The sequence below is a fragment of the Kribbella flavida DSM 17836 genome (assembly GCF_000024345.1).
GTDB classification, from domain to species: domain Bacteria; phylum Actinomycetota; class Actinomycetes; order Propionibacteriales; family Kribbellaceae; genus Kribbella; species Kribbella flavida.
The window spans coordinates 4,066,635-4,285,556 of sequence record NC_013729.1 but is presented as its reverse complement, the minus strand read 5'-3'; the positions used below and the strand labels follow the sequence as shown (position 1 = coordinate 4,285,556).

Sequence of the window (218,922 nt, the reverse complement as noted above, 5' to 3'; positions counted from 1 at the left end):
CCCTGGGCATCGCAGCGACCTCCCTCACCATCCTCGGTCTGCGGTCGCTGCTCGGCTACGCCGGCTTCGGTCTGGGCGCCGTCACCATGATGCTGATCGGCAATCCCCTGTCAGGCAGTTCGACCGCACCCGAGATGCTGCCCGGCTGGTCCGGCGCGCTCGGGCAACTGCTGCCGCCGGGCGCGAGCGGCCAGTTGTTGCGCTCCACCGGGTTCTTCGACGGCCACGGAATCGCTCAGCCCGTCATCGTGCTCGGAAGCTGGCTCGCGCTCGGCCTGGCACTGTGCTTCGCGGGCGCCCTTCGAGCGCGCCGTCCCGCCGGGCTGGTGACCGGCGCAGCAGCGGCCCCGCAGCGTCCGCACCCGGCGCCGACTGACTCGGCGGACGGGACGGCGGAGGCGAACAACTCGTGACCCGGATGCGGGCCAAGCCGGGACGACGTACGCCGGTCGGCCGCGACTCTCGGGACAGCCTTCGCCGGTTCGTCGAAATGCTCGCCGAGAAGCATCCGCCGTTGTCACTCGATGCCGCCGACCTGACGATCAAGGACCCCGAGCAGGTCCGCCGCCGATTCGGCCGGGTGTTCGGCTACCTCACCCGGGTGGAGCTCGAGGTCGAGCGGAACGTGCTCGAGCTACGGGTTCTGATGCCCGAGAGCACCGAGACAGACCGGATCTTCTACGAACAGGTGTGGTGGCCGCAGGAGCTGCAGCACGGCGTCCTTCTCGACGCGGCCCAGCAAGGCTTCGGGATGATGCCGGTCCCGATCGACGTGGCGAGGGTGAGTGCCAGGATCCGGGTGACCGGGGCGCTCTCGCACCTGCCGGGCATGCTCGGAGTGATCCGGCTGCTCTACTACCTGACCGGTGCGGCCACGGAGCGATCGGCGGTGATCGCGTACTCGCGCCTGCTCGACGGACTCCGGGCGATGGGCGAGCACGCAATCGCAGAGACGGTCATTGCTCCGATCAGGCGGCAGGAGCCCGGGCACTTCGCGTACTACCGCGGGTCGGCCGAGGCGCTGGTGAAAGAGGAAGGGCTCAGCGACTGGCAGCTTCAGCTCGCGCGGATACTGCGCCGGCGGTCATTCGCTCCGGTCGGCGTGACCAGCCGTCGGCAGCGCGCGGACTTCGGCGATGTCGCGCGTGCGCTGCATCTCGACCGCGACCTGCCGGCGGTCGCGCGCCAGATCAGCCTGGTGGAGCACGAGCTGCTGTGGGCTCAGCAGCTGGGCCTGAAGGTTCCGCGGTACATCATGGCTGCCCTCGACGAAGCGATAGCGCTGAGCACTGCCCGCAGCGCGGCGCAAAGTGTGCGGAACTGATGACGTGCGTCGAGGCTCACTGCAGGCCGCTGGAGAATTCCCGCCGTCTCCACGGACCGAAGGTCCCGCACGCCGCAGGCGGTTCATCCGGGAGGTCGCGCTGCTGCTTGTGCTGTTCGGCGTCTACACCGTCGGCAGGTTCGTCTCCGCCCTGCACGCCGGCGCCGCGTTCCTGAATGCCGACGCGCTCATCCACTTCCAGGCCGGCCTCGGACTGCCCAGTGAGGCCGAGGTCCAGTCGGTCGTGCTGCGGGTCCCCGATCTCGCCCAGTTCGCGAACCGGTACTACGCCTACGTGCACTTCCCGATGACCGCGATCGTGCTGCTCTGGTTGCTGGTCAAGCGCCCTGCGCAGTACGCGAAAGCCCGGTGGTCGCTGGCGGCACTCACCGGACTCGCCCTGATCGGGCACCTGGTGTTTCCGCTCGCGCCACCGCGCATGCTGCCGGAGCTCGGGTGGGTCGACACCGGCGTACTGTTCGGGCAGTCGGTGTACGGGCCGGACGCGGACAGCGGACTGGCGAACCAGTTCGCGGCGATGCCGAGCCTGCACGTCGGCTGGGCGTTCCTGGTGTCGGTGTTCCTGATCCGGGCGACCCGGTCGGGCTGGCGGTGGTTGTGGGCGGCGCATCCGGTGATCACCTTCACGGTGGTCGTTGTCACCGCCAACCACTACTGGCTCGACGGCCTGATCGCCCTGCTGCTGGCCGTGCCGCTGGTACTGATCTTCGACAGCCGACGAACGCCTGCCAGCGGTGGACCAGAATGTGGCTATCGATCCGGACTCGAAGGAGATGCATGAGCGCCTTGACCGTCGACCGCCTGACTGCGGCTGACCGCGAGACCTGGCAGTGGTTGTTCGCGGGGTACAACGAGTTCTACGGGCGGACGATGCCGGCCGAGTTCTTCGACCGCTGCTGGGCCGAGTTCAGCGCGGCCGAGCGGATGCACGCCCTCGGTGCGAAGGTGGACGGCTCGCTGGTGGGCATCGCACACTTTCTCACGCACGCGAGCACCACGTCGGCCGACGTCTGCTACCTGCAGGACCTCTTCACCGCACCGGACGCCCGCGGCCGGGGCGTCGCCCGGGCGCTGATCGCCGCGGTCACCGACTGGGCGACGGCCAACGACTGCAGCCGCGTCTACTGGGCGACCCAGGAATCGAACACGGCTGCCCGCCGCCTCTACGATCAGGTCGCCGAGAACCGCGGCTTCATCCTGTACTCGATCCAGCTGCCGTAGCCGGAGAGTTCTTGGCCGGCCGCGGCCTGCGGTGCCCACAAGGCGCGCGCCGATGACGAAGATGCCGACGCCGATGAGTCCGGCGAGCACGGTGGCGACGGTGGTGAGCATGGTTCTGGTTCCTCGCCAACCTCGCCGAAGCCGAAGGCTGGGAGGCGCTGACGACGCGCCTACCGACCTGAAGTTCCGGCTCGACTTCCCTCGTCGCCCGATTCGCGAGCTCCTCAGCGGGCTGAACCGGCGGGCCCGCGTGAGGTACTGCAACCGATGGTTGCTAATTGCTGCTGGAAGGGATAGCTTGTCGTGCAACCAAACGTTGCGCGAAGTGTGGCGTGATCATCGGAAGTGGAAAGCAGGCACAGCATGACCGAGCAGGGCAGCAGCATCGTCCAGGACTTCGAGCAGTCGCCCGAGCGGGTGTTCGAGGCCGTCACCGCGGTGCGGGGCTGGTGGTCGAAGAACATCACCGGCGGGACAGCGGCGGCGGGCGACGAGTTCGAGTACGACGTACCGGGTGGTGTGCACCACTGCCGGATCCGGGTCGTCGAGGTGGTTCCGAACCAGCTCGTCACCTGGCTGGTGCTCGACAACACCTTCAACTTCGTCGAGGACCAGGAGGAGTGGAACGACACCGAGATCCGGTTCGAGATCTCCCGCCGGGACGACGGCCGGACCGAACTGCGCTTCACCCACGTCGGCCTCGTTCCGGAGTTCGAGTGCTACGACATCTGCCACCAGAGCTGGGGCTTCTACGTCGGCCACAGCCTGCGGAAGCTGATCACCACCGGCCAGGGCCTGCCGAACGAGGTCACCGACGGCGTCGACGTGATCGGCGGCCGGGTGGAGGCCTTCGCAGGCTAGGGCGTTCCCACTCGCGTCGCACGACCGTTGACCCCCGACCGAATCTTGCCTACGACAAGGACCCTCCTGTGACCACTCTGCACCCCGGCAGCATCCTGCTCGGCTCGACCCGGCCCGCCGAGCTCCGTGACTGGTACCGCAAGGCGCTCGCGCCGGACCAGGACGGCGACGGGGCGATCGACCTCGGCGGCTTCCTGCTGGTGATCGATCACCGCGACGACATCGCCTCGACGAATCCCGAGCCGGGCCGGATGATGCTCAACTTCCACGTGGACGACTTCGCCGCCGTCGAGGCGCAGCTCCAGGCGGCCGGCGTGCAGTGGCTGGCGCCCGGGGAGGACCGCCCGGCCGGCCGCTTCGGCACGTTCGTCGACCCGGACGGCAACTACCTGCAGATCATCCAGTTCACGCAGCACCCATGAGCCGGATCGGCGGGCCGCGGGAGGAACCGTGCTCGGCGGGTGCCACCGGCGACCCGCCGTACCGGGACAAGGCAACTGCCTTGCGCGCGCTGCACGTACCGGGAAAGCCGCTGGTTCTGCCGAACGTCTGGGACGCCGCCTCGGCCCGCCTGGCCGTGGCGGCCGGGTTCCCGGCGGTCGCGACGAGCAGCTTCGCGACAGCGGCGATTCTCGGGTACGACGACGGCGAGGCGGCGCCCGTCGGCGAGGTGCTGGCGGGGGCCGCCCGGGTCGCTCGGGCGGTCCACGTGCCGGTCACCATCGACTTCGAACGGGGCTACCGCCTCGATCCGGCAGAACTCGTCGAACGATTCGCCGCGACCGGGGCGGTCGGGCTGAACCTGGAGGACTCGGACCCTTCCACCGGACAGCTGGTCGAGGCCACGGAACACGCGGAGTTCCTGGCGGCGGTGCGAGCCGCGGCGACGTCGCTCGGCGTGGATCTGGTGATCAATGCGCGGATCGACGCGTTCCTGCGCCGGGCCGGCTCGCCCGGCGAGCAGCTCGCCGCAGCCATCGCCCGCGGGACGCAGTACCTTGACGCCGGTGCGGACTGCGTCTATCCCATCGGCCAGGCAGATCCCGCAGTCGTCCGAGCGATGGTGGAAGCGATCCCTGGCCCGGTCAACGTTGGCTACGGCCGGCAGAGCGACCTGTCACTGGCCGACTTCGCTGTACTCGGCGTCAGCCGCGTGAGCTTTGGCCCGACCCTGCAGCAACACCTCTACGGCAAGCTCGGAGCCGCCCTGTTCGCAGCTGTCGCGGCCGACCGGGACCCGTTCCAGGTCGAGCGCTGACAGTCAGAGTACTGATGCGTACCCCGGTCTCGCTGCGTAGCGTGCTGGTATGACCTTGATCCAAACCCCTTTTGACGCTCGCAGCACCGCCGCCGAGGTCCTCGCCGGCGTGGACCTGAGCGGGAAGCGCATGATCGTCACCGGCGGGGCTTCCGGCCTCGGGACGGAGACCGTTCGTGCGCTGGCCGGTGCCGGTGCGGAGGTCACCGTCGCCACCCGCCGCCCCGACGCCGGAAGTGCGTTGGCCCAGCTCCCGGGCGTGCGGGTCGCCGCCCTGGACCTGGCCGACCCGGCGTCCGTGCAGGCTTTCGTGGCGTCCTGGACCGGCCCGTTGCACGCGCTGGTGGCGAACGCCGGAATCATGGCCGTGCCGACCCGGGAACTGAGTCCGGCGGGGTGGGAGTTGCAGCTGGCAACCAACTTTCTCGGCCACTTCCAGCTCGCGCACGGACTGCACGACGCCCTCCGCGCCGCCGGGAACTCGCGCGTGGTCGTGGTGAGCTCCGGTGTGCAGCGAAGCTCGCCGGTCGACCTGGACGACCTCCACTTCGAGCGGCGCCCGTACGATCCGTGGGCGGCGTACGGCCAGTCCAAGACGGCCGGAGTGCTGCTGGCGGCGGGCATCGCCCGGAACTGGGCCGGCGAGGCAATCACCGCCAACGCCTTGGCGCCGGGCTTCATCCACACCAACCTCCAGCGGCTGATCTCACCGGAGACGATGCGGGCGATGGGAGCGATGGACGAGGACGGCAAGCTGATCACGCCCGAGTACTACAAGACCCCGGAGCAGGGAGCGGCCACCTCGGTGCTCCTGGCGGGCTCGCCGCTGGTCGAAGGCGTGACCGGCCGCTACTTCGAGGACAACCAGGAAGCCGAGGTTGTTGCCGGCGGCCCGGACGTCCGGCGTGGCGTGGCCGAGTGGGCAGTCGACCCGGTGGCTGCCGATCGGCTCTGGAGCCTTGCCCTCGAAACCCTCTGAGAGCACACCGTCAACCGGCTCCACGTCAGGTCCGTCGGGCTGGACACCCGGCGCGTCGGGCAGGTCTCAGCCGTGCGGGGTGGACGAGGTGTTGACCTCCTCGAGCTGGTGCGCGACGGCCGCCTGGACGCCGGCGTCGGTCCAGACCAGCCGCAGGTCTCGGTGGCCTTCGCGCTCGGCGACGGCGTCGACTGCCCGGGCCACCTCAGGTGCGGGGTCACCGGCCAGCACCGCGGGGTGAACGTAGGACGTCCGGGCCACCGCGGGGGTGTTGCCCAGCAGCGCGGCGGCGCTGACGACGGCGACTCGTGGTGAATCCGGCGACGCGCGGGTAGCGAGGCCCGGCAGTACGGCGCCGGCCCGGGCGGCCGCGGCCACGACGGTGCCGGACCAGGTGCGGAATGCCTTGGCGGTGGCCGGCAGACCGATCAGACCGTGCAGGTAGGCGTTGACCGTCGCGCTGCTCACCGGGCCAGGGGGCCGCGGGTGCGTCGCGGCGCGAAACAGTGGCTGGTCCGGCGTGCCAGGCATCGCCAGCAGCGCGACGACGACCCGTGCGCTGTCCGCGTCGTCGACGTCGGTGATCCGGTGCAGATGCTCCTTGGCCACGTAGTCGAAGTGCAGCACGCTGCCGGTGATTGTTACCTGGTCGCGGCGCAGTGTGGTCAGGCCGTAGGTGTGATTGTCGCGGAGATAGCGGCTGCTGCCGACGCGGAAGAAGCCGCGGTCGAGCAGGCGCGTCATGGCAGCGAGTACCGGCCGACGGTCCGGGTGGTCCCCGAGAGGCTCCGACACGTGGTCGGCCACGGTTCGGCGCAGCGACGGCAGGGCGCGTCCGAAGGCCGCCAGCGCGCCGAACTTGTCCTCGGCGTGCGCCTGAAGGACGGCCGGGAGGTAGCGGTACTGCGTCCGTCCCCGCGCATCCACGCCGGTCGCCTGCACGGCCGCCTGCGGGTCGGCGGCGGCCCACACCTCGCGCCAGGCGGGCGGTACGGCCAGTTCCGCCAGACGCGCCAGCTCACCAGCGTCCTCGACCGGCCGGCCCGCCTCGTCGTACCAGACGAGACGTCCTTCGATCCGCACGCGGTGCAGGCCGGGTGGGCGGAGAGCCTTCATCCGGCCGGTTCGATGTGCAGCAGACCGTTGGTCAAGGTCGATGGCGTGAGGTGGCGGTAGCCGACCGAGTCGAACACCACGAGCAGCTCGTGCGCATCGGCGGACAGCACCACGCCTGCGCCCCACAAGCGGTGCTGTAACCGGGTGCCGGGGTCGACGCCGGCACCCGGGTACAGCTCGCCTGCTGGGCGCAGCGGCGCGCGCAACTGACGTACAGGCCGACGATCGTTGTCGCAATTGCCGCACGGACCGGTGAACGCCTCTCCGAACCAGGCCAGCAGCTCCGCGCGGCGGCAGTGCTGTGTCTCGGCGTAGTGGCGGACCGCGTCGATCCGGCTCTCGGCGACGGCATGGCGCGCCTGCTCCGCGTCATGTGTCCGCCGAACCGTCCCGGCGGCCTGCTCTGCGTCGAGGTGCGGGATCACGGTGCCCGCGCGCAGGGTCGCGGCCCCGGCGTCCGCGAGCCGTTCGACGATCTTTTCGGTCCGCCGGACGCCGAGGCCGGTGCGGCGGGCCAGGTCGGGAAGTTCGAGCGGGCCGGCGGTCCGGGTGAGCACGGCCAGCACGGCGTCCACGTCGGCGTCGCGGACCCGGGCAGCCGCGGCGAACATCCGTGGCAGCCGCAGGTCACCCGGGTTGAACACCAGCACCGCCCGGGCCGGCTGACCGTCCCGGCCGGCGCGTCCGACCTCTTGGTAGTACTCGTCGAGACTGCCCGGTGGGCTGGCGTGCACCACGCTGCGCACGTCCGGCTTGTCGATGCCCACGCCGAAGGCGCTGGTGGCCACCACGACGTCCAGGTCGCCGGTGAGAAAGGCGTCCTGGGTCGCTGAGCGCTCTGCGGCCGGCAGGCCGGCGTGGTACGGCGCTGCTTGGACGTCCCTGTGCCGGAACCTCCCGGCCATCTCCTCGCAGTGCCGGCGGGTGGCCGCGTAGACCAGGGCGGGCGTAGGGCCCGAGAGAGCGGCCTGCACCACGGCGACGTCGGCCCGTTCGCGGTCGGCGGCGGAGTTCCCGTGGACGGCGTGAACCGCGAGGCTGATGTTGGGCCGGTCGAAACTGGCGACGACGACCGCCGGGTCGGTCATGCCGAGCCGGCGGGTGATCTCGCCCTGCACGGGCGGGGACGCGGTCGCGGTCAGCGCGAGCACCTGCGGGTGACCAAGCAGCCGGCGCGCGTCGGCCAGCTGGAGATAGTCGGGGCGGAAGTCCAGCCCCCACTCGCTGACGAGATGCGCTTCGTCGACGACGAGCATGGTGCACGACCGCCCGCTGGTGGAGAGCAGTTCGCGGGTGCCCGGCCGAGTCAGCTGCTCCGGCCCGAGCAGCAGGAAGTCCAGCGCACCTTCCCGAAGGGCAGCCTCTGCGGCGCGCTGCTCGGCGACGTGTACCAAGGCGTTCAGCTGCGCGGCCCGCAACGGCCGGCCGTCGGGCATCGAGCGGCCGGCCAGCCCTCGCAGCTGGTCGCGTTGCAGTGCCACCAAGGGGGAGACGACGACGGTCAGCCCGCCGGACAGCAGCCCGGCGAGCTGGTAGACGCCGCTCTTGCCGCTGCCGGTCGCGATGACGCCAAGGGTGTCCCGCCCCGCCAGGACCGGTTCCAGCACCTGCCGTTGCGCGGCGCGAAGGCTGGACCAGCCGAAGACGCTTCGGGCCAGTGCCTCGGCGGTGTCTTGTGCTCCGTCCGCCCCGAATCCGGTGGTCGACCTCCGCTGCGCATCATCCACCCTTCCATCTTGGTGGGCTTGTTCTGCCGCTGGCATCAGTCGGATGACTGTCACCCAGTAGGCGGGTGGCGCCGATGCCTGTGGCAACAGCCGCCATCGGCGTCACTCCGCGGTCAGCACCCGTACCGGGTCATGCCTCAGCCGCAGCACCGCCGGGACGACCGTGGCGGTGAGCACCAGCACCAGTCCACCGGCGGCGGTCACTCCGACGGCCGCGAGACCCGCAGTGGCGGCGCTCAAGGACTGCCAGCCGAGCGCCCAGACCCCGGCGACCGCCCCGGACGCGACTGCGACTGTCCCCAGCAGTGCGGCGGTGCCCACCTGGACCACCGCCTCCCACGCAGCCGAGGCGACGACCGTGCCGGGCGTGCCGCCGGCGGCCTCCAGCAGTGCGGCGTCCCTGGTCCGCGCCCGACCGGACATGGCGACCGTCGCTGCGGCGCCGACGGCCGCGAGCAAGAGCGGGCCGCCCAGAAGCAGGACGACGAACTGTGCCGGTATCTCGGCCGACGGTGTGCCGGTCCGCGCGGCTTCGAACGCGCCGACGGCGCCGTGCGCGGAGTACAGGCCACCGGTGAGGGCAATGGTCACCACCAGCGGGTTGATGGCCGCGGTACTGCGGTCCAGGGCGGCGAAGGCGACGTTCCTGGCCAGGTACCAGGAGGCGGACGCCCGTGCCGGCACCAGGCTGGTCCAAGCCCGGGCCAGCGGTGCGGTGGCCAGCGGGGACACGGCGACGAGCAGGCCGGAGACCATCGGCGGTATCAGCGACAACGACGTCTCGAGGTCGGCCGGGGCCCGGCCGCGCAGACCGACAACGACGGAGGTGATCACAGCCAGGAGGCCGGCGCCCAGCAGCCAGCGCACGCGGGTCATGCTGAGCTGGGGAACCGCCGCCTCACGCAGCAGCTCGAGACCAGACACGCGCCCGGCTCGGCGTGCGGTGCCCGATCCACCGGCCAGCAGCAGCCCGGCGACCACGGCGACGGTCGCGAAGGCTCCGACCGCACCGAGCCGCAAGCGGACGCCATCCAGTCCCGAGGAGCCGGCGAAGACGTAGTTGGCCACGGGCTGCAGCAGCGGCGCCGTCAGCAGGCAGCCGAGCACCGCACCGACTGTCCCGACGACCACCAGCTGGACGAGCACGATGGTCCGGATGGAGCCAGGGCCGATCCCGACCATTTGCCACAGCGCATGGTCGCGCCGGTGCAGCGACACGGTCAGGCCGGCCACCGAGCTGAAGACCACCACGGCAGCGACCGAGGTGAAGACGAGCAGCGAGCCGCTGATCCCGTACAGGGCCAGCCCGGTGTTGCCCGGCGTGCGGTACGCGGCCTCGGCGAGGCTCGCGCTGACGGCGACGGCCGCGGCGCCGGCCGCAGAGACGGCGACGAGCCCCAGCCAGATGCGGGCGTTGAAGATCAGGTCACGGGTCAGCAGACGAAGCATGCTCAGCCCACCGAGTCTTTCGCGGTGATCTCCTCGAACACCTGCTCCGGAGTCGGCCGGGTGAGTTCGCGAGAGACCAGCCCGTCGCGCAGAACCAGCACCCGGTCGGCCCGGGCGGCGGCCGCGACGTCGTGGGTGACGAGCACCACCGATCGGGACCCGGCCGCGGTTGCCCGCAGCAGATCGAGTACCTGGGCACCGGCGGTGGTGTCCAGCGCGCCGGTCGGCTCGTCGGCGAACACGATCTCCGGACCGGTGGCCAGCACCCGGGCGATGGCGACCCGCTGCTGCTGCCCGCCGGACAGCGCGGCCGGCCGGTGCCCTCCGCGCTCGGCGAGTCCGACCTGTGCGAGAGCACGGTCCACGTCGGCGGCCGTGAGGTCGCGGCGGGCGAGCCGCGCGGGCAGGGCGACGTTCTCCCGCGCCGTGAGCGAGGGGATGAGGTTGTAGGACTGGAACACGAAGCCGATGCGTCCCCGACGGAGCTTGGCGAGCTGGCTCCGCCGCAGGGTGGACAGTGGCTGTCCGAGCAGCTGGACGGTGCCTGAAGTGGCGGGCTGCAGGCCGGACAGGCAGTACAGCAGGGTGGACTTGCCGGAGCCGCTGGGGCCGACGATCGACACCAGCTCACCGGGCTCCACCCGGAGCGACACGCCCCGCAGTACCTGGACCGGTGGACCGCCGTCGGGACCGGGGAATGTCGCGGTCAGGTCATGGGCCTCGAGCAACGGGGGCATCAGCGTCTCGCATCGTCGGTCGGTCGGTCCGGAACCACGGACCGGCCGCGCCGGATCCGGGCGGCTCGCCCGATCCTTCCGTGGCGTCGACGGTGCCGGTATCGGTCATCTGACTGCTACCGGCACAGCGACTGGTACGGCGCAGCCAGGCGGCCCGGTCACTTGCTGGGCTGGTCGTCCTCAGCGCCGTGCCCGCGGCGGCGCCCGGCAAGGGCGTCCCGCAACTGGCCGCGCACCGTGATGCCGAGCTTCGGGTACACCCGGTACAAGTGAGCGCCGACGGTGCGGTGGGACAGATAGAGCTGGTCAGCGATCTCCTTGTTGGTCAGGCCGCGGGCTGCCAGCCGCGCGACCTGCAGCTCCTGAGGAGTGAGCAGGCTGGTCAGGTCGGACTCCGCTTCCCGCCCGGGGCGTACCGGCACGATCCCGGCGGCGCGGAGCTCGGCTGCCGCCCGCTCGGCCCACGGATGGACTCCCGCGGCGTCCAGCGGATGCAGCGCCTCGGTGAGCTGCTCACGGGCGGGCACCAACCGGCGCTGGCGGCGCAGCCACTCCCCGTACAGCAGTCGAGTGCGAGCCAGCTCCAGCGGGGTGCCGGCAGCCTGGCCGGCGTTGACGGCTGCCGCGAAGTGCTGCTCGGCCGCGGGACCGTCGGTCAGCAGCGCCCGGCTGCGCGCGACCAGCATGGCCAGATGCGCTGAACCGAAGGCCGCGGCTGCCTGCTCAGCCGCGTCCACAGCAGGGATGACCGCGCGGGCCTGTCCCGCCCGTACGGCGGCCTCCGTCAGGTCACCCAGCGCCCAGAGCGCCGTCGTGGGGTGGGCAGACACCTGCATGACTTCCGACCAGGCGTCGCGGTACCGCTGCTCGGTCAGCGCAATCAGCCCGCCGGCCCAGGCCTGGTCCGCGGTCACCAGTGCCAGTGGCGCCAGTGCCGACAGCTCCCGGCTGCGGGCAAGGGTCGCCTTGGCCCGGGGGAGGTCCCCGCGCCAGGCCATCACCCGGGCCGCCACCGCAGCGGTCGCGGCGGTGCTGATGGGCAGGCCCATCTCCTCGAACATCCGCAGTGCCTGCTCGGCGTCGTCCAGCGCAGGCAGCAACCGCCCGAGCAGCAGTCCGGTGTTCGCCCGCCCGCGCAGCGCCTGGCACTCGTCGTTGGGAAAGCCCGTACGGCGTGCCAGCTCCGCCGTACTGCCCCAGATCCGGTACGCCGTGGGCAGGTCCTGCAGTGACTCCGCGGTGAGCGCGAGGATCTGCTGGCCCAGCAGGTCCTCGGACAGCACGGTCGCCAGTCGGCCGAGCTGGGGCCGTTCCTCGGCTGCCCGGCCGATCGGGTCGAGCAGGGCCAGCGCCATGTGCTGGACGGGGTCCCAGCGGCCCAGGTCGATCGCGGCGAGCTCCGCCTCGACGGCGCGCCGCTCGGACTCGGGCAAGGCCCGGCCGAAGCACTCGATCGCGGCACCCCACAGAACGGCGACCCGCTCCTGCCGGTGCTCGCCGCCTCCGGGACCGGCGAGGCGGTGCGCGAGCGCGATGAGGTCCGCGGGGCTGGGCCCCGGCGTACCCGCGGTGTTGCTGAGCAGCAGCCGCGTCGTGGCGAGCTCGACCAGCACCCGCGCGTCGGTGGCGAACGGCACGGCCTCGTCCATCAGGCTCAGCGCGACCGAGGTCGCCCCGGCCCGGCGCGCGATCTCGGCCGCCGCGGCCAGCCGTCGCGCCCGCTCCGACGGCTCCGGCGACAGCTCGGCCGCCCGGTGCAGCGCGGCGACCGCCTCCGACTGAGCGCCTCGTCGGCGAGCCGCCTCTCCGGCGCGTTCGAGCAGGCCGGCGACCTCCTCGTCGCGTTCGTACGCGGCTGCCGCCCGGTGCCACGCCGCACGGCTGGGGTCGGTCGCCGCTTCGGCCAGGGCACGGTGGACCTCGGCACGCTGCACGGTGGTGGAGGCCCCGTAGACCGCCGAGCGCACCAGGGGGTGGCGGAACGCCAACCGGTCGCCGACGACCGACACGAGTCCCGCCCGTTCGACCGGGTCCAGGTCGGCCGGAGCGACGCCGAGTCGGCGCCCGGCCGCGAAGAGCTCGCTCGCGGCGGCGTCATGGGCCGTGGCGGCGAGCAACAGCATGCGGCCGCTGGCCGGCGGCAGCACGGCCGCGGCGCCGAGAAATGCTTGCTCGAGGCGCCGAGTGGTCGGCAACCGGCCGGCCGGCCGGAGCTCCTCCTCGTCGCCGCGGGCGCTGACCGCAGAGGCGAACTCCCGCAGCGCCAGCGGATTGCCGCCGGCCTCGGCCAGCACCCGGCGCCGCGCCTGGGCGTTCAGCTGGACGGGAAGGGCGTCCAGCAGCGTGCCGGCCTCCTCGGCCCCGAGCGGGGGAAGTGTGATGCGGGTCAGCGGCACCCCGCGCAGGGGATCGTCGGCGCCGCCGGTGCGTACGCTCATCAGCAGCAGGATCGGGGCGTTGGTCAGGCGACGGGCCACGAAGGTGAGCGTCTCGACCGTCGAGCGGTCCAGCCACTGCAGGTCCTCCACCACGAGGATCAGTCGTTGCCTCGAGGCGACCTCCTCCAGCAGCCCGAGCACGGCCAAGTTGATCAGCAACCGCTCCGGCGCGGGTCCCTCGACCAGCCCGAAGGCGGTCGACAACGCGGCCCGCTGGCGCGTGGGCAGCAGGGGCAGCAGGTCGAGCACTGGGTGCAGCAGCTCGTGCAGTCCGGCGAACCCGGCCGTCGTCTCGCTCTGCACCCCGGTGCAGCGCAGCTCGCGAAAGCCTGCTTCGGCGGCCAGTCCCGCGGCTGCGCTCACCAGCGCGGTCTTGCCGATGCCCGCGTCGCCCTGGACCACCGCCGCCTGGCCGCTGTCGACCACGGTGGCGACCAGCTGGGCCAGGGTGGCCAGCTCCTGGGACCGGCCGATCATGGCTGCCGGACCCTGCCAACCACCGGTGGCCCGGCGTGCGAGCAGGGCGGCGCTGTGCCCGCGGGCCCGGAAAGGCAGTCAGGTGACCGATGTGTGCCGGTACGCGCGGCGGCGACGGTTGACGAGCACGCACTCCAGCGTGCAGCAACCGAGAGGATCCGTACCGTGACCGAGCCCGTCAAGCCCGTGCTGGAGGCACTCGCGCAGGCGTTCAGCGACGCCAATGCCACGCCTCCGTTCCTGTACCAGCTCTCCCCGGAAGAGGGCCGCAAGATCGTCGAAAGTGTACAGAGCGACCCGCCGCCGGTGCTCGCCGCCGCCGACGTCTCCGACCTGACCGTCGAGGGTGGCCCGACCGGGTCGGTCCGGGTCCGGATCGTGCGCCCGGCCGGCGCCACCGGGGTGCTGCCGGTGATCCTGTACGTGCACGGGCTGGGCTGGGTGTTCGGCGGGCCGCAGACCCACGACCGGCTGGTCCGCGAGCTCGCCGTCGGTGCGCAGGCCGCGGTGGTCTTCCCCGACTACGACCTCGCGCCGGAGCACAAGTACCCGACGCAGATCGAGCAGGTCTACGCCGTCGCCGACTGGATCGCGATGAACGGTCCCGAGGAGCGCCTGGACACCAGCCGCATCGCGATCGCGGGCGACTCGGTCGGCGGCAACATGGCGGCCGTCACCACCCTGCTCGCCAAGCAGCGCGGCGGCGTGTCCTTCGCCGGGCAGCTGCTGTACTACCCGGTGACGAACGCCGACTTCGAGACCGGCTCGTACCACCAGTTCGCCGAGGGCTACTTCCTTCCCCGGGAGGGGATGAAGTGGTTCTGGGACCAGTACACGACCGACCCCGCGGAGCGGGCGGAGATCACCGCGTCCCCGCTGCGCGCCTCGCTGGACGAGCTGTCCGGGTTGCCGCCGGCGCTGGTGATCGTGGGGGAGGCCGACGTGCTCCGCGACGAGGGCGAGGCGTACGCCGCCAAGCTGCGCGCGGCCGGCGTACCGGTGACCGCGGTCCGGTACGCCGGGATCGTGCACGACTTCGTCGGCCTGAACCCGCTGCGGCACACCTACGCCGCCGAGGCCGCCATCAACCAGGGCATCGCGTTCCTGCGCGGCGTTCTCGGCACCGACTGACCGACCAGGCGTGCGACTCGTCCGGGCGCGTGCTCGCGCCGCCTTCGACCGAGCAGGACGGGTCGTCCTGCGCTTGGCCAAGCGCAGGGATCAGCGGCCCGTGCTGCCGTCGATCAGTTCGCGCAGGATGTCGGCGTGCCCGGCGTGGCGGCCGGTCTCCTCGATCAGGTGCGTCAGGGCCCAGCGCAGGGACGGGGGCCGGCCGCTGGACGCGCGGCGGTTGACCGGCGCTGTGAGGTCGTCGCAGTCGGCGAGGAGTTCGTTCACCTGGGCGGCGGTGTCGCGGTAGGCGGTCAGAACCGTTTCCACCGTGTCGTCCGGAGTCGGCTGGAAGGTGGCTTGCCAGTCGGCCACCTTCTCGCCGAGGAAGGTGTACCGCTCGACGGACGTGAGGTGCTTGACCAGCCCGAGCAGGTTGGTTCCCGAGGCGACGCCGGGGGTCCGGACCTGGGGTTCGGGAACGTGCTCGATCTTGGCGGCGATCGAGCCGCGCAGGTAGTCGAGGAAGCCGAGCAGCACCTCCTTCTCCCCGAGCCCGGTGCTCGGTGGAGGCGTGTCGCGCCGGCGGCGGGAGGAGCGTCGGTGGGTCGTGGTCATGCGTTCTCCGATCGAGGGCCAGGGCGCCACCTTCGCTCACGGCGCCGACCCGCCGCACGGAATCTTGCCGGTCCGGCAAAGTCAGTCCTGTGTCGTCGAAAGGATGACATTGGGGAATGTCGTCGAGCGGCTGACCGTTGTACCGTGGAAGAACTCGGACAACACGTGAGACGCAGTGAGGTGATGGCGATGGCTCTTCCGACGCGTCGGCACAGCTCCGATCCCGCGCGACGTGGCGACGTCGGGGCGGTGCGCTGGCTGCCGACCGATCCGTTCGCGGACTTCGAGGACATCTACCGGCGGATGGACCAGATGATGCGCTCGTTCGGCAGCATCGACCGGGGCGGCTGGCCGCAGGTCCCGGTGGACATCGAGGAGACCGGCGACGCGTACGTGGTCGAGATCGACCTGCCGGGGGTGGCGCGGGACGACGTGACCCTGGAGTGGAACGACCGGGAACTGACCGTGCACGGCGAGGTCAAGGAACGTGAGCGCACCGGATTCCTGCGCACGCAGACCCGCCGGGCCGGCCAGTTCCACCACTCGATCACCCTGCCGGGCGAGGTCGACGGTGACCGGATCGCGGCGTCGCTGGAGGACGGCGTACTGACGGTACGGGTGCCCAAGGCGGACAGCGGCAGAGCGCGCAGGATCCAGATCACCAGCAGCGGTCAGAAGCAGCTCAACTCCTGATTCGCGGGTCCGGCCCGCGGCGGGGACCACGCGGCGGGCCGGACCAGCCCTGCACGCACCGATCGCTCGAGAAGGGACGCCGAGGCCATGTGCGCCACGTACTTTCCGCACACCCGGGCGGGCGACCCGGTCGTGGTTCACGGCCGCCGCGGATGTGGCCTGACCCAGGGCGTACGCCGGTACCTCGACCGCGCGGACATCCCCTACCACTACGTCGACCTCGACCTGAATCCGCTGGACGAGACCCGGCTGGCCTGGATCACCGGCGGCCGGGTTCACAGCCCGGTGGTGTCCGTGGGCGGCGAAGTACTGGTCCAGCCCACCACCAGCGAACTGGAACTGACCCTCACGACGAGAGGCCTGCCGATCGGCGTGACAACCCAGCACCAGAGGGCCCGAACGTGACAGCCAGTCGCCGGCGGATCAGCGAGTCGAGGCGTTCCCAGGCCGGTGACGAGGCGTTGACCTCGGCCTGGAGGAGCCGGGGGATCGCCGGGTCGGTCAGCGTGTCGGCCTGGTCCCGGAAGTTCGCGGCGGCGGTGTCGAGGTAGGTGGTGAACACGACGATCCACAAGTCGCGTTCCATCGCCACCCAGCGAGCGGTGAAGCCGAGCTCCGGCAACTGCCGGAGGTGGTGTTCGACCTCGTCGGGGAGGAGCCGCACTTCACCTGCCGCGAGTTCCCGCAGCCGTTGCTGGGTCCGGCGCAGCTGCTCGATCCGCGCGGTCATCTCCTGGTCCAGCTGGTCGAGTGCGTGCTGGAACTCCGCGACCGGCGACGTGCTCAAGGTGGGGATCTTGGCCAGCGGTACGCCGGCTTCGGCGAGCGTCCGGAGCTTGATCAGCTCGACGACGGCCTGCGCGGAGTACCGGCGGTAGCCGGAGGAGTCCCGCTCGGGCTCGGGCAGCAGGCCCTTGGCGTGGTAGACCCGGATCGTCTTGGTCGAGACGCCGACGGCGCGGGCGAGCTGTCCGATGGTGAGCACGCTCAGATCGTCTCGTACTTGACCTTGCCCCCGGGGCAACGTCGCACGATCGGGACATGACGAACTTCGCCGCCGACCGGGAAACCCTGCGGGCACTGGCCGATGAAGGCAACGAGAAGGCGCTGGACCGGCTCGCCGACCTGGCCGACGAGCTCGGTGATCTCGACGAGCTCAACGAGCTGCTGGACGAGGGGTGTGAGCGCGCGGGCCGGTTCCTCACCCGCCGGGCGGTGGCCGCCGGCGACCTGCGCGAGCTGCAGCGGCTTCACGACGCCGGCGCGGAGGAGGCCGGCGACGAGCTCGACCGGTTGCTCGAGCCCGACGACTGAGCGAACGGCACGGAACCAGCGCGTCGGCGGTGTTAGAAGCTTGTCAGAAGTCGCCAGTTCGCCGCGTGCGCTGACTACGCTGCGCCGGTGCCTCTCTCGACAGTGCTCTGGACCATCGCGGCGGTTCTGGCCGTCGCGGGCCTGCTCTACGTCCTGTGGTACCGGATCGTGCTCGGGGCGGTTCTCATCCTCGCCGGCTTGGGTCTTGGCCTGGCCAGCGGTCTTCAGCTCGACTGAGAACCAGCCTTCGCCTTCCGGTCAGTCCTGCCTGCTTCGGCGGGCGAAGCCGTAGTACGCGGCGACCGAGTCCCGGTACGCCGGCGCTTCGTCGTCGGGGTCGAACGGTGGTCCGCCGTCGATCTCCCGGCCGGAACGGTCGACGTGCACGGTTCTGGTCGCCTCGTCGATGTGGTGCACCACCCCGGCCGGCACGAGCACCGGGAGCAGCAGCGCGTGGCCGAGCAGCCGGGGTCCGGTGGACACGGTGAGACCGCCGCGGCTGCCGCTCAGCTCGGCACGGTCGACCCGGCCGATCTCTCCGTCGGTCGCGTGCACGGTGTAGCCGGCAAGGTCGAGGTCGTCGCGATGGCCGGCGTCGGGCCGAAAGGTCCAAGCGTCGCCGTCGAGGTCGTCGGTAGGCATGGCTCCTCCACGAGGTAGCGATCTCTGCTTCGATCCGTACCCCGTCCGGCCCTCGGGAAAGGCAACAACAGACGGCGAACAGATGGCCGTCACGCGTTCTTCAGGAATCTCTCGTCGGGCGGGCCCGCTGGCGTGATGCCGTCGCGCACGCCCACCGGGTGACGAACGCGGCTACTGGACGCCGTACTGCGCCGTGTCCGGGTGCTCGAAGAGCAGGATGTGGGCGGGCTCGTCGGCGACCGGTCGGTGGCGGAGGCCCGCCGGTACGACGAAGAGGTCTCCGGCTTCGAGGTGGACCGGTGAACGGTCGGCCAGCTCGATCCGGAAAGCCCCGTCCCAGCACAGGAACAGCTCGTCCTCGTCGTGGTGGTGCCAGGGGAACTCGCCGTGCACCTGGGCGACTCGCACCACCGACTCGTTGACGGCGGCCAGTTCGCGTTGCTGCCACGGCCCGGGAAGCGCGGCGATGGTCTTGGGAATCGACACGGGATCAGTCATGGTTCGAGCTTCGCCGCTCGGCCGGCGCGACGGCAGAGCCAAAACGATGATATTGGTTTGTTGATGGAGCCAATTGATCTCGTCGGGCGTCTCGGCCGCTGGGCCACCGGGCGCGGGCCTCTGTACGCGCTGCTGGCCGGACGCCTCCGGCAGCTGATCGACGACGGCGACCTCGGCCCCGGCGTCCTGCTGCCCCCTGACCGGACGCTGGCGGCCGCGCTCTCGGTCGGCCGGAGCACTGTGGTTGCCGCCTACAACCAATTGATCACCGAGGGCCGGATCGTCCGCCGGCAGGGCAGCGGCACCCGAGTCGCCGGTACGCCGGCCGCCACGCCGCCCGAGACCACCGGGGCGCCGGTGTTCCTGCATCTGCTGGAGCCTCAGGACGGCACGATCATGCTGGCCTGCGCAGCGCCTGCCGTTCCACCCCCGGAACTGGCCGACGCGTACGCCGCCGTGCTGCCGCGGCTCGCCTCCTACGGCATCGGCTACCACCCGGCCGGCGTACTGGAGCTTCGTCAGGCGCTGGCGGATCGCTACACCCGGCAAGGGCGGCCGACTCACCCGGACCAGATCCTGGTGACGAACGGCGGCCAGCAGGCACTGAGTCTGCTGGCCCGGTCCTTCGTCGCGCCCGGGGATCCGGTCCTGCTCGAAGCACCCACGTATCCCGGTGCGCTGGAGGTGTTCCGTGACCAGGCGGCGACGCTGCATCCGCTGCCCGTCGGTCTGGACGGGTTCGAGGCCGCGGTCCGTCGCCGTCGCCCGGCGCTGGCCTACGTCGTTCCGGTGTTCCAGAACCCGACCGGCGGGGTGCTCGGCTCGCTCCAGCGGCAACGTCTGGCCGCGGTCGCGCAGCGGTACGGCGTACCGCTGGTCGAGGACGAGATCCTCGCCGACCTCGCTTTTCCCGGCACGGACCAGCCGCGGCCGGACCCGACAGCGTGATCTCGCTGGGCTCACTGAGCAAGGTCTTGTGGGGCGGCCTGCGGATCGGCTGGCTTCGGGCAGCCAAGCCGGTGATCGCCCGGCTGGCCCGGCTGCGCGCAGTCGACGACCTCGGCGGCAACGTGCCGACGCAACTGGCGGCGTCGGTGCTCGTCGCACAACTCGACGAACTACGCCGGCACCGGTCCGCCGACCTGAAGAGCCGCCACGACCTGCTGGTCGCCGAACTCGCTCGCGCCCTGCCCGAGTGGGAGGTGACGCCCGTTTCCGGCGGGCAGACGCTGTGGATCCGCCTGCCGTACGGCGACGGGACGTCGTACGCGCAGGCAGCTCTGCGGGAGGGCGTGGCGGTGCTGGCCGGCGAGGGCCTCGACGCGGGCGGCGGCAGCCGGGAGTACCTGCGCGTGCACTTCCAGGCCGAGCCATCAGACCTCGTCGAGGCCGTACGCCGGATGGCCGCCGCCTGGCAGACCTACCGTCCACCCACCCGCCGAATCACCGGTTCCCCGGCCCTGACGATCTGATCCGGCGACGTCACGACGCGGTGTGCAGGTCGATCGTTCGGGTCGCGACGGCGGCCAGGAGGTCGTTGTCGTGGGAGATGGCGATGACGCCGATGGTGTCGGTGCGCGCGTGGTTCAGCAGGAGGTGCCAGCTGCGGGCCTGGGTGACGGCGTCGAGGCTGGTGCTGATCTCGTCGGCGACGATGTACCGCGGGCGGGTGAGCAGGGCGCGGGCGAGATTGACCCGTTGCAGTTCGCCGCCACTGATCTCGTGGGGGAAGCGGTCGAGCCACTCCGGTCGGACCAGGTTGCCGTCGACGCTGTCGACCTCGGTGCGGTCGGCGCCGCTCTCGGCGAGGATGTCGCGGATCCGCCAGTGCGGGTTCATCGCGCGCTCGGGATGCTGCAGGACCAGCTGGACGGGATGAGCGCCGGATCTGTCCGCGCGAGGGCCGACACGGACCTCGCCGCGGTCGGGGGTGAGCAGGCCGGCGAGCAGGCGGCCGACGGTGCTCTTGCCCGAACCGCTCGGGCCGCGCAGGCCGACGACTTCGCCGGGAGCGACCGACAACGACGTACCGCGCACGACCCACGGGCTGCGCCGGTCGTAGCGGTACCACAGGTCCTCGGCGGTCAGCACCGGTCCTCCTCGGGCACGTGGAAACCGTTCGCGGGAAGGGCCTGCCACAGCGTCCGGGTGTACGGGTGCCGCAGCCGACGACCCTCGTCGGCCGTGAAGGCGGACGGCTCGACGGTCTCGATCGTGCGGCCGTCATGGCAGATCACGACGACGTCGGCGATCTCGAGCGCGCCGCCGAGCTCGTGGGTGATCAGTACGACGGCCCGTCCGTCGTCGGCGAGAGCGCGAAACTCCCGCAGGACGGTGGCGACCTCGGCCGGCGGCAGACCCGGCGTGGGTTCGTCGGCGAGGATCAGCTGCGGATCGCCCATCGTCGCCATCGTGACGAGAACCCGGCGGGTCATTCCGCCGGACAGCTCGTGCGGGTAGCGCTTCAGGACTTCGTCGCCGAGGCCCCGCTGCGCCAGCGCGGTCGCTGCGACGCGCCGCGGGTCGGCGTGGCCCGCGAGATGGGCCGATCGGCGTACCTGGCGGCCGATCGTCGCCAGCGGGTCCAGGTAGTCGACGGACTGCGGCAGCAGCACGATCTCGCGACCGGCCAGCCGCCGGCGGGCGGTGGCGTCGACCGGGGCGCCCGCGTAGGCGATCCGGCCGGACTGGGTGGCGTTCGGCGGCAGCATGCCGAGAACGGCGTGGGCGAGCAGGGTCTTGCCCGCACCGGAGGCGCCGACCAGCGCGACCACCTGGCCCCGGTCGGCGGTCAGGTCCATGCCGGCCAGCGCGACGATCTCGCGCCGCCGCAGCCCACGGTCGTACTGGACGAACGAAACCCGCAGCTCCTCGATGGTCAGCAGCGGCTTCACAGGTGATGGCTCCTCGGGTCGAGCAGGGCCCGGGTGTTCTCGCCGATGGCGTCGACGAGCTTGACGACGATCAGCAGGCACAGGCCGGGCAGGACGGCGAGCCACCAGGCCCCGGCAGAGAGGAACCGCATCGACTCCGCCAGCAGGACGCCGATCGACGGCTCGGCCGGGTCGACACCGAGCCCGAGGAACGACAGCGCGGCCTCGTGCAGAATCGCGTGCGGGAACAGCAGCGCGGTGCCGACGACGAAGTGCCCGACCAGTTGCGGCGCGACGTGCCGCCTGGCGATCCACCAGCGGCCCCGTCCGAAGCTGCGCGCCACGAGCACGTAGTCCGACGACATCACCTGGCGGGCGTGGCCGCGCAGTACCCGGGTGAGCGTCGGCCAGTGCGTGACGGCGACGGCGATGATCACCGCGCGGGTGCCACCGCCGAGGGCAAAAGCGAGCAGGATCAGCAGAACCAGGTGCGGCAGCGCGAGGAACAAGTCGACGAGCCAGCTGACGGCCCGGTCGACGAGCCGGCCCCCGACCGCGGCGAGACAGGCCATCAGCAGGGCGATCGCACCGGACACCAGCGCGGCGCTGACGCCGACGACCAGGCTGAGGCGAAGGCCGGAAAGCACCCGGGCGAGCATGTCGCGGCCGAGCCTGTCGGTCCCGAACAGGTGGGCCCACGACGGGCCGAGGTTGCGCGCGCCGAGCTGCGTGCTGCCGGCTTCGTCGACCGAGAGGGTGCCGAACACCGCGACGGCGGCAACCATCAGCAGGGACAGACCGAGGTACGCGAGCGTACGCCGACGCCGGTCGCCCAGCCGGCTGGGCGCACGGTCGTTCTTGGCCAGGAACGCGGTCACCGCGCGGCCTCCGTCCGCCGGGTCCGCGGGTCGAGCCAGCCGTGCAGCAGATCGCCGAGCTGGTTGCCGGTGTAGACGAAGACCGCCGTGAACAAGGCGATTCCCAGCAGCAGCGGGACGTCCTGGCCGAGGGCCGCGGCGGTGGTCGCCGCACCGAGGCCGGGGTACGAGAAGACGTGTTCGGCGAGCAGGGAGCCACCGAACAACTCGCCCAGCGAGCTGAACTGCAGCAGCAGTGCCGGGCCGGCGGCGTTCCGCAGTACGCGGTGGATCACCAGGCCGGTGGAGCGTTCGCCCTGGGCCCGGGCGAAGGCGACGTAGTCGCTCGCCATCGCGACGGAGACCGCCTGCCGGGTGTGCAGCACCACCGGCGCGATGCCGACCAGGCTCAGCGTGAACGCCGGCAGCAGAAGGTGGTGCAGCCGATCGAGCAGCCCCACCTCGCTGGCGACCTGCCCGACCGGTACGGCGCAGCACACCGGTGTCCACTGCAGCGACACCGAGAACGCGTACAGCAGCAGCAGTCCGACCCAGAACGTGGGCGCCGACGCCAGCACGTAGGCCCACCACGTGATCACCCGGTCCACGAGCCGTCCGCGCTGTACGCCGGCGATCAGGCCGAGGCCGAACCCGATCACCCCGGACAGGCACCATGCCACGGCCATCAGCGCCAGGCTGGTCAGGAACTTGCCCGCGATCACCTCGGTGACCGGCTGGTTGAAGGTGTGCGAGTGCCCGAGATCGCCCCGCAGGACGTGGGACAGCCAGTTGCCGAAGCGTTCGGCCGGTGGATCGTTCAGCCCCCAGCGCTCGGCGATCTGCTCGCGCTGCTCGGGACCGATCGCCGCGATGTCCGCGCCGACATAGGCGTCGACCGGGTCGACCGGTGATCCCAGCATCAGGGCGAACGACGCCACCGCGACCGCGACCAGCAGCAGGGCGAGCCGAACGAGCCTGCTGACCACGGCTCCGGCCAGGCCGGACCCGCGAGGGCGAATGGCGGCTTCTTCGGGGGCGTCGGTGGTGTTCAGCACGTCCAGCGCCAGCCGGTGATGCCGGCCGTGATCGGCCAGCCGTGGCCGTGCGGCTCGATCTGCGGTTTGCCGAGGTCGAGGCAGTTGCTGACGAAGTACGTGTGCTGCAGGTTCACCAGCCAGGCCCACGCCGCGTCTCCGGACGGGCCGAATCCGACGCCGTTCGCGTCCCGCTGGGCGGCCTTCCAGTACCTGGTCGCCTGGTTCTGGTCGGTGGCGCCGAGCGCGGCGTCCAGGTTCTTCTGCACGACCGGGTTCGCGTAGTGGCCGGCGTTCCAGTACCCGGTCCCGGCCTGGGTGGCGGAGTACAGGTTGTACATCTCGGTCGGGTCGTGGCTGCCCCACCCGAACAGTACGGCGTCGGCGTGCTTGCGCTTGTCGATCACGTCCCAGCTCACGCCCTTGCTCACGATCTGCACGCCGACGGGCTCGAGCATGTCCACGACGGCGAGTGCGAGCCCCTGCCGCAGGGTGTCCTCGGCGGGGTACAACAGGGTGAACGACGCCTTCCGGCCGCCGCGCTCGCGGATGCCGTCGCCGTCGCTGTCGGTCCAGCCGGCGGAGTCGAGAACCGCCTTCGCCTTGGTGGCGTCGTTCGATCGGATGGCCGAGGACGGCTCGTACCACGGCATGCCGTCGACCGGGCCGGTCGCGGGAGACCCGAAGCCCTCCAGTACGCCGTCCACCAGCGCGTCCCGGTCCACCGCGTAGTTGACCGCCCGGCGGATCGCCTGGTCGGCGGTGACGTCGTTGCCGATCGGCAGCCCGTCCTTCGACGTCCGGCCGGTGTCCGCGACGTACGGGAAGACGATGCCGCGGTTGTCCACCGACTGCACCGGGACCAGGCGCATCCCGTTCACCGTGGTCTTCGCCAGGCCGGACGGAACGGCGGCCAGGGAGAGCTGACCGGCCTTGGCGGCCGCGAGAGTGGCGTCCTCGCCGGTGAAGGAGAACACCACCCGCTCGAAGGCCGGCTTGGGGCCGTAGTACTTGTCGTTGCGCCGGACGATCAACTGCTGGCCTTCGTCCCACTGCACGAAGGTGAACGGGCCGGAGCCGATCGGTGCGCGGGCGTAGTCCTTGCCGTGGGCGTGCTTCGGCACGATTCCCAGCGACACCAGCCGGTTCACGAACGTGCTCTGCGGCCGGGTGAGGTGCAGCTCGACCGTGTCCTTGTCGACGGCAACAGCCTTCGCCAGCGCGGTGACGTCGGTCAGGCCGCCGCTCCTGCTCGCCGTGGAGAACGTGTAGGCGACGTCGTCCGCGGTCACCGGCCGCCCGTCGCTGAACTGGGCGTCGCCGCGCAGGTCGACGGTCCACACCAGCCCGTCCGCGCTGACGGAGTGCTTGGTGGCCAGGTCGTTGACGATGTTCAGGTCCGCGTCCCGGGCCAGCAACGTCGACTGGAACAGCGGAGAACCGTACCGCCCCCAGCCCAGCGTCGGGTCGTAGCCGTCCGCCGACTCACCACCGATCGCCAGCCGCAGCTCCCGCGCCGCGGCGGAAGCGCCACTTCCCGGCGTGTTCGCCGAGTCGACACCGGCCGTACACGCCGTCAGCACCGCCGCCAGGGAAAGCGCCGCCGCGACGGCCCTCGACTTGCCCAGCCCCACCGGATCCTCCGCTCCATCTGCGACTCGATCGCAGGTCCGACGGAAACCTATGCGGCGGCCGGCCGCTCTGGCAACTCCCGTGCCAGGCACCGGACAGCGGTCGCTGCTGCGGCGAGCGGGCAGGCTGAGTGGCGTCCTCGGCGGGGACGTCGTCGGGGGGGGGGGGGCTACCTGGTGGCTTGGTGCGGGCTCCGGCGGTAGGAGTGCTGGTCGTCGACCCGGCCGTACGCGTTCTTGATGATGTGGTCGCACCGGCGGCGCCTGGCCTCCTCGGCGCCGGTGGCGACCTGCTCGGCCTTCGTGCCACCGGTGGCGAACGGGCTGGCCTCGCCTTCGATCCGGCTGTGCCACGCGCCCATCGCGTAGTAGGTCTCGACATCGCCTCTGGACATGACGCTCCTTGGTTGCGGTAGGCCACGATGCGGGTGCCCGGGCCCGACCTCGGCAGCGGCACAGGCATCACCTCTCCTGCGCAGAGAAGGTCTCTGTTACCCGCGGCACCGCCGTCGAAACCGGCCGGCCGGGCGAATGTCGGCGCAGCCGGGCTACCGGAAGTCGCGGGAGGTGGTCCGGGCGGTGAGCGGAAGCCGTTCGATGCGTTCGGCCACCAGGTTGGTGACGCCGTTGGCCCGTTCCAGGCGGCCGTGAATGATCATCGCGGCGGCGGTCCGGGCGACCTTGCGGTGACGGGCCCAGCAGCCGGGGGAGACGATGACGTTGATCATGCCGGTCTCGTCCTCGAGGTTGAGGAAGGTGACGCCGGAGGCGGTGGCCGGCCGCTGCCGGTGGGTGACGACGCCCGCGGCCGTGACGCGGGTGTCGGGCCGCGCGGTCCGCAGCGCCGTGGCGGAGAGGATGCCGGCGGCATCGAGCTGGGCGCGGACGTGCTCGACCGGGTGCTTGCCGGTGGTGATGCCGGTGGCCCACAGGTCGGCGACGGTGACCTCGTCCTCGCCCATGCCGGGCAGCATGGGGGGCGGTCCGGCGGCGGTGATGCCGGCGAAGCGGTCGGGACGTTCCTCGGCGGCGCGGCCGGCCTGCCACAGCGCTTGGCGGCGGTCGATGCCGAAGCAGTCGAAGGCGCCGGCGGTGGCGAGCGCTTCGAGCTGCGACGCGGTGAGGCCGGTCCGGCGGGCGAGGTCGGCCAGGTCGGCGTAGGGCCCGTGCAGTTCGCGCTGCTCGACGATCGTCTCGGCCATCGTGGTGCCGATCGACTTCACGGCGGCCAGCCCCAGCCGGACCGCGAAGGCGCCGTCGCGGCGGTGGTCGGCGCAGGTGTCGGGGGCGTCGGGATCGAACGGGCCGATCGGCGGCTGCACGGTGGCGAGGCAGCTGTCCATGCCGGTGGGCCGGGCCGGCCGGCGGTCGTCCAGATCTTCGAGCAGGGCGTGCACGCCGGAGCGCTGCAGATCGGGACGGCGTACCTCGACGCCGTGGCGGCGGGCGTCGGCGACCAGGGACTGCGGGGAGTAGAACCCCATCGGCTGGGCGCGCAGCAGCGCGGCGAGGAACGCGGCGGGGTAGTGCAGGCGGAACCAGGTGGAGGCGTAGACGAGCAGGGCGAAGCTGATCGAGTGGGACTCGGCGAACCCGAAGTTCGCGAAGGCCTCGATGCGGGCGTAGATGTCGTCGGCAACGTCTCCGGTGAGGCCGTTGGTGGCCATGCCGGCGTACAGCTTGGTCTTCAGCGAGGAGATCTTCTCGATGCCGCGTTTGGAGCCCATCGCGCGGCGCAGCAGGTCGGCCTCGTCGCCGTCGATGCCGCCGATCGCCATCGCCATCTGCATGAGTTGCTCCTGGAACAGCGGCACGCCCTTGGTGCGTTCGAGCACCGGCTCCAGCAGGGGATGGGGATAGGTGATCGGTTCCTGGCCGGTCATCCGCCGGACGAACGGGTGCACGGCGCCGCCCTGGATCGGGCCGGGCCGGATCAGCGCGATCTCGCAGGCGAGGTCGTAGAAGCGGCGCGGGCGGAGCCGGGGCAGGGTGGCCATCTGGGCGCGGGACTCGACCTGGAACACCCCGACCGAGTCGGCCCGGCAGAGCTGGTCGTAGACGCCCTGCTCTTCCTTGGGGATGGTGTGCAGCTGCCAGCGTTCGCCGAGCCGGTCGGCGACCAGGTCGATGCAGTACTGGATGGCGGCGAGCATGCCGAGGCCGAGCATGTCGAACTTGACCAGGCCCATGTAGGCGCAGTCGTCCTTGTCCCACTGCAGCACGGTCCGCTTCTCCATCCGGGCGTGCTCGATCGGCACGACCTCACCGACCGGCTGCTCGGTGAGCACCATGCCGCCGGAGTGGATGCCGAGGTGCCGGGGAGCCTTGAGCAGCTCGGTGGCCATCTCGACGACCAGCGGCGGGATGTCGTGGTCGGTGGAGGACAGGTCGGCCGACCAGCCGTCGACCTGCTTGGACCACGCGTCCTGCTGGCCGGTGGAGTAGCCGAGCGCCTTGGCCATGTCGCGCACCGCCATCTTCGGGCGGTAGGAGATGACGTTGGCGACCTGCGCGGCGTTGCGGCGGCCGTACTTGCCGTACATGTACTGGATGACTTCTTCGCGCCGGTCGGAGTCGAAGTCCACGTCGATGTCGGGTTCCTCGCTGCGGGTCGCGGCGAGGAACCGCTCGAACGGCAGCCCGTACAGGATCGAGTCGACGGCGGTGACGCCGAGGCAGTACACGACCGCGGAGTTGGCGGCCGAGCCGCGGCCCTGGCACAGGATGCCGTGCTCGCGGGCGTAGCGGACCATGTCCCACACGATCAGGAAGTAGCCGGGGAAGTCGCGCTGCTCGATGACGTCGAGCTCGCGCTCCAGCCGCTGGTAGGCGTCCGGACGCTGGTCGCGGGTGCCGTAGCGTTCGGCGGCGCCTTCGAACACCAGCTGCCGCAGCCAGCCCATCTGGGTCAGGCCGGCCGGTACGTCGATCTTCGGCAGCCGCGGCTGAGCGGCGCGCAGCCGGAACGCCAGCTGGTCGGCGAGCTCCACCGACCTCGCCACCGCGCCGGGGAAGTTCCGGAACTTCATCGCCATCTCGGCGCCCGAGTGCAGGAAGGCCGCCGGTCCGGCCGGGAGCCAGCCGTCCATCTCGTCCAGGCTGCGGCGGGCGCGGACCGCGGCCAGGGCGGAGGCGAGCCGGTGGTCGCGGGGCTGGGCGTAGTGCACGTTCCCGGTCGCGACCGTCGGCAGGCCCGCGGCCGCGGCAAGGTCGGCCAGGGCTTGGTTGTGCGTCGAGGACAGCGGCATCCGGTGGTCGATCAGCTCGACCACCACCCGGTCGCGGCCGAACAGCGCCGTCAACCGGTCCAGCTCACGCCGGGCGGCCGCGGCACCGGCGGCCGGGCTGGACGCGGTGGTGAGAGCCTGGCGGACCGCGCCCTTGCGGCAGCCGGTCAGGATCAGCCAGTGGTCGCGGCCGCGCGCGGCCAGCTCCTCCAGGTCGTAGACCGGGCGGCCCTTCTCCCCGCCGGCCAGGTGCGCCTCGGTCATCGCCCCGGCCAGCCGGTGGTAGCCCTCCTTGCCCTCGGCCAGGACCAGCAGGTGCGACCCGTCGGGGTCGGCGACACCGTTCTGCGGGCCGGGCAGCCCGAGGGACAGCTCGGCGCCGTAGACGGTGGGCATGGCGTAGGCGTCGGCGGTCTCGGCGAACCGCGCCGCGCCGTAGAACCCGTCGTGGTCGGTCAGCGCGATCGCGTGCAACCCGTGCCGCACGGCTTCCTCGACCAGTTGCTCCGGCGACGAGGCGCCGTCCAGGAAGCTGAAGTTGGAGTGCACGTGCAGCTCGGCGTACGGCGTGACCGGTCCGTCGGGTCGCCGGGGCCGGCCGTCGTCACCCGGCGCGACGTACGGGCCGCGGTTCTGCGACCACGCGGGGGAGTCGCCGCCGTCGGCCTCGGCCGGTCGTCCGCCGTGCGACTCCGGCCGCCGGGCGGACAGCCTGCGCTCCAGCTCCGACCAGCGGATCGGCGGATTCTGGTAACCCACCGCACCACCTCCTGCACCCCGTGTACGCCGCCTGGCCGGCGGCGGCCGAACCCTCCGGTGCCAGTAGAACATGCTTTCGAATGTGTGGCACCCTGGGGTCATGGTGGGACGCTTCAACGTGCGGCCCGGCAACGGGGACAACGACTGGTCGATCTGGGACAACGCCGCCAACGGGCAGCGTGGTTCCGGGCTGAGCAGGCAGCAAGCCCGTGCCGAGGCCGCTGACCTCGAGCTGCAGTACGACGCGCACGGCTACCGGCCGCCGGAGACCGTTCGGCGGGTGGATCCGCCGGTGCCGGTCGAGCGGATCTGGCAGCCGGTGGGGGTGGTCGACGCGTGGGTCCGCGAGGACGGCCGCTGGGTCGGCCGGGTCCGGCACGCCGACGGCGAGGTTTCCTGGGTGCCCGAGGGCGAGCTGCGCAAGATCGAGAAGCGCCGCCGATGACCGAGCGCGCCTACCCGAGCCCGAGGTCGAGGCCGCCGCCGGGAGAGAGCTGCTCGGTGACGGCGGGGACGACCTCGGTCGCGAGCAGCTGGAGGGATTCCAGTGCCCGATGGTGTGAGAGGCCGGGCAGGCGGGTCCAGTGGGCGAAGTGATCGAACTGTACGTCGCGGTGGAGAGCGACGAGTTGCTCCGTCACCTGCTCGGGCGTGCCGACCAGGTAGTCGCCTCGCTGCGGCTCCGGCAGGTCGCCGCGTCCGCCGTACGTGGCGATCTGGCCTTCCAGATAGGCGATACCGGGCGCCACTTCCGCCCAGGCCTGCTCGGGATCGTCTGCCACGTGGAGGATGCTCGTACACGTCAGTGGTGTGCCGGGGGCGACCTGGTCGAGGAGGGCGCGCCTCGCCCGAAGCTCGTCGGGCTTCGCGCAGTAGATGATGACTGCGTCTCCCAGTCGCGCGGCGCGGCGTAACCCGGCCGCGGTGACTCCGCCGACGTAGATCGGGATCGGCCGTTCCGGTTTCGGCGTGACCGACAGTTGGCTGTACGACCAGTGCTCGCCGTGGAGGTTGATCGGTTCGGCCGACCACGCTCGGCGCAGCAGCGTGATGCCTTCTTCGAGCAGGGTGCCGCGGTGCCGGCGGTCGGCGCCGAACGCCGCGAACTCCTCCTCGGCGTACCCCTGGCCGACGCCCAGGACCAGGCGGCCGGCCGAGACCAGGTCGGCCACCGCGGCATCCTCGGCGACCCGGAGCGGGTGGTGCAGGGGCAGGACGAGAATGTTCGTGCCGATCCGGAGCTGGGTGGTCCTCGCGGCGATCGCGGCCGCCATGACCAGCGGCGAAGGCAGCAGGCCGTCGGCGGTGAGGTGGTGCTCCGACATCCAGACGGCGTCGAAGCCCAGCTGGTCGGCCGCGGCCACCTCGTCGAGGCTCTCGGCGTAGTACCTGGACATCGCTGCGTGGTGGGGCAGCGGCTGGCGGAAGTCGTGCAGCACCCCGAACGTCGGATCGTCCATGGCACCAGCCTGCGGGCGGTACCGCAGTACGTCCAATGCCGCTTCTGCGGTACTTGATGCAGGCCGAGCATCAACCGTGTGACGGCTGCCTGATCAGTCCGCGCGCTGCAGATCCAGTACGACCTTGACGTCGTCGGGTTGTGCTGCGAGGGCGGTTTCGGCGTCACGCAGGGGCACCCGCCGGGTGATCATGCGCTGCAGCCAGGTGTGATCCGCGGCGGCCAGGGCGGAGGCGGCGGCGTGGTAGTGGTCGAGGTTGGCGTTCACCGAGCCGACGATCGCGTCGTTCTCGAGCACGATGTCGCGGTTGAGGCTGCCGGCGTCGATGGTGAGCGAACGGCCGGGGGACGACACGCCGGTCAGGCAGGTGATGCCGTACGAACCGGTGGTCGCGAGCGCGTCGAAGATCAGCGAGCCCACGCCGGTGGCTTCGATCACCACGTCGGGGCGCAGCGACTTCGCCACCTGCTGGACGTCGGTGTGGTGGTAGGTGGCGCCGAGATCGGCGACCAGGGCGGGCTTGGCGCCGCTGGTGACCCGGTCGAGCACGTGGACCTCGAGCCCGCGCTGAACGCCGAGCAGCGCGGCCAGCAGCCCGATCGGTCCGGCACCGGTGACCAGGGCGGTGCGCGGCTCGAACCACGAGCGCGCGCCGATCTTCTCGACCTGTTCCCACGCCTTGGCGACCACGGTGGTCGGTTCCATCAGGACGCCGACCTCGCTGAGCGCGGGATCGAGCTTCACGGCGTACTGCGGTTCGACGGTCCACCGCTCGCTGGCGTAGCCGTGCAGTTCCTTGATGCCCCGTTCGGTGTACCGGCCGTTGCGGCACATGTCGAACTGGCCGTGCGCACACGCCCCGCACGGTTCCGGGTCGGGCCGGCGGACGACGCCCACCACCAGATCGCCGGTGCTGAAGCCACTGTCGTCCGGAGCCTGTACGACGCGCCCCAGCGACTCGTGGCCGATGATCAGCCGGTCCTCGCCGGGCGGAGCCCAGCCGTACTCGGCGGCGGCCATCTCGCGGTCCGTCCCGCAGATGCCGACGGCCAGACCGTCGACCAGCAGTTCGCCCGGCCCGGGCGTGGGCTCCGGCATGTCGCTGACCTGCAAGGAATCCGCTTGGCCCGCGACGATGGTGAGCGCTTGCATCACGACTCCTGGTGATCGCGGGGGTGCGGTGTCGTCGCCGGGTGGCTGCCGGTGAGGTGACGGGCGGCGTTGATCAGACCGACATGGCTGTACGCCTGCGGGGTGTTGCCGACCTGGCGCCGGGCGACGGTGTCGTACTCCTCGCTGAGCAGGCCGACATCATTGCGCAGAGCAAGCAATCGTTCGAACAGTGCGACGGCGTCGGCGTGCCGGCCGATGCCGTGCAGCGCCTCGACGAGCCAGAAGCTGCAGGCGATGAAGGTGGCTTCGTCGCCCGGCAGGCCGTCGACGCCGCCGTCCGCACCGGTGTCGTAGCGGAGCAGGAAGCCGTCGCGGTACAGCTCCCGCTCGACCGCCTCGACGGTTCCCACGACGCGGTGGTCGTGCCAGGGCAGGAAGCCGGTCCTGGGCAGGAGAAGCAGAGCGGCGTCGAGCCCCTGGGAGCCGTAGAACTGGGTGAAGGTGCCGCGCTCGCGGTCGAACCCGTTGGCGCACACCTCCGCGTGGATGCGGTCCCGCAACGCCCGCCATCGGTCGAGCGGACCGTCCAGACCGTACCCCTCGACCGCCTGCACGGCCCGGTCGAGGCCGGCCCACGCCATCACCTTGGAGTGCACGAAGTGACGCCGTTCGCCGCGGATCTCCCACAGACCGTTGTCCGGCGCGTCCCAGTGTCCTTCGAGGAAGTCGAGCAGCGCCTTCTGCAGAGCCCACGAGGACTCGTCGGGAGCCAGGCCGGCCTGGCGGGACAGATGCAGTCCGTCCAGCACTTCGCCCCAGACATCCAGCTGGAACTGGTCGGAGGCGGCATTGCCGACCCGGACCGGTTTCGCGCCCTCGTACCCGCTCAGCCAGTCCAAGGTGTACTCCGGCAGCCGCCGCGTGCCGTCGATGCCGTACATGATCTGCAGATCGGCCGGATCCCCGGCGACCGCCCGCAGCAGCCACTCCCGCCACGCCTTCGCCTCGGCGACGAAGCCGGTCCCCAGCAGAGCCTGCAACGTGAAGGTCGCGTCGCGCAGCCAGCAGAACCGGTAGTCCCAGTTGCGCGGACCGCCGAGCTGTTCGGGCAGCGAGGTGGTCGCGGCGGCCACGATGCCGCCGGTCGGCTGGTGCGTGAGCGCCTTCAGCACCACCAGTGACTGGCGTACGGCCTCGGGCCAGCCACCGTCGTAGTCGAACTGGCTCATCCAGTCGGACCAGTACGCCTCCGTGGTGACCAGGGCTCGCTCGGCGTCGACGGGTGTCGGCCGCGGCAGGTGCGAAGGGTGGTGGGTGAGCACGAACGGGACCCGTTCTCCCTGCGCCACCGTGAAGTCGGCGTACGTCGTCTGGTCCTGCCCGTAGAGGTCGACCGGTGTCGACAGCCACACCGAGTCCGGACCGGCCACCGCCGCCAGGTCGCCGCCGACCTTGCGCACCCAGGGAACGATGTGGCCGTAGTCGAAGCGCAGCCGCAGCTCCATCCGCATCGGCACCCGGCCGCTGAGCCCCTCGACCACCCGGACGACGTCGGGTGCCTCGCCCCGGGGCGGCATCGTGTCGATCACCCGCACCGCACCCTGCGGCGTTTCCCACTCGGTCTCCAGGACCAGCGAGTCACCCCGGTAGCTGCGCCGCGTGCACGACTGTGCGCCCGCCGGAGCGATCCGCCAGTAGCCCGCGTCCTCGCCACCCAGCAGCGAGGCGAAGCACGCCGGCGAGTCGAACCGTGGCAAGCACAGCCAGTCGATCGATCCGGTGTCGGCCACCAGCGCGGCGGTCTGCAGATCGCCCAGCAGCGCATAGCTCTCGATCGGCTGCACAATCACTCCTCGCGCGTCGTTGCCTGGTCCTTGGTTCCCAGCTCAGTACCCGGCAACCGCAGACCGAGTCGGACGGCGTCGCCGCGTCATACGATCTCAACATCCCGCCGCGGACTGTTGTTGCCGCGCTGGCGGCGGCCCTGACCGGAAGGGGATTTCGGTGACCGGGTCCCACGGTCCGCCCAGGTAGCGCCACAGGGACCAGCCGATCGCGGAAACGGGCGGCCAGGGCGTGGTGGCCAGCTCATCGTGGAGCTGCCGAGCTGTGGCCGGGTCGACCTTGTTCTGGATGGTGACGTGGGGACGGAAGGGCTGCCGGTCCTGTCTGGTGAGCCACGGGGTCCAGCGGCGGGCGAGGTCGGCGTGCAGGCTGTGGAGCGTGGGGGAGCGGAGGTCGATGGCGACTCCGCGGCCGAGCAGACGGGGGCCCACGACCTCGAGAGCGAAGGGTTCGTCGGAGCGCGTCGCGGTCAGCTCGGCGATCACGGAGTCGGTCTCGTGCCCGGGCAACTGGTGGAACAGCGTGACGTGGGCGCGCAGGACGTTGAGGTGCGGCGGGTAGTGGGCGGACCGCAGTACGTCGAACGCGGCCGCGCCGGCGTCGTCCAGGCGGACGGTGACGATCAGCGGCGGTGGACTCAAGGTGCCTCCGAGCCGCGGTCCTGCTCCTGCAGGATCAGCTCGGGCAGGTCACTCAGCCGGTGACGTCCGGCCAAGGCGCGGGCGATGCGCTGGTTGCCGGCCAGGCGGTCGGCGTTGCGGTCGAGGAACCACCAGTACCCGGCGGTGAACGGGCAGGCGTCCGGTCCGACCCGGACCTTCGGGTTGTAGCGGCAGCCGCCGCAGAAGTCGCTCATCTTGTCGATGTACGCGCCGCCGGCCGCATACGGCTTGGTCGCGAGCCGGCCGCCGTCGGCGTGCAACGACATCCCGACGACGTTCGCGACCATCACCCAGTCGTAACCGTCCACGAACGAGCGGTGGAACCAGTCGGTCACCTCGTCCGGACACCAGCCGCGCTGCAGCGCGTAGTTGCCGAGCACCATCAACCTGGGGATGTGGTGCACCCAGCCGTGCTCACGGACACCACGCAGTACTTCGGACAGGCAGCGCGCGCCGACGGTGCCATCGGCATCGAGTTCGGTGAACCACTCCGGCACGGGTTGCCGGGCTGCCAACTGGTTGCTGCGCCGGTAGTCCGGCCCGAAGTGCCAGTACAGATGCCACATGTAGTCGCGCCAGCCGATCAGCTGCCGGACGAACCCCTCGACGGACGCCAGCGGCGCGGCCCCGGCACGGTAGGCGTCCTCGGCCTGCTCCACCGCCTCCATCGGGTCGAGAAGGCCGAGATTCAGCGTCGCGGACAGCAACGAGTGGGCCATCCAGTCGTCGCCGGCCAGCATGGCGTCCTCGTGCGGCCCGAACGCCGGCAGCCGGTGCGCGACGAAGTCGCTGAGGGCGTGCAACGCCTCCTGCCGGGTCACCGCGAACCTGCGCGGACCGTCGACGCCGACGAACTGCACGTCGCCCGACCGCTGCCACCGGTCGAGGTCGTCGCGCACCTCGGCGTCGATCTCGTCCTCGCGGGGCCACCACGGTTCCGGCGTACCGAGGGTGGGCCGGCGGGGCGGGGCCTCCCGGTTGTCCTGGTCGAAGTTCCACCGCCCGCCGGCCGGCTGGTTCCCCTCCATCAGTACGCCGAGGCGCACCCGGGCCTCGCGGTAGAAGTCCTCCATCAGCAGGCGCTTGGCGCCCCGCCGCCCCGCCCACTCGGCGAACTCGGCCTGGCTGGTGACGAACCCCCGCGCCGGCAGCACCTCGACCTGGGGCAACCGGCGGACGAACCGGTCGGCGGCGTACGACGTGGGCCGGCAGACGGTCAGCGGTTCGGACACCTGGGCGAGGGCTTCCCGGTAGGTCTCGGCCCGCAGGTACCGCACCTGGTCGCCCAGCTCGGCCGCGCGGTGCCGCATCGCCGACAGCACCAGGTGCGCCTTCTGCCGGTGGAACCGGCGCCGGGCGAACACCCGCCGCGACTCGATCATCAGGACCGGCTGGTCGTCACCGTCCAGGAAGTGTGGGCCGAGCTGGTCGCCGAAGGTCCATCGTCGATCCATCCGGGTTGCCTCCGACCAGCTCGGTGCTGTCGCCGGGCAGCTCGGGACCGCTGCGTGCCCGCTCACTCATTGTGCACAGTGCACAAGTTCGGCGGACGGAGCCGGCACGTTCCGGTGGCCTCCGCGGTCAGAGGGTGATGCCGGCGGCGAACAGCTGGGACCAGATCTCGGACTGGTCGACGACCTCGACGCCCAGCTTCTCGGCCTTGGTGAGCTTCGCGGCGCCGACGTCGGCGCCGGTGATGAGGTAGTCGGTGCTCGCCGAGACCGAGGAGGCGATGGTGGCGCCGGCGCTCTCGCACAGACGCTGGAACGCCGGCCGCGCGACCTTCTCGCCGGAACGGGGATCGCTGATGGCGCCGGTGACGACAACCGTCTTGCCGGCCAGGGGAGCGCCGGCTGCGACGACCGGTGGCAGGTCTTCCTCGAGCACGTCGAGGGAGACGCCGGCCGCGCGGAGGCGTTCCAGTTCGGGCCGAAGCCGGGACAGGTGCTCGACGAGAGAGGCGGCGACCTTCGGGCCGATGTCCTCCACGGCGACAAGCCCCTCCTCCCCGGCGTCGGCGACCTCTTCCAGCGAGCCGAAGCCCGCGCGGCACAGCCGGGCCGCGGTGCCCTCCGACGCCATCGGGACGGCGAGCCCGATCAGCGCGCGGCGGAGGCCGACCTGCCGGCTGGCGTCGATCGACTCGATCATCCGGGCCGCCGACACCTCGCCGATGCGGTCGAACTCGAGCAGCTTCTCCTTGGTCAGGTGGTAGAAGTCCGACGGGTGCTCCAGGATGCCCGCCTCGGCCAGGCGCTCGATCCACACCCCGCCGATCGCGTCGATGTCGGCCGCGGCCCGGGAGGCCCAGTGGATCAGCCGGCGGACGGTCTGGGCCGGGCAGGAGACGTTGGTGCAGAACAGTTCCCGGCTGTTGCCCTGCTCGGTCAGGGGCTGTCCGCACGACGGGCAGTTCGTCGGTGGCACGATGTCCTGCTCGGCGCCGGTGCGCCGGGAGGCGTCGAGCACTCCGGCGACGAACGGGATCACGTCGCCGGCCCGGCGGACCAGGACCGTGTCGCCGATCTTGATGCCCCGGGCCCGGATCACCTCCTGGTTGGCCAGCGTCGCGCGGGTGACCGTCGTACCGCCGACGAAGACCGGCTCGAGCCACGCCACCGGCGCGATCTTGCCCGTCTTGCCGACGTCCCAGACGACGTCGGCCAGCACGGTGGTCTTCTCCTCCGCGGCGAACTTGTACGCCAGCGCTCCGCGCGGAGAGCTGGATCGGGTCCCGGCCGCGGCGAAGGCGTCACGGTCGGCCAGGCGCAGTACGGCGCCGTCGAGGTCGTAGTCCAGGTCGTTGCGCTGCTGCTCGATCGTGGTGATCACCGCCTGCGCCGCGGCCGCGTCGTCGCAGTGCCGCATGTCGGCGACGGCGAACCCGAGGGTGCGCAGTGCGCGGTCCAGGTCGGAGTCGGTACTGTCCGGATCGGTGTGCAGGTCGAAGGCCAGGAACTGCAGCCGGCGCTCGGCGACGGTGGCCGGATCCTTCGCGCGCAGCGTGCCGGCGGCCGCGTTGCGGGGGTTGATCAGCGGCTTGTCCGGGTGGGCGGCGTTGTAGGCGGCGAAGGTCGAGCGCAGCATGACCGCTTCACCCCGGACCTCGACCCGGCCCGGTGCGTCGATCTTCGCCGGTACGCCGTCCGCCAGGGCGCGCACCAGCGGAGTCACGTCGTCACCGGTCGTGCCGTCGCCGCGGGTGATCGCCCGGGCCAGCTGCCCGTCCTCGTAGACCAGCGCCAGCGACAACCCGTCCAGCTTCGGCATGACCACCACGGACCGGCCGGGGAAGCGGTTGAAAAACGCCTCGACCTGCTCCGGGCGGGTCGCCTTCTCGAGGGACAGCATCGGCCGTGAGTGGCGGACCGGCGCATGCAGCACCGCGGGCGCGCCGACCTGATCCAGCGGATTCGGGTCCGGCGCCAGCTCCGGGTGCGCCGCGATCAGTGCCCGCAGCTCGTCCTCGATCGCGTCGTACTCCGCGTCCGCCACCGCCGGCGCACCCCGGTAGTAGGCATCGCGCAACTGCACGATCTGGTCGGCCAGCGTCTCAATGCGTTCCCCAACGTCCACGACGAAGACGCTACCGCCCACCGGGGACAACTCCGGGCACCCCGCCCGCACTCCTGTCACGGTGGCTGGGCGCACCACGTTCGCCACCTGGAGGAACGGCAGTGCACGGCCGGCCTCACCGCCGCAAGGTCAGCACGTACGCCGTGGGGGTGACGCCGCTGTCACCGAGGACGCGGCGCCGGACGATCTTGAGGCCGCGGGTTCGGGCGACGGCGTCCTCGAAGAGCCGCTTGTCGTCGGTCAGCAGCACCGCTCGACCGGATCGAGGAAGAAGACGGGCGATCTCGCGAAGGGCGGCGGGATAGAGCTTGGCGTTGCCCGCGTGACTGCCGACGAGCTTGCCGAAGGGCAGGTTCGCGATCACCCGGTCCACGCTGTGCTCGGCATGATCGAGCGACTCGGCGGAGGCGACGGGGAGGTCGGCGGGGATCGCGAGCCGGCTCAGGTTGGCACCGGCCAGGGCGATCGCCCGCGGGTCGAGGTCCGAGCCGAGCAGGATCACCGGTGCCCCGACCGCTGCGGAGGCGGCGGCCAGCAGCGTGCCGGTGCCGCAGAAGGGGTCGAGCACTCGGTGGCCGGGCCGGAGTTTGGCCAGCCGGGTCAGGACCTCGGCGACCACGGGCTTGGTCGACCACGGCAGCCGATCCAGGCGGCCGAAGCGGCGCGACCAGTGGAACGGCCCGATCTCGGCCTCCCAGCCGTTCGGGCCGCCGACGAAGTTGACCGTCCAGTCGCCGGGATCTTCCAGCCAGCCCAGTTCGTTGACAAGAGCAACGTTCAGGGCGTCGTGGTCCGGGGTCGCCGGAGCGATCCTGAAGCGCAGGGGTGTCTCGGACCGCAGCGCCGAGGTCACGCCGGAGGTGGCGGATCGCAGGACTGCGGTGGTGTCCGGCACCAGGACTGCCAGAGTGCTGAAGAGCCGGAGGTCGTGCAGCTCCCGGAGCGCGCCGTCGACGCGGCAGGTGAGGCGAGCCGGCGAGCCGGCGATGACGTCGAGGCCGGTGATCAGGTCCTCGGCGCCGGCGACGGTTCGCAGTACGACGTGGTCGCGGACGGGCTGATCCAGCGCGAGGCAGGGCAGATCGAGGACAGGGTGGGACATGAGGTGACTCCTGAAGAGCGCCGGATGTGCGGTCGGTGACGCGACGCGACATGCGGGCAGCAGCACCCGCCCCGCTGGATCAGGGGGAGTGCCTCAGTACTGCGCGCGGCTTCAGGAGTTGAATTCCACCAGCAACGACCATAGCTCATGGCGCGGCTGACGCCGGTCGCCTTCGAGGCGAGACCGTGCTCGGGACCTCGGCCCGGACACCAGTGCGGGGGACGGGTTCGGCCGCTAGGCTGCCGGTGTGCGGGAAACCTGAGAGCGCAGGCGGCAGCGGGCCGACCGAGCGCATGCTGGACTGGGCGGCTGCCGTTGCCGGCGTCGGCGCGAGGATCGTCGAGGTTCGCGCTCTGCATGAGGGGCAGGGGCCCTGGCGGCTGGGGATCGAACGCTGCGGCCCTCCGATCGAAGCGGTGTTGCGCGGGCCGACTCCACGGATCGACGCGGCCATGATCGCCACCGCAGCCGCCGCGCTCGAAGTGGCCGAGCGACACGGGCTGCCCGCTCCGCGGCTGATCGGCGCCGATGTGCAGGGCGACCTGACGGGGACACCTGTGACGCTCGAGACCGCCGTCGAGGGCACCAGCGCCTGGTCGCCGCCTTCGTCCGCTGATCGGTTGCGCGCCGCGGGCGCTGTGCTCGCCCGCGTGCATGCCGTCGTGATCGCGCCGTGCGACCGGTTGCCGTTCCGGCCGCGGCCGATTGCGGTGGACGACTTCGCCGCGGACCGCCGCGCCGGCCGGATGCCGACGACGACGTTGCTGGGGATGGCCGACGAGGTGGTCACGGCGTACGGGGTGCCGCTCGGCGAACGCGTCTTCGTGCACGGGGACGTCTGGCCCGGCAACCTCATCTGGACCGGCGACCGGATCGGGGCGCTCATCGACTGGAAGACGGCCGGCGTCGGGGCGCCGGCGTCGACGTGGGCGAGCTCCGCAAACAGGCGGCGATCTCGTTCGGCCCCGCCGCGCCCGATCAAGTACTCGCCGGCTATGAGGGCGCAACGTCCAGCCAGGCGCGCGATGTCGCGTACTGGGACGCCGTCGCCGCCCTCAACACCCCCACCGAGCTGTTCAGCACCACGGCGACCACCCGTCGCGACGCGTTCCTCCGCATGGCGCTGGCCGTCCTCACGCAGTGAGCCGCCGCTGCCGGCTGCCGGCGTCTTCTTCGGATCACACGTCAGGCAGGAAAGATCCTGAGCACGTGCGTGTCCGGGTCAGGTGGTTGAGCTGCCCTCCCGGTACGCCGGCCGCTTGGTGCGGGGGTCGTTGCGGTGGCCGCGTCACGGGTGTGGCTGGTTCGGCAGGGTGAGGATTTCGGCGCCGTGCTCGGTGATGGCGATCGTGTGCTCGCTGTGGGCCGTTCGGCAGCCTGTTGCGCTGCGAAGGGTCCAGCCGTCGGCATCGGTGACGAGTTTGTCGGTGTCGGCCATCACCCACGGTTCCAGGGCGAGCAGCAGGCCGGGGCGCAGCTTGTAGCCGCGGCCGGGTCGGCCGGTGTTGGCGACGTGGGGGTCCTGGTGCATCGTCGATCCGATGCCGTGCCCCCCGAATTCGGTGTTGATCGGGTACCCCGCGGCGCTGAGCACCGAGCCGATCGCGTGCGAGATGTCGCCGATGCGGGCTCCGGGTGCGGCAGCGGCGATGCCCGCGCTCAGCGCCCGCTCGGTCGCGCCGATCAGAGCGACGCTCTCCGCGGGTTTTGAATCGCCGACGAGGAAGCTGATCGCGGAGTCCGCGGCGATTCCGTCGTGCGAGACGGCGAGGTCGAGGGTCAGCAGGTCGCCGTCGGCGAGCGTGTAGTCGTGCGGCAGCCCGTGCAGCACGGCGTCGTTGACGGCCGTGCAGATGTAGTGGCCGAACGGCCCGCGCCCGAAGGACGGCTCGTAGTCGACGTAGCAGGACTCCGCGCCGGCCTCGACGATCATGGCCTGGGCCCACTGGTCGATGTCCAGCAGGTTCGTGCCGACCGTCGTACGGCTCTTCAGGGTCTGCAGAATGGTCGCGACCAGTGCACCGGCCTGCCTGGCTCGGGGCAGCTCGGTGGAGCTCAGGATCTCGATCATGCGATGCCTTCCTCGGGCAACCAATAACTATCCCGGCCATATTATCCCGGTATTAGAATCGGCCCATGGTCAGGTTGCCGCTCACCTCCGCCGAGCTCGAGCGCGGAGAGCGCCTCGGTGCGCTGTTGCGTCGCGCCAGGGGAGAGCGCTCGATGCTGCAGACCGCGCTGGACGCCCGCGTCTCGCCGGAAACCCTGCGCAAGATCGAGTCGGGCCGCGTGGCGACCCCGGCGTTCCCGACCATCGCCGCGATCGCCGACGTGCTCGGCCTGTCCCTCGACGCGGTCTGGGCCGAGATCAACCAGCCCGGACGCGACGACGCCCCCAGCAAGTCCCGCGAGCGCTTGGCGTCGTAGGCCCAGGTGAGGCGTCAGGTCGCTTCGACGAGATAGCTCGTCAGCTCGGCCATGCTGTGGACGACCGGCGGCTGGAAGTCGCGCTCGGGATGGGCGTCGGTGTCGTCGCTGTGCAACAGAACGGGCTGAAAGCCGGCGCTCCGGGCGGCGACCAGGTTCGGGGGACGGTCGTCCACGAAGATCGTTCGGGTCGGATCGAGGCCCGGCTGCGCGAGCAGAGCCCGGTACGCCGCGGGATCGGGCTTGCGGGCGCCGATCTCGGAGCTCACGAACCATCGCTCGACCCACCCGCCGAGGCCGAACCGGTGACGCAGCCGCTCGGACCACGGCGCGGCGTCGTTGGTCAGTACCCACGGCGTGATCCCGGCCTGCCGGACCTCGCGCAGAAGCTGCGGCGCGTCTTGCGTCAGCTGGTGCCGCTGACAGTAGTCGGCGTCATCGGCGGTCGCTGACACTCCCAGCAGCGCCCAGAGTTCGCTCGTCGAGATCTCCCCGAGAGTGCAACGGCGATAAGCATCCCGGATGTCGACCTCGGTGCGCGTGCAACCGTGGTCCCGCAGGTACGGGATCAGAACGCTGCGCACGACGTTGCCGTGACGGTAGAGCACCCCCATCGCATCCAGCACAACAAAGCGTTCCGGCACGGTGCACGGCCTCCACGGATCGACGGACCAGCATTGTCTCAACCGTTCAGTGCACAGGCCGTGGGTCGCGCCCCAGCTGGAGGGCGGTCGACCGCGGTGCTCAGCGGGTGAGGAGGCAGAACGGGTGGCCGGCGGGGTCTGCGAGGACGTAGCCGGCTTCGGGGTCGGTGGTGCGGTCGAGCAGGACGGTTGCGCCGAGGGCGAGGGCTCGCTCCTTGTGGCGTTCGAGTTCGTCGATCGAGCTGACCGAGAAGTCGAGGTGGAGCTGCATCGGTACGTCGTGGCTCGGCCAGGTCGATCGAGGCAGCGCGTCGACGCGTTGGACCGCGAGTTTGCGCTGGCCGGTGGCGTCGACGAGGACGAGCCAGCTGTCGTCGTCCTCGGAGCCGTCGGTCGGCGGCTCGTCGCCGGGCCGGTACCGCAGTCCGAGGAGCTCGCGATAGAACTCGGCGAGTCCACGAGCGTCGGTCGCGTCGATCGCGGTGTGCATCAGGTCCGGGTACTCGGGCATTCGCCTGTTCTACCAGGCAATACGTCAGCGGCTCGCCTCTCAGGTCGCCGGCGCCTCGCCGTACCGGTCAGGTCGGTGTCTGTCGGGTGGCTGGCTGGTAGGCCTGGTACCGGCTCAGCCATTGGGTGCGGAGCTGGGGTGGGTGGGCGTCCTGGACGCAGAACTCGTTGCCTTCCGGGTCGGCCATCACGATCCAGGGACGGTTGTCGCCCTGGCCCACGTCGACGCGGGTGGCTCCGAGGGCTTCCAGGCGGGCGACCTCTGCGGCCTGGTTCTCGGGGCGCAGGTCGAGGTGCAGGCGGTTCTTGATCGTCTTGGGCTCCGGCACCTTGATGAACAACAGGTCGGCCACCACGCAGTCTTCACGGCTCCCGGCCGGCGGCTCGACCACCCACTCGGGGTCCTCGTCCTGACTGATCACCCAGTCCAGCGCCTCGGCCCAGAACCTGGCCAGACGACCGGGGTCTCGGGAGTCGACGATCAGTGCACCGATGCGTAGGCCCATCCGATCACGGTAGGCACGGTCGCAGCCGACCGTCGACCCGGTTTTTGGCCCGGGGAGCAGCGGCGGGTCAGGGAGGGTCGAGTCGGGTGACCGTGCGGGCTGTGAGGTCGACGGCGTGGGTGTCGGGGAAGCGGAGGTCTGCCCAGAAGATGCCTGGAGTGCGCAAGGAAACAGTTGCTGTCAGCCACAGAGTGATGGCCATGCCGTGGGAGGCGATGATCAGCGGGCGGTTTTCGGCGGCGGTGAGGTGGTCGAGGACGCCGCTGTGGAAGCGGCTGACGACCTCGTCCCGCGGCTCCCAGTCCGGGTGGTCCGTGCCCTCGACGTACGCGCGGCGCTGGGTGCGGAAGTTGTCGTCGTACGCCTCGACGCGGGAGATTTCGTCGAAGCGGGGGTCCTGGATGACTGGGCCGGCGGGGGCGAGGGTGGCGATCGCCTTCGGTTCCGTGCTGGCGACGAGTCGCGCGGCGGGGGGTAGCCGCTCGCCCAGCGCCCGCGCGGCGGCGTGTCCCTCCGGGGCGAGCAGCCAGTCGCGGGCGGGAGTGTCGGGACCGTGGGCCGGCATCGCGTGACGCACCAGGATCAGCATGGGCAAGGGTAGCCAGTCAAGGTCGCTCAACGTGAAGGCGGCACACGCAGGAGCCAGGTCGCTAGCTCCACCAGGTGCCGGCTCACCCCGTCCGGTCGACGATGGCGCGGGTGGCCAAGGTGGCGAGGGCCAGGACGGCGGCGCAGAGGAGAGCCAGCAGGGCGACGGGTACGGCGTTCTGGCCTGGTGTCTGGTCGTTGAACAGCAGCGACATGATCGGGCGGATCGGGGAGAGCCACCGGATGAGCAAGACCGCGAGAAGCGCAGCGGCGGCTGCCAGGGTGGCCAGACCGATGCGGGGGATCACCAGGCGCGAGCAGAGCAAGCCGATCGCGGTGCCGAGCATCGCGGCGGCGAGTTGAGCGACTGCGCCGACGGCCAGAGCGCCGGCGGTGACCACGTGCCGGCCGGTGACGATCGGGTAGACCAGGCCGATCCCCACGAGCGGAACCGCCCAGGTCAGAACGACGGCAACCGTGACCGCGAGAACGCGCGACGAGTCGCCGATCGTCACCAGGGTGATCCGGCGCTGCGTCGGGTCCTCGTGGTTGACGACGCTGACGGCCAGCCAGGTACTGCAGACCAGTACGGCCAGCACGCAGAACGCGTACGACGATTGCAGCGGGCCGCTGTCCGATGTCACGCCGACGGCGAGCGCGGCGAGGAAGATCAGTGTCGGCGGCAGGTACCGCTGGGAGAGCAGCACACTCAGCAGGAGGTAGCGGTAGAGCGCGCTCACTCGGGCTTCACCTGCCGAACCGACCGGACCGACCATCCGTGATTGAGTGCCGTGAGCAACGCGGCGTCGTGGCGTCCGGTGGGCAGGATCAGCGTGACGCCGACGTCGTCGCGTCGTACCTCGATGACGTCGGGGTGGTGCGACCAGTCGAGGTCGGCGCCGCGGAGCAGTTCGACCTCGGTCAACTGGTGTGCTGCCTCCGAGCTGGACTGACGCAACCTGCCGTGCCGGAGCTCGCAGGTCCTGGTGGCCGTTGCCTTGACGACCTGGTCCGAGTGCTCGGTGAAAGCGACCGCTCCACCCGCCTCGGCTGTCTCGGTGAGCAGCTCGCGGAGAACCCGGTGCGCGGTGGAGTCCAGGCCCGCCCAGGGTTCGTCGAGAACCAGCAGTTGCGGCGGTTCGAGCAGTGCCTGGGCGAGGGCGACCTTCTGAGCGTTGCCCTTGGACAGCTGGCGCATCGGGGTGTCCGCGCCGCCGCTCAGCGCGAGTCGATCGAGCAGGGCGTCGGACCGCCGGCGCGCTGCCCGGGCGGTGAGGCCACGGATCCGTCCCATGTGCCGCAGGTAGGCCGAGGCCGACAGCCGGTCGTGCGAGGTGAAGACGTCGGGCACGTAGCTCACGATCCGCGCGGACCGGTGGACGGTGCCACTGGTCGGTCGGGTCAGGCCGACCATCAGCTTCAGGACGGTCGACTTGCCTGATCCGTTGGCTCCCACCAGCGCCAGCAACTCACCCGCCCGCAGGTGCAGATCGACCTCGGTGACAACCTCCCGCCGGCCGTACCGCTTGCTGACCCTGCTCAACCGCGCGACCTCCACGCGGCGAGCCTATCCAGCGGACCGGTCCATGAATCGCCTGGATGACTGTCACACTTGACACACTGAGCAGTCTTTGTAAAGTGTGTTCATGACCAGTGGCGGGGTGGGGGAGCGGGACGGGGAGATCCTGGAGGCGGCTCTGCGGGTGTTTCTCCGGTTCGGGTTCCGCAAGGCGTCGATGGACGAGATCGCCCGAGCGGCCAAGCTGTCGCGACAGGCGCTCTACCTGCGGTACGCCGGCAAGCAGAATTTGTACGAGGCAACGATTCGGCACCTGGTCGGCAAGGTCCGGAGCGCGGCGCTGGCCGCGCTCCGCCGGGAGGACCGGGAGCTGACCGACCGGCTCGCCGACGCCGTCCTGGCGCTGCACGGCGACACGGCCGGCGTCGGCGGGTCCATCATGGCTGAGCTGCTGCAGGAGGCGGCCGGTGTCAGCGGGCCGCTGCTCGACGAGCTCCGCGCGGAGCTTGTGGCCGCGATTTCGGAGGTCCTGCGCGACAGCGGTACCGCCGCCCGGTGGCAGGACAGCGGGCTGACCGCCGAAGACCTGGCCGGTCATCTCTATCTCATGTCGTCGGCGACCGCCCTGGCCGCTGACGACCCGGCCGGGCGACGGCAAGCGGTCGAAGTGGCGGTACGGATCGTCAGCCGTGCCGCGCCCACACACCAGGAGGCGACATGACAGTCCAGGCGTACGCCGTCGGCCAGCCGGCCGGCCCGACCGAAGTTCTCGCGTACGAACCTCGCCCACTCGGACCGCTCGAGGTCGACGTCACCGTCACGCACAGCGGGATCTGCCAGACCGACCTGGGCCTGATCGACGACCACTACGGCTACACCGCGTTCCCCGTCGTCGTCGGCCACGAGGCGGTCGGAGTCGTGAAAGCCGTCGGCGCGGCCGTGGATCCTGACCAGTTGGCCGTCGGGCAACGCGTCGGCGTCGGCGCCATCGCCGGTTCCTGCGGCCATTGCGAGTGGTGCACGTCCGGCCGGCAACACCTGTGCGGGCAGCGCGACGACGTCGTACTGCGTGGCACCGGCGGCACGTTCGCGACCGAGGTCCGGGCCAGCGACTGGCGCCACGTCCCGCCGATCCCGGCAGCGCTCGGATCGGCCGAAGCCGCGCCCCTGCTGTGTGCCGGTACGACGGTCTTCAACGCGATCGTCGGGCACGGCGTACGCCCCACGGACCGGGTCGCTGTGGTGGGCGTGGGCGGGCTCGGCCACATCGCGCTGCAGGTCCTCGCGGCCTGGGGGTGCCACGTCACCGCGATCTCCACCAGTGCAGGCAAAGAGGCCGACGCGCGCCGTTTCGGTGCTCACGACTTCCTCACCGCCGGTGACCTGTCCCGGGTCGGCGACACGTTCGACTTCGTGCTCGACACCGTCGGCGCCGACCTGCCGTGGGATGACTACTTCGCCACTCTCCGGCCCCGCGGGAAGCTGTGCGTGGTCGGTGTCCCGAGCAGCCCGCTGACGGTCACGCCGCTCAGCCTGCTGCCCGCGGAGAAGTCGCTGGTGTCCGCCGTGGTCGGTCCGCCGTCGGTGACCCGCGCCTTGCTCGACTTCGCCGCCCTGCACGCCATCCGCGCCGAGGTCGAGGTGTTCCCGGTGTCCCGGATCGACGACGCGATCGACCACGTCCGCCAGGGCAGGGCCCGCTACCGCGCCGTGCTCGACTTCGGCGTGGACACCCACTGAGGTGTCGGTTCCGGCCGGCGCCGCTGCGGCCACTGGATCACCAGGACCGCGCCGAGCACGCAGGCTCCGCCGAGCAGTTGGACGCTGCTGAGGGACTCGGTGAAGAGCATCGCCGCGAGCACGACGGTGACCACGGGCTCCAGGGTCGAGAGGATCGACGCCGTCGACGGGCCGACCCGGGCCATCCCGGCGAAGAAGGCGAGGATCGCGGCGACCGTGCTGACCACGGCGATCGCGGTCAGCCAGAGCCAGCCACTCGGGGCGAAGTCCAGCTGAGGGCCGCCGTGCCCCGCCGAGACGATCGCGAACGTGCAGGCGGCGCCGGTGCACACCAGGGCCGAGAGCGCGACGGGCGGCGTACCGGCGCCGACGTGGTCTCCGGCGAGGATGTAGACGGTGTAGGCGACCGCGGCGCCGAAACCCAGCGCGGCGCCCCAGCGATCGAGATCGCCGGTGGCGGCGCCGCCCAGGACGAGCGCGGTGCCGATCGAGGCGATCAGCAGCGCCGCCAACCTCCGGGACGAGGCGCGCTCGCGGCGCAGGACGATCGCGACGATCGTGACCAGGGCCGGGTAGACGTAGAAGATCAGCGCGAGCAGCGACGCGTTCATCCGCTCCAGCGCGCCGAAGAAGAGACCGGACTGCGTCGCGTAGCCGATCCCGCCCAGCGCGAGACCGGCCACCACCGAACGCCGCGGTACACCGCGCAGCGCGCCCGTCGTACCGGCGATGGCCAGCAGCAGAGCGGCCGCGATCGCGAAACGAACGAGCAGCAGGTCTACGACGCCGACGCCGGCGTCGTACCCGAACTTGCCGAAGATCGCCATGGCGCCGAAGCAGGCGGCGGACAGGAGACAGAGCACAGGACCCACGCCACGATGCTCGCAGCGGAGAACCGTTCAGGTCTATCGCAGGTTTCCGCACAAAAACGAGTAGCGTTGCTGAACGATGATCGATCTGCACCGCCTTCGTCTGCTGCGTGAGTTGCACGCCCGCGGCACGATGCACGGCGCCGCCCGGGCGCTCGGCTACAGCCCCAGCGCGATCTCCCAGCAGCTCGGCGTGCTCGAGCGGGAAGCGGGCGCGAAACTGCTCGAACGGACCGGCCGGACCGTGCGGCTCACCGACGCGGGCCAGGCACTCGTTCGGCACGCGGCGGTGCTGCTCGACGGGCTGGAGGCCGCGGAAGCCGAGGTCGCCGCCATCGCCGCGGGCCGGCCGGTGGGGCTCGTCCGGGTGTCGGCCTTCCAGTCGGCCTTTCTCCGCATCGTGGCCCCGGCGGTCGCCGCGCTCGCGCAGAGCCATCCGGGGATCCGCGTCGAGGTGATCGAGGCCGAGGTGGAGGCATCCGTTCCGGCCCTTCGCTTGCGCCAGCTCGACGCGGTGGTGGGGGACGAGTACTCCGGCCGGCCGCGTCCGGTGCACGACGATCTGGTTCGCCAGTCACTGGTCCGCGAGGAGGTGCGCCTGATCCTGCCGGAGGACCATGCCGGGGCAGGCGAAGGGCGAGTGCGGATGACCGAGCTGGCCGGAGCCCGCTGGGCCGCCTGCCAGCCCGGCACCGGACACCGGGAGATGCAGATCCAGGCCTGCCGGGAGCTGGGCGGGTTCGAACCGGACCTGCGCTACTCCTCCGACGATTTCCTGATCCTGGTCGAGATGGTCCGCACCGCCGGCGCCTGCGCCCTGCTGCCCGACCTGGTCGTCCAGTACGGCGTACCTGGTGTCGCCGTACGGTCCCTGGCCGAAGGTACGATCGGCCGCGAGGTCTTCCTCCTCACCCGCGCCAACCGAACCCCCGCCGTCGAGGCCGTCGCCGCCGCCCTGCATCACGCGGCCCGCTGACCTCGTGCGCGCGGTCTTGCCTGGTTCTCCGGTACGGCCGCGCACCTGCTGAGAAGTCGCCTCCCTCGCGTCAGAGGTCCAGGATCAGGGGGCGGTGGTCGGAGACCTCCGGGTGCGGTGGGGCCTCGAAGGTCTTCACCGCACCGGGGTCGGAGACCAGGAGGTAGCTGGCGTGGCGGGTGGGCTTGGGGTAGATCGAGGTGCGGGTGTCGGCGGTGCCGACCAGGTCGGTCAGGCCGAGCTTGTCCAGGACGGCGAAGGTTTCGCTGCCGGGCAGCAGGTTCAGGTCGCCGCAGACGACGATCAGGTCGCCGGGGGACGCGGCGTGCTCGACGAGGTCGGCGAGGCGCTCGGCCTGGGTCTTGCGGGCGGGCGTGTCGTGCTTGCCGGCGGGGTCGCGCAGGCCGTGCAGCTGGATCACGGTGACGGCGCGGCCCTCGGTCCGATCGACGACCCGGGTGGCCAGGGCGGCTCGGGGGCGGTCCTCGATCGTCCAGTCCACGTGGTCGACGTACTCACCGTGCACGAACGACGTGTGGGTGCCGACGACGGGGAAGGTCTCGCCGACGAAGGTGGCGACGCCGAAGTCCTGGCGGAGCCGGGCGCCTGAGTCGACGGTGACCGGGCCGGTGTCGCTGACGACCATCAGGGCCTGGTCGGTGGGCCGCAGGTCGCGGACGTCCTGGAAGAGGTTCGCGCGCTGGGGCAGGGAACGCTCGCCGTCCTCGAACCGCGTCCAGCCGGCCGCTCCCGGCGTACGGGTGACCTCTTGCAGGCACAGCACGTCGGCGCCGACGGTCTCGAGCCAGGGGACGAACTCGTCGAACATCGCGCCGCCCCACGCGTTCACAGAGACGATCCGCATGTCCGTACTCTAACCGCCACGCGGAGCCGTCGAGTGGGTGACCTCGGGCCAGCGAAAACTGTCGGTGGCGCCTGTCAGGGTGGTCGCATGCACAGGTCAGAGGGTTCCGTTGCGGCGGCGCCGTTGCTGGAGGTGACGCGGATCTACGCCGAGCCCGCGGCGGCGCGGTCGGAGCGCGGGCGGCAGGTGCTGGCGCGATGGCCCGGCGCCGAGGTGGTGGAGGTGGCGAGCCACTGGAAGATCCCGGAGGTGCACGGCGACGAGACCAACGTCGGCCGCTGGGTGCGGATCAAACGGGAGGCGCTGGTGCTGGGCGAGAAGAAGTCGCTCGGCGTCCGGCCGAACGGGCGGTCGGCCGACTTCATCGCCCCGTCCTCGGCGAACGGCTGCGCGATGGCGTGTGCGTACTGCTACGTTCCGCGCCGCAAGGGCTACAGCAACCCGATCACGGTGTTCACCAACATCGACAAGATCATCGGCGCGATCACCCGCCACGCCGGCCGGCAGGGTCCGAAGCCGCCGAACCAGTGCGACCCCACCGACTGGGTCTACGACCTGGGGGAGAACAACGACTGCAGCGTGGACGCGCTGCTCAGCGACAACGTGGCCGACCTGGTCGCCGCCTTCCGGGAGCTGCCCAACGCCAAGGCGTCCTTCGCGACGAAGTACGTGAACTCCGAGCTGCTCGAGCTGCGGCCGGAAGGCCGCACGCGGATCCGGTTCTCGCTGATGCCCGCCCGCGCGTCGAAGCTGCTCGACATCCGCACCTCGACGATCGAGCAGCGTCTCGCGGCGCTGGACGACTTCGTCGAGGCCGGCTACGAGGTGCAGGTGAACTTCTCGCCCGTCGTCGTGTACGACGGCTGGCTGGCGGACTGGGCGGAGCTGTTCGAGCAGCTCGACGCGGCGACGAACGCGGCGACCCAGCGGCAGCTCGCCTGCGAGGTGATCTTCCTGACCCACAACGAGTCCCTGCACCAGGTCAACCTCGGCTGGCACCCGAAGGCCGAGGAGCTGATCTGGCGGCCGGAGCTGCAGGAGACCAAACGGTCGCAGAACGGCGCGACCAACGTGCGCTACCGCTGGCGCGACAAGCAGCAGTACCTCGCGCAGTTCGAGCAACTGCTGCACCAGCACCTGCCGTACTGCCACGTGCGCTACGCGTTCTGACCGGGCGAACGCCGCAGCGGCTCACCTGGTGCTCGCCCGCGCCACCAGGGACCAGGCGGCGGGGGTGCCGGGTGGGGAGTCGCCGAGGGCGGCCAGCGCGCAGGCCCGGCCCTGGTCGAAGAGGGACTGGGCGATCGTGGTGAGTCCCTCGCGCTCGGCGTCGGGGCCGTCGTCCCAGCCGGCGACGGCGACGTCGCCGGGAACGCGCAGGCGCCGGTGGCGTACGGCGTCGAGCACGGCGAAGGCGAGCTGATCGCTCATCGCGACGACGGCATCGGGCTCGCACGTCCCGAGCAGTGTGTCGACCATCGCGGCGGCGTCGGCGCGGTCGTTGCGAGCGGCAACGGCTACGGGCAGGCTGGCCGGGTCGATGCCGGCTTCCCGGCAGTGGTCGTAGACGCCGGCCAGGCGTTCGCGGGTGATCGGGAACTCGATCAGGCCGGCATCGGGCCCGATCTCCAGCCGTGCTCGGCGGTCGCGGTCGAAGGGGAAACTGAGCACCGCCGGACGGCGCGCGCCGCTGAAGGTTCGCGCGGCCAGCGCGGCGGCCGAGGCCCGGTCGTCGATCCCGATCAGCCGGCCGCCGGGAATCGCTGGACCGCCCTGGACCGCGACCGGCTTGCCGGCACCGGACAGCGCCGACAGCACCGGGTCGGTCTCCACCGTGGTCCACAGGATGTAGCCGTCCACGGCGGCTGACCGGACCCGCTCGACGTCGCCGTCCTGACCGGTGGTCGGGATGAGGTTGAGTCCGGTGCCGCGCTCACGGCAGACCTCGGCGACGCCGGCCAGGAACCGCCGGGCCTGGGGATCCTCGAACGCGTACTCCAGGTGCTCGCCGAGCACGACGCCGATCGCGCCGTTGTGCCGGCGGCGCAGCGAGCGCGCGGTCGGATCAGGTCCGAGGTAGCCGACGGCGGCAGCGACCTCCAAGACGCGGCGAAGAGTCTCCGGAGCCACGCGGTCCGGCTGGTTGTAGCAGTACGACACCGTCATCGGTGAGACGCCGGACCGGCGGGCCACCTCTGCCATGGTGACGCGGGCCGGTGCGTGGTTGGACATGACCCCAGCCTAGCTGTGTATCGTTACACAATGCTCGTACCGCGCCTGTCGCGCACCCAGATCGGCTTGTTCGCCCTCAGCGTCGCCTGCTTCGTCTCAGTGACCTCCGAGAACCTGCCGGTGGCCCTGCTGTCGGACCTCGCGTCGGAGTTCGCCGTGCCCGAATCGGCGATCGGTCTGCTGATGACCGGCTACGCCGCCGTCGTCGCGGTGTCGGTGGTCCCGCTCGTCGCGTGGACCGGACGGTGGGATCGCCGGACGGCGGTCCTGGTCACGCTGGCCGCGATCGTCGGGTCGAACCTGCTGCTCGCGATCGCACCGAACTACGGCGTGGCGGTGGTGGCGCGGGTGGTCTCGGCCGCCGGGCACGGGGTGTTCTGGTCGGTCGTGGCCTCGATGGCGGCGCGACTGCTCGGGCCGCAGCAGGCCGGCCGGGCCACCGCGGTGGTGTTCGCCGGCAACTCGCTCGCGTTCCTGTTCGGGCTGCCGCTCAGCGCCTGGCTCGGCGCGACGGTCGGCTGGCGGTTCACCGTCGTCGGCGTGGCCGCTCTGGCGGCTCTGGCCGGCCTCGCGATCCGGGTGACGATTCAACCGATGCCGCCGGAGCGCACGTCGTCGCGGCCGGGACCGGCGGCGGTGCGGGACATCCTCACCGACCGGGTGCTGGCGTCGATCAACGTCACGACGGTCGTCGCGGTCGTGAGTCACTTCGTGGTGTTCACCTACATCACGGTGATCATCGCCGACTACGTGCATCTCAGCGGCGCCGCGACCTCGATCCTGCTGCTCGCCCACGGGACGGCCGGGCTGGCCGGCCTGCTGCTGATCGGGCGGTGGGTCGACAGCCGTCCGCAGGCCACGAGTCTCCTGGTGACCGGTGGACTCGCGGTCTGCATGCTCACCCTGCTCACCCTCGGCCACACCTCCACCGCAATCGCCGGGACGGCGGTCGTGCTGTGGGCGTTGCCGGCGGGCGGTATCGGAGTGGTGCTGCAGGCCGCGATCCTGCGCAACGCCAAGGTGCACAAGGAGCTCGCGTCCGCCGTCTACATTGTCGCCTTCCAGATCGGTATCGCGCTGGGAGCGTGGATCGGTGGTGTCGGCCTGGACCACGGCGCCTTGCCCGTGGCAGTAGCCGTCGCGCTGGGCGGTGGCCTGGTGGCCACCGCCCTGGTCCGCCGATCGACCGCGTTTCACAGCATCGAGCAGCCGGAGCACTCGTCGACGCGGTGACGATCGGCGGTCCGCGACGTCGCTACATCGCGCGGCGCAGCGTGATCGTCACGTGCCGCGTGCCGGACGGTACCCGGACCGTGCCCGCGGCCTGATCGACCGTCGCGCCCCGGACCGAGACGTGGGCGACGTTGCCCTTCAGGGCCGGCAGTTCGACGCTGTACGCCGCGACCTCGCGGACGTCGCCGGTCAGCTGGATCGACACGTTCCGGCCGGACGTCGTCATCCGGTAGCCCACGCGGCCGCCGTCACCGACCGGGTAGCGGCCGAGCGCGATCTTCTGCCGGGTGCGGACCCACTCGTTCGGGACGCCGCGCCCGATGATGACGGTGCCGTCGGCCTTCTGCGCGATCAGCGCGTCGAACAGCACCTTCGTGGCGGTGGACTGACCCCACATGTGCTGGTTCGAGCCGCCGCCGCCCCGCGCGTGGTCGATGTCCCACGGCGAGCCGGCGCTCGGGTAGTCGACGCCTTCCCACCAGCCGAACGGGCCGCTCATCGTCTTGTCCACCATGTACTGGTAGGCCTTGATGCCCACGTCGCGGTACTGCTCGCCGCGCAGCGCGGCACTGCCGTAGCCGGCGTTGTAGGCGCTGGAGTAGTAGCCGTGCGGGTAGCCGCCGAAGTTGTAGATCGACTCGGAGACGTCCTTGCGCCGCTCGAAGCCGTGCGTGTAGGTGTCGTCGATCTTGTCGAACATGGTGCCGGTCTGCCGGGCGCCGAACAGGTACCCGTCCCAGGCCCAGCGGCCGAACAGGAACATCGAGGCCCAGTTCGCGTCCCGCGGGTCCTTGCGCGGCCCGGTCTCGTTCGGCTCCACCATGGAGATCGGCAGGTAGTCGAGATCGTGCTCCCGCATCGTCTGCTCGATCCGGGCCGTTGCCACCCGCAACAGATCGTCGTACTCGGCCTGCGCCCACGCCGCCTCCTGGGTCTCGCCGAGCGCGGTGGCCAGGTAGCGGTACGTCGTGAGGCCGGCCAGCGCGGACCAGTTGTCGATCGTCCAGTGGCCGAGCGAGTCGATCGCGAAGGTCTGCTTGATGATCCCGGTGCCGCCGTCGACGCGGTCGGTCTCGATCGTGTGGGTGTGCTTCTTGATGGTCTCGAACTGGCTGCGGACGAAGTTCTTGTCGCCGGTGCGCTGGAGGTACAGCGCGTACGGCCAGCTGTACTTCCACTTGGCGTCGTCGTACTGGAGCTGGGCCGGCAGCGTGGCCAGGTAGTCGCGCGCGTAGCTGAAGTCGCCGATCGTCAGCAGGGTGGCGACGATGCCGATCGTGTCGTGGTCGAACATCTCGTCGTAGCCGTTCTCACCGACGTGCAGCCGCTTCTCGGTGCCGATGTCGTCCCGGATGATCAGCGTGTAGATGTAGCCGGCCTTGTACGCGTTGACGAGTCGCTGGTCCGGCAGTTCGGTGATGTCGGCGATGGCCGAGAGCCGGGAGTTCCAGTAGTCGCGCATGTGGGCGTAGTGCTTGGCGAAGCCACCGAGCTGGCGCAGTTGCCCCGTGGTCGGCCACTCGTAGGTCCCGCCGAACCGGTCGGCGGCGACGGCGTAGTCGCGGACCACGGTCTGGCCGGCGCCGATCGTGGTCACGGCCGGCGCGGCCGCGGCGTTGAGCGGCGTGAGCAAACTCGACACCCGCGGCAGCCGCGCCGGGGCCGAGGTCGTGTTGGTGACGGTCATCCGCGAGTAGGCGACCTCGAAGCGGTTGCCGCCGACCACGACGAGATCGGCGAAGTTCTCGATCTTCACCGTCAGGCCGTCCTTGGCGTACTCGCTGACGAACGCCGGCAGGTAGCCCTCGGCGTTGTACCACTTGATCTTGCCCGGCACGTTCGCGACGCCGAAGGTGATCATCGCGTCGCCGCGGCTGCGGAGCCGGTAGCTGCCGTCGATGAACGCGATCGGGGCGTGGAGGTCGCCCTCCCAGCCGAACGACGAGGTGAGGCCGGGATTCGTCACGCTGGTGTACTCCGCGCCCGCCGCGGAAGCGAAGGCGTCGTCGTACGCGGCCCGGAGCAGGAGGTAGGCCAGCCGGAGTTCGTCCCGCGACGCCGTGCTGTCCGCCAGCGTCGTCTCGGCGGATGCGACCTCGCCGGCGAGTTGCTGCTGCCCGGCGTCGCTTGCGTTGTACAGGTCAGCGGCCTCGATGCGGTCGAGCAGGGCGGTCGTCAGCCTGCGGTACCCGTCGGCCGAGGAGTCCGCGAGCGTGACGCCCGCGAGCGTCACGTTGCCGGACTCGTGCGACTTGCGCGTCAGCTGTGCGCTGATCCGGGCCGAGTCGCCGTTGCCGAGGGCCAGCTCGAACAGCCGGGTGACCGACGGGCCGGTGCTGACCAGGTCCGAGCTGACGAACGCCGGGGTGGAGGATCCGTTGAGGTAGACCGAGACCGTGGCCGCCGCGCGCCAGGCGCCGGAGACGAACCGGATCGTGCGAGCACCCGCGGCCGCGGGCACGGTCAGGTCGTAGCCGTAGGAATCGGTCAGCTCCACGCCGACCAGGTCCGGGTTGGTGCCGTCGGCAAAGAAGATGCCGCCGTGCCGGGTGGCGGGCTGGTTCGCGGTGGGCGTGCCGTTGGTCCACGAGTAGCTGACCGGGTTGTCGTTCTGCGTCCCGATCGCGGCGCCGGCCTGCCGGTTGGCGACCGCGAGCCGGGCCGTTCCGTCCGGTACGCCGGCCCGTCGGTTGACCGTCGGCCCGTCCAGGTGCAGCCAGTCGTCGGGTCCGTCGGCGGTCAGGTCCAGGGCGGCCGGCGGTGCGGTTGCGGTGAAGCCCTCGCCGACCGTGGAGAGCGCCGCGGCGGACAGGGACAGGTTCCCGTTCGCGGTCAGCTTCTCGGTGAACCTGGTGGTGATGACGACCCCTTCACCAGGGCGGATCGTCACCGTGTAGCGCTTGACCGCAGCGTTGTCGCTCGCGCCGATCGAGGTCGTGTACGGCGTACCGGCGCCGTCGGCCGCACCGATGGTGACCGTGCCGCGCGCTTGCCAGACACCACCGACGACCACCAGCCGGCGCGGCGAGTCCGCGGCCGGGACGGTGACTCGGTAGCCGGCCTCGTGGCCCGTGGTCGGACCGACGGTGGTGCTGTCGTAGTGGAAGACGCCGCCGGTGGTGACTCCGGGTGCCGTCGGGGTGGAGGTCCCGTCCGACCAGCGGAACGACAGCGGGCTGTCGCCGAGCGTGGTCAGGCCGGCGGCCGGGTGCAGGTTCTGCACGGTGATCGACGGCGGCACGGCCGCCTTGCGCTCGCTGCGGTCACCGGTCACGTGCACCCAGTCCTGCGTGCCGTTCGCGGTCAGGTCCAGCACGCCGGCGGCCGCGGTGCCGCTCGGCAGGTTCTCGGTGGTGACGACGAACGGGTTGGCGGGCGGGGCCGCCGCTGGTGCCGCGGGCAACGACGTTGCCGCCGGCAGCAGCAGTGCTCCGGTGGCGATCGCCGCGAGCAGACGGGTTCCGGGCCTCATCTTGTGTCCCTTCGCGAGGGTGTTCCGGTGGACGGGCGGGTCAGCCGGCCGGGCGCGTCACCACCCGGCCGGTCCGGTACTACGGCGCGGGGGTCCGGGGTCCGGGCAAGCTGGACCCCCGGACGATCAGTTCGGGCTGCAGCAGCACGTGCTGCGGCTCGCGGGGTTCGCCCGCGATCAGGTTCTCGACGGCCTGGATCAGTTGCCGGCCGACCACGTCGATCGGTTGGCGCAGCGTGGTCAGTCCGGGGCTGACGAGCGCAGCGGTGGGGGAGTCGTCGAAGCCGGTGACCGCGACCTCGGCACCGGGGCGCATCCCTCGCTCGTGCAGGGCGCGCAGGACCCCGAGCGCGAGCGTGTCGGAGGCGCACACGACCGCGGTAGCGGGACGGGGAGCGTCGAGCATCCGGTGCGCAGCCTGCCGGCCGTGCTCGAGCGTGTCCGGGACCGCGGCCTGCAGATCGGTCTCCAGGCCGCGCGCGCGACAGGCCTCGAGCCAGCCCTCCCGGCGTTCCTGCCCGATCTCGGACTCCGGCGGCCAGCCGAGGTGGCCGATCCGGCGATGGCCCTGCGCGGCGACGTGCTCCGTCGCGGCCCGGGTGCCCGCGCGGCCGTCGACATCGACCCAGGCCAGGGTGTCGTCGCCGTCCCAGGACCGTCCGAACGTCGCGAACGGCACACCCCAGGACCGCAGCGCCGCGACCCGGTCGTCGTTGCGGTGCGTCTCGGCCAGCACGAACGCGTCGACGGACGTCTTCTTCAGCAGGTCGCGGTAGGCCTTGATCTCGTCGGCCCCGCCGTCGCCCTCGGCGTGGCACAGGATCAGGTGGTAGCCGGCCGCGACCGCGGAGGCGTTCAGCGCGTAGAGGAACTCGTCCATCAGCAGCGAGGCCTTGTCCGGCCGTGACGGCCGCACCTTGAAGGCGATCAGGCGTGAGCTCCGGTTGCGCAGCGCCCGGGCCGAGAGGTTGGGTTCGTAGCCCAGCTCGGCCACTGTCGCGAGGATCCGCTCGAGGGTCGCGGGTGCGAGCCGGTCGGGATTGTTGAGGGCGTTGGAGACCGACTGTGCCGAGACGCCCGCCCGCTCAGCCACCTGGGTGAGGGTGACGTGGCCGTGCGGTGCAGGACCGCGGCTCGGCTGCTGCGCACCCATCGGTGGCTCCGTTCGGGGATATTAACGTTAAAGTTTTGCGGCACGCTACTCAGCCGCCTTTCCGCCGTCAAGGGTTCACCGGCCGCAGCAGTGAGCGTTTAGCGCTAATAGGAGTGGGTCGCTGCTGCCCTTGGGTCACCCACTGGTGGACGCGGTTCCGCAGGGTGTCGGCGTCGCGTGGCATGCTGCCTCGGTGACTCTGTACCTGCACCGCGCCGAGCGCACGGACGTGCTCGCCGACGGACTGGGGGAGCTGCTCGCCACGCCGCTCGCCGACCCGTTCGCCGAGGAGCTCGTGGTGGTGCCGGCCAAGGGCATCGAGCGGTGGCTGTCGCAGCGTCTCGCGCACCGGTTGGGAGCCGCCGAGGGTTCGGGGGACGGCGTGTGTGCCGGGGTCCGGTTCACGTCGCCGCGCTCGCTGGTGTCTGCGGTGCTGGGGCTCGATCAGGACGACCCCTGGGCCGCGGACGCGATGGCGTGGCCGTTGCTCGCCGTGCTGGACGAGTCCCTCGACGACGCCTGGTGCGAGCCCGTCGCCCGGCATCTCGGGCAGTTCGACAGCGGCGCCGAGGCCGAGCTGCGCCGAGGCCGCCGGTACGCCGTCGCGGCGCGGCTGGCCCGGCTCTTCGCGGCGTACGCCGTCCAGCGGCCGGCCCTTCTCGTGGACTGGGGCGACGGGCGGGACACCGACGGTCGCGGAGTCACGATCGACGACGACCTGGCCTGGCAGCCGGAGCTCTGGCGGCGGCTGGTCGACCGGATCGACGCACCGCCGCCCCCCGCGCGCCACCTCAGCACCGTCGCTCAGCTTCGCGACCGGTCGGAGTCTCTCGACCTGCCCGCCCGTCTCTCACTCTTCGGCCACACCCGCCTGCCGCTGACGGAGGTCGAGCTGCTCTCGGCCCTGGCCGAGCACCGCGACGTCCACCTCTGGCTGCCCCATCCCAGTGGGGAGCTCTGGGACCGCCTCACCGGCCGGACCGCCGGTGATCGAGCTGCCGACACGAGCCACCAGATGGCCGAGCACCCGCTCCTGGCCACCCTCGGGCGGGACAGTCGCGAGCTGCAGCTGGCGCTGGCCGCGGTGCCGGCCGTCGACCGTCACCTGCCTTCGCCGGCCGCCCGCGAGTCCCTTCTCGGCTGGCTGCAGAACGACCTGCGCGGCAACAAGGTGAGCGCCGAGGGGCGCCGGCCGGCCGCCGAGGACCGGAGCGTGCAGGTGCATGCCTGCCACGGCACGGCCCGGCAGGTCGACGTACTGCGGGACGTGCTGCTCGGGATGTTGCAGGCCGACCCGACACTGGAGCCGCGCGACATCCTGGTGATGTGCCCGGACATCGAGACCTACGCGCCGTTGATCAGCGCGCGCTTCGGTCTCGGCGACCTCGATCGGTACGGTCATCCCGCCCATCGGCTCCGGGTGCAGCTGGCCGACCGGTCGCTGACCCAGACGAATCCGCTGCTCGGCGTCGCGTCGCAGCTGCTCGACCTGGCCGGCAGCCGGGCGACGGCCAGCCAGGTGCTCGATCTGGCCGAGACCGAGCCGGTCCGCCGGCGCTTCCGGTTCACCGACGACGACCTCGACACCGTCACCGCCTGGGTCCGGGAGGCCGGTGTGCGATGGGCGTTCGACCGCGGCGACCGCGACCGGTTCGGCCTGGCCGACTACCCGCAGAACACCTGGCGGTTCGGCCTCGACCGGGTGCTCGCCGGCGTCACGATGTCCGCCGACGCGCACGCCTGGATCGGCACCACGCTGCCGCTCGACGACGTCGGCAGCACCCGGATCGAGCTGGCCGGCCGGTTCGCGGAGTACGTCGACCGGTTGCGCGCGGCAACTGACCGGCTCGACGGCACCCAGCCGCTGGCGACCTGGCTGGACGCGTTGCGCGACGGGATCGAACGACTGACCCGGGTCGGCGCCGACGACGGCTGGCAGGTCGGCCAGGTGCACCGCGAGTTCGCCGAGGTCGCCGCCGGCGCGGGGGAGCTGGCCGTGACCCCGCTGCGGCTTCCCGACGTCCGGTCGTTGCTGTCGGCCCATCTGGCCGGACGGCCGACCCGGGCGAACTTCCGCAGTGGCTCGCTGACCGTCTGCACGATGGTGCCGATGCGGTCCGTGCCGCACCGGGTGGTCTGCCTGCTGGGCCTCGACGACGGCGTGTTCCCGCGGTTCGGCCTGGCCGACGGCGACGACGTCCTGGCCCGCTGCCCGGTGACCGGCGAGCGGGACGTCCGCAGCGAGGACCGGCAGCTGATGCTCGACGCGATCCTCGCGGCCACCGAGTCGCTGGTGATCACGTACACCGGCGCCAACGAGTACTCCGGTCAGCCGCGGCCCCCGGCCGTCCCGCTCGGGGAACTGCTCGACGCGCTCGACCGCACGACCGAGTCGCCCGTGCGGGAGACCGTCGTGGTCAACCATCCGCTGCAGCCCTTCGACCGCAAGAATCTCGAGGCCGGTCGGCTCGGCACTCCCGGTCCGTTCACGTTCGACCCGGCCGCGCTGGTCGCGGCCCGGGTGGGCGGCGGTTCCCGGCCGCCGCGGCCGGCGTTCCTGGCCGAGCCGCTGACGCTGCCCGGCGGCGAGGACGTCGCGCTGGCGGACCTGCTCGCGTTCTTCCGCGACCCGGTGAAGGGCTTCTTCCGGGCCCTGGACGTGACCCTGCCGTGGGAGGTCGACGGCGTCTCGGACGCGATGCCGGTGGAGATCGACAACCTGGAGAAGTGGTCGGTCGGCGACCGGATGCTGCGCGACATGCTGGCCGGCATCCACCCCGACGCGGCGCTCAACGCCGAGTGGCGCCGGGGAACCCTGCCACCGGGACGGCTCGGCTGGCGGACCGCGACCGACCTCCGCGACATCGCCCGGGGCCTCGCGGTCGCCGCGTACCCGCACCGGCAGGGAGGCGCCACGGCGTACGACGTGGACGTCGACCTCGGCGGCGGCCGGCGGCTCACCGGTACGGTGCCCGGCGTGCACGGGTACCGGCTGGTCTCGGTGAGCTACTCGCGGCTCGACGCGAAGCAGTTGCTGACCTCCTGGATCCAGTTGCTCGCGCTGTCGGCCAATGACGAGGACCACAACTGGACGGCGCTGGCCATCGGCCGCCCGCGCAGTGGCCGTACCCCGGCGAGCCGGCTGTTCGGTCCGGTCGGAGCCCAGGCGCGTACGCTGCTCGCCGACCTGATCTCGGTGTACGACGGCGGCCGGCGCGAGCCGCTGCCGCTGCCGCTGAAGACTTCGTTCGCCTGGTGCCAGGCGCGCCGGACCGACGACGAGCCGATGATCGCGGCCGGGCGGCGGTGGCGTCCGGCGAACTACGACGGCGAGAACGCGGATCCCGCGCACGTTCGGGTCTGGGGACCCAACGCCCCGCTCAAGGTCCTGCTGGAGCCGACGCGGCCGGGCGAGCAGTGGCCGGGCGAACCGACCCGGCTCGGGGCCTACGCGGCCCGGGTCTGGGAGCCGATGCTGCGCTTCGAGCAGGGAGCGCCGTGATGGACGCGTTCGATCTGCTCGGCCCCCTGCCCACGGGCACGACCGTGCTGGAAGCGAGTGCCGGCACCGGCAAGACGTACGCCCTCGCCGGGCTGGTCACCCGCTACGTCGCGGAGGGCGCCGCGCGTCTCGACGAGATGCTGCTGATCACCTTCGGCCGCGCCGCCAGTCAGGAACTGCGCGAACGGGTGCGCTGCCAGCTGCTCGAAGCCGAGCAGGCGCTGGCCGCCCCCGAGCCGTGGCGCAACGACCCGGGCCTGCTCGGCCACCTCGTCGACGGAAGCGCCGCGGAGCTCGCCGTACGGCATGGTCGGCTGCGGGACGCGCTGGCCACCTTCGACGCCGCCACCATCGCGACGACGCACCAGTTCTGCCAGCTCGTGCTGCGTTCGCTCGGCGTGGCCGGTGACACCGATGCGGGCGTCACCCTGGTCGAGGACCTGACCGATCTGGTCGCCGAGGTGGTCGACGACCTCTACCTCAACCTCTTCGCCGGCTCGGCGGAACCGCCGCCGATCACCCGGGCGACGGCACTCGAGCTCGCGCTCAAGGTGGTCGGCAACCCGCACACCCGGCTGGTGCCGGAGAAGTACGCGGAGGCTTCGCCGGAGGGCGTTCGGGTCGAGTTCGCCAAGGCGGTGCTGGCCGAGGTCGAGCGCCGCAAACGCCGCCTCGGCGTCCTGGGGTACGACGACCTGCTGACCCGGCTGGCGGTCGCGCTGGAGGATCCCACCGCTCCGGCCCGGCGCAGGATGCAGCGTCGCTGGTCGGTGGTGATGGTCGACGAGTTCCAGGACACCGATCCGGTGCAGTGGAAGGTGATCGATGCCGCGTTCAACGGTCACAGCACGCTGGTGCTGATCGGAGACCCCAAGCAGGCCATCTACGCCTTCCGCGGTGGGGACATCGCGACGTACCTGACGGCCGCGGCGACCGCGGGGCAGCGGCGCACCCTCGGCACCAACTGGCGCAGCGACCAGCCGCTCGTCGACTGCCTCCAGGTGGTGCTCGGCGGCGCCCGGCTCGGCCACGAGGACATCGTGGTCCACCCCGTCGACGCCCATCACCAGGGCAGCCGGCTGGCCGGGGCGCCGTGCGACGCGCCGTTCCGGCTCCGGGTCGCGCTCCGGGACCAGTTCGGCTCGGCGGCCCGCAAGAACATCCCGATGGACGAGCTCCGCGACCACATCACCCGGGACCTCGCCGCCGACATCGGTCAGCTGCTGGCCGCCGGCGCGACGTACGCCGGACGGCCGTTGCGCGCCGGCGACATCGCGGTGATCGTCGAGGCGCACAAGGACGCGCGGGCCTGCCGGGAGGCGCTGGCCCAGGCCGGTATCCCGGCGGTCTACTCCGGCGATCTCGACATCTTCTCGTCGCAGGCGGCCCAGGACTGGCTCTGCCTGCTGGAAGCCTTCGAGCAACCGCACCGCTCCGGGCTGGTCCGGGCCGCGGCGACGACGATGTTCTTCGGCGAGACCGCCGCCAGTCTGCACGCCGGCGGCGAAGAGCTCACCGACCGGATCGGGCAGACACTGCGGGCGTGGGCCGACCACTTGCGGGCGAAGGGCGTCGCGGCGGTCTTCGAGGCCGCGCAGCTCAAGGGCATGGCCGACCGCGTGCTGGCCTGGCGCGGTGGTGAACGCGACCTGACCGACCTCGCGCACCTGGCCGAGCTGCTGCACGAGACCGCCCACCGCGAAGGGTTCGGGCTGCCCGCGCTGCTCGACTGGCTGCGGCAGGAGTGCACCGGCAAGGGGCGGACGACGGAACGCACCCGCCGGCTCGACAGCGACGTCGCGGCCGTCCAGATCATGACGGTGTGGGTGAGCAAGGGCCTGCAGTATCCGGTCGTGTATCTACCGTTCGGGTTCAACCGGCACATCTACGACGAGGACGAGCTGCTGCTGTTCCACGAGGACGGCGTACGGAGCCTGGACATCGGCGGCCGCAAGCGCGCGGAGTACCGGGCGAACGAGAAGCGCTGGCGGGCCGAGGTCGCCGGTGACGACATCCGGCTCACCTACGTCGCGCTGACCCGGGCGCAGTCCCAGGTGGTGGCCTGGTGGGCGCCGTCCTGGGACGAGGTCAACGGCGGCATCTCCCGGCTGCTGCGCGGACGCAAGCAAGGCGATCCGGTGGTGCCCGACCAGTTGGACCGGCCGTCGTCCGACGAGGAGGTGCTGGTCTGGTTGCGGCGCTGGCAGCAGGCCGGGGGACCGGTCGTCGAGCAGTCCGCGATCGCCGAGCACGTCGAGCCGGTCGCCGAGCAGCTGCCCGGTGGGCTCAGAGTCGCCACCTTCTCGCGTGAGGTCGACCTGACCTGGCGACGTACGTCGTACTCGGGTCTGGTCCGGGACGCCGAGCAGCAGAGCGCGGGTGTCGCCAGCGAGCACGAGGAAAGCCAGCTGGCGGACGAGTCCGTGGATCCGGTGCCGATGCCGGCCGCCGCGGCGCCGGACGCGTTGCCGTCTCCGATGGAAGGATTTCCGGTCGGCGCCACGTTCGGTTCGCTGGTGCACGCCGTGCTGGAGGAGGCGGACCCGCACGCCGCCGACCTGCACGCCGAGCTCGCCGGCCGGATCCGCGAACAGCTGCCGTTCTGGCGGGTCGACGCGACTCCGGACGCACTGGCGACGGCGATGCTGCCGATGCACGCCACACCGCTCGGGCCGCTGGTGCCCGGCCTGACGCTGCGCGACCTCGGCCGCGGCGACCGGCTCCGCGAGCTCGACTTCGAGATCCCGTTGGCGGGCGGCGACCGCGCGGCGCCCCGCGAGGTGCGGCTGGCCGAGCTGGCCCCCTTGCTGCGGGCGCACCTGCCGGCCGACGATCCGCTGCTCGCGTACGCCGACCGGCTCGAGCAGCCGCTGCTCGGCGGACAGAGCCTGCGGGGCTACCTGACCGGGTCGATCGACGTCGTGCTCCGGGTTCCTGACGGGGGCAGCCACCGGTTCGTGGTGGTCGACTACAAGACCAACCGGCTCGGCGATCCGGACCAGCCGGCCACCTCCGCGCAGTACGGGCGGGACCAGCTCGGTGCCGCGATGCTGCACTCGGACTACCCGTTGCAGGCACTGCTCTACTCGGTGGTGCTGCATCGGTACCTGCGGTGGCGACTGCCGGGCTACGCGCCCGAAACGCATCTCGGCGGCGTGGTCTACCTCTATCTGCGCGGCATGTGTGGACCGGAGACCCCGGTCGTCGACGGCCATCCTGCCGGAGTGTTCAGCTGGTCGTTGCCGTCGGCACTGGTCGTCGCGCTGTCCGACCTGCTCGACGGGAGGGTCGCATGAGCACGGCCGTCGACGAGTTCGACTCGACCCTGGCGCTCGCCGCCACCGGTGTCCTGCGGGACTTCAACACAGCCGGCGTGATCCTGGCCGCGGACGTGCACGTCGCGACGCGGCTCACGACCATGCTCGAGGAGACCGACGAGAGGGTCGCCCTCGCCTGTGCACTGGTCGCGCGCGCCGTCCGGGCCGGATCGATCTGCCTCGACCTCGCCGAGGTCCGCGACGAGGTCGGTGAGGACGGCGCCGAGCTCGACTGGCCCGTGCTGGACGAGTGGCTGACGGCGCTGAGGGCCAGCCCGCTGCTCGCCGCGCCGTACCCGCTGCATCTCGAAGACACCCGCCTGTACTTCGACCGCTACTGGCGGGAAGAAGAACAGGTCGAGCAGGACCTTCGCCGCCGGGCCGGACGGCCCGCCCCCGTCATCGCCAACGAAGCCGTGCTGCAGGCCGGCCTCGGCAGGCTGTTCCCCGGCAGCTCGTACGTCGAGCAGCGGGCCGCGGCGCAGACCGCGGCCCGGCAGTGGACGACCGTGCTCACCGGCGGTCCGGGCACCGGCAAGACGACCACGGTCGCGGGGCTGCTGGCGCTGCTCGCGGAGCAGGCGGAGATCGCCGGCGACCGGAGTCCGTGGATCGCGCTGACCGCACCGACCGGCAAGGCCGCGGCGCGTCTCGAGGAAGCGGTCCGGCGGGAGATGTCCGGCCGCTTGTCCGCGGAAGACACCGCGCGGCTCGGCGACTTCCACGCCCGGACGCTGCACATGCTGCTCGGCCGGCGCCCCGACTCCTCCAGCCGGTTCCGGCACGACCGGGACAACCGGCTGCCGCACGACATCGTCGTCGTCGACGAGACCTCGATGGTGTCGCTGACGATGATGGCGCGGTTGCTGGAGGCGGTGCGGCCGGGAGCGCGGCTGATCCTGGTCGGCGATCCGGACCAGTTGGCCTCCATCGAGGCAGGCGCCGTGCTCGCGGACCTCGTCGACGGGCTGGTCGCGGGCGGGCACATCGCCGCCGCCGAGCTGCGCACGTCCCACCGGTTCGGCAGCGAGATCGGCGCGCTGGCCCTGGCCGTGCGCGAGGACCGGCCCGACAACGTGCTCGCCGTACTGCGTGGCGGCGGCGACCGGGTGCACTTCGTCGAGGACGACGACCCGCGCGAAACCCTGCGGTCGGCGCTGCTGCCGGACGTCCTGGCGATCCGGGACGCCGCCGAAGCCGGGGACGCCGACGCCGCGCTCGCCGCCCTCGACCGGCACCGCCTGCTCTGCGCCCACCGGGAAGGCCCCTGGGGCGTCCAGCACTGGAACCGGACCGTCGAGCGCTGGATCACCGAGGAGACCGAGGACCCGCTCTGGGACACCTGGTACGTCGGCCGACCGGTCCTGGTCACCGCGAACGACTACGCGCTCGGCATCTACAACGGTGACGTCGGCGTGACGATCCGCCGCCCGGACGGGTCACTGCGGGTCTGCATCGACAGCTCGCGGGGCCGGCTGGACTTCGCGCCGAGCCGGCTCGGCAACATCGAGACCCTGCACGCGATGACCATCCACAAGGCCCAGGGCAGTCAGGCCGCCGAAGTCACCGTGCTGATGCCGAACGAGGAGTCCCGGCTGCTCACGCGGGAACTGTTCTACACGGCGATCACCCGCGCGGAGAACCGGGTCCGGGTGGTCGGCGACGAGCAGTCCGTCCGCCTCGCCCTGAGCCGCCGCGCGCTGCGGGCGACCGGTCTGCGTCAGCGACTGGTCGACGGTTCGGCGGACTGACTCGATCCGGGAAACGCTCGACCGGTCATCCGAGCCGGCGAACGCGAGATCGGTACCTGCGAGCCGGTCAGTTCGACGGGGTCGGGGTACTGCGGTTCTCCCGGTCCGGCGTCGGCGTGCCTTCCGCCGGCGGGGTGGTCGTGGAGGTGTCGGGGGACGGGGTGGTCGAGGTGGGAGGGTCGTCCGACGGTGTCGGCTCGGTGGAAGGGGTGGGCGTCGTGCTGGACTCGACCGGCGTACTGGGCGTCGTACTGGTCTCCGGGGGCACGCTCGGCGACGTCGTACTGGTCGAGGTGGTGCTGCCGGGGGAGGGGGTCGCAGTGACTTCCTGCTGACCGGTGCTCTGTGACGGCTGGACCGAGCCTGTCGGGTTCGCCTGGTTCGGGGGAGCGGTCTGGGTCCCGCCGACCGTGGAGGTCGTCGTCGTGGAGGGTCCCGGCGTACTGAGGCTCGCGCCCGGCTTGGGGGTGGTCTCCGGCTGAGGGGAGACGTCGGTCGTCGGCACCTTGGGCTCGTTGCCGTAGAGCGCGACTCCCGCCAGGACGGCTGCTGTCGTCGCGAGTGCGGCGGTCACGCCGGCCAGCAACGCTCGCGATCGCCGCCGGGGCGGCCGTTCCGCAGCCGCCGGCTGGCCGGCGACTGGCGCGGCCTCGACGGGCGCGGCAGGAACCGTCGCAGCGGCGACGGTCGCGGCGGCGGGGACGGCGGCGACCGCACGCCAGTCGTCGCCGAGCGGCTGGGCGCGCAAAGCGCCGGCCGCGATCTCGGCGGCGGTCGGCCGGTCCGCGGGATCCTTCGCGAGCATCTGCAGCAGGACGGCCTCGAACGGCCCGGCAAGCTCGGGCCGGGTCAGGCTGGGTGGCTCCGGAGCAGCGTCGACGTGCTGGTAGAGAATCGCCGTCGGCTGCTCACCGGTGAACGGCGGCCGGCCGGTGACCAGCTGGTAGAGCACGCACCCCAGCGAGTACACGTCCGAAGGCTTGCCGGCCCGCCCGCCGCGCGCCCGCTCGGGGGCGAGGTAGTGGGAGCTGCCGATGATCTGGCCGGTCGCGGTCAGGGTGGTCGCCCCTTGGCCGGGCAGGTGCGCGATGCCGAAGTCGGCGACCTTGACGGTCCCGTCGGCCGCCACCAGCAGGTTGCCCGGCTTTACGTCGCGATGTACGACGTCCGCCCGGTGCGCCGCGGCGAGACCCGCGGCGGCCTGCTCGACGATGTCGGTCGCCCGGTCCATCGGCAGCGGGCCGTGCTCGGTGAGCTCGGCGGAGACCGTCCGGCCCTCGACCAGCTCCATCACCAGGAAGAAGCTCTCGTCGTGCCGGCCGAAGTCGTACACCGACACCACGTGCGGGTCGCTCAGCAGGGCGGCGGCGCGCGCCTCGCGGTGGAACCGCTCGGCGCCTTGGGGGTCGCGATCGGACGGCAGCAGCAACTTGACCGCCACCGGTCGCCCCAGCACCTGATCGGTGGCACGGAAGACCTCTCCCATGCCACCTCGCCCGATCGACGGACCGAGTTCGTACCGCTTCGCTACCAGCACCTGCCGCCCGTACCCATCGCTACGTCGAACCAACCTGTCACAGTTCTACCCGATCTTGCGCACAGAAGTGGTGTCGGCATCGAGCGGATCGCCGTCGGCCCCGGCCGGCACCAGCTCCGGGACGGGATTGCCCTGCTGGTCGACCAGGATCGAGTGCGCCTCGCCGGGGGAGAAGGCGTGGCGTTCGCCCCACTGCCGCAGGGTGAGTACGACGGGGAAGAGGTCGCGGCCCGCGTCGGTCAGCAGGTACTCCTGGCGGCGGCCCGACGGTGCGGTGCGCTGGGTGAGCAGACCGTGCGCGATCAGCTTGCGCAGGCGGTCCGTGAGGATGTTGCGGGCGATGCCGGTGCGGCGCTGGAACTCGGTGAACGAGCGGGCTCCGTCCATCGCGTCGCGGACGACCAGCAGACTCCACCGGTCGCCGACGAGGTCCAGGGTGCGGGCGACCGGGCAGTGGGGGTCGGTCCAACTGGGCTCTGGCACTGCCGCCATGACACCTCCAGATGAGTTGCGGATTGAAACCATTGTGCCCTAGTCTCCAAAGAGTTGCATTCTGCTACTGATTTGGAGTGAGGGCGATGACGGGGTGGGCGCGGTTGCTGCTCGCGGTGGTGTGCGGTGTGGCGGTGGCGAGCGTGTACGCCGCTCAGCCGGTGCTGGAGCCGATGGGCCGCGATCTGGGGGTGTCGGCGGAGCTCACCGGGTGGATCGTGGCGATCAGCCAGCTCGGGTACCTGGCCGGGCTGGTGCTGCTCGTGCCGCTTGGCGATGTGGTCGACAGGCGACGGCTCATCGCCGTACACCTTGGACTGACCGGGGCCGGGTTGATCCTGACGGCCGTGGCGTCGGCTGCGTGGGTGGCGTTCGTGGGACTCGCCGTGGCCGGGGTGTTCGCGGTGGTCGTGCAGACCACGGTGGCCTACGCGGCATCGGTCTCCCCGCCGGCCGAGCGCGGCCGGACCATCGGTGTCGTGACCTCGGGGGTCGTGGTCGGCATCCTCGGCGCCCGGGCTGTCGCCGGCGCGCTGGCCGAGCTCTGGGGCTGGCGCAGCGTGTACGCCGTACTGGCGGTGCTCGCGCTCGGGCTCGCGCCGCTCGTCCTGGCCGTCCTGCCTTCGGAGGCGCGTGCTCGTCGATCGGCGGGTTATCTCCGGACCGTCTGGTCGCTCGGCAGCCTGTTCGGTCAGCGCTTCTTCCTGACGCGCGGGCTCATCGCGTTCTTCCTGTTCGCGTCGTTCGGGACTTTGTGGAGCGGACTGTCGTTGCCGCTGGCGGACCTGCCGTGGCAACTGAGCGAGAGCCAGATCGGATTGTTCGGTCTCGCCGGACTCGCCGGCGCCCTCGGCGCAGCCCGCGCGGGGCGCTGGGCCGACGCAGGACGAGCAGGCCCGGTCACCGGCCTGTCCCTCATCCTGCTCATCCTGTCCTGGGCCGCGATCGCCCAGCTGCCCTGGTCGCTGTGGTTCCTCGTCGTCGGCGTCGTGGTCCTGGACTTCGCCGTACAGGCTGTGCACGTGAGCAACCAGCACCTGCTCACCGCCGCGCACCCTGACCGCACCAGCACCGTCATCGGCAGCTACATGGTCTTCTACTCCTTGGGCTCCGCCCTGGGCGCAGCCACCACCACCGCCGTCTTCACCCTCCACGGCTGGCCGGCCTCCACCGTCCTGGGCGCCGCCTACGCCACCTGCGCCCTGGCCATCTGGGCCACCGCCCGCCAATCCACCCCAGCCACGCGGAGGAAGCAACCACGCGCTGAGTCTCCCGGCGGGACAAAAGTCAGTTCTGCACGGTGGGGCGGATGGTGAGGGAGCCGATCTCGACGTCGTGTGGTTGTTCGATGGCGAAGCAGATCGCGCGGGCGACTGCGGCCGGGTCGAGGCCGAACTCGCGCATGCTGGCCTGGATCTGGTCGCGGGCGGCGGATTCCATGCCGTCGGCGAGCTCGGTGCGGATGACGCCGGGGGAGATCTCGGTCGTGCGGACCACGCCGTCGGTGGATTCCGCGCGCAGGCCCTCCATGATCGTGCGGGCCGCGTTCTTCGTGGCGGCGTACACGGCCATCGTGGGGGAGATCCGGAGTCCGGCGGTCGAGGCGGTGGTGATCACGTGCCCGTGGCCCTGGCGCCGGAACACCGGGAGCGCGGCCGCGAGCCCGTGCAGAACTCCGCGGACGTTCACGTCGACCATCGCCGACCAGTCGTCCACGGCGAGCTGGTCCAGCCGGCCGAGCCGGGCCACCCCGGCGTTGTTGACGATGACGTCCAGCCGCCCGAACTCGTCGGTCGTCCGGCGTACGAGTGCTTGCACGTCGTCGAGCACCGCCACGTCGGTCGGTACGGCGAGGGCCCGGCCGCCCGCCTCGACGATCGACGCGGCGAGGGCGTCGATCCGCTCCCGGCGGCGCGCGGCGAGCACCACCGACGCGCCGCGTTCCGCGAGCAGCAGGGCGGTCTGCCGGCCGATGCCGCTGCTCGCTCCGGTGACAACAACGGTCTGGCCGGTGATCGGGTCCTGCCTCATCGGCGTCTGCCTCCTGATCGAGTAAGTTGACAGGTGTCCACTTACAAACAGGTTATCCGGACACTTGTCCATTTATCAACCGGAGGGTTGTGATGGTGCAGCGCAAGCCACGGGCGGACGCGGCCGGCAACCGGGCGCGCATCCTGCAGGTCGCGCGTGAACTGCTGAGCTCCACCTCGGAGCTGCCGATGAACGCGGTCGCGAAGGCGGCCGGCGTCGGCCAGGGCACCCTCTACCGCAACTTCCCGACCCGCGAGGCCCTCCTGGCCGAGGTCTATCGCGCCGACGCCGACCAGCTCGTGGCCTCCGCGGCGCCGCTGCTCGAAGAGCACGATGCGGCCACCGCGTTCCGCCGCTGGCTGTCCAACGTCGTCGACTACGCGCGCGTCAAGCGTGGCGTCCTGGCCGCGCTCGAGCCGAGCTCAGGGCAGGAGCTCGCCGCCAGTCACACCGGGTCGATCGGCGAGGCCGTCGATCTCCTGCTCGCCGCCGGGAAGAGCGAAGGCGCGATCCGCGCCGACGTGGATGCTCACGACGTACTGATCCTGCTGGGCTTCTTGTCCCGGCTCGACGAGTCGGAGGCGGCCGAACGAGCCCACCACATCCTGGACCTGATCCTCAGCGGTCTGCTCGCCCGGAAGTGACCGTGGCCCGCGCAGCCGGGCGGTATCAGCCTCGGCGTGCGGTCACCACGACGTAGTCGTTGGTGTACGCGAAGGCCTGCGGGTCCTCGTTCAGCTCGACGGTCGCCGCGAGCAGCCGCGCGGCGAGCTCCGCCTCCAGCTCGGCGCTGTTGGGCAGCGTGCTCAGGGCCTGCGACGCACCGACCGCCATCGGATGCTCCGACGAGGTCGCCAGGAACGCCTCCGGCGACGGTGCCGTGAACGTCAGCGACCGCCGCTCCACCTCCACCTCGAACCCGTACGGCGCGAACGCCGCGCGCAGCTCGTCCCGGTCGTGCCAGCCGAGTGGCTTCGGGTGGTTCGCCCCGGCTGGTTGTTCACCCATCGCCTCGGCCATGAACTGCCCGACGACCTTGTTGATCACCACCAACGGCCCTTCCGGCGGCCAGGAGGTGAGCCGGATCGTGCCGTCCTGCGTGGTCACCCGCACCAGCTCGGCGATCGCGGCGCCGGGGTCCGGCGCGAAGATCACCGCGAACACCGAGAACACCACGTCGGCCGAGTGGTCCGGCAACGGAATGCCGGCCGCCTCGCCGGTCACGAAGTCGATCTCGAGTCCGCGGTCGGCGGCCCGCTGCCGCGCGACCTCCAGCAGCCGGGGCGCGGGATCGACCCCGGTGACCACGGCGCCGCGAGCGGCGGCGAGCAGCGCGGCGTTGCCGGTCCCGCAGCCGACGTCGACCACGGTCCTGCCCGCGAGCGGCTCGGACATCGCGACCACCAGCTCCGACACCGGCAGCAGCATCTCGCCGGTGGCCTCGTAGCGCCCCGCACTCCAGTCGATTCCCACGCCGGCTCCTCCCGTTGAACTCTGGACCACCCTGTCACGCAGCAGGGTTCTCAGCGTGCAGGGGGTGGCGACCGACCCCCCGAACGGTCCGGGTCGCGACCGCCGTCACCTCAGGCCGCGGCCAAGAAGCCGCGCGGAAGTGCGCGGACCGGCGAAGTTGCCGCATACTGGGTAGTGATGGAATCTTCCCGCGGGACGACGCGTCGTCACCTGTCTACGAGTCCCTTCAAGCCACGGGTGCCCGACCCGATCAAGACGTTCGAGGTCGGTGACCGGGTGTCCCACGACCGGGAGGGCATCGGCAGGATCCACGCTGTCGAGGGCACGCACGCGGTGGTGGTCGACCTGGGTGGCGGCAAGCTGCTGCGCGTGGTCTCGCCCTTCGACAAGCTGCACGTGCTCTGACTGACCGGTCCGCGACGACAGCGCGGCTCTGACGGATGTGTGACGACAGCGCGGCACTGAACGGCAGAACCCGACAGGTGCTCCACTCCGGGTGGAGCACCCGCCAGGTCCGTCCGGCGCCGGCCCACTGCGTCAGCGCGGGCTGCGGATGCCGTCGATGATCCGCGTCCAGTTGTCTCCGCCGTGGCCGTTCTCGATCGCCCGGCGGTAGTGCGCCTGCACCGCTCGCGGCAGCGCGAGGTCGATGCCGGCCGTCTCGCTCGCCCCGACGATGTGGTCGGCGGTCGCGCCCATCATCGTGATCGTGCTCAGGTCGCCCGGGTGCTTGTCGGCGTCGATGTCCGCGCCGGGATTCTCCCCGCCCGCCTCCAGCATCGCCGGCACGGTGCGCAGCATCCCGATCAGCTCGGGCATCGACTCCGCCGCGCTGACGCCCGCCGTACCGAGCAGGGCTGTTGCGTGCATCAGCGACGACAGCGTGGTCAGGAAGACGTCGAGCTGCGCCTGATACATCAGCTGTGCCAGGCCCGTGTCTTCGCCGAGGTAGCGGGGAGCCCCGATCACGGTGAGCGTGGTCCGGTGCTTCTCGAAGACCTCGGCGGGGCCGCTGTAGTAGACGTAGGCCTCCTCGGTGCCAACCATCGGCGCGGGGATCATCACCCCGCCGGTCAGGAACGTCGCGCCGTGCTCGGTGGCCCAGTCCGCGGCCGCGCGGGTGCGGTCCGGGGTGTCGGAGCTGAGGTTGACGACGGTGCGGCCCGCGAGCGAGCCGGTGGCCGGCTCCAGTACGTCGTACATCGCCTGGTAGTCGGTCAGGCTGAGGATGACCAGGTCGCCGGCTTCGACGGCCTCGACCGGACTCGCGGCGAGAACGGCGCCGTCGGCCACGACGCCGGCGGCCCGGGCGGGGGTCCGGTTCCAGACGGTCACCGGGTGTCCGGCCGCGAGCAGCGCGCGGGTCATCGCCTGTCCCATCGGGCCGAGGCCGATCAGCGTGACGGGGGTGCGGTCGGTGGGGGGCAAGGTCGCTCCTTGGTCGCTCGTACTGCGAATGGTCACCACCCATGCTCGGTCGCTACGCTGGGTCAGGGAAGTACCCACTATTTACTGCGATACTTACCTTTTGGTTAGTGAGGAACGGCCATGACGAAGTCGGCTCGGCAGGGCCCGTACATCTGCGGTATCGACGCGGCGCTCGACGTGGTGAGCGGCAAGTGGAAGGGCCTGATCCTCTGGGAGCTCGACGCGCACGGCGTGCGCCGGTTCGCGGAGCTGCGGCGCGGACTGCCCGGGGTCAGCGAGAAGATGCTCACCCAGCACCTGCGGGAGATGGAAGAGGACGGCCTCGTCGTCCGCACCGTGTACGCCGAGGTGCCGCCGCGGGTGGAGTACTCGCTCACCGCCGAGGGCCGCTCCCTGAACGCCGCGCTCGCGCCGCTCGGCCAGTGGGGCTCGACGCGGATCCGCCGGCAGCAGATCCGGCTGGTCGATCATCAGGACGCCGCGGCGATGCCCCGGCCTTGATGGCACGGTGTGTCAAGGACGGCCGATCGGCTCCGACCCTTCCGTGACAGGGCCCGGACGGCGGCCCGCAGACGGAAGGATCCCGCGATGAGCAAGATCGTACTGGACGTGTCGGTGTCGCTGGACGGGTTCTCGGCCGGACCGAACGTGCGGCCCGAGGAGCCGATGGGCGACGGCGGCGAAGGACTGCACGCCTGGATGGGCGGCGAGGGCCCGAACGCCGACATCGACGCCGGCATCCGCCGCGAGCTGGACGAGTCGGTGGGCGCCACCCTCGTCGGGCGGCGGACGTTCGACCTCGGTTTGAAGCCGTGGGGCGGTACGCCGTGGCCCGGTGTCCCGTCCTTCGTGGTCACCCACCGGACCCGCGACGACCTGCTCGGCGACAACGGCGGCACGTTCGCCTTCGACGGGCTGGAATCCGCTGCCCGCCGGGCGAAGGAAGCCGCGGGCGACAAGAACGTCATCGTGCTCGGCGCCGACGTCGCCCGCCACCTGCTCCGCGCCGGCCTGCTCGACGAGGTCTGGATCCACATCGTCCCGCGCCTGCTGGGAGCGGGCACCCGCCTGTTCGACGGCGACCAGGCGGAGCTGATCCCGGACGGCCAATCGGTCCTGGGCTCCGTCCCCCACCTCCGCTACCGCGTCGCCAAGCCCTGACCACCTCCCGTCCGCCTGCCCCGGTGCGCCCCATCCACCGGGACAGGCGGAGCCGGCCTGCTCGCACGACGGATGGCTGACGAGCGGCCTGGAGAAGCCTCGTTCGAGGTGCTGGCGCCGTTCTTCGCGCCGGACGTCGTGGTCACCAGGCGGAAGGTCTGCCGTACGGCGGTACGTGGCGCGGGCACGACGGCATAACCCGGTTCTTCCTGGCGATGGGGGAGATCTGGGAGACGTTCGACCTGGTGGAGCAGGAGTTCCTGGCCACTGGTGAGACGGCAGTAGTCCTGTCGCAGGTGAAGGCTCGGGTGCGTGCGACCGGGCGGAGCTCAGCTTCCCGATCCTGCAAGCGATCACGGTCACGGAAGGGGCGGATCACCGAGGTCCGTCCGTTCTACTGGGACACCCAAGCCATCGCCCACGCCTGCACCACGACGGCCGACTGAATCAGCCCGGTCAAGATGCTGCTCGCCAGGTGAGTGCAGGCTTTCGGCCGCTGAGGGTGTCGAGGTCGGTGACACGCAGCCGGTACGGCGTCAGCCGGAGCAGGGACGGCGTCTGCGCGGCAGGCCCATCCGGAAAGGCGCTCCAGAAGTCGAAGCCGAGAGGCGCGGGAGCGTCGCGGTACAACTCCCACACGCGGTGCCGGGTGGGGATGTGGTCGACCCACTCCGCCTGGCAGTCCGCGATCGCGACGTCCTGGGTGGCGTCCCAGTACGAACAGCTCACGTACGGGGAGCTGGCCAGGTGATTGACCTTGAGCGGCGTCGCGCGGGTGACGATCCACCCGGTCAGCGCGTGCCCGTCGTACTCCCAGTAGGGGTGCAGGATGCGCGATCGCGGCCGTCCTCGGGTGTCGACCGTCGCGACCGTGCACCACACGATCCGGTGAGCTGTCGTGATGAACGCATTTTCCACAACCATGGTTGTACAGTAACAGACGTACAACGCAGGTTGTATAGTCTTGCCGGTGACGGACTTCGACCCGGCGAGCGCGGACCTGTCGTTGTCGTCGTTGTTCACCGGGTGGGCGTTGTCCGACGAGATCCAGCGGCGGCTCGCGGGTGACGGCTTCGGGGATGCGCGCTTCGCGGACGGGGTGATCTTCCAGCACCTCGTGCCGAAGCCACTGACGATCGGAGAACTGGCCAAGCGGCTGGAGGTCAGTCAGCAGGCCGCGTCGAAGGCGGTGGCCGACCTGGAGAAGCGGGGCTATCTGTCCCGCGCGTCAGACCCGGCCGACGGCCGGGCGCGGCTGGTGGGGTTGACCGCGCGTGGCGATGCAGTGATCGCCGCGGCCCGGCGGCACCGGGCGGAGCTGGAGACCGAACTTCGCGAGAAGTTCGGCGCGGACCGGCTCGAAGCGGCTCGCCGTCTCCTGCTGGACGTTCTTCGTCACCTGGACGCGGACGCGCCGGTCCGTTCGCGGCGGGTGCGTCCGCCGCGGTGACGACCCACAACGATGGTTGCCAGTGGCAACCTGGTGGTCAGGCTGCCACTGGCGAGGTGCTTCAAGGGCTCCCCGTCGCCCGGGGAGGCTGGTTCAGCTCAGGCGGTTGTAGATCGCGTGGCCCGGGTAGGCGGTGACGCCGTTGCGGACCGCGTAGCCGCCGTACTGCGCGGTGCCGTGGTAGAAGGTCCAGCCGCCGATCCCGCGACCGTGCAGGTTGGTGTACTGGCCGTTCATCGCGGCGTCGTACGTGCGCAGCCCCCAGTGCACGTGGGCTCCGCTGGCTGCTCCGCCGGCGCACACGTCGACGCCGATGACGCCGAGGTAGGCGCTGCGGCCGACCGCCGTTCCGTTGTAGTACGTCGTGCTGTGCATGTGGTAGTAATCCGTCGAGAAGCCGTTCGGGTGGATCACCCGGGTCCAGCCTCCGCCGGCGCCGCACATCGAGGTCGCGGTGCCGGAACCCGACGAGCGGACGATGCCGCTGGCGTTGCCGCCGGCGAAGTCCAGGCTGCTCCACGGGCCGGAGCCGCCGTCCCAGGCGTGCGGGCCGCCGGACATCGTCATGTAGTAGTCCGGCATCCACGGCAGCAGCAGGCCGGTCGCGGCGAGGGTGCCGTTCGTGGCGGAGGCCTTCTTCTCCGCGAACGCCTTGAGGGAGGCGCGTTCGGCGACCGGTACGAGCGGAGAGGTCGCCACGAAGCCGGCGAACTCCTGGTCACCCTCCAGGCCCGTCACCCAGCGACCGCCGACCTGCCGAGCGACGAACAGCCAGCCCTGCGGAGCGGCGTGCTCGGTCTTCGGGGCTTCGATGTAGGCGACGCCCCGGGCCCAGCCGGCGGTCGCCGACCTGACGTCGACCACGAGTTCCCGCTGGGCGGCGGCCAGCCGAGCGGCAGCCTGCGCGGGGGCGACGGTGCGGGTTTCGGCGCTCTGGGCGAGCGCGTCAGCGGCGACGGCCTGGGCGAGGGACTGGGTCGACCGGGCCGGAAGCGCCTGCTGAGCTGACCTCAGGGTGACCGGCAGTGCGGTCGCACCCGCGGCGGACGCTGCGCCCGCATCCGCGGCCGAGGCCGGGCCTTGCGGTACGGGCGCAGCCTGGGCGGCGCCGGCCAGGCCGGTCGCGAGGGCCAGTCCGAGGCCGGCCTTCAAGGCCAGGCCGCGCCGGACCGCGCCGGAAGCACGGCCAGGTCGAAGTGGAGACAGCGGAGATCTGCGCATGGGCGGAGCCAATCTCGTAGGGGCGGAGCGCTCGCGGGGCGGCGAAGCGCATCTAGGGTTCTTCCCGACAGTTATCGCCGCGAAACTCTCCGTCCCCGTAATCCTTTCACCGTTCACCGCGGCGCGGGTTTCCGAGCAGGCCGAACACACCCGGCGCCACAGAGCGGCCCCAGCCAGGTCAGAAGCTTTGCGAAGGCCCTGGGGCGGCTGGTCGACACTGTGTTCTGCAACCAGCAGCCCACGCGGTGATCAGCCGACGGGTTCCTGCGGAGGTCTCGCGGGAACCCGTCAGCCGTTGAGGCGTTTGCGGTGGGTGTCGCGGTGGCGTTGGGCGACGGCGGCGGTCTGGGTGGCGCGGCGGAGGGCTCGTTCGAGCTTGGCGGTGGTGCGGCGTTCGGCGCGGAGCCGGGCGCGGGCTTGCTCGAGTTCCTCGTTGAGGCGCTCCAGTGTTGCCTCCAGGTCGGCGATCTGGTGCTGGTTGGCGTCCAGGAGCGACTCCGCCGCGGCTCGTTCGGCCTCGGCCTCGGCGTAGGTGGCTTCCGCTTCCTCGGCGCGAGCGCGGAGCTGGGCCTTGCGGCGGGCGTCGTCGAGCTCGGACGGTCGCGGCGCGGTGGTGGTCGGCTTCGGCTTCGGCTTCGGGACGAGGGTCTTCCGCGGTACCGGCTTGGTTGGCTTGGCGGCGTTGCTGCGGACGACGCGGGGCCTGACCAGCGCCAGTTGTGCGGGTTCACCGGTCTCGTCGACAACGCCGAAACCGACATGCCGCAGCGCGCTGGTCAGTTGGCCGGTGCGGAGCAGTTGCGCGGCGCCGGGGTCGACCAGGGCCGCGTCGAGGGTCTCGGTGAGCCGGTCGGCGATCGCGGGGCTGACGGCGCGGCCTTCACCCTGGGCATAGGCGCGGGCAGCTCGCACCAGAGCCTGGACCAGCTCGTGGCGCCGGGGTGTGAGTCGGCGCAGTCGTGCCCCGTCGGCGGACAGGTGCGCTTCGCGAAGTTGCTCGCCGAGCTCGGTCAGCTGGTGTACGCCGTCGGGCTCGACCCGGACGAGCTGGTTGGCCAGCCAGGCGGCGAGCGTCGGCTTGCGCAAGGCCTTCACCGCGTCGCCGGCGGCGATGGCGCCTTGGTCCTTGAGCGTCTTGGCCAGCTGGTTCCGGGCAGCGGTGAACTCCTCCGGGGTCAGCCCGTACAGCTCCACCGCGACCTGGTCGACGTCCACGGTCCTTACGATGCGCCCCGGACAGCGCCACGAGCAACGCCAAGCCTGTTGCAACCGGCAACCACCAACTCGATGCAGCAGGCAACAATGCTTGTACTGCGGTACGGCAGTGTGGCGACCTGGTCACCGGCAGTACTCGGATCCGTGACGAGGGCGGCCCGGCCGGTCAGGCCCCGTGTGGCCGGCCGGGGCGCGGTACTCGCAGGCGGGTCCATCGACCGCGCTAGTTCTCGCAGCCGGGTCCCGCCTTCCCGGTGATGTAGGTGATGCTGGTGTTGTGCACGAGCATCACGCCCTGCACACAACTGCTGTTCAGCCAGCTGTTGAAGCGCTTGGTGCCGGTAGTCGACTGGCCCGGCGCCAGCGTTATGTAGCCGTCGGGGTGCCAGTAGGTCCGGCCGTTCGCCAGGTAGCCCAGCGAGACGTCGATGTACGTCGTGCCGCCGTTGCGCCAGTAGCCGACACCGATGGTGCCGTACTGGTCCGGCTGGCCCGCGATGTCGACGCACAGGGTGCCGTTGGTGAGCGCGAACTTGCCGCCGTTGCCGCAGTCCTGGTCGTACCCGTCGTAGGCGGCGGCCGGGGTGATCGTGGCTGCGGTGAGGGCGGCAACCGCCGCGGCGATGGCGGCGATCCGGTGGCGTGTGCGCACTCTGGAGTGCCTCTCGGTCAAGTGGTTGTCGGCGTCAGTTCAGTCGACGGTGCTCTCACTTCGCTCGCACTCCGCTCGCGCCGGCCGCGGCAGCTGACGACGTGCCGCACCGCGTGGCAGGAACAGGCAAAACCGTGGCGCGAGGTGGCGAGCCGGGGTTCACTGGTCCCTCGCGAGGCAGAGTGGGGGAGACGGCGTGGCGGAGCGGGGATCGATCGGTCGCCGGGCGGTGCTGGTGGCGGCTGCGTCCGGGGCGGCGGCCGTGCTGGCGGGCTGTCGCGGCGACGGTGAACCCGAGGCGGCACCGACCACGCCGGCCACTCGGCGGGTCGAGCTGCCGGCCGGGCTCGCGCTGGGCGTCGCGACCTCGGCGTACCAGATCGAGGGCGCGGTCGGGGCGGACGGCCGGGGCCGGTCGATCTGGGACGAGTTCTGCGCTGTGCCCGGCAAGATCGACGACAGCAGCTCCGGCGCGGTGGCGGCTGACCACTATCGCCGCTGGGAAGCGGATCTGGACCTGCTGACGGAGCTGGGCGTGGCCAGCTACCGCTTCTCGATCGCCTGGCCGCGCATCTTCCCGCAGGGCACCGGCACGGTGAACCCGAAGGGTCTGGACTTCTACCGTCGGCTGGTCGGCCGGCTCCGCGAGCGCGGCATCTCGCCGGTGGCGACCATGTACCACTGGGACCTGCCGCAGGCACTGCAACAACGGGGCGGCTGGGAGAACCGGGACGTGGCCGGCTGGTTCGGGGACTATGCGGAGACCCTGGTGAAGGCGCTGGACGGCGTCGACAGCTGGCTGACCGTCAATGAGCCGAAGATCATCGTGCAGCAGGGATACCAGCGCGGCTGGATGGCGCCGGGCCGCCGGGACGAGGTCGCGGCCGGCAAGGTGCTGCACCACCTGAACCTCGCCCACGGCCGCGCGGTCCAGGCGTTCCGGGCGTCCGGGTCGAAGCAGGCGCGGATCGGTCCGTGCCTGGCGATCACGCCGTGCTACCCGTTCGACGAGTCGCCGGAGTCCCGGCAGGCGACCCGGTTGGCCGACGTCACCGAGAACACGCTGTACCTCGAACCGCTGCTCAAGGGCAGCTATCCGGCGCTCACCGGCGCCCTGGATCCGCGGGCCGCCGGAGCGCTGCGCGCCGCGGTCCGCGACGGCGATCTCGCGGTGATCTCGGAGCCGGTCGACTTCCTGGGCGTCAACTACTACTCGCCGGCGGTGGTCGACCCGACCGGCGAGATGCTCAAGCGGTACCCCGTGTCGGCGGCGGGCTGGCAGCAGATCCACCCGGGCGGCCTGACCGATCTGCTGGTCCGCCTGCACCGCGACTACGGCCTCGAGATCGTCGTCGCGGAGAACGGCCTGCCCGACACCGCCGGTGAGTCACCGGACGCGGACGAGACCCGGATCGGCTTCCTGCGCGATCACCTCGCCGCCACGCAGGCCGCGATGAGCCAGGGCGTCAAGGTGCGCGCGTACCACGCCTGGACCTTGCTCGACGACTTCGAGTGGGCCCGGGGCTACACGCAGCGGTGGGGTCTGGTCCACGTCGACTTCCCGAGCCAGCGACGGACGCCGAAGAAGTCCGCGCGCTGGTACGCCGACGTCATCCGCACCCGCAGCCTCGAGCTCGGCTGACCCGGCGGCGTCCTCACCACCGGGCAACCGGTGGGCTCAGCCTTCGGCGGCGAGCTGGGCGGCTGGGCGGTCGGGGGCTTGGCGTCGGTAGGCGCCCGGGGCCAGGCCGAATTCGCGCTTGAAAGCGGCGGCGAAGGCGAACTCCGACGTGTAGCCGACCTGCCGGGCGATCGATGCCAGGGGCGCGTCGCCGCTGCGCAGCAGCTGAGCCGCCGTACTCAGGCGCCACCAGGTCAGGTAGGTCAGCGGTGGCTGGCCGACCAGTGCGCTGAAGCGGCGGGCGAACACCGTCCTGGACAGACCCGCCTCGTGGGCGAGCTCCTGCACCGTCCACTGCCTGCCGGGCTCGCGGTGAATATGGTGCAAGGCCGCGGTGATGGCCGGGTCGGTGAGTGCCGCGCCCCAGCCGGTCTCCGACTTGCCGGGCTCGGAGTCGAGCCACTCGCGCAGCAGGTAGACGAGCAGCAGGTCCAGCAGCGCGGGTTGCGCGGCTTCCGCGCCGGGGCGGTTCTCTGCGAGGTCCGCGCGCAGCAGCTCGACCGCCGCGTCCAGCCCGGAGCGCCGGCCGGGATGCGTCGGCAGGTGCACGACTTCGGGTAGCGAGCGCAGGAACGGGTGCGCGAGTCCGCGGTCCAGCCGGTAGGCGCCGCACAGCAGCAGTGCCTGGTCCGGCGCCTCGTCGAACTCGCCGACGAGGTCGACGCCGGGGTCGGGCGGCAGCTCCGCGACCTTCCGGTCCGGGCTGTCACTCATGCCGTGCTGTACTCCGTGCGGCAGGAACACCACGTCCCCGGCGCCCAGCGCGACCGGCTCACCCGAGGGCGGAATGAGCCAGCACGCCCCCTGCAGCACCACGTGGAACCCGGCGCCGGGGTACGGCCCGAACCGGTTGCCCCATCGCCCCACCCGCTGCGACCGGGTGAACTTCGGCAGCCCGACCCGCGCACTGGCGATCACGTCACTGAAAACGTCCACGCCGCCAGCGTACCGGGCCGTGCGGGACGCTGACGTATGTTTTCGGCCTGAAGCAACATAGGAAAGCCCACTTCTGGTTCCTAGGCTGAAGGCAACGGTCACACCGACAACCAGGAGAAGATCCTCATGAGTGCCTATGTAGTCATCGATCTCGACGTCGCCGACGCCGAGGGCTTCCAGCAGTACATCGACGGCGTCACCCCGCTGATCGACAAGGTCGGCGCCCGCAACATCCTCGTCGACCCCGGCACCGAGACCCTGGAAGGCGACTGGAACCCGCCGACCCTGGTCATTCACGAGTTCCCCAGCAAGCAGGCCGTGCTCGACTTCTGGAACTCCCCGGAGTACGAGCCGTACAAGGACCTGCGCCGCAAGTACTCCACCGTCAAGGTCGTCGTCGCCGAGGCCAACTGACACCTGGCGGCCGGCTCGCCGCGGCGAACGGCGAGCCGGCCGCCCTGCCCACCCGAGCTCGGCCCCCGAACGATTTCCCGGCCGCTGTCGATTCGGTCGCCCACTCCGCGTCATCGTGGTGACAGAGTTGCCGGTACGCCGAGGAAGGGGACCGATGTCCACCACTGAGCTGAAGCGCTTCTTGATCCTGATCGCCGGAGCCGATCACTTCGCCCGCTGGGACGCGGCCGACGACGCGACCCGGGACGAGGCCTTCGCCGGCTACCGGGCGTTCACGGCGGCCGTTCGGGAGCGCGGCCGGTTCCGGGGCGGCGAGGCGCTGGTGCACCCGAACGACGCCCGGACGCTGCGGCCCGATGGCGCGGGCCGGCGGGTGACCGAGGGCCCGTACGCCGAGACCGTCGAGCAGCTCGGCGGCTTCTACCTCGTCGACCTGCCCGATCTGGCCACGGCGATCGAGGTGGGGTCGCTGCTGCCCCGGGACTACGACATCGAGGTGCGGGAGTGCCTCGACGTGGGTGTGCCGGACGAGTGAGCCCGCTGGAAACAGTTCTGCGCGACGAGTGGGGCCGGCTGCTGGCGCTGCTCGTGGCGCGGTTCCGGCGCCTCGATCTCGCCGAGGACTCGCTGGCGGAGGCGTTCGAAGCCGCGGCCCGCACCTGGCCACACGACGGCGTACCGGGTAGTCCGTCGGCGTGGCTGCTGACCGCCGCTCGCCGCCGCGTGCTCGACCGGTTGCGTGCCGAGGCCGTGGCGGCCAAGTCCCTGCCGCTGCTGGCGGTTGAGGCCGAGGCTGCCGAGACTGCTCGCCGGGTGCTGGCTGACGTGTCGGCACCGGGGGAGAGCGGGGCGGCGGACGAGCGGCTGCGTCTGATCTTGCTGTGCGCTCACCCGTCGCTGGAGCGTGACGCCGCGGCGGCGCTGACCCTTCGGCTCGTCCTGGGCGTACCGACAGGCGACATCGCGCGCCTGTTCCTGGTGCCGGCCACGACGATGGCCGCTCGGCTCACCCGCGCCCGCAAACGGTTGGCCGGCGCGACGTTCGAGGTGCCGGCCGGACCGGCGCTGCAGGCCCGCGTCTCGGCGGTGGCCGACATCGCCTACCTGGCGTTCACCGCGGCGTACGCGCCTGGGTCCGGCGAGGACGTGGTCCGCGCCGCGGAGGCAGGCGAGGTCGTCCGGCTGGTCCGGGTTCTCCGGGAGGTCGGTCCGGCGGTGTCACGCGACGACGTCGAGGCACTGCTGGCCCTGATGCTGCTGCAGCACTCCCGGCGTGACGCGCGCGTCGCCGACGGCAAGCTGGTCCTGCTGCCCGACCAGGACCGCACCCGCTGGCACGCGACCGAGATCGCCGAGGCGCTCGACCTGCTGACTCCACTGGCCCGTCAAGCCCCGTCGACTCCGTACCTGCTGCAGGCGCTGATCGCCGCCGAGCACTCCATCGCGCGACGTCCGGCCGACACCGACTGGCAGCGCATCGCGGAGTGGTACGAGGAGCTCGAAGCGCTGACCGCATCGCCGGTCGTCCGTATCAACCGCGCTGTCGCCGTCGCGGAGACCAACGGTCCGACCGCCGGCCTCGACCTCCTGCACGGGCTGGACCTACCAGGCCACCGATTGCCGGCCACACGCGCCGAACTACTGGCGCGGGCCGGGCAGATCAACGAAGCACTGACCGCGTACGACGCAGCCCTGGCGGCGTGCGACAACGCCGCAGAGCGAACCCACCTCCGCCAGCGCCGAGCCCGGTTGGCCGAGGCCTGACCGGCGCGGACCTCAGATCTGCAGAGGTGAGGTCGGTTGCAGCGGGGGCATGTCCCAGCCGCGGGCCAGGGACGACGCGTACGCCGGACGGCCGCCGGCGAAGTACTCGGTGAACTTCATGATCAGCGGGTCCCAGCGCAGCGGGTCGATGTGGGTCGGGTGCTGGTCCATCAGGAGGTCCTCGCGGACGTTGACGCGCTCGACCGCCAGTTCGAGTGCTCGCAGGTTCGAGCCTTCGGGGCCGACGCGGTGGATCGCCACGATGTGGCCCTCGAGGGTGATCGGGCTTTCCTGGACGGCGTCGACGGCGACCAGGCCGCCGGGCTCGCGGGTCAGTCCGGCCGCGGTGAACTTGTCAGGCTCGTAGCGGTAGCCGCGGCGGCGTTTCGCCTCCGACATCTCCGACGCGCCGGTCAGCAGCGCGATCCGGTCCAGCGCGGCGACCATCGCCGGCTCGACCAGGTTCAGGACGCACTCGGGCCGCTCGACCAGGTTCCGGACGGTCTGGGAGCTGGCGCTCATGCCGAGCATCGCGCTGCGGTCGAGCCACCAGGCCGACGACATCGGGCCGAGGTTCGTCGTGCCGTCGGGGTTGCGGGAGCTGACCAGCACCACCGGAGTGCCGAAGTACAGGACCTTGGGTTGCACCACTCGCTTCATGACCGTTCAACGGCGGGAGCGGCAAAGGTGTGAGTTCTGCGCCGCACAGGCCCGGGCAGCCGTCGATGTGCCCGGGCCTGTCGGTGCGGGGGTCAGCGCTTCCGTGCGGTCTTCTTGGCGGTCGACTTCTTCGCAGCCGACGTCTTGGCAGCCGACTTCTTCGTCGCCCGGGCGGTGGCGTTCTTCTTCACCGCCTGCGCCTTGACCTTCACCGTGCCCTTGACGTCCTGCACGGTCGAGTACGTGCTGAACAGCTCCGGGTCGGGCGCCGGAGCGGTGCCCGGGCCGCCCAGCGGTTCGGGATCGGTCAGGTACTCCAGCGGGTCGTCGCCCTCGGTCCATCCGCCGCGCGGGCCGTCGGTGCCGTCCGACAGGCCCCAGATCGTGCGGTTGTGGACCTGGTCCTCCTCGTCGAAGAACGCGTTCGGCACGATCGGCGTCTCCAGCCCGTCGGCCTCCAGCTCCTCGATCGCCTTCAGCCACTGCTTCTGGTGCACGGTGTCGCGGGCCAGGTTGAACTGCAGCATCGCCTTCACGCCGGGGTCGTCGGTCATGTTGTACAGCCGGGCGGTCTGCAGCCGGCCCTGCGCCTCGGCGGCCGCGTTGGCCCGGAAGTCGGCCAGCAGGTTGCCGCTCGCGACGATGTAGCCACCGTTCCACGGCACGCCCTGGCAGTTCGCCGGCAGTGCGCCGCCGCCGGCCACGATCGCCTGCATCGGGTCCATTCCGCCCAGCACGGCGGCCATCACGGGATCCTTCACCGCTTCGGCCGTCATCGTCGCCGGGGCGCCCTCGAGCAGCCGGGCCACCATCGTGGCCAGCATCTCGACGTGACCGATCTCCTCGGTCGCGGTGTCCATCAGCAGGTCCTTGTACTTGCCCTCCACGCGGCAGTTCCAGCCCTGGAACAGGTACTGCATCGTCACGCTCATCTCACCGAAGGCGCCACCGATCAGCTCCTGCAACTTGCGCGCGTAGACCGGGTCCGGACGCTCGGGTTTCGCCTCGAACTGCAACCGCTTGGTGTGCCGGAACATCGTTACTCCTCAGGTCGTCGGCGCCGCACCACGACGAGGCGTGGCCACGGCCGGTCGGGGCCCCCGGTACCCCCGCGCACTGCCTCGACACAGCTTGTGAACAGGTGATCGCGGATCGCGCCGTCTTCGTTGCCGCCGTCAACCGCCCGTACTCCGCACGGCCGCGGCCGATCCGCCGGCGCGCCGGCACCGAAGGACCGGCGTCGGGGTGAACGCCGCCCGGCCGCTCGCCGTACTCACTGGCGTTCCGTCGTCGACCTAGGAGTCACCATGAAGAAGTTGCCCGCCGTGTTCGCCGCCCTCGCCGTCGCCGCCACCACGGGGGTCGTTGCGCTGCCGACCGCCTCGGCGACGCCGTCCCGGTCGAGCGGTTCGTCGCTCTACCTGCTGGAACGCAACGGCACGCTCAGCCTGCGGGACGCCGAACTGCCGTTGCTCGCCGAGCACCGGGTCAAGGTCCGCGGCCTGCGTCACGGCGACCACCTGGTCGGCATCGACACCCGCCCGGCGACGAAGGAACTCTACGCGCTCGGCAAGTCGGGCCAGCTGTACAAAGTCAACGGCCGGACCGGTCAGGCGACCGCGGTCGGTACGCCGGCGGCCGGCGCGGTCGGTACGGCGGTCGGCTTCGACTTCAACCCGACCGTCGACCGCATCCGCGTCGTGACCGAGTCCGGCCGCAACCTGCGGCTGCACCCCGACACGGGCGCGGTCGCCGCTGTCGACGGAGGTCTGGCGTACGCCGCCGGCACCAGCACGCCGCGTGTCGCGGCCGCGGCGTACACCGACAGCTTCGCGGGCGCGACCAGCACCGGTTTGTACGGGCTGGACGCCGGCAAGGACACCCTCGTCACGCAGGGCACCTTGCCCGGACGGACGCCGGCCGTCTCGCCGAACACCGGCCAGCTGTTCACCGTCGGCCGCCTCGGGCTCGACATCAGCGCGGTCAACGGCTTCGACATCGCGGGCCGGGCCCGAACGGCCGGCCGGTACGACGCCCGCGACTACTCCGCGATCGCGGCCGTCCGTACCACCGGGCTGCGGGCCGGTTCGAAGCTGGTCCGGGTGGACCTGCGAACCGGGCGTACGTTCCCGGTGCCGGCGCTCGGTCTGGGAGACGTGGTCGGGCTGACCTTCGCGGCTCGATGACCCGGACCGTGCACGACCTCAACCGCGAGGACGGCATTCGCGCTGCCTACGCGGAGCACGGCGCCGAGCTCTACCGCTACGCACTGCGGCAGCTCGACGACGAGGGCGCTGCACGGGACGTGGTTCAGGAGACCTTCCTGCGGGCATGGCGAGCGGCGGACCGGTACGACCCGTCGCTCGCCAGCCTGCGCGTCTGGCTGTTCGCGATCACCCGCAATGTGGTCATCGACGAGACCCGCCGCCGTTCGTTGCGCCCAGTCAGTCCGCAGCCGCTCGAAGTCCTGACCGCGCTGGGCCCGTCGACGGCCGGGGACGACGACCGGACGGTGACCGGCTGGCTGATCGAGGAGGCGTTGCAGCGGATCCGCCCGGAGGCGCGCAGCGCCCTGGTGGAGACGTATCTGCGCGGTCGTCCGTACGCCGACGTCGCGGCGGAACAGGGTGTACCCGTCGGGACCTTGCGCAGCCGGGTCTTCTACGGGCTCAAGGCGTTGCGGCTGGCGATGGACGAGATGGGAGTCGAACTGTGAACTCCACGGAACACAGAGCACTACGAGAACAGCTCGGCGCCTTCGCGCTCGGCCATCTGCCGCCGGCCGAACGAACCGGGCTGCAAGCACATCTCGACGGCTGCCCGGACTGCCGCGCCGAGCTGGCGTCCATCGCCGCACTGGCCGAACCGCTGCGGCTGGCCGATCCCGACCGGGTCGGCGCCGAACCCGCGGCGCCGCCTGCCTGGCTCGAGCAGTCGATTCTCGCCGCGGTCCGAACCGAACCACGCCGTCGGCGGACTGTCGGCCGGAGGATGCTCGCCGCCGCAGCGGTGCTGGTGATCGGCGCCGGCGGCGTCGCGCTGGGCTACGAGTCGGCGCCGAGACCTCCGCACATCCCGCTGGAGCCGGTCGCTGTCGCGGCCTCGGCGCCGGGACTTCGTTCGAGCGCGGACGTCGTTCCGCACACCTGGGGCATGGAGATCAAGCTCACCGCCACCGGCTTCACGACCGGTCGCACCTACCGCGTGGTGGTCGTCACCACCGACGGGCGGACGGCGCCGGCGGGGGAGTTCATCGGGATCGGGGAGCGGGAGATGCACTGCAACCTCAACTCCTCGGTACTTCGCCCGGACGCCCGCCAGTTCCGCGTGCTGGACCCGTCCGGCCGCAGCGTCGTCACCGGCACCTTGTGAGCCGGCCGCCGATCGCGCACTGACGCCCGACGGCCGGCCACCCCCGCGAGGGAGTGGCCGGCCGTTGTGCATCAGTGGGTGATCGCGGCGACGACCTTGCCGGGATCGACCAGGAACGGTGCGACCGCGGTGAGCACGTTGCTCTTCGAGGCGCCCTTCTCGAAGGAGCTCATGTAGACGCCACCCTCGGCCTTGAGACCGAGCAGGTTGCCGACGACCGCGGCGTGCCGGGCCTCGACGCCGAAGATGCCGGCCGCGGCCTGCAGGATCATCTTGTCCTTGATGAAGCCGGCTGCGCCGAGGTACGCGCCGACGCCCTTGTTCTCGAACACGTGCGCGGTGGTGAGGTAGCTCTTGCGGCTGTCGAACGCGCCGCCGAAGTCGACCGCCGGAGCACCGATCGGCGTACCGCCGAGCTTCTGGATCGTCGCGGTCAGCGTCGCCACGTGCGAGGCCTCGTCGGCGCCGATCTGTTGCAGGTACTGCTTCTCCCTGCCGTTGACCAGGTTCGCGGCGTTGCCCTGGCGGTAGAACTCGGCCTCCAGGTACTCCAGCGCGAGGGCGTAGTTCAGGACCTCGATGTCGTTGCTGAAGTCCTTGGCGCTGGTCAGTGTGAAACCGTTGTTCAGGGCGCCGATCGCGACGCCGGCCGGGACGGCGGAGGCGTTGCCGTGGATCAGGTCTGCCGTTGTGTCTGTCATCAGCTGTTTCTCCTACTTCGCGATGAAGGGCATGGCGGCCTTGAGGACCGGTCCCATCGCCAGGTTGGCCTCGATCGGCGCCGGGAACGGGTTCCCGCCGGTGATCTGGGCGATGATCGCGGCGTGCCGGGACTCGACACCCGCGATGGAGGCGGCCGCGGCGAGCAGGTCGGGATTCTTCACCAGCGTGACCTGGCCGTGATAGGCCTTGACGCCGAGCTCCTCGAAAACGCCGGCGGTTTTGAGGAAGTTGGCCCGGTTGGCGAAGGTGCCGGCCGGGAACTTCACCTTGGGCTGCCCGACCGGGCGGCCGCCCAGGTCGGTGATCGTGCTGCGGACGACCTGGACGTGCTCGGCCTCGTGCTGCTGGATCGGGTCGACCAGCTCCAGCTCACGGCCCTTCAGCAGGTTCGCCTTCAGGCCCGTGGTGTAGAACGCGGCCTCCAGGTACTCCAAAGTCAGCGCGTAGTTGAGGATGTCGAGGTCGCTCTTCGCGGCGTCGTTCGCGAACGCGCGCTCCGACTGCCCGAACGCGACCTGGTCGCCGGGACGGGTGGCGACGTAGGTGAGGCCGACACCGACCAGGGCGGCGTTGCGCAGGAAGCTGCGCCTGCCGTGCTCGTCGGCGAACTCGAGGACCGGACGGCCCCCGAAGATCTGCTTGATACCCATCACTTCTCCTTCAGTGCTCGGATCCGGGCGCAGGTGCGCCGGGTTCACTGCTGTGCTGCTGGTCTGGCTGGGTCCACCGGCCTCCTCAACCCGCCCGCGCCTCGACGACGATGCGCTGGTAGTGCGCGGTCAGGGGATTGCAGGCGAACAGGGTGATCACCCGGTCGCTCGGTTTGCTGGGCTTGCGCAGCACGAAGGGCACGTACGCGCTCTCCGCGACGATGGTGGTCCGGACGACCCGGTACGTCGTGGACCTGGTGCCGACGGTGACCTTGATCGGGTCGCCGGGCCGGAGCTTGTCCAGGTGCAGGAACGGCTTCTCGTTGGTACTGCGATGGCCGCTGATCACCGCGTTCCCGGGGCTGCCGGGCAACGGCGTACCGGGCCAGTGGCCGACGCCACGGACCAGGGCGGCCTCGTCGACGCCGTTGTTCAGCTCGTCGTCGAGCTTCAGCCGCGGGATCGCGAGCCGGCCGAGCGCGAGCTGCTCTCCGGGCTTGGCCTTGATGGCCTCGATCGGCACGCCGCGCACGGGGTTGTCGGCCGCGCTGAACTGCGGCTCGGCGGGCTTGCCGGCGCGCAGCTGGTCGAGCATCCGGTTGACGAGCGCTTCGTCGTCGGCCGGCGCCGCCGGAGCAGCTGCTGACGGGGTCGAAGCGCTCGCACCGGGCGGGGCAGCCTGCGGAGGCGCGGGGGAGCCGTCAGGGCTGAGAACAACGGCTCCGACGGCAACCAGCGCGGCGAAACCGGTGCTTGCCGCCAGCCACTTCCAGACGGGTTTCCAGGTTTTCACCGTGCAGCACCACCGGGGGCGCTCACGATCATGGGCGTAGGGCGTCGCATCAGCGACCATCTCCTCAGGAAGGACCTAGCTTTCCTTCGGAGACCGGCCACCATCGGATGGGTCAGTTACCCGGTGTTTTTGCCAGCCGCGATGGTCGGCGCGAAGGGGTGGGTCAGCTGGACCCCTTGGAGCGGGCGTAGTGGCGGGCCGCTTTGGCGCGGTTGCCGCAGCCGGCCATCGAGCACCAGCGGCGGTTCGCCTTGCGGCTGGCGTCGTAGAAGTGCAGCACGCAGTCCGGATGGGCGCAGGCGCGAATCCGGGCCGGGTCCTGCTCCAGCAGGCGAAGGTAGTCGTCGGCGGCGAGCCAGGGGAGAAGGTCCACCGGGTCGTCCACCTCGGGCGTCAGCTCGGGACCGGCCGCGCCGAGCCGGCGTACCAGCCGTCCGCGGGCCAGTAACTCGTTGAGCTGCGCCTGCGCCTCGGCGTGCACCCGGCCGCCGAGTTGGGCCTGCACGACGTCGCGCAGCACCTCCCGCGACGTGACCAGTCGCCGGCGGGCCGCGTCGGTCGTCGCCCCGGCCGGCGGGGCGTCGATCCCGGCCTGACCGGTGATCCACAGCCGCAGGCCCGCCACGGTGTCCAGCAGGTCGAACTGCTGCCCGCCGTCCACCCAGACGGTGTTCAGCAGGTCCATGCTCACCGGTTCACCGGTCAAGGGCCGTGGATCCATGACCCGATTCTAACCCATGAAAGCCACTTGACAGGGTAGATCGATTCTATCCAGTATTAATGCACTTACTGGTTAGAGGTTCTGGAGGAGCCCACCGATGTCCATCACCGCTGTACCGACTGCCCTGACGACCGGCCACATCGGCCTGAACGTGACCGACGTGGACCGTTCGCTCGCCTTCTACCGGCGCGTGTTCGGCTTCGACGTGCTCGCCGAGGGCACCGAAGCGGACCGCCGCTGGGCGTTCCTGGCCCGGGACGGAAAGCTGCTCGTCGCGCTGTGGCAGCAGGCGGGCGCGGCGTACGACGCCAAGCACGCCGGGCTGCACCACCTGTCCTTCCAGGTCGAGGACATCGAGCAGGTCCGGGAGGTCGAGGCCGCACTCGGCGAGCTCGGCGCCGACTTCCTGTACGACGGCGTGGTGCCGCACGGCGAAGGACTGCCGTCCGGCGGCATCTTCTTCACCGATCCCGACGGCATCCGGCTCGAGGTCTACGCCCCGACCGGCGCGGACACGGCCCCCGCCCCGTCCGGCACCGCCCCCACCTGCGGCTTTTTCTGACCACCCCAGCCACCCTCCCGCCCCTTTCGCATCTGAGGGGATAACCCGCCAAGTGCTGGGTCCACCGGGGTGAATGCGGGAGGAAAACCCACAAGTTGGGGGATATCCCCCCGGACGCGGTGAACGGCCGGCGTCGTGCGCGGCGCCGGCCGTTCGGAAGGGAAACCGATGACAGTCCAGTACCACCCGGGCGAGCGGATGGCTCAGCAGCTGGCCGGGCTCCGGGCCGAGGCGGAGATGTCCCGCCTGGCGATCGGGACGAGCATCCCGGCGGTCGCGGCGCAGTTCGTCGCCCAGCAACCCCTGCTCGTGCTCGGCGCGGCGGACCCCGACGAGCGGATGTGGGCCTCGCTGCTGGTCGGCGATCCGGGCTTCGCCGCGGCTCCGGACGAGCGCACCCTCGACGTCGCGGCCGTACCGGCGCCAGGAGATCCGCTCCGCGCGGCGTTGACCGAGCCCGTTCCGGTCGGAGTGATCCTGATCGACCCGTCCACCCGCCGGCGGATGCGGGTGAACGGCGACGCGGAACCGACTCCCGAGGGTCTCCGGATCACGGCGAACCAGGTGTACGCGAACTGCCCGAAGTACATCCAGCAGCGACGGGTCGACGGGGCCGGGTCGCGCGCCGTGACGACCGCCCGGGTGTCCGATGCCCTGAGCAACGACCAGCGCCGGCTGATCGCGACGGCCGACACGTTTTTCGTCGCCACCAGGTCGGCCGCGGGCGCGGCGGACGCCTCGCACCGCGGCGGCAGTCCGGGGTTCGTGCAGGTGCTCGGCGACCGCTCGTTGCGCTGGCCGGACTACGTCGGCAACGCGATGATGATGACGCTCGGCAACCTCCAGCAGGATCCGGCCGCCGGACTGCTGTTCGTCGACTGGGCCGCCGGTACGACGGTGCAGGTGTCGGGCCGCGCCGAGGTCGAGTGGGACGCGGATCCTGATCTGCCCGGGGCGCGCCGGCAGGTCCGGTTCGACGTCGAGCGGGTGGTCCAGCTCGACCACGCGAGCCCGCTGCGCTGGACCGCGCCGGTCCCCTCCCGCTTCAACCCACCACTTTCTGAAGGGAGCTCGAGCTGATGCGCGTCGAGGTCGACCTTGCCGTCTGCGAGAACCACGGCCAGTGCGTGTTCGCCGCGCCGGAGGTCTTCGCGTTCGACGACGACGAACGGCTGACGTACGTGGCGGAGCCGGCGGCCGAACTGTCCACCGCGGTCCGGGCCGCCGCCGCGTCCTGTCCGGTGCGGGCGATCACCCTGGTCGAGGGATGATGCGCCGCCACCTCGTCGTCGTCGGCGCATCGCTCGCCGGACTGCGAACAGCCGAGGCGCTGCGCCGGCTGGGCCACGAGGGACCGATCACGGTCGTCGGCGCCGAGCAGCACCCGCCGTACGACCGGCCGCCGTTGTCCAAGGGGCTGCTGTCGGGCCGGATGATGCCGACGGGCGTTCGGTTGTCGCAGGCAACAAATGTCGGCGCCGACTGGCAGCTCGGCGTACCGGCGGTGGCGCTGCAGGCCGACGTCCGCCGGGTGGAACTCGCCGACGGCCGGACCGTGCCGTACGACGGCCTGGTGATCGCGACCGGCGCGCGAGCCGTTCCCGGTGGACCGGGGGTGAGGACGCTCCGGTCGCTCGACGACGCGATCGCCCTTCGCCAGGAGCTACGACCGGGACGGCGAGTGGCCGTGCTCGGCGGTGGCTTCCTCGGCAGCGAGATCGCGGCAGTCGCTCGGGAGCGCGGTTGCGAGGTCCAACTCGTGACGAGGCAGCCCCTGCCCTTGCTGACGGCCGCTGGTGAGCCGGTGGCCGCCGTGGTGGCGGAACTGCACCGCCGGGCCGGAGTGACGTTGCATCAGGAGTTGGCGTCCTCGGCTGATCTGGTCGTCGCGGCGACCGGCGCGATTCCGAACACCGAGTGGTTGAATGACGCGGGGCTCATGCCGGCCGCGGACGGGCTGCAGTGCGACGAGTGGCTCCGCCCGCTCCGAGCCGACGGGAGCGTCCTGCCCGACGTCGTCGCGGCCGGCGACGTGGTCCGGTGGCCACATCCACTCGCTCAGGGCGGCCTGGTGTCCTTGGGGCACTGGAGCAACGCCGTCGACCAGGCAGAGACCGCGGCGTACAACCTGGTGTTCCCGGACCGGGCACGCCCGTTCGGGGCCGTGCCGTCGTTCTGGTCCGATCTGTACGGCGTACAGCTGCGGGCCGTGGGGATTCCCCGGCTCGGTACGCCGACGGTCGAGGAGCACGACCCGGACCGGACGCGGCTGGTCGTCACCTACCACCGCGACTCCCGCCTGGTGGGCGCTGTCACCCTGAACCGCACCAGCCGCCTCGCGGTGTACCGGGCCCACCTCGCTGCGCAGCTGCCCCTGGTGGTCGCCTAGAGTGATCTCCCGTTGACACACGTTCGAAAGGGTGGCCGGATGGCGCACAACGAGGCGGCGGACGCGGAGCGGGCGATCAGCGCGAGGATCGACACCAGCGTTCCGAGCATCGCTCGCACCTACGACTACATCATCGGCGGCAAGGACAACTTCGCCGCCGACCGGGCCATCGGTGACCAGATCATCACCAACCTGCCCGGGGCGCCGGCGATCGCGATCGACAACCGGGCCACGCTGGTCCGGGCGGTGCGCGAGCTGGTGACCACCCAGCGGATGAAGCAGTTCGTGGATCTCGGCAGCGGCCTGCCGACCGCCGAGAACGTGCACCAGGTGGCCCAGCGGCACCAGCCCGAGGCGAAGGTCGTCTACGTCGACAACGACCCGATCGTGCTCGCCCACGGCCGTGCGCTGCTGGAGGAGAACAAGTTCACCACCGTGCTGCACGCGGACCTGCGCAACGGCCAGGAGATCTACGACAACCCGGCCACCCGGGCGCTGATCGACTTCGACCAGCCGGTCGCGGTGATCTTCAGCGCGATCCTGCACCACCTGAACGACGACGAGGACCCCGCCTCGCTGGTCAAGTTCTGGGTCGACCGGATCCCGTCCGGCAGCTACGTGTTCATCAGCCACTTCCGCAGCCTGAACGACCCGGCCAGCGCCGAGATCGAGAGCGTGCTGCAGGCGTCGTTCGGCCGGGGCCGGTGGCGCACGGACGACGAGATCCGGGCGCTCTTCGACGGGCTCGAGCTGCTGGAGCCCGGCATCGTGCCGGCCGCCGAGTGGCGCCCGGCCGAGCCGCTGGACGACGAGCTGACCAACTGGCAGCGGCTCATCGTCGCTGGCCTCGCCGTCAAGCCCTGAGCTGTTCCGCTGGATCGTGCTGGTGAACTGACGGTTGCCGCTGAGACGGCCGCGGCCGGGCCTGCACCCCGTCGCTACCCTGCTCACCATGGAGTACGACGCGGTGGTGGTCGGCACGGGGTTCGGCGGGGCGGTCGCGGCGGCTCGGCTGGCGCAGGCAGACCTGCGGGTCGCGGTGCTGGAACGTGGCCGGCGCTGGCCGCGGGGTTCGTTTCCCCGCAACGACGCCGATCTGAAGGACGGCTGGTTGTGGCGGTTCGGGCGCGGGCTGTACGACGTCCGCTGGCTGGACCAGATGATCAGCGTGCAGGCCGCGGGCTGGGGCGGTGGCTCACTGGTCTACGCGAACGTGTTCGCCCGGCCGCCGGCCGACGTGTTCGACGACCACTGGCCGAGCAGCTACACCCGGGACACGCTGGCGCCGTACTACGACCTCGCGGCGCACATGCTCGAGGTGCGGCCGGTGACGCCGGACCCGGCCACCGGCCACTACCCGTCGCGCACCGCGGCGATGCAGCTCGCGGTCGACGGGATGGGCCGGCCGGCGGGCACGGTCCGGCCGAACCTGGCGGTCCGGTTCACCGACGACCCGGAGGTGCTGGAGAAGAACCGGCACGGCGCGGAGCAGTTCGGGTGCACGTTCCTGGCCGAGTGCGTGCTCGGCTGCAACCGCGGCGCGAAGAACAGCCTCGACCTCAACTACCTGACCGTCGCCGAGAACGCGGGCGTCGAGGCCCGGACCGGCTGTGAGGTCACCGGGATCGAGCCGGTCGAGGGCGGCTACCGGGTCCGCTACCTGGACCACGAGCAAGGCGAGTCCCGCACGGTGACCGGCAGCCAGGTGTGGCTCGGCGCCGGCGCGGTCGGTACGACGGAACTGCTGCTGCGCGCGCGGGACGTCGCCCGGACCCTGCCGAGGTTGTCCCCGGCGCTGGGCAACGGGTTCTCCGGCAACGGCGACTTCCTCGCGTTCGTCCGGCGGACCAAGACCCCGCTGGACCCCGACCACGGCCCGACGATCACCACGACCAGCATTGTGGACTGCGAGATCGACGGCCGGCGGCTGTGGTTCCAGGTGCAGGACGGCAGCTACCCGCGCCGGCTCGCGCTGCTGGTCGCCGGGCTCAACCCGGCCCATGCGCCGGTGGAGGCGATCCGCGGGTGGACCAACCGGTTCCGCAGCGGGCCGCGGCGCGGCGACAACCTGATGACGCTGCTGCTGATGGGCCGCGACAGTTCCGACGGCCGGCTCAAGCTGGACCACAAGGCCGAGGCCGCGGTCGACTGGAAGTACCTCGCCAACAAGGACCTGTACGCCGCGCAGAGCCGGGCGTCCCGGGCGGTGGCCCGGCAGTTGAGCGGCCGGACGCGGTTGACGCCGACCTGGCGGTTCCTGAAGCAGGCCGTCACCGTGCACAACCTCGGCGGTACGCCGATGGGCGCGGACCCGGCGACCGCCGTGATCGACGAGGACGGCGAGGTGCACGGCTACCCCGGGCTGTTCGTGGTGGACGGCGCGGCGGTGCCGGGAGCGACCGGCACCAACCCGTCGGCCACGATCACGGCGATGGCGGAACGCATGGTCGAGCACGCGATCCGCCGGCGCCTGGGCGACGAGAACTGGCACGCTCCGGAATTGCCTGACGTCGTACCGGCCGACGTGCCGGAGGATGCCGCGATGCTGGCGATGGCTCGGGCCCGGGTGCAGACCGTCGGCCACGGTGTGCGGTTCCAGGAACGCATGACCGGCCGAGCGCACTTCCCGGACGGGAACGCGGTGGTGGATCTGCGGCTGTCGGTCCGGCTGGCCGGGTGGAAGCCGTTCACGGAGGACTCGCGGCACCGACTCACCGTCAGCGGCACCGTGACGGTCGGAGCGATCGCGACCGCGGCCGAGGTGACCGGCACGCTGGCGCTGTTCCCGGACGGCGACGCGGTGGCCATGCAGTACGACCTCGGCTTCCTCGCCGACGACGGCAGGGAGTGGGGGCTGCGCGGCGTGAAGAACCAACGGACCGGGAACCCGCTGGCGCTGTGGGGCGACCTCACCACGCTGTCCTTCGAGGTGCACCCCGTCGAAGGCGAGCGGCTCGGGTCCGGGACCGTCCGGATCAGTACGCCGGGCGTGCTGTCCCTCGGCCTGTCACTGCGCGGCGAGGCCTACTCCCGGCGCGACCGGCTGGCCGCCCGCGCTCGCTTCGCCGGCTTCTTCGCCACGAATGCGCTGCGTGGGCTCACCGGCCGCCGCTGACAGCTACGGGTGAGCCTGGACGATCAGTTCGACCTGGTGCCTGCCCATCAGGTCGGCGGGGAGGTGCAGGCCGTCGACCGGTTGGCCGTCGACGTGGACGGCTTCGAGGTGGGTGCCGTGGCCTCGCAGGGTGAGGTCGAGGGTGGCGGCGCGGTAGCGGAGTGAGCGAAGGGTCCACTGCCCGGCGTACTGCGTGGGCACGGTCGGCCGGAAGGTGAGGCCGGCGGGATCGAAGCGGATCCCGAACAGGCCTTCGTGCACGAGACGGAGCAGCGCGGTGGCGGACCAGGTCTGGTGCGGCAGCGATTCCCACTGGCGGCCGACCTGCCAGCCGCCGTCGACGGCGCCGGTGGTGGCGTTGTAGAGCTCGTACAACTCGTCGTCACTGGACCGGAACAGCCGGACGAGATCGTCCAGCGTACGGCCGAACTCGTCGGCAGCACCCGCGGCGGCCGCGGCGTACCCCCACAGGCCCATCACCATCGGCCAGCAGATGGCGTTGTGCCGGCCGGGGTGCTGGGCGTCGAAGCGGGCGAAGTGCGGCCAGACGTTCACCACGCCGAAGGGTTCGTGGTGGATCCGGGCCAGCAGGCCGGCGGCGCGGACCGGGTCGGCGATGCCGAACTCGATCACGAGCGCGAGACCGGCGGTCTCCTGGTGCAGGTCGAGGCCGTCCGGCCCGAGGAAGTAGCCGTACTGGCCGGTCTCCACCGACCACAGGTGCGTGTTGATCGCGGCCACCAGGTCGGCCCGCTGCCCGGCGTACGGGTCCGAGTCGGTGCCGAGCAGGGCGGCCAGTTGCCCCAGGCATCGAAGCGCCTCGGTGTAGACGGCGTTGGTCGACAGGCAGCGGATCTCGTCGCTGCCCGGATGGTCCAGCACGAACGACGAGGGGCTGCCCGGCTGGTACGGCGGCTCCGGGAGGCCGGCGATGCCGTCCTGCATGAGGGCCGGACCGCGGTAGAGACCGGTCGCCGGGTCGAAACGGTCCCGCCGGAGGATCTCCAACGACGCCTTGCCGATCGCCAGGGCCTGCTCGGCGAAGGCCAGGTCCCCGGTGACGACGCAGTGGTGGTACGCGCCGATGACCCAGATGATCTGGTCCCACCACTGGTTGTCCTGGGCCACCACTCCGTCGCCGCAGACCTTGCGAAGGGTGTACGCGGCAACCTTCGGCGCCAGCAGGCTCGCCGCGTGCCAGGAGTTGATCGCGGCGTCCCGCGTCCACGGGTCGGAGTACCCGCCACCGGCCCGGACGTACGCCGTACCCGGCTCGCGGTCGGCGACCACGTTGACGTCGAGAAGGTTGTGCAGTGCGGCGTCGTAGCCGGCCCGGAGATCGACCCCACGCGGGCCGTCGGCAGGAAGCAGTTCAGGGCGGTCAGTCACCGTCGTATGTTCTCAGAGCCCACCGTCCGCGCTGTCGGTGCCGTGCGACCTCGGCGTATCGGCCCTGCGTGCTACCGGACGGGGCGCGCCGGTGCCGGGGATTTGGCCTGGTCCGAATCGTCGGCGGCCCGTGCCGGCCGGGCTCTACGGTCGGAGGCGGTCCTGGGAGGGCGACGATGGCTGGGGAGTGGACGTGGATGGCGGGTGAGGTGCGGTTTCACATCCTGCGGCCGCTGGCGGTCGAGGCCGGCGGGCGGCAGATCGCGATCAGCGGGAAGCCACGCCTGCTGCTGGCGACGTTGCTCTTGCGCGCCGGCACGCCGGTCACGCTCGACCGGTTGGCCGACATCCTGTGGGGGCACCAGCTGCCGCGCAACGTCCGCCCAGCCATTCATACTCTGGTGTGCCGGCTTCGCGCGGCGGTCGGCGACGATCACGAGCTGGTCCAGCGGACTCCTGCCGGCTACCGGATCGACCTGGCGACGGATCGTCTCGACCTGCTGGAATTTCGGCGACTGCTCGCTGCGGCCGCGGCGGCGTCGGACCAGCGGCGGGAGCTGGAGCTGCTGACGGAAGCCCTCGGCCACTGGTACGACGGCGCGCTGACGGGCTTCGACTCGGACCAGCTGGAGCGGGAGGACCTGGCGGCTCTGGGTGAGGTCCGGCTGACGGCGCTGGAACGTCGGATCGAGCTGGAGCTGCAGTTGGGCGGCGGAACGGAGCTGCTGGCCGAGCTTCGACAGGTCGTCGCCGAACACCCGCTGCGGGAGCGGCTGTGGGCCTACCTCATTCGCGCGCTGTCGCAGGGCAGCCGGCAGTCGGACGCGCTGGCGGCATACCGAGAGGTCCGGGGTGTGCTGGCCGAGCAGCTGGGGATCGCGCCGGGGCGCGAGCTGCGGGACGCGCACGAGACCGTGCTGCGGGGGCACTCGACACGGCGGAATCGCGCCGACCGCGCCGCGATGCGCTGCCAAGCCCGTCCGCAGGCGCCCCGCCAGGGGATGCCGTTGTCAGGTCGGCGATAGGTTCCAGCAGGTGGTCATCCCGTCGCGTCACGGGAGCCGAGGCGCTCTGCCTGTGCGCCGAGGCCGACGTGGTCGCCGATGAGTGTCGATCCGGCCGGAGTGATGCGGTGCATCGCGAGCCGGCTCCGGTCGGTCGTGATCAGCCCAGCGTCACGCAGTATCCGGGTGTGTTCGCTGACGGCGCCGGGGGAGATGGCGCAGCGCCGGGCGAGGTCGGAGGTGCAGAGCTGCTCGCGGGCCAGCAGGGCGAGGATCGCGGCGCGCTTCCGGCCGAGCAGCTGCTCCAGTCCCGGGCCCGGCCGGACCGGCTGCTCGCCGGACGGAGTGATGGGAAAGATCAGCAAGCTGGGCAGTTCTCCGGCGCCGTCGAGGCAGTACTGGACCGCCGTCGCGAAGACCGACGGAGTGAGGATGATCCCGCGTCCGCCACACCGCCTCGGTTCGCCGGGCGGAGCCGAGCCAGGCGCGTCGATCGTGATCATCGGCGGGTGCCAGCTGATCCAGGGGTGCAGGTTGTTCATCAGCTGGTTGATCCCACCGTCGGCGAGGTCCTGGGTGCGCGCCGCCAGGAACCGCCGGACCGCCACGGCAGCGCTCACGAGCTCCTCCTGGAGCCCGATGTCGTGCAGCAGGCGGACTCCGTTGACCAGGTCCTCGCGGGGACGCGGATCACCGGCCGCCAGTTGTTCGGTCCAGCGGGGGATGTGGCGCGGGTGGTGGTCGGCCGAGCACAGCTCCAGCTCGAGCCGGTAGTACTGCGGTCCCAGCCGGCGCAGCCGGTCGATGCCCTCGGCCAGATCGGCGGCCCCGACGGACGGCAGGTACAGGTCGACCGCGCTGTACGGCCGGGCGCCGACTTCGAGGACCCGCCGGACCGGGCCCGAGGCCGCGACCTTCGGCGCCACCGCACGGCGCCACTTGAGGTGGGACCTGGTCAAGGCCGCCTTGGGCGGCCGCGCCTGCAGGGTCTGCCCGGCCATCATGGTCTCCAGCACCGGGCCCGGCGCCATCAGGCGGACGTTGCTCAGATCGTTGATGTCGAGACTGATCTGCACGCGACCCCCTTGCGTAGCGTCATGCGGCCGCCGGGCCGGCCACCAGTCCATCATCGGCCAGGCCGGCGCTCACCGCACGGTCGCTGCGCGGGAAAGGAGGCTGCTTTGGTCTGGTGACGGCAGACTTTCGGCTGATTTCGCTCCTGCGAGGAAGCGGAAGAGTCGGAGCCATGAGGAGCTTCGTACGCCGGACATCCCTGCGGACCGTGGTTGGTGTACTGGCCGTCGCGCTCACGACCAGCCTGGTGGTGGTTGCGGGGTCCGCCGCCGACTCCGCTGCCGACTCCACCCGGCGGGACGGCGCGGCGCGGGTGGTCCTAGCGACGGACAAGGGGCTGGTCGAAGGCGTCGCCGACGGCGGGACCAGCGTGTTCCAGGGCGTCCCGTACGCCGCGAAACCGGCGAGGTGGACGCTGCCTCGGCCGCACCCGGCCTGGCCGGGCGTTCGCGACGCCGGCCGGCCGGGGGCGAAGTGTGCCCAGCTCGGCGCGGACGGCGCGCTGGATCCGGCGTCGTCGGAGGACTGCCTGTTTCTCAACGTGACCGCCCCTGCGTCCACCGGTCAGGGGATGGCTGCAGGGGGCCGTCCGGTGATGGTGTGGTTCCACGGCGGCGCGTGGGCGTCGGGCCAGGGCGCGGAGTACGACGGCCGGCCGCTGAGCCGGATCGGCGACGCGGTCGTGGTCACGGTGAACTACCGGCTGGGCATCTTCGGGTACTTCGGCTATCCCGGGCTGACCGACTCGGGCACCTTCGGGCTGGCCGATCAGCAGGCCGCGCTGCGATGGGTGCGCCGCAACGCCCGTGCCTTCGGAGGCGACCCGGCGAACGTGACGATCATGGGGGAGTCCTCGGGCGGTGCGGCCGTCTGTGCGCACCTGGTGTCGCCAGGCTCGGCCAGGCTGTTCCACCGCGCGGTGATCCAGAGCGGCTCGTGCCGGCAGAACTGGCCGCGCAACGTGATGTTCCCGGACTCCGAGCCGATCAGGTACTGGGCGCCGCGGTCCGAGCTGGCGGCGCGCGGCCGGCAGGCGGGCCGCGATCTCGGCTGTCGAGTGCTTGCCTGTCTGCGTGAGGTCGACGATGTCGCCGCGCTGCTGACGTTGAACGGCGAGTTCACCTCGCCTGGGTACGGCACGCCGATCTTGCCGGTGGATCCGGTGCACGCGGTGCGGGCGGGGTGGTTCCACCGGGTCCCCGTGCTCCAGGGCAACACCCGGGACGAGCACCGGTACTTCGCGCCGCTGTTCGGGGATTCGCTGAGTGTCTCGGCGTACCGGGCTCAGTTGGCGAAGAGCTTCGGCGGCCTGGCCAAGGCGGTCGAGCAACGCTACCCGGCATCGGCGTACGCGTCGCCGCTGCTCGCCTGGGCGGCTGTGGGAACGGACAGCAGCTGGGTCTGTCCGACAGTCCGGTCCAGCGACGACATGGCCCGGCGGACGAAGGTCTACAGCTTCTCCTTCGCCGACCCCACGGCCGCCGTCCTGGAAGGCTGGTTCCCGCCGGGCTTCCCGTCCGGGGCGTATCACGGCTCGGAGGTGGCCTACCTGTTCGACTTCGGCCCGTACGCCCCGATGACGCCGGCCCAGCAGCGCCTCGCGGAGCAGATGCGCCGGTACTGGACGAACTTCGCCCGCTCCGGCGACCCGAACGGCCCGGGCCTGCCGCACTGGCCGGCGTACCGCGGCGGCCCCACCACCGAGTCGCTTGCCCCTGGCAACTTCCGCCACGTCGATCTCGATCGCCGGCACCAGTGCACGTTCTGGCGGCGGAGCAGGTGATCGCAGAGCAACGTCGGGCGGCGGTGGTGTCAGCGGAGGTGGATCGGGCGTAGCGCTCTGGCCAGCGCGAGGACGCCTGCGGACTGGGTGGAGGGCATGGGATGGGCGACGACGGTGACGAAGGCATTCTCGGCGAGCTGGTAGGCCAGGAAGCCGTTGTCCTGCTGCCAGCCCTCCTGGCCGACAGGGACTCGGCGGTTCGACACCACCGGGCCGGTGCCTGCGTTTCGCAGATTCGTGAAGGCGATCGCGGCGTCCGATCCCAGTCCGCCGCCGATCGCGACCGCGGCCTGGCGGGTCGAGGCCCAGCGGCAGGAGACGAAGCCGTTCACGAGCGTGTCTCGCCGGGCCGCCGCCTTGGCTGCCAGCAGCTTCTCCGCCGCCGCGGTGCCGCGCTCGCACTCGGGGCGCCGGTGCATCGACCGGGTCGGCGGGAATCCGCCGGGAAGGCGCTCGATCGTCCTGGCGACGGCCTTCACCGCGTTCAGTTGTCCCTTGCCTCCGAGCGGCCGAGACACCTTCACCAGTCTGTTGCCGCTGCGGAACACCACCCAGGGCCCGGCCGCGGCCGGATCGACCGCCCAGGAGTCCTGCCCGACGCCGCCGTCGACGGGCTGCACGACGTAGTGGCCTTTCAGCCGGCGTACGTCGTACTTGCGGAGTTCCGCGGCATCCTGCGCCGACACGGGCAGCACGCCGAGCGAGATCGAGTACTGGTTGTTCGGGTCGGCGGCGTTCGTCAGCGAGCAGACGTCCGCGAGCGGGAACGACGCCGGCGGCTGTTCCTCGGCCTTCCACTCGCCGGCGAGGGTTGGTCCCACGCGCTCGCACAGGTTTCCGGCCGGCTGGGGGAGGGGCGCACTCGGTGTCGCCGCGGCCTGGCTCACCGGAGGTGTCGCCTGGCCGGAGTCGCAGGCCGGCACCGCTATCAGTGCGGCCGCACAGGCCAGACCAACGCTTGCTCGTCGCATCGTTCAACCCCCAGAAGCACACCCCCGCAGACCGACTGCCTGCCGACGGAAGAGTAGAGGGTTCGCCGGAAACCCGCGGCGCTGGGCCGGGGTCAGTTGTGTTTGAGGGGGAGGTAGTCGGCGGCGGTCAGGGGGTCGGCGGTGAGGGCGCCGCCGGGCAGCAGGGCTTCGACGGGGGTGCCGTCGCGGACGAAGGTGATCTCGGTGACCGAGGGCAGGGACGTGAGCGACAGCACGACCTGGCCGACGGTGAGCACGTTGTCGGTGGCGGAGCGGCCGTCGGTCTCGCCGCTCAGGTTGAGCACGACGCGGGTTCCGTCGACGGCTTCCACGGCGAGGTCGAGGCCGGCGGGAAAGGCGGTGGTGATGCCTGCGGCTTGTTCCTTCTCGCTGGGGCCGGCGGTCAGGGAGTCCAGGGCCTCGGAGAGCCGGTCGTCGCGCGAACCGGTCGGCGTCTCGCGGGGCAGGCCGATGAGCCGGTCGTCGCGGACGAAGTAGATCAGCAGCGACGAGTCGCCCGGATCGACCGTGGCCGGCACGGACGGCTGCGGCGTACCGTCGCCGCGCAGGGGAGCGGGGATCTCCGAGGCAGCGACCTGACTGGGCTGGTCCTGGGTGGGGATGCCGCATCCGGCGACCAGCACGAGTACGCCGAGGCAGCCGGCCGCGCGGCGCATCACGACCGGGCCGCCGGGAGTCGTACGACGAAGCGGGCACCGCCACCGGGCGCATCGGTGCACCAGACGGCGCCACCGTGGGCAGCGGCCGTCTCCGCCACGAGCGCCAGCCCCAAGCCGGTGCCGGAGGAGGAACCGCGGCGGCTCGGCCCGGTCGCGAACCGCTCGAAGATCCGCTCGCGGTCCGCAGCCGGTACGCCGGTCCCGCTGTCGTCGACGGTGACGACGACCTCGGCGCCCAGCCGGCTGATCTCGACCGACGCGAGTCCGCCGCCGTGCCGCTCGGCGTTCTCGAGCAGGTTGCGGAACAGGCGGCTGAGCCGTGACTTGTCGCCGGTGACCTCGACGTCCTCGGGGCCGCGCAGCACGGCGGAGTCGGCGCTCACCTCGCTGATCACGTGCCGCAGCAGCACCCAGACGTTCACGGGCTCCTGCGGCAGTTGATCGAGTCCGGCGTCGGAGCGTGCCAGTTCGAGCAGGTCGTCGAGCAGCCGGCGGAACCGGTCGAGGTCGGCGGTCACCAGGTCGAGCGCTTGCTGTGAGCGCGGCGACAGCTCGTCCCGGCGAGCGTTGAGCAGGTCGACACTGCCGACCAGGGTGGTCAGCGGCGACCGGAGCTCGTGACTCACGTCGGCGGCCAGCCGGGCGTCGCGTTCGATGCGCTGCTGGAGGGTGTCCACCATGCTGTTGAAGGAGCCGACGATCGTGGTCAGCTCCGGGTCGCGGGTGACCGGCAGCCGGGTTTCCAGGTGTCCGCCGGCGATCCGGGCGGCGGCGGCCGCGACCCGGTTCAGCGGGGTGACGGCCGAACGACCGGCCCAGCCGCCGAGCGCGGCGCCGGCAGCCGCGGCGACCAGCGCGCCACTGGCGAGAATGATGCTGAGCAGGCGCAGGTTCTCGTCGAGCTCGCCGAGCGGCGCGACCTCGTAGAACTCGGCGTCGACGCTGGCCAGCGGTACGCCGAGGGCGAGCGCGGGGCCGTCCTCGGTCCGGAACCGCTGGGTGCCGACCTGACCCGCTTCCACCGCGGTGCGCAGGGCCGACGGGACGTCCTCGTGACCGCTGTCCAGGGCCGAGGCGTACCACTGGTCACCCCAGCGCAGCACGATCATGTTCTCGGCCGGCGGCCCGGCCGCGGTGAACACGGCGGAGATGTCGGCGCCCGCGCTCTCCAGCCGGCGCTGCACGAACGCCGCGTCGGCGAGCGCCTGGTGCTTCACCGCGCGTTCCCGCTGGGCGAGCATGTAGTTGCGCGCCAGCAGGTACGTGCTGGCGGCGAAGATCGTCGACACCAGCAGCGTGACCGCGCCGAAGGCCAGGACGAGCCGGTGCCGCAGGCCCGCCGACGCGAGCGGCCCTCGGGGCTTGGTCATCGAGGGTCCAGCCGGTACCCGAGGCCGCGCACGGTGACGACGATCGCGGGATGCCCCGGGTCGCGCTCGATCTTGGTCCGGAGCCGGCGGATGTGCACGTCGACGATGCGTTCGTCGCCGTAGAAGCCGTGCTCCCAGACGGCCTCCAGCAATGCCTGCCGGCTGAGCACCCGGCCCGGGATCCGGGCCAGCTCGGACAGCAGCCGGAACTCGGTGACGGTCAGCGGGACGTCCTGGCCGTCGAGCCGGGCGGCGCCGCGGGCCCGGGACAGCACCAGGCTGCGGCGCGGGTCGGCGTCCAGCACGATGTCCGGCTCGGCGTCGTCCGCGGCGGTGCGCAGCCGCCGGCGCAAGGCCCGCAGCCGGGCGGTGATCTCCTTCACCTGGAACGGCTTGGTGACGTAGTCGTCGGCCCCGGCCTCCAGCCCCGCGACGATGTCGTGGGTGTCGGACCGGGCGCTGACCACCACGATCGGGATGTCGCTGCTCCGGCGTACCTCGCGGATGCAGGTGTAGCCGTCGGTGGCGCCGAGCATCAGGTCGACGATCATCAGGTCCGGCATGGCCTTGCGGGTCAGGTCCAGCGCGGTGTCGGCGTCGCCGGCCTCCGCGACCTGGTAGCCCTCGTCCTCGAGCGCGAGCCGCAGGACCGCGCGGATGCGGTCGTCGTCCTCCACGATCAGAACCTGCAAGGGCATTCGTCCATGGTGGCAAACCCCGCGGCGGCCGGGCCGGCGGGTGACCTTCCGTCATCCGATCGTAAAGAAGGGGTTCGACCGGTCTCAATGTCCGGCGCGGAGGCTGGAGGCCACGGTTCGATCAGCTTGGGAGGCGCCAGATGTCGAACGCGCTGCACAGTCCGTTGCCACAGAAGGCGATCGTCACGGTGACCGAAGGGCTGCTGGCGCAGGGGTTGTCCGGGTTGCGGTGGCAGTTGCGCGACCTCGTGATGGACGGGGCGTACCTGGTGGTGATCGACGTCTCGGAGGTCGATCAGATCTCGTCGAACCTGCTGGCCGCGTTGCTGGACACCCACCGGGTCTGCCGGCGTCGCGGTGGTGGCGTGGTGATCCGGCACGCCAACCGCAAGACGACCGAACTGCTGCGCCGTACCGGCCTCGACCGGGTCTTCGCGGTCGAGCCGGCGGCCTGACGTACTCCGGTCAGCCGCGGTGGGGTGAGATCACGTCGTACCGGCGGACGGGCACGCGGTCCTCGTCGTCGTGGCGGCCGTGGGCCCGGACGGCGGTCAGCGCGGCCGCGAGACCGAGGCCGGCGCAGGCTCCGACGGCGGTGGCCACCTTGCTGACCTCGAACCAGACCTCGAGCGGTTCGTCGAACCAGCCGAGAACGGACACGACCATGCCGAGCCAGGCTCCGGCGGTCGCGGCCGCGGCGGCAGCCCCCAGCGGGCGTCCGAGCAGGGACGGGCTGGACTCGATCGACGGGTCGTGCGCGGCAACGGAGGCTTCCCGGCTGCCGGTCTGCATGGTGCTCGCTCCTTCGGGGTCGTGGTGGACGGGATCTGGTCAGCAGCAGATGGTGAGGTAGCGCTGGAGGTCGGCCAGGGCGGACGACGTCCCTTCGCGGTCGGCGCGGTAGAGCACGCCCTTGCCGTCGCGGCGCGAGGTCAGCACCTTGCCGCGTTTGAGCAGCGCCAGTTGCTGGGAGGCGTTGGACTGGCCGAGGCCCGCGCGCTCGGCGACCTCGTTGACGGACAGCTCGGCGCCGCGGGCGAACAGCAGCATGATCCGTTGACGGCTCGGACTGGCGAGCGCCTTGAGGAACTCGTGCGTCGCCTCGGCCAGCTCGGGCAGGCCGTCGACGCCCTCGCGCACCGCAGGCAGCGGCAGCAGGTCGCCGGTCGCCGGGTGGGATTGGCTCATCTGGCACCTCCACCCGAATGCTACAAGTTATCGAGGGATTGACGTATTAAAGATTGTTGATATCTTCTTCTGGTGAAGACGCAGCGGATCGTAGTGGTGGGTGGGGGACAGTCCGGCTTGGCCGGAGCCCGGGCGGCGCGGGATGCGGGCCTGGAACCGGTGGTGCTGGAGGCAAGTAACCGGGTGGCGGGGTCGTGGCCGCAGTACTACGACAGCCTGACCGTGTTTTCGCCGGCCCGGTACAGCGGGTTCCCCGGGGCACCGTTCCCCGGCGATCCCGATCGGTACCCCACCAGGGACGAGGTGGTCGCCTACCTCGAGTCGTACGCCGCCGGGCTGGGCGTCGACATCAGGACGGGGCAGCGGGTCGAGTCCGTCCAGGAGCGCGGAGGAGGATTCGAGGTCCGGACGGCGAGCGGCGAGACGCTGACGGCCGACGGGGTGGTCGTCGCGAGCGGCTCGTTCGCGAACCCGTACGTACCGCTGCTGCCGGGCATGCAGGGCTTCACCGGGCAGGCGATGCACGTGGCGAAGTACCGGGATCCGAAGGTTTTGGCCGATCGACGGGTGGTCGTGGTCGGCGGGGGCAACTCCGGCGTGCAGGTCGGGTACGAATTGGCCGAGGTCGCGCAGGTGACGCTGGCGGTGCGGGCGCCGGTGCAGTTCGTGCCGCAGGTCCGCGGCGGCCGGGACATGCACTTCTGGCTGACCACGCTGCGGCTCGATCTGCTGCCGCCTCAGGCGCTGCGCCAGCTCATCCGCGGTACGCCGGTCTTCGACACCGGGATCTACCAGGACGCGCTCTCGACCGGACGGCTCGATCAGCGCGAGTTGTTCACCGCCTTCGACGGGGACTCCGTCGTGTGGTCCGACGGGAGCCGTGAGCCGGTCGACGTGGTCCTGTTCGCTACCGGCTACCGGCCCGCGGTCGGCTACCTCGCCGGCATCGGCGCGCTCGACGCGAACGGCGCGCCCCAGCACAGGAAGGGGGTCTCGCTGACCCATCCGGGGCTGGCGTACCTCGGCCTGGAGTTCCAGCGGTCCTTCTCGTCGAACACGCTGCGCGGCGTGCACCGCGACGCCGGCTTCGTGGCGAAGGTGCTGGCCCGGCAACTCCGGCGCCGGCCCTGACCAGCCCGAGAAGTCAGCGGCCGGTCAGTCGCGCAGCAGTTGGTCGTCGGGGTCCTCGTCGACCGGTGCGTCGTCGGGGTCGGGCAGGCCGGTCTCGGTCAGCGGGGTGCCGTCCTCGGCGCGGTCGCTGATCGAGTTCGACTGCTGGTCGTCGTCCATCGTGTCGTCCCGCTCGGGACCGTCGAAGGGCGGCGGGTTGACCTGGCTGGTGCTCATGGTGGCCTCCTGGTCGAGTTGCTCACCCCACCTGTACCCAGAACCACCGACGAGCACGACGTACGGCCGGTGGGCGGGTCGGCCGTACGTCGCAGGGAACCGGATCAGCCGAGGTAGTCGCGCCAGGGGCCGGTGATGGCGAAGGTGATGCCGGGGCTCTGGATGTTCACGAAGAGCACGTCGCCGTTCGCGGAGAAGGCGGGGCCGGTGAACTCCGAGTCGTTGAGCATGTTGCGGGCGATCGCGTACGTCGGGCCGCCCGGGGTGGAGCTGAGCACGTGGCTGCTGGCGTTGCCGTCCTCGGCGAGCACGAGCGAGCCCCACGGCGTGACGGTGACGTTGTCCGGGCCGTCGAAGTTGTAGTCGTTGTACTTCGCGGCGGCGCCCTGGTCGGCGGCGGCGTTCTCCGGGAAGTAGGTGACCAGCTGGATGGTCCGGGCCTTGTAGTTGTAGAACCAGACCATGCCGTCGTGCGGGACCGCGTCGGCCGGCAGGTCGCTGGTGCCGGACTTGGCGTAGGAGTTCACGACGTACACGCCGTCGTCGGTGCCGAAGACGCCCTCGAACTTCTTGCCCCGGGTGACCTGGCCGTCGGTGAACTGGCGGCGGCAGGAGACCGACACCGCGTCCCGGTCGGGCACCGGCACCCATGCCACCCGGAACGGGCGGAGCAGCTGCGCGGAGGTCAGGTACGCGACGTCCGGGATCGGCTTGCCGTCGTCCCCGAGAATGGCCATCGCCTCCAGCGTGCCGAAGTCGACGTCGGCCAGGTCGCGCCAGCTGTGCTTGCCGAGGCGGTAGCCGGCCGGCGCGCTCCAGCGGTAGAACAGGCCGTTCGGGCCGGAGGCGTCCTCGGACAGGTAGATGTGGGCCTTGTCCTTGTCCACCGCGAGGGCCTCGTGGGCGTACCGGCCGAGGGCCTTGAGCGGGACCGGGTGCGCGGTCTCGCCATCGGCCCAGACCTCGAAGACGTAGCCGTGGTCCTTCAGTCGAGTGGTGCCGTTGGCCTTGCTCTCGGTCTCCTCGCAGGTCAGCCAGGTGCCCCACGGCGTGTGCCCGCCGGCGCAGTTGGTCAGCGTGCCGGAGATGCCGACCCACTCGCCGCGGTTGGTGCCGTCACGGTCGACCGAGACGACAGTGCACCCGCCGGCCGCACCGACACCGGGGTCGTAGACGGTGCCCTCGAGCTGCGGCACGCCCAGCGCGTTGTTGCTGCCGATCTCGTGGTTGCGGATCAGCGTGTGGCCCCGGCCCGCGCCGAAGACCGCCATGCCGTCGTGCGCGGCCGGGCTGGGCTGCCCGGTCTTCAGCTTGGTTTCGCCGGCGCGGGTGACGATCGTGTACTTGAAGCCCGGCGGCAGCGCGAGCAGACCCTTCGGGTCGTCCATCAGCGGCGGGAACGGCCGGTGGGTCGGGTACGGCGAGTGCCGCGGCGCCGGGGTGGCCTCGGCGAGGGTCGGCACGGCGCCGACGGTGGCGAGGCCGACACCAGTGGCGCCGGCGGCGGCGCCACGGAGTACGGAACGGCGGTCGAGAGACATGGCGGTGCTCCTTGGGACATCGGGGTGCTGCTGGACGGCGGCCCCGATCCTGCACCGCACCGACAGACCGCAGGCAAACACCACCTGAACAACCGGCACGGCCCCGCGCCGAGCACAGAGCCGTGCCGGAAATGTTGCCTCAAGCATCTACTCGCCAGCTGCCTGCCCGGCGCCGTCGTGGCCCGGGCCGGCGATCAGTAGCCGGGGAAGATCCGGCGCAGGTCGTCGAGCGTCGCCGGGCCGGTCACAGACACCGAGGCCGGGGTGTGCTCGGCCCTGTGCCGACCGGTGATCAGGCGGACGACGTACTCGGCGGGTGCGGTCAGTTCGCCGTCGACCGAGTCGGGGACGTCGAGGAGTGAGACGGTGTCGGCGACGACCAGGCCGAAATCGCGGTTGGGGTCAGTGGTGTGCACGGCCAGGGTCAGCTTGCCGTCGTACTGGTCGGCCTTGGCGGCGAAACCGAGCAGCCCGTCGACGCGGTCGAGCAGCAGCGCGGTGGCGTCCGGCGCGATCCGGGCCGTGGAGTCGAAGGCGACCTGAACGTCCCAGGAGTGCAGGGCGAACTCGCTGAGTCGCATCCCGGCCGCTCCGGCCAGGTCGATCGGCTCCGGCAAGAACCCGAAGTCGACCATCAGTTCGGCCCGGACCTTGTCGTCCAGCTTCTCGAACCGGTTCACCAGCGTCTCGTTGGCGGCCGGGAAGTTCGCGGCCTGCTCGGCGGGGGACATGGCGTCCCACCGGCCCCAGACGGACTGGTAGAAGTCGCCCTCGGGGGCGGTGCCGCCGTCGAGGGCGCTCTCCAGGATGGCGAGGTGGATCTCGGCGCCGCTGCCGAGGTGGCTGAGCACTTGCGCGACAGTCCACTCGGCAGCGGCCGAATCGCGCACCAGTTCGTCCGGACCGAAGCGGGCCACCTTCGCCACCAGCTCGTCGTGCCCGGTGCGCAGTGCGTCGATGGTCTGGTCGGCGGTGCTTGTCATCGAGTGTCTCCAGCGCAGTCGGTGAGCGGTCGCCTCAACAGGCGATGCAGGTACGACGACAGCAACACCGGGCACCGGCGATGTCTTCCCCCGGCTTGGATGAAGGTGTCGCTGCTTCCGGTGCAGCAACTCGGTTCAGGAGTCGGCGAGCAGTTCGCGAGCGGTTGTCCCGCGCCACCACTGTTCGACCCGGTCGGGGGACCAGCGGCGTTCCTCGGTGAGGGTGGTGAAGACGTCGATGGTGCACAGGGCCGCGTAGATGTCGACGGCGGTGGGCACGTCGAGCCCGGTGCGCAGGGTGCCGCGGGGCCAGGAGGCGAAGACCGCGGTACGGGTCTCGTCGGCGCGGCGGCGACCCTCGCGGTAGAGGCTCGCCAGTTCCGGCTCCGAGCGGCCGGCTTCGCGAACCAGGGTGATCACGTCACCGGCCCGCTCGTACAGCCTTCGGTCGTAGGCCACCATCGCGGCCAGTTGGCGCGCTGGATCTCCCGCGGCGGCTTCCAGCTCGGCGAGTTGCTGGGACGGGTCGGCCGACAGGTCGGCGGCGTCGGCCAGGGCGCGCGTCAGCCCGGCCTTGTTGCCGTACGCCGAGTAGACGGTCGGCACCGAGACCCCGGCCTCCCGCGCCACGTCGCGCACCGTCGTCCCGGTCCAGCCGTGGGCGACGAAGAGCCGGCGCGCCGCCTGCGCGATGTCGGATCTCGTCTGCAGTGCCTGCGTCGTCCGGCGCAGGGAGTCGTAGCCGCGCCGCTGCTGCTCCATGCCCAGACCTTAATCGGCTCGCGTGCCGGGACGGTTCTCTCCCGGAGTCAGCTTCCCTGCAGTCCACGTGAAATGACTATCGGGGGAGCAGGCCTCTGTTCATCACGTCGAGCACGCCGTGCACCGACACCATCGCCTGATCCGTGGTCAGGTGGGCGTCGAGCGCCCAGGTGGCGACGCCGTGCATGAGGCTGCGCAGGGTGAGCAGTACGTCGTCGAGGTCGGTCGCGGCAATGGCTCCGGCCGCCGCCGCACGCTGCAACGTCTCGGCGGCCGCTGACTCCAGGCGGTGCTGGGCGGCGAGCAGATCGGCGTGCTGCGCGCGGTCGGGGCGGCCTGCGCCGAACATCAGTCGGTAGAGCTGCGGGGCGCGGAGCGCGAACCGGACGTACTCGGCGAGCACGCTGTGCAGCGCGGCAAGCGGGTCGGTCTTCGTCTCCGTGTCGATCACGTCTGCAAGCTCGTGGAACGCCTCCGTTGCGACGGCGGCCAGCAGCAGCTCACGGCTGGCGAAGTGGCGGTACGGCGCCGCGGGGGAGACGCCGATCCGGGCGGCGACCGCCCGCATCGTGAGCTTGCCGGGGCCTGTCTCCTCGACGAGCGTGCGAGCCGTCGCGACGAGCGCGCGGCGCAGATCGCCGTGGTGATAGGTCTTGGCAGCCGATGTTGACACGCGTAACATCCTGCATGTGAACACACGACACATCAAGCGACTCGCCGGTTGGCTCACCGTGACGCTCGGGGCCGGGCACCTGCTGGGATCGGTGCCGTTGCGGCTCGACGCGTGGAGACGAATGGCCGAGACCGGCCTGCTGTCGGCGGACGTCATCACGCCGCAGGGTGCGGCGGAACACGAAGCAGCAGAGGCGTACTGGCTCTCACTGGGCAGCTTTGCGGCGCCGACGCTCCTGCTCGGCGCCTACGTCGTCTGGGCCGCCGGGCGGGACCTGCGTATACCGGGTGCCCTCGGGTGGGGACTGATCGCGTGGGGAGCAGTGATGTTGGCGTTCCTGCGGGTGTCGCCTGCGCTGCTCCTCCCGGTGGCCGGCGTGCTGATCATCCTTGCCGACCGGCGCGAGACGCGGCGCTCCGCCGCCGACTCACCGCTGCCGGCCGCCGCGAGCCGCTGACCGTCGAGCACGGCTCCGAACGCGTGGTCCGGAACGCCGTACCCGACGGTCGCGGCCGGGCGCATCAGGTGCAGCAGCTCGACTGCCCGGCGGCCGGCTTGGTGTCGATCACGGTCAGCAGGCCGCCGGTGATTCCGGTGGCCGGACCGCGTCCAGCAGAGGTGGTGAGCTCCACCGCCTGCGGGGCCGGGCCGCAGCAGCCGCCCGACGTCTCGGCGTCGCCGAGGGCCTGACCGGAGGAGCAGACGCCGGTTTCGGGCAGGTTGAGCTGGACATCGCGGGCGGCTTCCCAGTCGCCGGCGAGCGCGGCGACGACCGAGCGGGCCTGCTCGTAGCCGGTGGCGAGCAGGAACGTCGGTGCCCGGCCGTACGACTTGGCGCCGATCGCGTAGTACCCGGGCTCGGGGTGGGCGAGCTCGTCGACGCCGTGCGGCGGCACGGTGCCGCAGGAGTGCTTGTTCGGGTCGATCAGCGGCGCCAGCGCGCGGGTCGAGCCGAGGATCGGGTCCAGGTCGAGGCGCAGCTCGCCGACCATGTCGTGGTCGGGCCGGAAGCCGGTGGAGTTCACCACGGTGTCGACGGTGATGCGCCGCTCCCCGGCGACCAGTTCGACGCGACCGTCGGTGGTGAGCGTGAGCTCCTCGGTGCGGAAGCCGCCGACCAGCTCGACGCGCCCCGCACGCACGAGCCGCTGCAGCCGGGTGCCGAGCGCGCCGCGGGCAGGCAGCTCGTCGGCGTCGCCACCGCCGTACGTCCGGGCCTGGTCGGTGCCCCGAACGACCCAGAGCACCTCCGTGCCGGGGACCTGCTCGGACAGCTCGCCGAGCTCGAGCAGTGTTGTCGCCGCGGAGTGCCCGGCGCCGACCACCGCCGTACGACGGCCCGCGAACCGGTCCCGGTCCTTGCCCAGGACATCGGGCAGCGCGGACGCGATGTGGTCGGCGGCGGACGCCTCGCCGCGGGCCGGGATGCCCGAGCCGCCGAGCACGTTCGGGCGCCGCCAGGTCCCGGCCGCGTCGATCACGGCCGAGGCGAGCAGCTCGGACCCGTCGGTCAGCCGGACCAGGAACGGTGCGTTCTCGCGACCCGCGGTCCGGACCCGGTCGTAGCCGGCGCGGGTCACCGCGACCACCTCGGCGCCGTACCGGATGCGGCCGGACAGCTCCGGGGTCTTGGTGAGCGGCTCGAGATAGCCGTCGATCAGGTCGCCGCCGGTCGGCAGCGTGCCGAGGTCCGGCTCGATCCAGCCGCCGGCCCGCTCCAGCAGTCGCCGGGCCGCGGGGTCGAGGTCGTAGCGCCACGGGCTGAAGAGCCTGACGTGCCGCCACTCGCCGATCGCCGCGGCGACGCCCGACCCGGCCTCCAGGACCGTGAAGTCGGTCCCGCGCTCGGCCAGGTGCGCGGCCGCGGCCAGGCCGATCGGGCCCGCGCCGATCACTACCACCGGAGCTTCGATCATGTCCGTCCACCTGTCTCGAAGTTCATCTAAACAGCGGTCAGCTTGCCTCTTGGTTAGACGGAAGTCAAGATAGACCCATGTCTAAACAGCAGCTCGCGCCCACCGCCGCCGGTGGGTGCTGCGCCCCGATCGCGACGACCGCGCTGGACGCCGCTCAGGCCGCCGAGGGTGCGGCGGCGTTCAAGGCGCTGGCCGACCCGGTGCGACTGCGGCTGCTGTCGATCATCGCCTCCGCCGGCGACGAGGTGTGCGTCTGCGACATCAGCCCGCACTTCGACGTCTCCGGGCCGACGATCTCGCACCACCTCAAGGTGCTGCGCGAGGCCGGACTGGTCGACTGCGAGCGGCGCGGGACATGGGTCTACTACTGGCCCGTCCGCGAGCGCATGCAGTGGATCTCCGATCTGCTCGCCGTGCCCGCTCTCACCGCCTAGTGCCGCCGGTGAGGACAATCGTCCCGCTGTGGCGGCGAGCCGTGGCCGAAACGCTGGGGACCGGGCTGCTGGTCGCTGTCGTGGTCGGTTCCGGAATCGCCGCGGCGTCGCTGTCCCCGAACGACGTCGGCCTGCAGCTGCTGGAGAACGCGTTCGCGACGGCGTTCGGGCTCGCGGTGCTGATTCTGATCTTCGGGCCCGTGTCCGGAGCGCACTTCAACCCGGTCGTGTCGGCGGCCGACTGGTGGCTCGGGCGCCGCGCCGGGACCGGGCTGACGGTGCGCGACCTGGCGGCGTACGTGCCGGCGCAGGTCGTGGGCGGTGTCGCGGGCGCCGTGCTGGCCAACCTGATGTACGACGAAGCCGCCGTGTCCTGGTCGAGCACCGACCGGAGCGGTGCGCATCTGTGGCTGGCGGAGGTGGTCGCCACCGCGGGCCTCGTCGTGCTGATCTTCGCCCTGGCCCGGTCGGGACGTGCCGCGCTGGCGCCGGCCGCGGTCGGCGCGTACATCGCAGCGGCGTACTGGTTCACCTCCTCGACCTCGTTCGCCAACCCGGCGGTCACGGTCGGGCGCGCGTTCAGCGACACGTTCGCCGGTATCGCGCCGGGCTCGGTCCCCGCCTTCGTGATCTTCCAGCTGGTCGGCGGCGTCGTCGCGGTCGGGCTGCTGGCAGTGCTCTCCCCGGACGCCGGACAGGCTGCCGATGACGTTGTCACCCCACCTTCCGACACGACCGTGAGATCTGGAGCATCCGCATGAGCAAGCCCAGTGTCCTGTTCGTCTGCGTGCACAACGCCGGCCGGTCCCAGATGGCCGCCGGCTGGCTGCGGCAGCTGGCCGGCGACACCGTCGAGGTCCGCTCGGCCGGGTCCGAGCCGCGGGACCGGATCAACCCGGTCGCGGTCGAGGCGATGCGCGAGGTCGGCATCGACATCACCGGTGCGGTGCCGCAGCGACTGGAGACCGATACGGTCCGGAGCAGCGACGTGGTGATCACGATGGGGTGCGGCGACGCCTGTCCCTTCTTTCCGGGCAAGCGGTACGAGGACTGGGAGCTGACCGATCCCGCCGGCCAGCCGATCGAGGTGGTCCGTCAGGTCCGCGACGAGATCCGCGCCCGGATCGAGAAGCTGATCGGCGAACTGCGCGCCGGCTGACCCGCCGGCGGCGCAGCCCGGACGGCGGTGCGGGCGGGCCTGGTCAGGTGACGTCCGGCGGCAGTTCGGCGGCGACGGCGTCCTGCCACCGGCCGTACTGAGCGGCGTACCGGGTGGATCGGTCCGCGCCGTCGCTGGTGAGCTGGAGCATCTCCTCGATCGCCTCGTCCCGGACGCGATGGGACTGCACCTCGGCCGCACGGCACCGCTGTCGCGCGCTCGTGATCCGGCCGTGGTCGCCGGTGGACAGTGCCGTGGTCACCTGTTGCTCGGCGGTGGAGTGCCGGCGCTGGGCCTCGACCTGCTGATCGAGCAGGTCGACGAACCGTGCGTCGGCGATCAGCTCTTCGGCCGCGTCGACGATCTGCAACTCGGCCAGCTTCGCCCGTTCGGCACGGGCTACGGCCTGCAACCGAGCTCGCTCGCGAGGATCAGCATGAGCTGGTCCCTCGTCGTCGGCCATGCTGTCAAGCTAGCTTGACGCTGATCCACGGGCAAGGCAGCGTGACCGGCCCGGTGCCGGGTCGGGCCGAAGGTGACCAGTAGGTGAACAAACGGCCCGAGCCCGAATACCTGCTCCGGCGGCCTGGGTAACAGCGGAGCATGGACAGATCAGAGGAGCACCGCGCAATCAGCGAGGTCGTCGATCGGCTGGCCAAGCAGTTCCCGGGCTTGCCGACCGAGGACGTGCGAGAAGCAGTGCAACAGGTTCAGCCGGAGTTCGAGCAGGCGCCGATCAGGGACTTCGTGCCCTTGTTCGTCGAACGCGGGGCCAAGAGCCGGCTCCGCCAGACCACCAGCTGACCCGACGCAGGCAGGCACCACGGACCGAACGCCCGCTCGGCTCACGGCAGCGAAGAGGCCTGGGCTTCGCCCGTCGCCTTGGCTTCCTCCGAGGGAGCAGGAGCCGGAGCGTTCGGCGAACCGGTCGTGGTGGCCGCGGCGATGCCTTCGGTCAGCAACCGGCGCAGCAGACCGTCCGGATCGGTGTGCGGAGCGTTGGCGGCTGCGTACGCCGCGGCCGAGATCGAGCTGGGCGCCGAGCGTCGCAGGTAGGTGCCGAGGCCGGGCAGTGGCCGGGCCTTCAAGAAGGTCTCCGCCCACTTGGTCGCGAGCGCGTTCTCGGCCAGCACCTCACGGCTGGCGGCCGACTTGCCGTCCTGGTGGCCGTTCAGTTCCGCGATCAGTTGTTCCGCGCGGATCAGAGCGACGGCCAGCACGACCTGGTCCGGCCGCGCGGCGACCGGCAGTACGGTCCGGACGACTCGTGCGACGAGCCGCGGGTGCACGACCGGATCGTCGGAGGTGATGCCGATGACCGTCGGGATCAGGGGCGCCAGGGCTGCCCGGCCCGCGCTGGAGGTGCGGTCGTTGACCTCACGCGCGAGATGGGCCAGCAGGGGATGCGTGCAGCGCGGATGGTCCGACCACGGCTCGCCGGCCAGGTACGACGCGTACTCCATGAAGCAGGCGCCGTCGCGCGCGTCCCGATGACTTCCCGCCGACAGGACCGGGACGCCGGCCACGGTCCTGGGCTGCGCGGTCCGCCGCCCGGCGGCACCGAAGATTGCTTTCAACATGGCGGTCCTCCCGGGTGGGCAGCTGACGACGACGCCTGAGTGCGTCTGCCCACGGTCCCGCTGTGGTACCCGCGGAACTAGCGACCATTCGCCGCCGGGTCCAGCACGCCGGGGTACGGCGCCTCCGGCAGGCCCAGGTCGCGCCAGACGAAGCGGGGGATCCGGGCCAGGAAGCCGCGCAGGAACCACGAGCTGTGCGCGATCAGCGGCTGGCTGTGCTCGCTGACCGAGAACCAGGCCCAGTCGTCGACGATCCGGAACGACGCCGGCGAGCTCGCCATCAGGTACTCCATCTGCCGGGGATGGATCACGTCGTACGCGAACTTGGTGTGCTGGGCGACGACCGAGAACTGGTCGTTGAACGCCTCGCTCTCGAAGCTGATGCCGCGGCCGAACCCGCGCCGGCCGATCTCGAGCGACGGCATCCGGGCGGGCAGCTGGAAGCCGAGCACCGGCTCGCTGTGGTTCTCCACCACGGTCCGGGTCTGGGTCCGGCCCTCACTGTCGGTGTAGCTCTCGGTGTGGGTGGTCTTCCAGCGGTGCGTGAAGGCGACGAACGGCGGACCGTCACCGTCCCGGCCCCGGATCACGTCGCTGGTGCTGTGGTCGTGACCCGAGCGGGTCACCGGGGTGACCTGCAGCAGGTAGTCGTCGGTGCCGATCCAGTGCCAGTCCGGGTGGTGGTAGAAGGTCAGCCGCGGTGGCTGCTCGGGCTGGATCCAGCGGTCCAGCTGGGCGGCGTCGATCGCGTCGGCGACGGTGGCGAGCTGGTCCAGCCACGGACCGAGCCGGTCGACGTCCTTGCGCGGCGGGTCGAGCACCACGAGTTGGTCGCCGTCGATGCTGAGGTTCACGCCGGCCTGTCCGGCGGCCAGCGCGGTGAGCCGCTCGCAGACCGCCCCGGTCAGCACCTCAGCGGCGTACGCCGGGTCGAGCGCACCGATCTGCCAGCCTGGACCGAGCGAGGCCGGAGCCGGTACGACGGTCGCCTCGACGCCGACGCGCGGTTTGGTCTCGCCACCGGTCACCCACAACTCCGGAAGCCGGCGCGACAGCGCCACCATGGCCACCCACCCGGACCAGTGGTCGGAGGTGTACTCGATCACCTGGAACGGCCGGCCCGAACCGGTCCGGCCGGTAATCTGGTCGTCCGGCTCCCGCCGGAAGCCGAGCCCGAACGGCGGGTTGCCGAGCCGGGCCACGGCATCGAACCCCGGGCTGTTGACGAACGTCCAGCCCCGGGCCCGCAGCGACTTGATGTACTGCTGCCGACGGACCAGCACGACGATGCCCCACCCGGTGCCGGCCACCGCCAGCACTGCGACGGCCAGTACGACGACCCCCACTCCGTCCACGTCCGCCTCCCGGCTCGCCCGCTGTCTCCCCGCGGACAATAGCCGCGGCGGGGGTTAGGGCGTGTCTGGCTCGGCGTCGGCCGCCTCCCCGGAAAGGGCGCTGGGCAACGGTTCGGCGTGCACGATCTGGAGCCGGCTGACCGCGCGGGTGAGCACGACGTACAGGCGCTGGAGGCCGCGGGGTTCGGCCGAGACGATGCGGGCCGGTTCGGCCACCACCACGGCGTCGAACTCGAGGCCTTTCGCCAGGCTCGCCGGCACGCACGTCAGCCGGGCGGTCTCCTCGGTCTCGCCGAGCAGTGTCGGTTCCAGACCCGCGGCGGTGAGCGTGTCCCGCAGGCCGGCGATCTGCTCGTCGGCCGCGATCAGCGCGACCGAGCCCTGCCCGGCGAGGGCCGCGCGGCACGCGGCGGCCAGGGCGTCGGGCAGCGAAGCCTGCTCGGTCCGGACGACGCTCAGCGCGTCGTCGACCGCCCGCACACCCCGCGGTACGCCGAGCGTCGGGGCGATCTGCGGCAGCAGCTTCGCGGCGAACGCGATGATCTGGTCCGGGACGCGGAAACCACGGTCGAGCTCGGCCACGACGGCGTCGGCTTTCTGCAGATGGGCGAGCACCTGGTCCCAGGGGCCGGCCGCCCAGGACGTCGTCGCCTGGGCGAGGTCGCCGAGCACCGTCGCCGAGCCCGAGCGGCACCGCCGGCCGAGCGCGCGCAACTGCATCGCTGAGAGGTCCTGCGCCTCGTCGATCACCAGATGGCCGAGCGAACCCTGACGCCGTTCGATCAGCTCGTCCAGCTCGTCGAGCAGCACGGTGTCAGCGACCGACCACTTCGCCGACTTCCAGGAGCGAGGAGCCCGCGGCCACACCAGCGCGGCGCACTCGTCCGCGGTGAGGTCGTCCCCGGCGCACTCCGCCAGGAAGTCGGCGTTCGACAGCAGCCGGTGCAGCACCTGCTCCGGCGCGACCCGTGGCCACACCGCGTCGACGAGCGCCTTGACCGGCTTCGAGCGGGCCACGGCGTTCTGCACGCGGTCGTCCGGCGACTCGCCTCGCCGCTCCATCAGGACCAGGACGGCGTGGGCGATCCGTTGCGCGAGAGCGTCGCGGCCCGGCCCGTGCTTCATCGAGCCGCGCAGGGAGGTCACCATCTCCGCGACCTCGTAGTCGTGCACCCGGTAGCGGTAGGACCCCTTGGTGTACATCACCCCGTCGGTCGGCGTACCGACGAAGGACCAGAGGGCTCGCTCCAGCACCCGGGCGATCCGGGCGTCGCCCTTGGTCCGCGCGGCCTCCGGCGGGTCCGATCCCGCGGCGGGCCGGGTGATCAGCTCCTCGATGGTGATCTGCCGGACGTCGACCTCGCCCAGCGCGGGCAGCACCTTGCGGATGTAGGACAGGAACGAGCGGTTCGGTCCGACGATCACGACGCCGCCCCGGCTCAGCCGTTCGCGTTCGGTGTAGAGCAGGTACGCCACCCGGTGCAGGCCGACGGCCGTCTTGCCTGTGCCGGGCGCGCCCTGCACGCAGACGCTCGGGTGCAGCGGCGCGCGGACCAGGTCGTCCTGCTCGGGCTGGATGGTGGCCACGATGTCGCGCATCGGACCGGTGCGTGGGCGTTCGATCTCCGCGCGCAGGAACGCGTCGGCCTGGTCGGCCTCGGCGGCGCCGATCAGCGGCTCGTCCTCGAAGCCGGTCAGCTCGGCGGTGTCGGAGAAGCCGTACCGGCGCCGCAGGACGACGCGCTGCCGGTCGCTGCGGGTGGCCCGGTAGAACGGCACCGACACCGGCGCGCGCCAGTCGATGACCAGCGGGGCGCCGCTGCCGTCGTGCACGTGCCGGCGGCCGATGTGGATCCGGTCGATCTCCTCGATCGTGCCGGGCTCGTAGTCGAGCAGCCCGAAGAACAGCGGCACGTCGGGCAGGTCGCGCAGCGCCAGCGTGCGCAGCCGGCGGGCGAGCAGGTTGGACTCGTTGGTGAAGCGTTCGTCGTTGTCCTCGCCGCCGATCAGCGGGACGTCGCGGTCCTCCACGGCCTGGTGCATCCGGGCCAGCGCGTCGCGGGCCTCGGCGAGAAAGGCGCGTTCGGCCTCGAGCTCGGTGGAGTGGGTGGGAATGAGTGCGGGTTCGGCCATCGAATGCTGCCTCGACTCGAGTTGAAGGGGTACGAACGACCGGCTGGGGGACGGTCGATGAGATCCCGCCCCGGAGACCGTCCGGTTCGATTCGATCCTTCATGCTGTCCGGGCGAAGCCACCCGAAAAGACAGGCCGGGGACGCTACCAGCGACCCCAGCGCGCCGCCACCGAATATTCGGGCGGCGGCCCGCTGGTCAGGTTCCGACCCCGGACAGCGGCTGCTCGGCGACTGACGAGGCCGCCGCTCAGCTCTGGGCGTCGACTTCGTCCAGGCGCAGCTGCAACAGCTCGGCGAGCGGGAGCGACTCGCCGTCGCGGGCACCCAGGCCGATCGTGAGCGGCGGGTCGGAGGGCAGGACCTTCACGCCCAGCAGGTGCGCTGTCAGGCCGGCGGTGGTGCCGAGGATGTAGAAGTTGCCGTCGGCGTCCACGCCGAGTGAGCGGTTGCGCCGCAGGTACCAACCGGTGATGCCGGTCCGGTAGCTCGTGCCCGATCCCACCACCGGCGCCCGCAGCGGTTGGGGCTCGATGCCCCGGGCCTGCATCTCCCGGATGAAGTCGGCCAGCAGCGCGCGGGCCTTCTCGGTCTCGGCGGCGCGGCGTCGCTCCAGCGCGGCGGCATGCGCCGCGGACGCCTCCCGCCGCTGCTCACGCCAACTCGGCTGCTCGTCCACCCGCCCAGCCTAGAGCGCGCGACCAGCCAGGTCATCGACGTTGCCGGTGGCGGAGCTCTGTGCCGGTACTGGCCGGTCTGGCTCGCCACCGGCCAGGAATGCGTCCCGGGGATGCTGGACCGAGGCCAGCGAGACGATGTCCCGGCCGAAGAGCAGCCCGGTCAGCCAGATCGCCAGCACCCGCACCTTGCGTTCCCAGGTCGGCACCGCGAGCACGTGGTACCCGCGGTGCATCAGCCAGGCCGGCAGCCCGGTGATGACGAGGCGCCGGTACTGGAAGATGCCGCGGCCCAGTCCGAGCGTGGCCACCGATCCGAGACTGTGGTGCACGTACTGCTTCGGTTCCCGGCCGCGCAGGGTGGCGACGATGTTCTTCGCCAGCAGCTTTCCCTGCCGGACGGCGTTCTGCGCGTTCGGCACGGTCGTGGCCCCCGGCAACGACGAGGTGAGGTCGGGCACCGCGGCGTCGTCACCCGCGCCCCAGGCGTCCGGCACCGGCTCGGCGTCGGTGCCGACCCGGAGATCGGCGCGCACGGTGAGCAGGCCGCGCGGGTTGATCGGCAGGTCGGTGTGGCGGCTGACCATCGGGTTCGCGGCGTTCCCGGTGGTCCAGACGATCAGTTCCGAGTCGAACTCCGCGCCGTCGGACAGGACGACGTGACCGTCGGTGGAGGACACGACGTGGGTGTTCAGGTGGACGTGCGCACCGCGCTTCTCCAGCGACCGCACCACCCACGCCCCGGGCTCGTCGGTGACCTCGGGCAGGATCCGGTCCTGCACCTCGACGAGATGGAAGGCGAGCTCACCGGGATCCAGCTCCGGGTAGGTCCGGACCAGGGAGGTGGCCAGCGAGAGCAGCTCGCCGAAGCCCTCGACGCCGGAGAACCCGCCGCCCACGAACGTCACCGTGAGCAGCCGGCGGCGCAGCGGGCCGGGCTCGAGGCCCGCGGCCTGGTCGAAGGCGGTCAGCAGCCGGTCGCGGATCGCCACCGCTTCCTCGACGTGCTTCAGGCCGATCGCCCGCTCGGCGACGCCCGGAACGGCCAGCCGCCGCGTGACCGCGCCCGCGGTGACCACGACGATGTCGTACCCGAGCTCGAAGTCGGGCCCGGCCGGCGGGCGAACGGTGACCGTCTTGCGGGCGTGGTCGACCATCGTGACCGCGCCGGCGACCAGCCGGGTCCGGCGCAGGTGCCGCCGGTGCGACACCGCGGCGTGCCGAGCCTCGATCGATCCGGCCAGTACCTCGGGCAGGAACGGCTGGTACGTCATGTAGGGCCGCGGGTCCACCAGCACCAGCTGGGCCTCGCCGCGGCGCAGCCTCTTCTCCAGTTTCCACGCTGCGTAGAAGCCGGCGTAGCCGCCGCCGACTACCAGGATCGTCTTCACGGTGTTCTCCTTCGTCTCGGTCCTCAGCAGCTAAGACCGGACAGCCGGGCCGGTTGTGACCGCACCCGGACCGGGCCCGCGGGTCAGGGCACCACCGGGGCGATCGCCGTGAACTTCGCCGGGTTCATCATCCACAGCAGCTGGTCGATCCCGGCGTCCGAGGCGTTGACCGTGAGCACCGCGAACACGGTGCCGTCGCGGCTCAGGACTGCTGCGGCTTGACCGTTCTGCTCGGACCAGGTGATCTCGACTCCGGCCCAGAACCAGCGCGACACCGCGGTCACGAACTTGGCCACCCGCGGGGCGCCCGACACCGGGACCCGGGACGCGGTGACGACGCCGCCGCCGTCGGAGTAGCTCACGACGTCCGCCGCCAGCAGGCCCTCGAGCGTGGTCAGATCGCCCGAGCGGGCAGCCGCGACGAACGCCTCGAGCAACCGCCGCTGCTCGGCGCCGGTCACCACGGCTCGCCGCTCCGACGCGACGTGCAGGCGTGCTCTGCTGACCAGCTTGCGAACGGCGACCTCGGTGGACCGGAGGATGTCGGCGATCTGCCGGTACGGGTAGTCGAACGCTTCGCGCAGCACGTACGCCGCACGCTCGGTCGGTGAGAGCTTCTCCAGCAGGAGCAGGACGGCGAATCCCAGCGCCTCGCCGCGCTCGGCGCCGAGGTGCGGGTCCGCACTGGTGTCGACCGGCTCGGGCAGCCACGGGCCGATGTAGGTCTCGCGGCGGACGCGCGCGGACTGCAGCGCGTTGATCGCCAGCCGGGTCGTGGTCGTGGCCAGGAACGCGGCCGGGTTGGTCACCACGCTGCGGTCGTAGGTCTGCCAGCGCAGCCAGACGTCCTGGACGAGGTCCTCGGCCTCGGTCGCGCTGGACAGCATCCGGTAGGCGATGCCGAACAGCCGCGGACGGACCTGGGCGAAGACCGCCGCGGCCTGGTCGAGATCGTCCGGTGTGTCCATGAGCAGATTCTCCGCTGCCGACGGGTTACTCGGACGAACGGGACTTCGGGAGCGCGCGGACGTGGGCGCGTTCGCCTTGTTTGCCGATCAGGCTGAGGAACTCGACCGGGCCGGAGCTGGTGGCGCCGAACCAGTGCGGCGTCCGGGTGTCGAACTCGGCGGCCTCACCGGGGTTGAGCAGGAGGTCGTGCTCGCCGAGCACCAGGCGCAGGGTGCCGTTGAGCACGTAGGCCCAGTCGTAGCCCTCGTGGGTGCGCAGCTGCGGCTCGGCGTCGTCGTTGCCGGTGGGCAGCACGAACTTGTAGGCCTGGATGCCGCCGGGACGGCGGGTCAGCGGCAGGATGACCGCACCGTCGTCGGCGCGGATCGGGCGCAGCGTCACCCGGGGATTGCCGGTGGGCGGTGCGTCGACGAGCTCGTCGAGCGTGACGCCGTGCACGCGGGCCAGCGGAAGCAGCTGTTCCAGGGTCGGGCGGCGCAGGCCCGCCTCGAGACGGGACAAGGTGCTGATGGAGATGCCGGTCTGGTCGGCGAGCTCGACCAGCGTGATGGTGCGGCGCTGGCGGAGGTGCTTCAGCCGTGCGCCGACGGCGCCGAGCGTGCGGTCCAGCGAGTCGTCCATGATTTTCCATTCGGCAACGAAGTTTGCGGGTTCGCCTCCAGGGTCGCACGCTCGGGACAGGAACACACGCACCCGGGAAAGGGAAGGCCGGCGGATGACCGACACGTTCGACAAGCAGTACTGGGACAAGCACTGGCAGGAGAGGCCGGCTGACGGCTCCGGGGCCGAGCATCCGCCGAACCCGTACCTGGCGCGGGAGCTCGGCGAGCTGGTGCCGGGGTCGGCGCTGGATGCCGGCTGTGGCACCGGGGCGGAGGCGATCTGGCTGGCCGAGCACGGCTGGCAGGTCACGGCGGTAGACATCTCCGCCGAGGCGCTGGCGCGGGCCGAGGAACGGTCTGCTCCGCGTGGGATGTCGCAGCAGGTGCGGTGGGTCGAGGCGGATCTGAGCGTTTGGCAGCCGGAGACGCAGTACGACCTGGTGACGACGCACTACGCGCATCCGGCGATCCCACAGCTGAAGTTCTACGACCGGATCGCCCGGTGGGTGGCGCCCGGCGGGACCTTGCTGATCGTCGGACACCTGCACACGCACGGTGCCGCAGGCAACGATCACGGTTCCGCAGGCAACCACCGCGGTTCCGCCGAGGCGCATCACCACCCGGCGGAGGCGTCGGCCACCGCTGCGTCGGTCTCGGCCCGGCTGAATCCTCGCGACTGGGAGATCGTCACCGCCGAGGAGCCGCGCCGCACGCTGACGGCTCCCGGCGGCCGAGAGGTCCTGCTGCACGACGTCGTCGTCCGCGCGACCCGGCGCAGCTAGGGAGCGTCTCCCGATTCCCCGCCTACTGCGCGGAATTGAGAGACACGCCCTAGCTGCAAACCCGCAGTACCAGCGCCGGGCTCAGGTTCCGGCGCCGATGTCCCCTGCCCTGGAAAGGAATCCATGACCACGAACGAGCATGTTCAGCCGGAGACGACCATTCACGACCCCCGTCAGCGCCGGGCCATTCTGATCGCGGTGTGCATCGCGTTGATGGCCGTGATCGCGTCGGTGTCCGGGCTGAACGTCGCCCAGCCCGAGCTCGCCGTCGAGTTCGGCGCCTCGCAGACCACGGTGCTGTGGATCATCAACATCTACACCATCACCCTGGCGGCACTGCTGCTGCCGCTCGGCGCGATCGGGGACCGCTGGGGCCGCAAGCCTGTGCTGCTCACCGGCCTGGCCGTCTTCGCCGTCGCGAGCGCCGCGGCCGGTCTCGCCACGTCGACCGAGGTGATGCTCGCCGCCCGGCTGCTCAGCGGAGTGGGCGCGGCGATGATCATGCCGGTCACGCTCGCCGTCATCACCTCGACCTTCCCGGACGCGGAACGCTCGAAGGCGGTCGGCGTGTGGTCCGGCGTCGCCGGTGGTGGCGGCATCCTGGGCATGTTCCTGTCCGCCGTACTGGTGGACGTGGCGACCTGGCGCTGGCTCTTCGTCCTGCCGGTCGTGCTCGTGCTCGCCGCGGCTGTGGCGGCGGCGCGGTCCGTGCCGAACTCGCGGGAGCAGGCCGAGCACCGGTTCGACCTGGTCGGATCGCTGACCTCGGTGGTCGCGGTGCTCGGGCTCATCTTCGTGCTGCACGAGGGCCCCGAAGAGGGATGGACGGCGCCCGTCACCCTGCTGAGCTTGCTGGTCGGCATCCTGGCCGGTGTCGGCTTCGTCGCGTGGGAGCTGCGTCAGCCGGCCCCGTTGCTCGACGTACGGCTCTTCCGCGAGCGCGGACTCGCCAGCGGGTCCGTGTCGCTGCTGGCCGTTTTCGGCGTCCTGGCGGGCATCTTCGTGGTGCTCTTCCCGTTCTTCCAGGCGGTGCTCGGCTGGTCCGGGCTACGGTCGACGCTCGCGCTGATGCCGATGGCACTGCTGATGATGCTGGCCTCCGGCCTGGCCCCGAGGCTGGCCGCGCGGATCGGACGTCGTTCGACGATGGCGTCCGGGATCCTGCTCGGGGCCGTGGGACTGGCCTTGATGGCGGTGTTCGTCTCGGTCGACGGCGGCTACCTCTCGATGCTGGCCGGGATGCTGGCGATGGGACTCGGCATGGGCCTGTCGATGACGCCGTCGACCGAGGCGATCACCGGCGCGTTGCCGCGCGAGCGCCAAGGCGTCGCGTCGGCGCTCAACGACGTCACCAGGGAGTTCGGTACGGCGCTCGGGGTCGCGCTGCTCGGCGCGGTCCTGTCCGCCGGCTACCGCAGTGCCATCGACGCCCGGCTCACCGCGGTCCCGGGCGTGCCCCACGGGACCGCTGACACCGCCCGCGAGGGAGTGGCCAACGCGATCGCGGCCGCACCCGGAGCCGGACCGCAGGCGGACGCGCTGGTGCGCGCGGCGCAGGAGTCGTTCGTCGACGGCTGGCAGCAGTCGATGTGGGCCGGCTTCGCCGTGATGGCAGTGCTGTTCGGCTACGTGGTCCTCCGCGGTCCCGCGGAGAAGTAGGCCGGCCTCCACCGCGGCAGGCACGGCAGCAGCCGGCCGGGCTGGGTAGGGTGACGCGGATGCGGGTCTTGTTCACGTTCATCGGCGGAAGTGGACACTTCCGGCCGTTGGTCGCGGTGGCTCGGGCGGTGGAGGCGGCCGGGCACACGGTGGCGGTCGCGGGGTCCGGCAAGGTGACGCCGGTGGTCGAGGCGGCGGGGTTCGTGGCGTTTCCCACCAGTGGGCCACGGGTGGCCGACGCGCCGCCGGCTGCGCCGGAACCGTTGGTGGCGGTGGATCCGGCGGCGGAGGAGCGGCACTTCGCCGCGGCGTTCGGGCGGTCCGGAGCCCGTCGGCACGCGGCCGCGCTGCTGGAGCTCGCGGGGGAGTGGAGGCCGGACGTGATCGTGCGGGACGAGGCGGACTTCGGGTCCGCGATCGCCGCCGAGCGGCTCGGCATTCCGTGCGCGACCGTGCTGGTGCTCGCCGCCGGATCGCTGGTGCGCAAGGAACTCCTGGCCGAGCCGCTGGGGCAGTTGCGGGCGGAGTACGGTCTGCCGCCGGATCCCGGGCTCGCGATGCTCGACCGGGAGCTGGTGCTCTCGCCGTTCCCGCCGAGCTTCCGCAGCCCCGACTTCCCGCTGCCGCAGACCGCCTTCTCCTACCGGACCGCGGACGTCGTACCGATCGCTGCCGTGCGAGAAACCCCGACGGTCTACTTCACGCTGGGCACGGTCTTCCGGCCGGACACCGACGACCTGTTCTCCCGGGTGCTCGCCGGTCTGCGTGAGGTGCCGGCGAAGGTTGTCGTGACCGTTGGCGAGCGCAACGATCCTGCGGCACTCGGCCCCCAGCCGGGCCACGTCCGCGTCGAGCGCTTCGTCCCCCAGGAGGAACTGCTGCCGTACTGCGACCTGGTCGTCTCGCACGGCGGTTCCGGCAGTCTGCTCGGCGCTCTGGCTCACGGTCTCCCGTCGGTGCTGCTGCCGCTCGGTGCCGACCAGCCGCACAACGCCCAGCGCTGCCTGGAACTCGGGCTGGGCCGGGTGCTTGACGCCGTCACGGTCGGCCCGGACGAGGTCGCCGCGACGGTGACGGAGGTGCTCGCCGACCAGGACCACCGTCGCGCGGCCCAGCGCATCCAGACCGAGATCAACGGGTTGCCCGACGTCACCCGGACCGTCGCGTTGCTCGAAGCGTCAGGGCGTCGCTGATCTGCGGCGGCGGTAGGCGGCCGTCCGGGTCCGGTTCTGGCAGGTGACCGAGCAGAACCGGCGGTGGGCTCGCGCCGAGACGTCGATGTAGACGTCCGCGCAGTTGCCGGCCGAGCACAGGCCGACCCGAGCGGGATCGTGCTCGGCGAACTGCGTCCGAAGAGTCAAGGCGGCGGCAGCCAGTACGGCGTGCCGCGGCTCGACCAGCCAGGGGGAGGCGAAGCCCTCGGCGTCGTACCGGACGGTCGGCCGGACCTTCGTACGGTCGAGGACGGCGGCGAGCGACTCGGCGCGCTCAGTGAGATCCGTGCTGGCGAAGATCGGGAACAGCCTGTCGGCAGCCCACTCCAGCCCGGCGTCGTCCGCCTCGGCCCAGGGCGGCAGGAGCGCGTCGGGCAACGGCGGCAGTTCCTGCCGGTGGCCCGCGCGGCGAGGCTCCGAGCCCCATCCGTTGACCACGGCGACCACCGTGGCGGGGGGCAGACCTTCGATGAACACCTCACCAGAGTAACGCCTTTCCGGCACTCATGACGTTGCAGGAGGGCCGAGCCTTCACGTAACGTCATGACTTCATTTATGCCGTGACACGTGAGGTGGTGGTGAGCATGCGCGCCGGGTACCGGGAGTGGTGCGGACTGGCCGTGCTGGCGTTGCCCTGCGCGGTGGTCTCGATGGACGCGACGGTGCTGAACCTCGCCGTGCCCGAGCTCACCGCCGACCTGCGTCCGACCGGGGCGCAGCAGTTGTGGATCGTGGACAGCTACGTCTTCGTGGTGGCCGGCCTGCTGATGACGATGGGCATGGTCGGTGACCGCATCGGCCGGCGACGGCTGCTGCTGGCCGGTGCGGCCCTGTTCGCGATCGCCTCCGCGGTGGCCGCGTTCGCGCCGAGTCCTGAGCTGCTCATCGCCGCACGGGTGCTGCTCGGGGTGGCGGGTGCGACGCTGATGCCGTCGACGCTGGCGCTGATCCGCACGATGTTCGCCGACCCCGGACAGCGGCGGATCGCGCTCGGCGTGTGGACGGGAAGTTTCGCGCTGGGCGGCCTGGCCGGTCCGCTCGTCGGTGGGCTGCTGCTGGCGCAGTACTGGTGGGGATCGGTGTTCCTGATCGCGCTTCCGGTGATGGTGCTGCTGCTCGCGACGGCGACGTTCGTGCTTCCGGAGTTCCGGGGTGGTGAGCGCCCGCGCGTCGATCTGGTCAGCGCCGGGCTGTCGCTGGCCGCGGTGCTGGCGTTCGTGTCCGGGATGAAGCGGATCGCGGAGAGCGGCCCGCGGCCGGAGTACGGCGTGGTGATGGCCGTGGGCGTCGGGCTGGCGTACGGGTTCGTCCGCCGGCAACGACGGTTGGCGCATCCGGTGATCGACTTGGCGCTGTTCCGCTCGGCTGCGTTCAGTCTGCCGCTGGTCGTGCTGGCGTTGACATTCTTCGTGCTCTACGGCACGCAGTTCGTCACCGCGCAGTACCTGCAGCTGGTGCTCGGGCTGACGCCGCTGGAGGCCGGGTTGGCGTCGCTGCCGGGCACGGTCGCCTATCTGGTCACCTCGGTGTCGGCGCCGTTGATCACCCGGCGCGTCAGTACGGCGTACGGGATGTCGGGCAGTCTGCTGATCAGCGCGATCGGCTTCGGCCTGCTGACGCAGGTACAGGCGGGCGGGGTGTGGATCGTGGTGATCGGATTCGTCGTGCTCTCCGTCGGTCTGGCCGGCGTGTACCTCCAGGCCACCGACCTGACCGTCTCCGCCGCGCCACCGGAACGCGCCGGTGCGACCTCCGCGCTGGTGGAGACCAGCGCGGACCTCGGCGGCGCGCTGGGTATCGCCGTTCTCGGCAGCATCGTGCTCGCGGTCTACCGCGGCTCCTTGCCGGAGTCCCGGCCGCCGGGCGTCTCCGCCGAGCTGTGGACCAGCGCCCACCACACCCTCGCCGGAATCACGAACTCGCCGACCGACGACGCGTCCCGCGCCTTCCTGGACGCGGCCCGCACCGCCTTCGTCCAGGGCTACCGCCTCGCCGAACTCGTCGGCACCATCGCCCTGCTCCTGGCCGCCGCCACCACCGCGATCACCCTCCGCCGCCCCCGGACAACAGCCGTGGCAAAGGTGAGTTCAGGGCTCGATCTCCGCGAGCCGGGCTCTTAGGTAGTCCCGCTCCGCGTCGGTGGATGCCAGTTCCACAGCGTCCCGGTACGCCGCGGCTGCGGGTTCGTACGAGCCTTGCCTGCGGAGCAGCTCGGCGCGGGTGGCCGGTAGGAGGTGGTAGCCGGCGAGCTGGCCGGACGCCGCCAGTTCGTCGACCAGCGCGAGTCCCGCTGCCGGGCCCTCGACCATCGCGACAGCGACCGCGCGGTTGAGGCGGACGACCGGCGACGGGGCGATCGCGAGCAGGTCGTCGTAGAGGCGCACGATCCGCGGCCAGTCAGTTGTCTCCACGCTCCGCGCTGTGGTGTGGCAGGCCGCGATCGCCGCCTGGAGCTGGTACGGGCCAGGTGTCGCCGGCAGCAGCCGTAAGCCCTCGGCGATCTTGGCCGCGTCCCAGCGCGAGCGGTCCTGCTGGTCGAGGGTGATCAACCCGCCCGCCGCATCGACCCGGGTCGGCCGCCGCGCGTCGTGCAGCAGCATCAGCGCGAGCAGGCTCTGCGCCTCCGGTTCGGGCAGCAGCCGGACGAGCAGCCGGCCCAGCCGGATCGCCTCGGCGCTGAGATTGTGCCGCACCAGGTCTGCGCCCTCGCTGGCCGTGTAGCCCTCGTTGAACAGCAGGTAAATCACCGCGAGCACAGCGTTCAGCCGCTGGGCCAGCAGGTGCGCCGGCGGTACGCGGTACGGAATGCCGGCTTCGCGGATCTTCTTCTTCGCCCGGGTGATGCGCTGGTACATGGTCGGTTCCGGCACCAGGAACGCCCGCGCGATCTCCGCGGTCGTCAGCCCGGCCAGCGTGCGCAGCGTCAGCGCGATCCGCGCCTCGAACGGCAGCGCCGGGTGGGAGCAGGTGAAGATCAGCCGCAGCCGGTCGTCCGGCACCTCGTCGGGCTCGACCGGTGCGTCGACGGCCCGGCTGAGCACGGCCGCCTCGCGGGCCTTCGCCGCCCCGGTCGCCTCCCTGCGGAGCAGGTCGATCGCCCGGTTCCGGGCCGTGGTGGTCAGCCATGCACCCGGGCTGCGCGGTACGCCGTCGCGCCGCCACCGCTCCAGCGCCACCGCGAACGCGTCCGCCGCGCAGTCCTCGGCCAGGTCCCAGTCCCCGGTCACCCGGATCAGCGTCGCGACGACCTGACCCCACTCTGCGGCGAACGCCTCGGCGACCGCCGCCTGGACGGCGTCGCTCACTCCCACACCGGCCGGACCTCGACGGTGCCGAACTTGGCGAACGGGTGCCCGGCGGCGACCTCGAGCGCCTCGTCGAGGTGCTCGCAGTCGATCAGCACGAAGCCGCCGATCAGGTCCTTGGTCTCGGCGTACGGGCCGTCGGAGACCAGGATCTCGCCGTCGCGCACCTGCACCTTCGTCGTGGCGGCGGGGCGCAGCCTGGCGCCGCCCTGGCGCAGGCCGCGCGTCTCCAGGTCGGCGAGCCAGGCCTGGTGCTCCGGCCAGGCGCCGATTTCCTCCGGCGGTTCCGAGTGCTCCTCGCCGTGCCAGATCAGCAGCACGTACCTCATCGTGCTCGCACCTCTTTCACACCTCTTCCGGTGACGCGACCACCACTGTGCCACGGTCGTCGGGCCGCGCCGGGGATCAGACGTCGTACTCGTCGGGCAGGCGCATCCCCGGCCCGCCGACCTGCCGGCCGAGCGGCACCGCGCGTCCCTTCGGCTCCTCCCAGTGCTCCTGCCGGCCGAGGGCGGTGAGATCCAGGTAGGGATAACCGTTGTGGAACTGCTCGATGCCGCGGCCGAACGTCGAGTAGGTGTGGAACACCTCGTCGCCGACCCGCAGGAACGCGCTGATGCCCGGCCAGTCCCCGCGCATGGTCCGGTCGAACGGCATGCCGGCGGCGGCCAGCTCCGCTTCGCCGCGCAGGTAGATCTGCACCGGTGCGACCCGGTCGTCCACGGTGGCGTGGAAGTCGTAGTTGAAGTCGCCGCCGGCCGAGGAGTACCACGGAAAGGTCCAGCCCATCCGGGAGCGGAACGCGGCGATCTTCTCGTACGGCGCCCGGCTCACCGCCACCAGCGAGGTGTTCCGGGCGTGCAGCTGACTCAGCCTGGCCGGAATCTGGTCGGCGGCCGACGAGCAGCTGGAGCAGCCGGTGTCGCGGGGGTGCTCGGTGCCGTCGGCATCGATGTCGTAGGTCCACATGAAGTGGTGCATGACCAGCTGCGGCCGCCCTTCGAACAGGTCGAGCAGGCTGACCCGCCCGTTCGGCCCGTCGAAGGTGTACGGCTTGTCGATGCGCACCATCGGCAGCCGCCGCCGCTCGGCGTTGACGGCGGCCGCCAGCCGGGTGACCTCCTTCTCCTTGACCAGCAGCTCTTTGCGCGCGGCCAGCCACTGCTCCCGCGACACCACCTTCGGCAGGTTCTCCGGGGTTGTCATCGCTGTACTCCGTTCTCCGGGGTCGGTTGTGCCCCACCGACGAACGGGGCCGTCCCGGATTCGACAACCCCGCCACAGCTATTTCAGCGCGGGCGTGTCCGCGCTGACGAAGCTCGCGCCGAGCTCCGTCAGCCGCTCGACCGCGAAGGCCGGGTCGGTCAGCGCCTCGGGGGTGTAGATGCCCGGGGCGACGGGCTCGCCACGCAGACCGATCAGCCGTTCCACCCCGAGTGCGATGCCGAGCGCGGTCAGCGGCCGCTGGCCGGCCGGGTGGACCAGGTACTGGCTGGTGCTGAGCGGCGCGCCGGTTTCGTCGGCCCCGTCGAGGTCGATGCGGATCTCGATCGACGGGTGCTCGCCACGTCGCCGGCCGGCGGACTCACCGACGGCGAACGCCAGCTGGACGTCGGCCGCGCCCGTTGCGAGCGCGAGACCTGGCACGTCGAGCACGGCGATCTGCTGCCCGGGCACCATCGTGCCGTCGATGCTGCGCACGTCGACCCGCGCGTCGGCCTCGGGGATCCAGGTGAAGACCCCGTCCCGGCGGACGAGTCCTGCCGAGGAGGCTGTCGCCAGGCGCTCCAGGTCGGCCAGCCCGGCCGGTCCGCCGGCGTCGACCTCGTCCAGCAGGGCGCCGACCCGGATCGAGTCGACCCGGGCGAACTTCCGGGCCAGGTGCACCGTGGCGAGCAGGACGGAGCCCGCGCAGAAGTGGCTGGCCAGCAGGATGGGCGCCGTGTTCGGTCGCTGGCCGCCCGCGACAACCTCCGGTGCGATCTCCACCAGACCGTTGGAGATGCTGACGTACGGCACACCGTGGTCCTGCGCGTACCGCAACCCGTTCAGGTGGTTGTCCCAGAGTGTGGCCACCACCGCGGAGTGGCTGTGACCCGCAGGCAGGCCGAGATCGGCGCGGGCCAGGTCGATCGTGACCGCGTTCGCGGCGCCCAGCTCGTCGGCCACCCGCTGCGCGCGGTCGAGGCTCCGGCCCGCGATCGTCAGCGGCAGGTTCGGGTGCCACTGCCGCAGCAGCTCGCCGGTGCTCGCGCCCGCCTGGCCCGAACCGCCCAGGATGAGTACAGGTTCCGTCTCCATGGTGTCCTCTCGATCAGCGAAAGCTACATTTTGTAACCTACACTTTGTAGCCTAGGCTGACCCCGGAACGCAAGGAGGATCCATGACGGCAGCACCGACCCGGATGTCCAAGCAGGCCAGGCGCGAGCAGTTGCTCGACGCCGGCCTGGGCATCGTTCGCGCCCGGGGAACCGACGGCCTCACACTGGTCACGCTCGCCGAGGCGGCCGGAGTGAGCAGGCCGATCGTGTACGACCACTTCGGCAGTCGCACCGGCCTGCTGCTGGAGCTCTACCGGCGACTCGACGAGCGGCATCGATCCGCCTTGGCCGAGGCGCTCGCGGCGGCCGATCCAGCCGCCGGCGCGGTGGCCCACGTGATGAGTACGGCGTACTTCGCGTGCGCGACCGACATGCCGGAGTTCGCGGCCGTCTCCGCCGCGCTGAAGGGCAATCCGGAGGCCGAGGCGATGCAGCACGACCTGCTCGACGACTACGTCGAGTTGATGGCCGGTGCAATGGCGCCGTACTCGAGCCTGTCGGTGGACGCGCTGAAGCTGCGCTGCGTCGGCGTCCTCGGCGCGGCCGAGGCGATCGCCGCCGAACTCAACCATGACCGCGCGACCACGGACGACGCCGTCACGGCTTTGAGCGACCTGATCGTCGGAAACCTGGCGGCCGGATAACCGGGCGCCAGGCGGTCAGGCCTTCTTCGCCGGCAGGTCGTCGGTGGTCTCGTCCGCCGCCGGCGGCTGCCGGTGGGCGGTGAGGGCGTACGCCTCGTACGTCGAGATCGGGCTGTGCTTCTCGGAGTACGCGCCGTCGGGCGAGCGCACGATGACGCCGGTCTCCAGGCCGTGCTCGAGCCGCTGCTCGTCGGCGCGTTGCAGCGAGATCGCGATCCGGCGGGTGATGACGAGGCCGAGCACGGGCCCGACGAAGACCGCGATCCGGCAGAACCACATGATCGCGTTGATCGACAGGCCGAAGTGGATGGCGATCAGGTCGTTGCCGCTGTTCAGCCAGAGGATGCCGTAGAAGACCATGATCGCCACGCCGATGCCGGTCCGGGTCGGCGCGTTGCGCGGCCGGTCGAGCAGGTGGTGCTCGCGCCGGTCGCCGGTGAAGCGCTGCTCGATGAACGGGAACAGCGCGACGAACCCGATGAACAGCGGCGGCATCACCAGTGCCGGTACGACGATGTTCCAGCTGATCGTGACGCCCCAGAACTCCGACTCGACGCCCGGCATCAGCCGGACCGCGCCATCGAGCCACGCCATGTACCAGTCGGGCTGGGAGCCGGCGGTCACCTCGGCCGGGTTGTACGGGCCGTACAGCCAGACCGGGTTGATCTGCAGCAGGGCGCCCATCAGCGCCAGCACCCCGAACACGACGAAGAAGAAGCCGCCGGCCTTCGCGGCGTACACCGGCAGCAGCGGGTAGCCGACCACGTTCTTCTCGGTCCGGCCGGGGCCGGGGAACTGGGTGTGCTTGTGGTAGACGACCAGGATCAGGTGCACGGTGACCAGGGCGAGAATGATGCCGGGCAGCAGCAGCACGTGCACGGTGTAGAACCGGGCGACGAAGTCGTCACCGGGGAACTGGCCGCCGAAGATGAAGAACGCCAGCCAGCTGCCGGCCACCGGGGTGGCCTGGACCAGGCCCTGGGAGATCCGCAGGCCGGTGCCGGAGAGCAGGTCGTCGGGCAGGCTGTAGCCGATGAAGCCCTCGACGATGCCGAAGAACAGCATCGCGATCCCGATCAGCCAGTTCAGCTCCCGCGGCTTGCGGTAGGCGCCGGTGAAGAAGACCCGCAGCAGGTGCACGCTCATCGCCGCGACGAACAGCACGGCGGCCCAGTGGTGGATCTGCCGCATCAGCAGACCGCCGCGCACGTCGAACGAGATCCTCAGCGTGGACTCGTACGCCTCCGACATCGCCAGACCCTTGAGCAGGCTGTACGAGCCCTGGTACTCGACCTCGGCCATCGACGGCGTGAACCACAGCGCCAGGAAGACCCCGGTGAGGATCAGGATGACGAAGCTGTAGAGCGCGATCTCGCCCAGCATGAACGACCAGTGGTCCGGGAAGACCTTGCGCAGGTTCTTCTTGCCGAGCTTCGCGATGCCGAGCCGGTCGTCCAGCCAGGCCGCCGCCGGGGGGAGCTGGGGTTGTGCCATCGCCTGTCACCTCGTTTCCGTCCCTGCCAGGCTACGGCAGAAGTTAGGCGAAAGTTATGCACGCCGCTAGTCTGAGCCGGACGCCACGGGCCCCGCCGCACAGGTTCGGTTTGGCCGGCCGGTCGCAGGGGAACCGGCGGGCACTTCGACCGCGACGGGCCCGTCGGCGGCCCTGACCCGGACGTTGGAGGACCCACCTTGGTTGACCAGGTCGCACCATGGCACGCTCCCACCGCGCCTGACCGCTGGCTGGAGTCCCGCGTGGGCGCCACTCGCGCGCTGGTCTGCACGTACGCCGCGCAGCGGTGCGACGAGCACTTCACCGTCGCCGACACCGGCATCCTGCGTGCCGTGCTGACCGGGTTCGTCGGCCAGGGCAAGTTCGTCCGCTCGACGTTCGCCTACCTCGGGTGGCTCTGCGGCCGGCCCGAGTCCGACGCCGCGGCCCGTGCCGCTGCCAGTTTGGAGCTGCTGCACGCCTTCGCGCTGATCCAGGACGACGTGATGGACGACTCAGCGACGCGAAGGGGAAGTGCCACGGTTCACGTCCAGCTGGCGCACTGGGCCGAGCGTCAGCGGCGGCCCGTCGGTGCGCAGTTCGGGCGGTCGGCGGCCGTGCTGCTGAGTGACCTGTGCCTGGTGTGGGCCGAGCGGATGCTGCGGGAGTCGGGCCTGCCGGCCGAGTCGCTGGCCAAGGCACTTCCGGTCTACGACCTGCTGCGCAGCGAACTGGCTGTCGGACAGTTCAGCGACCTGCTCAACGAGAACAGCGCTGCGCCCTCCCTCAACGCGGTGCTGGACATCGCCCGCCGCAAGTCGGGCAATTACACCGTTCTGCGGCCGCTGGAGCTCGGCGCTGTCGCGGCCGGCTGCTCCCCGCAGGTGCTGGCCGCGCTACGGCAGTACGGGACGGCGATCGGCGAGGCGTTCCAGCTGCGGGACGACCTGCTCGGCGTCTTCGGTGATCCGCTGGTGACCGGGAAGCCGCTGGGCGACGACCTGTACCAGGCGAAGGCGACCACGATCGTGGTCGCGGCCGGTGAGCTCGCCGGCGACACCGAGCGCCGGGAGTTGCGGCGGCTGACCGCCGGGCGCCCGCTGCCGGGCGTGATCGATGAGCGCTGGATCCAGGCGTGGCAGCGCCTCATCGTCGACACCGGCGCCGACGAGCTGGTCGAGAAGATGATCGCCGAACGCGTCGAGGCCGCGGTGACGACGCTCGCTGACGAACCCGGCGTGCCGTCGGCTCCCCGGGCCGCGCTGACCGTCCTGGCCGACCGATGCACGCAGCGGACGCGATGACGCCGGCAGCTGCCCCGCGGAGGCTCCGGTGATGCGTCGCGTGACCGGGCCGACCGATCACGTCGTCGTGGTCGGCGCGGGATTCTCCGGGCTCGCCGCCGCCCTGCAGCTGGCCGGCCGCGGGCGTCGGGTCACCGTCGTGGAGCGCGATGACGTACCGGGCGGCCGAGCCGGTCGGCGGCAGGTCGACGGGCACCACTTCGACACCGGTCCCAGCGTGCTGACCATGCCCGAGCTGATCGAGGAGACGCTGGCCGCGGTCGGTGCCAGTACGACGGGGCTGCTGCGCCTCACCGAGCTGGATCCGGCGTACGACGCGCGCTTCGCCGACGGCAGCAACCTGCTGGTGCACCGGGACGCCGACGCGATGGCGGCCGCGATCGAAGCCTTCGCTGGGCCCGAGCAGGCGGCCGGGTTCCGCCGGCTGCGGCGCTGGCTGGAGACGCTGTACCGGGTGGAGTTCGACCGCTTCATCGGCGCCAACTTCGACTCCCCGCTGTCGATGCTCTCGCCGCAGCTGGCCCACCTGGTGGCGCTCGGCGGCTTCCGCCGGCTGGAGCCGATGATCGGCCGGTTCATCACCGACGAGCGGCTGCGCCGGGTGTTCACCTTCCAGTCCCTCTACGTCGGGCAGGCGCCGCGGTCGGCGCTCGCGCTCTACGGCGTCATCACCTACATGGACACGGTCAACGGCGTGTACTTCCCGGCCGGCGGGATGAGCGCGCTGCCCGACGCGCTGGCCGACGCCGCGGAGAAGGCCGGCGTCGAGTTCCACTACGGCGCGACCGTGGACCACCTGGAGGGGTCGGGGCGCCGGGTCAGCGCGGTCCGCACGACCGACGGCCGGCGGTTCGCCTGCGACGCGGTCGTGCTCACGACCGAACTGCCGACCACGTACCGGCTGCTCGGCGGCGGACCCCGTCGCGTCGTTGCGTTGCAGGCGGCGCCCTCGGCCGTCGTGCTGCACGCGGGGCTGTCGCAGCGGCGCCCGGAGCTGGCGCACCACACGATCTCGTTCGGCGACGCGTGGCAGTCGACGTTCCACCAGCTGATCCGGACCGGCGAGCTGATGAAGGACCCGTCGCTGCTGATCACCCGCCCGACCGCGACCGATCCGGGCCTCGCGCCGCCCGGCCGCGACACCCTGTCGATCCTCGCGCCGGTGCCGAACCTCGGCACCGGGCAGGTCCGCGACTGGGACCGCCACGGCGAGGCGTACGCCGACCAGTTGGTGGAGCTGGTCGAGCAACGCCTCGCACCGGGGCTGGGGGCAACGATCTCGGCGCGGGCCCTGATCACCCCGGCGGACTGGGCCCGCGCGGACATGGTCGACGGTACGCCGTTCGCCTACGCGCACTCCTTCCGCCAGACCGGGCCGTTCCGGCCGGGCAACTTCCCGCGGCGGACCGAGAACGTCGTGCTGGCCGGCGGAGGCACGGTCCCCGGGGTCGGCGTACCGACCGCACTGATCTCGGGACGGCTGGCGGCCGACCGGGTCACCGGTCCGGTGCGCAACCGCAACGACCGCAGGACGGGAGCCGGACGATGACTGGGGAGCTCGATGCCGCGGGCATCAAAGAGCCGCGGCTGCGGGAAGCGTACGCGCGTTGCCGGCAGCTGAACGCCGAGCACGGCAAGACCTACTTCCTGGCGACGCGGATGCTGGCGCCGGCCCAGCGCCCGGCTGTGCACGCACTGTACGGGTTCGCCAGGTTCGCCGACGACGTCGTCGACGTGCCGCCGGCCGGCGCGACCCCGGCCGACGTGGCGGCCTCCCTGGAGCAGGTGGCGCAGGCGCTCGGCCATGGCCTCGACGACGGCCGCAGCCAGGACCCGATCATCGCCGCGGTGGTCGACTGCGCCGGGCGGTTCGGCATCGGCCGCGACCTGTTCGACGACTTCCTGACCTCGATGCGGATGGACCTCACCGTCGAGCGGTACCCGACTCGGGCCGACCTGTACCGCTACACCCGCGGGTCGGCCGAGGTGATCGGCCTGCAGGTGCTGCCGGTGCTCGGCACGGTGACGTCCCGCGCCGAGGCCGCACCGGCCGCCGCCGCGCTCGGCCTGGCCTTCCAGCTGACGAACTTCCTGCGCGACGTCGCCGAGGACTACGAGCGCGGCCGGGTCTACCTGCCGCTCGACGAGCTCGCCGCCCACGGGGTCGACGACGAGCTGATCGGCTGGTGCGTCGCCAACCGGCGGACGGAGCCGCGGATGACCGAGGCGTTGCGGGCGCAGATCGCGGCGACCCGGGCGGTCTACGCGCAGGCCCGGCCGGGCATCGCGATGCTGTCGCCGATCTCCCGGCCGTGCGTGCGAACGGCGTACGTGCTGTACTCGGAGATCCTGGACCGGATCGAGGCGGCCGGTCACGACGTGTTCTCCCGGCGCGCGCACGTGCACGGCTTCCGCAAGGCGACCGTGGCCGGAGCGGCACTGGCGAAGGGCATCGTCGCGCGCCGGCTGTACCGGGGGAGTCCAGCCGGTGCACGATGACAACACGCTGCGTCTCCCGCACCGGACCGGCCGGAAGGGAGGAGCGCTGTGGACCGCTGGCACTACTTGCTGGTGATGGCGGCCTGTGTCGCGATCACGCTGCCGCTGGAGCTGCTCGGCGCCCGGGTCTACCGACGGCCGCGGCGGTGGCTGCTCGCGCTGCTGCCGGTCGTGACGATCTTCCTGGTCTGGGACGCGATCGCGATCGCCGGCGGCGTCTGGGGCTACAACCCGCAGTACCTGACCGGCTGGAGCCTGCCGTTCCGGATCCCGGTCGAGGAGTTCGTGTTCTTCGTCGTGGTGCCGACCTGTGGGCTGCTCACCTACGAGACGGTCGGCCTCATGCTCGAACGCATCGGCCGGTACCGCCGGACGCGGCGTGAGCAGGTGCGGCCATGAGAGGTCTCGGCTACACCCTGCCGGCGGTCGTCGCGGCGATCGCGGTGGTCGTGCTGGAACTGCGCTGGCTGCGGACCGGCCTGTTCCGGCGTCCGGCGTACTGGATCAGCATGGTGATCGTCTTCGGCTTCCAGATCCCGGTCGACGGCTGGCTGACCCGGCTGGACGCCCCGATCGTGCTGTACGACGACAACCACATCACCGGCCTGCGGTTCCCTTGGGACATCCCGGTCGAGGACTTCGTGTTCGGCTTCGCGCTCGTCACCGGCGCCCTGCTCGCCTGGGAGCGGCTCGGACCCGCCGCCCGTCACCACCCCGAACGAGATGAGGCCGACCGATGAGTGCAGCGCAGCGTTCGGACGGACTGCCGCGCGCGGAGGTCCCTGCGGCCTTCGACGGCGCGGCCCACAGTTACGACCGGCTGGTCGGCGCGAACCCGGGCTACCACGGCCAGCTCCGGCTGTCCGCCGCGCGCCTCCGGCTCCCCGGAGCGGGCGCCGGCCTGCGACTCCTGGACGCCGGCTGCGGGACCGGCGCCTCGACGGCCGCGGTGCTGGCGGTGGCGCCGCTGGCCGAGATCGTCGCCTTCGACGCCTCGCGGCAGATGCTCGCCCAGGCCGAGGCCAAGGGATTCCCGACGTCGGTGCGGTTCGTGCACAGCACGGTCGAGGACCTCGACCCGGCCGAGCTCGGCGGCCCCTTCGACGCCTGCCTGGCGGCGTACCTGATCCGCAACCTCGCCGATCCCGACGCCGGGCTGGCGAAGCTGCGGGGACTGCTGAAGCCGGGTGCACGGCTGGCGATCCACGAGTACTCCGTGGCCGATTCGCGCCTCGCCCGGGCGGTGTGGAACGCCGTGTGCTGGGGCATCGTCATCCCCGCCGGGAGACTCGGCAGCGGCGACGCGGCGCTCTACCGTCACCTGCGCAGCAGCGTGAACCACTTCGACGGCGCGCGGAGCTTCCAGCAGCGACTCGTCCGGGCCGGCTTCACCGAGGTCTCCGTGGCCCCGATGGGCGGTTGGCAGCGCGGAGTCGCGCACACCTTCCTGGGCACCGCACCCTCGGCCGGGGAGCCGACGTGACCGGCGGCCGGCCTCCGTGGGCCGGCTCCGACCGGCGGATCGTCCGGCACCCGGTGCCTGCGGCCACTGGTCCTCGCGGCGCGCGCCAACCCCGCGTCGTGGTCGTCGGCGGCGGCATCGCCGGGCTGTCCGCGGCGACAGTGCTGGCCGAGCGCGGAGTCGGCGTCGTCCTGGTGGAGCGAGAGCCGTACCTCGGTGGCCGGGTGGGCGCCTGGCCGGACCAGCTCGGCGACGGTTCGACCGTCACGATGAGCCGCGGCTTCCACGCGTTCTTCCGGCAGTACTACAACCTGCGTCGGCTGCTCGCGCGCACCGACCCGGCGCTGGAGCGGCTCACGCCGGTCGCCGACTACCCGTTGATGGATCCGGAGGGACGCACCGACACGTTCCGCGGCATTCCGCGCCGGCCGCCGTGGAACGCGCTCGCCTTCGCGGTGAAGAGCCCGACCTTCTCGGTCCCGGACCTGCTCCGGCTGAACGCCCGCGCAGCGTTGCCGCTGGCAACCGTCCGGGTGCCCCGGATCTACGAGCAGCTGGACGGCACCACCGCGGAGGAACTGCTCGACGCGATCAACTTCCCGCCCGCGGCGCGGCACCTGGCGTTCGAGGTGTTCTCCCGCAGCTTCTTCGCGTCGCCGAAGGAGCTGTCCGCGGCCGAGCTCGCGGTGATGTTCCACCTGTACTTCCTCGGCTCGTCGGAAGGACTGCTGTTCGACGTACCGACGGACACGTTCGCGATCAGCCTGTGGGATCCGCTGGGCGGCCACCTCGCGGAGCTGGGGGTGGACGTGCGGACCGGTACTTCCGTGCACACCGTCGAGCCCGGCGGGGAACGGAAGTACCGCGTGCACACCGGCGACGGCGCCGTCGATGCCGACGGGGTCGTGCTGGCCACCGATCCCCGGGCGCTGCGGGACGTCGTCCAGGCGTCGCCCGAGCTGGGCGATCCCGGCTGGCGGGAGAACGTCGCCCGGCTGAGGACGGCCCCGCCGTTCCTGGTGCACCGGCTGTGGCTGGATCGGCCGCTGGCACCGCACCGGCCGTCGTTCCTGGGGACAGGCGGGTGGGGGCCGCTGGACAACATCTCCGTTCTCGACCGCTACGAGTCCGAGGCGCTGCACTGGGCGCTGGAGCGTCGGGGAGCGGTCGTCGAGCTGCACGCGTACGCGGCCGCGGCTCCCGGCGCCGACCGGGATGCGGTCGTGCCCGCCTTGAGCCGTGAGCTGGAGCGGCAGCTGCACCTGATCTACCCGGAGTCGGAGGCGGCCGAGGTGGTGGACTCGCGGTCGCTGTGGCGCGAGGACTGCCCGCTGTTCGCCCCGGGCAGCTTCGCCGAACGCCCCACGGTCCGTACGCCGGACGACGGGCTGGTCCTGGCCGGCGACGGCATCCGGATCGATCTGCCGGTCGCGTTGATGGAACGGGCGGCGACGACCGGCACGCACGCGGCGAACCTGCTGCTCGCCGGGTTCGGCCTGCCCGGGCAGGAGCTGTTCACCGTCCCGGACTACGGCCGGCTCAACCCGCTGCACTGGTTCTCACGACCTCGATCGGAGAAGGAGTAGGTATGGGCAGGACACACGAGGTGTCCACAGCGATCGGGCGCCGGTGGCCGGACCGCTGGCCGCTCCAGTGGCTGCCGAGACAACCCTGGGCGCGGCAGCAGCCGACGTACCGCGACGCCTCGCCGGCGCTGATCGAGGCGGCGGTCAAGCGGGCGTCCGTGCGGCCTTCGGGCAACTGGTTCGTGTTCGCCGCCAGCCGGGACGTCGGCACGAAGACGCCGTTCGGCGCGGAGGTCGGTGGTACCGAGCTGGTCGCCTGGCGGTGTCCGGACGGAACACTGCGGGTCGGGCCAGGAGCCTGCCCCCACTTGGGTGCGCCGCTCGCGCTGGGCAAGGTCGAGTGCGGGCGAGTGGTCTGCCGCTGGCACGGCCTGAGCGTCGGTGACGACGACGACCGGACCGGCTGGCTGGCCTATCCCAGCCACGACGACGGCGTGCTGTGCTGGGTGCGGCTCGACCGTGTCGGGGGAGAGGAGCCGACCGACCTGCCGCTGGTGCCGGAGCGGCCTGCGGGTGCCTGCCTCGACGCGGTGGCCACGATGTCGGGGCAGTGCGAACCGATCGACATCGTCGCGAACCGGCTGGACCCGTGGCACGGCGCCTGGTTCCACCCGTACTCGTTCTCCGACCTGCGGGTGCGCGAGCTGCCTCAGGGCGGTGACGACGCGGGCGACGACAAGTTCGTCGTCGACGTCACCTTCCGGCTGGGTGGACCGATCGGCGTTCCGGTCCGGGCCGAGTTCACCTGCCCCGGACCTCGCACCGTGGTGATGCGCATCGCCGAGGGCGAGGGCGCCGGCAGTGTCGTCGAGACTCACGCCACCCCGCTGGGCCCGGGTCCCGACGGGCGCCCGAGAACGGCGGTGATCGAGGCGACCGTCGCCGCGTCGGACCGGCCGGGCTTCGCGGTCGCCCGGCACGCGGCGCCCGCGCTGCGGCCGGCGATGCGCTGGGCCGCGGGCCGGCTGTGGCGCGACGACCTGGCCTACGCCGAACGCCGCTACCACCTCCGCACCCGCGGCCGCTGACCGCCGGGCGCCCCGGCCGAGCCCGGAGAAGAGGGCGCGCCGCTTGCCTGGACGGTACCGGCCGGGGGTGGTAGGCAGGAGGAAAGGGTTGGGGGCATTTCGGTGGAGATCCCGCAGCAGCGGCAACGGTCGGATCGACCGCCGCACCGGCCGACGGCCGGTTCGACGGAGTTCGCCGCTGACCTGGGCAAGCTCGCCCGCACGCTGCAGGAGACCGAGGAGCCCGACGCCGTCCTGAAGGAGGCGGTGCGCGGGGCGATCGAGCTGCTACCGCCCGTCGTCGCCGGCTCGGTGACCCTTCCGGCCGGCCCCGAGCGCGTCGACGTCAAGGCCGCGTCGAGCGAGCTGGCGATGCGGATCGGCGCGGTGCTGACGGACCTCGGGGAGGGCCCGTCGCTGGACGCGTTGGCTTCCCGCCAGACCGTCCGGGCCGCCCGGCTCGCCGATGACGAGCGCTGGCCGCGTTTCGCCGTACCGGTGCTGGAGCTGGGCGTCACCGGCGTGCTGTGCCTCCCGCTGTACGTCGACGACCGCACGCTCGGTGTCCTCAATCTGTACACGCTCGACCCCGACGGCTTCACCGCCGAGGACGAGCAGGCCGGCCAAGCGCTGGCCATCCAGGCGGCGGTCGCGTACGCCTGGGCCCAGCGGACCGAACAGCTGCTGACCGCCGTCGAGACCCGCGACCTGATCGGCGAGGCGGTCGGCCTGCTGATGGAGCGCTACTCGATCGGCGCCGACCGAGCGCTCGGCATGCTCCGGCAGTGCGCCCACCAGTCCGACCGGGACGTCGTCGACGCGGCCCACGAACTGATCCGCGACGCCGAAACCGGCTTCCGCCACTGAGCCGGGTCGTCAGCACAGAAGGTAGCGGTCAATCAGGTCGGCGACGGCCGCGTCGGAGCACGCGGCGACGACGACGTCGGCGGTCCGGACCACCTCCGCATGGCCGTCGGCCACGGCCGCACCGAGACCCGCGGTCTGGATGAGCTCCAGGTCGTTGGGGTTGTCGCCGACCGCGGCAACCTGGTCCAGGGACACGCCGGCCGACGCCACCAGCGCCCGCAGTGCGCTGCCCTTGTCGGCGTTCGCGGGCAGGATCTCCAGGTAGGTCTTCTCGGACCTGACCAGTCGCACGGCGATGGTCACCGACGCGATCAGCTCGGCGACCTGATCCAGCTCACCCGGTGACTCGGCGATCAGCATCAGCTTGGTGGGGGACCCCGGCGGTGCGGTTTCGACCAGCTGGATCTGGTCGCGGCCGGCGTACTGGGTCAGGGCCGGCGCCGGCTTGAGCACGTAGGCGTCGAGGTCGTGGAAGCCGACGGCGCCGACCGCGCTCGGCAGCCGGGGCAGCGCTCGGGCCGCGACCAGCGGCCACGCCTCGCCCAGGGTCAGATCCAGCAGACGCCGGCCCGAGGCGAGATCCACGATCCGGGCGCCGTTGTAGAGGATCAGCGGGGTGTCCAGACCGAGCTGGGCGTGGTACCGGCCGGCCGATCGCTCGTTGCGCCCGGTCGCGATCGTGACCGTGCCGCCGGCCGCGCGGTACCGGTCCACTGCCTCCAGGTTGCGGGCCGGGATCTCCAGGTCCCGGTCGACCAGGGTGCCGTCGAGATCGGTCACCAGCCACGGGTAGCGCAGCTGCGGCGTCATGCCTGGGCCTCGCCGTCCGGACGCGCCGGGAAGGCGTCGACGAATCCGCGCAGCACCGTCGGTTCCAGGTCGGCGGTGTGCGCGGCGTAGCCCGGCTGGTCCCAGCCCGATCCGCCGAAGCCGTGGTACCGGCCGCCGGACTGCTCGACGATCAGCCGGGCGGCGCAGATGTCCCAGGCGCTGACCGACGTCCCGAGGGCGGCGTCGGCCCAGCCGGCGGCGACGTGGCACAGGCTGAGGGCCGCACTGCCCGGGCGCCGGACCGTGCCGTAGCCGGCAACGAGCTCCCCGAACCAGGCCAGACCTTCGGTGCCGTCGGACTCGAGTGCGCGCGCGTTCGGGTAGCTGGTGATCAGCAGAGCCTGCGCCTCCTCGATGACCCCGCGGGAGCGCAGTGGCCGGCCGTTGAGCCACGCGCCCGTCAGGTCGGCGGTGAACAGGTGGTCCGCGACCGGGTCGAGAACCGCACCGGCCACGATCCGGCCGTGCACGACCGCGCCGATCGAGGTGCAGAAGAAGGCGAGTCCGTGGGCGAAGTTCGCCGTACCGTCGATCGGGTCGACGTACCAGGTGACCGCGCCGTTCCCGGCCGACGTTCCGTCCTCCTCGCCGACGACGGTGCTGCCCGGGGCGCGACCGGTGAGCAGCTCGGCGATCGCCTTCTCGGCCCGCCGGTCGTGCTCGGTGACCGGGTCGTGCCGGTCGCGTTTGTACTGCACGGCGATGGCACCGCGAAAGGCGGCGCGCAGGTCGTCGGCGACCAGCCGGACGGCCTGGCCGGCCAGCTCCCGCAGCTCGCGCGAGGACGCCGTGAGCTCCGGATCGGGGCGTGCGTCAGTACCTGGTGTGGTCGTCATCGGACTCCCTGGGCAGTAGTGGTCAGAGGGCTTCGAGCAGCAGCGTGCGAAGGGCGACGGGGTCCGGGACGATCGCGTCGGGCACCGCCCGCACGGCGTACGGGCGCTGATAGGTGCCCGGGGCCTCCATCAGGACGGCCGCGCCGGCGCCGGCCCGCCGGGCGCAGAGCACGTCGCGGTCGAAGTTGTCCCCGACGTACCAGGTCCGGCCGACCGGTACGCCGAGCGCGCGGGCGGCGAGCAGGATCAGCTCGGGATGGGGTTTCCGGATCCCCATCTCGTCGCTGTAGATCTGCACCGCGAGCTGCTTCACCAGCCCGGTCCGCTCCAGGTAGTCGCGGTGCACGGCCCCGCTGAGCGCGTTGCTCACGACCCCGACCGGGATGCCGGCGGCGGCCGCGGTGTCCAGCAGTTCCGGGATGCCCTCGCGGTGGGCCCGGTGCTGGCGCAGTTCGCCCATCCGCCGGCAGAGCACCGAGGCGTGCGCGGTCACCCAGGCCCGCGGACCGGGTGGCCAGTCGGCGGCGACGAAGTCGGTCCAGAACTCCCGATGGGTCAGCTCGCGGGGTGTGGGCGGCCGGGACATCGCGTTCTTCCAGTACGAGTCCGCGGCGGCGCCGGCCTCCAGGTCGGTGCGGATCTCGTCGACGGTCAGCTCCGGGGTGCCGGCGCGGCTCAGCTGGTCGGACAGCTCGGCAGCCAGCTCGCCGGCCCAGCCCGGGCGCCCGGTGGTCGCGACCAGCACGCCACCGAAGTCGAGCAGCAGGGCCTCGGGCGTGATCAGCTGACCCACTGGGCCACCTCCTCGCGCTCGGCGTCCCGGCCACTGCCCAGGTTGAGGCGGTCGCCGTCAGGGCCGAAGACATGCAGGGCCTTGCGTTGCACCGCGCAGCGGATCGTGTTGCCCGTGGTCGCGTCGACTTCGTCGGTGGAGACCAGGTACAGCTCGGTGGACCCGACCGTCAGCGAGACCGTCCAGGCCGCCCCGGTCGGCAGCACCGCCCGGACCTGGCCGTCGAACGCCAACTCCCGCTCACTGCCGGGGTGGCCGGCATCGACGACGCGGACCGCCTCGGGGCGGACGCCGACCGTGGCGACCCGGTCGACCGGCCCGACCTGGGCCAGTTGCAGGTACTGGCGGGCAAGACCGCCGAGGCCGTCGCCCTCCGCATCGCAGGGCGCGAGGTTCATCGGCGGACTGCCGACGAAGGCGGCGACGAACACGTTGGCCGGGCGGTGGTACACGTCCATCGGGGGAGCGAGCTGCTGCAGGACGCCGTCCTTCATCACCGCGACCTGGGTCGCCATCGTCATTGCCTCCAGCTGGTCGTGGGTGACGAAGACGATCGTGTGGCCGGTCTCCTCGTGCAGCCGCTTCAGCTCGGCCCGCATCTCCAGCCGCAGCGTGGCGTCCAGGTTCGAGAGTGGTTCGTCCAGCAGCAGGACCGAAGGGTTGACCGCGAGCATCCGGGCCAGAGACACCCGCTGCTGCTGCCCGCCGGACAGCTGGGACGGGTAGCGCTCGGCGACGGTGGCGATCTGCATCATCGCCAGCGCCGCGTCGACCCGGGTCCGCCGTTCGGCGGCCGGCACCTTCTGTACCCGCAGGCCGAACTCGACGTTGCGGCGCACCGTCAGGTGCGGCCAGAGCGCGTAGTTCTGGAACACCAGGCCCATGCCGCGCCGCTCGGTCGGCACGAAGGTGCCCTGCTCGACCGAGTCGAGCACCCGGCCGCCGACCGTGATGGAACCGGCGGTGGGGTGCTCGAGTCCGGCGATCATCCGCAGCGTGGTGGTCTTGCCGCAGCCCGACGGGCCGAGCAGACAGGTGAACGAGCCGTCGGGAATGGTCAGGTCGAGGTCCTGCACGGCGAGCGGGCCCACGCCGTACGACTTGCTGATGGATTGCAGGGCGATGGTCGGCACGGGTCTAGCCTCCGAGTCCGGACGCCAGGCTGGTCCTGGTCAGTCGCTGGGTGAGATAGGTGGCCAGGAACGCGACGAGCGCGATCACCAGCACGACGGCGTTGGCCATCTGGTCGTAGGCGAAGTCGATCAGGTTGATCGACAGCGTGGTGAGCAGCTGCGTCCCGGTGGTGGTCAGCATGATCACGATGCTCAGCTCCTTGATCCCCGAGATGAACGGCAGCACGATCCCGGTGACCAGCGAGCCGCGCTGGATCGGCACGACGACGGCCCGGACCCTGGTGAGCCAGCCGGCGCCGGTGACCTGGGCGGCCTCCTCGGGTTCCCGGCCGAGCTGGGTCATCGCGCTGATGCCGGACCTCGACGCGTACGGCAGGTGGGTCACCGCGAGCACGATCACCAGCAGGGTGACCGAGCCGTACAACGCCGGCACCGGACCCCGGCGTACGGCGAACAGGGACAGGAAGGCGGCCGCGAACGCGATGCCCGGCACCAGGTAGGGCAGGAAGCTGACCTGGCGCAGCACCGACGCGATCCGCGAGCCGTCCGAGCGGACCACCACGTAACCGACCAGCAGTCCCACGACGCCACACACGAGCGACGCGAGACCGACGATCCGCAGGCTGTTCCAGGCCGCGTCGAGCAGTTCGGTGCCGCGCAGGATGCCGTGCGGGAAGCCGGGCGCGCCCGGCAGATCCTCGGCCAGCCAGTACTTGAGGGTGAAGTTCTCCGCGCTGAAAACACCGGGGGTCGTGGTGACCGTGGTCAGCGCCAGCGTGACCACCGGGACGACGACGCTGAGCGCGAAGACGCCCAGTGCCACGCCACCGGCGGGCCACCGCCAGCGGCCGAGCTCGATGATCCGGTCCATCGCCCCCTTGCCGCCGACGGTGACGAACCGGCGCTGCTCGCGCAGCAGCCGGGCGTCCGCGACGACGACCGCGACGCCGATCACCACGATCACCGTCGCGATCACCGCGGTGATGCCGGGCTCGTGGTTGCGGACCGCGGAGAACAGCGACGTCGAGAGCAGCGTGTAGTCGACCGGCAGCCCGAGGACGTACGGCGTACCGAAGGTGCCGAGGATCCGGCCGAACACGAGCAGCGTGGACGACGACAGCGACGGCAGCATCAACGGCAGCGTGATCCGGCCCAGCACCGTGCCCCGACCGGCGCCGAGGATCCGGGCGGAGTCCTCCAGTTGCGCGTCGAGCCGGCGCAGCGCGTTGCCGAACAGCAGCAGCACGAACGGGAAGTAGTGCAGCCCGAGGCAGACGATGATCGGCACAGCGCCGTAGGCCAGCCAGTCCGGCGTCTGGACCCCGCGGGCCTCCAGGATGCCGACCTGGCCACCCGAGCGGTCGTTCTTGAACAGGGCGAGCCAGGCCAGCGCGAACGTCCAGGACGGCAGCATGTACGGCACCACCAGCGCGGTGGACAGCCACTTGCGGCCGGCGATATTCGTGCGGGTGAGCAAGAACGCGCAGATCCCGCCGAGCAGCAGCGCCAGCACGGTGACACCGACTGCGACGACCAGCGTGTTCACCAGTGGCTGCCAGAACACGATCGAGCTGACCTGGGAGCGGAAGACCCGCCACAGGTAGTAGCCGGTCAGTTCACCAGGTTGCTGACCGGTCTTCGGCTGGTCGCCGAACTGGACCCGGACCGCGTCGGACAGCACGGCGACCAGCGGCGCGATCACCAGGTAGAGCAGCAGCAGGATGAGCACCAAGCCGATCAGCAGGGTCGGCTCATGCCGGGCGACGCTCAGCCGGTAGCGCCACCGCCCGCGCCGGCGGGGCGGTCCGGCGTCGGGCGGCGGCACTGTCGGTGGGCGGGCATCGGTGATGACCATCGGGACGATTCCTCCGGGGCAGTCGGTACGGGATCAGCGGTGGTTGAGGCGCCAGTGGTCCTGCATCGCCTGCGCGTCCTGGAAGTCCTTCAGCAGCTTGGCCGAGTCGAATTTCATCAGCTGGGTGCTCCAGTCGGTCAGCCCCGGCGGGTTGTTCGAGCTGGGCGGCACCGCCTTGTTGCCGGAGATGCCGCCGGAGCCCATCTCCGGGGTGATGCCTTCGGCGGTGAGCACGAAGTGCATGAACAGCTTGGCCGCGTTCGGGTGCTTGCTGCCGGTCGCGATCGCGCCGAACTTCGGGTACTGGTAGCCGACGTACGGCTTGAGGGTGTCGCAGACCTTCATCTGGTACCCCTTGCCCTTGACGTCGCGGAACTTCGCGATCGAGACCAGCCCGATGCGCGGCTCGGTCTGGTTGGGTGAGGCCACCGCGGCCGACACGTCGTCGTCGGCGGAGGTGAGCACCGGGTCGTTCTTGGCCAGCTGCTTGACCCATTCCCGGGCCGCCGTCGGCTCGGTCGTGCTGAGCTCCTGGCCGCTGTTGGCCTGGTACGCCGCCCGCAGGTCGGCGTCGTAGCTGGAGCCCATCTGGTTGAACCACTCGACGATGTTCGGTTTGCCGAGCGGGTCCTGCAGCATCACCTTGCCCTTCCACTCCGGCGACGTCAGGTCCCACAGGTTGTCGACCGGGCAGCCCTGCGGGAACAGCTTCGGGTTGTAGATCCACACGTTCGCCTTGGACAGCACCATCAGCGGGTTGCGGTTGGCCTCGTCGATCTGCGGCGCCAGGTCGGCCGGGATCCAGGTGTAGACGGTCTTCTGGGGCAGCAGCTGGCCGACCAGCGTCGGCCCGTTCTCGTACAGCGTCAGGTCGATGGTCACGTTCTTGGCCTGCGCCTCGCGGGTCATCTTCTCCAGCGTGTCGCCGACGTCGGACTTCACGCCGGTGGTCTTGATCCCGTACTTGGCCTGGAACGCCTCAGCCACCTTCACGATGTCGCCGGTGCTGTCGTAGACGGTGACCGAACCCTCCTGCTTGGCGGCCGCGACCAGGGCGGTGAGGTCGAAGCTCTGGTCGATCACCGGGCCGGCGAAGGCGGCCTGCCCGGCACCGGCGGTGCCGGTGCCGGTCTCAGTGGTCGAGGGAGCACAGCCGACGACCGCCAGGGTCGCGAGGCCGACCCCGGCGGTGAGCAGTGTGCGGTGCGGACGGCTGGTCCTGGTGCGGCTGTTCATGGGTAGTCCCTCCTGGTCGCGTGAAGCACAGGCTCACGCCGTTAGGTCAATATGTCAAGACATAAGCATCAAGCATTGTTAGTAAGGACATACTGATGTACGGTCCAGCGAACAATCCGCCCTTGCTTCCTGGAGGTTCTCGTGATTCCCACCCCACGTTCTCTGCGCCGGCCGGTGGTGCTCGGCGCTGGCCTCGCCGTGCTGGCCGCGCCGATGGTCTGGCTGCCGGCCAGCGGCACCCCGGCGGCGATCGCCGCGGTCCACGCGACGACCGAGACACCCGCGCAGTTCGACGACGACGCCGGCGGCAACGCCGACGCCGACGACCCGGCGATCTGGCGCAACAAGCTGCAGCCGGCCAAGAGCCTGGTGATCACGACCGCCAAGGAAGGCGGCCTGAAGGTCTACAACCTGTCCGGTGCCCAGGTGCAGGCGCTGCCCGTGCCGCCGGCACCGGCGCCGGGGCTGGAGACCGGCCGGTTCAACAACGTGGACCTGCTGTCCGGGGTCCGGTTCGCCGACGGCCTGGCGGACGTCGCGGTCGTCTCCGACCGGGGCCGGGACCGGATCCGCACCTACCGGATCAACCCGAACAATGCGACCAGCCCGCTGACCGACGTGACCGCGGCCTCGGTGCCGAGGGTGTTCTCCGCCACCGAGGCGGAGGTGGAGGACCAGAACACGGCGTACGGGCTGGCCTCGTACACCGATCCGGAGACGGGCCGGCACTACGCGATCGCCAGCCGGCGCAACCACACCTCGCTGAAGCTGGTCGAGCTGAAGGTTGCCGCGGGCAAGATCACGTACAGCCCGGTGCGCAGCTACCACCTGCCGGCGACGTTCACCCTGCCCGACGGGACGAGCTGGACGCCGTGCGACGAGCCCGGCTCCACGCCGCAGGTCGAAGGCATGGTGGTCGACACCGATACCGGCAAACTGTACGCCGGCCAGGAAGACGTCGGGATCTGGAAGCTCGACGCGGACCTGTCCGGTCCGGCCACGATGGTCGACAAGGTGCGTGAGTTCGGCGTACCGGGCACGTACGACCCGGAGGCCGACGAGTGCACGGCCGGCGCGGACCCCGGGTACGGCGGGCGGCACGTGACCGCGGACGTCGAGGGCCTGACGATCTTCGACGACGGGGACGGCGAGGGCTATCTGCTGGCGTCGAGCCAGGGTGACAACACCTTCGTCGCCTACGACCGCGAGGGGTCGAACCCGTACCTGACCAACTTCCGGATCTCGGCCGGCGGCACCGTCGACGGCTCGGAGGAGTGCGACGGGGCGATGGTGTCCAGCGCGTCGTTCGGCAGCGCCTACCCCGACGGACTGCTGGTCGTGCAGGACGGGTTCAACGCCCCCGACGTGATCGGTGACGACGGCGAACCGCGGGCCAACACGAACTTCAAGTTCGTCAGCTGGGACGACGTGGCCGACGAGACCGGGCTCGACGACTGACCGGCCCCGGGACGAGCCGAAGGAGCCGGTCATCTCCGTCATCCTGTGCACGCTGGTCGCTGTGGGCTTCGTGTTCATCTGCGGCGCCAATGACGGAGGAGCCCTGCTGGCGCTGGGGATCCGGCACCGCGGCGCCTCGGCAACGCTCGTCCTGGGGTTGCTCGCGGCGGCTGTCGCGACCGGGCCGGCCCTGTTCGGCCTGGGCGTCGCGGCGACGTTCACCGGCAAGCTGGTCGATGCCGGTACGCCGCCCGGCCGGCTCGTCTTCCTGGGCGGCACCACAGTCGCGATGGCTGTGGTGCTGACCCTCACCTGGCGGGGGATTCCCACCAGCATCACGCTGGCCCTGCTGGGAGCGATCTCCGGCGCCGCCCTGGGCTTCGGGGCGGCGCCGGACTGGGGGCGCCTCGGCTTCGTTCTCGGCCTCGGTGCCGCGGCGCCGCTGGTCGGGCTGGTGCTGGCGAACGGGCTCGGCCGGCTGGTCCGGTGGTTGCCGATCGGCCGGACGGGCCGCTGGACCGGCACGCTGCAACTGGCCGCCTTCGCCGGACAGAGCCTCGCCTACGCCGCGAACGACGGCCAAAAGATGTACGCCGTGGTCGTGGTCGCCGCCGGTGCGGCGGGTCACGGGCTCGAGCTGGGCGGGCAGGTTTGGCCAGCGCTGACAATCGCCGGTGTCTTCGCAGTTGGCGCGGCGGTGAGTCTCCGCCGCGTGGGAAGGGGTGCAAGCACCACACTGCTGCGAATGCGGCCGGGCCACGTGATCTCGGCCGAGGTGGCGTCGTCGGTGGCGGTCTTCGGCTCGGCGGTACTCGGTGCGCCGGTCAGCATGACCCAGGCGACCACCGGCGGTCTGGTCGGCGCCGCGCTGAACGACGGTCCGCGCTCGGTCCGGTGGCAGTACTCCGTTCCGCTGCTCGTCGCCTGGGTGGTCACGTTGCCGGCCGCGCTGGCCGGTGGCGTGCTGATCGGACTGATCCTGAACGGAGTGGCTGGATGAGAATTCGCAGGCTGTACGACGATCTGACCGGAGCGACCCATCACCGGGCGCTGGATGCCCTGCACGCACAACTGGCGGCCGCGCTCGGTGGAGTGAGACTGACCGCCCGGATGACCCGAGGTGAGCTGACGCCTGCGCAGGCCCGGGCCGAGATGGTCGGCGTCGAGCACGACGGCGACTCGCTGCGCGCGGTGCTGGTCAGGGAGCTGTCGACCGCCTTGACCACGCCGATCGACCGGGAGGACCTCTACCGGTTGTCGCGGTCGGTCGACGACGTGCTCGACAACCTGCGCGACCTGGTCCGGGAGACCGATCTGTACCGGGCGGTGCCGGACCAAGGTGATCTGGCGATGCTGACCGCGGTCGGCGACGGACTCGCGCTGCTGCAGGACGCGATCGGTGCCCTGCCGCGCCGGCCGGCCGAGGTGACACTGACGACACTGGCGGTCCGCAAGTGTGCAAGCCGCATCCGGCAGCTCTACCAGTCCGCGGTGGCGGTGCTGTTCGAGCAGGAGGTCTCGACGGACATGCTCAAGCGGCGTGAACTGCTGCGGCGCCTCGACGTCGTGGGCCTGCGGCTGGGGGAGTGTGCGGACGCGCTCTCGGACGCGATGCTGAAGCGCAGCCACTGAGGGCAGGGCACCGTCAGTCGAAGCCGACCGAGATGTCGATCGAGTACAAGGAGGCGCGGTAGAGGTCGCGCCCGAACTCGACCGGTCGGCCGTCGGCGTCGAAGGCGACCCGGTGCAGCTTGAGCAGCGTCGCACCCCGGGACTCCTGCAGCAGTGTCGCCTCGGTCGCCGTCGCCTGCCGGGCGCCGACGGTCTGCTCGGCGGCCTTCACCTCGGTGCCGGCCGCGCGCAGCAGCTGGTACAGGCCGCGGCTGGCCAGTCCTTCGGCCGTGACGCCCAGATCGGCGCGGACGTGGTTGCGCAGGATCGCCAGCGGCTCGTCGTCGGCGAACCGGAGCCGCTCGAGCGCGAGCACCTCGGTCCCCGGCTCGAGCAGCAGCGCCGCCGCCACCTTCTCCGGCGCGGGGACCAGCTCACAGGACAGCACCTCGGTCCGCGGCCGGCGGCCGGCCCGCTCGAGATCCTCGTACAGGCTGGTCATCTCCACCTTGCGGCGCAACCGGTTGTTGACCACCGAGGTGCCGACCCCGCGCTTGCGGCTGAGCATGCCCTTCTCGACCAGGTACTGCAGGGCCTGGCGAACTGTCGGCCGGGACAGCCCCAACTGCTCGGCGACCACCAGTTCGTTGTCCAGCCGGGCTCCCGGCGGGATCTGTCCCGACTCGATCAGGTTCTGCAACCGCTGCGCCACCTGGAAGTACAGCGGCACCGGACTCGACCGGTCGATCGTCACCAACTGGTCGAGACTCTGCATCGGTTTCCTCCACGGGACCACTGCCAGGAGTGCGCCGGATCGCTCTCCTGCTGGCTGCATTGTCATTATGTCAGCATCAATGCTCGTGGCGCGGCGACGGTGGCGCCAGGTATCCTTCTGTTGAGCGTTCAACTAGTCTTGGGTACGACGGCGACGAGGGAGTGGGCGATGGCGGTCTTCCGGTTGAACCATGCGGTGCTGTACGTGCGCGACCTGGCGGAGAGTGTCGCGTTCTACCGCGACGTGCTCGGCTTCGGGTACACCGAGACCGGTGACGCGTTCTCGGGGGCGGCGTTCCTGCGCGCGCCGGGATCGACCAACGATCACGATCTCGGGCTGTTCGAGGTCGGCGCGCAGGCGGGGCCGTCCGGGGCGGGGCGGACGACGGTCGGGCTGTACCACCTCGCCTGGGAGGTCGACACGCTCGGCGACCTCGAGGACCTGGCGGCGAAGCTGAACCAGACGGGGGCGCTGGTCGGGGCGTCGGACCACGGCACCACCAAGTCCTTGTACGGCCGGGATCCCAGCGGACTGGAGTTCGAGATCGTCTGGATCATCCCGGCGGACCGGCTCACCGACGCCGATCGGCAGAAGGTGCCGGTCGGGCCGCTGGACCTGCCCGCCGAGCTGGCGAAGTACGGCCGGGACGCGCGCAGCGGTCTGGGGATCTCCCGACCGCGGAGCTGATGGTCAGCGCGGGTCGGCGACGAAGATCTCGTCGGTGCCGCGGGGGTGCGGCGAGGTGCCGGCGGCGATGAGAGTCGCGCGGTCCCAGGGCCGGTCGTCGGTGAGGAACGGGATCTCCGCCGCCATCCAGCGGTGCCAGAAGTCCACGGTCTGCTGCGCGTCGCCGTTGACGCCCAACGCGATGTCCCGGGCGATGCCCAGCCGCTCCGCTTCGGCGTAGTCGGACTGCACCCAGACCAGGCAGTCGATCAGCTCGGTCAGCTCGCGCCGGCCCGCGCCGACTCCTTCGACGACCACCAGCGAAAGACCAGCCGGTACGTCGACGGAGCCCGGACGGCTGTGCGCGTCCCACGCGGGCGGACGGTACGACACGGCGTCACCGCGGCGCAGCGGCGTCAGTACGCCGTCCGCCAGCAGGTCGCTCCAGCCGAACATCGGCGCGTTCCAGGCGATGTCGTCCACGTGCACCACCGCCGAGTCGGGCACGGTGTCGGCCAGACGCTGCGCAAGGGTCGACTTGCCGCCGCCACTTCGCCCGTCGACCGCGACGATGCGAGGGCCGGCCTGCTCACCGTCGTGCCGAGCCCGCTTCTCCCGGGCCGCGTCCGCAGCCTCGAGGACACGCCCGGCCAGCTCGGTGAAAGGCACGCTCTGCCAAGGTCCGGCAGCAGGCTCATGGGGTCCAGGTCGAAGCATCACACCGTCATTGTGTCAGTTCGGTCGTCGGTCCGGCTCCGCGAGGCGGCCGGTCCGGGTGAGCTCGGTCGCGACGTCGCGCAGCTTGCGGCCGTGGTCCTGCGCCTGCTTGCGCAGGACAACGAACGCCTGTTCCTCGTCGATGCCGTACCGCTCCATCAGGATGCCCAGGCCGTGCCCGATCCGGGCGTGGTTGTCCATCGCGACCGCCAGGTGGGCGCGTACCCGGGCCGCGTCGAGCGCGACCGTGGCGTGGCTGGCCAGCAGCTTGATCCAGCCGGTGTGTCCGGGGTCGAACGCGTCCGCGGCCGGGCTCGCCAGCGACAGTACGCCGATCAACTGGCCGGTCCCGCTGGTCAGCTGCAGACTCAGCCAGGACCGCCAGCCGGCGTCGATCGCGGTCGGGGTCCACTGCGGCCAAGGAGATTCCACCAACAGGTCAGGGACCAGCACCGCCGAAGCGCCCTTCAGTACGTCGACGGCCGGTCCCTCGTCCAGCTCGACCTGCGCCTGCTCGGCCAGTTCGAGCGCGGGTGAGCCGGCCGCGGCCGGAACCAGTTGGCGCCTGGTGGCCAGCGCCACGCTGCCTACTGCGTCGCTGACCAGCATCGGCACGGCCAACGCGACGATCCGGGCGGTCTGCTCCAGGCCTGTTTGGACGTGCAGCGTTCCGGCCAGGTCGGCGAGGAACCGCGCGGGGTCCAGCCGATCGTTGAAGTCGGACATGGTTCACCTGTTCGATCCTCCGAGGCCTCGTGCCCACTTCCTGAGCAGCCCCGGCCTTCACCTGTTACCCACCGCGTACACGTGCCACCGAAGTGGGTACTGGTCCGGCACCCAGCAAGCGAAGGAGTCGGCGAATGCAAGTACCAGCAGGTGCGACGGGGTCCGCGTGAGGCGAACCGTCGGGGTGGTCGGGGCCGGCCGGATCGGGACGCCGCTGATCCGCCGATTGGTTGCCGCCGGCCACGATGTGCTGGCGACCGACGTGCGCGCGGAGCGTCGTCCGGCGGTCGAGCAGGCGGGAGCTCGGTGGAGTGACGACGTGCCGGCCGGCGCCGAGGTCGTTCTCACGGTCCTGCCGGGCGCACCGGAGCTGCGCGAACTGGTGCTCGGATCAGGCCGGCTGCTCGAGCGCCTGACCGGCGGCGCGTTGTGGATCGACCTCACCAGCGCTTCGCCCGAGCTCGGCCAGGAGTGCGCCCGAGCCGCCGCAGAGCACGGCATCGCGTACCTGGATGCGCCGATCGGCGGGGGAGTGCGCGCCATGGAACGGGGCGAGGTCACCCTGTACGTCGGTGGGCCAGGTGTGCACGTGGACGCCGCCGCGCCGTTGCTGGCTTCGTTCGCGAAGGCCGTACGCCGTACTGGTGCGTCGGGCACCGGCTATCTGACGAAGCTCCTGATCAACCTGTTGTGGTTCGGGCAGGCGGCATTGACCACCGAGGCGCTGCTGCTGGCTCAGCGGCACGGTGTGGCGCCCGAAGCGATGCGCGACATCCTGCTGGGCAGTGCGGGCGACAGCGCCTTCGTCCAGCACCATCTGCCGGCACTGCTCCGCGGCGACTACCTCGCCGACTTCGGCCTGGACCGCTGCGTCGAGGAGCTGGACGCCGTGGAACGCAACGCCGGCAAGGCAAACCTGCCGCACCCGGTGATGTCGGCGGTGACCGATCTGCATCGCGCAGCCCTCGACCACTTCGGTCCCGTCGACGGCGAGCTGCTTGCCGCCGCCTGGCTCGAACTGCAGGCGGGTGCGCGCCTCAGCGAGGACCGCTAGTCCTCGCCGATGCGCGGTGGACCGACTCGTGGTGGGTGGTCACGGCTCCCCGCGAAAGTCGAGCTCACGGTTGACGACGCGGCGGGCGATCTCCGCGAGGGTGACGTCGTGCGCGTAGGCGTGCGCGCGCAGGATGGCCAGCGCATCGCCGGGCGAGACCTTCAGCTGGGCGACCACCATGCCGGTGGCCATGTGAACCTCGACCCGTGCGGACCACATGCCCTCCGGCACGGTTTCGCCGGCGTCCGGCGGATCCCGCAGCAGGGCGGCGCCGACCGCGTCGGCGAGGAACTGCACACTGGAAGCCGGCTCGGCCAGCTCGACCGCGGTGGTGAAGTAGAAGCTCAGCACACCGAAGGTCTCCCGGGCCGGATGCATCGGGAACGCGTACACCGTCATCCGCCCGAGGTTCTCCCAGGCCGCGCGGGTGAACTCGGGCCACGTCGCCGACGGCGCGTCCGTCACCGGTGCCGTGGCCGGTTCGCCGGCCCGGAAGGCGTCCTGGCACGGTCCCTCGCCGAGCACGTCCTGGAAGTCCTCCAGCCGCGCCGCAACGTGGTCGGTGGCCGCGAGCGTGGTCCGGCTCTGGGTCGCGTTCTCGACCGTGATCCAGGCCCCACTCGCACCGACGATCAGCCGGCTCGCCTCACACAATCGCTGCGCCAGGTGGCTGTGCGAGCCGTTGCTCGCCGCCAGCTCGGCCAGCCTGGCAACCATCGCCGTCCGGTCTGTCATCCACCTCTCCCAGCAGCCAGCACGTCGACGCCGTCCGCAGACAGCGGACCACCGGTACCCGGCCGCTCGCGATCCACTCGTGCGCGGAGGCAACGACCGGTACCGCTGCGGCCGGCGCCGGTCCGGCGGGAGGGGTCAGGCGGGGGCCGCGGCGCTGCCCTTCGGCAGGGCAGTCAGGTTGCCGGCCAGCTGACGGGTACGGCGGCCGAAGTCGTTCGGCAGCGAGAGCCGGACGACCTTCTTCCAGGCCGACGTGACCTGGCGGGGCAGCGAGCCGGTCGTGTAGCTGAGCTGGTACTTGTCGAACAGCGCGCGGACCTGCGGCGCGATCTCGGCGTACCGGTTGCTCGGCAGGTCGGGGAACAGGTGGTGCTCGATCTGGTGGGACAGGTTGCCGGTCATGAAGTGCATGGCCTTGCTGCCGCTGATGTTGGCCGAGCCGAGCATCTGGCGCAGGTACCACTCGCCGCGGGTCTCACCGTCGATCGAGTGCTTCTCGAACGTCTCGACGCCCTCGGGGAAGTGGCCGCACATGATCACCGAGTGCGACCACACGTTGCGGATCAGGTTGGCGGTCACGTTGGCGCCGAGCGTGTGCAGGAACGACGGCCCGGACAGCAGCGGGTGCACCACGTAGTCCTTGGCCATCTGCCGGCGGATCTTGCGCAGGGTGGCCTTGGCGCGGGCCCGGAAGGCGGGGTCGCGGCGACGTTCCTTGGTGGCCAGGTTCTTGCCGAGCTCCAGGTCGTACGCCGCGATGCCGTACTCGAAGATGCAGGCGTTGACAAAGTTCCACAGCGGCTGGGCCAGGTACAGCGGCACCCAGCGCTGGTCCTCGTCGACGCGCATGATGCCGTAGCCGAGGTCGTTGTCCTTGCCGACCACGTTGGTGTAGGTGTGGTGCAGCTCGTTGTGCGAGTGCTTCCACTGCTCGGCCGGCGACGCGTGGTCCCACTCCCAGGTGGTGGAGTGGATCTTGGGGTCGCGCATCCAGTCCCACTGGCCGTGCAGGACGTTGTGGCCGATCTCCATGTTCTCGATGATCTTGGCGACCGCCAGCCCGGCGGTGCCGGCCACCCAGGCCGGCGGGAACAGCGAGAACAGCAGCACGGCCCGGCTGCCCAGCTCGAGCTTGCGCTGCACGCTGATCACCTTGCGGATGTACGCCGCGTCGTCGGCGCCGCGGCTGTCGATCACGGACTGCCGGATCGCGTCGAGCTCGATCCCGATCTGCTCGACGTCCTCGGGCGTGAGGTGGCCGATCGGGTTGTCGGACTTCTTCTGCAGGACGGTCACGGAATACTCCTGGTCACTCAGTGGTCGATGTCGCAGGCGCCGGCGGCGGCCGAGACGCAGGTCTGGACGAGCACGCCGTCGGCGCCGGTCTCGCCGCGGGTGGCGGTGGTGATCTCGCCGTTGCGCAGGTCGCGCACCGCGCCGTCGCGCAGCGGCAGCACGCAGCTGAAGCAGATGCCCATCCGGCAGCCCGAGGGCATCAGCACGCCGGCCTGCTCGGCCGCGTCGAGGATCGGGGTCGCGCCGTCGGCCTCGACGGTCGTGCCGGTCCGGGCGAAGGTGACGGCGCCGCCCTCGCCGACCACCCGGTGCGCGACCCGGAACTGCTCGGTGAGCAGCTCCAGCCCGCGCTCGTCGTGGTGCTCCTGCAGCGCGTCGAGCAGCCCGCCCGGCCCGCAGGCCAGCGTCGTGCGCTCGGCCAGGTCGGGAACCAGCCGGTCGAGCGCACCGATGTCGAGCACCCCGTGCTCGTCGTCGTACCGGGCGATCAGCCGGATCGCGCCGGCCTGGTCGAGGCCGCGCAGGTTGGTGAGGAAGATCGAGTCCGGCTCGCTGGGCGCGACGTGCAGGACGACGATGTCGTACCGAGCCGACCGGGCCGGCCGCAGTACGCCGGTGTCGGTGGCGGGGAAGAGGTTGCGCAGCATCCCGATCACCGGGGTGACCCCGGAGCCCGCCGTGACGAAGAGGAACTTGCCGCCACCGGTCGGCAGCACGAACTCACCGGTCGCCTGCTCGAGGTGGACCATCGTGCCCGGGCGGGCGGCGTGCACCAGGTGGTTGCTCACCTTGCCGCCGGGCACCGCCTTCACGGTGATCGAGATGTGGCCGTCGGCGCGGGGGCCGTGGGTCAGCGAGTAGGCGCGCCACTGGCGGACGCCGTCGACGTCGACCCCGACGCGCACGTACTGCCCCGGCACGTGGCCGGCCCAGTCGGCGCCCGGCCGCAGGACGAGGGTGGCGGCGTCGGCGGTTTCGGGTGTGACGTCCGTGATCCGGCCGCGCAGCTCGGCGCCGGAGCGCAGCGGGGCGAACAGGTCCAGATAGTCCGCCGGCAGCAACGGCGTGGTCGCGCGCTCGGCCAGGCGGGCCATCCGTTGCCGCAGCGAGGACCGGGCAGGTCGGCTGGGCAGTGCGGAGATCGTCATCGATCCAGTGTTTCTGGTGGGCAAAGCTCAAATCATGACCTGGAAGCGTGAATATCCGCGCTGATATTGTTCGCAGGGAATAGTCGACTGGACCGGTTCGGAGGCAGCACAGTGACCGACGTGAGCAGCGCGACCGCGATCGGGGCGGCGTCGTTCCAGATCGGCGAGCCGATCCTGCGGGTGCTGGGGGAGCGGCTGGGCGAGGTCGCCGCCGACACGGTCGAGGCGGTCACCGCCGAGGTCCCGGAGTACGCCGGTGCGCTCGGTGGCGCGGGATCGATGGGGCCGAACATCGAGGCGGCCGTCCAGATGGCGCTGGGCGGCTTCCTCAAGCTGGCCGGCGGCGCCCGGGACGCGGATCCGAGCACGCCGCTCGGTCCGACGATCGAGGGTGCCTACGCGCTCGGGCGCGGTGAGGCCCGGGGTGGCCGGTCGATGGACGCGCTGCTCGCGGCCTACCGGGTGGGGGCGCGGGTGGCGTGGCGCAAGCTGGCGCAGGCAGCGGCGGACGCGGGGCTGCCGGCGACCACGATGGCCAAGTTCGCGGAGCTGCTCTTCGCCTACATCGACGAGCTGTCGGCAGCCAGCGTTGCGGGGCACGCCGACGAGCTGTCCACCAGCGGCCGGGTGCTGGAGCGCTACCGGGAGCGCCTCGGGCGGCACCTGCTGGCCGGAGCGCCGCACGACGTGCTGCTCGCGGCCGCTGAGCGCGCGGAGTGGACTCCGCCGGGCTCGCTGACCGCCGTTCTCCTTCCGCCCGTCCAGGCGCGCGGCGCGCTGGCCTCGCTCGGAGCCGCCACGCTGCAGGTGGGCGAGGAGCTGCCCGGATTGGACCAGGCCGGCCAGCCCTTCACGCTGCTGCTGGTTCCGGACGTCGACGGCCCGGGGCGGCGGCACCTGCTGCGGGTGCTCGCGGGCCGCCACGCCGTCGTCGGTCCGGCGCGGCCGTGGGCCGAGGCGCGTTCGTCGTACGAACGGGCGGCGCGGACGGTGCCGCTGGCCCGGACGCGGACCGCCGATCCGGTGGACAGCGACCACTACCTCGCTGACCTGGTGCTCGGCGCCGATCCCGCGGCCCGCGCCGACCTGCGGGCGCGGGTTCTCGAGCCGCTCGGCGTCCTGCCCTCCGCGACCCAGGAGCGGCTGGCCGAGACCCTGATCTCGTGGTTGCTGCACCAGGGCCGCCGCGAAGAGGTCGCCGCCGAGCTGCACGTGCACGCCCAGACGGTGCGGTACCGGATGGGCCAGCTGCGCGGCCTGTACGGCGACCGGCTGACCGATCCGCGGTTCGTCCGGGAGCTGATCCTCGCGCTGCCGGCGCGGGGGGAGGCCGGCAGCTGATCTCGGGCTCGGCCCTGGCCGGTCAGTGCGGGAGTTTGCGGGTGTCGATGAGGTGCTGGGCGACGTCGCGGAGCTTGGTGTTGGTGTCTTGGGAGTAGCGTTTGAGGATGGCGAAGGCGCGGTCGCCGTCGACGTCGAAGCGTTCCATCAGGATGCCCATCGCCTGGCCGACGAGTTTGCGGGCGTCGACGGCCTGGGCCATGGTTTCTTCGTGGCGGGCGGTGGCGACCGCGACGGAGGCGTGCCGGGCCAGGATGTGGGCGATGGCTTCGTCGTCGACGGTGAAGGCGTCCGGTGCGAGGCTGTAGAGGCCGAGCACGCCGACGGTGTTGCGGCCGTCGCGCAGGGTCAGGGGTACGTCGAGCACGCTGCGTACGCCGAGGCCGGAGACCTTCGCGGCCCATTCCGGCCACCGGGTGTCGGTGGTGGTGTCACGGATCAGCACGGTCGACCGCTCGCGCAGCGAGGCCATCAGCGGACCGTCCTGGGTGTCGATCTGCAGGCCGTAGACCTCGGCCACCACGGGATCGGTGACCGCCGCGATCTCCGGCCGGGAGCCCCGCGAGGACAGCGCCACGCCGGCGTAGCTGCAGTTCAGGGCCTGCAGCGCGAACTGCACGACCGCGTCCACCGTCTCGTGCACACCGCCGGTCTCGTGCAGTTCGACCGCCAGTCGGGCGAAGGCGTCGGCGGTTCCTCCGTCGACGGGATCGATCGTCGGCAAGGCGGTCTCCCAGGGCGCGTCGGTGGATCGAGCACCCCGCTGGTCGGCGTGGTCCATGGCGTAATCATGGCGTACGAGGCCGTGTGTCGGGGGCCGTGTCGCACTGAGGTCCGCAGCCGATCGGGCAGCCGACGCCGCACATCGCAGCGCAGGTGGCGCGGCGCCCGGGCTGCCCTCAGCCCCGGCGCGGTTTGCCGCGTCCGGCGCCTCGGGAACTCGCCTGCCGGCCTTGACCAGCGGGGGGCTTGCGCCGCTCGGCGGACTTGCCCTTGGGCTGCGCCTTGGCCGGCGCCGCCGCCGAGCGGGTCCGTGAGCTGTTCACGGTCCGGCCGCGCACGATCCCGATGAACTGCTCCATCAGGTCGGTGGTCTCGCCCTCGGGCCAGGCCAGCGCGACGCTCGACTGCGGGGCGTCCGTCACCGGCCGGTAGGTCAGGTCCTTGCGGTGGTGCAGCCGGGCCAGCGACTGCGGTACGACGAGCAGCCCGGCTCCCGCCGCGACGAGTTCCACGGCGGCAGCCGTCGTCGCCGGCCGCTCGAACGCGGGCTGTCCCGGCAGTTCGTCCCACTCGAGCGTGTCGTCGAGCGGGTGCAGCACGAAGTCGTCGGCCAGGTCCGCGGTGGTGACCTGCTCGGCGGCAGTCACGACGTGGTCCTTCGGGACCACCACCACCGTCGTCTCGGTGTACAGCGGGATCGCGCTGAGGCCGGTCCGGTCGATCGGCAGCCGCACCAGTCCCGCCTCCGCGTCACCGGCCCGGACCAGCCCGGCCGCGTCGGCGGCGGTCACGCCGATCAGCGACAGCCGGACGCGGGGGAGCCGCTCGTTCCAGGTCCGCACCCACTTGGTCGGCGTGACGCCGGGCACGTAGGCGAGCCGGAAGGCGGGGGAGGGGTCCGAGGCTGTCACTGGATCAGGCTATCCGCCGTGGTCGGCGAGCCCGCTTCTGCTCGGTACCCTGGGCGGTATGACGTCGCAGAAAACCGCCCAGACGATGAAGCCCGCGACCGCGGCGAAGAAGCTGGGTGTGTACCTCGAAGCCACGCCGGCCGAGTTCCAGCAGGGCGTGATCTCCCGCGACGAGCTGAACGCGCTGCAGACCGACCCGCCCGAGTGGCTGCGGGAGCTGCGGCGGAACGGTCCGCACCCCCGGCCGGTGGTCGCCGCACGGCTGGGCATCTCCATCTCCGGGCTCGCGCGCGGAGGCATCACCGAGGCGTTGACCACCGCGCAGATCGAGGACCTGCGCGCGGAGGACCCGGAGTGGCTGCGGCGGGAGCGCGCCACCCAGGCCGAGGTGCAGAAGGAAGCGGAGCGGCTGAAGGCCGCCGAGCCGCGCCGTTCGCGGTCCTGACCGGGCCTGGGATACCCAGCGGCTGCGCGATCTATGCGGGCCCGAGATCACGGTCTTGCGCAAGCTGCGTCACGGTGACACCACAGCCGGGACGCGGCCCGCGCGCGAGGGCACGGCGATCGGGTCACAGCGTTACCCGGTGAGCGGGCCAAGGTCACGGGCCTCTGGCAACTAGTTGCCACTGGCACCTAGTGACAGTTGCCGTCGGCCCCTGAGTGGGAATTACTGGCTGTGGCGAAGCATTGCTGACAGTCACTACCGGATCCCGGCCGGTGACCACGATGCCGGGCTCGACGCCCTTCGCCTTCCCAGGCCCGACCGTGGAGGAACCTCATGAGTATCCGCAGTCTGATGACGCGTACCGGCGCCACGCTGGTGGTCGCCGCGCTGGCGGCAAGCACGACGATGGCAGGATCCGCCCAGGCCGGCAGCGCGCCGGCTCCCGACCGAGCGGCCGAGAGCGCCGCGGCGCCGGCCGCGGACCTGCCGATCGGCAAGCCCCGGCAGTTCGTGAACCGGGTGCAGACCAAGCTCTGCCTGACCTTCGCGGTCACTCCGGACGGAATCCCGACCGCTGTGATGATCAAGTGCAACAAGGGGTCCAAGGGCAAGATCCAGCAGTGGACCTACACCGCCGACCAGCAGTTGATGGTGTCGATGTCGAAGAACGTCGGTGGCGATCTTCCCAACGGCGCCTGCCTGGACACCGCGGCGGACCTGACCACCGTGCAGGGTCAGACCCCGCTGCTGGTGCTGCCCTGCCGCGCCGGTGACGGCCAGAAGTGGCTGTACGACAAGGAGAAGGGGTCGCTGATCAACAAGGCCAGCGGCAAGGCGCTGAGCTCGATGATCGGCGTCGCGAAGCAGGCCCGGCCGACGTCCACCGTGCCGTACACCGGCGGCAAGGACCAGAAGTGGCGCGACACCGGGATCCCGATGGAGACCCTGATCGGCGCGGTCGTCCAGCTGCTCGACGCGCTGCTCGAGGCCCTCGGCCTGGAGATGCCCGACGAGTACGAGACCCGCGGTCAGCAGATGCTGAAGGCCATCGACGGCAAGGTGCCGGTGCCCGAGCAGCTGAAGCAGCTGCCCAAGCAGATGGTGAAGATGGCGGGTTGATCCACACCCTCTGAGCAGTCCCCCCGTCCAGCTGCGCGCCCTGGCGCGAAACGGGCCCCGGCATGCGTCGGGCTGCCGGGAGCAGCTGGCCCGCAGGGGCCGGGTACGCCGATGGCGAACCCGGCCCCTGTGCCTCATTCCGGCGTGGTCACTTCTGGTGATCGACTCCTCACGGTTAGTGTTTGAAGTCGGGTACAGCAGAGTCGCCCGACCTCCTTTCTGACGGAAATCGGTGACTCTCGTGCGCTTCCCCAATCGCCGTGCAGTACTCGGCTCCTTCCTCGTCGGTGCAGCCGTCGTCGGCTGTGCGGATGTCCAGGCCGACCCGGCCACCACGGACCGTCCCGCGGCGAAGTCCGGCGCGGCGGCGGCGCAGATCGCGCCCGCCAAGCCCAAGCCGCTGCCGCAGCTTCCCCGTGGCGGCCGCAAACTCTTCCCGGCTCACCAGTTGGTCGCCTTCGTCGGTGCTCCCGGCGCGCCCGCCCTCGGTCCCCTCGACAGCAACCTGGACGAACGGGCCCGACGGCTCGAGCGGCTCGCCGCGGCGCACCGCGGCGGGCGGACGCCGCTGCCCGTGATGGAGCTGATCGTCGTCACCGCGCAGGGGGCGGGGGGCTGGGACGGCAAGTACCGCAGCCGGATCAAGCCGGCGGAAATCGGCCGCTACCTCGCGGTGGCTCGCAAGCACAAGATGTTGCTGATGCTCGACGTGCAGCCCGGTCAGGCCCGCCCGATCGACGAGGTCCGCCGGCTGGAGCCGTGGCTGCGGCAGCCCGATGTCGGGCTGGCCCTCGACCCCGAGTGGGAGGTGGGTCCGGGGGAGGTCCCCGGCCAGGTGTTCGGCCGGACCTCCGGAGCCGAGCTGAACCAGATCGCGGGTTACCTGTCCGCGCTGGTGACGAAGTACCGGCTGCCGGAGAAGCTGTTCGTGTTCCACCAGCTCACCAAGCGCATCGTGCAGAACGAAGCGGTACTGCGCGGCTATCCGGGCGTGGCGATGGTCAAGTCCGTGGACGGGATCGGGACCCGCGGCGCCAAGGAGGCCACCTACCGGCAGCTGACCACCCAGCTGCCCAGAGGCGTGCACACCGGGTTCAAGCTCTTCTACGAGGAGGACACCCGGCACGGCGCGCTGATGACGCCGGCCCAGGTGCTCACGCTCCGGCCGCGCCCCGAGCTGGTGATCTACGAATGACGGCGCCACTGTCCCGGCGCCGCCTGCTCGGGCTCGCCGCTGCCGCCGGTACCACGATCGTTGCCGGCTGCACCGATGTGGCGGCGCCCGACGCAGCGCCGGTGATCTCGTCCGCCGATCCGGCGCACTCCGCGGATCCGGCAAAAGAGGCCCCGGCCGCGCCGACGCCGTCGACGACCACGCCCGCGAGCGCGGTCAAGGCCAACGAGCTCGGCATGATCCCGGTGCTGATGCATCACCGGCTGGCCACCTCAGTCAGTGGCGAGTACGACATGACGCCGGCGTTCTTCCGCGCCGAGCTGGAGCGGCTGCACGCCGAGGGCTACTTCCCGATCCGCACCCTCGACCTGGTCCGCCGCGACTTCTCCAGGGTGCCGGCCGGGCGGACGCCGGTGGTGCTCACCTTCGACGACAGCACGCCGGGGCAGTTCGCGCTCGACGCCGCCGGCCGGGTGGTGCCGGACACGGCCGTCGGCATCATGCTCGCCTTCGAGGAGCGGCACCCGGACTTCCCGGCCGTCGGGTCCTTCTACCTCAACAGGTCCCCGTTCGGCCTGTCCGGCAGCGCCGCGGTGCAGGCCCTGCGCCGCCTGCACGCGCTGGGGTGCGAGCTCGGCAACCACACCTGGAGCCACCCGAACCTCCGGCAGATCGACGCAGGCAAGGTCCAGGAGGAGTTCGGCCGACTGTCCGCGTCGGTGGAAGAAGCCGTTCCGGGCGTCGCGCCGCGCACGATGGCGCTGCCGCTCGGCATCCACCCGCGGGACCGCCGGCTGATGGCGCGCGGGGGACAGGGCGGTACGGCGTACCGGAACGAGGGGGTGCTGCTGGTCGGGGCGGGCCCCTGTCCGTCGCCCTTCCACCGCGACTTCGAGCCGATGGCGATCGCACGGATCCGCTGCAGCTCGCACCAGGGCGGCAAGGGCAATCTGCTGATGGACTACTGGCTGGACCGGTTCGCGGCCCGGCCCGACCTCAAGTTCGTGGCCTCGGGTAACGCCGGGCACGTGACCGCGCCACGGCGCGAGGCGGCGGCGATCGCTCCGGCCTTCCGGTCGCGCGCGCTCTGGTACGACCCGCGGTGACGGTCCCGGTGCCGCCCAGCCCACGTCGGCAGCGCGCACGCCAGAAATGACGAATTCCGCTCCGGGTGGAATGCCGGAGCCGCCTTGACCAGCGCGGTCGCCGCAATCTGGTGAAGGTCGTCGGCCGGCGTTCCGCGCCCTTGGTAATGCGCGGCACTTCGTCGGCCACGACGAGATTGAGCTCGACGGCTCGGTGCAGCAGTCTGCGCGTTCCGCCGGGCCCGTCGATTCCGCAGCTGTCACCGGGTCGCCCGATCCCGCTCGTCACGTTCCTCAACAGTGAAAGGCCGCGGACGCAGTTCGTGCTCAGCGTTGGTTGCGTCCGGCACCGGCCACCATCGCCGGTCGTCGTTGCGGCGACGGCTCGGCCAGCCGCTCTGAATACCCCAGAAAGTGCCCGGGCCGCGGCAGGTCAAACGTGCTGGCAATTTCCTTTTCCGGTCTGCGGAGAATCGCGGCGACACGCTTCCGTAAAGCACCACACAGCCTTTAGGGTGAAAAGGACGAAACAGCCGGCGAGCCGCCTCCTCGCCACCCTTTCGAAGGAGGCACCATGAATTCTGCCCGCCTGATCACCGGACTGACCGCGGCCGCGCTCGCGATCCCTGCCGCGACCGTCGCCACGGCCAGTGGTCCGGCGACCGCGACCGCCGCCCCGGCCGCCGTGGCGGCCCCGGCGTTCAAGAACTACGTGGCCCTGGGTGACTCCTACACGGCCGCTCCACTCGTGCCGCCGCTCGATCTCAGCACGCTCGGCTGCCTGCGCTCCGGCGGGAACTATCCCGCCCTGGCCGCGCCGAAGCTGAAGGTGCCGAAGGTGACCGACGTGAGCTGCAGCGGCGCCGACACCACGCATCTGAAGACGGCCCAGGCCACCGCGACCGGGTTCGTCCCGCCGCAGGTGACCGCGCTGACCAAGCAGACCGACCTGGTGACGCTCGGCATGGGCGCGAACGACTTCGGCGTACTGCCCGACCTGCTCGCGGTGTGTCCGACGGTGAAGGCCTCGGATCCCGACGGCGCGCCGTGCAAGAAGCAGTTCACCGCCGGCGGCAAGGACCGGCTGCGGGAGAACGTCGCGAAGACCAAGACCCGGCTGGTCGAGTCGGTCAAGGCCATCCGGAGCCGGGTGGCACCGAAGGCGACGATCGTGCTGATCGGCTACCCGCGGATCGCGCCGCCGCAGGGCACTTGCCCCGACCTGCCGCTGGCCAAGGGCGACTACGGCTACCTCACCGAGATCCAGACCGAGCTGAACAAGGCGATGGCCGCCGCGGCCAAGGAGACCAAGGCGAAGTACCTCGACCTCTTCAAGCCGTCCGAGAAGCACGACGTGTGCGCCAAGGAGAAGGCCTGGATCCAGGGCAAGGACCTCGACCTGACCAAGGCCGCCGCCTACCACCCGCGCGCGGAGGAGCAGACGGCGGTCGCCGATGGGCTGGTCAAGCTGCTGTCCGGACGCGCGCAGACCGTCTCCGCCGCGGAGCAGGACGCGTGGCAGCCGCTGCTGGCGGCGAACCTGCGCAAGTCGAGTGACCTGCTGGCCAAGCCGGAGGTGCGCCAGCGGGTCAACCAGCGGCTTGCCCAGGGCGGCCTGTTTCCTCGCCGGTAGTAGCTGCGGCGGCACGCCGTGACTGGCAGCACCCGGTCGGCTTGATGTATGAATGAGTCATGCATGAGTCGAACGTGTGGGCGGCCTGGACGTTGCGCAGTCACGATGTGCTGACCGGCGCGCTGCCACCGGGTCTCGGACTGCGCGACGTCGCCGCGCTGACGTTGATCGCCAGCCATGAGGGCTGTTCGGCGGACTGGCTGTGGAATCGCATCGGTCTCACCCAGTCCGGCACGGTGCGCCTGATCGACCGGCTGGAGAAGCTCGGGTACGTCGCCCGGGCCCGGCAGGGCCGCGCGATCCGGCTGAGCTTGGAGCCGGCCGGGACCGCGGCCCTGGCCACCTGGAACGAGCGCCGCGAGGCCGCCGCGGCCGAGGCGCTGGGCGGGCTCAGTGACGACGACCGGCGACAGCTCAACGATCTGCTCGGACGAGGGCTGCGGGCGACGGAGCGAGCACGGGACGCGGCGGACGCAACCTGCCGGCTGTGCGACTGGCCGGCCTGCGAACGGTGCCCGGTCGACGAGTCGGTGGGGCAGGCCCGATGACCGTCACCGTCGGGGACCGGGCGACCCGGGCGCTGCCGAAGCCGGTGTGGTGGCTGGCGGCGGCCTGGACGCTCGCCTCGACGGCTGACAACTTCTTGCTGTTCGTCATTCTGTGGATCGCCGGTCCGCAAGGGTGGTCCGGAGCCGAGACGGCCCTGCTGGTGGTGGCGATCCGGATTCCCGCGCTGTTCGGCGGCGTGCTCGGCGGTCGCGCTGTCGACCGTTTCGGACCGGTGCCGACGATGGTCCTGGACGGCGCGGTCCGCGCCGCACTGATGGGTGTGCTGGTCGTTGCCGGCTGGAGTGGACGGTTCCCGCTCTGGGTGATGCTGGTGCTGGGCGCGGCAGCGGGAGTCACGGCGCCGCTGAGTTTCGCCGCCGCGCGGACCCTGGTGCCGCGGCTGGTGGATGTCGCGTCGCTGGGCCGAGCCAATGCGCTGCTGAGCGTCGGTGACCAGCTCCCGATGCTGGTGGGGGCTGCGCTGGCCGGTCCGGCGCTGGCGCTGCTCGGGCCGGGGCCTGCGTTCGTCGTACCGATGGTGATGCTGGCGATGGTGGCGGTGATTGCCGCACGGTTGCCACGGCGTACGGCGGCCGCAGTCGAGGTCGCGCGACCGGGGGAGCCGCCACGGCGGTGGAGCTCGCCGCGGGTGGCTGGGCTGATGGCGCTGTCGGTCGTGTACTACCTGGTGTACGGGCCCTTCGAGACCGTGCTGCCGTACTTCGCTCGCGAGCAGCTCGGCGTCTCGGTAGGTGGCTACAGCCTGCTCTGGGTGGTGTTCGGCGTCGCGTCGCTGATGACGTTGCCCTTGGCCCCTTTGCTGGCGCGGAGGCGTCCCGGGCTGGTGAACGGACTGGGCGCCGTGGTGTGGGGCGTCGTGACCGTGCCTCTGGTGCTCACTGAAAGCCTGCCGGCCGCGATGCTGGTGTTCGTCGTGTCGGGCGCGATCTGGGGCCCGTACTCCGCCGTGGAGGCGACGGCTCTGCAGCGCTGGACCGATCCGGCGGTCCACGGCCGGGTGTTCGGCACGCAGCGGGCCATGCTGGCGATCGCTGCGCCGCTGGGAGCCGCCGTCGGTGCCCTGGCCAACGACCACTTCGGTCCCGCCGTCATTCTCGGGACCTCGGCCGTCGCCTGCACCTTGGCCGGCCTGGTGTCCCTGCCGCTGCTGGCGAAGGCCGACCGGTCGGGCCGGTGAATTGCGCCGGCCCGCTTCGCTGTCCGTGACCTCTTGACGACGGCGGGACATCCGGGGTTCACTGGCTCGCACTTCAGTCAGCTCACTTCATATCTTCCTTCACGTCCGCCCCCCGGAAGGAACCGCCCCTGATGAATACTTCTTCCTTGTCTTGGATCAAGTCCCGAAGTCGCCTCGCCGTCGCGGGCCTAACGCTGGCGACCGCCGCCGCCGGTGCGGTGGCCGTGACCGCCCCGGCCGCGTCGTCGGCGAGCGAGACCAGCACCGCCGCCCTGCCGAGCGGTTTCCGCAGCGTCGGGTACATGCCGTCGTGGTCCGGCGACGTGAACAGCATCCAGTACTCGAAGCTGACCCACATCAACTACGCCTTCGCGCTGCCCAACGCCAACGGCACCCTGCAGGCGATTCCCAGCCCGTCGAAGCTGAACTCGCTGGTCTCGCTCGGGCACGCCAACGGCGTCAAGGTGTCGCTGGCGATCGGCGGCTGGAACGACGGCAACGACGACGCGTTCGAGGCGCTCGCCGCCAACGCGACCAGCCGGACGACGTTCGTGAACGCCGTGATCGGTGCGGTCAACCAGTACAGCCTGGACGGTGTCGACATCGACTGGGAGTACCCGGACCCGGGGGTGGAGGGCAACAACTTCACCGCGCTGATGCGGCAGCTCAGCGACGCTCTGCACAGCCGGGGCAAGCTGCTCACCGCCGCGGTGGTGTCGAACGGCGGCACCGCCGAAGGCGTCCAGCCGGCCGTGTTCGGCTCCGTCGACTTCCTGAACATCATGGCGTACGACGGAGGCAGCCCGCACGCCAACTACGACTGGTCGATCGCCGCGGCGAACTACTGGAAGTCCCGCGGTCTGCCGGCCGGCAAAACCGTGCTCGGCGTTCCGTTCTACAGCCGGCCGACGTACCTGACCTACGCGCAACTGGTGGCGATGGACCCGGCGAACGCGAACCGGGACTGCGCCACCGTCAACGGCGCCCAGCAGTGCTACAACGGCATCCCGACGATCAAGCGCAAGACCCAGTGGGCCGTCGCGAACGCCGGCGGCATCATGAACTGGGAGCTGTCCCAGGACACCACCGGCAGCACCTCGCTGGTCAGCGCGATCTACGACGCGGCCGGTGGTGGTTCCCCGCAGCCCGGCGGCAAGACCGGTCCGGTCAAGGGCATCGCCGGCAAGTGCGTCGACGTCGCCGGCGCGAACAGCGCGAACGGCACCGCCGTCCAGCTCTGGACCTGCAACGGCTCCTCGGCGCAGACCTGGACGGTCGGCACCGACGGCACGATCCGGGCCCTCGGCAAGTGCATGGACGTCACCGCCGCCGGTACGGCGAACGGCACCCCGGTCCAGCTCTACGACTGCAACGGCACCGGCGCCCAGACCTGGCACGCCCAGTCGAACGGCACCCTGCGCAACCCGGCCTCCGGTCGCTGCCTGGACGCCACCGGTCCGAGCTCGGCCGACGGCACCCGCCTGCAGATCTGGGACTGCGCCGGCAGCAGCAACCAGCTCTGGACCCTGCCGGCCTGACCTCCGCCAGGCCCCTCACGCCGGGACGCGCTTCGCCACGGGGTGAAGCGCGTCCCTTGTCGTTCCCAGCTTCACGCCAGGACGTTGACGGCGACGGTCGCGGTGAGCGCCACCAGGCACATCGGCGCCCAGATCGCCCGCTCGATCCGGCTCCTCGTGATCACGTTCAGCACCAGCGAGGGCACGAGCACCCCGGCGACCACCCAGACAGTGCCCGGAAGAAGGCGGTCGGGAACAGGCGTCCAGACCGGCACGCCGGCCCGGCGCAGAACCGTGAGCCCGACGATCACCCAGACCACAAACGCCGCGGCGCTGACGACGCGAAGCTGCACCGGCAACCGGTCCCGCGCTCCGCCGTACGCCGCCCGCCCCCACGGGAGGCCCGCCGCCAGCGCGAGCTGAAATCCCGCGATCACCGCAAAGCTCGCCGCGGCAACCGCCGCGGCCACTGCCAGAAGACTCATGCCCGCCCCTTTGATGTATCTGCCAGATACAATAGCGTATGGCTTCCTCCCAGACCGATCTTGCGGTCCTCGCCGTGCTCAGCATCACGCCCACGACCGGCTACGCGGTCCGCAAGACGATCCACGAGCAACTCAGCGCCTTCTGGAGCGAAAGCTTCGGCCAGATCTACCCGTCGATCGCCCGCCTGAAGGAGTCCGGCCTGATCGAGGCCACCGCTGGCGGCCGCACCGGCTCAGCGCAGTACGCCCTCACCGACGCCGGCCGAGCTCATCTGCTCGATCTGCTCAGCAGCCCGCCCGTTCCCAGCCGCCCGCGCAGCGGCACCCTGCTCCGCCTCTTCTTCGGCCACCTCCTGGGCCCGTCCGCCTGCGCCGACCTGGTCCAGGCCTCCAAAACCCGAGCCGAGCACCAACTCACCGAACTGGCCGCCACCCGAGCCCTCGTCGAAGCCGAACGCACCTCCGACCCCACCACCGAGCCCCACACGCGCTACTGGCTCCTCACCATCTCCGCCGGCGAACACACCGCCCGCGCCACCATCGCGTGGGCCGACGAAGCCCTCACCGAACTGGCGAAGCTCCCCGCCTGACGTTCCACGAGCAGGCGCCGCGCGGAACGTCGCCTCAGACCCGGGCGGCGGTGAGGGTGATGGGTTGGACTACTTCGGTGCGGTGGTGGTGCGGGTTGTGGGCGGGGAGGTCGTGGTAGATCTCCCAGGCGTCGCCGGTGGGGGTGGCGTCCTGGTCGGTCAGCCAGGTGGTGATGGCGTGGTAGGCGTGGCGGAGCTGGTCGGCGGGGCCGTTGTGCCAGGCGGCGACGACGTGGCCGCCGGGGAGGGAGGACGGGACGACGGTGCTGTCGCCGGTGATCGGGTCGGCGACGGGGAAGCCGGCTTCGACGTGCACGCGGCCGTCGGAGTGGGGGTGGTAGCGGGCGAACGGGTAGCCCTTGGGGGCGATGCCCTGCCGGTAGAGGAAGACCGCGACGTCGCCGAAGGCGCGCGGGAGCCAGCTGGACAGCTCGTCGGAGTGCAGCAGCGCTCGGCGTACGGCGGTGGGCTGGGTGGTGAGGGTCCGGGTTTCGGGCCGATCGGTGTGCATGACTCCTCCCTTGGTCTGGCTAGGCCCGGGGCTCGAAGACGTTGCCGGGGTTGGGGGCGACCGGGGTGCTCGACACGCCGAGGCGTTTGAGCAGCGGGGTCACCAGGACGTCGTACAGGCCGGGCAGGTGGCGGAAGCCCAGTTCCATCAGCAGGTTCGCGGCGCCGATCGAGACCTCGCGGCGCGGGGTGTCCATCAGGCCGACGACGGCGCGGGCGACCTTCTCGGCGGTGACGACGGGCGGCGGCGCCTGGGCGACGTGGCCGAGGTAGTTGCCGGCGTGCTGGTAGACCGGCGTGTCGACGGCGCCGGGCGTGACCAGGTGAACGTGCACGCCGGGCATCGAGCGGGTCTCGGCCTGCAGCGCCCGGGCGAGCCCGTGCACGGCCCACTTGCTCATCACGTACGAGCTCATCAGCGGCGGCGCGATCTTGCCGAGCACCGAGCCGAACAGGACCAGCCGTCCGCCACCCTGCGCGGTGAACCGGCGCAGCGCCGAGCGAGCCATGTTCGCGGTGCCGTTGATGTCGACCTTGAGCACCCGGTCGACGACCTCGCTCGGAATCTTGCCGAACTCGCCGTACGCGAGCACCGCCGCGCAGTGCACGACCACGTCGACCCGGCCGAGCTCGGCGAGGGCGGTGTCAACCAGCGCGTCGGTCTGCGCGGGCTCGGAGACGTCAGTCGGTACGACGACCGCCCGCACGCCACGGTCCCGGCAGCCCCGCGCCACCTCCTCGAGCGTCACCCGCGACCGCCCGGCCAGCACCAGGTCGTCGCCGCGATCGGCGAACGCCAGTGCCGTCGCGCGACCGATGCCGCCGGCGGCGCCGGTGACGACAACGCCCAGGGCGGTGTGCGCGCGGGCATCGTCAGGTCGCTCGGTCATGAACCACCCGGTACCCACCCCGCACCGGCGCATACGAAACCGGCGCCGTGGATACCGGGTGCGAATGAGCGACGCGATCGTGATCGGCGGCGGCCCGAACGGGCTCGTCGCGGCCAACCTGCTCGTCGACCAGGGCTGGGAGGTGGTGCTGGTCGAGGCGAACGACGAAGTGGGCGGCGCGGTCCGCAGCGACTCCGACGTGGCGGACGGCTTCATCCACGACACCTTCAGCTCGTTCTACCCGCTCGCGGCGGCGTCACCGACCATCCAGGCCCTGGAGCTGCACAAGTGGGGCCTGGAGTGGTCCGACGCCCCGGCGCCGTTCGGCAATCCGATGACCGACGGCGGCTGGGCCATCGTGCACGACGACCCGCTGCGGACCGCTGCCGAGCTCGACGCCGAGGCGCCGGGCGACGGCGACAGCTGGCTCGCGCTGTACGAGGACTGGCGCAAGATCCAGCGCGGCATGGTCGGGCTGCTGCTGGACCCGTTCCCGCCGATTCGTTCCGGATCGTCGCTCGCGCTGCATCTGCTCGGCCGCCAAGGCCTGGAGCGGATCCGGCTGCTGGCCTCGTCCGTGCGGTCGCTCGGCGAGCAGCACTTCCGCGGCGATGCCGGCCGGATGCTGTTCGCCACCAACGCGCAGCACGCCGACATCACGCCCGAGTCGGCCGGCTCCGGGCTGATGGGTTGGCTGCTGGTGATGCTCGGTCAGCAGTTCGGCTACCCGGTCCCGAAGGGCGGAGCCGGGCGGCTCGCGCACGCGCTCGCGGACCGCTTCCGCGCGCAGGGCGGCACGATCGTCTGCGGTCAGCGCGTCACCGGCATCGAGGTGAGCGGCGGCCGCGCGACCGGCGTACGGACAGCTTCGGGGGAGTACTACGGCGCGCGCCGGGCGGTGCTGGCCGACGTCTCCGCGCCTGCCCTGTACGGCGAACTGCTGCCCGTGGCGGCGGTTCCGCGCCGGGTACGGCGGGCGATGGAGAAGTTCGAGTGGGACCCCGGCACCGTGAAGGTGGACTGGGCGCTGGACGGGCCCATTCCCTGGCAGGAGAAGCCGAGCGCGTCACCGGGCACGGTGCACATCGCCCGGTCGGTGGACGCGCTCAGTATGACGGCGGCGCAGATCGCGGCGGGTCTCGTCCCGACCGAGCCGTTCCTGCTGATGGGGCAGATGACCACGGCGGATCCCACTCGGTCGCCGGCCGGCACGGAGGCGGCGTGGGCCTACACCCACGTGCCGCAGCGAGTGCGTGGCGACGACGAGTTCACCGGCCGGTGGGACGCCGACGAGGCGGAGCGGTTCGCGGATCGCATGCAGGCGCAGGTGGAGCGGGCTGCTCCGGGCTTCGAGCAGCGCATCATCCGGCGCCGCATCCTCGCGCCACCGGACCTCGAACGGCGGGACGCCAACCTGGTCGGCGGCGCGGTGAACGGCGGGACGTCGGCGCTGCACCAGCAGTTGGTGTTCCGGCCGATCCCGGGCCTGGCGCGGGCCGAGACGCCGGTGAAGGGCTTGTACCTCGCGTCGGCATCGGCTCATCCCGGTGGCGGGGTGCACGGCGCCTGCGGCTCGAACGCCGCCCGTGCTGCGATCCTGCACGCCAAGCTGCCGTGGCGCTGAGCGAAGCTGCCGTGGCGCTGACCAAGCCGCATCTGCGCGAACGTCCGGCGATCGCGCCTGAACCGCGGTCCGGCGATCAGTCCTTGCGCCAGAAACCGATGCGGGGGGAGCTGTGGTCGAAGGTCGCCGGCATCGCACCGGCCAGCTTGCTGCGGGTGGCCGGGTCGGGGTCCAGGTCGAAGTGCGCGACGACGTGACTGGCCGCCGCGCTCGTGGTCAGCAGCACGACGTTGCGCCCCGGACACACCGCCGGCCCCGCGCTGAACGGGATCAGCGGCCACTCGCCGTCCGCCCGCCCGTCGAGCCAGATCTCCGGAACGAACTCGTCGGCGAACTTCAGCGCCTCGCCGTCGCGGTGGAACACCGAGCTCACGATCGCGAACTCCGTCCCGGCCGGGGCCGTCCCGGCGTTCCACTCGGTCGGTACGACGCCCTCGCGCAGGACGACGAGCGTGGTCGGCCAGAGCCGCACACAGTCCTGGACGGCGGCCCCCGCGTGCGCCAGCAGCGGTGATCCCTGCGGGTTGCGAGCCTCCTCCGCGATCACCTCGGCGTACTCCGGGCGCGATCCGAGCAGGGCGAGCAGCCGCCACAACGCGATGCCGGTCGCGTCGAAGGCGAACAGCCAGTGCGGAACCTGCCCGGCCGCATCCAGTTCTTGGGCGGATCCAGGCGGCAAGGCGTGCACCAGGCTGCCGGGCTCGGCGCGATCGACGTACTCGTCCAGCAGCGCCTGGAACCGCAGCTGGGCCGTGGAGTCGCGGCGGCGGAACTGCGCCCAGTTGGCGTCGGCGCGCAGCGCGTCGAGCAGGTCGGTGAGCTCCTCGTCGTCGGCGGCGGCGTCGCCGAGCACGATCCGGCGGGTGATCCGCATCCAAAGCGCGCGGAAGTCGTTCCAGCCGAGCGTGCCGTCCAGCCGGTCGAGCTCTTCGGTGATGACGGCAACCATCGTGTGCCCGGAGCGGTGGACCGGCCGGTGCGCGTCGAGCGCTTGCTCGTTCAGGTCCCGGCGCGGAACCCGCAGCGGCGGATCGGTGACCAGGACGGCGTGCGGCTGGAAGTGCCGCAGCGCGCCGACCTTCTCGCTCGTCGCCGCGGAGAACGGTTCGGGCGTCTCGGCGAGCAGCCGCCTGACGTGGTCCGGATCGAGGGCCAGCGCGAGTTTGCGACCGGGGAGTCGCAGCAGCAGTGGCCCTTCGCCGTAGCGGTCGCGCAGCCGGCGGGCCTGCCGCAGGCCACGGTCGTCGGCCCGCAGCCGATCGGCCAGCGCGGTCAGCGCCGGCCGGCGCAGGATCGCGCCCTGGGCGAGCAACGGGACGAGGATGTCGCGCAAGGCGCGCCCGGAGTCCAGCACCGACGCGACGGGCAAGGAGGCGTGCATACCTATCTGGTGCCCCGGCCCGAAACGCCCGCGCGGTTTCGAGTTTCCGTCCCGGTGCGCCCGGGTACCCGTGCGCGGATGAGGACCCGCGGTGGAAGGAGTACGTCATGTCCGTGCTGGACCGGGTGAAGCGGTGGCGCGACGCGCACCGCCACACCGAGCAGGACGCGCCGGCCGACACCGACGTCGCGATGAGCCGCGAGACCGGCGGCGACCCGGACGGGGGCACGCAGTCCACGACCGGCACCGGCGAGAACGAGACGTTCGTCGGACGGGTCGCCGGACTCGACGAGGGCTACGCGGGGGAGACCGGCGCGGAGGCCCGGTCGGAGCACGACCGGCTGGAGAGGGAAAGGACGAAAGACGATGGGTGACTACGAAGCCTCGACCGTGGTGGACGTCGCGCCGAACGTGCTGTTCGACTACCTGTCGGACGTGGAGCGGCTGCCGGAGTACCTGCCGCAGATGACCGAGGCGCACCGGCTCGACGCGCCGTCGGACGAGGCGCAGGGACCGGAGGCCCGGATGCCGGGCGAGGCCGTGCACGAGCGGGTCGAGGTCGCCGCGGTGATCGACCCCGACGACGGGCCGGAGCGGGAGGTCCGCAGCGAGGCCGAGATCGACATCGTCGAGCAGGGTCGCACGCTGCGCTGGTCCGCACCGGGCCCGCACGACTACCACGGCGAGCTCGACGTCGATTTCGTTGCCGACGGCACCTCCAAGCTGACGGTCCGGCTGCACACCGAGCACGCCGAGGGCGCGTCGATCGACGAGGCCCTGCAGCACACGCTGGCCGGGATCAAGACCTCCGTCGAACGCCGCGACGGAACCTCCGAGAACGTCTGACCGCCCGTTCAGCGGGCGCTTCGGCTACCTGGCGGGAGCCGGTTGCTCGATCGTGGACAGCTCCAGCCAGGTCGCCAGCTCGTTCAGTTCCGCCTCGATGCCCTTGCTGATCGCGCGGGTGAAGCGGACGTCTTGGTGCAACGCATTCACCCGCAGCACCGAGGCCTTGCGGTCGGCGATGACGTCGGCCTTGCCGACCAGCCGGTCCCCGTGCAGGATCGGCAGCGCGAAGTAGCCCCAGCGGCGCTTTGCGACCGGTTTGTACATCTCCAGCGTGTACTCGAAGTCGAAGAGTTCGACCGCGCGAACCCGGTTGTGGATCAGCCGGTCGAACGGCGACAGCAATGCCGTCCGGCCGGTGAAGTCGTCGTCGATCGCGGCCAGCGCCTCCGGGTCGACCCGCCAGACACCTCGGGTGTCCTCGACCTCGACCGGCTCGCCGGTCTCACCGACGATCGCGGGCTCGACCGGGACTGCGGTGCCCTTCGCGCGGGCGATGCCGAGGGAGCGGAGTCGCCGTTCGTTCTTGGTCGTCGCCGCCTCGGTGGCGGTCGGCACCACCACGTCGCTCGGGTAGACCCGCTCCGGCAGGTCCCAGCGGCGTTCGCGCCCGATCCGGCCCGCGATCGCGACCTGGCCGCGCATCATCAGGAACTCGAGCATCTGGGTGACGTTGCGGTTGTTCGTCCAGCCGGTCGAGGCCCACGGGACCCGGCAGGTGTCGGGGATGTCGCGCGAGGTCACCGGTCCGCGCTCGGCGATCACCGCGACGATGTCCCGCTGGAAGTCCTCGTTGGCCTGCATCCATTCCCGGATCCGGGACCACGTCGGCCAGTCCGCGGCTCCGGCCAGGTACAGCCCGACGTCGCTCATCGGCCGGATCAGCGCGTCCAGCTCGAACAGGGTCCGGTCCACCTCCAGCGCCTGCTTCAACTGCTCCGGCCGGTACTCCGGACCCAGCCGGCTCCACGCCACCAGATCGGCGCTCGGCGCGACCGCCGCCGTCGGGTCGATCTGCAGCAACGTCAGCTGCCGGACCGTCTCCACCAGGTCCGTGGGCCGCTGCGTGTCGAGCAGTTGAGCCCGAACCGCGATCCGCCGCGCCTGCTCCCTGGTCAACCGCCGAATCCCCATGCACCGCAGGCTAGCGACTCGATCCGACAGTCCACGCGGAACTGCCCAGGGCTGGGAGAGTGGTCGTCCCGGGGTGGGGCAGGATGGGCGGTATGACTCTACCGACGACCCCCGACAGCTCGACGTACCGGCCGGACGGCGAGGTGGTGGAGCTGTGCAGCGAGCTGATCCGGTTCGACACCACGAACTACGGCAACGGCAGGAGCAACGGCGAGCGGGACGCGGCGGAGTACGTCGCGGCGAAGCTCGACGAGGTCGGCATCGAGTCGACGATCTACGAGTCCGCGCCGGGGCGGGCGACGCTGGTCGCGCACTGGGAGGGTGAGGACGCCTCGGCGGACCCGCTGCTGGTGCACGGCCACCTGGACGTGGTGCCGGCCGACCCCAAGGACTGGAAGGTCGACCCGTTCGCGGGCGAGATCTTCGACGGCTGCGTGTGGGGCCGGGGCGCGGTCGACATGAAGGACTTCGACGCGATGGTGCTGTCGGTCGTCCGGGCCCGGCAGCGGGCCGGGGTCAAGCCGCGGCGGCCGGTCCGGCTGGTGTTCACCGCCGACGAGGAGGCCGGTGGCCTGTACGGCGCGCAGTGGCTGATCAACAACCACCCGGACACGGTGGCCGACTGCACCGAGGGCATCGGCGAGGTCGGCGGCTTCTCGATCACGGTGCAGGACGACCTGCGGCTCTACCTGATCGAGACGGCCGAGAAGGGAATGAACTGGATGCGCCTGAAGGCCCGCGGCACCGCCGGCCACGGCTCGATGGTGAACGACGACAACGCGGTCACCGAGCTGGCCCGGGCGGTCACCCGGATCGGTGAGCACGAGTGGCCGCTGCGGCTCACGCCGACGGTGCGCGAGTTCCTGAAGACGCTGGAGGACCTGCTCGGCACCGAGCTGGACCCCGAGGACCGGACCGGCGTGCTGTCGAAGCTGGGCAGCTTCAGCCGGATGTTCGGCGCCACCATCCGCAACACCGCGAACCCGACCATGCTGAACGCCGGGTACAAGGTCAACGTGATTCCCGGCGATGCCGAGGCGCACGTCGACGGCCGGTTCCTGCCCGGGTACGAGCAGGAGTTCTTCGCCACCATCGACGAGCTGCTCGGCGACAAGGTGCAGCGGGAGACGGTGATCGAGGACATCGCGCTGGAGACCGAGTTCACCGGCGGCCTGGTCGAGGCGATGAAGGCCTGCCTGGCCGCCGAGGACCCGCAGAGCCGGACCGCCCCGCTGCTGATGTCCGGCGGCACAGATGCCAAGTCCTGGTCCCGCCTCGGCATCCGCTGCTTCGGCTTCGTCCCGCTCCAGCTGCCGCCGGACCTCGACTTCATGGGCATGTTCCACGGCATCGACGAACGCGTCCCGACCGCCTCGCTGGAGTTCGGCTCCCGCGTCCTCGACCGCTTCCTCACCGAGGCCTGACCTCAGGGGTGAGCCTCGAGCGTCGCGCGGGCGCTTTCCTCTGACGGGTTAACCCTCCAGGTGCAGGGTTGGCCCACCGGTTTCTCAGGGGCCAACCCTGCGGTTCAGGGGTTAACCCACGAGAGTGGCCTGGGCGGGACCGGGAGCGGGTGGGCCGGAGATTCAGCGGGTGAGGCTGAGGGTGGTGCCGAGGTGGGGGAGCAGAGCGAGCAGCTTCGGGGGTGGGGTGGAGCCGGTGACCATGCTGAGGGTCAGGCGGTAGCGGAACGGGGCCGGGACCAGTCGTTCGCTCGGGCGGAGCTCGCCGGCCAGGGCGCTGCGGGGAACCAGCGCCAGGTGCTCGCGGCGGCGGGCCATCGCGACGGTGGTGCCGAGGGTGACGCCGCGGCGGGGGACGGCACCGAGGGCGATCAGCCGGCGGCGGATCTCGTCGGCGCCGCGGTCGTAGGTGGAGAACGGGATCTCCCGGTCCCTGAGCGGACGGCGGCCGCGCCCGGGCGGCGGCGTACCGGCCGGGACGAACAGGACGAGCTCGTCGCGACCGACGGCGTGCGCGACCGTGCCGCGGGGCAGGACCATCTGGTCGGCGATCGCGATGAAGGCGGCGTCCATGGTGCCCTCGGCAACCTTCTCGACCAGGTGGTGGCCGTGATCGACCTGTTGCTCCAGCTCGACGTCGGCCAGCTCCGCGTCCAGCACCGGGAACAGGATCGCGGCGAGGCTCGCGAAGGTGCCGACCACCAGCCGGGTGCCGGCCGCGGCGGCGCGGGTGGCGGAGTACACCTCCTCCAGGTGACCGAGGATGTGCTCGGCGCGCCGGGCCAGTTCGGCGCCGGCCGGGGTTGCGCGGGCGCCGCGGGTGTCGCGTTCGAACAGCCGGGTTCCGCAGCTGCGTTCCAGCCGGGCCAAGCGCTGCGACGCGGACGGCTGGGCGACGTGCAGCTCCCGGGCCGCAGTACCGACCGCACCGGTGCGGCTGATGGCGAGGACCAAGCGCAGGTCGTCGACCGTCGGCAATGAAGACATAGGCCCAGGCTATGCCGTGCACTCGTCCGGGGCCCTCTACTGCGGTGACCGCGCCGCCCTGGAGAATCAGTGGCTGTGAGAGCCCGGAGCGAAGCGTTGGCCCTGCTGGCAGGCGGTGGCGTCGCGGACTTGGCGTTCCGGATCGCGCAGGTCGCCCTGCCGCTGGTGGTGCTGCAGGAGACGGGTTCGGTCGCGGCGACCGGCCTGGTCGGTGGCGCCTCGGGAATCCCGGTGCTGCTGTCGCCGTGGTGGGCCCGGCGGGCGAGGCAATGGGTCGACTCGGGTCCGCGGCTCGCGATCGTCGCCGCGGTCTCGGCGTTCGCGCTGGCCGTCGTACCGGCGGCTGCGGCCGTGGGCCTGGTCCAACCTGCGCTCCTGGTCGTCAGCGGCCTGCTGCTCGGCATCGGTGACGCGCTGTCCACCCCGGGCCGGTCCGCCCTGCTGGCCGACACCGGCGATCGCTGGGCGCCCGGCAAGGCCGTCGTCCTGCTGACCTGGCAGGACGGCGCCCGGCGCGCCGGGATGCTCGTCGGCCCGCCGATCGGTGCCGTAGCGGTGGGCACCGGGTTCACCACCGGGCTGTTGTGGGTGGAGGCGGCCGCAGTGCTGGCCGGTGGTCTGCTCGCCTGCAGCGTCCGGGCCGAGCGCGCGGCGCAGGAGCTTGCCGCGCCGTCGATCCGGGAGAGCCTGCGCGGCCGCCGGGACGTGCTCTACGGCTGGATCGCCCGCGGAACCGGCTGCCTGACCTGGTTCGCCTTCACGCTCGGGCTCTCGGTGATCGGCGCCGAGCGAGGCCAGCCGGGCATCTACCTCGCCGCCGGCATGAGCGGGTACGGCGTGGGCTCGCTGCTCGCCACGCTGATCTCGATCGCCGTCGTCCGCCGAGTTGCGCCGGTCCCGCTCGCGGCGATGGCCTGGATGATGATGGGCCTGTGCTGGGTCGGCATGGGGGTCTGGACCACGCCGCCGGCGGTCGCTGGGTTCGGCGCGCTGTCCGGCGTCACCGTGGTCCTCGGCATCGCCGCGATCTCACTGCTCATCACCCGAAGCTCCGAGGGCGCCGAACGCCGTGCGTTGCTGTCCGGCCAGTCGGTCGTCGTCAACGCGAGCAGCTCGGCAGGCCTGCTGATCGGCGGTCCGGTGATCGCAGCCGCCGGGGCGGAGTGGACGCTGGTCGGTGCCGGAGTGCTCACCGGAACTGTCGCGCTCGGCGTTTTGCTGATGGCCCGGCGACCCACCAGTCAGAGCTGCTCGAGCAAAGCGTTCTCCTCGACCGCGGAAAGCGAGAGCGTCCGGTAGCCGACCTCGTCGAAGCGCACCACGATCCGGTCACCGTCGAACTGCAGCACCTGCCCGACCCCGAACTCCGTGTGCCGCACCCGCGAATCCAGCGGGTACGGCGACTCGCGGCTGTCGCGGGCGTGTTGCTCGGCACTGCCGTTGTGGCAGGTGTCGCAGTTGCCGCACGGCTCGGGCAACTCCTCACCGAAGTACGAGAGCAGGAACTGCCGGCGACAGCCGGTCGTCTCGGCGTAGTCGCGCATCATGTCGAGCCGCGACCGCTCCACCTGCTGCCGGGTTTCCGCCAGCCGCATCGCCTGGCTCACCAGGTCGGCCTCGTCCGAGGACGACGGGTGGAGCCGGTTGCGGCGGTCGAAGCGGACGGCGCCGACCTGTTCGAGCAGCGAGCAGCAGCGGCCGACCAGCTGGACGGCCAGGCCGGTCTGCTGGGCGAGGTCCCGGCGCAGCGGGGGAGTGCCGGCCGCCTGGATCGCGGCCAGGACCTGGGCGACCGCCTGCTCGTCCGGAGGCGCGGCCGAGAGGAAGCGCCGCAGGCCCAGGTCGGCCTGGCCGTGGAACAGGACGGCCTCGGCCGGTTCACCGTCCCGGCCGGCGCGGCCGATCTCCTGGTAGTAGGAGTCGAGCGAGTCGGCGACACCCGCGTGCAGCACGTACCGGACGTCGGGTTTGTCGATGCCCATGCCGAAGGCCGTGGTCGCGACCACCACGTCGAGCCGGCCGACCAGGAAGTCCTCGTGCACCCGCGCCCGCTCCGCCTTCGGCAACCCCGCGTGGTACGGCGCCGCCCGCAACCGCCGACCGTCACGCTCGCGCTCGCCCAGCGCAGCGGCGTACTGCTCGGTCTCCCGCCGGGTGGTCGTGTAGACGATGCCGGTCCCGGCGATTCCCGCGGCGCGCTCGACGACGGCGGCGAGCCGGCCGTCCGCGTCCGTCGCCGGCACCGCGGCCAGCGACAGGTTCGGCCGGTCGAACCCGGAGACCACCACCAACGGATCCCGCAGCCGCAACCGCTCCACGACCTCCGACCGCACCGGCCGGGACGCGGTCGCGGTGAGCCCCAGGACAACCGGCCGGCCGAGCTGGTCGACGAGGTCACCGAGCCGCAGGTAGTCCGGCCGGAAGTCGTGCCCCCAGGACGACACGCAGTGCACCTCGTCGACCACCAGCAACGCGGGCTTCGCCGCGGCCAGCCGTTCCCGCACGTCGTCTCGCGCCAGCTGCTCCGGCGCCAGGAAGACGAACTGCACGTCCCGGTCGGCGAGCTCGCGGTACACGGTCTCCCGCTCGGTGGCGCCGAGCGTGCTGTTCAGCTCGCGCGCCACGATTCCGCGGTCCAGCAGCGACACGACCTGATCGTGCTGCAGGGAGATCAGCGGGCTCACCACCACCGCCGGGCCGTCGAGCAGCATCGCCGGCACCTGGTAGATCGCCGACTTGCCGGACCCGGTCGGCATCACTGCCAGGGTGTCCTGGCCGGCCACCACGGCCGACATCGCCCGCAGCTGCCCGGGCCGGAACTCGTGCCAGCCGAACGTCTCGGTCGCGATCTGCCGCAACCGCCGTACGGCGTCCTGTTCGGTCATCGGTCTCCCGCTTCGCTCTCAGGCGACGGCGGGTACCCAGCCGACCGGGCTCACACACCTGCCGGCCGGCGGTCAGAGAGTGCGCATCACCCGGATGATGCGGCGGCGCAACCAGACCCGCCGGGTGCCGTCGGGGTAGCGGCGCAGCCGGGCCAGCTCCCACCCGCCGTACTCCGCGTGCTCGGTGAGCAGCCGGCGGACCGCGCCACGCGACTCCGTCCGGGACACCTCGAACTGCTGCAGTTCGTACTCGCCCATCCGCACCTCCAGATTCCAGGCGGCTACCTCACGACACATCCTCCAGCGCGGCCGCGATGGCCGGCGGAAGGGTGAGCTCCTCCGTTCCCAGCACCGACTTGAGCTGCATCGCCGTCCGGGCCCCGACGATCGCCGCCGTCACCCCTGGCCGATCCCGCACCCAGGTGAGGGCCACCTCGAGCGGGCTCCAGCCCAGCCCGTCGGCGGCCCGGGCCACGGCTTCCACGATGCCCGAACCCCGGCCGTCCAGGTAGGGGTCGACGAATCTGGACAGATGCTGGGACGCCGCCCGGGAGTCCGCGGGGATCCCGGTGCGGTACTTCCCAGTCAACACGCCGCGGCCAAGCGGCGACCAGGCGAGCACGCCGATGCCGAGCCCGCCGGCCGCGCGGATCGCGTCCGCCTCGGCGTCGCGGGCGAGCAGCGAGTACTCCACCTGGTTGGAGACCGGGACCGCGCGGCCGGGCCAGGCCTGCTGCCAGGTGACCGCGCGGGCCGACTTCCAGCCCGCGTAGTTCGAGACGCCGACGTAGCGGACCTTGCCGGAGTTCACCGCGTGGTCGAGCGCGGACAGCGTCTCCTCCAGCGGGACGTCGTCGGACCAGGTGTGCAGCTGCCACAGGTCGATGTGGTCGACGTTCAGCCGGCGCAGCGAGCCCTCCAGGTCCCGGAGCAGGGCGCCGCGCGAGGTGTCGGTGATCCGCTCGCCGCGACGGACGCTGAAGCCGGCCTTGGTGGCGATCACCAGGTCGTCGCGGTCCACCACGTCGCCGAGCAGGCTGCCGATCAGCCGCTCGCTGTCACCGTCCCCGTACGCCGCCGCGGTGTCGACCAGGGTCCCGCCCGCCGCCACGAAGGCGGCGAGCTGCTCACGGGCCTCGTGCTCGTCGGTGTCGCGGCCCCAGGACATGGTGCCCAGACCGAGCCGGCTCACCGCCAGACCACTGTGACCGAGATAGCGCTGCTGCATGAAGCCGAGCCTATTGCGGAGCGCCGACATCGGCTCGTTAGGCTCGCCTGTCATGCGACTCGGACTCAACATCGGCTTCGTGCTCGGCGGGGACGATCATCTGGACCATCTCAGGCTCGTGAAGGAGGCCGAACGGCTCGGGTTCTCGGTCACCTGGGCCGCCGAGGCGTACGGTTCCGACGCCGCCACGCTGCTGACCTGGATCGCCGCGCAGACCTCGACCATCGACGTCGGCGCGGCCGTGTTCCAGATCCCGGCCCGGACGCCGGCGATGACGGCGATGACGGCGGCGACCCTGGACACGCTGTCCGGCGGCCGGTTCCGGCTCGGCCTCGGAGTGTCCGGGCCGCAGGTGTCGGAGGGCTGGCACGGCGTCCGGTTCGACCGGCCGCTGGAGCGGACCCGGGAGTACGTCGCGATCGTGAACGCGGCGCTGCGCCGTGAGACGGTGTCGTACCAGGGCAAGCACTTCACCCTGCCGCTGCCGGACGGCCCGGGCAAGGCGCTGAAGCTGTCGATCCGGCCGGTCCGCGACCACGTGCCGGTGTACCTGGCCGCCGTCGGCCCGAAGAACCTCGAGCTGGCCGGCGAGATCGCCGACGGCTGGCTCGGCATCCTGAACGACCCCGCCTATCTGGGAGAACAGTTGAACCACATCCGGACGGGCCGGCAGACCCGTCAGCCCGGCCTCGGCCTGGACGGCTTCGACACGGTGGCGTCGGTCCCGGTGGTCACCGGTGACGACCTCGCCGCCGCGGCCGACCCGATCCGGGGCTACGCCGCGCTGTACGTCGGCGGCATGGGCAGCCGGGAGAAGAACTTCTACAACGCGCTGGCGGTCCGGATGGGCTACGCCGAGCAGGCCAAGGAGATCCAGGACCTGTTCCTGGCCAAGAAGCACCGGGAGGCGATGGCCGCCGTGCCGCACGGGTTCATCGACGCGATCTCGCTGCTCGGCGACAAGCAGCGGATCGCCGACAAGCTCACGGCGTACGCCGAGGCCGGGGCGACGACGGTCGCGCTGACCCCGTTCGCGGCCACCGTGGACGAGCGGATCGCGACGCTGCGCACCGCCGCCGAGGCGCTCGAGCTCGCCGGGATCGGTGACTGAGCCCGGTGAGTATCTGGGACGCCATCATTCTCGGCATCGTCGAGGGGCTCACCGAATTCCTGCCGGTCTCCAGCACCGGCCACCTGACCATCACCTCGAAGCTGCTCGGTCAGCAGATCGACGACCCGGCGATCACGGCGTTCACCGCGGTGATCCAGTTCGGCGCGATCGCGGCGGTCGTGCTGTTCATGTGGACCGACATCAAGACGTACGCCATCGCCTGGTTCAAGGGCCTGCGGCACCCGGAGTACCGGGGCGAGTTCGACCACCGGATGGGCTGGTTCGTGATCGTCGGCTCGCTGCCGATCTGCGTGGTCGGGTTCCTCGGCCGCGAGATCATCTCCGGCCCGCTGCGCAGCATGTGGTGGGTGGCCGGCTCGCTGATCGGCTGGTCGTTCTTCATGGTCGCGGCCGAGCGGCTGGGCAGCAAAGCCCGGCCGCTGACCCGGATCACCCTGCTCGACGCGATCGTGATGGGCGTCGTCCAGTGCCTGGCGCTGATTCCCGGCGTCTCCCGCTCGGGCGCGACGATCACGGCCGGGCTGTTCCGCGGGCTGGACCGGGTCGCCGCCACCCGGATGGCCTTCCTGCTCGGCATCCCGGCCCTGGTCGGGGCCGCGGTCTTCGAGTTGCAGCACGCGCTCGACGGCAGCATCGGCGTCGTCCCGGTGATCGTCGGCGTGGTGGTCAGCTTCATCGTCGGCTACGCCTCGGTCGCCTGGCTGATCAAGTTCGTCGCCAAGCACACCACCGAGGTCTTCGCCTTCTACCGCATCCTGCTCGGCGTCGTCATCCTCATCCTGCTCGCCACCAGCACCATCACCGCCACCTGACCCCACCCCAACCCGCGCGCCCCCGACCCGCCGGCATTTCGGGGGAGAACCCGCCAACTTGTGGGTTGTCCCCCGGCATACCAGGGGGTGAACCCACAAGTTGGCAGGTTCTCCCCTCAAGTGGGGGATGAGGGCGGGGGTGGGGGGTGGGGCGGGGGGTCAGAGCCAGCCGGCGCGGCGGAAGCCGACGTACATGCTGGTGCAGACGGTGGCCATGAAGGCGAGGCAGGCGAAGTAGCCGTAGTACCAGCGCAGCTCGGGCATGTTCTCGAAGTTCATGCCGTAGACGCCGGCGATCATCGTCGGCGCGGCGGCGATCGCCACCCAGGCGGAGATCCGGCGCATGTCGTCGTTCTGCTGGACCGAGACCCGGGCCAGGTGGGCGTTGAGCGCGGAGCTGAGCAGGGTGTCGAGCGCGTCGGTCTGGTCGGAGACCCGGATGACGTGGTCGGCCACGTCACGGAAGAACGGGGCGGCGTCGCGGCTGATCAGCGGTACGGCGCCGTGCGCGAACGCCTCCATCGGCTCCCGCAGCGGGCCGATCGCGCGGCGCATCTCCAGCACCTCGCGCTTGAGCGCGTAGATCCGCGCGGCGTCGCTGGTCCGGTCGGGGGAGAAGACCGAGCTCTCCACCTCGTCGACGTCGAGCTCGACCTGCTCGGCGACCGCCTCGTACCCGTCGACGACCGAGTCGCAGATCGCCCAGAGCACGGCGGCCGGGCCGTGGCCGAGCACCGAGGCCCGCTCCTCGAGCTCCTGCCGGGCGGTGGTCAGCGGCGCGCCCTCGCCGTGCCGCACGGTGACCACGTAGCGGGGACCGACGAAGACGCTCACCTGCCCGGTCTCGACGGCGTCGCCCTCGTCGACGTACCAGAGCGTGCGCAGGACGACGACCACCGAGTCGCCGTACCGCTCGACCTTCGGCCGCTGGTGCGCCTTGAGCGCGTCCTCCACCGCGAGCGAGTGCAACCCGAACAGCTCCTGCACGCGGGCCAGCTCCGGCGCGGTCGGTTCGTGCAGGCCGACCCAGCCGAAGCTCTCGCCGTCGGCGCCGATCGCCTGCGCGACCGTCTCGGGGTCCTTGGGGAGGTCCCTGCGCTCACCCTCGGCGTACACACCGCAGTCGACGATCACCGCACCATCATGCACCGATCCGCCGCCGGTTGGGCCGACCGGATACCGTGCGGTCTATGCCCACGGTGATTCTGGTCCGGCACGGACGCAGCAGTGCCAACACCTCCGGCGTCCTGGCCGGCCGGACCCCAGGGGTGAAACTGGACGAGACCGGCGTGCTCCAGGCCGCCGCGGTCGGCGAGCGGCTGGCGGAACTGCCGCTGGCCTCGATCGTCACCTCGCCGCTGGACCGCTGCAAGCAGACCGCCGCCGCGATCGCGAAGCACCACCCCCAGTTGCGTCCGGCAACCGACCGGCGACTCACCGAGTGCGGGTACGGCGATTGGACCGGGCAGAAGATCAGTGCCCTGGCCAAGGACCCGCTGTGGACCGTCGTCCAGCAGCACCCGTCGGCGGTGACGTTCCCGAACGGCGAGTCGATGCGTGGCATGCAGCAACGCGCGGTGGACGCGATCCGCGCGCACGACGCCGCGCTGGCGGTCAGCCACGGCCCGCAGGCGCTGTGGGTCGCGGTGTCGCACGGTGACGTGATCAAGGCGATCGTCGCCGACGCGCTCGGTCAGCACCTCGACACGTTCCAGCGCATCGTGGTCGACACCGCGAGTACGACGATCATCAGCTACACCCCGGTCCGCCCGTTCCTGGTCCGCCTGAACGACTCCGGCAGCGAGCTCGCCTCGCTGATCCCGCAGCCGGCCGAGCAGCCGAAGAAGCGCGGACGAAAGACCGCAGTACCGTCCTCCGACGCGGTCGTCGGCGGCAGATAGGGTTTCGGTATGGCGCGCGTAGTGCATTCGTATGACGATCCGGACCGGTTCGTCGCCGGCACCGTCGGAGAGCCCGGTGCCCGGACCTTCTTCCTGCAGGCCCGGTCGGGCACCAGGCTGACCTCGGTGGCCTGCGAGAAGGAACAGGTGATGGCGCTCGCGGAGCGGCTGGACGTGATGCTGGACGAGGTGGCCCGGCGATTCGACCGCGAGCCGGCCGCACCGGCCGGGCTGGACGACATCGATCCGCTGGAGCAGCCGATCGAGGAGGAGTTCCGGGCCGGCACCATGACGCTGGCCTGGGAGGCCGACGCCGAGCGGGTGGTGATCGAGGTGTTCGCCGTGGTCACCGGCGAGCAGGCCGAGCTGGCCGAGGAGGACCCGGTCGCCGCGGCGATGGAGTCGGAGGACTCCGAGGTCTTCATCGTCCGGATCAGCGAGGAGCAGGCCCGGGCGTTCGCCCGCCGGGCGGTCGCGCTGGTCGCCTCCGGCCGGCCGAGCTGCCCGTTCTGCGGCCGCCCGATCGACGCCGAGGGCCACATCTGCCCGCGCGCCAACGGCTACCGCCGGCACGTCCGCGAATGACCGACCGATGAACGTCACTGCCTTGCTGGCCCACGGCGAGCTGTCCCTGCACGGACGGCTGGTGGCCGCGTCCAACGGCACTTTCCAGGGTGAGGTCACCCTGGACGGCGAGTCCGCGACGGTCGTCTACAAGCCGGTCCAGGGCGAACGCCCGCTGTGGGACTTCCCGGACGGCACGCTGGCCCAGCGCGAGTACGCGGCGTACGTCGTGTCGGAGGCGCTCGGCTGGTCCGTCGTCCCGCCGACGCTGCTGCGCGACGGGCCGCTCGGCGACGGCATGGTGCAGCTGTGGATCGACGAGGCGGAGCTGCCGCCGGGGGAGACCGAGCTGGTCGACATCGTGCCGCAGGGCCGGGTGCCGGCCGGCTGGGTCGGCGTGCTGGACGCGCTCGACGGACGGCACAACCCGGTCACCCTCGTGCACGCCGACAACGAGCAGCTGCGCCGGATGGCGGTGTTCGATGCCGTGGTCAACAATGCCGACCGCAAGGGCGGTCACGTGCTGAACCCGGGCGACGGGCGGGTGTTCGGCGTCGACCACGGGGTGACCTTCAACGCCGACGACAAGCTGCGCACGGTGCTGTGGGGCTGGGCCGGCGATCCGGTGCCGGCGGAGCTGCTGGAGGACGTGCGCAAGCTGGCCGACGGCCTGGCCGGCAAGCTCGGCACGGAGCTGTGCGAGCTGATCACCGGGGTCGAGCTGTCGGCGACCCGGGAGCGCTGCGCTTCGCTGCTGAAGACCGGCACGTTCCCGTACCCGAGCGACGACTGGCCCGCGATTCCCTGGCCGGCGTTCTGACCCGGAGCGGGTTTCGGGGCTCGTCAGGCGGGCTGTGAGGTCAGGTAGGTGCTCGGGCTGACGCCGCGTTCGCGCTTGAAGGCGGCGCTGAAGCTGAAGGCGTCGGCGTACCCGACCCGGCGGGCGACGCGGGCCACGGTGGCGTCCGGCTCGGCCAGCAGCTGGGTGGCGAGCGTCATCCTCAGCTCGGTCAGGTAGGTCAGCGGCGGCTCGCCGATCAGGTCGGTGAAGCGCCGGGCCAGCGTCGTCCGGGAGACGCCGGCGACGCCCGCGAGCGAGGCGAGCGTCCAGGGCGCGGCGGGGGCGTCGTGCAGCGCCTGGAGGACCGGGCCGACGGTGGCGTCGCCGGCCGCGCGGTACCAGGGCGTGGAATTCTGCTCGAACCAGTCGCGCAGGGCACAGATCAGCAGCCAGTCGATCAGCCGGTCGAGCACCACCCGGCGGCCGTGCATGCCGGCCGCGATCCGCTGCTCGAGGTAGTCCCGCAGCGGTGCGCAGTCGTGGTCCGCCGGGACGACGACCGCCCGGGGCAGGTCGCGCAGGAGCCGGCTCGGCAGCTCCTGGCGGACGTGGGCCGCGCCGGCGAGCAGGACTGTGCCGGCCGCCGACTCGTCGTACGGCGTGCTGGAGCCCTGGACGGTGCCGTCGCAGAGCACGTCGACGGTCTCGCCCCGGCGGTCCGGGTCGTCGGTGACGACGAACGGTTCCGGGCCGCGCACGACCGCGGTGTCCCCGGGACGGACCACCACCGGTGTGCCGTCGGCAACGATCCACGCCTCGCCGCGCAGCGGGGCGATCAAGGTCAGGGCCGCGCCGTCGACGAAGCGCAGCGCGTACGGCGCCGCCAGCACCGGCGTACCGAGAACGGCACCGTCGGCGCGGACACTGCGCAGGAGGTCGTCGAGGGGTTCCACGCCTCCACGATAGGTGGGCGCGGGGACAACTCCGGGCGGCTGGGACGGACGGACATGGGCGGCGAACTCCCGGCCATGGCCCGCCGCGGCCGCCGCCGGTTGACTCGGGGCATGACGATTTTGGTGCTGGGAGCAACGGGCAAGAGCGGGCGCCGGGTGGTGCAGCGGCTGCGCGCGCGAGGGGTGGAGGTGCGGGCCGGTTCGCGGTCGGCGCAGACGCGGTTCGACTGGCAGGACCGTGGGACGTGGGCGGACGCCGTGCAGGGGGTGTCGGCGGTCTACCTGGTCGCGCCGGAGGAGACGGAGGTGATCGAGCCGTTCGTCAGCCAGGCGGTTGCCGCGGGGACCGGGCGGTTCGTGGTCCTGTCCGGGCGCGGCCTCGACCAGGCGGCCGGGACCTTCGGCGCTGGAATGGCCGAGGCGGAGCGCGCGGTGCGGGCGTCGGGGGTGGACTGGACGATCGTGCGGGCGAACAACTTCAGCCAGAACTTCACCGAGGACCTCTGGGCGGCGCCGATCGAGGCCGGCCGGCTCGCGCTGCCGATGGCAGAGGTGGGGGAGCCGTTCGTCGACCTCGAGGACCTGGCCGACCTGATGGCCGTGCTGCTCACCGCCGACGGTCACGCCGGCCGGATCTACGACGCGTCCGGCCCGGACGCGCTGACCTTCGCCGAGGCGGCCGCGGTGATCTCGCGGGTCGCCGGACGGCCGATCGAGTACGTCGAGATCTCGCCGGCCCAGTACGCCGAGGAGCTTCGCGCCGAACGCTACCCGGACGAGGCTGTGCAGTCGCTGAACGCGATGTTCGCGCTGATGCGGGCCGGCCACCTGGCGACGCCGGCCGACGGGGTCGAGCAGGTGCTCGGCCGCAAACCCACCCCCTTCACGGCGTACGCCGAACGGGCCTTCCGCGGCCAAGGCTGAAGCACCGCCAGAGGTGAACCTCAGGTCGAGGGTGAGCACCGCGTGGGCGTTATACCGCAGCATCCCGCGGATCGCGCGCCGGGCCGGAGAATGGAACCTCCGGGTGGCTCCAGTTCGCTGACTGGATAGGCTCCGTCCCATGCAGGCGTGGACGAAACCAGACATCCCGGTCGTACCCGGGCCGGCCCGGCGTCTTCGCCTCTACGACACCGCGTCCGGCGGCCTGGTCGAGGTGCCGCCCGGCCCGGACGGCCCGGCCCGGATGTACGTCTGCGGCATCACGCCGTACGACGCGACCCACATGGGGCACGCGGCGACGTACGTCACCTTCGACCTGGTCAACCGGCTCTGGCGCGACGCCGGGTACACCGTGCACTACACCCAGAACATCACCGACGTGGACGACCCGCTGCTCGAGCGGGCGACCGCGACCGGGGTGGAGTGGACCGACCTGGCCGAGCGGGAGATCCAGCTGTTCCGCGACGACATGACCGCGCTGCGGGTGATCCCGCCGCAGGAGTACGTCGGCGTGGTGGAGTCGATCCCGCTGGTGGTCGAGCGGATCGCCGAGCTCCAGCAGGCCGGCGCGGTCTACGACGTCGACGGCGACCTGTACTTCGCGGTGAAGGCGGACCCGGCGTTCGGCGGCATCTCGTCGTACGACGCGGACACGATGCGCACGCTGTTCGGCGAGCGCGGCGGCGATCCGGACCGGGAGGGCAAGCGGGACCCGCTGGACTGCCTGGTCTGGCAGCAGGAGCGGCCGGGCGAACCGGCCTGGGACTCGCCGTTCGGCCGCGGCCGGCCGGGCTGGCACATCGAGTGCTCGGCGATCGCGCTGCAGTACCTGGGCATGACGATCGACGTCCAGGGCGGCGGGTCCGACCTGATCTTCCCGCACCACGAGATGTCGGCGAGCGAGGCGCAGTGCGCGACCGGGCAGCACCCGTTCGCCCGCGCGTACGTGCACCAGGCGATGGTCGGCCTGGACGGCGAGAAGATGTCGAAGTCGAAGGGCAACCTGGTGCTGGTGTCCCGGGAGCGGCAGGCCGGGTCGGACCCGATGGCGATCCGGCTGGCGCTGCTGGCGCACCACTACCGGACCGACTGGTTCTGGACCGACTCGGAGCTGCTCGACGCGCAGGAGCGCCTCGACGTCTGGCGGGGCGCGATCACCCGCGGCACCGGCCCGGACGGCCCCGCCGCGGTCGACGCGCTGCGTGCCGCTCTCACCAACGACCTCGACACGACCGCCGCGCTGGCCGCGATCGACCAGTGGGCCGAGACCAACGGCGACGACCCCGAGGCGTCCGCCCTGGTCGCCCTGGCCGTCGACGCACTGCTCGGGATCAAGCTCTAGCCAGTACTCCGTCGAGGTCGGCGCGGGCGGTGATCCGGTACCGGCCCGGCGGTACGCCGCGGGCTCGGCTGAACGCGCGGCTGAACGCGTAGACCGAGGTGTAGCCGACCGAGCGCGCGATCGACTCCAGGGTGTCGTCGCTGTCGCGCAGGCGGCGGGCGGCGAGGTCCATCCGCCACTGCGTCAGATAGCTGCCCGGACTCTGGCCGATGACCGCGAGGAAGCGGCGAGCGAGTGTCGACCGCGAGATCGTGAGCTCGGAGGCCAGCAGTTCGGTGGTCCACGGCCGGGCCGGGTCCTGGTGCAGCTTGGTCAGCGCCTCGGTCAGCAGCGGGTCGTCGAGCACTGCCAGCCACGAGTGCTTCGTCTCTTCCGGCCGGCCCGCGAGCCAAACCCGCAGCAGCTGGATGAGCAGGATGTCGGCGAGCTTGTCGATCACCACCGATGACGCGGCCTGCGGGTAGGCCAGCTCGCGCGCGAGTACGCGGAGCGTGTCGTCCAGGCAGGTGCCGCCGTGGTCGCCGCGGAGGTGCACCACCTCCGGTAGCAGGGTCAGCATCTGCGTCGAGACCGCCGGGTCGTGCGCGTACGCCGCCACCAGCAGGTGGGTGCGGACCTCGCCCTCGCCGAACCGGATCACGCCGCCGGTCCGCCGGGCGTGCTCCGCGGCGGACGGGTCGCAGTCCGGCGCCCAGACTCCCGGTGCGCTGCTGATGGCGTGGTCCGGGCCGGTCGGCAGCAGCACCACATCGCCGGGCAGCAGTTGCAACGGCTCGCGCCCAGGGACGCTGAGCCACGCCGTACCGGCCGTGACCGCGTAGAAGGCGGCGTCCTCGACGCCGCGCCAGGTCAGGCCCCACGGATCGGCGGCCTCGATCCGGGCGCCCAGCGTGCCGCGCACCCCGGCGACGGCGAGTACATCGGCCAACAAGTCCATGCCGCAAGGATGACACAGACGGCTATGGATCTGCGGCGATCGATCATCGTGTGACTCAGTTGGTGGTTCCTAGGGTGGTCATGTCAACTCCGTTCGAAAGGAACCTCCTGTGGAACTGTCCGGAAGCACCGCCCTCGTCACCGGCGCCAACCGCGGCCTCGGCCGGCACTTCGCCCAGCAGCTGCTGGAGCGTGGCGCCCGCAAGGTCTACGCGACCGCGCGGACGCCGGAGGCGGTCGACCTGCCCGGCGTCGAGGTGCTGCGGCTCGACATCACCGACCAGCAGTCCGTCGACGCGGTGGCCGCCGCCGCGCAGGACGTGGATGTGCTGATCAACAACGCCGGCATCAGCACGTACCAGAACCTGGTGACCGGCGACCTGGCCGAGATCCAGCGTGAGCTGGGCACGCACTTCTACGGCACGCTCGCGATGGTCCGGGCGTTCGCGCCGATCCTCGGCCGCAACGGGGGAGGAGCGATCCTGAACGTGCTGTCCGCGCTCTCGTGGCGGGCGTACCCCGGCGCCGGCGCGTACGCCGCGGCGAAGTCGGCCCAGTGGAGCCTCACCAACAGCGTCCGGCTCGAGCTGGCCGCGCAGCGCACCCAGGTGACCGGCGTGCTGCTGGGGGCGACCGACACCGACATGATGGCCGGCTGGGACGTCCCGAAGAACGACCCGGCCGACATCGTGCGGATCAGCTTGGACGGCGTGCAGTCCGGCGTCCTGGAGATCCTGGCCGACCAGGGCGCCCGGGACGCGAAGGCCGCCGTGGCAGCCGGCCCGGCCGAGGCCTACCCGGAGCTGGCCCTCAGCTGACGTACTACGGCGGTGGCCCTGGCGCCGGTGAGGTCAGCCGGTCACCGGGTGATGGGTCTTGATCGGGCTGGGCACGGGCGCGGCCGGCGGGTGCTCGGTCTCGGGGGGCATCGTCGGCCGCGGCGGGTCGGTTGGCTCGGGCGTCGGCGTGGGCCGGGCGGCCGGCTTGGCGCAGGTCGCCGACGCGAGCCGGATGACCTGCGCGCCGTCGCCGAGGTTGATCGTCAGCCCGGTGACGGTGAACGAACCGTCCGAGCGCTCCGCCTGGTCGTTGACGGTGATGGTCGCCAGCGGCGCCGCCGGGATGGTCGCGCCCTGCTCGGTGGTGGGGACCTGGATCCGCTGACCCAGCAGAGTCAGCGATCCCAGGTCGACCCCGCCGCGATCACCGGCACACCACACGTTGATCGAGTCGATGCCGAGCAGCGAGGCCGGTGGCGTCAGCAGCAGGTCGCACAGGGCCGGCAGGTTCTTCACCGGCAGGTCGCCCGTGCTGAGACCCGGCAGCGGCAGGCCGAGATCAGGCAGCGGCAGGTCCGGCACCGGCAGGTCGCCGGCGCCCTGGGCCGGCAGCGAGGCGCAGGACTTCTTCAGCTCCGGCGGCAGCTTCACTGTGCTGAGCGCTCCCCGGCCGACGGTCACGTCGAGCAGCTCGACGGCCGCCTTGTCGTTCCCGGCCGTCACGGTCGCGGCCCGTGCCGACACCAGCGCGTTCTTCGGCAGCTCGAGCGCCGACGAACTGCGCTGACGGCCGTCCCGCGACTCGACGTACGGCGTCTTCTGGACCGGGACCTGCCCGTCCGCACCGATCGCGTACGCCGAGCTGGGCCGGTCGGCGGCGTTGCCGGTCGGCGCGCCGGCCACCAGGGTCAGCGTGACGAGCCCGGTCACGGCCGTCGCCGTCAGAGCCGTCGGAACGAGGTGTCGTCGCATCTGGGGCATCCTCACTGTGAGCCACACCTACAAGCTGTCGATCAGAACGAGCGTCCCGAGCGGGACGCGCTGAAGTCGGACCAGGGCCGCCTGCGGGACGCGCACACAGCCGGCGCTGATCGCGGCGCCGAACACGTCCGCCCGCGGCCAGCCGTGGATCGCGACCGTACCGGGACCGCCGCCGTACGTGTCGAGCGTCGGACTGTGCGCACCCAGCGGCAGCACCACCGGTGAGGCCGACCGGTGCGGATCCACGATCGAGCCGAGCACGAACGTCCGTCCCGGCGGGGTCGGGGTCTTCCGGGCACCGACCCCCACCCGCCACCGGCCGACGCGCTTGCCGCGCTCGAACAGCTCCAGCCGGCGCGAACCGGTGTGCACGCGGATCAGGTACGGCGAGGAGGCCCGGTCGAGGTCCTCGTCGGGCAGCCAGCCGGTCGAGCGGTTCGGCTTGGACGGGAGCAGCACCCGGACCCAGCCGGCGGTCCGCTCGACGACCGGCAGCCAGGTCGGGCCGAACTGGCTCGGCCCGATCTTGGCGAACGGCTCGCCCTCGGGCGCGGAGTACACGGCGGTCTCGGCGCGCGGGTGGACGACCAGGCCGTCGGTCCCGGCGAACGGCTGCGCGTCCGGCGGAGCGGCGCTGATGGTCGCGTGCGTCGACGAGGCGGCCAGCGTCGTCAGGTCGACGTCGGGCTTGCCGTCGTCGAGCAGTGCGAACACGCCGGCACCGCCCAGCAGCGCGAGCACGGCGAGCGCCGGCACGGAGCTTCCGCCCCGCTGGTTGCGCACTGCCCTGCCCATTCCGCTCCCCGTCGTCTTGTCGGCGGCTGCCGTCGCCCGACGAGAATAGGACGATCGCGATCGTTACGCCACAGTATGTGACCAGCTTTCCGGTGGGCTCAGCCTGCGGTCGTGCTCCGGTAGTGCTCGGCGATCTCGTCGCTGGTGGTGAGCCAGACATCGGGCTGCGCGGTGATGTACTCCAGGGCCAGGTCGAGGTACTTCGCGCGGAACGGCTGGCCGATGACGAAGGGGTGCAGCGCGAGCGCCATCACCCGACCGCTGTGCTCGGAGTCGGCGCGGAGTACGTCGTACTGGTCCTTGACCATCTGCAGGAATTCCGGCCCGGTGAGGCCGCGCAGGAACAGGCCCAGGTCGTTCAGCTCGACCGTGTACGGCACGCTGAGCATGCCGGGCACGGTGAGCCGGTACGGCTGATCGTCGTTGGTCCAGTCGAGCACGTAGCCGAAGCCGAGCTCGGCGAGCAGCTCCGGGGTGTGGAAGGTCTCGGTGAGGCCGGGGCCCATCCAGCCCTTCGGACGCCGGCCGGTGGCGGCTTCGATCGTGCCGGCGATCTCGGTGAGGACCTTGCGCTCCTCGTCGCGGGTGTAGCCGGTGTGCAGGATCGAGTTCGTCGAGCCGTGCGCGAGCCAGGCCCAGTCGCGCTCCACGCCGGCCCGGATGATCTGCGGGTTCTGCTCGGCGACCATCGAGTTGAGCAGCGTGCTGGCCCGTACCCCGTGCCGGTCGAGAACGTCGATCGTGCGCCAGATGCCGACCCGGGCGCCGTAGTCGCGCCAGCCGTAGTTGAGTGCGTCCGGGACCAGGTCGGCCGGCCAGATGCTGGTCGACGGTCGGTCGAGCAGGAAGTGCTCGACGTTCAGGCCGACGTAGAAGGCGACCCGCTTGCCGCCCGGCCAGTGGATCGCGGCCCGCTCGGTGATGGGGCTGTAGTCGAAGAGTTCGGTCGTCATGCCGTCACGGTAAAATGTGACATCAGTGTCAGATTCAAGTCCTCGTCAGGTTCGAGTTCTCTGCAGCGCAGATCTGGAGGCGGCCCGTGCGGATCGGCGAACTGGCCCGGCGGACCGGGGTGAGCGAGCGGTCCCTGCGGTACTACGAGCAGCAGGGCCTGCTGGTCTCCGAGCGGACGGGCGGCGGCCACCGCGAGTACGCCGAGCGCGCCGTCGACCGGGTCATCCTCATCCAGGAGCTCTTCGCGGCCGGCCTGCACAGCCACAAGATCGCTGAGCTGCTGCCGTGCATGCGTGACCCCGACGGAGCGCCGAACGAGCGGGCCACCCCGGAGCTGGTCACCGAGCTGACCGCCGAGCGGGACAGGATCGATCGGATGATCGCCGACCTGACCCGGTCCCGGGCCGTGCTCGACGAGGTCATCACCACCGCCGCCCGCGAGCTGTGACGGCGGCCGGCGCTCAGTCCGGGCGGTTGTTGTTGCGGCGCCTGAGGTAGCGCTCGAACTCCTCGGCGATGGCGTCGCCGGAGGCCTCGGGCAGGTCGGTGGTGTCGCGCTGCTCCTCGAGGCTGGCGACGTACTCGGCCACCTCGGGGTCCTCCTCGCTGAGCTCGTCGGCCCCGCGCTGCCAGGCCCGGGCGAGCTCGGGCAGCTCGCCCTCGGGAATCGGCAGGTCCAGCAGGGCCTCGACCTTGCCCAGCAGGGCGAGGGACGCCTTCGGGCACGCCGTACCGGCGATGTAGTGCGGGATCGCGGACCAGATCGACACCGCCGGCACGCCGAGCGTGCCGCAGAGGTCGGCGAACACGCCGGTGATGCCGGTCGGCCCTTCGTACGTCGACGGCTCCAGGCTCCACGCCGCGGTCAGCTCCGGGTCCGACGACGAGGCGCTGACCGGGATCGGCCGGGTGTGCGGCGAGTCGGCGAGCAGCGCGCCGAGCACGACCACGAGTTGCGCGTTGGACTCGTCGACCAGCGCGAGCAGCTCGCGGCAGAAGGTGCGCCAGCGCATGTTCGGCTCGATGCCGCGGATCAGCAGCACGTCGCGGTCGGTGTCGGCCGGCCGGGCCAGGAACACCCGGGTGGTCGGCCAGGTCAGCCGGCGGACGCCCTCGTCGTCGAAGGCGACGGTGGGGCGCACGACCTGGAAGTCGTAGTAGTCCTCGGGGTCGATCGCGGTGACCAGCTCGGCGTTCCACTGCTCGATCAGGTGGTCCACCGCTCCGGTGGCCGCCTCGGCCGCGTCGTTCCAGCCCTCGAACGCGGCGATCACGACCGGGTCCCGCAGATTCGCGAGGTCTACCACTCGCCCCCCCTTGTCCTACTCGTCTCGGTGGCACCCGGCGCGGGGCTCGCGCCGGACTGCCAGCCTACGTCTCCGGCGAAGCCGGTGCGTGCGGTTTCACGCCCAGCGGAACGTGTCGGACCGGGGCACTAGGGTTGGCGGTGTCCGGCGCGGTCCGGGCACCCGCCGAGCCGAGGAGAGTACCCCCGATGACCCTGCGCGCCGTCCTCTGGGACATGGACGGGACGCTGGTGGACAGCGAGCCGGTGTGGGCCCGGGTGCAGATCGACCTGCTCGGTTCGCTCGGCGCCCAGTGGACGGTCGAGGACTGCGTCAGCCTGGTCGGCAGCGACCTGCGGGACGCGGTGCGCGCCTGGATGGCCCGGATCCCGGCCGGCGCGATCACCGCCGAGGAGCTGGCCGAGCGGATGTTCAGCCAGGTCCTGGAGTCGCTGGGCCGGGAGGTCGAGTTCCGTCCCGGCGCGCTGGAGCTGCTGCAGGCGCTGGCGAAGGAAGAGGTGCCCTGCGCGCTGGTCTCCGCGTCGTACCGGGTGATGATCGATGCCGTGCTGCGGCACGTGCCGGACGGGTTGTTCCAGGTGATCGTGGCGGGCGACGAGGTCGAGCACGGCAAGCCGCACCCCGAGCCGTACCTGACGGCCGCCCGCGCGCTCGGCGTGGATCCGGCCGACTGCGTGGTGGTCGAGGACTCGCCGGCCGGCACGGCCGCGGGCACGGCGGCCGGCGCGTTCGTGGTGGCGGTGCCGCAGTGGGTGACGATCCCGGACGCGCCGCGCCGGCTGGTGGTCTCCTCGCTGGAGCCGCTGTCCCCGGAGGCGCTGCGCGACCTGCTCCGCTGAGGCGCTACCTTCTTTTGGTGCCCGCGGGGGCGTGACTGGGGACGAGAGGGTGGAATTGGTGAAGGTGTTCAAGCGTCGTCTCGCGGCGGTCGCCGCGGCCGGCGTGCTGGCCGGAACGCTCGCGGCCTGCGGCGACAAGTCGGGCGGTCCGGCGCCCCAGCAGACCGGTGAACCGGAGCGCAAGCTCACCTTCACGGTCGCCACCACCGACACCGTCACCTCGCTGGACCCGGCCGGGCCCTACGATCTCGGCGCCCGCACCCTGCAGGCGAATCTCTTCCAGACCCTGCTGACGATCACCGCGGACAAGCCGACCCCGGTGCCGGACGCCGCCGACTGCCAGTACGACGCGCCGACGGTCTACACCTGCAGCCTGAAAAGCGGCCTGACCTTCCCGAACGGCCACGAGCTGACCTCGTCCGACGTGAAGTTCAGCTTCGACCGGATGCTGCGGCTGAAGACCCCCGGCGGCGCCGCCCCGTTGTTCGGCTCGCTCGCCGCGGTGAGCACGCCCGACGAGCTGACCGCGGTGTTCACGCTGAAGAAGCCGGACGCCCGGCTGCCGTACCTGCTGACCACGACCGCGGCCTCGATCGTCGACGAGCAGTCCTACCCGGCGGCCAAGCTGGTCAACGACAAGGCGGTGGGCAGCGGACCGTACCAGCTGACGGCGTACCAGCCCGGCCGGAGCGCGGAGCTGACGAAGTTCAAGGCGTACCGCGGACCGCGGGCCGCGCAGAACGACGGCATCGACCTCACCCTGGTGCGGGACTCGGCGGCGCTCTCCGCCGCGGTCACCAGTGGCAAGGCCGACCTGGCCTTCCACGGGTTCGGCGCGACCGACCTGGACAAGCTGCGGGCCGGCGACAAGGTGCAGGTGGTCGAGGCGCCGTCGGCCGAGATCCGCTACTTCTCCTTCCACTTCAAGTCCCCGGTCGCCCGCCGGCCCGCCGTACGCCGTGCGGTCGCGCAGCTGATCGACCGGGCCGCGATCGCGAAGAAGGCCTACGCAGACCAGGTGACGCCGCTGTACTCGGTGGTGCCGCCCGGGTTCGGCGGTCACGTCGAGGCGTTCCGCGCGGAGTACAAGGAGCCGAACAAGGCCGCCGCGGCCGCGATCCTGCGCGAGGGCGGAGTCACCGCTCCGGTGCCGCTGACACTCGGCTGGACTCCGGTGCGGTACGGCCCGGGCGCCAAGGCCGAAGTGACCGAGCTCAAGCGGCAGCTGGACGCGTCAGGGCTGTTCCGGGTGACGCTGCGCAGCGTCGAGCGGCCGCGGTACGAGCAGCTGGCGCGCAGCGGGGCCTTCGACCTGTACCACTCCGGCTGGATGCCCGACTACCCGGACTCCGACGACTACCTGGCACCGTTCGTGCGCGAGGGCGCGCTCCACCAGAACGGCTACAAGTCGCAGACCGCGAACAAACTGCTCGACCAGGAAGTCGCCGCACAGAACCAGCTGGAGCGGGAAAGGCTGCTCGCCACCGTGCAAGGCGTGGTCGCGCACGACGCCCCGCTGGTGCCGAGCTGGCAGGGCCGGCTCACGGTGGTCGCGGGCAAGGACGTGGAGAACCTGCCGTCGACGCTGAACGCGTTGTCGTACGTCACCTTTTCGGCCCTGAAAAAGTAACCGTCCGCGAGGTCCCCGCGACACGGGGTGCGAAGGATGCTTTACTGCCGTGATGTCCACGATACGGGACGGTCAACAGGGCATCACGATCGGGCAACGCAGCACTTCCGCCGTTTGACTCCGGCCGGTTCTGGCGGCAGGTTAAGGCGGCAGCCATACCGGCTCCGACCGGCTTCGACGCATTCAAGGCAGGGGAACACATCGCGTGACGACACCACTCGAGGTCGAGCCCGGGGCGGCAACGGCGCAGCCTGAAGCCGTGCTCAAAGGTATGGGCAAGATCGAGGGACGTTCGCTCGGTCAGATCGCCTGGATGCGGCTGAAGCGGGACAAGGTCGCGATCGCCGGTTTCGTGGTCATCGTGCTGCTGATCCTGATGGCGATCTTCGCGAACCTGATCATCAAGCTGATCGGGCACCCGCCGAACGAGTTCAACCAGGACCTGATCGACACCGCGGGCGGCACGCTGGCCCCGCTCGGCAAGTTCGGCGGGATGAGCTGGGAACACCCGTTCGGGGTGGAGCCGGTCAACGGCCGCGACATCATGAGCCGGGTCATCTACGGGTCCCGGATCTCGCTGCTGATCGCGTTCTTCGCGACCCTGCTGTCGGTGGCGATCGGCACCACGATGGGCATCGTGGCCGGCTTCTTCGGCGGCTGGGTCGATGCGCTGATCAGCCGGTTGATGGACGTCTTCCTGGCCTTCCCGCTGCTGGTCTTCGCGATCGCGCTGGCCGGGGTCATCCCCGACGACGCGTTCGGTCTGCAGGGGGACTCCTTGCGGATCGTGCTGCTGATCTTCATCATCGGCTTCTTCAACTGGCCTTACATCGGCCGGATCGTGCGGGGCCAGACGATCTCGCTGCGCGAACGCGAGTTCGTGGACGCGGCCCGCAGCCTGGGCGCGCGCCGGCCGTACGTCCTGTTCACCGAGCTGCTGCCGAACCTGATCGCGCCGATCCTGGTGTATGCCACGCTGCTGATCCCGACCAACATCCTGTTCGAGGCCGCGCTGTCGTTCCTCGGGGTGGGCGTGCGCGCCCCCACGGCCACCTGGGGCGGCATGCTGTCCGACGCGGTCACCTTCTACACCATGCCGCACTTCATGCTGTGGCCCGGTCTGGCCATCTTCATCACGGTACTGGCCTTCAACCTGTTCGGCGACGGACTCCGCGACGCGCTCGATCCGCGGTCCCGATGACTTCGACTTTCACCACCAGCGGTTCTGACAAGAAGGGGTGCACCACCACGATGAGCATCAAACGACTGAGAACGGTTGCCGCGTTGTCGGCGGTCGCCGCTCTGGCGCTGTCCGCCTGTGGCGGCGGTGCCGGCAACGACAACGCGAACGGATCCGGTGGCGCGAAGAACGAGTTCAACGCGGCGCTGACCGAGGTGGTGAACCCTTCTGACAAGAAGGGCGGAACCGTCAAGATGGGGCACTCGGACACCTGGGACAGCTTGGACCCGGGGGAGACCTACTACGGCTACGCCTGGAACTTCGCCCGGCTGTACGGCCGCTCGCTGCTGATGTTCAAGCCGGCTCCCGGCAAGGCGTCCAACGAACTGGTTCCGGACCTGGCCGAGGGCCTCGGCGTGCCGAGCGAGGGTGGCAAGACCTGGACCTACAAGATCCGCAAGGGCGTCAAGTTCGACGACGGCACCGAGGTCAAGGCCAAGGATGTCAAGCACGCGGTGCTGCGGTCGACCGACAAGGAGACCTTCCCCAACGGTCCGGCGTACTTCGAGGCGTTCCTGAACCTGCCGGCCGGCTACAAGGGTCCGTACAAGTCGAAGGGTGTGAACACCGACTCGGCGATCAGCACCCCGGACGACTACACCATCGCCTTCCACCTGAAGAACGCTTTCGGTGGCTTCGACTACCTGGCGCAGCTGACCCAGACGATGCCGGTACCGGAGGCCAAGGACACCGGCGCCAAGTACCGCAACACGATTGTCTCCAGCGGCCCGTACAAGTTTGCGAACCTGCAGCCCGACAAGTCGTTCGAGCTCGTCCGCAACGAGCAGTGGGACCAGGCGACCGACCCGAACCGCAAGGCGCTGCCGGACAAGTACGAGGTCGCGCTGAAGGTCAACGCCGATGACATCGACAACCGGATCATCTCCGGTGACCTCGACATCGACGTTTCCGGTACCGGTGTCCAGCCCGCCTCGCTGAGCAAGGTGCTGACCGATCCGGCGCTGAAGGCGCAGTCGGACAACCCCACCATGTCGCGCCTGTGGTACACCTCGATCAACCCGACGGTTCCCCCGCTGAACAACGTCGAGTGCCGCAAGGCGGTCCAGTACGCCATGGACAAGACCAGCTACCAGACCGCCTACGGAGGCGCGTTCTCCGGTGGTGACCTGGCCACGACGATCATGCCGCCGGCGATCCCGGGCTACGAGAAGTTCGACCTGTACCCGGCCGGTCAGGACAACAAGGGCGACCTCGACAAGGCCAAGCAGGCGCTCACCGCGTGCGGTCAGCCGAACGGCTTCAGCACCAACATGGCCTATCGCTCCGACCGGCCCCGTGAGAAGGCAACCGCCGAGGCGTTCCAGCAGGCGCTGAAGCGGGTCGGAATCAACCTCACCCTGAAGGGCTACCCGTCCGGCGACTACTTCTCGCAGTACGCGGGCAACCCGCCGTTCGTCGTCGCGAACAAGATCGGTCTGGCCGCCAACGGCTGGGGCGCCGACTGGAACGACGGCTTCGGTTTCCTTTCGCAGATCGTCGACAGCCGGGTCATCCGGCCGACCGGTGGTTCGTCCAACACCAGTGTCCGGATCCCTGAGGTCGACAAGATGCTGGACGCCGCGATCGCCGAAACAGACACCGCCAAGCGCGAGAAGCTGTGGGCGCCGATCGACAAGCGGGTGATGGAAGAGGCTGTGATCTACCCGGGCGTGTACGCCAAGAGCCTGCTGCTGCGGCCGAAGAACCTCAGCAACGTCTTCATCAGCGACGCGTTCAACATGTACGACTACCTGAGCCTGGGTGTGAAGTAGCAGTCCGCACGGCCCTCTGTCAGGTTCTCACGTTAGGTAGGTGAAGGCTGCAGGTGCCCGGTCCGGGAGGATCTCCCGGACCGGGCACCGGTGCCGGGCACTGTGATCACATACATCATCAGGCGGCTGATCGCGGCTGCGGGTCTGCTCGTCATCGTCAGCGCGGTGACGTTCTCGATCTTCTACCTGGTCCCGCGGTGGGCCGGCGCGACGCCCGAGACTCTGGCGACCCGCTACGTCGGCCGAGCAGCCACCGAGGACACGGTCAAGCTGACCGCCGAGCGGCTCGGTCTGTACGACCCGATTGCAGTGCAGTACTGGAACTGGGCCAAGGGTGTCGTCGTCGGCGCCGAGTACGACTACGGCGCCGGAGTCGAGCGCTGCCCGGCGCCCTGTCTCGGCTACTCCTTCATCACCAAGCAGCCGGTGTGGCCCGAGCTGCTGGACCGAATACCGGTGACGTTGTCGCTGGCCGTGGGGGCATCGCTGCTCTGGTTGCTGGCCGGCGTCGCGACCGGTGTGCTGTCGGCGCTGAAACGCGGCTCGATCTTCGACCGCGCCGCGATGACGGTGGCCCTGGCCGGGGTGTCACTACCGATTTTCTTCACCGGCCTGATCTCCCTGGCTTTCTTCAGTTATCGCTTGGGCTGGACCCAACCCGGTGGAACCTTCGTTCCCTTCACCGACAATCCGTACCTGTGGGCGCAGGCGCTGATCCTGCCCTGGGTCACGCTCGCGTTCCTCTTCTCTGCGCAGTACGCCCGGCACACCCGGGCCGGCATGCTCGAGACGATGAACGAGGACTACATCCGGACGGCCCGGGCCAAGGGTCTGCCGGAGCGAACGGTTGTCGTCCAGCACGGACTGCGCGGTGCGCTGACGCCGATCCTCACCATCTTCGGTCTGGACCTCGGACTGCTGCTCGGCGGCGCGGTACTGACCGAGAAGACGTTCTCCCTGCCGGGGCTCGGCAAGTACGCGGTCGACGGCATCGTCGCCAACGACCTGCCGAAGATCCTCGGTGTGACGCTGGTCGCCGCGGTGTTCATCGTGCTGGCGAACCTGATCGTCGACCTCCTGTACGCCGTTGTCGACCCGAGGGTGCGCGCCAAATGACCGACTCCCAGCCTTTCCTCGAGGTCCGTGACCTCAAGGTGCACTTCCCGACCGACGACGGCCTGGTCAAGTCCGTCGACGGTCTGTCGTTCGCGCTGGAGCGGGGCAAGACGCTCGGCATCGTGGGCGAGTCCGGCTCCGGCAAGAGCGTGACCAGCCTGTCGATCATGGGCCTGCACAAAGGCGGCTCGGCGCGGATCAGCGGCGAGGTCCTGCTGGACGGGCAGGAGCTCGTCGGTGCCTCCGCCGAGGAGGTCCGGCTGCTGCGCGGCAAGCGGATGGCGATGATTTTCCAGGACCCGCTGTCGGCGATGCACCCGTACTACACGGTCGGGCACCAGATCATCGAGGCCTACCGGGTCCACAACCAGGTGACCAAGGCGGTCGCGCGCAAGCACGCGATCGACATGCTCGACCGGGTCGGTATTCCGCAGCCGGACCGGCGGGTGGACGCCTACCCGCACCAGTTCTCCGGCGGCATGCGGCAGCGCGCGATGATCGCGATGGCGCTGTCCTGCGACCCCGACCTGCTGATCGCCGACGAGCCGACCACCGCGCTCGACGTCACCGTGCAGGCGCAGATCCTGGACCTGATCCGGGACCTGCAGAGCGAGTTCAACTCCGCGGTCATCATCATCACCCACGACCTCGGCGTGGTCGCCGAGCTGGCCGACGACATCCAGGTGATGTACGCCGGCCGGGCGATCGAGTACGGCACCGCCGAGGACATCTTCGAGCGGCCGCAGCATCCCTACACCTGGGGACTGCTGGGTTCGATGCCGCGGATCGACCGGGAGCGCACGGAGCGGCTGATCCCGATCAAGGGCACGCCGCCCAGTCTGATCAACCCGCCGCCCGGCTGCCCGTTCAACCCGCGCTGCAACTACTCGGAGCTGAACGGCGGGCAGAGCGAGACCGAGCGGCCGGAGCTGCTGGAGATCGGCGCCGGGCACAAGGTGGCCTGCCACCTCGACCCGGCCCGTCGCCAGCAGATCTGGGACACCGAGATCAAGCCGAAGCTGTGAACGACACGGGGACCGACGGAGCGACTGTGACCACTGCTGAAACCGAACCCGTCGCGCCTGCCGTGGCGGAGGGCGACCCGCTGCTGTCGGTGACGAACCTGACCAAGCACTTCCCGATCCGGCGCGGCCTGCTGCAGCGCCAGGTCGGCGCCGTGCAGGCCGTCGACGGCCTCGACTTCACCGTCCGCAAGGGCGAGACGCTGTCGCTGGTGGGGGAGTCGGGCTGCGGCAAGACCACCACCGGCCGGCTGCTGACCCGGCTGCTGGAGCCGACCGACGGCAAGATCGTCTTCGAGGGCCACGACATCAGCCATCTCCGCGACGGCCGGATGCGGCCGCTGCGGCGCGACGTGCAGATGATCTTCCAGGACCCGTACGGGTCGCTGAACCCCCGGCACACCGTCGGCAAGATCGTCGGCGCGCCGTACCGGCTGCAGGGCGTGAAGCCCGAGGGCGGGGTCAAGAAGACCGTTCAGGAGCTGCTCGAGCTGGTCGGTCTGAGCCCGGAGCACTACAACCGGTACCCGCACGAGTTCTCCGGCGGCCAGCGGCAGCGGATCGGGATCGCCCGGACGCTGGCGCTGCGTCCGAAGCTGATCGTCGCCGACGAGCCGGTCTCCGCGCTCGACGTGTCGATCCAGGCGCAGGTGGTGAACCTGCTGGAGGACCTGCAGACCGAGTTCGACCTGACGTACGTGATGATCGCGCACGACCTGTCCGTGGTCCGGCACGTCTCGGACCGGGTCGCGGTGATGTACCTGGGCAAGATCGTCGAGCTGGCCGACCGGGTCAACCTGTACGAGAGCCCGATGCACCCGTACACGCTGGCGCTGCTGTCGGCGGTCCCGATCCCCGACACCAAGCGCAAGACCGAGCGGGAGCGCATCCGCCTGCAGGGCGACGTCCCCAGCCCGATCAACCCGCCGCCGGCCTGCCGCTTCCACACCCGCTGCTGGAAGGCCCAGGACATCTGCAAGACCATCGAACCCCCGCTGGTCCAGCTCGCTCCTGGCCACCAGTCGGCCTGCCACTTCCCGGAGAACGCCACCGAGGAACAGGCCGCCGCAGCCCTCAAGGCCGCCGAGACCATGCCCGGCAAGGACTCGGTCACGGCCTGACACCGCCCCATGCCCAGCAGGCCGTCGAGAATCTTCTCGGCGGCCTGTGTGCTGGACAGGCGCCCTAGCGGGCGACGCGTTGCATGATCAGGACGGCGTCGGGGCCGAGGTGGGAGCTGAGGCGGCGGAGGCCGTGGTTGGTGCGGCGTTTGATCGCCGGGACCGAGCAGCCGAGGATGTCGGCGGCTTCGGTCTCGGTGCGGGCCTCGTAGTAGCGCAGGACGAGCACGTCGCGCTGGCGTGGGGGCAGGGCCTGCAGCCCGGACCAGAGCCAGTGCCGTGCCGCGATGTCGTCCGTGTGCACCACCGTGCCGTGACTGCGCCGTGCCATCCCGATTCCCCCTTGTGCCCCCGCGGGCGCCGTCCGCCCGTTGTGCTCCCGATGACATGACGCGGTGGCACCCCCGATTGGTTGCACTCCAGCGAGAACTTTCTGCACACCGGGAACCAGGCCGCCGGTCGTGGTGTAGTTCGGGTGTCGGGAGAGGAGGCGGCATCAGCGACAGCGACGAGGCCGCGATCGTGCACCGGGTCCGGGGTGGTGACTCCACCGCCTACGCGGAGCTGGTGAACCGCCATGCCCGGGTGGCGCAGCGGATGGCCGTGCTGCTGGGCGCGGGAGCGGATGCGGACGACGTGGTGCAGGAGTCGTTCGTGAAGGCGTACCGCGCACTCGGCGGCTTCCGGGTGGACTCGGCGTTCCGGCCGTGGCTGCTGCGCATCGTCGCGAACGAGACGCGCAACGTGGTCCGGTCGCGGGGACGCCGAGCGCGCCGGGAGGAGCTGGCCGCTGTCCCCGACGAGGTGCTCGATCCGGCGGCGGTGGCGCTGTCGGCGGAGCGCCGGCGCGAGCTGCTCGACGCGTTGAAGGCTCTGCCCGAGCAGTACCGGTTGGTGGTCACCTGCCGCTACCTGCTCGAGCTGGACGAGCAGGAGACCGCGACAGTACTCGGCTGGCCGCGCGGCACCGTCAAGTCGCGCCTCCACCGGGCGCTGGGACGGCTGCGGAGCCAACTACCCGACAAGGAGGTGCAGCGATGACCGAGGAGCAGCTTGCTGACGAACTGCGCGCGCTCGGACGTTCCGTTGACCCTCCCGTGGCTCCCGACCTCACGACGGCGGTGCTGGAACGCGTCGAGGGCCAGCCTGTACGCCGTGCGCCGGCCGAGGTGATCCGCGCCAAGTGGCGGGCGCTGGTGGCGTTGCTGGCTCTGGTGGTCGCCGGGGCGGCGCTCGCTCCGCCGGTCCGAGCCGCAGTCGCCGAGTGGCTGAACATCGGCGGAGTCGAGGCGCGGCCGGTGCCGAGTGGACCGACGAGCGCGCCCGGTCCGCCGACGGCGGCGGGCCGCCTGTCGGTCGAGGAGGCAGGGCGGCGGGCGGGTCTCACCCCGATCACGCCGCAGCTTCTCGGTACGCCGACCGGCGTCGAGGCGTCGGACGGGATGGTCGCGATGAGCTGGGACACCCCCGAAGGGGTGCTCCGGTTGGAGCAGTTCTCGGACCGGCTGTCACCGGTGTACGTGAAGAAGTACTACCAGTCGCTCGAGCCGGTCAAGGTGGTCGACGGCTACTGGTTCAGCACGCCGCATGACCTGGTGCTCGAGGACGAGAACGGCGCCGAGCGGTCCGTGCGCGTGGCCGGGCCCACCCTGGTGTGGGTGTACGGCGGAACGACCTTCCGGCTGGAAGGTGCCACCGGCAAGGACCGGGCAACCGAGATCGCGCTCTCTGCGCGCTGAACCGGCGCTCACCGGAAGGCGCGGCGCACCGGAGGCTCAGCGGCCGTAGATCGAGACGTGCCGTCCTTCGCCGGTGTACGGCTCGCGCTCCCAGCCGGCCCAGCGGTCGACCAGGCGAAGGCCGGCCAGGCGCGCCATCAGGTCGAGCTCGGACGGCCAGGCCAGCCGGCAGGAGATCGGAGCCAGGTGCACGCCCGCGCCGTCCAGCCGGACGTGGTTCTCGTCGAGGATCTGGGTCACCGGGTCGTACCGGCACACGTCCAGCACCACGAACGACGACTCGACGCGTTCGGCGTTGACGTACTGGTTGCTCGGCAGCCAGGCGCTCGGCACGGCGGCCTCGACCAGGAAGACGCCGTCGTCGCCGAGATGCCGGGCGGCGTTCTCGAAGCAGCGGATCTGGTCGTCCTGGGTGAGCAGGTTGAAGATCGTGTTGAAGACCAGGTAGACGAGCGGATAGGTCCGGCCGGTCGTGGTGGTGGTCATGTCACCGTGCAGCACGGTCAGCTCCGCGCCGCCCGGCTTGCTGCGCAACTGGTCGATCATGTCCGTCGAGAGTTCGACGCCGTCGACCCGGAGGCCGCGTTCGGCCAGCGGGAGCGCGATCCGCCCGGTCCCGACGGCGAACTCCAGCGCGGAGTCTCCGTGCGCCAGCTCGGCCAGCAACGCGACCGTCACGTCCTCGTCGCCGCGCGGGGTCTGGTCGTACCAGCTGGAGACAGCGGGCCCGAAGGCGGCGGCCGGATCGAAATCTCGCATGCCGGCCATCTTGTCCGCACCCTCGTCCGGCCGGCAACGCAGTTTCGGCCGGAACCCCGGAGCGGGCGGCGGTGTAGACGCAGTAGCCGAGGAAAGGAGTACTGCGATGAGCCGCTGGAAGCGTTGGATCGGGGCGGGGTTCGCGATGGTGGTGTTCTGGGCGGGGACCGGGACGGCCCCGGCGCAGGCGGGCGGCCCGACCAGTGTGCTGCTGAGCGCGCCCGGCATTCCGAAGGTGGTTGCCACCGGCTACGACGATCCGCGGTACGCCGAACTCGGCTGGCTGGTCGGCGAGGAGCCGCCGCAGGGCGGACCGGAATCCGAGCAGGACCACGCGGTCGGCGCGTACGTCCGCGCGGCCTGGCTGATCCATGACATGGCGGTCTGGCGGCTGGACGTGATCTACCCGGACGCGCCGGGCGGGCCGTGGATCGCGACCACCCGCGACGTCACCGGCAGCGGCACACTGCCGGAGAAACCCGTCTGGCACCGTGCGGCGGACAGCGTCCGGCTGGTCAAGCTGCTGGTCGCGATGGGCCTGCTGGGCGGCAAACCGAACGCGACCACCGGCGCCCCGACCAGCCTGCCCACCGCCGTGTCGAACGACGGCGCCACCCCGGACGGCACCGCGACCGGCGGCGTCACGGGCGGCGGCACGACCGAGGCACACCCGACCGGAGCAGGCGCAACCGACGGGAGTCCGGCGGCTGCCGAGATCACCGCGGAGAGCGCGTTCTCAGGCTGGCGCTGGGCGATCCCGGGCGCGATCCTCGGGGCGTTGCTCGCCTTCGTCGCGACCAGATTCCGGCGATCCGGCCCCCGGGACTGGGAACTGATCGACCAGGAGTAGGCCGTCGGCCGGCCTCAGGTCCGGCCTTCCTTCTCCTGAGCCTCGAAGAGAGTCGGCTGGGTCTCGGCGTCGAGTCCCCAGTCGGCCCTCATCACCGTGTAGCCGGCCTTCTCCGCCGCCGCGCACACCTTGACGTCGTCGTCGACCAGCACAGCGACCGGCCGCTCCGCACTGAGCGCCTTCAGCCGGTACAGCTTCATCACCGCTGACGGCCGCCGGTCGGTGTTGCTGCGGAAGTAGATCTTGCCGTCGGGAAAGCCGTTGTCCTCGAGCCACTTGACCGTGTCCCGGCGCAACCGCTCCGGCCGTCCGGTCAGGTAGACGATCTCGTGGTCCGCCGCCAGCGTGGTCGCGACCGCCAGCCCTTCGTCGAGCACGGCGTCCTCCTTGGCGTGCGCGAAGAACGAGTCCCAGTCCTTCGGCCGTTGCTGCAGGAAGTGGATTCGCTCGCTGGTGTCGGACAGCGTCGCGTCGATGTCCAGTACGGCGTACGGTCGGCGGTCGTCAGGCACGGCTCCCAGCTAACCAGGTCGCCCGGTCGAGTGCGTACTCGACCTCGCCGTGCTCGGTGCCCGGCAGCGGGTCCTCGAAGTGCTCGTGCCAGAGCCGGACGAAGCGCAGTCCCGCCTTCGCCATCACCCGCCGGGAGCCGGTGTTCACCGCCATCGTCTGGGCGACCACCCGCTCGACGCCCAGTTCGCCGAACGCCTTCGCGACCAGCGCCCGGGTCCCTTCGGTCGCGTACCCGCGGCCCCACACCGCCCGGCGCAACCGGTACCCGACCTCGACCACCGCCGGCTCCCTGGTCGGCTGCAGGCCGAACCACCCGGCGAACTCCCCGCCCGCCTTCGTGTGCGCCGCGAACGTGCCCAGTCCAGGACGCAGGGCGTACGTCGCCAGGATCTCCGGCAGCACCTTCTGCTCGATCTCGTCCCGCGGCGTCGCCTGCCCGGTCAGGAACCGCATCACCTCGGGATCGGAGTCCAGCTCCACCAGCAGCTCGGCATCTCCCACGGTGAACCGCCTAAGCACCAGCCGCTCCGTCTCCAGCCACGTCTCCACGCGCTGATCCTGCAGCGCGGGGCGCACCGGCTCAACCGGTTTCGGCCGAAAAGGTGTTCGGATGCCGGGCGGTCCGGGGGTTGTGGGTGTGTTGGTTGGGCGGTAGTCGGTGGGTCGGGTTAGCGTTCTCGCGCGATGGACGAATCGATCACGTTTCTGCACAGTTCGGACTGGCAGCTGGGGATGATGCGCCGGTTCCTGGGGCCGGACGGTCAGGCCCGGTGGGGTCAGGCGCGGCTGGACGCTGTCGCGCGGATCGGTGCGGTCGCCGAGCGGACCGGTGCCCGGTTCCTGGTGGTCACCGGAGACGTGTTCGAGCACAACCAGGTCGAGCGGCAGACGATCCTGCGGGCGTGCGAGGCGTTGAAGCGGATCCCGGTGCCGGTGGTGCTGCTGCCGGGCAACCACGACGCGCTGGAGCCGGGCTCGCTGTGGACCTCGGCGCAGTGGACGGCGCACAAGCCGGACCACGTGTCGGTGGTGACCGACTCGACGCCGCTGGAGATCGTGCCGGGGGTCGAGCTGGTCGGAGCGCCGTGGCGGTCGCGCCGCCCGGTGTCGGACCCGGCTGCTCCCGGGTACGCCGGGCTCGGTCCGGCGCGGGCGGGGACGTACCGGATCCTGCTCGCGCACGGGCAGCTGACCAGCCTGAGCGGCGGCATGTCCGACGTACCGACGATCGACCAGGTCGCGCTGGAGGCGGCGGTCGCGGACGGGCGGCTGCACTACGTCGGGCTGGGTGACCGGCACTCGACGACCGAGGTGACCGAGCGGATCTGGTTCTCCGGGACGCAGGAGGTGACGGCGCCGGAGGAGACCCACCCCGGCAACGTGCTGGCGGTGACGCTGGCCGGTGAGTCGATCACCGTCGAGCCGCAGCGGGTCGGTGCCTGGCACATGGTCGAGCACCACGCGGAGCTGGACGGCGAGGAGTCGCTGCGGGCGCTGGAGGACTGGTTCGCCGAGCTGCCGGACAAGGAGCGCACGTACGTCCGGCTGGCCGCGGACGGGTCGCTGCCGCTGCCGCTGATGAGCCGGCTGGACGCCATGATCGACGCCCTGGGCGAGGTGTTCGCCAGCGTCGAGAAGTGGCCCAAGTTCTGGACCGTCCGGCCGGCACCGGAGGCCGCCGACCTGGACGCGCTGCAGCTGAGTGGTCCGGCGCGCGCGGCCATGGAGGAACTGCGGCAGGCGCTGGCCGGTGGCGACGAGGCCGCGGGCGCCGCGCTGACCCTGATGCACCGCCTGGCGCGGGACGCGGGATGAGACTGCACAGTCTGACGCTGCGGAACTTCCGCGGCGTCACGGATCGGACCGTCCGGCTGCCCTCGATCGGCACCACCGTGGTGGTCGGCGACAACGAGGTCGGCAAGTCCAGCCTGGTCGAGGCGTTCGCGCTGGTGTTCGACCTGCCGGACGACTCCAAGTCCAAGCGGATCGCCGACATCCAGCCGGTCGGCCACGACGTCGCGCCGGAGGTGACCGTCGAGCTGACACTGGGCGGCCGCGAGCTGACCTACACCAAGCGCTGGCTGAAGAACCGGTCGACCGAGCTCACCGTGGTGGAGCCGGACGGACGCCGGCAGTCGTGGACCGGCCGCGAGGCGCACAACGAGGCCGAGCGGCTCTTCAACGAGAACGTCGACCCGGTGCTGTGGCAGACACTGATGGTCAGCCAGGGGCAGTCGCTGGTGCTGCCGACGCCGGCGGACGCGGAGCCGCTGATCACGGCGGTCACCGCCGAGTCCGGTACGCCGGTCGACGGCGCCTCGATGCCGCTGGTGTCGGCCGTCGAGCACGAGTACCTGCGCTACTGGACACCGCGCGGCCGCCCGACCGGGGACTTCGCCAAGTCCGCCCAGGCGGTGGCGACGGCCGAGCTGACGGCGGCGCAGGCGGCCAAGGCGATGGAGGAGGTTGTCGCCGACATCCGCCGGGCCGAGCGGCTCGCTCTCGACCTGGACGACCTGAGCACGCGGTTGACCGATCACCTGCGCTCGGTCGAGGAGCTGCGCGAGCGCAAGAAGGCGACCGACGAGATCCTGCTCCGCCGCGACTCCGTCCGGGCCCGTGCGGAGACCGCGCGCGCCCGCTTGGAGAACCACACCCGCACCAGGCGTGAGCGTGAGCGGCTGCTGGCCGATGTCGAGCGGTTCACGGCGATCGCAGCCGAGCTGGCCGAGCGCCGGACCGAGGCGGAGACCGTCGCCAAGGCGTCGGCCGAGACCGTGCACGCAGCCGAGGCCGCGCTCGCCGAGGTCGTCGAGTTGAAGGACGACCGGCGCACCGACGTGCAGCAGGCCGAGCATCGGGTGTCCGAGCTGATGGACCGGGCCGAGCTGGACCGGCTGATGGGTCAGCAGACCGAGCTGGCCGACGTCCGGGCCCGGATCGCGGCGGCGTCCCAGGTGCTCGACGGGATCAAGGTCACCGACCGGCTGGTTGCCGAGCTGGAGGACGCTCGGGCGAAGGTCGTCGAGGCCCGCGCCGCGCTGGCGGCCGGCGTACCGGACGTGCTGGTACGCCGGGTCGGCGCCGAGGTGGTGTCGTTGTCCGGGACCGGCCTGGACGCGGGTGGATCGGCGGTGCCGGCGGAGCTGGACGAAGGCGCCGAGCTGTCGCTGCTGGTCTCGGGCGAGCTGGTCGTCGGCGTACCGGGGCAGGTGGAGGTGACTGTCCGCGCGGGTGGCGAGGCGGCCGGCCTGCGCTCGCTGGTGGACGAAGCCGTACGGCGTGAGCAGGACCTGCTGAAGCGGGCGAAGGTCCGCGATCTGCAGGCGGCGCGAGAGCTGCTGCGCAAGAGCGACACGGCAACGGCGGAGCTGCAGGAGGCCCGGCGTACGGAGCGGTCGCTGACGGCCGGGGGAGACCCGGGCGAGCGGATCGCTCTGCTGTGCGCGCGGCTGGGGATCGCGGGCGAGGACGAGGAGCCCGAGGAGGAAGAGACCGCGCCCAAGGGCAAGCAGCAGCCCGCGGTGGAGAACGTGCCCGGGCAGATGTCGCTGTTCGAGGAGTTCACCGAGGACACCTTCGACTTCGAGGACCTGGTGGTGCCGGAGCCGGCCGCGCCGGACGATCTGGCGGGTGCGCAGCGGGCGCTGGAGGACGCGCGGAACGAGCTGGCGGCGGCTGAGCGGTTGCTGTCGGACGCGGAGTTCGCGGCGGCGCAGGCGCGGAAGGCGGCTGACGAGGACCGGTCCGAAGCGCAGCAGGCGCGGGCCCGGGCCGAGCTGGCGGCCGAGCGGGTCGCGGCGGCCACGGCCGAGCTGGAGGCCGCGCGGGTTGTGCTCGCCGACGACGACGTCGAGGCCGAGGAGGAGAAGGCGACCGCCGAAGTCGAGGCGGTGCTGGAGGAGCTGACGGCCGTCCAGGAGCAGGTGGACGCGGCTGGTGCGGACGAGGTCGCGGGGGAGTTGGCGGACGCGCTGGCCGTGGCGAATCGGCTGCAGACCGAGCGGGACACGCTGCGGGACTCCCTGCGGACGACGGAGGGCCGGTTGGAGCAGTCGGGACGCGACGGCTTGGCCACCCGGCAGGACGCGGCCGAGCTGGAACTGGCCGCCGTCCGGGCCGAGCACGAGAACCTGCACCGCCGGGCGGAGGCGGCTCGGCGGGTCCACGAGACCCTTGGGCGGCACCGGGCGGCCGCGCAGACGAAGTACTCGGAGCCGTTGCAGTCCAGGATCGAGGCGCTCGGCCGCAGTGTGTACGGGCCGACCTTCCGGGTCTGGCTGGACGACGACCTCGCCGTCGCCGAACGCGAACTGGACGGCGCCCGGCTCAGCATCGACGCGCTGTCCACCGGCGCCCAGGAGCAGCTCGCGATCATCACCCGGCTCGCGATCAGCCACCTGGTCAGCACCGGCGAAGGCAGTGTCCCGGTCATCTTCGACGACGCCCTCGGCTGGTCCGACAAGGGCCGCCTGCGCGACATGGGCGCCCTGCTCGGCCGCGCCGGCGACCACGGCCAGGTCATCATCCTGACCTGCATGCCCGAACGCTACGAGTACGTGCCCCGAGCAACCTTCATCAAACTCGACTGAGCTAGAGGTCGTTTGGGGAGCCCTGGGCGGCTTTGCGGGTGGTGGCGGACTGTTGTTCCTGGTGAGCGGAGTATGCCGTGGTGTGGTAGGCCTCGTTGTAGGCGGCCATGGCGTCGCCGAGGGCGGCGCCGGCTGTGCCGCGTTTGCGGGACCACCTCGCGAGGGCGGTGAACAGCGCCAGGGTGACGGCCAGGGCTGCGAGCAGGATCAGGTACGGCAGCATCCGGCCAGCGTACGGCGCGGTCGGGATCAGGCCATCCGGACGAGGGCGGCGGGAGCCTGAGTGGGGGCGTCGACGCCGGGGGTGTTCTCGACGGTGATGCCGAGGGCGATCTTGTCGGTGATGCCGCCCTGGATCAGCTTGCTGTCCTCGGGCGCCGCGATGCCGGCCGAGTGCATCGCCTCGGAGCGGTCTTGCAGCCAGAGCTGGTAGGTCTTGCCGTCGGGCAGTTTCGCCAGGCCGTGCAGCAGCACGATGGCGCGGTCCTGGCTCGGCGACATCACGACTGTCGCCTGACCGCCGCCGGCGACGTCGCTGCGGGCGGTCCTCGCGTCCGGCTGGGACAGCAGTGCGGCGAGCTCCTGGTTCTGCCGCTCGAGCCGCTGGCTGTCGCGGTACTGGTCGACCGCAATGCCACCCGCGCCGGCGACGGCCAGCGCGGCGGCGGCCAGGCCGAAGACCGAGCGCCGGCTGTACCGCCGGTGCGCGAGCTCGTCCACCGGTGCCGGCTCCGGCTCGCGGACCAGCGGCGGCAGCTGCCGGGTGGTCGCGATCTC

At 71.4% G+C, this 218,922-nt stretch carries 226 protein-coding genes and 1 pseudogene (2 of these 227 running past the window's edge); 111 read left to right on the top strand and 116 right to left on the bottom strand.

Annotation, left to right across the window (positions count from 1 at the left end; genetic code table 11):
- The 8 genes from KFLA_RS19880 to KFLA_RS19845 all read left to right on the top strand — a co-directional run.
- Window positions 1–413: the end of a hypothetical protein gene (locus KFLA_RS19880; protein ID WP_012921607.1), read on the top strand. 673 nt of this gene lie to the left of the window's left edge; 413 of the gene's 1,086 nt are visible here — the last part of the coding sequence; the start codon falls outside the window, past its left edge; the stop codon is at window positions 411–413.
- Between the two features lie 5 nt (window positions 414–418).
- Window positions 419–1,324 carry a GTP-binding protein LepA gene (locus KFLA_RS19875; RefSeq protein ID WP_237706876.1) on the top strand — a complete coding sequence of 302 codons (906 nt, stop codon included), beginning with the start codon at window positions 419–421 and terminating at the stop codon, window positions 1,322–1,324.
- Window positions 1,325–1,328: 4 nt separating this feature from the next.
- A complete protein-coding gene (locus KFLA_RS19870; protein ID WP_012921605.1) occupies window positions 1,329–2,126 on the top strand; it encodes a phosphatase PAP2 family protein in 798 nt (265 codons plus the stop codon).
- Window positions 2,123–2,566, top strand: a complete 444-nt coding sequence (locus KFLA_RS19865) for a GNAT family N-acetyltransferase (RefSeq protein WP_012921604.1) — start codon at window positions 2,123–2,125, stop codon at window positions 2,564–2,566. The genes KFLA_RS19870 and KFLA_RS19865 overlap by 4 nt, the downstream gene beginning before the upstream one ends.
- A 363-nt stretch (window positions 2,567–2,929) precedes the next feature.
- The gene (locus KFLA_RS19860; protein WP_012921603.1) at window positions 2,930–3,427 is read left to right on the top strand and encodes an SRPBCC family protein; all 498 of its coding nucleotides are present in this window, start codon (window positions 2,930–2,932) and stop codon (window positions 3,425–3,427) included.
- 68 nt (window positions 3,428–3,495) lie between these two features.
- Window positions 3,496–3,849 (top strand): VOC family protein, encoded by a 354-nt coding sequence (locus tag KFLA_RS19855; protein WP_012921602.1) that lies wholly within the window; start codon window positions 3,496–3,498, stop codon window positions 3,847–3,849.
- A complete protein-coding gene (locus KFLA_RS19850) occupies window positions 3,846–4,685 on the top strand; it encodes an isocitrate lyase/PEP mutase family protein (protein WP_012921601.1) in 840 nt (279 codons plus the stop codon). The genes KFLA_RS19855 and KFLA_RS19850 overlap by 4 nt, the downstream gene beginning before the upstream one ends.
- 49 nt (window positions 4,686–4,734) lie before the next feature.
- Window positions 4,735–5,664: an SDR family NAD(P)-dependent oxidoreductase gene (locus KFLA_RS19845; RefSeq protein ID WP_012921600.1), complete on the top strand. Its 930-nt coding sequence runs from the start codon at window positions 4,735–4,737 to the stop codon at window positions 5,662–5,664.
- Window positions 5,665–5,730: 66 nt separating this feature from the next.
- On the opposite strand, the gene KFLA_RS19840 is transcribed toward KFLA_RS19845, so the two are convergent.
- The 5 genes from KFLA_RS19840 to KFLA_RS19820 all read right to left on the bottom strand — a co-directional run bounded on the left by KFLA_RS19840 (window position 5,731) and on the right by KFLA_RS19820 (window position 13,608).
- Window positions 5,731–6,780, bottom strand: coding sequence for a DNA topoisomerase IB (locus tag KFLA_RS19840; protein WP_012921599.1), 1,050 nt, complete (start codon window positions 6,778–6,780; stop codon window positions 5,731–5,733).
- A complete protein-coding gene (locus KFLA_RS19835; protein ID WP_012921598.1) occupies window positions 6,777–8,507 on the bottom strand; it encodes a RecQ family ATP-dependent DNA helicase in 1,731 nt (576 codons plus the stop codon). Before KFLA_RS19835 ends, KFLA_RS19840 begins: the two co-directional genes overlap by 4 nt.
- 102 nt (window positions 8,508–8,609) lie before the next feature.
- Complete coding sequence (locus tag KFLA_RS19830; RefSeq protein WP_012921597.1) at window positions 8,610–9,956, bottom strand: ABC transporter permease family protein; 1,347 nt, start codon at window positions 9,954–9,956, stop codon at window positions 8,610–8,612.
- A 2-nt stretch (window positions 9,957–9,958) separates the two neighbouring features.
- Entirely contained in the window at window positions 9,959–10,693 is a 735-nt protein-coding gene (locus KFLA_RS19825) for an ABC transporter ATP-binding protein (protein WP_012921596.1), read from the bottom strand.
- A gap of 158 nt (window positions 10,694–10,851) precedes the next feature.
- Entirely contained in the window at window positions 10,852–13,608 is a 2,757-nt protein-coding gene (locus KFLA_RS19820) for an AAA family ATPase (RefSeq protein ID WP_012921595.1), read from the bottom strand.
- 165 nt (window positions 13,609–13,773) lie between these two features.
- Here KFLA_RS19820 and KFLA_RS19815 point away from each other — a divergent pair, with 165 nt between their 5' ends.
- Complete coding sequence (locus KFLA_RS19815; protein ID WP_012921594.1) at window positions 13,774–14,739, top strand: alpha/beta hydrolase; 966 nt, start codon at window positions 13,774–13,776, stop codon at window positions 14,737–14,739.
- Between the two features lie 90 nt (window positions 14,740–14,829).
- Here the strand turns inward: KFLA_RS19815 and KFLA_RS19810 are convergent, their stop codons facing one another.
- Complete coding sequence (locus KFLA_RS19810; RefSeq protein WP_012921593.1) at window positions 14,830–15,336, bottom strand: DinB family protein; 507 nt, start codon at window positions 15,334–15,336, stop codon at window positions 14,830–14,832.
- A gap of 189 nt (window positions 15,337–15,525) precedes the next feature.
- Between KFLA_RS19810 and KFLA_RS19805 the strand changes: the two genes are divergently transcribed.
- Together KFLA_RS19805 and KFLA_RS19800 are read left to right on the top strand one after the other, a co-directional pair.
- Window positions 15,526–16,029 (top strand): Hsp20/alpha crystallin family protein, encoded by a 504-nt coding sequence (locus tag KFLA_RS19805; protein ID WP_012921592.1) that lies wholly within the window; start codon window positions 15,526–15,528, stop codon window positions 16,027–16,029.
- Between the two features lie 87 nt (window positions 16,030–16,116).
- Complete coding sequence (locus KFLA_RS19800) at window positions 16,117–16,434, top strand: glutaredoxin family protein (RefSeq protein ID WP_012921591.1); 318 nt, start codon at window positions 16,117–16,119, stop codon at window positions 16,432–16,434.
- Here the strand turns inward: KFLA_RS19800 and KFLA_RS19795 are convergent.
- The gene (locus tag KFLA_RS19795; RefSeq protein WP_012921590.1) at window positions 16,376–17,014 is read right to left on the bottom strand and encodes a MerR family transcriptional regulator; all 639 of its coding nucleotides are present in this window, start codon (window positions 17,012–17,014) and stop codon (window positions 16,376–16,378) included. The genes KFLA_RS19800 and KFLA_RS19795 overlap by 59 nt on opposite strands.
- Before the next feature lie 56 nt (window positions 17,015–17,070).
- On the opposite strand from KFLA_RS19795, the gene KFLA_RS19790 reads away from it, so the two are divergent.
- Window positions 17,071–17,343: a hypothetical protein gene (locus KFLA_RS19790; RefSeq protein ID WP_012921589.1), complete on the top strand. Its 273-nt coding sequence runs from the start codon at window positions 17,071–17,073 to the stop codon at window positions 17,341–17,343.
- 87 nt (window positions 17,344–17,430) lie between these two features.
- Window positions 17,431–17,580 (top strand): hypothetical protein, encoded by a 150-nt coding sequence (locus tag KFLA_RS37975; RefSeq protein WP_158307289.1) that lies wholly within the window; start codon window positions 17,431–17,433, stop codon window positions 17,578–17,580.
- A 21-nt stretch (window positions 17,581–17,601) separates the two neighbouring features.
- Here KFLA_RS37975 and KFLA_RS19785 read toward each other — a convergent pair whose 3' ends face one another.
- Complete coding sequence (locus tag KFLA_RS19785) at window positions 17,602–17,985, bottom strand: hypothetical protein (RefSeq protein ID WP_012921588.1); 384 nt, start codon at window positions 17,983–17,985, stop codon at window positions 17,602–17,604.
- A gap of 171 nt (window positions 17,986–18,156) precedes the next feature.
- A complete protein-coding gene (locus KFLA_RS19780) occupies window positions 18,157–18,483 on the bottom strand; it encodes a cupin domain-containing protein (RefSeq protein WP_012921587.1) in 327 nt (108 codons plus the stop codon).
- 63 nt (window positions 18,484–18,546) lie between these two features.
- Here KFLA_RS19780 and KFLA_RS39375 point away from each other — a divergent pair, with 63 nt between their 5' ends.
- A complete protein-coding gene (locus KFLA_RS39375) occupies window positions 18,547–19,431 on the top strand; it encodes an aminotransferase-like domain-containing protein (RefSeq protein WP_202796993.1) in 885 nt (294 codons plus the stop codon).
- Complete coding sequence (locus KFLA_RS39370) at window positions 19,428–19,955, top strand: aminotransferase class I/II-fold pyridoxal phosphate-dependent enzyme (RefSeq protein WP_202796992.1); 528 nt, start codon at window positions 19,428–19,430, stop codon at window positions 19,953–19,955. The genes KFLA_RS39375 and KFLA_RS39370 overlap by 4 nt, the downstream gene beginning before the upstream one ends.
- A 10-nt stretch (window positions 19,956–19,965) precedes the next feature.
- On the opposite strand, the gene KFLA_RS19770 is transcribed toward KFLA_RS39370, so the two are convergent.
- The 7 genes from KFLA_RS19770 to KFLA_RS19740 all read right to left on the bottom strand — a co-directional run bounded on the left by KFLA_RS19770 (window position 19,966) and on the right by KFLA_RS19740 (window position 28,864).
- On the bottom strand, window positions 19,966–20,574 hold the full coding sequence (locus KFLA_RS19770; RefSeq protein ID WP_012921586.1) for an ABC transporter ATP-binding protein: 609 nt from the start codon (window positions 20,572–20,574) through the stop codon (window positions 19,966–19,968).
- Window positions 20,568–21,377, bottom strand: coding sequence for an ATP-binding cassette domain-containing protein (locus KFLA_RS19765; RefSeq protein WP_012921585.1), 810 nt, complete (start codon window positions 21,375–21,377; stop codon window positions 20,568–20,570). Before KFLA_RS19765 ends, KFLA_RS19770 begins: the two co-directional genes overlap by 7 nt.
- Entirely contained in the window at window positions 21,374–22,234 is an 861-nt protein-coding gene (locus tag KFLA_RS38370; RefSeq protein ID WP_012921584.1) for an ABC transporter permease, read from the bottom strand. Before KFLA_RS38370 ends, KFLA_RS19765 begins: the two co-directional genes overlap by 4 nt.
- Window positions 22,231–23,268 (bottom strand): ABC transporter permease, encoded by a 1,038-nt coding sequence (locus KFLA_RS38365; RefSeq protein ID WP_012921583.1) that lies wholly within the window; start codon window positions 23,266–23,268, stop codon window positions 22,231–22,233. The genes KFLA_RS38370 and KFLA_RS38365 overlap by 4 nt, the downstream gene beginning before the upstream one ends.
- Window positions 23,262–24,881, bottom strand: a complete 1,620-nt coding sequence (locus tag KFLA_RS19750; RefSeq protein WP_012921582.1) for an ABC transporter substrate-binding protein — start codon at window positions 24,879–24,881, stop codon at window positions 23,262–23,264. The genes KFLA_RS38365 and KFLA_RS19750 overlap by 7 nt, the downstream gene beginning before the upstream one ends.
- Window positions 24,882–25,048: 167 nt before the next feature.
- Window positions 25,049–25,273 carry a DUF2188 domain-containing protein gene (locus tag KFLA_RS19745; protein ID WP_012921581.1) on the bottom strand — a complete coding sequence of 75 codons (225 nt, stop codon included), beginning with the start codon at window positions 25,271–25,273 and terminating at the stop codon, window positions 25,049–25,051.
- A 153-nt stretch (window positions 25,274–25,426) separates the two neighbouring features.
- Window positions 25,427–28,864, bottom strand: coding sequence for an error-prone DNA polymerase (locus KFLA_RS19740; protein WP_012921580.1), 3,438 nt, complete (start codon window positions 28,862–28,864; stop codon window positions 25,427–25,429).
- Between the two features lie 100 nt (window positions 28,865–28,964).
- Here KFLA_RS19740 and KFLA_RS19735 point away from each other — a divergent pair, with 100 nt between their 5' ends.
- On the top strand, window positions 28,965–29,309 hold the full coding sequence (locus KFLA_RS19735; RefSeq protein WP_041289399.1) for a hypothetical protein: 345 nt from the start codon (window positions 28,965–28,967) through the stop codon (window positions 29,307–29,309).
- A 10-nt stretch (window positions 29,310–29,319) separates the two neighbouring features.
- On the opposite strand, the gene KFLA_RS19730 is transcribed toward KFLA_RS19735, so the two are convergent.
- The 7 genes from KFLA_RS19730 to KFLA_RS35730 form a co-directional block, all read right to left on the bottom strand.
- Window positions 29,320–30,324 carry an LLM class flavin-dependent oxidoreductase gene (locus KFLA_RS19730; RefSeq protein WP_012921578.1) on the bottom strand — a complete coding sequence of 335 codons (1,005 nt, stop codon included), beginning with the start codon at window positions 30,322–30,324 and terminating at the stop codon, window positions 29,320–29,322.
- A 93-nt stretch (window positions 30,325–30,417) separates the two neighbouring features.
- Window positions 30,418–31,476 (bottom strand): glucose 1-dehydrogenase, encoded by a 1,059-nt coding sequence (locus KFLA_RS19725; protein ID WP_012921577.1) that lies wholly within the window; start codon window positions 31,474–31,476, stop codon window positions 30,418–30,420.
- Complete coding sequence (locus KFLA_RS19720) at window positions 31,476–33,281, bottom strand: glycoside hydrolase family 15 protein (RefSeq protein ID WP_012921576.1); 1,806 nt, start codon at window positions 33,279–33,281, stop codon at window positions 31,476–31,478. The genes KFLA_RS19725 and KFLA_RS19720 overlap by 1 nt, the downstream gene beginning before the upstream one ends.
- 96 nt (window positions 33,282–33,377) lie before the next feature.
- On the bottom strand, window positions 33,378–33,923 hold the full coding sequence (locus tag KFLA_RS19715) for a 2'-5' RNA ligase family protein (protein ID WP_012921575.1): 546 nt from the start codon (window positions 33,921–33,923) through the stop codon (window positions 33,378–33,380).
- The gene (locus KFLA_RS19710) at window positions 33,920–35,398 is read right to left on the bottom strand and encodes a cryptochrome/photolyase family protein (protein ID WP_012921574.1); all 1,479 of its coding nucleotides are present in this window, start codon (window positions 35,396–35,398) and stop codon (window positions 33,920–33,922) included. The genes KFLA_RS19715 and KFLA_RS19710 overlap by 4 nt, the downstream gene beginning before the upstream one ends.
- A gap of 127 nt (window positions 35,399–35,525) precedes the next feature.
- Window positions 35,526–37,520 carry an NAD-dependent DNA ligase LigA gene (gene ligA / locus KFLA_RS19705; protein ID WP_041290277.1) on the bottom strand — a complete coding sequence of 665 codons (1,995 nt, stop codon included), beginning with the start codon at window positions 37,518–37,520 and terminating at the stop codon, window positions 35,526–35,528.
- 115 nt (window positions 37,521–37,635) lie between these two features.
- Window positions 37,636–38,622: a TRM11 family SAM-dependent methyltransferase gene (locus tag KFLA_RS35730; protein ID WP_012921572.1), complete on the bottom strand. Its 987-nt coding sequence runs from the start codon at window positions 38,620–38,622 to the stop codon at window positions 37,636–37,638.
- A 293-nt stretch (window positions 38,623–38,915) separates the two neighbouring features.
- Between KFLA_RS35730 and KFLA_RS36735 the strand changes: the two genes are divergently transcribed.
- Window positions 38,916–39,827 (top strand): phosphotransferase family protein, encoded by a 912-nt coding sequence (locus tag KFLA_RS36735; protein ID WP_085956227.1) that lies wholly within the window; start codon window positions 38,916–38,918, stop codon window positions 39,825–39,827.
- Between the two features lie 83 nt (window positions 39,828–39,910).
- On the opposite strand, the gene map is transcribed toward KFLA_RS36735, so the two are convergent.
- Complete coding sequence (map, locus tag KFLA_RS19690) at window positions 39,911–40,693, bottom strand: type I methionyl aminopeptidase (RefSeq protein WP_012921570.1); 783 nt, start codon at window positions 40,691–40,693, stop codon at window positions 39,911–39,913.
- Between the two features lie 65 nt (window positions 40,694–40,758).
- On the opposite strand from map, the gene KFLA_RS19685 reads away from it, so the two are divergent.
- Window positions 40,759–41,049, top strand: a complete 291-nt coding sequence (locus KFLA_RS19685) for a helix-turn-helix domain-containing protein (RefSeq protein ID WP_012921569.1) — start codon at window positions 40,759–40,761, stop codon at window positions 41,047–41,049.
- Between the two features lie 14 nt (window positions 41,050–41,063).
- Here KFLA_RS19685 and KFLA_RS35720 read toward each other — a convergent pair whose 3' ends face one another.
- From KFLA_RS35720 to KFLA_RS19655, 6 genes are all read right to left on the bottom strand, one after another.
- Window positions 41,064–41,693: an HAD family hydrolase gene (locus tag KFLA_RS35720; RefSeq protein WP_012921568.1), complete on the bottom strand. Its 630-nt coding sequence runs from the start codon at window positions 41,691–41,693 to the stop codon at window positions 41,064–41,066.
- Window positions 41,694–41,793: 100 nt separating this feature from the next.
- Window positions 41,794–42,204, bottom strand: a complete 411-nt coding sequence (locus KFLA_RS19675; protein WP_012921567.1) for a VOC family protein — start codon at window positions 42,202–42,204, stop codon at window positions 41,794–41,796.
- A 67-nt stretch (window positions 42,205–42,271) separates the two neighbouring features.
- Window positions 42,272–42,709 carry a VOC family protein gene (locus tag KFLA_RS19670; protein WP_012921566.1) on the bottom strand — a complete coding sequence of 146 codons (438 nt, stop codon included), beginning with the start codon at window positions 42,707–42,709 and terminating at the stop codon, window positions 42,272–42,274.
- A 67-nt stretch (window positions 42,710–42,776) separates the two neighbouring features.
- The gene (locus tag KFLA_RS19665; RefSeq protein WP_012921565.1) at window positions 42,777–43,298 is read right to left on the bottom strand and encodes a histidine phosphatase family protein; all 522 of its coding nucleotides are present in this window, start codon (window positions 43,296–43,298) and stop codon (window positions 42,777–42,779) included.
- 82 nt (window positions 43,299–43,380) lie between these two features.
- Window positions 43,381–44,037 (bottom strand): hypothetical protein, encoded by a 657-nt coding sequence (locus tag KFLA_RS19660; RefSeq protein ID WP_012921564.1) that lies wholly within the window; start codon window positions 44,035–44,037, stop codon window positions 43,381–43,383.
- Window positions 44,034–44,855, bottom strand: coding sequence for an ABC transporter ATP-binding protein (locus KFLA_RS19655; RefSeq protein WP_041289398.1), 822 nt, complete (start codon window positions 44,853–44,855; stop codon window positions 44,034–44,036). Before KFLA_RS19655 ends, KFLA_RS19660 begins: the two co-directional genes overlap by 4 nt.
- A gap of 88 nt (window positions 44,856–44,943) precedes the next feature.
- Between KFLA_RS19655 and KFLA_RS35715 the strand changes: the two genes are divergently transcribed.
- Together KFLA_RS35715 and KFLA_RS19645 are read left to right on the top strand one after the other, a co-directional pair.
- Entirely contained in the window at window positions 44,944–45,537 is a 594-nt protein-coding gene (locus tag KFLA_RS35715) for a TetR/AcrR family transcriptional regulator (protein WP_012921562.1), read from the top strand.
- Window positions 45,534–46,556 (top strand): NAD(P)-dependent alcohol dehydrogenase, encoded by a 1,023-nt coding sequence (locus KFLA_RS19645; RefSeq protein WP_012921561.1) that lies wholly within the window; start codon window positions 45,534–45,536, stop codon window positions 46,554–46,556. The genes KFLA_RS35715 and KFLA_RS19645 overlap by 4 nt, the downstream gene beginning before the upstream one ends.
- Here KFLA_RS19645 and KFLA_RS19640 read toward each other — a convergent pair.
- Window positions 46,517–47,428, bottom strand: coding sequence for a DMT family transporter (locus KFLA_RS19640; protein ID WP_012921560.1), 912 nt, complete (start codon window positions 47,426–47,428; stop codon window positions 46,517–46,519). The two genes, KFLA_RS19645 and KFLA_RS19640, sit on opposite strands and share 40 nt — an antisense overlap.
- A gap of 76 nt (window positions 47,429–47,504) precedes the next feature.
- Between KFLA_RS19640 and KFLA_RS19635 the strand changes: the two genes are divergently transcribed.
- Window positions 47,505–48,401: a LysR family transcriptional regulator gene (locus KFLA_RS19635; protein ID WP_012921559.1), complete on the top strand. Its 897-nt coding sequence runs from the start codon at window positions 47,505–47,507 to the stop codon at window positions 48,399–48,401.
- 70 nt (window positions 48,402–48,471) lie between these two features.
- Here KFLA_RS19635 and KFLA_RS19630 read toward each other — a convergent pair whose 3' ends face one another.
- Window positions 48,472–49,266 carry an endonuclease/exonuclease/phosphatase family protein gene (locus tag KFLA_RS19630; RefSeq protein ID WP_012921558.1) on the bottom strand — a complete coding sequence of 265 codons (795 nt, stop codon included), beginning with the start codon at window positions 49,264–49,266 and terminating at the stop codon, window positions 48,472–48,474.
- A gap of 87 nt (window positions 49,267–49,353) precedes the next feature.
- Here KFLA_RS19630 and KFLA_RS19625 point away from each other — a divergent pair, with 87 nt between their 5' ends.
- Window positions 49,354–50,436 (top strand): spore photoproduct lyase family protein, encoded by a 1,083-nt coding sequence (locus KFLA_RS19625; RefSeq protein ID WP_012921557.1) that lies wholly within the window; start codon window positions 49,354–49,356, stop codon window positions 50,434–50,436.
- A gap of 21 nt (window positions 50,437–50,457) precedes the next feature.
- On the opposite strand, the gene KFLA_RS19620 is transcribed toward KFLA_RS19625, so the two are convergent.
- Window positions 50,458–51,498, bottom strand: coding sequence for a LacI family DNA-binding transcriptional regulator (locus tag KFLA_RS19620; protein WP_012921556.1), 1,041 nt, complete (start codon window positions 51,496–51,498; stop codon window positions 50,458–50,460).
- Between the two features lie 30 nt (window positions 51,499–51,528).
- On the opposite strand from KFLA_RS19620, the gene KFLA_RS19615 reads away from it, so the two are divergent.
- Window positions 51,529–52,731 (top strand): MFS transporter, encoded by a 1,203-nt coding sequence (locus KFLA_RS19615; RefSeq protein WP_012921555.1) that lies wholly within the window; start codon window positions 51,529–51,531, stop codon window positions 52,729–52,731.
- Window positions 52,732–52,753: 22 nt separating this feature from the next.
- Here the strand turns inward: KFLA_RS19615 and KFLA_RS19610 are convergent, their stop codons facing one another.
- Entirely contained in the window at window positions 52,754–56,203 is a 3,450-nt protein-coding gene (locus tag KFLA_RS19610; protein ID WP_012921554.1) for a hypothetical protein, read from the bottom strand.
- Between the two features lie 79 nt (window positions 56,204–56,282).
- On the bottom strand, window positions 56,283–57,356 hold the full coding sequence (locus KFLA_RS19605; RefSeq protein ID WP_012921553.1) for a LacI family DNA-binding transcriptional regulator: 1,074 nt from the start codon (window positions 57,354–57,356) through the stop codon (window positions 56,283–56,285).
- Between the two features lie 193 nt (window positions 57,357–57,549).
- On the opposite strand from KFLA_RS19605, the gene recC reads away from it, so the two are divergent.
- From recC to recD, 3 genes are read left to right on the top strand one after another with little or no spacing between them, the layout of a single operon-like run.
- A complete protein-coding gene (gene recC / locus KFLA_RS19600; RefSeq protein WP_012921552.1) occupies window positions 57,550–60,858 on the top strand; it encodes an exodeoxyribonuclease V subunit gamma in 3,309 nt (1,102 codons plus the stop codon).
- Complete coding sequence (locus KFLA_RS19595) at window positions 60,858–64,154, top strand: UvrD-helicase domain-containing protein (RefSeq protein WP_012921551.1); 3,297 nt, start codon at window positions 60,858–60,860, stop codon at window positions 64,152–64,154. The genes recC and KFLA_RS19595 overlap by 1 nt, the downstream gene beginning before the upstream one ends.
- The gene (gene recD, locus KFLA_RS19590) at window positions 64,151–65,926 is read left to right on the top strand and encodes an exodeoxyribonuclease V subunit alpha (RefSeq protein ID WP_012921550.1); all 1,776 of its coding nucleotides are present in this window, start codon (window positions 64,151–64,153) and stop codon (window positions 65,924–65,926) included. Before KFLA_RS19595 ends, recD begins: the two co-directional genes overlap by 4 nt.
- A 67-nt stretch (window positions 65,927–65,993) precedes the next feature.
- Here recD and KFLA_RS38360 read toward each other — a convergent pair whose 3' ends face one another.
- Window positions 65,994–67,463 carry a serine/threonine-protein kinase gene (locus KFLA_RS38360; protein ID WP_012921549.1) on the bottom strand — a complete coding sequence of 490 codons (1,470 nt, stop codon included), beginning with the start codon at window positions 67,461–67,463 and terminating at the stop codon, window positions 65,994–65,996.
- 45 nt (window positions 67,464–67,508) lie between these two features.
- Window positions 67,509–67,955, bottom strand: a complete 447-nt coding sequence (locus KFLA_RS19580) for a winged helix-turn-helix transcriptional regulator (RefSeq protein ID WP_012921548.1) — start codon at window positions 67,953–67,955, stop codon at window positions 67,509–67,511.
- Window positions 67,956–68,041: 86 nt separating this feature from the next.
- Between KFLA_RS19580 and KFLA_RS19575 the strand changes: the two genes are divergently transcribed.
- Window positions 68,042–69,271, top strand: a complete 1,230-nt coding sequence (locus KFLA_RS19575; RefSeq protein ID WP_012921547.1) for an MFS transporter — start codon at window positions 68,042–68,044, stop codon at window positions 69,269–69,271.
- Here KFLA_RS19575 and KFLA_RS19570 read toward each other — a convergent pair.
- Window positions 69,243–69,986 (bottom strand): SDR family oxidoreductase, encoded by a 744-nt coding sequence (locus KFLA_RS19570; protein ID WP_012921546.1) that lies wholly within the window; start codon window positions 69,984–69,986, stop codon window positions 69,243–69,245. The two genes, KFLA_RS19575 and KFLA_RS19570, sit on opposite strands and share 29 nt — an antisense overlap.
- 92 nt (window positions 69,987–70,078) lie before the next feature.
- On the opposite strand from KFLA_RS19570, the gene KFLA_RS19565 reads away from it, so the two are divergent.
- Window positions 70,079–70,630, top strand: coding sequence for a TetR/AcrR family transcriptional regulator (locus KFLA_RS19565; protein ID WP_012921545.1), 552 nt, complete (start codon window positions 70,079–70,081; stop codon window positions 70,628–70,630).
- Between the two features lie 25 nt (window positions 70,631–70,655).
- Here KFLA_RS19565 and KFLA_RS19560 read toward each other — a convergent pair whose 3' ends face one another.
- Window positions 70,656–71,459 (bottom strand): class I SAM-dependent methyltransferase, encoded by an 804-nt coding sequence (locus KFLA_RS19560; RefSeq protein ID WP_012921544.1) that lies wholly within the window; start codon window positions 71,457–71,459, stop codon window positions 70,656–70,658.
- Between the two features lie 237 nt (window positions 71,460–71,696).
- Here KFLA_RS19560 and KFLA_RS19555 point away from each other — a divergent pair, with 237 nt between their 5' ends.
- Window positions 71,697–71,864: a hypothetical protein gene (locus KFLA_RS19555; RefSeq protein ID WP_237706543.1), complete on the top strand. Its 168-nt coding sequence runs from the start codon at window positions 71,697–71,699 to the stop codon at window positions 71,862–71,864.
- A 132-nt stretch (window positions 71,865–71,996) separates the two neighbouring features.
- Here the strand turns inward: KFLA_RS19555 and KFLA_RS19550 are convergent, their stop codons facing one another.
- Complete coding sequence (locus tag KFLA_RS19550) at window positions 71,997–72,887, bottom strand: NAD(P)-dependent oxidoreductase (protein ID WP_012921542.1); 891 nt, start codon at window positions 72,885–72,887, stop codon at window positions 71,997–71,999.
- A 120-nt stretch (window positions 72,888–73,007) separates the two neighbouring features.
- Here KFLA_RS19550 and KFLA_RS19545 point away from each other — a divergent pair, with 120 nt between their 5' ends.
- The 4 genes from KFLA_RS19545 to KFLA_RS19535 all read left to right on the top strand — a co-directional run bounded on the left by KFLA_RS19545 (window position 73,008) and on the right by KFLA_RS19535 (window position 74,494).
- Window positions 73,008–73,388: a winged helix-turn-helix transcriptional regulator gene (locus KFLA_RS19545; RefSeq protein ID WP_012921541.1), complete on the top strand. Its 381-nt coding sequence runs from the start codon at window positions 73,008–73,010 to the stop codon at window positions 73,386–73,388.
- 87 nt (window positions 73,389–73,475) lie between these two features.
- Window positions 73,476–74,048: a dihydrofolate reductase family protein gene (locus KFLA_RS19540; RefSeq protein WP_012921540.1), complete on the top strand. Its 573-nt coding sequence runs from the start codon at window positions 73,476–73,478 to the stop codon at window positions 74,046–74,048.
- Window positions 74,049–74,120: 72 nt separating this feature from the next.
- Window positions 74,121–74,246 carry a hypothetical protein gene (locus KFLA_RS39365; protein ID WP_272941257.1) on the top strand — a complete coding sequence of 42 codons (126 nt, stop codon included), beginning with the start codon at window positions 74,121–74,123 and terminating at the stop codon, window positions 74,244–74,246.
- A gap of 17 nt (window positions 74,247–74,263) precedes the next feature.
- Window positions 74,264–74,494: a nuclear transport factor 2-like protein gene (locus KFLA_RS19535; protein WP_237706542.1), complete on the top strand. Its 231-nt coding sequence runs from the start codon at window positions 74,264–74,266 to the stop codon at window positions 74,492–74,494.
- A gap of 10 nt (window positions 74,495–74,504) precedes the next feature.
- Here KFLA_RS19535 and KFLA_RS19530 read toward each other — a convergent pair whose 3' ends face one another.
- Window positions 74,505–74,972: a pyridoxamine 5'-phosphate oxidase family protein gene (locus KFLA_RS19530; RefSeq protein WP_012921539.1), complete on the bottom strand. Its 468-nt coding sequence runs from the start codon at window positions 74,970–74,972 to the stop codon at window positions 74,505–74,507.
- A gap of 46 nt (window positions 74,973–75,018) precedes the next feature.
- Here KFLA_RS19530 and KFLA_RS19525 point away from each other — a divergent pair, with 46 nt between their 5' ends.
- Window positions 75,019–75,498 (top strand): MarR family winged helix-turn-helix transcriptional regulator, encoded by a 480-nt coding sequence (locus KFLA_RS19525; protein WP_012921538.1) that lies wholly within the window; start codon window positions 75,019–75,021, stop codon window positions 75,496–75,498.
- 93 nt (window positions 75,499–75,591) lie between these two features.
- On the opposite strand, the gene KFLA_RS19520 is transcribed toward KFLA_RS19525, so the two are convergent.
- The 3 genes from KFLA_RS19520 to KFLA_RS19510 form a co-directional block, all read right to left on the bottom strand.
- Window positions 75,592–76,719 carry a M23 family metallopeptidase gene (locus KFLA_RS19520; RefSeq protein WP_012921537.1) on the bottom strand — a complete coding sequence of 376 codons (1,128 nt, stop codon included), beginning with the start codon at window positions 76,717–76,719 and terminating at the stop codon, window positions 75,592–75,594.
- Window positions 76,720–77,007: 288 nt separating this feature from the next.
- Entirely contained in the window at window positions 77,008–77,934 is a 927-nt protein-coding gene (locus KFLA_RS19515; protein ID WP_012921536.1) for a hypothetical protein, read from the bottom strand.
- 223 nt (window positions 77,935–78,157) lie between these two features.
- A complete protein-coding gene (locus KFLA_RS19510; RefSeq protein ID WP_012921535.1) occupies window positions 78,158–78,586 on the bottom strand; it encodes a hypothetical protein in 429 nt (142 codons plus the stop codon).
- A 196-nt stretch (window positions 78,587–78,782) separates the two neighbouring features.
- Between KFLA_RS19510 and KFLA_RS19505 the strand changes: the two genes are divergently transcribed.
- Window positions 78,783–80,228, top strand: coding sequence for a GH1 family beta-glucosidase (locus KFLA_RS19505; protein WP_012921534.1), 1,446 nt, complete (start codon window positions 78,783–78,785; stop codon window positions 80,226–80,228).
- 36 nt (window positions 80,229–80,264) lie between these two features.
- Here KFLA_RS19505 and KFLA_RS19500 read toward each other — a convergent pair whose 3' ends face one another.
- Complete coding sequence (locus KFLA_RS19500; protein WP_012921533.1) at window positions 80,265–81,203, bottom strand: AraC family transcriptional regulator; 939 nt, start codon at window positions 81,201–81,203, stop codon at window positions 80,265–80,267.
- Between the two features lie 126 nt (window positions 81,204–81,329).
- Between KFLA_RS19500 and KFLA_RS19495 the strand changes: the two genes are divergently transcribed.
- From KFLA_RS19495 to KFLA_RS19485, 3 genes are all read left to right on the top strand, one after another.
- Window positions 81,330–81,617 carry a DUF1330 domain-containing protein gene (locus tag KFLA_RS19495; protein WP_012921532.1) on the top strand — a complete coding sequence of 96 codons (288 nt, stop codon included), beginning with the start codon at window positions 81,330–81,332 and terminating at the stop codon, window positions 81,615–81,617.
- A gap of 154 nt (window positions 81,618–81,771) precedes the next feature.
- Window positions 81,772–82,152, top strand: a complete 381-nt coding sequence (locus KFLA_RS19490) for a YciI family protein (RefSeq protein ID WP_012921531.1) — start codon at window positions 81,772–81,774, stop codon at window positions 82,150–82,152.
- Window positions 82,149–83,381 (top strand): RNA polymerase sigma factor, encoded by a 1,233-nt coding sequence (locus tag KFLA_RS19485; protein WP_012921530.1) that lies wholly within the window; start codon window positions 82,149–82,151, stop codon window positions 83,379–83,381. Before KFLA_RS19490 ends, KFLA_RS19485 begins: the two co-directional genes overlap by 4 nt.
- Window positions 83,382–83,393: 12 nt before the next feature.
- Here the strand turns inward: KFLA_RS19485 and KFLA_RS19480 are convergent, their stop codons facing one another.
- The gene (locus KFLA_RS19480) at window positions 83,394–84,041 is read right to left on the bottom strand and encodes a flavin reductase family protein (RefSeq protein ID WP_012921529.1); all 648 of its coding nucleotides are present in this window, start codon (window positions 84,039–84,041) and stop codon (window positions 83,394–83,396) included.
- 92 nt (window positions 84,042–84,133) lie between these two features.
- Window positions 84,134–85,078, bottom strand: coding sequence for a manganese catalase (locus KFLA_RS19475; RefSeq protein ID WP_012921528.1), 945 nt, complete (start codon window positions 85,076–85,078; stop codon window positions 84,134–84,136).
- A 270-nt stretch (window positions 85,079–85,348) separates the two neighbouring features.
- Between KFLA_RS19475 and KFLA_RS19470 the strand changes: the two genes are divergently transcribed.
- The 3 genes from KFLA_RS19470 to KFLA_RS19460 are packed head-to-tail and all read left to right on the top strand — an operon-like array spanning window position 85,349 to window position 87,413.
- Window positions 85,349–86,227, top strand: a complete 879-nt coding sequence (locus tag KFLA_RS19470; protein ID WP_012921527.1) for a DUF4394 domain-containing protein — start codon at window positions 85,349–85,351, stop codon at window positions 86,225–86,227.
- Window positions 86,224–86,757, top strand: a complete 534-nt coding sequence (locus KFLA_RS19465; protein WP_012921526.1) for a sigma-70 family RNA polymerase sigma factor — start codon at window positions 86,224–86,226, stop codon at window positions 86,755–86,757. The genes KFLA_RS19470 and KFLA_RS19465 overlap by 4 nt, the downstream gene beginning before the upstream one ends.
- Window positions 86,754–87,413: an anti-sigma factor family protein gene (locus KFLA_RS19460; protein ID WP_012921525.1), complete on the top strand. Its 660-nt coding sequence runs from the start codon at window positions 86,754–86,756 to the stop codon at window positions 87,411–87,413. The genes KFLA_RS19465 and KFLA_RS19460 overlap by 4 nt, the downstream gene beginning before the upstream one ends.
- A 71-nt stretch (window positions 87,414–87,484) precedes the next feature.
- Here KFLA_RS19460 and KFLA_RS19455 read toward each other — a convergent pair whose 3' ends face one another.
- The 4 genes from KFLA_RS19455 to KFLA_RS19440 form a co-directional block, all read right to left on the bottom strand.
- Window positions 87,485–88,114: a ferritin-like domain-containing protein gene (locus tag KFLA_RS19455; protein WP_012921524.1), complete on the bottom strand. Its 630-nt coding sequence runs from the start codon at window positions 88,112–88,114 to the stop codon at window positions 87,485–87,487.
- A 12-nt stretch (window positions 88,115–88,126) separates the two neighbouring features.
- Entirely contained in the window at window positions 88,127–88,786 is a 660-nt protein-coding gene (locus tag KFLA_RS19450; protein WP_012921523.1) for a ferritin-like domain-containing protein, read from the bottom strand.
- 85 nt (window positions 88,787–88,871) lie between these two features.
- Complete coding sequence (locus KFLA_RS19445) at window positions 88,872–89,579, bottom strand: class E sortase (RefSeq protein ID WP_158307288.1); 708 nt, start codon at window positions 89,577–89,579, stop codon at window positions 88,872–88,874.
- A gap of 163 nt (window positions 89,580–89,742) precedes the next feature.
- A complete protein-coding gene (locus tag KFLA_RS19440; RefSeq protein ID WP_012921521.1) occupies window positions 89,743–90,300 on the bottom strand; it encodes a CGNR zinc finger domain-containing protein in 558 nt (185 codons plus the stop codon).
- A 97-nt stretch (window positions 90,301–90,397) separates the two neighbouring features.
- Here KFLA_RS19440 and KFLA_RS19435 point away from each other — a divergent pair, with 97 nt between their 5' ends.
- The 6 genes from KFLA_RS19435 (at window position 90,398) to KFLA_RS19410 (ending at window position 96,366) form a co-directional block, all read left to right on the top strand.
- The gene (locus KFLA_RS19435; RefSeq protein WP_012921520.1) at window positions 90,398–90,862 is read left to right on the top strand and encodes a VOC family protein; all 465 of its coding nucleotides are present in this window, start codon (window positions 90,398–90,400) and stop codon (window positions 90,860–90,862) included.
- A 168-nt stretch (window positions 90,863–91,030) separates the two neighbouring features.
- On the top strand, window positions 91,031–91,942 hold the full coding sequence (locus tag KFLA_RS19430) for a pyridoxamine 5'-phosphate oxidase family protein (protein ID WP_012921519.1): 912 nt from the start codon (window positions 91,031–91,033) through the stop codon (window positions 91,940–91,942).
- A complete protein-coding gene (locus KFLA_RS19425) occupies window positions 91,942–92,133 on the top strand; it encodes a ferredoxin (protein WP_012921518.1) in 192 nt (63 codons plus the stop codon). Before KFLA_RS19430 ends, KFLA_RS19425 begins: the two co-directional genes overlap by 1 nt.
- Entirely contained in the window at window positions 92,130–93,251 is a 1,122-nt protein-coding gene (locus KFLA_RS19420) for an NAD(P)/FAD-dependent oxidoreductase (RefSeq protein ID WP_041289395.1), read from the top strand. Before KFLA_RS19425 ends, KFLA_RS19420 begins: the two co-directional genes overlap by 4 nt.
- Window positions 93,252–93,290: 39 nt before the next feature.
- Window positions 93,291–94,115 (top strand): SAM-dependent methyltransferase, encoded by an 825-nt coding sequence (locus KFLA_RS19415; protein ID WP_012921516.1) that lies wholly within the window; start codon window positions 93,291–93,293, stop codon window positions 94,113–94,115.
- Between the two features lie 88 nt (window positions 94,116–94,203).
- On the top strand, window positions 94,204–96,366 hold the full coding sequence (locus KFLA_RS19410; RefSeq protein ID WP_012921515.1) for a GMC oxidoreductase: 2,163 nt from the start codon (window positions 94,204–94,206) through the stop codon (window positions 96,364–96,366).
- A 3-nt stretch (window positions 96,367–96,369) separates the two neighbouring features.
- On the opposite strand, the gene KFLA_RS19405 is transcribed toward KFLA_RS19410, so the two are convergent.
- A complete protein-coding gene (locus tag KFLA_RS19405) occupies window positions 96,370–97,755 on the bottom strand; it encodes an MGH1-like glycoside hydrolase domain-containing protein (protein ID WP_012921514.1) in 1,386 nt (461 codons plus the stop codon).
- Between the two features lie 176 nt (window positions 97,756–97,931).
- Between KFLA_RS19405 and KFLA_RS19400 the strand changes: the two genes are divergently transcribed.
- Window positions 97,932–98,780, top strand: a complete 849-nt coding sequence (locus tag KFLA_RS19400) for an AfsR/SARP family transcriptional regulator (protein ID WP_012921513.1) — start codon at window positions 97,932–97,934, stop codon at window positions 98,778–98,780.
- A 14-nt stretch (window positions 98,781–98,794) separates the two neighbouring features.
- Here the strand turns inward: KFLA_RS19400 and KFLA_RS35710 are convergent, their stop codons facing one another.
- The gene (locus KFLA_RS35710) at window positions 98,795–99,835 is read right to left on the bottom strand and encodes a winged helix-turn-helix domain-containing protein (protein ID WP_012921512.1); all 1,041 of its coding nucleotides are present in this window, start codon (window positions 99,833–99,835) and stop codon (window positions 98,795–98,797) included.
- Between the two features lie 170 nt (window positions 99,836–100,005).
- Here KFLA_RS35710 and KFLA_RS19390 point away from each other — a divergent pair, with 170 nt between their 5' ends.
- Entirely contained in the window at window positions 100,006–101,616 is a 1,611-nt protein-coding gene (locus KFLA_RS19390; RefSeq protein ID WP_012921511.1) for a carboxylesterase/lipase family protein, read from the top strand.
- Window positions 101,617–101,645: 29 nt separating this feature from the next.
- On the opposite strand, the gene KFLA_RS19385 is transcribed toward KFLA_RS19390, so the two are convergent.
- From KFLA_RS19385 to KFLA_RS19370, 4 genes are all read right to left on the bottom strand, one after another.
- The gene (locus KFLA_RS19385; protein WP_041289394.1) at window positions 101,646–102,437 is read right to left on the bottom strand and encodes a hypothetical protein; all 792 of its coding nucleotides are present in this window, start codon (window positions 102,435–102,437) and stop codon (window positions 101,646–101,648) included.
- A gap of 242 nt (window positions 102,438–102,679) precedes the next feature.
- Window positions 102,680–103,264 (bottom strand): GerMN domain-containing protein, encoded by a 585-nt coding sequence (locus tag KFLA_RS19380; protein WP_012921509.1) that lies wholly within the window; start codon window positions 103,262–103,264, stop codon window positions 102,680–102,682.
- Window positions 103,264–104,637, bottom strand: coding sequence for a sensor histidine kinase (locus KFLA_RS19375; RefSeq protein WP_012921508.1), 1,374 nt, complete (start codon window positions 104,635–104,637; stop codon window positions 103,264–103,266). Before KFLA_RS19375 ends, KFLA_RS19380 begins: the two co-directional genes overlap by 1 nt.
- On the bottom strand, window positions 104,634–105,335 hold the full coding sequence (locus KFLA_RS19370) for a response regulator transcription factor (RefSeq protein ID WP_012921507.1): 702 nt from the start codon (window positions 105,333–105,335) through the stop codon (window positions 104,634–104,636). The genes KFLA_RS19375 and KFLA_RS19370 overlap by 4 nt, the downstream gene beginning before the upstream one ends.
- Window positions 105,336–105,475: 140 nt before the next feature.
- On the opposite strand from KFLA_RS19370, the gene KFLA_RS19365 reads away from it, so the two are divergent.
- Complete coding sequence (locus KFLA_RS19365; protein ID WP_012921506.1) at window positions 105,476–105,790, top strand: STAS domain-containing protein; 315 nt, start codon at window positions 105,476–105,478, stop codon at window positions 105,788–105,790.
- A 10-nt stretch (window positions 105,791–105,800) separates the two neighbouring features.
- Here the strand turns inward: KFLA_RS19365 and KFLA_RS19360 are convergent, their stop codons facing one another.
- Both KFLA_RS19360 and KFLA_RS19355 read right to left on the bottom strand, forming a co-directional pair.
- Window positions 105,801–106,127, bottom strand: coding sequence for a hypothetical protein (locus tag KFLA_RS19360; RefSeq protein WP_041289393.1), 327 nt, complete (start codon window positions 106,125–106,127; stop codon window positions 105,801–105,803).
- Window positions 106,128–106,166: 39 nt separating this feature from the next.
- The gene (locus KFLA_RS19355) at window positions 106,167–106,523 is read right to left on the bottom strand and encodes an ArsR/SmtB family transcription factor (RefSeq protein ID WP_012921505.1); all 357 of its coding nucleotides are present in this window, start codon (window positions 106,521–106,523) and stop codon (window positions 106,167–106,169) included.
- Window positions 106,524–106,595: 72 nt separating this feature from the next.
- Between KFLA_RS19355 and KFLA_RS19350 the strand changes: the two genes are divergently transcribed.
- The gene (locus tag KFLA_RS19350) at window positions 106,596–107,654 is read left to right on the top strand and encodes a flavin-containing monooxygenase (protein ID WP_012921504.1); all 1,059 of its coding nucleotides are present in this window, start codon (window positions 106,596–106,598) and stop codon (window positions 107,652–107,654) included.
- Between the two features lie 24 nt (window positions 107,655–107,678).
- On the opposite strand, the gene KFLA_RS19345 is transcribed toward KFLA_RS19350, so the two are convergent.
- From KFLA_RS19345 to KFLA_RS19325, 5 genes are all read right to left on the bottom strand, one after another.
- On the bottom strand, window positions 107,679–107,870 hold the full coding sequence (locus KFLA_RS19345) for a hypothetical protein (protein ID WP_012921503.1): 192 nt from the start codon (window positions 107,868–107,870) through the stop codon (window positions 107,679–107,681).
- A 104-nt stretch (window positions 107,871–107,974) separates the two neighbouring features.
- A complete protein-coding gene (locus KFLA_RS19340) occupies window positions 107,975–109,411 on the bottom strand; it encodes an alkaline phosphatase PhoX (protein ID WP_012921502.1) in 1,437 nt (478 codons plus the stop codon).
- 194 nt (window positions 109,412–109,605) lie between these two features.
- Window positions 109,606–110,394: a maleylpyruvate isomerase family mycothiol-dependent enzyme gene (locus KFLA_RS19335; RefSeq protein WP_012921501.1), complete on the bottom strand. Its 789-nt coding sequence runs from the start codon at window positions 110,392–110,394 to the stop codon at window positions 109,606–109,608.
- Window positions 110,395–110,529: 135 nt separating this feature from the next.
- Window positions 110,530–111,156: a TetR/AcrR family transcriptional regulator gene (locus KFLA_RS19330; RefSeq protein WP_012921500.1), complete on the bottom strand. Its 627-nt coding sequence runs from the start codon at window positions 111,154–111,156 to the stop codon at window positions 110,530–110,532.
- Window positions 111,157–111,232: 76 nt separating this feature from the next.
- The gene (locus KFLA_RS19325; protein WP_012921499.1) at window positions 111,233–111,829 is read right to left on the bottom strand and encodes a TetR/AcrR family transcriptional regulator; all 597 of its coding nucleotides are present in this window, start codon (window positions 111,827–111,829) and stop codon (window positions 111,233–111,235) included.
- Window positions 111,830–111,845: 16 nt separating this feature from the next.
- Between KFLA_RS19325 and KFLA_RS19320 the strand changes: the two genes are divergently transcribed.
- On the top strand, window positions 111,846–112,286 hold the full coding sequence (locus KFLA_RS19320) for a DUF6463 family protein (protein WP_158307287.1): 441 nt from the start codon (window positions 111,846–111,848) through the stop codon (window positions 112,284–112,286).
- 64 nt (window positions 112,287–112,350) lie between these two features.
- Here the strand turns inward: KFLA_RS19320 and KFLA_RS19315 are convergent, their stop codons facing one another.
- Window positions 112,351–113,745 carry an FAD-dependent oxidoreductase gene (locus KFLA_RS19315; protein ID WP_012921497.1) on the bottom strand — a complete coding sequence of 465 codons (1,395 nt, stop codon included), beginning with the start codon at window positions 113,743–113,745 and terminating at the stop codon, window positions 112,351–112,353.
- Between the two features lie 77 nt (window positions 113,746–113,822).
- On the opposite strand from KFLA_RS19315, the gene KFLA_RS19310 reads away from it, so the two are divergent.
- Genes KFLA_RS19310 through KFLA_RS19300 form a run of 3 tightly spaced genes read left to right on the top strand, consistent with a single transcriptional unit; the run spans window position 113,823 to window position 115,338 of the window.
- The gene (locus KFLA_RS19310; RefSeq protein ID WP_012921496.1) at window positions 113,823–114,179 is read left to right on the top strand and encodes an ArsR/SmtB family transcription factor; all 357 of its coding nucleotides are present in this window, start codon (window positions 113,823–113,825) and stop codon (window positions 114,177–114,179) included.
- 8 nt (window positions 114,180–114,187) lie between these two features.
- Window positions 114,188–114,940: an aquaporin gene (locus KFLA_RS19305; protein ID WP_237706541.1), complete on the top strand. Its 753-nt coding sequence runs from the start codon at window positions 114,188–114,190 to the stop codon at window positions 114,938–114,940.
- Window positions 114,937–115,338: an arsenate reductase ArsC gene (locus KFLA_RS19300; protein WP_012921494.1), complete on the top strand. Its 402-nt coding sequence runs from the start codon at window positions 114,937–114,939 to the stop codon at window positions 115,336–115,338. The genes KFLA_RS19305 and KFLA_RS19300 overlap by 4 nt, the downstream gene beginning before the upstream one ends.
- Before the next feature lie 43 nt (window positions 115,339–115,381).
- Here KFLA_RS19300 and KFLA_RS19295 read toward each other — a convergent pair whose 3' ends face one another.
- Window positions 115,382–115,801 (bottom strand): hypothetical protein, encoded by a 420-nt coding sequence (locus KFLA_RS19295; protein ID WP_012921493.1) that lies wholly within the window; start codon window positions 115,799–115,801, stop codon window positions 115,382–115,384.
- Window positions 115,802–115,941: 140 nt separating this feature from the next.
- Between KFLA_RS19295 and KFLA_RS19290 the strand changes: the two genes are divergently transcribed.
- Window positions 115,942–116,142 carry a three-helix bundle dimerization domain-containing protein gene (locus KFLA_RS19290; protein ID WP_012921492.1) on the top strand — a complete coding sequence of 67 codons (201 nt, stop codon included), beginning with the start codon at window positions 115,942–115,944 and terminating at the stop codon, window positions 116,140–116,142.
- Between the two features lie 41 nt (window positions 116,143–116,183).
- On the opposite strand, the gene KFLA_RS19285 is transcribed toward KFLA_RS19290, so the two are convergent.
- The 7 genes from KFLA_RS19285 to KFLA_RS19255 form a co-directional block, all read right to left on the bottom strand.
- Entirely contained in the window at window positions 116,184–116,918 is a 735-nt protein-coding gene (locus KFLA_RS19285) for a hypothetical protein (RefSeq protein ID WP_012921491.1), read from the bottom strand.
- Between the two features lie 77 nt (window positions 116,919–116,995).
- Window positions 116,996–118,273 (bottom strand): hypothetical protein, encoded by a 1,278-nt coding sequence (locus KFLA_RS19280; protein WP_012921490.1) that lies wholly within the window; start codon window positions 118,271–118,273, stop codon window positions 116,996–116,998.
- A 54-nt stretch (window positions 118,274–118,327) separates the two neighbouring features.
- On the bottom strand, window positions 118,328–120,406 hold the full coding sequence (locus KFLA_RS19275) for a HelD family protein (protein WP_012921489.1): 2,079 nt from the start codon (window positions 120,404–120,406) through the stop codon (window positions 118,328–118,330).
- A 248-nt stretch (window positions 120,407–120,654) separates the two neighbouring features.
- The gene (locus tag KFLA_RS19270) at window positions 120,655–121,083 is read right to left on the bottom strand and encodes a hypothetical protein (protein ID WP_012921488.1); all 429 of its coding nucleotides are present in this window, start codon (window positions 121,081–121,083) and stop codon (window positions 120,655–120,657) included.
- Window positions 121,084–121,092: 9 nt separating this feature from the next.
- Window positions 121,093–122,472 (bottom strand): NAD(P)/FAD-dependent oxidoreductase, encoded by a 1,380-nt coding sequence (locus KFLA_RS19265; RefSeq protein WP_012921487.1) that lies wholly within the window; start codon window positions 122,470–122,472, stop codon window positions 121,093–121,095.
- A gap of 83 nt (window positions 122,473–122,555) precedes the next feature.
- Window positions 122,556–123,440: an RNA polymerase sigma-70 factor gene (locus tag KFLA_RS19260; protein ID WP_012921486.1), complete on the bottom strand. Its 885-nt coding sequence runs from the start codon at window positions 123,438–123,440 to the stop codon at window positions 122,556–122,558.
- A gap of 25 nt (window positions 123,441–123,465) precedes the next feature.
- The gene (locus KFLA_RS19255) at window positions 123,466–124,062 is read right to left on the bottom strand and encodes a helix-turn-helix domain-containing protein (RefSeq protein WP_012921485.1); all 597 of its coding nucleotides are present in this window, start codon (window positions 124,060–124,062) and stop codon (window positions 123,466–123,468) included.
- 94 nt (window positions 124,063–124,156) lie between these two features.
- On the opposite strand from KFLA_RS19255, the gene KFLA_RS19250 reads away from it, so the two are divergent.
- From KFLA_RS19250 to KFLA_RS39360, 3 genes are all read left to right on the top strand, one after another.
- A complete protein-coding gene (locus KFLA_RS19250; protein ID WP_012921484.1) occupies window positions 124,157–124,825 on the top strand; it encodes a class I SAM-dependent methyltransferase in 669 nt (222 codons plus the stop codon).
- A gap of 123 nt (window positions 124,826–124,948) precedes the next feature.
- Window positions 124,949–126,484 carry an MFS transporter gene (locus tag KFLA_RS19245; protein WP_012921483.1) on the top strand — a complete coding sequence of 512 codons (1,536 nt, stop codon included), beginning with the start codon at window positions 124,949–124,951 and terminating at the stop codon, window positions 126,482–126,484.
- 59 nt (window positions 126,485–126,543) lie between these two features.
- Window positions 126,544–127,677: a glycosyltransferase gene (locus KFLA_RS39360; RefSeq protein WP_012921482.1), complete on the top strand. Its 1,134-nt coding sequence runs from the start codon at window positions 126,544–126,546 to the stop codon at window positions 127,675–127,677.
- Here KFLA_RS39360 and KFLA_RS19235 read toward each other — a convergent pair.
- On the bottom strand, window positions 127,663–128,175 hold the full coding sequence (locus KFLA_RS19235) for a CGNR zinc finger domain-containing protein (RefSeq protein WP_012921481.1): 513 nt from the start codon (window positions 128,173–128,175) through the stop codon (window positions 127,663–127,665). The genes KFLA_RS39360 and KFLA_RS19235 overlap by 15 nt on opposite strands.
- A gap of 83 nt (window positions 128,176–128,258) precedes the next feature.
- Between KFLA_RS19235 and KFLA_RS19230 the strand changes: the two genes are divergently transcribed.
- Window positions 128,259–129,818, top strand: a complete 1,560-nt coding sequence (locus KFLA_RS19230) for an MFS transporter (protein ID WP_012921480.1) — start codon at window positions 128,259–128,261, stop codon at window positions 129,816–129,818.
- On the opposite strand, the gene KFLA_RS19225 is transcribed toward KFLA_RS19230, so the two are convergent.
- The 4 genes from KFLA_RS19225 to KFLA_RS19210 form a co-directional block, all read right to left on the bottom strand.
- Window positions 129,786–131,009, bottom strand: a complete 1,224-nt coding sequence (locus KFLA_RS19225) for an RNA polymerase sigma factor (protein WP_012921479.1) — start codon at window positions 131,007–131,009, stop codon at window positions 129,786–129,788. The two genes, KFLA_RS19230 and KFLA_RS19225, sit on opposite strands and share 33 nt — an antisense overlap.
- Window positions 131,000–131,332 (bottom strand): YciI family protein, encoded by a 333-nt coding sequence (locus KFLA_RS19220; protein ID WP_012921478.1) that lies wholly within the window; start codon window positions 131,330–131,332, stop codon window positions 131,000–131,002. Before KFLA_RS19220 ends, KFLA_RS19225 begins: the two co-directional genes overlap by 10 nt.
- Before the next feature lie 76 nt (window positions 131,333–131,408).
- The gene (locus KFLA_RS19215) at window positions 131,409–132,209 is read right to left on the bottom strand and encodes a DUF899 domain-containing protein (RefSeq protein ID WP_012921477.1); all 801 of its coding nucleotides are present in this window, start codon (window positions 132,207–132,209) and stop codon (window positions 131,409–131,411) included.
- Between the two features lie 78 nt (window positions 132,210–132,287).
- On the bottom strand, window positions 132,288–133,304 hold the full coding sequence (locus KFLA_RS19210; RefSeq protein WP_012921476.1) for a Rossmann-fold NAD(P)-binding domain-containing protein: 1,017 nt from the start codon (window positions 133,302–133,304) through the stop codon (window positions 132,288–132,290).
- An 82-nt stretch (window positions 133,305–133,386) separates the two neighbouring features.
- On the opposite strand from KFLA_RS19210, the gene KFLA_RS19205 reads away from it, so the two are divergent.
- Window positions 133,387–133,968: a TetR/AcrR family transcriptional regulator gene (locus tag KFLA_RS19205; protein ID WP_012921475.1), complete on the top strand. Its 582-nt coding sequence runs from the start codon at window positions 133,387–133,389 to the stop codon at window positions 133,966–133,968.
- A 15-nt stretch (window positions 133,969–133,983) separates the two neighbouring features.
- On the opposite strand, the gene qcrB is transcribed toward KFLA_RS19205, so the two are convergent.
- Window positions 133,984–135,462: a cytochrome bc1 complex cytochrome b subunit gene (qcrB, locus tag KFLA_RS19200; protein WP_012921474.1), complete on the bottom strand. Its 1,479-nt coding sequence runs from the start codon at window positions 135,460–135,462 to the stop codon at window positions 133,984–133,986.
- A 261-nt stretch (window positions 135,463–135,723) separates the two neighbouring features.
- Here qcrB and KFLA_RS19195 point away from each other — a divergent pair, with 261 nt between their 5' ends.
- The 9 genes from KFLA_RS19195 to KFLA_RS19155 all read left to right on the top strand — a co-directional run bounded on the left by KFLA_RS19195 (window position 135,724) and on the right by KFLA_RS19155 (window position 144,185).
- Window positions 135,724–136,764 (top strand): polyprenyl synthetase family protein, encoded by a 1,041-nt coding sequence (locus tag KFLA_RS19195; RefSeq protein ID WP_202796990.1) that lies wholly within the window; start codon window positions 135,724–135,726, stop codon window positions 136,762–136,764.
- Window positions 136,765–136,795: 31 nt separating this feature from the next.
- Window positions 136,796–138,313, top strand: coding sequence for a phytoene desaturase family protein (gene crtI / locus KFLA_RS19190; protein ID WP_012921472.1), 1,518 nt, complete (start codon window positions 136,796–136,798; stop codon window positions 138,311–138,313).
- The gene (locus KFLA_RS19185) at window positions 138,310–139,263 is read left to right on the top strand and encodes a phytoene/squalene synthase family protein (RefSeq protein WP_012921471.1); all 954 of its coding nucleotides are present in this window, start codon (window positions 138,310–138,312) and stop codon (window positions 139,261–139,263) included. The genes crtI and KFLA_RS19185 overlap by 4 nt, the downstream gene beginning before the upstream one ends.
- 48 nt (window positions 139,264–139,311) lie before the next feature.
- Window positions 139,312–139,662, top strand: a complete 351-nt coding sequence (locus tag KFLA_RS19180; protein ID WP_012921470.1) for a lycopene cyclase domain-containing protein — start codon at window positions 139,312–139,314, stop codon at window positions 139,660–139,662.
- A complete protein-coding gene (locus KFLA_RS19175) occupies window positions 139,659–140,003 on the top strand; it encodes a lycopene cyclase domain-containing protein (protein ID WP_012921469.1) in 345 nt (114 codons plus the stop codon). The genes KFLA_RS19180 and KFLA_RS19175 overlap by 4 nt, the downstream gene beginning before the upstream one ends.
- The gene (locus KFLA_RS19170) at window positions 140,000–140,746 is read left to right on the top strand and encodes a class I SAM-dependent methyltransferase (protein WP_012921468.1); all 747 of its coding nucleotides are present in this window, start codon (window positions 140,000–140,002) and stop codon (window positions 140,744–140,746) included. The genes KFLA_RS19175 and KFLA_RS19170 overlap by 4 nt, the downstream gene beginning before the upstream one ends.
- Entirely contained in the window at window positions 140,743–142,311 is a 1,569-nt protein-coding gene (locus KFLA_RS19165; protein WP_012921467.1) for an FAD-dependent oxidoreductase, read from the top strand. Before KFLA_RS19170 ends, KFLA_RS19165 begins: the two co-directional genes overlap by 4 nt.
- A gap of 2 nt (window positions 142,312–142,313) precedes the next feature.
- The gene (locus KFLA_RS19160; RefSeq protein WP_012921466.1) at window positions 142,314–143,339 is read left to right on the top strand and encodes a Rieske (2Fe-2S) protein; all 1,026 of its coding nucleotides are present in this window, start codon (window positions 142,314–142,316) and stop codon (window positions 143,337–143,339) included.
- Between the two features lie 102 nt (window positions 143,340–143,441).
- Entirely contained in the window at window positions 143,442–144,185 is a 744-nt protein-coding gene (locus KFLA_RS19155; protein WP_012921465.1) for a GAF and ANTAR domain-containing protein, read from the top strand.
- A gap of 9 nt (window positions 144,186–144,194) precedes the next feature.
- Here KFLA_RS19155 and KFLA_RS19150 read toward each other — a convergent pair whose 3' ends face one another.
- From KFLA_RS19150 to KFLA_RS19125, 6 genes are read right to left on the bottom strand one after another with little or no spacing between them, the layout of a single operon-like run.
- On the bottom strand, window positions 144,195–144,995 hold the full coding sequence (locus KFLA_RS19150; RefSeq protein WP_012921464.1) for a Cof-type HAD-IIB family hydrolase: 801 nt from the start codon (window positions 144,993–144,995) through the stop codon (window positions 144,195–144,197).
- Window positions 144,992–145,852: an inositol monophosphatase family protein gene (locus KFLA_RS19145; RefSeq protein WP_012921463.1), complete on the bottom strand. Its 861-nt coding sequence runs from the start codon at window positions 145,850–145,852 to the stop codon at window positions 144,992–144,994. The genes KFLA_RS19150 and KFLA_RS19145 overlap by 4 nt, the downstream gene beginning before the upstream one ends.
- Before the next feature lie 22 nt (window positions 145,853–145,874).
- The gene (locus tag KFLA_RS19140) at window positions 145,875–146,645 is read right to left on the bottom strand and encodes an HAD family hydrolase (protein WP_012921462.1); all 771 of its coding nucleotides are present in this window, start codon (window positions 146,643–146,645) and stop codon (window positions 145,875–145,877) included.
- A complete protein-coding gene (locus KFLA_RS19135; RefSeq protein WP_012921461.1) occupies window positions 146,633–147,778 on the bottom strand; it encodes an ABC transporter ATP-binding protein in 1,146 nt (381 codons plus the stop codon). The genes KFLA_RS19140 and KFLA_RS19135 overlap by 13 nt, the downstream gene beginning before the upstream one ends.
- A gap of 4 nt (window positions 147,779–147,782) precedes the next feature.
- Entirely contained in the window at window positions 147,783–149,633 is a 1,851-nt protein-coding gene (locus KFLA_RS19130; RefSeq protein ID WP_012921460.1) for an ABC transporter permease, read from the bottom strand.
- 33 nt (window positions 149,634–149,666) lie between these two features.
- Window positions 149,667–150,869 carry an ABC transporter substrate-binding protein gene (locus tag KFLA_RS19125; RefSeq protein ID WP_012921459.1) on the bottom strand — a complete coding sequence of 401 codons (1,203 nt, stop codon included), beginning with the start codon at window positions 150,867–150,869 and terminating at the stop codon, window positions 149,667–149,669.
- A gap of 141 nt (window positions 150,870–151,010) precedes the next feature.
- On the opposite strand from KFLA_RS19125, the gene KFLA_RS19120 reads away from it, so the two are divergent.
- The 3 genes from KFLA_RS19120 (at window position 151,011) to KFLA_RS19110 (ending at window position 153,959) form a co-directional block, all read left to right on the top strand.
- Entirely contained in the window at window positions 151,011–152,327 is a 1,317-nt protein-coding gene (locus KFLA_RS19120) for a phytase (protein ID WP_012921458.1), read from the top strand.
- Window positions 152,328–152,388: 61 nt separating this feature from the next.
- Window positions 152,389–153,327: an inorganic phosphate transporter gene (locus tag KFLA_RS19115; protein WP_012921457.1), complete on the top strand. Its 939-nt coding sequence runs from the start codon at window positions 152,389–152,391 to the stop codon at window positions 153,325–153,327.
- Window positions 153,324–153,959 (top strand): DUF47 domain-containing protein, encoded by a 636-nt coding sequence (locus tag KFLA_RS19110; protein WP_012921456.1) that lies wholly within the window; start codon window positions 153,324–153,326, stop codon window positions 153,957–153,959. Before KFLA_RS19115 ends, KFLA_RS19110 begins: the two co-directional genes overlap by 4 nt.
- A gap of 13 nt (window positions 153,960–153,972) precedes the next feature.
- On the opposite strand, the gene KFLA_RS19105 is transcribed toward KFLA_RS19110, so the two are convergent.
- Entirely contained in the window at window positions 153,973–154,713 is a 741-nt protein-coding gene (locus KFLA_RS19105) for a GntR family transcriptional regulator (RefSeq protein WP_012921455.1), read from the bottom strand.
- 168 nt (window positions 154,714–154,881) lie between these two features.
- On the opposite strand from KFLA_RS19105, the gene KFLA_RS19100 reads away from it, so the two are divergent.
- Window positions 154,882–155,400 carry a VOC family protein gene (locus KFLA_RS19100; RefSeq protein WP_012921454.1) on the top strand — a complete coding sequence of 173 codons (519 nt, stop codon included), beginning with the start codon at window positions 154,882–154,884 and terminating at the stop codon, window positions 155,398–155,400.
- A 3-nt stretch (window positions 155,401–155,403) separates the two neighbouring features.
- Here KFLA_RS19100 and KFLA_RS19095 read toward each other — a convergent pair whose 3' ends face one another.
- Both KFLA_RS19095 and KFLA_RS19090 read right to left on the bottom strand, forming a co-directional pair.
- Window positions 155,404–156,048, bottom strand: coding sequence for a uridine kinase family protein (locus KFLA_RS19095; RefSeq protein ID WP_012921453.1), 645 nt, complete (start codon window positions 156,046–156,048; stop codon window positions 155,404–155,406).
- 63 nt (window positions 156,049–156,111) lie between these two features.
- Window positions 156,112–156,822: a GAF and ANTAR domain-containing protein gene (locus KFLA_RS19090; protein WP_012921452.1), complete on the bottom strand. Its 711-nt coding sequence runs from the start codon at window positions 156,820–156,822 to the stop codon at window positions 156,112–156,114.
- Here KFLA_RS19090 and KFLA_RS19085 point away from each other — a divergent pair.
- The gene (locus tag KFLA_RS19085) at window positions 156,821–157,876 is read left to right on the top strand and encodes an NAD(P)-dependent oxidoreductase (RefSeq protein ID WP_083792872.1); all 1,056 of its coding nucleotides are present in this window, start codon (window positions 156,821–156,823) and stop codon (window positions 157,874–157,876) included. The two genes, KFLA_RS19090 and KFLA_RS19085, sit on opposite strands and share 2 nt — an antisense overlap.
- A gap of 39 nt (window positions 157,877–157,915) precedes the next feature.
- On the opposite strand, the gene KFLA_RS19080 is transcribed toward KFLA_RS19085, so the two are convergent.
- The 3 genes from KFLA_RS19080 to KFLA_RS19070 form a co-directional block, all read right to left on the bottom strand.
- Window positions 157,916–158,611: a GAF and ANTAR domain-containing protein gene (locus KFLA_RS19080; protein WP_012921450.1), complete on the bottom strand. Its 696-nt coding sequence runs from the start codon at window positions 158,609–158,611 to the stop codon at window positions 157,916–157,918.
- Window positions 158,612–158,746: 135 nt separating this feature from the next.
- Window positions 158,747–159,907: a fatty acid desaturase family protein gene (locus KFLA_RS19075; RefSeq protein ID WP_012921449.1), complete on the bottom strand. Its 1,161-nt coding sequence runs from the start codon at window positions 159,905–159,907 to the stop codon at window positions 158,747–158,749.
- A 17-nt stretch (window positions 159,908–159,924) separates the two neighbouring features.
- Complete coding sequence (locus KFLA_RS19070; RefSeq protein WP_041289388.1) at window positions 159,925–161,055, bottom strand: flavin reductase family protein; 1,131 nt, start codon at window positions 161,053–161,055, stop codon at window positions 159,925–159,927.
- A 120-nt stretch (window positions 161,056–161,175) separates the two neighbouring features.
- Here KFLA_RS19070 and KFLA_RS19065 point away from each other — a divergent pair, with 120 nt between their 5' ends.
- On the top strand, window positions 161,176–162,396 hold the full coding sequence (locus KFLA_RS19065; protein WP_237706540.1) for a PucR family transcriptional regulator: 1,221 nt from the start codon (window positions 161,176–161,178) through the stop codon (window positions 162,394–162,396).
- Between the two features lie 22 nt (window positions 162,397–162,418).
- Here the strand turns inward: KFLA_RS19065 and KFLA_RS19060 are convergent, their stop codons facing one another.
- Both KFLA_RS19060 and KFLA_RS19055 read right to left on the bottom strand, forming a co-directional pair.
- Entirely contained in the window at window positions 162,419–163,177 is a 759-nt protein-coding gene (locus KFLA_RS19060) for a GAF and ANTAR domain-containing protein (RefSeq protein ID WP_012921446.1), read from the bottom strand.
- A 118-nt stretch (window positions 163,178–163,295) separates the two neighbouring features.
- On the bottom strand, window positions 163,296–164,030 hold the full coding sequence (locus tag KFLA_RS19055; RefSeq protein ID WP_012921445.1) for a LysR family transcriptional regulator substrate-binding protein: 735 nt from the start codon (window positions 164,028–164,030) through the stop codon (window positions 163,296–163,298).
- A 58-nt stretch (window positions 164,031–164,088) separates the two neighbouring features.
- On the opposite strand from KFLA_RS19055, the gene KFLA_RS19050 reads away from it, so the two are divergent.
- From KFLA_RS19050 to KFLA_RS19035, 4 genes are all read left to right on the top strand, one after another.
- Window positions 164,089–164,475 carry a DUF5997 family protein gene (locus KFLA_RS19050; RefSeq protein WP_012921444.1) on the top strand — a complete coding sequence of 129 codons (387 nt, stop codon included), beginning with the start codon at window positions 164,089–164,091 and terminating at the stop codon, window positions 164,473–164,475.
- A 333-nt stretch (window positions 164,476–164,808) separates the two neighbouring features.
- Window positions 164,809–165,594: a ricin-type beta-trefoil lectin domain protein gene (locus tag KFLA_RS19045; protein ID WP_012921443.1), complete on the top strand. Its 786-nt coding sequence runs from the start codon at window positions 164,809–164,811 to the stop codon at window positions 165,592–165,594.
- A 241-nt stretch (window positions 165,595–165,835) separates the two neighbouring features.
- Window positions 165,836–166,789: a hypothetical protein gene (locus KFLA_RS19040; protein ID WP_148256673.1), complete on the top strand. Its 954-nt coding sequence runs from the start codon at window positions 165,836–165,838 to the stop codon at window positions 166,787–166,789.
- Window positions 166,786–167,874 (top strand): polysaccharide deacetylase family protein, encoded by a 1,089-nt coding sequence (locus KFLA_RS19035; protein ID WP_012921441.1) that lies wholly within the window; start codon window positions 166,786–166,788, stop codon window positions 167,872–167,874. Before KFLA_RS19040 ends, KFLA_RS19035 begins: the two co-directional genes overlap by 4 nt.
- 53 nt (window positions 167,875–167,927) lie before the next feature.
- Here KFLA_RS19035 and KFLA_RS39685 read toward each other — a convergent pair.
- Window positions 167,928–167,981 (bottom strand): annotated as a pseudogene (locus tag KFLA_RS39685) (hypothetical protein); the annotation flags it as partial.
- 446 nt (window positions 167,982–168,427) lie between these two features.
- On the opposite strand from KFLA_RS39685, the gene KFLA_RS19030 reads away from it, so the two are divergent.
- The 4 genes from KFLA_RS19030 to KFLA_RS19015 all read left to right on the top strand — a co-directional run bounded on the left by KFLA_RS19030 (window position 168,428) and on the right by KFLA_RS19015 (window position 172,771).
- Window positions 168,428–169,486: an SGNH/GDSL hydrolase family protein gene (locus tag KFLA_RS19030; RefSeq protein ID WP_012921440.1), complete on the top strand. Its 1,059-nt coding sequence runs from the start codon at window positions 168,428–168,430 to the stop codon at window positions 169,484–169,486.
- A gap of 59 nt (window positions 169,487–169,545) precedes the next feature.
- Window positions 169,546–170,034, top strand: coding sequence for a MarR family winged helix-turn-helix transcriptional regulator (locus KFLA_RS35705; protein WP_012921439.1), 489 nt, complete (start codon window positions 169,546–169,548; stop codon window positions 170,032–170,034).
- Complete coding sequence (locus KFLA_RS19020; protein ID WP_012921438.1) at window positions 170,031–171,233, top strand: MFS transporter; 1,203 nt, start codon at window positions 170,031–170,033, stop codon at window positions 171,231–171,233. Before KFLA_RS35705 ends, KFLA_RS19020 begins: the two co-directional genes overlap by 4 nt.
- A 146-nt stretch (window positions 171,234–171,379) precedes the next feature.
- Window positions 171,380–172,771, top strand: coding sequence for a glycosyl hydrolase family 18 protein (locus KFLA_RS19015; RefSeq protein WP_237706539.1), 1,392 nt, complete (start codon window positions 171,380–171,382; stop codon window positions 172,769–172,771).
- 71 nt (window positions 172,772–172,842) lie between these two features.
- Here KFLA_RS19015 and KFLA_RS19010 read toward each other — a convergent pair whose 3' ends face one another.
- Window positions 172,843–173,235, bottom strand: coding sequence for a hypothetical protein (locus KFLA_RS19010; RefSeq protein ID WP_012921436.1), 393 nt, complete (start codon window positions 173,233–173,235; stop codon window positions 172,843–172,845).
- Between the two features lie 38 nt (window positions 173,236–173,273).
- On the opposite strand from KFLA_RS19010, the gene KFLA_RS19005 reads away from it, so the two are divergent.
- Window positions 173,274–173,825, top strand: a complete 552-nt coding sequence (locus tag KFLA_RS19005) for a PadR family transcriptional regulator (RefSeq protein ID WP_012921435.1) — start codon at window positions 173,274–173,276, stop codon at window positions 173,823–173,825.
- A gap of 34 nt (window positions 173,826–173,859) precedes the next feature.
- Here the strand turns inward: KFLA_RS19005 and KFLA_RS19000 are convergent, their stop codons facing one another.
- Complete coding sequence (locus KFLA_RS19000; protein WP_012921434.1) at window positions 173,860–174,336, bottom strand: GyrI-like domain-containing protein; 477 nt, start codon at window positions 174,334–174,336, stop codon at window positions 173,860–173,862.
- Window positions 174,337–174,355: 19 nt separating this feature from the next.
- Window positions 174,356–175,225: an SDR family NAD(P)-dependent oxidoreductase gene (locus KFLA_RS18995; protein WP_012921433.1), complete on the bottom strand. Its 870-nt coding sequence runs from the start codon at window positions 175,223–175,225 to the stop codon at window positions 174,356–174,358.
- Between the two features lie 64 nt (window positions 175,226–175,289).
- Here KFLA_RS18995 and KFLA_RS18990 point away from each other — a divergent pair, with 64 nt between their 5' ends.
- Window positions 175,290–176,849: a phytoene desaturase family protein gene (locus tag KFLA_RS18990; protein WP_012921432.1), complete on the top strand. Its 1,560-nt coding sequence runs from the start codon at window positions 175,290–175,292 to the stop codon at window positions 176,847–176,849.
- Window positions 176,850–176,925: 76 nt separating this feature from the next.
- On the opposite strand, the gene KFLA_RS18985 is transcribed toward KFLA_RS18990, so the two are convergent.
- On the bottom strand, window positions 176,926–178,230 hold the full coding sequence (locus KFLA_RS18985) for a cytochrome P450 (RefSeq protein WP_012921431.1): 1,305 nt from the start codon (window positions 178,228–178,230) through the stop codon (window positions 176,926–176,928).
- A 107-nt stretch (window positions 178,231–178,337) separates the two neighbouring features.
- Here KFLA_RS18985 and KFLA_RS18980 point away from each other — a divergent pair, with 107 nt between their 5' ends.
- A complete protein-coding gene (locus KFLA_RS18980) occupies window positions 178,338–178,604 on the top strand; it encodes a hypothetical protein (RefSeq protein WP_012921430.1) in 267 nt (88 codons plus the stop codon).
- Window positions 178,597–179,076: an SRPBCC family protein gene (locus tag KFLA_RS18975; protein WP_012921429.1), complete on the top strand. Its 480-nt coding sequence runs from the start codon at window positions 178,597–178,599 to the stop codon at window positions 179,074–179,076. The genes KFLA_RS18980 and KFLA_RS18975 overlap by 8 nt, the downstream gene beginning before the upstream one ends.
- Before the next feature lie 24 nt (window positions 179,077–179,100).
- Here the strand turns inward: KFLA_RS18975 and KFLA_RS18970 are convergent, their stop codons facing one another.
- The gene (locus KFLA_RS18970) at window positions 179,101–180,210 is read right to left on the bottom strand and encodes a winged helix-turn-helix domain-containing protein (RefSeq protein ID WP_012921428.1); all 1,110 of its coding nucleotides are present in this window, start codon (window positions 180,208–180,210) and stop codon (window positions 179,101–179,103) included.
- Window positions 180,211–180,302: 92 nt separating this feature from the next.
- On the opposite strand from KFLA_RS18970, the gene KFLA_RS18965 reads away from it, so the two are divergent.
- Window positions 180,303–181,634, top strand: a complete 1,332-nt coding sequence (locus KFLA_RS18965; RefSeq protein ID WP_012921427.1) for a M20/M25/M40 family metallo-hydrolase — start codon at window positions 180,303–180,305, stop codon at window positions 181,632–181,634.
- A gap of 162 nt (window positions 181,635–181,796) precedes the next feature.
- Here KFLA_RS18965 and KFLA_RS18960 read toward each other — a convergent pair whose 3' ends face one another.
- Window positions 181,797–182,660, bottom strand: coding sequence for a LysR family transcriptional regulator (locus tag KFLA_RS18960; protein ID WP_012921426.1), 864 nt, complete (start codon window positions 182,658–182,660; stop codon window positions 181,797–181,799).
- Window positions 182,661–182,735: 75 nt separating this feature from the next.
- On the opposite strand from KFLA_RS18960, the gene KFLA_RS18955 reads away from it, so the two are divergent.
- Complete coding sequence (locus KFLA_RS18955) at window positions 182,736–183,959, top strand: MFS transporter (protein WP_202796989.1); 1,224 nt, start codon at window positions 182,736–182,738, stop codon at window positions 183,957–183,959.
- Here KFLA_RS18955 and KFLA_RS18950 read toward each other — a convergent pair.
- From KFLA_RS18950 to KFLA_RS18940, 3 genes are all read right to left on the bottom strand, one after another.
- Window positions 183,902–185,545 (bottom strand): RecQ family ATP-dependent DNA helicase, encoded by a 1,644-nt coding sequence (locus KFLA_RS18950; RefSeq protein ID WP_012921424.1) that lies wholly within the window; start codon window positions 185,543–185,545, stop codon window positions 183,902–183,904. The two genes, KFLA_RS18955 and KFLA_RS18950, sit on opposite strands and share 58 nt — an antisense overlap.
- A 72-nt stretch (window positions 185,546–185,617) precedes the next feature.
- Entirely contained in the window at window positions 185,618–185,803 is a 186-nt protein-coding gene (locus KFLA_RS18945) for a DUF5703 family protein (RefSeq protein WP_012921423.1), read from the bottom strand.
- A 28-nt stretch (window positions 185,804–185,831) separates the two neighbouring features.
- Window positions 185,832–186,773, bottom strand: coding sequence for an aldo/keto reductase (locus tag KFLA_RS18940; protein ID WP_012921422.1), 942 nt, complete (start codon window positions 186,771–186,773; stop codon window positions 185,832–185,834).
- Window positions 186,774–186,825: 52 nt separating this feature from the next.
- Between KFLA_RS18940 and KFLA_RS18935 the strand changes: the two genes are divergently transcribed.
- Both KFLA_RS18935 and KFLA_RS18930 read left to right on the top strand, forming a co-directional pair.
- The gene (locus KFLA_RS18935; RefSeq protein ID WP_012921421.1) at window positions 186,826–187,884 is read left to right on the top strand and encodes an LLM class F420-dependent oxidoreductase; all 1,059 of its coding nucleotides are present in this window, start codon (window positions 186,826–186,828) and stop codon (window positions 187,882–187,884) included.
- Between the two features lie 5 nt (window positions 187,885–187,889).
- The gene (locus tag KFLA_RS18930; protein ID WP_012921420.1) at window positions 187,890–188,717 is read left to right on the top strand and encodes an undecaprenyl-diphosphate phosphatase; all 828 of its coding nucleotides are present in this window, start codon (window positions 187,890–187,892) and stop codon (window positions 188,715–188,717) included.
- A gap of 159 nt (window positions 188,718–188,876) precedes the next feature.
- On the opposite strand, the gene corA is transcribed toward KFLA_RS18930, so the two are convergent.
- Complete coding sequence (corA, locus tag KFLA_RS18925) at window positions 188,877–189,851, bottom strand: magnesium/cobalt transporter CorA (RefSeq protein WP_041289387.1); 975 nt, start codon at window positions 189,849–189,851, stop codon at window positions 188,877–188,879.
- Window positions 189,852–189,907: 56 nt separating this feature from the next.
- Between corA and KFLA_RS18920 the strand changes: the two genes are divergently transcribed.
- Genes KFLA_RS18920 through KFLA_RS18910 form a run of 3 tightly spaced genes read left to right on the top strand, consistent with a single transcriptional unit; the run spans window position 189,908 to window position 192,002 of the window.
- Window positions 189,908–190,618: a histidine phosphatase family protein gene (locus KFLA_RS18920; RefSeq protein WP_012921418.1), complete on the top strand. Its 711-nt coding sequence runs from the start codon at window positions 189,908–189,910 to the stop codon at window positions 190,616–190,618.
- A 9-nt stretch (window positions 190,619–190,627) separates the two neighbouring features.
- Window positions 190,628–191,203, top strand: a complete 576-nt coding sequence (locus KFLA_RS18915) for a DUF3090 domain-containing protein (RefSeq protein WP_012921417.1) — start codon at window positions 190,628–190,630, stop codon at window positions 191,201–191,203.
- Window positions 191,204–191,210: 7 nt separating this feature from the next.
- On the top strand, window positions 191,211–192,002 hold the full coding sequence (locus KFLA_RS18910; RefSeq protein WP_012921416.1) for an SCO1664 family protein: 792 nt from the start codon (window positions 191,211–191,213) through the stop codon (window positions 192,000–192,002).
- A gap of 23 nt (window positions 192,003–192,025) precedes the next feature.
- Here KFLA_RS18910 and KFLA_RS18905 read toward each other — a convergent pair whose 3' ends face one another.
- The gene (locus KFLA_RS18905; protein WP_012921415.1) at window positions 192,026–192,916 is read right to left on the bottom strand and encodes an AraC family transcriptional regulator; all 891 of its coding nucleotides are present in this window, start codon (window positions 192,914–192,916) and stop codon (window positions 192,026–192,028) included.
- Window positions 192,917–193,027: 111 nt separating this feature from the next.
- On the opposite strand from KFLA_RS18905, the gene KFLA_RS18900 reads away from it, so the two are divergent.
- Both KFLA_RS18900 and mshC read left to right on the top strand, forming a co-directional pair.
- Entirely contained in the window at window positions 193,028–193,840 is an 813-nt protein-coding gene (locus KFLA_RS18900) for an NmrA family NAD(P)-binding protein (protein WP_041289386.1), read from the top strand.
- A gap of 139 nt (window positions 193,841–193,979) precedes the next feature.
- On the top strand, window positions 193,980–195,200 hold the full coding sequence (mshC, locus tag KFLA_RS18895; protein WP_012921413.1) for a cysteine--1-D-myo-inosityl 2-amino-2-deoxy-alpha-D-glucopyranoside ligase: 1,221 nt from the start codon (window positions 193,980–193,982) through the stop codon (window positions 195,198–195,200).
- Here the strand turns inward: mshC and KFLA_RS18890 are convergent.
- On the bottom strand, window positions 195,190–196,137 hold the full coding sequence (locus tag KFLA_RS18890; RefSeq protein WP_012921412.1) for an AraC family transcriptional regulator: 948 nt from the start codon (window positions 196,135–196,137) through the stop codon (window positions 195,190–195,192). The two genes, mshC and KFLA_RS18890, sit on opposite strands and share 11 nt — an antisense overlap.
- 109 nt (window positions 196,138–196,246) lie before the next feature.
- Here KFLA_RS18890 and KFLA_RS18885 point away from each other — a divergent pair, with 109 nt between their 5' ends.
- Complete coding sequence (locus tag KFLA_RS18885) at window positions 196,247–196,954, top strand: SDR family oxidoreductase (RefSeq protein WP_012921411.1); 708 nt, start codon at window positions 196,247–196,249, stop codon at window positions 196,952–196,954.
- A 33-nt stretch (window positions 196,955–196,987) separates the two neighbouring features.
- Here KFLA_RS18885 and KFLA_RS18880 read toward each other — a convergent pair whose 3' ends face one another.
- The 3 genes from KFLA_RS18880 to KFLA_RS18870 form a co-directional block, all read right to left on the bottom strand.
- On the bottom strand, window positions 196,988–197,887 hold the full coding sequence (locus tag KFLA_RS18880; protein ID WP_012921410.1) for a hypothetical protein: 900 nt from the start codon (window positions 197,885–197,887) through the stop codon (window positions 196,988–196,990).
- 27 nt (window positions 197,888–197,914) lie between these two features.
- Window positions 197,915–198,691, bottom strand: coding sequence for a L,D-transpeptidase (locus KFLA_RS18875; RefSeq protein ID WP_012921409.1), 777 nt, complete (start codon window positions 198,689–198,691; stop codon window positions 197,915–197,917).
- A gap of 98 nt (window positions 198,692–198,789) precedes the next feature.
- A complete protein-coding gene (locus KFLA_RS18870; protein WP_012921408.1) occupies window positions 198,790–199,644 on the bottom strand; it encodes a polysaccharide deacetylase family protein in 855 nt (284 codons plus the stop codon).
- Window positions 199,645–199,730: 86 nt separating this feature from the next.
- Between KFLA_RS18870 and KFLA_RS18865 the strand changes: the two genes are divergently transcribed.
- On the top strand, window positions 199,731–200,093 hold the full coding sequence (locus KFLA_RS18865) for a MerR family transcriptional regulator (RefSeq protein WP_012921407.1): 363 nt from the start codon (window positions 199,731–199,733) through the stop codon (window positions 200,091–200,093).
- Window positions 200,094–200,106: 13 nt separating this feature from the next.
- Here KFLA_RS18865 and KFLA_RS18860 read toward each other — a convergent pair whose 3' ends face one another.
- Window positions 200,107–200,952, bottom strand: coding sequence for a PAC2 family protein (locus KFLA_RS18860; protein ID WP_012921406.1), 846 nt, complete (start codon window positions 200,950–200,952; stop codon window positions 200,107–200,109).
- A 188-nt stretch (window positions 200,953–201,140) separates the two neighbouring features.
- On the opposite strand from KFLA_RS18860, the gene KFLA_RS18855 reads away from it, so the two are divergent.
- The 7 genes from KFLA_RS18855 to KFLA_RS18825 all read left to right on the top strand — a co-directional run bounded on the left by KFLA_RS18855 (window position 201,141) and on the right by KFLA_RS18825 (window position 209,692).
- Window positions 201,141–201,791, top strand: coding sequence for an HAD family hydrolase (locus tag KFLA_RS18855; protein ID WP_012921405.1), 651 nt, complete (start codon window positions 201,141–201,143; stop codon window positions 201,789–201,791).
- Window positions 201,792–201,849: 58 nt separating this feature from the next.
- Window positions 201,850–203,421, top strand: coding sequence for an ABC transporter substrate-binding protein (locus KFLA_RS18850; protein WP_012921404.1), 1,572 nt, complete (start codon window positions 201,850–201,852; stop codon window positions 203,419–203,421).
- Between the two features lie 205 nt (window positions 203,422–203,626).
- Window positions 203,627–204,622 (top strand): ABC transporter permease, encoded by a 996-nt coding sequence (locus tag KFLA_RS18845; RefSeq protein WP_012921403.1) that lies wholly within the window; start codon window positions 203,627–203,629, stop codon window positions 204,620–204,622.
- Window positions 204,623–204,672: 50 nt separating this feature from the next.
- The gene (locus tag KFLA_RS18840) at window positions 204,673–206,433 is read left to right on the top strand and encodes an ABC transporter substrate-binding protein (RefSeq protein ID WP_012921402.1); all 1,761 of its coding nucleotides are present in this window, start codon (window positions 204,673–204,675) and stop codon (window positions 206,431–206,433) included.
- Between the two features lie 102 nt (window positions 206,434–206,535).
- A complete protein-coding gene (locus KFLA_RS18835; protein WP_041289385.1) occupies window positions 206,536–207,549 on the top strand; it encodes an ABC transporter permease in 1,014 nt (337 codons plus the stop codon).
- Complete coding sequence (locus KFLA_RS18830; RefSeq protein WP_012921400.1) at window positions 207,546–208,574, top strand: ABC transporter ATP-binding protein; 1,029 nt, start codon at window positions 207,546–207,548, stop codon at window positions 208,572–208,574. Before KFLA_RS18835 ends, KFLA_RS18830 begins: the two co-directional genes overlap by 4 nt.
- A 26-nt stretch (window positions 208,575–208,600) precedes the next feature.
- Window positions 208,601–209,692 carry an ABC transporter ATP-binding protein gene (locus tag KFLA_RS18825; RefSeq protein ID WP_041290242.1) on the top strand — a complete coding sequence of 364 codons (1,092 nt, stop codon included), beginning with the start codon at window positions 208,601–208,603 and terminating at the stop codon, window positions 209,690–209,692.
- A 64-nt stretch (window positions 209,693–209,756) separates the two neighbouring features.
- On the opposite strand, the gene KFLA_RS18820 is transcribed toward KFLA_RS18825, so the two are convergent.
- Window positions 209,757–210,023, bottom strand: a complete 267-nt coding sequence (locus KFLA_RS18820) for a sigma factor-like helix-turn-helix DNA-binding protein (RefSeq protein ID WP_049797375.1) — start codon at window positions 210,021–210,023, stop codon at window positions 209,757–209,759.
- Window positions 210,024–210,214: 191 nt separating this feature from the next.
- Between KFLA_RS18820 and KFLA_RS18815 the strand changes: the two genes are divergently transcribed.
- On the top strand, window positions 210,215–210,733 hold the full coding sequence (locus tag KFLA_RS18815; protein WP_237706538.1) for an RNA polymerase sigma factor: 519 nt from the start codon (window positions 210,215–210,217) through the stop codon (window positions 210,731–210,733).
- Window positions 210,730–211,431 (top strand): hypothetical protein, encoded by a 702-nt coding sequence (locus tag KFLA_RS18810; protein ID WP_012921397.1) that lies wholly within the window; start codon window positions 210,730–210,732, stop codon window positions 211,429–211,431. The genes KFLA_RS18815 and KFLA_RS18810 overlap by 4 nt, the downstream gene beginning before the upstream one ends.
- A gap of 36 nt (window positions 211,432–211,467) precedes the next feature.
- Here KFLA_RS18810 and KFLA_RS18805 read toward each other — a convergent pair whose 3' ends face one another.
- Window positions 211,468–212,190: a class I SAM-dependent DNA methyltransferase gene (locus tag KFLA_RS18805; RefSeq protein WP_041290239.1), complete on the bottom strand. Its 723-nt coding sequence runs from the start codon at window positions 212,188–212,190 to the stop codon at window positions 211,468–211,470.
- 106 nt (window positions 212,191–212,296) lie between these two features.
- On the opposite strand from KFLA_RS18805, the gene KFLA_RS18800 reads away from it, so the two are divergent.
- The gene (locus tag KFLA_RS18800; RefSeq protein WP_012921395.1) at window positions 212,297–213,040 is read left to right on the top strand and encodes a hypothetical protein; all 744 of its coding nucleotides are present in this window, start codon (window positions 212,297–212,299) and stop codon (window positions 213,038–213,040) included.
- 14 nt (window positions 213,041–213,054) lie between these two features.
- On the opposite strand, the gene KFLA_RS18795 is transcribed toward KFLA_RS18800, so the two are convergent.
- On the bottom strand, window positions 213,055–213,552 hold the full coding sequence (locus KFLA_RS18795; RefSeq protein ID WP_012921394.1) for a phosphatase domain-containing protein: 498 nt from the start codon (window positions 213,550–213,552) through the stop codon (window positions 213,055–213,057).
- A complete protein-coding gene (locus KFLA_RS18790; RefSeq protein WP_012921393.1) occupies window positions 213,545–214,102 on the bottom strand; it encodes a GNAT family N-acetyltransferase in 558 nt (185 codons plus the stop codon). Before KFLA_RS18790 ends, KFLA_RS18795 begins: the two co-directional genes overlap by 8 nt.
- A gap of 135 nt (window positions 214,103–214,237) precedes the next feature.
- Here KFLA_RS18790 and KFLA_RS18785 point away from each other — a divergent pair, with 135 nt between their 5' ends.
- Both KFLA_RS18785 and KFLA_RS39355 read left to right on the top strand, forming a co-directional pair.
- A complete protein-coding gene (locus KFLA_RS18785) occupies window positions 214,238–215,368 on the top strand; it encodes a metallophosphoesterase family protein (protein WP_012921392.1) in 1,131 nt (376 codons plus the stop codon).
- Window positions 215,365–218,145: an AAA family ATPase gene (locus tag KFLA_RS39355; RefSeq protein WP_012921391.1), complete on the top strand. Its 2,781-nt coding sequence runs from the start codon at window positions 215,365–215,367 to the stop codon at window positions 218,143–218,145. Before KFLA_RS18785 ends, KFLA_RS39355 begins: the two co-directional genes overlap by 4 nt.
- Before the next feature lies 1 nt (window position 218,146).
- Here the strand turns inward: KFLA_RS39355 and KFLA_RS18775 are convergent, their stop codons facing one another.
- On the bottom strand, window positions 218,147–218,368 hold the full coding sequence (locus tag KFLA_RS18775) for a hypothetical protein (RefSeq protein WP_012921390.1): 222 nt from the start codon (window positions 218,366–218,368) through the stop codon (window positions 218,147–218,149).
- Window positions 218,369–218,394: 26 nt separating this feature from the next.
- Window positions 218,395–218,922, bottom strand: the 3' portion of a protein-coding gene (locus tag KFLA_RS18770; protein WP_012921389.1) for an anti-sigma factor. It continues 204 nt past the right edge of the window; the window shows 528 of its 732 coding nt (coding positions 205–732); the start codon falls outside the window, past its right edge; the stop codon is at window positions 218,395–218,397.

What these genes read in the sequence shown, in the direction of transcription:
- KFLA_RS18875 (WP_012921409.1), bottom strand. Translation starts at nt 198,691, where the DNA reads ATGGGCAGGGCAGTGCGCAACCAGCGGGGCGGAAGCTCCGTGCCGGCG.
- KFLA_RS19730 (WP_012921578.1), bottom strand. Translation starts at nt 30,324, where the DNA reads ATGGACGATCCGACGTTCGGGGTGCTGCACGACTTCCGCCAGCCGCTG.
- KFLA_RS19315 (WP_012921497.1), bottom strand. Translation starts at nt 113,745, where the DNA reads ATGATCGAAGCTCCGGTGGTAGTGATCGGCGCGGGCCCGATCGGCCTG.
- KFLA_RS18990 (WP_012921432.1), top strand. Translation starts at nt 175,290, where the DNA reads ATGAGCGACGCGATCGTGATCGGCGGCGGCCCGAACGGGCTCGTCGCG.
- KFLA_RS19145 (WP_012921463.1), bottom strand. Translation starts at nt 145,852, where the DNA reads ATGACGACCACACCAGGTACTGACGCACGCCCCGATCCGGAGCTCACG.
- KFLA_RS19780 (WP_012921587.1), bottom strand. Translation starts at nt 18,483, where the DNA reads ATGACTGATCCCGTGTCGATTCCCAAGACCATCGCCGCGCTTCCCGGG.
- KFLA_RS19565 (WP_012921545.1), top strand. Translation starts at nt 70,079, where the DNA reads ATGGTGCAGCGCAAGCCACGGGCGGACGCGGCCGGCAACCGGGCGCGC.
- KFLA_RS18890 (WP_012921412.1), bottom strand. Translation starts at nt 196,137, where the DNA reads ATGGACTTGTTGGCCGATGTACTCGCCGTCGCCGGGGTGCGCGGCACG.
- KFLA_RS19275 (WP_012921489.1), bottom strand. Translation starts at nt 120,406, where the DNA reads ATGGCCGAACCCGCACTCATTCCCACCCACTCCACCGAGCTCGAGGCC.
- KFLA_RS19205 (WP_012921475.1), top strand. Translation starts at nt 133,387, where the DNA reads ATGACGGCAGCACCGACCCGGATGTCCAAGCAGGCCAGGCGCGAGCAG.
- KFLA_RS18965 (WP_012921427.1), top strand. Translation starts at nt 180,303, where the DNA reads ATGACTCTACCGACGACCCCCGACAGCTCGACGTACCGGCCGGACGGC.
- KFLA_RS19110 (WP_012921456.1), top strand. Translation starts at nt 153,324, where the DNA reads ATGAGAATTCGCAGGCTGTACGACGATCTGACCGGAGCGACCCATCAC.
- KFLA_RS19045 (WP_012921443.1), top strand. Translation starts at nt 164,809, where the DNA reads ATGAGTATCCGCAGTCTGATGACGCGTACCGGCGCCACGCTGGTGGTC.
- KFLA_RS19285 (WP_012921491.1), bottom strand. Translation starts at nt 116,918, where the DNA reads ATGTTGAAAGCAATCTTCGGTGCCGCCGGGCGGCGGACCGCGCAGCCC.
- KFLA_RS19495 (WP_012921532.1), top strand. Translation starts at nt 81,330, where the DNA reads ATGAGTGCCTATGTAGTCATCGATCTCGACGTCGCCGACGCCGAGGGC.
- KFLA_RS19250 (WP_012921484.1), top strand. Translation starts at nt 124,157, where the DNA reads ATGACCGACACGTTCGACAAGCAGTACTGGGACAAGCACTGGCAGGAG.
- KFLA_RS19300 (WP_012921494.1), top strand. Translation starts at nt 114,937, where the DNA reads ATGAGCAAGCCCAGTGTCCTGTTCGTCTGCGTGCACAACGCCGGCCGG.
- KFLA_RS19030 (WP_012921440.1), top strand. Translation starts at nt 168,428, where the DNA reads ATGAATTCTGCCCGCCTGATCACCGGACTGACCGCGGCCGCGCTCGCG.
- KFLA_RS19410 (WP_012921515.1), top strand. Translation starts at nt 94,204, where the DNA reads ATGGAGTACGACGCGGTGGTGGTCGGCACGGGGTTCGGCGGGGCGGTC.
- KFLA_RS19595 (WP_012921551.1), top strand. Translation starts at nt 60,858, where the DNA reads ATGGACGCGTTCGATCTGCTCGGCCCCCTGCCCACGGGCACGACCGTG.
- KFLA_RS19020 (WP_012921438.1), top strand. Translation starts at nt 170,031, where the DNA reads ATGACCGTCACCGTCGGGGACCGGGCGACCCGGGCGCTGCCGAAGCCG.
- KFLA_RS19435 (WP_012921520.1), top strand. Translation starts at nt 90,398, where the DNA reads ATGTCCATCACCGCTGTACCGACTGCCCTGACGACCGGCCACATCGGC.
- KFLA_RS19420 (WP_041289395.1), top strand. Translation starts at nt 92,130, where the DNA reads ATGATGCGCCGCCACCTCGTCGTCGTCGGCGCATCGCTCGCCGGACTG.
- KFLA_RS19375 (WP_012921508.1), bottom strand. Translation starts at nt 104,637, where the DNA reads ATGACCAAGCCCCGAGGGCCGCTCGCGTCGGCGGGCCTGCGGCACCGG.
- KFLA_RS19070 (WP_041289388.1), bottom strand. Translation starts at nt 161,055, where the DNA reads ATGACGATCTCCGCACTGCCCAGCCGACCTGCCCGGTCCTCGCTGCGG.
- KFLA_RS19465 (WP_012921526.1), top strand. Translation starts at nt 86,224, where the DNA reads ATGACCCGGACCGTGCACGACCTCAACCGCGAGGACGGCATTCGCGCT.
- KFLA_RS19430 (WP_012921519.1), top strand. Translation starts at nt 91,031, where the DNA reads ATGACAGTCCAGTACCACCCGGGCGAGCGGATGGCTCAGCAGCTGGCC.
- KFLA_RS19480 (WP_012921529.1), bottom strand. Translation starts at nt 84,041, where the DNA reads ATGAAGCGAGTGGTGCAACCCAAGGTCCTGTACTTCGGCACTCCGGTG.
- KFLA_RS19620 (WP_012921556.1), bottom strand. Translation starts at nt 51,498, where the DNA reads ATGTCCAACCACGCACCGGCCCGCGTCACCATGGCAGAGGTGGCCCGC.
- KFLA_RS19450 (WP_012921523.1), bottom strand. Translation starts at nt 88,786, where the DNA reads ATGGGTATCAAGCAGATCTTCGGGGGCCGTCCGGTCCTCGAGTTCGCC.
- map (WP_012921570.1), bottom strand. Translation starts at nt 40,693, where the DNA reads ATGATCGAGATCCTGAGCTCCACCGAGCTGCCCCGAGCCAGGCAGGCC.
- KFLA_RS19805 (WP_012921592.1), top strand. Translation starts at nt 15,526, where the DNA reads ATGGCTCTTCCGACGCGTCGGCACAGCTCCGATCCCGCGCGACGTGGC.
- recD (WP_012921550.1), top strand. Translation starts at nt 64,151, where the DNA reads ATGAGCACGGCCGTCGACGAGTTCGACTCGACCCTGGCGCTCGCCGCC.
- KFLA_RS19345 (WP_012921503.1), bottom strand. Translation starts at nt 107,870, where the DNA reads ATGAGCACCAGCCAGGTCAACCCGCCGCCCTTCGACGGTCCCGAGCGG.
- KFLA_RS19785 (WP_012921588.1), bottom strand. Translation starts at nt 17,985, where the DNA reads ATGCCTACCGACGACCTCGACGGCGACGCTTGGACCTTTCGGCCCGAC.
- KFLA_RS19710 (WP_012921574.1), bottom strand. Translation starts at nt 35,398, where the DNA reads ATGGATCGACGATGGACCTTCGGCGACCAGCTCGGCCCACACTTCCTG.
- KFLA_RS19830 (WP_012921597.1), bottom strand. Translation starts at nt 9,956, where the DNA reads ATGCTTCGTCTGCTGACCCGTGACCTGATCTTCAACGCCCGCATCTGG.
- KFLA_RS18980 (WP_012921430.1), top strand. Translation starts at nt 178,338, where the DNA reads ATGTCCGTGCTGGACCGGGTGAAGCGGTGGCGCGACGCGCACCGCCAC.
- KFLA_RS19470 (WP_012921527.1), top strand. Translation starts at nt 85,349, where the DNA reads ATGAAGAAGTTGCCCGCCGTGTTCGCCGCCCTCGCCGTCGCCGCCACC.
- KFLA_RS19125 (WP_012921459.1), bottom strand. Translation starts at nt 150,869, where the DNA reads ATGAACAGCCGCACCAGGACCAGCCGTCCGCACCGCACACTGCTCACC.
- KFLA_RS19370 (WP_012921507.1), bottom strand. Translation starts at nt 105,335, where the DNA reads ATGCCCTTGCAGGTTCTGATCGTGGAGGACGACGACCGCATCCGCGCG.
- KFLA_RS36735 (WP_085956227.1), top strand. Translation starts at nt 38,916, where the DNA reads ATGCTGGACTGGGCGGCTGCCGTTGCCGGCGTCGGCGCGAGGATCGTC.
- KFLA_RS19215 (WP_012921477.1), bottom strand. Translation starts at nt 132,209, where the DNA reads ATGACAACCCCGGAGAACCTGCCGAAGGTGGTGTCGCGGGAGCAGTGG.
- KFLA_RS19490 (WP_012921531.1), top strand. Translation starts at nt 81,772, where the DNA reads ATGTCCACCACTGAGCTGAAGCGCTTCTTGATCCTGATCGCCGGAGCC.
- KFLA_RS18985 (WP_012921431.1), bottom strand. Translation starts at nt 178,230, where the DNA reads ATGCACGCCTCCTTGCCCGTCGCGTCGGTGCTGGACTCCGGGCGCGCC.
- KFLA_RS18855 (WP_012921405.1), top strand. Translation starts at nt 201,141, where the DNA reads ATGACCCTGCGCGCCGTCCTCTGGGACATGGACGGGACGCTGGTGGAC.
- KFLA_RS19105 (WP_012921455.1), bottom strand. Translation starts at nt 154,713, where the DNA reads ATGCAGAGTCTCGACCAGTTGGTGACGATCGACCGGTCGAGTCCGGTG.
- KFLA_RS19010 (WP_012921436.1), bottom strand. Translation starts at nt 173,235, where the DNA reads ATGAGTCTTCTGGCAGTGGCCGCGGCGGTTGCCGCGGCGAGCTTTGCG.
- KFLA_RS35730 (WP_012921572.1), bottom strand. Translation starts at nt 38,622, where the DNA reads ATGTCCCACCCTGTCCTCGATCTGCCCTGCCTCGCGCTGGATCAGCCC.
- KFLA_RS18995 (WP_012921433.1), bottom strand. Translation starts at nt 175,225, where the DNA reads ATGACCGAGCGACCTGACGATGCCCGCGCGCACACCGCCCTGGGCGTT.
- KFLA_RS19810 (WP_012921593.1), bottom strand. Translation starts at nt 15,336, where the DNA reads ATGACCACGACCCACCGACGCTCCTCCCGCCGCCGGCGCGACACGCCT.
- KFLA_RS39355 (WP_012921391.1), top strand. Translation starts at nt 215,365, where the DNA reads ATGAGACTGCACAGTCTGACGCTGCGGAACTTCCGCGGCGTCACGGAT.
- KFLA_RS19085 (WP_083792872.1), top strand. Translation starts at nt 156,821, where the DNA reads ATGGTTCACCTGTTCGATCCTCCGAGGCCTCGTGCCCACTTCCTGAGC.
- KFLA_RS19175 (WP_012921469.1), top strand. Translation starts at nt 139,659, where the DNA reads ATGAGAGGTCTCGGCTACACCCTGCCGGCGGTCGTCGCGGCGATCGCG.
- KFLA_RS18870 (WP_012921408.1), bottom strand. Translation starts at nt 199,644, where the DNA reads ATGACGACCGAACTCTTCGACTACAGCCCCATCACCGAGCGGGCCGCG.
- KFLA_RS19130 (WP_012921460.1), bottom strand. Translation starts at nt 149,633, where the DNA reads ATGGTCATCACCGATGCCCGCCCACCGACAGTGCCGCCGCCCGACGCC.
- KFLA_RS19475 (WP_012921528.1), bottom strand. Translation starts at nt 85,078, where the DNA reads ATGTTCCGGCACACCAAGCGGTTGCAGTTCGAGGCGAAACCCGAGCGT.
- KFLA_RS19790 (WP_012921589.1), top strand. Translation starts at nt 17,071, where the DNA reads ATGACGAACTTCGCCGCCGACCGGGAAACCCTGCGGGCACTGGCCGAT.
- KFLA_RS19820 (WP_012921595.1), bottom strand. Translation starts at nt 13,608, where the DNA reads ATGATCGGCCGGTCCCAGGAGCTGGCCACCCTGGCCCAGCTGGTCGCC.
- KFLA_RS19335 (WP_012921501.1), bottom strand. Translation starts at nt 110,394, where the DNA reads ATGACAAGCACCGCCGACCAGACCATCGACGCACTGCGCACCGGGCAC.
- KFLA_RS19670 (WP_012921566.1), bottom strand. Translation starts at nt 42,709, where the DNA reads ATGGGCCTACGCATCGGTGCACTGATCGTCGACTCCCGAGACCCCGGT.
- KFLA_RS19170 (WP_012921468.1), top strand. Translation starts at nt 140,000, where the DNA reads ATGAGTGCAGCGCAGCGTTCGGACGGACTGCCGCGCGCGGAGGTCCCT.
- KFLA_RS18950 (WP_012921424.1), bottom strand. Translation starts at nt 185,545, where the DNA reads ATGACCGAACAGGACGCCGTACGGCGGTTGCGGCAGATCGCGACCGAG.
- KFLA_RS18935 (WP_012921421.1), top strand. Translation starts at nt 186,826, where the DNA reads ATGCGACTCGGACTCAACATCGGCTTCGTGCTCGGCGGGGACGATCAT.
- KFLA_RS19415 (WP_012921516.1), top strand. Translation starts at nt 93,291, where the DNA reads ATGGCGCACAACGAGGCGGCGGACGCGGAGCGGGCGATCAGCGCGAGG.
- KFLA_RS19675 (WP_012921567.1), bottom strand. Translation starts at nt 42,204, where the DNA reads ATGCCCGAGTACCCGGACCTGATGCACACCGCGATCGACGCGACCGAC.
- KFLA_RS19440 (WP_012921521.1), bottom strand. Translation starts at nt 90,300, where the DNA reads ATGGATCCACGGCCCTTGACCGGTGAACCGGTGAGCATGGACCTGCTG.
- KFLA_RS19295 (WP_012921493.1), bottom strand. Translation starts at nt 115,801, where the DNA reads ATGGCCGACGACGAGGGACCAGCTCATGCTGATCCTCGCGAGCGAGCT.
- KFLA_RS19535 (WP_237706542.1), top strand. Translation starts at nt 74,264, where the DNA reads ATGGGGGAGATCTGGGAGACGTTCGACCTGGTGGAGCAGGAGTTCCTG.
- KFLA_RS18945 (WP_012921423.1), bottom strand. Translation starts at nt 185,803, where the DNA reads ATGGGCGAGTACGAACTGCAGCAGTTCGAGGTGTCCCGGACGGAGTCG.
- KFLA_RS18830 (WP_012921400.1), top strand. Translation starts at nt 207,546, where the DNA reads ATGACCGACTCCCAGCCTTTCCTCGAGGTCCGTGACCTCAAGGTGCAC.
- KFLA_RS19665 (WP_012921565.1), bottom strand. Translation starts at nt 43,298, where the DNA reads ATGCTGATCCTGGTGCGTCACGCGATGCCGGCCCACGGTCCCGACACT.
- KFLA_RS18775 (WP_012921390.1), bottom strand. Translation starts at nt 218,368, where the DNA reads ATGCTGCCGTACCTGATCCTGCTCGCAGCCCTGGCCGTCACCCTGGCG.
- KFLA_RS19210 (WP_012921476.1), bottom strand. Translation starts at nt 133,304, where the DNA reads ATGGAGACGGAACCTGTACTCATCCTGGGCGGTTCGGGCCAGGCGGGC.
- KFLA_RS39375 (WP_202796993.1), top strand. Translation starts at nt 18,547, where the DNA reads ATGGAGCCAATTGATCTCGTCGGGCGTCTCGGCCGCTGGGCCACCGGG.
- crtI (WP_012921472.1), top strand. Translation starts at nt 136,796, where the DNA reads ATGCGTCGCGTGACCGGGCCGACCGATCACGTCGTCGTGGTCGGCGCG.
- KFLA_RS18960 (WP_012921426.1), bottom strand. Translation starts at nt 182,660, where the DNA reads ATGTCTTCATTGCCGACGGTCGACGACCTGCGCTTGGTCCTCGCCATC.
- KFLA_RS19005 (WP_012921435.1), top strand. Translation starts at nt 173,274, where the DNA reads ATGGCTTCCTCCCAGACCGATCTTGCGGTCCTCGCCGTGCTCAGCATC.
- KFLA_RS19425 (WP_012921518.1), top strand. Translation starts at nt 91,942, where the DNA reads ATGCGCGTCGAGGTCGACCTTGCCGTCTGCGAGAACCACGGCCAGTGC.
- KFLA_RS19865 (WP_012921604.1), top strand. Translation starts at nt 2,123, where the DNA reads ATGAGCGCCTTGACCGTCGACCGCCTGACTGCGGCTGACCGCGAGACC.
- KFLA_RS18920 (WP_012921418.1), top strand. Translation starts at nt 189,908, where the DNA reads ATGCCCACGGTGATTCTGGTCCGGCACGGACGCAGCAGTGCCAACACC.
- KFLA_RS19570 (WP_012921546.1), bottom strand. Translation starts at nt 69,986, where the DNA reads ATGAGGCAGGACCCGATCACCGGCCAGACCGTTGTTGTCACCGGAGCG.
- KFLA_RS19845 (WP_012921600.1), top strand. Translation starts at nt 4,735, where the DNA reads ATGACCTTGATCCAAACCCCTTTTGACGCTCGCAGCACCGCCGCCGAG.
- KFLA_RS18820 (WP_049797375.1), bottom strand. Translation starts at nt 210,023, where the DNA reads ATGGCACGGCGCAGTCACGGCACGGTGGTGCACACGGACGACATCGCG.
- KFLA_RS19390 (WP_012921511.1), top strand. Translation starts at nt 100,006, where the DNA reads ATGAGGAGCTTCGTACGCCGGACATCCCTGCGGACCGTGGTTGGTGTA.
- KFLA_RS18840 (WP_012921402.1), top strand. Translation starts at nt 204,673, where the DNA reads ATGAGCATCAAACGACTGAGAACGGTTGCCGCGTTGTCGGCGGTCGCC.
- KFLA_RS18785 (WP_012921392.1), top strand. Translation starts at nt 214,238, where the DNA reads ATGGACGAATCGATCACGTTTCTGCACAGTTCGGACTGGCAGCTGGGG.
- KFLA_RS19875 (WP_237706876.1), top strand. Translation starts at nt 419, where the DNA reads ATGCGGGCCAAGCCGGGACGACGTACGCCGGTCGGCCGCGACTCTCGG.
- KFLA_RS19090 (WP_012921452.1), bottom strand. Translation starts at nt 156,822, where the DNA reads ATGTCCGACTTCAACGATCGGCTGGACCCCGCGCGGTTCCTCGCCGAC.
- KFLA_RS18910 (WP_012921416.1), top strand. Translation starts at nt 191,211, where the DNA reads ATGAACGTCACTGCCTTGCTGGCCCACGGCGAGCTGTCCCTGCACGGA.
- KFLA_RS19290 (WP_012921492.1), top strand. Translation starts at nt 115,942, where the DNA reads ATGGACAGATCAGAGGAGCACCGCGCAATCAGCGAGGTCGTCGATCGG.
- KFLA_RS18940 (WP_012921422.1), bottom strand. Translation starts at nt 186,773, where the DNA reads ATGCAGCAGCGCTATCTCGGTCACAGTGGTCTGGCGGTGAGCCGGCTC.
- KFLA_RS19365 (WP_012921506.1), top strand. Translation starts at nt 105,476, where the DNA reads ATGTCGAACGCGCTGCACAGTCCGTTGCCACAGAAGGCGATCGTCACG.
- KFLA_RS18975 (WP_012921429.1), top strand. Translation starts at nt 178,597, where the DNA reads ATGGGTGACTACGAAGCCTCGACCGTGGTGGACGTCGCGCCGAACGTG.
- KFLA_RS18915 (WP_012921417.1), top strand. Translation starts at nt 190,628, where the DNA reads ATGGCGCGCGTAGTGCATTCGTATGACGATCCGGACCGGTTCGTCGCC.
- KFLA_RS18970 (WP_012921428.1), bottom strand. Translation starts at nt 180,210, where the DNA reads ATGGGGATTCGGCGGTTGACCAGGGAGCAGGCGCGGCGGATCGCGGTT.
- KFLA_RS19735 (WP_041289399.1), top strand. Translation starts at nt 28,965, where the DNA reads ATGGTGGGACGCTTCAACGTGCGGCCCGGCAACGGGGACAACGACTGG.
- KFLA_RS19035 (WP_012921441.1), top strand. Translation starts at nt 166,786, where the DNA reads ATGACGGCGCCACTGTCCCGGCGCCGCCTGCTCGGGCTCGCCGCTGCC.
- KFLA_RS19825 (WP_012921596.1), bottom strand. Translation starts at nt 10,693, where the DNA reads ATGCCCCCGTTGCTCGAGGCCCATGACCTGACCGCGACATTCCCCGGT.
- KFLA_RS39360 (WP_012921482.1), top strand. Translation starts at nt 126,544, where the DNA reads ATGCGGGTCTTGTTCACGTTCATCGGCGGAAGTGGACACTTCCGGCCG.
- KFLA_RS19625 (WP_012921557.1), top strand. Translation starts at nt 49,354, where the DNA reads ATGCACAGGTCAGAGGGTTCCGTTGCGGCGGCGCCGTTGCTGGAGGTG.
- KFLA_RS18880 (WP_012921410.1), bottom strand. Translation starts at nt 197,887, where the DNA reads ATGCGACGACACCTCGTTCCGACGGCTCTGACGGCGACGGCCGTGACC.
- KFLA_RS19800 (WP_012921591.1), top strand. Translation starts at nt 16,117, where the DNA reads ATGTGCGCCACGTACTTTCCGCACACCCGGGCGGGCGACCCGGTCGTG.
- KFLA_RS19245 (WP_012921483.1), top strand. Translation starts at nt 124,949, where the DNA reads ATGACCACGAACGAGCATGTTCAGCCGGAGACGACCATTCACGACCCC.
- KFLA_RS19575 (WP_012921547.1), top strand. Translation starts at nt 68,042, where the DNA reads ATGACGGGGTGGGCGCGGTTGCTGCTCGCGGTGGTGTGCGGTGTGGCG.
- KFLA_RS19545 (WP_012921541.1), top strand. Translation starts at nt 73,008, where the DNA reads ATGACGAAGTCGGCTCGGCAGGGCCCGTACATCTGCGGTATCGACGCG.
- KFLA_RS19635 (WP_012921559.1), top strand. Translation starts at nt 47,505, where the DNA reads ATGATCGATCTGCACCGCCTTCGTCTGCTGCGTGAGTTGCACGCCCGC.
- KFLA_RS19080 (WP_012921450.1), bottom strand. Translation starts at nt 158,611, where the DNA reads ATGACAGACCGGACGGCGATGGTTGCCAGGCTGGCCGAGCTGGCGGCG.
- KFLA_RS19605 (WP_012921553.1), bottom strand. Translation starts at nt 57,356, where the DNA reads ATGGGTGCGCAGCAGCCGAGCCGCGGTCCTGCACCGCACGGCCACGTC.
- KFLA_RS19150 (WP_012921464.1), bottom strand. Translation starts at nt 144,995, where the DNA reads ATGACGCCGCAGCTGCGCTACCCGTGGCTGGTGACCGATCTCGACGGC.
- KFLA_RS19685 (WP_012921569.1), top strand. Translation starts at nt 40,759, where the DNA reads ATGGTCAGGTTGCCGCTCACCTCCGCCGAGCTCGAGCGCGGAGAGCGC.
- KFLA_RS19060 (WP_012921446.1), bottom strand. Translation starts at nt 163,177, where the DNA reads ATGGACCACGCCGACCAGCGGGGTGCTCGATCCACCGACGCGCCCTGG.
- KFLA_RS19220 (WP_012921478.1), bottom strand. Translation starts at nt 131,332, where the DNA reads ATGAGGTACGTGCTGCTGATCTGGCACGGCGAGGAGCACTCGGAACCG.
- KFLA_RS19000 (WP_012921434.1), bottom strand. Translation starts at nt 174,336, where the DNA reads ATGCACACCGATCGGCCCGAAACCCGGACCCTCACCACCCAGCCCACC.
- KFLA_RS19745 (WP_012921581.1), bottom strand. Translation starts at nt 25,273, where the DNA reads ATGTCCAGAGGCGATGTCGAGACCTACTACGCGATGGGCGCGTGGCAC.
- KFLA_RS19360 (WP_041289393.1), bottom strand. Translation starts at nt 106,127, where the DNA reads ATGCAGACCGGCAGCCGGGAAGCCTCCGTTGCCGCGCACGACCCGTCG.
- KFLA_RS19580 (WP_012921548.1), bottom strand. Translation starts at nt 67,955, where the DNA reads ATGGCGGCAGTGCCAGAGCCCAGTTGGACCGACCCCCACTGCCCGGTC.
- KFLA_RS19260 (WP_012921486.1), bottom strand. Translation starts at nt 123,440, where the DNA reads ATGGACACACCGGACGATCTCGACCAGGCCGCGGCGGTCTTCGCCCAG.
- KFLA_RS18900 (WP_041289386.1), top strand. Translation starts at nt 193,028, where the DNA reads ATGACGATTTTGGTGCTGGGAGCAACGGGCAAGAGCGGGCGCCGGGTG.
- KFLA_RS19310 (WP_012921496.1), top strand. Translation starts at nt 113,823, where the DNA reads ATGTCTAAACAGCAGCTCGCGCCCACCGCCGCCGGTGGGTGCTGCGCC.
- KFLA_RS19850 (WP_012921601.1), top strand. Translation starts at nt 3,846, where the DNA reads ATGAGCCGGATCGGCGGGCCGCGGGAGGAACCGTGCTCGGCGGGTGCC.
- KFLA_RS19725 (WP_012921577.1), bottom strand. Translation starts at nt 31,476, where the DNA reads ATGCAAGCGCTCACCATCGTCGCGGGCCAAGCGGATTCCTTGCAGGTC.
- KFLA_RS19100 (WP_012921454.1), top strand. Translation starts at nt 154,882, where the DNA reads ATGGCGGTCTTCCGGTTGAACCATGCGGTGCTGTACGTGCGCGACCTG.
- KFLA_RS19645 (WP_012921561.1), top strand. Translation starts at nt 45,534, where the DNA reads ATGACAGTCCAGGCGTACGCCGTCGGCCAGCCGGCCGGCCCGACCGAA.
- KFLA_RS35715 (WP_012921562.1), top strand. Translation starts at nt 44,944, where the DNA reads ATGACCAGTGGCGGGGTGGGGGAGCGGGACGGGGAGATCCTGGAGGCG.
- KFLA_RS35705 (WP_012921439.1), top strand. Translation starts at nt 169,546, where the DNA reads ATGCATGAGTCGAACGTGTGGGCGGCCTGGACGTTGCGCAGTCACGAT.
- KFLA_RS19330 (WP_012921500.1), bottom strand. Translation starts at nt 111,156, where the DNA reads ATGGAGCAGCAGCGGCGCGGCTACGACTCCCTGCGCCGGACGACGCAG.
- KFLA_RS19615 (WP_012921555.1), top strand. Translation starts at nt 51,529, where the DNA reads ATGCTCGTACCGCGCCTGTCGCGCACCCAGATCGGCTTGTTCGCCCTC.
- KFLA_RS39365 (WP_272941257.1), top strand. Translation starts at nt 74,121, where the DNA reads ATGGCTGACGAGCGGCCTGGAGAAGCCTCGTTCGAGGTGCTGGCGCCG.
- KFLA_RS18810 (WP_012921397.1), top strand. Translation starts at nt 210,730, where the DNA reads ATGACCGAGGAGCAGCTTGCTGACGAACTGCGCGCGCTCGGACGTTCC.
- KFLA_RS19160 (WP_012921466.1), top strand. Translation starts at nt 142,314, where the DNA reads ATGGGCAGGACACACGAGGTGTCCACAGCGATCGGGCGCCGGTGGCCG.
- KFLA_RS19050 (WP_012921444.1), top strand. Translation starts at nt 164,089, where the DNA reads ATGACGTCGCAGAAAACCGCCCAGACGATGAAGCCCGCGACCGCGGCG.
- KFLA_RS19520 (WP_012921537.1), bottom strand. Translation starts at nt 76,719, where the DNA reads ATGCGCAGATCTCCGCTGTCTCCACTTCGACCTGGCCGTGCTTCCGGC.
- KFLA_RS19355 (WP_012921505.1), bottom strand. Translation starts at nt 106,523, where the DNA reads ATGAGCCAATCCCACCCGGCGACCGGCGACCTGCTGCCGCTGCCTGCG.
- KFLA_RS19185 (WP_012921471.1), top strand. Translation starts at nt 138,310, where the DNA reads ATGACTGGGGAGCTCGATGCCGCGGGCATCAAAGAGCCGCGGCTGCGG.
- KFLA_RS19530 (WP_012921539.1), bottom strand. Translation starts at nt 74,972, where the DNA reads ATGGTTGTGGAAAATGCGTTCATCACGACAGCTCACCGGATCGTGTGG.
- KFLA_RS19455 (WP_012921524.1), bottom strand. Translation starts at nt 88,114, where the DNA reads ATGACAGACACAACGGCAGACCTGATCCACGGCAACGCCTCCGCCGTC.
- KFLA_RS19630 (WP_012921558.1), bottom strand. Translation starts at nt 49,266, where the DNA reads ATGCGGATCGTCTCTGTGAACGCGTGGGGCGGCGCGATGTTCGACGAG.
- KFLA_RS19840 (WP_012921599.1), bottom strand. Translation starts at nt 6,780, where the DNA reads ATGAAGGCTCTCCGCCCACCCGGCCTGCACCGCGTGCGGATCGAAGGA.
- KFLA_RS19400 (WP_012921513.1), top strand. Translation starts at nt 97,932, where the DNA reads ATGGCTGGGGAGTGGACGTGGATGGCGGGTGAGGTGCGGTTTCACATC.
- KFLA_RS19255 (WP_012921485.1), bottom strand. Translation starts at nt 124,062, where the DNA reads ATGGACGACTCGCTGGACCGCACGCTCGGCGCCGTCGGCGCACGGCTG.
- KFLA_RS19860 (WP_012921603.1), top strand. Translation starts at nt 2,930, where the DNA reads ATGACCGAGCAGGGCAGCAGCATCGTCCAGGACTTCGAGCAGTCGCCC.
- KFLA_RS18800 (WP_012921395.1), top strand. Translation starts at nt 212,297, where the DNA reads ATGAGCCGCTGGAAGCGTTGGATCGGGGCGGGGTTCGCGATGGTGGTG.
- KFLA_RS19340 (WP_012921502.1), bottom strand. Translation starts at nt 109,411, where the DNA reads ATGTCTCTCGACCGCCGTTCCGTACTCCGTGGCGCCGCCGCCGGCGCC.
- KFLA_RS19610 (WP_012921554.1), bottom strand. Translation starts at nt 56,203, where the DNA reads ATGAGGCCCGGAACCCGTCTGCTCGCGGCGATCGCCACCGGAGCACTG.
- KFLA_RS19380 (WP_012921509.1), bottom strand. Translation starts at nt 103,264, where the DNA reads ATGCGCCGCGCGGCCGGCTGCCTCGGCGTACTCGTGCTGGTCGCCGGA.
- KFLA_RS19540 (WP_012921540.1), top strand. Translation starts at nt 73,476, where the DNA reads ATGAGCAAGATCGTACTGGACGTGTCGGTGTCGCTGGACGGGTTCTCG.
- mshC (WP_012921413.1), top strand. Translation starts at nt 193,980, where the DNA reads ATGCAGGCGTGGACGAAACCAGACATCCCGGTCGTACCCGGGCCGGCC.
- KFLA_RS18805 (WP_041290239.1), bottom strand. Translation starts at nt 212,190, where the DNA reads ATGCGAGATTTCGATCCGGCCGCCGCCTTCGGGCCCGCTGTCTCCAGC.
- qcrB (WP_012921474.1), bottom strand. Translation starts at nt 135,462, where the DNA reads ATGGCACAACCCCAGCTCCCCCCGGCGGCGGCCTGGCTGGACGACCGG.